This is a genomic window from Hansschlegelia sp. KR7-227, assembly GCF_049446035.1.
Classification (GTDB): Bacteria; Pseudomonadota; Alphaproteobacteria; order Rhizobiales; family Methylopilaceae; genus Methylopila.
Genome location: NZ_JBMSEA010000001.1, coordinates 2469805 through 2691221, shown reverse-complemented (window position 1 = coordinate 2691221; position 221417 = coordinate 2469805). Strand labels below are relative to the sequence as shown.

Annotated in this window: 212 protein-coding genes, 5 tRNA genes and 5 pseudogenes (2 of these 222 only partly in view); 133 read left to right on the top strand and 89 right to left on the bottom strand. The window is 67.9% G+C overall.

Annotated features, from left to right (window positions below; all coding sequences use genetic code 11):
* Positions 1-744, bottom strand: partial view of a TIGR04282 family arsenosugar biosynthesis glycosyltransferase gene (locus ACO2RJ_RS12700; protein WP_423268371.1) — the 5' portion only. Its footprint begins 27 nt before the window's first position; only the first 744 of its 771 coding nucleotides appear in the window; the start codon lies at positions 742-744; its stop codon lies beyond the left edge, outside the window.
* 229 nt (positions 745-973) lie between these two features.
* On the opposite strand from ACO2RJ_RS12700, the gene ACO2RJ_RS12695 reads away from it, so the two are divergent.
* Entirely contained in the window at positions 974-1804 is an 831-nt protein-coding gene (locus ACO2RJ_RS12695) for a helix-turn-helix domain-containing protein (RefSeq protein WP_423268370.1), read from the top strand.
* 5 nt (positions 1805-1809) lie between these two features.
* Here the strand turns inward: ACO2RJ_RS12695 and ACO2RJ_RS12690 are convergent, their stop codons facing one another.
* Positions 1810-2589 (bottom strand): molybdopterin-dependent oxidoreductase, encoded by a 780-nt coding sequence (locus tag ACO2RJ_RS12690; protein WP_423268369.1) that lies wholly within the window; start codon positions 2587-2589, stop codon positions 1810-1812.
* Positions 2586-3164 carry a cytochrome b/b6 domain-containing protein gene (locus tag ACO2RJ_RS12685; RefSeq protein WP_423268368.1) on the bottom strand — a complete coding sequence of 193 codons (579 nt, stop codon included), beginning with the start codon at positions 3162-3164 and terminating at the stop codon, positions 2586-2588. Before ACO2RJ_RS12685 ends, ACO2RJ_RS12690 begins: the two co-directional genes overlap by 4 nt.
* Positions 3165-3485: 321 nt before the next feature.
* Here ACO2RJ_RS12685 and ACO2RJ_RS12680 point away from each other — a divergent pair, with 321 nt between their 5' ends.
* Genes ACO2RJ_RS12680 through ACO2RJ_RS12670 form a run of 3 tightly spaced genes read left to right on the top strand, consistent with a single transcriptional unit; the run spans position 3486 to position 6567 of the window.
* Positions 3486-3851, top strand: coding sequence for a hypothetical protein (locus ACO2RJ_RS12680; RefSeq protein ID WP_423268367.1), 366 nt, complete (start codon positions 3486-3488; stop codon positions 3849-3851).
* A gap of 46 nt (positions 3852-3897) precedes the next feature.
* Positions 3898-5895: a hypothetical protein gene (locus tag ACO2RJ_RS12675; protein ID WP_423268366.1), complete on the top strand. Its 1998-nt coding sequence runs from the start codon at positions 3898-3900 to the stop codon at positions 5893-5895.
* Positions 5896-5928: 33 nt separating this feature from the next.
* Entirely contained in the window at positions 5929-6567 is a 639-nt protein-coding gene (locus ACO2RJ_RS12670; RefSeq protein WP_423268365.1) for an NrsF family protein, read from the top strand.
* A 15-nt stretch (positions 6568-6582) separates the two neighbouring features.
* Here the strand turns inward: ACO2RJ_RS12670 and ACO2RJ_RS12665 are convergent, their stop codons facing one another.
* Entirely contained in the window at positions 6583-7368 is a 786-nt protein-coding gene (locus tag ACO2RJ_RS12665; protein WP_423268364.1) for a DUF1353 domain-containing protein, read from the bottom strand.
* Positions 7369-7529: 161 nt separating this feature from the next.
* Here ACO2RJ_RS12665 and ACO2RJ_RS12660 point away from each other — a divergent pair, with 161 nt between their 5' ends.
* A complete protein-coding gene (locus ACO2RJ_RS12660; protein ID WP_423268363.1) occupies positions 7530-8270 on the top strand; it encodes a hypothetical protein in 741 nt (246 codons plus the stop codon).
* A gap of 272 nt (positions 8271-8542) precedes the next feature.
* Here the strand turns inward: ACO2RJ_RS12660 and ACO2RJ_RS12655 are convergent.
* Positions 8543-8632: transfer RNA gene (locus ACO2RJ_RS12655), tRNA-Ser, on the bottom strand.
* A 261-nt stretch (positions 8633-8893) separates the two neighbouring features.
* Here ACO2RJ_RS12655 and ACO2RJ_RS12650 point away from each other — a divergent pair.
* Entirely contained in the window at positions 8894-9208 is a 315-nt protein-coding gene (locus tag ACO2RJ_RS12650) for a hypothetical protein (protein WP_423268362.1), read from the top strand.
* A 135-nt stretch (positions 9209-9343) separates the two neighbouring features.
* Positions 9344-9994 (top strand): TIGR00645 family protein, encoded by a 651-nt coding sequence (locus ACO2RJ_RS12645; protein WP_423268361.1) that lies wholly within the window; start codon positions 9344-9346, stop codon positions 9992-9994.
* A 110-nt stretch (positions 9995-10104) separates the two neighbouring features.
* Here the strand turns inward: ACO2RJ_RS12645 and hemA are convergent, their stop codons facing one another.
* On the bottom strand, positions 10105-11334 hold the full coding sequence (gene hemA / locus ACO2RJ_RS12640) for a 5-aminolevulinate synthase (protein WP_423268360.1): 1230 nt from the start codon (positions 11332-11334) through the stop codon (positions 10105-10107).
* A gap of 186 nt (positions 11335-11520) precedes the next feature.
* Here hemA and dapB point away from each other — a divergent pair, with 186 nt between their 5' ends.
* From dapB to ACO2RJ_RS12625, 3 genes are all read left to right on the top strand, one after another.
* Entirely contained in the window at positions 11521-12321 is an 801-nt protein-coding gene (gene dapB / locus ACO2RJ_RS12635; protein ID WP_423268359.1) for a 4-hydroxy-tetrahydrodipicolinate reductase, read from the top strand.
* Between the two features lie 105 nt (positions 12322-12426).
* Positions 12427-13068, top strand: a complete 642-nt coding sequence (locus ACO2RJ_RS12630) for a 2,3-bisphosphoglycerate-dependent phosphoglycerate mutase (RefSeq protein WP_423268358.1) — start codon at positions 12427-12429, stop codon at positions 13066-13068.
* A gap of 215 nt (positions 13069-13283) precedes the next feature.
* A complete protein-coding gene (locus ACO2RJ_RS12625) occupies positions 13284-14342 on the top strand; it encodes a TraB/GumN family protein (protein WP_423268357.1) in 1059 nt (352 codons plus the stop codon).
* A 10-nt stretch (positions 14343-14352) separates the two neighbouring features.
* On the opposite strand, the gene ACO2RJ_RS12620 is transcribed toward ACO2RJ_RS12625, so the two are convergent.
* Positions 14353-15597, bottom strand: coding sequence for a penicillin-binding protein activator (locus tag ACO2RJ_RS12620; protein ID WP_423268356.1), 1245 nt, complete (start codon positions 15595-15597; stop codon positions 14353-14355).
* A 144-nt stretch (positions 15598-15741) separates the two neighbouring features.
* Here ACO2RJ_RS12620 and rsmI point away from each other — a divergent pair, with 144 nt between their 5' ends.
* The 5 genes from rsmI to ACO2RJ_RS12595 all read left to right on the top strand — a co-directional run bounded on the left by rsmI (position 15742) and on the right by ACO2RJ_RS12595 (position 20586).
* On the top strand, positions 15742-16704 hold the full coding sequence (rsmI, locus tag ACO2RJ_RS12615) for a 16S rRNA (cytidine(1402)-2'-O)-methyltransferase (RefSeq protein ID WP_423268355.1): 963 nt from the start codon (positions 15742-15744) through the stop codon (positions 16702-16704).
* 5 nt (positions 16705-16709) lie between these two features.
* Positions 16710-17075 (top strand): YraN family protein, encoded by a 366-nt coding sequence (locus tag ACO2RJ_RS12610; protein WP_423268354.1) that lies wholly within the window; start codon positions 16710-16712, stop codon positions 17073-17075.
* A gap of 22 nt (positions 17076-17097) precedes the next feature.
* Positions 17098-18054, top strand: coding sequence for a glutathione synthase (gene gshB / locus ACO2RJ_RS12605; protein WP_423268353.1), 957 nt, complete (start codon positions 17098-17100; stop codon positions 18052-18054).
* Positions 18051-18971 carry a penicillin-insensitive murein endopeptidase gene (gene mepA, locus ACO2RJ_RS12600; protein WP_423268352.1) on the top strand — a complete coding sequence of 307 codons (921 nt, stop codon included), beginning with the start codon at positions 18051-18053 and terminating at the stop codon, positions 18969-18971. The genes gshB and mepA overlap by 4 nt, the downstream gene beginning before the upstream one ends.
* Positions 18972-19050: 79 nt before the next feature.
* Positions 19051-20586 (top strand): YifB family Mg chelatase-like AAA ATPase, encoded by a 1536-nt coding sequence (locus ACO2RJ_RS12595; RefSeq protein ID WP_423268351.1) that lies wholly within the window; start codon positions 19051-19053, stop codon positions 20584-20586.
* Positions 20587-20925: 339 nt separating this feature from the next.
* On the opposite strand, the gene ACO2RJ_RS12590 is transcribed toward ACO2RJ_RS12595, so the two are convergent.
* The 3 genes from ACO2RJ_RS12590 to ACO2RJ_RS12580 form a co-directional block, all read right to left on the bottom strand.
* Positions 20926-22527 (bottom strand): alpha-amylase family glycosyl hydrolase, encoded by a 1602-nt coding sequence (locus tag ACO2RJ_RS12590; RefSeq protein ID WP_423268350.1) that lies wholly within the window; start codon positions 22525-22527, stop codon positions 20926-20928.
* Positions 22528-22532: 5 nt separating this feature from the next.
* Positions 22533-24200, bottom strand: coding sequence for an alpha-amylase family protein (locus tag ACO2RJ_RS12585; protein ID WP_423268349.1), 1668 nt, complete (start codon positions 24198-24200; stop codon positions 22533-22535).
* 86 nt (positions 24201-24286) lie between these two features.
* A complete protein-coding gene (locus ACO2RJ_RS12580; protein ID WP_423268348.1) occupies positions 24287-25498 on the bottom strand; it encodes an alpha/beta hydrolase family esterase in 1212 nt (403 codons plus the stop codon).
* Between the two features lie 217 nt (positions 25499-25715).
* On the opposite strand from ACO2RJ_RS12580, the gene ACO2RJ_RS12575 reads away from it, so the two are divergent.
* Entirely contained in the window at positions 25716-25976 is a 261-nt protein-coding gene (locus tag ACO2RJ_RS12575; RefSeq protein ID WP_423268347.1) for a DUF3297 family protein, read from the top strand.
* Between the two features lie 23 nt (positions 25977-25999).
* Here the strand turns inward: ACO2RJ_RS12575 and greA are convergent, their stop codons facing one another.
* The gene (gene greA, locus ACO2RJ_RS12570; RefSeq protein WP_423268346.1) at positions 26000-26479 is read right to left on the bottom strand and encodes a transcription elongation factor GreA; all 480 of its coding nucleotides are present in this window, start codon (positions 26477-26479) and stop codon (positions 26000-26002) included.
* Between the two features lie 166 nt (positions 26480-26645).
* Here greA and ACO2RJ_RS12565 point away from each other — a divergent pair, with 166 nt between their 5' ends.
* The 11 genes from ACO2RJ_RS12565 (at position 26646) to ACO2RJ_RS12515 (ending at position 42717) form a co-directional block, all read left to right on the top strand.
* Positions 26646-28421 (top strand): ATP-binding protein, encoded by a 1776-nt coding sequence (locus ACO2RJ_RS12565; protein ID WP_423268345.1) that lies wholly within the window; start codon positions 26646-26648, stop codon positions 28419-28421.
* Between the two features lie 167 nt (positions 28422-28588).
* The gene (locus ACO2RJ_RS12560; protein WP_423268344.1) at positions 28589-29638 is read left to right on the top strand and encodes a GNAT family N-acetyltransferase; all 1050 of its coding nucleotides are present in this window, start codon (positions 28589-28591) and stop codon (positions 29636-29638) included.
* Positions 29639-29818: 180 nt separating this feature from the next.
* Complete coding sequence (locus tag ACO2RJ_RS12555; RefSeq protein WP_423268343.1) at positions 29819-30406, top strand: ANTAR domain-containing response regulator; 588 nt, start codon at positions 29819-29821, stop codon at positions 30404-30406.
* Entirely contained in the window at positions 30403-31503 is a 1101-nt protein-coding gene (locus tag ACO2RJ_RS12550; RefSeq protein ID WP_423268342.1) for a CmpA/NrtA family ABC transporter substrate-binding protein, read from the top strand. Before ACO2RJ_RS12555 ends, ACO2RJ_RS12550 begins: the two co-directional genes overlap by 4 nt.
* Before the next feature lie 376 nt (positions 31504-31879).
* Positions 31880-33190, top strand: a complete 1311-nt coding sequence (locus ACO2RJ_RS12545) for a CmpA/NrtA family ABC transporter substrate-binding protein (RefSeq protein WP_423268341.1) — start codon at positions 31880-31882, stop codon at positions 33188-33190.
* 71 nt (positions 33191-33261) lie between these two features.
* Positions 33262-34167: a nitrate ABC transporter permease gene (ntrB, locus tag ACO2RJ_RS12540; RefSeq protein ID WP_423268340.1), complete on the top strand. Its 906-nt coding sequence runs from the start codon at positions 33262-33264 to the stop codon at positions 34165-34167.
* An 11-nt stretch (positions 34168-34178) separates the two neighbouring features.
* Positions 34179-34976 (top strand): ABC transporter ATP-binding protein, encoded by a 798-nt coding sequence (locus tag ACO2RJ_RS12535; protein ID WP_423268339.1) that lies wholly within the window; start codon positions 34179-34181, stop codon positions 34974-34976.
* Positions 34977-34992: 16 nt separating this feature from the next.
* Positions 34993-36207 (top strand): NAD(P)/FAD-dependent oxidoreductase, encoded by a 1215-nt coding sequence (locus ACO2RJ_RS12530; protein WP_423268338.1) that lies wholly within the window; start codon positions 34993-34995, stop codon positions 36205-36207.
* Between the two features lie 10 nt (positions 36208-36217).
* Positions 36218-38032, top strand: coding sequence for a NirA family protein (locus ACO2RJ_RS12525; protein WP_423268337.1), 1815 nt, complete (start codon positions 36218-36220; stop codon positions 38030-38032).
* 172 nt (positions 38033-38204) lie between these two features.
* Positions 38205-39848 (top strand): sulfite reductase subunit alpha, encoded by a 1644-nt coding sequence (locus ACO2RJ_RS12520; protein WP_423268336.1) that lies wholly within the window; start codon positions 38205-38207, stop codon positions 39846-39848.
* Positions 39849-40020: 172 nt separating this feature from the next.
* Positions 40021-42717 (top strand): molybdopterin-dependent oxidoreductase, encoded by a 2697-nt coding sequence (locus ACO2RJ_RS12515; protein ID WP_423268335.1) that lies wholly within the window; start codon positions 40021-40023, stop codon positions 42715-42717.
* 28 nt (positions 42718-42745) lie between these two features.
* Here ACO2RJ_RS12515 and ACO2RJ_RS12510 read toward each other — a convergent pair whose 3' ends face one another.
* From ACO2RJ_RS12510 to ACO2RJ_RS12490, 5 genes are all read right to left on the bottom strand, one after another.
* Positions 42746-43798, bottom strand: coding sequence for a sensor histidine kinase (locus ACO2RJ_RS12510; protein ID WP_423268334.1), 1053 nt, complete (start codon positions 43796-43798; stop codon positions 42746-42748).
* Positions 43795-44226 (bottom strand): response regulator, encoded by a 432-nt coding sequence (locus ACO2RJ_RS12505; RefSeq protein WP_423268333.1) that lies wholly within the window; start codon positions 44224-44226, stop codon positions 43795-43797. The genes ACO2RJ_RS12510 and ACO2RJ_RS12505 overlap by 4 nt, the downstream gene beginning before the upstream one ends.
* On the bottom strand, positions 44223-45830 hold the full coding sequence (locus ACO2RJ_RS12500; protein ID WP_423268332.1) for a sensor histidine kinase: 1608 nt from the start codon (positions 45828-45830) through the stop codon (positions 44223-44225). The genes ACO2RJ_RS12505 and ACO2RJ_RS12500 overlap by 4 nt, the downstream gene beginning before the upstream one ends.
* A gap of 127 nt (positions 45831-45957) precedes the next feature.
* The gene (locus ACO2RJ_RS12495) at positions 45958-46707 is read right to left on the bottom strand and encodes a transglycosylase SLT domain-containing protein (RefSeq protein WP_423268331.1); all 750 of its coding nucleotides are present in this window, start codon (positions 46705-46707) and stop codon (positions 45958-45960) included.
* A gap of 84 nt (positions 46708-46791) precedes the next feature.
* A complete protein-coding gene (locus tag ACO2RJ_RS12490) occupies positions 46792-48012 on the bottom strand; it encodes a calcium-binding protein (protein ID WP_423268330.1) in 1221 nt (406 codons plus the stop codon).
* 206 nt (positions 48013-48218) lie between these two features.
* Here ACO2RJ_RS12490 and ACO2RJ_RS12485 point away from each other — a divergent pair, with 206 nt between their 5' ends.
* Entirely contained in the window at positions 48219-49499 is a 1281-nt protein-coding gene (locus tag ACO2RJ_RS12485) for a glycosyltransferase family 39 protein (protein ID WP_423268329.1), read from the top strand.
* A 31-nt stretch (positions 49500-49530) separates the two neighbouring features.
* Here the strand turns inward: ACO2RJ_RS12485 and ACO2RJ_RS12480 are convergent, their stop codons facing one another.
* Together ACO2RJ_RS12480 and ACO2RJ_RS12475 are read right to left on the bottom strand one after the other, a co-directional pair.
* Positions 49531-49980: a GtrA family protein gene (locus ACO2RJ_RS12480; RefSeq protein WP_423268328.1), complete on the bottom strand. Its 450-nt coding sequence runs from the start codon at positions 49978-49980 to the stop codon at positions 49531-49533.
* 7 nt (positions 49981-49987) lie between these two features.
* Positions 49988-51481 carry a UbiA family prenyltransferase gene (locus tag ACO2RJ_RS12475; protein WP_423268327.1) on the bottom strand — a complete coding sequence of 498 codons (1494 nt, stop codon included), beginning with the start codon at positions 51479-51481 and terminating at the stop codon, positions 49988-49990.
* 236 nt (positions 51482-51717) lie between these two features.
* Here ACO2RJ_RS12475 and mprF point away from each other — a divergent pair, with 236 nt between their 5' ends.
* The 4 genes from mprF (at position 51718) to ACO2RJ_RS12455 (ending at position 58291) form a co-directional block, all read left to right on the top strand.
* Positions 51718-54417, top strand: coding sequence for a bifunctional lysylphosphatidylglycerol flippase/synthetase MprF (gene mprF / locus ACO2RJ_RS12470; RefSeq protein ID WP_423268326.1), 2700 nt, complete (start codon positions 51718-51720; stop codon positions 54415-54417).
* The gene (locus ACO2RJ_RS12465; RefSeq protein ID WP_423268325.1) at positions 54414-55802 is read left to right on the top strand and encodes an AcvB/VirJ family lysyl-phosphatidylglycerol hydrolase; all 1389 of its coding nucleotides are present in this window, start codon (positions 54414-54416) and stop codon (positions 55800-55802) included. The genes mprF and ACO2RJ_RS12465 overlap by 4 nt, the downstream gene beginning before the upstream one ends.
* A 160-nt stretch (positions 55803-55962) precedes the next feature.
* Complete coding sequence (locus ACO2RJ_RS12460; protein ID WP_423268324.1) at positions 55963-57048, top strand: alpha/beta hydrolase; 1086 nt, start codon at positions 55963-55965, stop codon at positions 57046-57048.
* Between the two features lie 13 nt (positions 57049-57061).
* A complete protein-coding gene (locus tag ACO2RJ_RS12455) occupies positions 57062-58291 on the top strand; it encodes an FAD-dependent oxidoreductase (protein WP_423268323.1) in 1230 nt (409 codons plus the stop codon).
* Positions 58292-58294: 3 nt separating this feature from the next.
* Here the strand turns inward: ACO2RJ_RS12455 and ACO2RJ_RS12450 are convergent, their stop codons facing one another.
* Complete coding sequence (locus ACO2RJ_RS12450; RefSeq protein WP_423268322.1) at positions 58295-58573, bottom strand: BolA family protein; 279 nt, start codon at positions 58571-58573, stop codon at positions 58295-58297.
* A 125-nt stretch (positions 58574-58698) separates the two neighbouring features.
* Here ACO2RJ_RS12450 and ACO2RJ_RS12445 point away from each other — a divergent pair, with 125 nt between their 5' ends.
* The 4 genes from ACO2RJ_RS12445 (at position 58699) to ACO2RJ_RS12430 (ending at position 63290) form a co-directional block, all read left to right on the top strand.
* On the top strand, positions 58699-59358 hold the full coding sequence (locus ACO2RJ_RS12445; protein ID WP_423268321.1) for a J domain-containing protein: 660 nt from the start codon (positions 58699-58701) through the stop codon (positions 59356-59358).
* 74 nt (positions 59359-59432) lie between these two features.
* Positions 59433-60431: a cobaltochelatase subunit CobS gene (cobS, locus tag ACO2RJ_RS12440; RefSeq protein WP_423268320.1), complete on the top strand. Its 999-nt coding sequence runs from the start codon at positions 59433-59435 to the stop codon at positions 60429-60431.
* A gap of 10 nt (positions 60432-60441) precedes the next feature.
* On the top strand, positions 60442-62325 hold the full coding sequence (gene cobT, locus ACO2RJ_RS12435) for a cobaltochelatase subunit CobT (RefSeq protein ID WP_423268319.1): 1884 nt from the start codon (positions 60442-60444) through the stop codon (positions 62323-62325).
* Positions 62322-63290 carry an esterase-like activity of phytase family protein gene (locus ACO2RJ_RS12430; RefSeq protein WP_423268318.1) on the top strand — a complete coding sequence of 323 codons (969 nt, stop codon included), beginning with the start codon at positions 62322-62324 and terminating at the stop codon, positions 63288-63290. Before cobT ends, ACO2RJ_RS12430 begins: the two co-directional genes overlap by 4 nt.
* A gap of 13 nt (positions 63291-63303) precedes the next feature.
* Here ACO2RJ_RS12430 and ACO2RJ_RS12425 read toward each other — a convergent pair whose 3' ends face one another.
* The 4 genes from ACO2RJ_RS12425 to ACO2RJ_RS12410 form a co-directional block, all read right to left on the bottom strand.
* Positions 63304-63843 carry a DUF3617 domain-containing protein gene (locus ACO2RJ_RS12425; protein ID WP_423268317.1) on the bottom strand — a complete coding sequence of 180 codons (540 nt, stop codon included), beginning with the start codon at positions 63841-63843 and terminating at the stop codon, positions 63304-63306.
* 77 nt (positions 63844-63920) lie between these two features.
* Positions 63921-64781 carry an SDR family oxidoreductase gene (locus ACO2RJ_RS12420; RefSeq protein ID WP_423268316.1) on the bottom strand — a complete coding sequence of 287 codons (861 nt, stop codon included), beginning with the start codon at positions 64779-64781 and terminating at the stop codon, positions 63921-63923.
* Positions 64778-65908, bottom strand: a complete 1131-nt coding sequence (gene queG / locus ACO2RJ_RS12415) for a tRNA epoxyqueuosine(34) reductase QueG (protein WP_423268315.1) — start codon at positions 65906-65908, stop codon at positions 64778-64780. The genes ACO2RJ_RS12420 and queG overlap by 4 nt, the downstream gene beginning before the upstream one ends.
* Positions 65909-65963: 55 nt before the next feature.
* A complete protein-coding gene (locus ACO2RJ_RS12410; protein WP_423268314.1) occupies positions 65964-66656 on the bottom strand; it encodes a glutathione S-transferase family protein in 693 nt (230 codons plus the stop codon).
* 156 nt (positions 66657-66812) lie between these two features.
* Between ACO2RJ_RS12410 and ACO2RJ_RS12405 the strand changes: the two genes are divergently transcribed.
* The 6 genes from ACO2RJ_RS12405 to ACO2RJ_RS12380 all read left to right on the top strand — a co-directional run bounded on the left by ACO2RJ_RS12405 (position 66813) and on the right by ACO2RJ_RS12380 (position 72185).
* Entirely contained in the window at positions 66813-67685 is an 873-nt protein-coding gene (locus tag ACO2RJ_RS12405) for an undecaprenyl-diphosphate phosphatase (protein WP_423268313.1), read from the top strand.
* A 58-nt stretch (positions 67686-67743) separates the two neighbouring features.
* Positions 67744-68829 (top strand): ABC transporter ATP-binding protein, encoded by a 1086-nt coding sequence (locus ACO2RJ_RS12400; RefSeq protein WP_423268312.1) that lies wholly within the window; start codon positions 67744-67746, stop codon positions 68827-68829.
* A 133-nt stretch (positions 68830-68962) separates the two neighbouring features.
* Positions 68963-70030, top strand: coding sequence for a hypothetical protein (locus ACO2RJ_RS12395; protein ID WP_423268311.1), 1068 nt, complete (start codon positions 68963-68965; stop codon positions 70028-70030).
* A gap of 167 nt (positions 70031-70197) precedes the next feature.
* Positions 70198-71259, top strand: a complete 1062-nt coding sequence (locus tag ACO2RJ_RS12390) for a hypothetical protein (protein ID WP_423268310.1) — start codon at positions 70198-70200, stop codon at positions 71257-71259.
* A 196-nt stretch (positions 71260-71455) separates the two neighbouring features.
* The gene (locus tag ACO2RJ_RS12385) at positions 71456-71911 is read left to right on the top strand and encodes an Hsp20 family protein (RefSeq protein WP_423268309.1); all 456 of its coding nucleotides are present in this window, start codon (positions 71456-71458) and stop codon (positions 71909-71911) included.
* 4 nt (positions 71912-71915) lie between these two features.
* Positions 71916-72185, top strand: coding sequence for a DUF1150 family protein (locus ACO2RJ_RS12380; protein ID WP_423268308.1), 270 nt, complete (start codon positions 71916-71918; stop codon positions 72183-72185).
* Positions 72186-72251: 66 nt separating this feature from the next.
* Here the strand turns inward: ACO2RJ_RS12380 and ptsN are convergent, their stop codons facing one another.
* The 7 genes from ptsN to ACO2RJ_RS12345 all read right to left on the bottom strand — a co-directional run bounded on the left by ptsN (position 72252) and on the right by ACO2RJ_RS12345 (position 77721).
* A complete protein-coding gene (ptsN, locus tag ACO2RJ_RS12375) occupies positions 72252-72716 on the bottom strand; it encodes a PTS IIA-like nitrogen regulatory protein PtsN (RefSeq protein ID WP_423268307.1) in 465 nt (154 codons plus the stop codon).
* A gap of 85 nt (positions 72717-72801) precedes the next feature.
* Positions 72802-73380 (bottom strand): ribosome hibernation-promoting factor, HPF/YfiA family, encoded by a 579-nt coding sequence (gene hpf, locus ACO2RJ_RS12370; protein ID WP_423268306.1) that lies wholly within the window; start codon positions 73378-73380, stop codon positions 72802-72804.
* A 160-nt stretch (positions 73381-73540) separates the two neighbouring features.
* A complete protein-coding gene (gene rpoN, locus ACO2RJ_RS12365) occupies positions 73541-75070 on the bottom strand; it encodes an RNA polymerase factor sigma-54 (protein WP_423268305.1) in 1530 nt (509 codons plus the stop codon).
* 154 nt (positions 75071-75224) lie between these two features.
* A complete protein-coding gene (gene lptB, locus ACO2RJ_RS12360; protein WP_423268304.1) occupies positions 75225-76070 on the bottom strand; it encodes an LPS export ABC transporter ATP-binding protein in 846 nt (281 codons plus the stop codon).
* A gap of 37 nt (positions 76071-76107) precedes the next feature.
* On the bottom strand, positions 76108-76719 hold the full coding sequence (locus ACO2RJ_RS12355) for an LptA/OstA family protein (RefSeq protein WP_423268303.1): 612 nt from the start codon (positions 76717-76719) through the stop codon (positions 76108-76110).
* A gap of 192 nt (positions 76720-76911) precedes the next feature.
* Entirely contained in the window at positions 76912-77526 is a 615-nt protein-coding gene (locus tag ACO2RJ_RS12350) for a ribonuclease D (RefSeq protein WP_423268302.1), read from the bottom strand.
* Positions 77527-77636: 110 nt separating this feature from the next.
* A tRNA-Leu gene (locus ACO2RJ_RS12345) sits at positions 77637-77721 on the bottom strand.
* A 151-nt stretch (positions 77722-77872) separates the two neighbouring features.
* Between ACO2RJ_RS12345 and ACO2RJ_RS12340 the strand changes: the two genes are divergently transcribed.
* Positions 77873-78868, top strand: a complete 996-nt coding sequence (locus ACO2RJ_RS12340; protein WP_423268301.1) for a complex I NDUFA9 subunit family protein — start codon at positions 77873-77875, stop codon at positions 78866-78868.
* A 122-nt stretch (positions 78869-78990) separates the two neighbouring features.
* Here ACO2RJ_RS12340 and ACO2RJ_RS12335 read toward each other — a convergent pair.
* Positions 78991-79064: transfer RNA gene (locus ACO2RJ_RS12335), tRNA-Gly, on the bottom strand.
* Between the two features lie 92 nt (positions 79065-79156).
* On the opposite strand from ACO2RJ_RS12335, the gene ACO2RJ_RS12330 reads away from it, so the two are divergent.
* Positions 79157-79453, top strand: a complete 297-nt coding sequence (locus tag ACO2RJ_RS12330) for a hypothetical protein (protein ID WP_423268300.1) — start codon at positions 79157-79159, stop codon at positions 79451-79453.
* 13 nt (positions 79454-79466) lie between these two features.
* Positions 79467-80063, top strand: a complete 597-nt coding sequence (locus ACO2RJ_RS12325; RefSeq protein ID WP_423268299.1) for an SCO family protein — start codon at positions 79467-79469, stop codon at positions 80061-80063.
* Here ACO2RJ_RS12325 and ACO2RJ_RS12320 read toward each other — a convergent pair.
* Positions 80054-80731, bottom strand: coding sequence for a glycosyltransferase family 2 protein (locus ACO2RJ_RS12320; protein ID WP_423268298.1), 678 nt, complete (start codon positions 80729-80731; stop codon positions 80054-80056). The genes ACO2RJ_RS12325 and ACO2RJ_RS12320 overlap by 10 nt on opposite strands.
* A 45-nt stretch (positions 80732-80776) precedes the next feature.
* Here ACO2RJ_RS12320 and ACO2RJ_RS12315 point away from each other — a divergent pair, with 45 nt between their 5' ends.
* Together ACO2RJ_RS12315 and ACO2RJ_RS12310 are read left to right on the top strand one after the other, a co-directional pair.
* Complete coding sequence (locus ACO2RJ_RS12315; RefSeq protein ID WP_423268297.1) at positions 80777-81412, top strand: hypothetical protein; 636 nt, start codon at positions 80777-80779, stop codon at positions 81410-81412.
* A gap of 39 nt (positions 81413-81451) precedes the next feature.
* Positions 81452-81525, top strand: a tRNA-Gly gene (locus ACO2RJ_RS12310).
* An 80-nt stretch (positions 81526-81605) separates the two neighbouring features.
* Here ACO2RJ_RS12310 and ACO2RJ_RS12305 read toward each other — a convergent pair.
* Positions 81606-81860 (bottom strand): helix-turn-helix domain-containing protein, encoded by a 255-nt coding sequence (locus ACO2RJ_RS12305; protein ID WP_423268296.1) that lies wholly within the window; start codon positions 81858-81860, stop codon positions 81606-81608.
* Between the two features lie 98 nt (positions 81861-81958).
* Here ACO2RJ_RS12305 and ACO2RJ_RS12300 point away from each other — a divergent pair, with 98 nt between their 5' ends.
* The gene (locus ACO2RJ_RS12300) at positions 81959-82978 is read left to right on the top strand and encodes an IS1595 family transposase (RefSeq protein WP_423268295.1); all 1020 of its coding nucleotides are present in this window, start codon (positions 81959-81961) and stop codon (positions 82976-82978) included.
* Here ACO2RJ_RS12300 and ACO2RJ_RS12295 read toward each other — a convergent pair.
* The 4 genes from ACO2RJ_RS12295 to ACO2RJ_RS12280 form a co-directional block, all read right to left on the bottom strand.
* Positions 82975-83247: a hypothetical protein gene (locus ACO2RJ_RS12295; RefSeq protein ID WP_423268294.1), complete on the bottom strand. Its 273-nt coding sequence runs from the start codon at positions 83245-83247 to the stop codon at positions 82975-82977. The two genes, ACO2RJ_RS12300 and ACO2RJ_RS12295, sit on opposite strands and share 4 nt — an antisense overlap.
* A 100-nt stretch (positions 83248-83347) precedes the next feature.
* The gene (locus ACO2RJ_RS12290; protein ID WP_423268293.1) at positions 83348-83677 is read right to left on the bottom strand and encodes a PIN domain-containing protein; all 330 of its coding nucleotides are present in this window, start codon (positions 83675-83677) and stop codon (positions 83348-83350) included.
* 27 nt (positions 83678-83704) lie between these two features.
* Positions 83705-84157 (bottom strand): hypothetical protein, encoded by a 453-nt coding sequence (locus ACO2RJ_RS12285; RefSeq protein WP_423268292.1) that lies wholly within the window; start codon positions 84155-84157, stop codon positions 83705-83707.
* Positions 84093-85544 (bottom strand): glycosyltransferase, encoded by a 1452-nt coding sequence (locus ACO2RJ_RS12280; protein WP_423268291.1) that lies wholly within the window; start codon positions 85542-85544, stop codon positions 84093-84095. Before ACO2RJ_RS12280 ends, ACO2RJ_RS12285 begins: the two co-directional genes overlap by 65 nt.
* 105 nt (positions 85545-85649) lie before the next feature.
* Here ACO2RJ_RS12280 and ACO2RJ_RS12275 point away from each other — a divergent pair, with 105 nt between their 5' ends.
* The 4 genes from ACO2RJ_RS12275 (at position 85650) to ACO2RJ_RS12260 (ending at position 89952) form a co-directional block, all read left to right on the top strand.
* The gene (locus ACO2RJ_RS12275) at positions 85650-86534 is read left to right on the top strand and encodes a transporter substrate-binding domain-containing protein (RefSeq protein WP_423268290.1); all 885 of its coding nucleotides are present in this window, start codon (positions 85650-85652) and stop codon (positions 86532-86534) included.
* Between the two features lie 68 nt (positions 86535-86602).
* The gene (locus ACO2RJ_RS12270) at positions 86603-88267 is read left to right on the top strand and encodes a lysine--tRNA ligase (protein WP_423268289.1); all 1665 of its coding nucleotides are present in this window, start codon (positions 86603-86605) and stop codon (positions 88265-88267) included.
* 16 nt (positions 88268-88283) lie between these two features.
* Positions 88284-88598 carry a DUF6460 domain-containing protein gene (locus tag ACO2RJ_RS12265; RefSeq protein WP_423268288.1) on the top strand — a complete coding sequence of 105 codons (315 nt, stop codon included), beginning with the start codon at positions 88284-88286 and terminating at the stop codon, positions 88596-88598.
* A 7-nt stretch (positions 88599-88605) separates the two neighbouring features.
* On the top strand, positions 88606-89952 hold the full coding sequence (locus tag ACO2RJ_RS12260) for an MATE family efflux transporter (RefSeq protein ID WP_423268287.1): 1347 nt from the start codon (positions 88606-88608) through the stop codon (positions 89950-89952).
* Here ACO2RJ_RS12260 and ACO2RJ_RS12255 read toward each other — a convergent pair.
* Together ACO2RJ_RS12255 and ACO2RJ_RS12250 are read right to left on the bottom strand one after the other, a co-directional pair.
* Positions 89949-91037 carry a quinone-dependent dihydroorotate dehydrogenase gene (locus tag ACO2RJ_RS12255; protein WP_423268286.1) on the bottom strand — a complete coding sequence of 363 codons (1089 nt, stop codon included), beginning with the start codon at positions 91035-91037 and terminating at the stop codon, positions 89949-89951. The genes ACO2RJ_RS12260 and ACO2RJ_RS12255 overlap by 4 nt on opposite strands.
* Positions 91034-91390 (bottom strand): DUF952 domain-containing protein, encoded by a 357-nt coding sequence (locus tag ACO2RJ_RS12250; protein ID WP_423268285.1) that lies wholly within the window; start codon positions 91388-91390, stop codon positions 91034-91036. The genes ACO2RJ_RS12255 and ACO2RJ_RS12250 overlap by 4 nt, the downstream gene beginning before the upstream one ends.
* Before the next feature lie 214 nt (positions 91391-91604).
* Between ACO2RJ_RS12250 and ACO2RJ_RS12245 the strand changes: the two genes are divergently transcribed.
* A complete protein-coding gene (locus ACO2RJ_RS12245) occupies positions 91605-92240 on the top strand; it encodes a S24 family peptidase (RefSeq protein WP_423268284.1) in 636 nt (211 codons plus the stop codon).
* A gap of 6 nt (positions 92241-92246) precedes the next feature.
* Here the strand turns inward: ACO2RJ_RS12245 and ACO2RJ_RS12240 are convergent, their stop codons facing one another.
* Positions 92247-93002 carry an NTP transferase domain-containing protein gene (locus ACO2RJ_RS12240; protein WP_423268283.1) on the bottom strand — a complete coding sequence of 252 codons (756 nt, stop codon included), beginning with the start codon at positions 93000-93002 and terminating at the stop codon, positions 92247-92249.
* Between the two features lie 228 nt (positions 93003-93230).
* Between ACO2RJ_RS12240 and ACO2RJ_RS12235 the strand changes: the two genes are divergently transcribed.
* Complete coding sequence (locus tag ACO2RJ_RS12235; RefSeq protein ID WP_423268282.1) at positions 93231-94457, top strand: hypothetical protein; 1227 nt, start codon at positions 93231-93233, stop codon at positions 94455-94457.
* 39 nt (positions 94458-94496) lie between these two features.
* Here ACO2RJ_RS12235 and ACO2RJ_RS12230 read toward each other — a convergent pair whose 3' ends face one another.
* The 3 genes from ACO2RJ_RS12230 to ACO2RJ_RS12220 all read right to left on the bottom strand — a co-directional run bounded on the left by ACO2RJ_RS12230 (position 94497) and on the right by ACO2RJ_RS12220 (position 97212).
* The gene (locus ACO2RJ_RS12230) at positions 94497-95216 is read right to left on the bottom strand and encodes a ribonuclease activity regulator RraA (RefSeq protein WP_423268281.1); all 720 of its coding nucleotides are present in this window, start codon (positions 95214-95216) and stop codon (positions 94497-94499) included.
* Positions 95217-95623: 407 nt separating this feature from the next.
* Complete coding sequence (locus tag ACO2RJ_RS12225; RefSeq protein ID WP_423268280.1) at positions 95624-96865, bottom strand: trypsin-like peptidase domain-containing protein; 1242 nt, start codon at positions 96863-96865, stop codon at positions 95624-95626.
* A 212-nt stretch (positions 96866-97077) separates the two neighbouring features.
* Complete coding sequence (locus ACO2RJ_RS12220) at positions 97078-97212, bottom strand: hypothetical protein (RefSeq protein ID WP_423268279.1); 135 nt, start codon at positions 97210-97212, stop codon at positions 97078-97080.
* A gap of 258 nt (positions 97213-97470) precedes the next feature.
* Between ACO2RJ_RS12220 and ACO2RJ_RS12215 the strand changes: the two genes are divergently transcribed.
* Entirely contained in the window at positions 97471-98118 is a 648-nt protein-coding gene (locus ACO2RJ_RS12215; RefSeq protein WP_423268278.1) for a BON domain-containing protein, read from the top strand.
* 64 nt (positions 98119-98182) lie between these two features.
* On the opposite strand, the gene ACO2RJ_RS12210 is transcribed toward ACO2RJ_RS12215, so the two are convergent.
* Entirely contained in the window at positions 98183-98650 is a 468-nt protein-coding gene (locus ACO2RJ_RS12210; RefSeq protein ID WP_423268277.1) for an NUDIX domain-containing protein, read from the bottom strand.
* Between the two features lie 304 nt (positions 98651-98954).
* Between ACO2RJ_RS12210 and ACO2RJ_RS12205 the strand changes: the two genes are divergently transcribed.
* Both ACO2RJ_RS12205 and ACO2RJ_RS12200 read left to right on the top strand, forming a co-directional pair.
* A complete protein-coding gene (locus ACO2RJ_RS12205; RefSeq protein WP_423268276.1) occupies positions 98955-100424 on the top strand; it encodes a phospholipase D-like domain-containing protein in 1470 nt (489 codons plus the stop codon).
* Positions 100425-100438: 14 nt separating this feature from the next.
* Positions 100439-101173, top strand: coding sequence for an endonuclease/exonuclease/phosphatase family protein (locus tag ACO2RJ_RS12200; protein ID WP_423268275.1), 735 nt, complete (start codon positions 100439-100441; stop codon positions 101171-101173).
* A gap of 63 nt (positions 101174-101236) precedes the next feature.
* Here ACO2RJ_RS12200 and mgtA read toward each other — a convergent pair whose 3' ends face one another.
* Positions 101237-103912 carry a magnesium-translocating P-type ATPase gene (gene mgtA / locus ACO2RJ_RS12195; RefSeq protein WP_423268274.1) on the bottom strand — a complete coding sequence of 892 codons (2676 nt, stop codon included), beginning with the start codon at positions 103910-103912 and terminating at the stop codon, positions 101237-101239.
* 157 nt (positions 103913-104069) lie between these two features.
* On the opposite strand from mgtA, the gene ACO2RJ_RS12190 reads away from it, so the two are divergent.
* The 10 genes from ACO2RJ_RS12190 (at position 104070) to ACO2RJ_RS12145 (ending at position 112662) form a co-directional block, all read left to right on the top strand.
* Entirely contained in the window at positions 104070-104531 is a 462-nt protein-coding gene (locus ACO2RJ_RS12190) for a host attachment protein (protein WP_423268273.1), read from the top strand.
* A gap of 305 nt (positions 104532-104836) precedes the next feature.
* Positions 104837-105316, top strand: coding sequence for a DUF305 domain-containing protein (locus ACO2RJ_RS12185; RefSeq protein WP_423268272.1), 480 nt, complete (start codon positions 104837-104839; stop codon positions 105314-105316).
* Positions 105313-106770: a YncE family protein gene (locus tag ACO2RJ_RS12180; protein ID WP_423268271.1), complete on the top strand. Its 1458-nt coding sequence runs from the start codon at positions 105313-105315 to the stop codon at positions 106768-106770. The genes ACO2RJ_RS12185 and ACO2RJ_RS12180 overlap by 4 nt, the downstream gene beginning before the upstream one ends.
* Positions 106767-107327, top strand: coding sequence for a sigma-70 family RNA polymerase sigma factor (locus tag ACO2RJ_RS12175; RefSeq protein WP_423268270.1), 561 nt, complete (start codon positions 106767-106769; stop codon positions 107325-107327). Before ACO2RJ_RS12180 ends, ACO2RJ_RS12175 begins: the two co-directional genes overlap by 4 nt.
* Positions 107324-108103, top strand: a complete 780-nt coding sequence (locus tag ACO2RJ_RS12170) for an anti-sigma factor family protein (protein ID WP_423268269.1) — start codon at positions 107324-107326, stop codon at positions 108101-108103. The genes ACO2RJ_RS12175 and ACO2RJ_RS12170 overlap by 4 nt, the downstream gene beginning before the upstream one ends.
* 98 nt (positions 108104-108201) lie before the next feature.
* Positions 108202-108489, top strand: coding sequence for a hypothetical protein (locus tag ACO2RJ_RS12165; RefSeq protein ID WP_423268268.1), 288 nt, complete (start codon positions 108202-108204; stop codon positions 108487-108489).
* A 269-nt stretch (positions 108490-108758) separates the two neighbouring features.
* Positions 108759-109133, top strand: a complete 375-nt coding sequence (locus tag ACO2RJ_RS12160; RefSeq protein ID WP_423268267.1) for a hypothetical protein — start codon at positions 108759-108761, stop codon at positions 109131-109133.
* A gap of 107 nt (positions 109134-109240) precedes the next feature.
* Entirely contained in the window at positions 109241-111808 is a 2568-nt protein-coding gene (locus ACO2RJ_RS12155; RefSeq protein ID WP_423268266.1) for a cation-translocating P-type ATPase, read from the top strand.
* Between the two features lie 74 nt (positions 111809-111882).
* The gene (locus ACO2RJ_RS12150; RefSeq protein WP_423268265.1) at positions 111883-112188 is read left to right on the top strand and encodes a hypothetical protein; all 306 of its coding nucleotides are present in this window, start codon (positions 111883-111885) and stop codon (positions 112186-112188) included.
* Between the two features lie 24 nt (positions 112189-112212).
* Positions 112213-112662, top strand: coding sequence for a hypothetical protein (locus ACO2RJ_RS12145; protein WP_423268264.1), 450 nt, complete (start codon positions 112213-112215; stop codon positions 112660-112662).
* Between the two features lie 45 nt (positions 112663-112707).
* Here ACO2RJ_RS12145 and ACO2RJ_RS12140 read toward each other — a convergent pair whose 3' ends face one another.
* Positions 112708-113031: a DUF1476 domain-containing protein gene (locus ACO2RJ_RS12140; protein ID WP_423268263.1), complete on the bottom strand. Its 324-nt coding sequence runs from the start codon at positions 113029-113031 to the stop codon at positions 112708-112710.
* 146 nt (positions 113032-113177) lie between these two features.
* On the opposite strand from ACO2RJ_RS12140, the gene ACO2RJ_RS12135 reads away from it, so the two are divergent.
* From ACO2RJ_RS12135 to ACO2RJ_RS12120, 4 genes are all read left to right on the top strand, one after another.
* Complete coding sequence (locus tag ACO2RJ_RS12135) at positions 113178-114161, top strand: zinc-dependent alcohol dehydrogenase family protein (protein ID WP_423268262.1); 984 nt, start codon at positions 113178-113180, stop codon at positions 114159-114161.
* A gap of 76 nt (positions 114162-114237) precedes the next feature.
* Positions 114238-115080, top strand: a complete 843-nt coding sequence (locus tag ACO2RJ_RS12130) for a universal stress protein (RefSeq protein ID WP_423268261.1) — start codon at positions 114238-114240, stop codon at positions 115078-115080.
* A 73-nt stretch (positions 115081-115153) separates the two neighbouring features.
* On the top strand, positions 115154-115489 hold the full coding sequence (locus ACO2RJ_RS12125) for a c-type cytochrome (protein WP_423268260.1): 336 nt from the start codon (positions 115154-115156) through the stop codon (positions 115487-115489).
* Between the two features lie 99 nt (positions 115490-115588).
* Positions 115589-116419, top strand: a complete 831-nt coding sequence (locus ACO2RJ_RS12120) for a universal stress protein (protein ID WP_423268259.1) — start codon at positions 115589-115591, stop codon at positions 116417-116419.
* A 52-nt stretch (positions 116420-116471) separates the two neighbouring features.
* On the opposite strand, the gene ACO2RJ_RS12115 is transcribed toward ACO2RJ_RS12120, so the two are convergent.
* The 4 genes from ACO2RJ_RS12115 to ACO2RJ_RS12100 all read right to left on the bottom strand — a co-directional run bounded on the left by ACO2RJ_RS12115 (position 116472) and on the right by ACO2RJ_RS12100 (position 120564).
* On the bottom strand, positions 116472-116678 hold the full coding sequence (locus ACO2RJ_RS12115) for a hypothetical protein (protein ID WP_423268258.1): 207 nt from the start codon (positions 116676-116678) through the stop codon (positions 116472-116474).
* 103 nt (positions 116679-116781) lie between these two features.
* On the bottom strand, positions 116782-118188 hold the full coding sequence (locus tag ACO2RJ_RS12110) for a bifunctional enoyl-CoA hydratase/phosphate acetyltransferase (protein WP_423268257.1): 1407 nt from the start codon (positions 118186-118188) through the stop codon (positions 116782-116784).
* Between the two features lie 7 nt (positions 118189-118195).
* A complete protein-coding gene (locus ACO2RJ_RS12105; protein ID WP_423268256.1) occupies positions 118196-119983 on the bottom strand; it encodes a PHA/PHB synthase family protein in 1788 nt (595 codons plus the stop codon).
* Complete coding sequence (locus ACO2RJ_RS12100) at positions 119980-120564, bottom strand: TetR family transcriptional regulator (protein ID WP_423268255.1); 585 nt, start codon at positions 120562-120564, stop codon at positions 119980-119982. Before ACO2RJ_RS12100 ends, ACO2RJ_RS12105 begins: the two co-directional genes overlap by 4 nt.
* Positions 120565-120898: 334 nt before the next feature.
* Here ACO2RJ_RS12100 and ACO2RJ_RS12095 point away from each other — a divergent pair, with 334 nt between their 5' ends.
* The 4 genes from ACO2RJ_RS12095 to ACO2RJ_RS12080 all read left to right on the top strand — a co-directional run bounded on the left by ACO2RJ_RS12095 (position 120899) and on the right by ACO2RJ_RS12080 (position 127612).
* Positions 120899-121966 carry an HlyD family secretion protein gene (locus ACO2RJ_RS12095; protein ID WP_423268254.1) on the top strand — a complete coding sequence of 356 codons (1068 nt, stop codon included), beginning with the start codon at positions 120899-120901 and terminating at the stop codon, positions 121964-121966.
* Positions 121963-124707, top strand: a complete 2745-nt coding sequence (gene rbbA / locus ACO2RJ_RS12090) for a ribosome-associated ATPase/putative transporter RbbA (RefSeq protein ID WP_423268253.1) — start codon at positions 121963-121965, stop codon at positions 124705-124707. Before ACO2RJ_RS12095 ends, rbbA begins: the two co-directional genes overlap by 4 nt.
* Before the next feature lie 3 nt (positions 124708-124710).
* Positions 124711-125823 carry an ABC transporter permease gene (locus tag ACO2RJ_RS12085; protein WP_423268252.1) on the top strand — a complete coding sequence of 371 codons (1113 nt, stop codon included), beginning with the start codon at positions 124711-124713 and terminating at the stop codon, positions 125821-125823.
* A 208-nt stretch (positions 125824-126031) separates the two neighbouring features.
* On the top strand, positions 126032-127612 hold the full coding sequence (locus ACO2RJ_RS12080) for an AAA family ATPase (RefSeq protein WP_423268251.1): 1581 nt from the start codon (positions 126032-126034) through the stop codon (positions 127610-127612).
* A gap of 142 nt (positions 127613-127754) precedes the next feature.
* On the opposite strand, the gene ACO2RJ_RS12075 is transcribed toward ACO2RJ_RS12080, so the two are convergent.
* The 3 genes from ACO2RJ_RS12075 to ACO2RJ_RS12065 all read right to left on the bottom strand — a co-directional run bounded on the left by ACO2RJ_RS12075 (position 127755) and on the right by ACO2RJ_RS12065 (position 132001).
* Positions 127755-127934, bottom strand: coding sequence for a hypothetical protein (locus ACO2RJ_RS12075; protein WP_423268250.1), 180 nt, complete (start codon positions 127932-127934; stop codon positions 127755-127757).
* 90 nt (positions 127935-128024) lie between these two features.
* On the bottom strand, positions 128025-128609 hold the full coding sequence (locus ACO2RJ_RS12070) for a TetR/AcrR family transcriptional regulator (protein WP_423268249.1): 585 nt from the start codon (positions 128607-128609) through the stop codon (positions 128025-128027).
* Positions 128606-132001, bottom strand: a complete 3396-nt coding sequence (locus ACO2RJ_RS12065; protein ID WP_423268248.1) for an acyl-[ACP]--phospholipid O-acyltransferase — start codon at positions 131999-132001, stop codon at positions 128606-128608. The genes ACO2RJ_RS12070 and ACO2RJ_RS12065 overlap by 4 nt, the downstream gene beginning before the upstream one ends.
* 267 nt (positions 132002-132268) lie before the next feature.
* Here ACO2RJ_RS12065 and ACO2RJ_RS12060 point away from each other — a divergent pair, with 267 nt between their 5' ends.
* Positions 132269-132880 carry a sulfite oxidase-like oxidoreductase gene (locus ACO2RJ_RS12060; RefSeq protein WP_423268247.1) on the top strand — a complete coding sequence of 204 codons (612 nt, stop codon included), beginning with the start codon at positions 132269-132271 and terminating at the stop codon, positions 132878-132880.
* The gene (locus ACO2RJ_RS12055) at positions 132877-133614 is read left to right on the top strand and encodes a ferredoxin reductase (protein WP_423268246.1); all 738 of its coding nucleotides are present in this window, start codon (positions 132877-132879) and stop codon (positions 133612-133614) included. The genes ACO2RJ_RS12060 and ACO2RJ_RS12055 overlap by 4 nt, the downstream gene beginning before the upstream one ends.
* A gap of 6 nt (positions 133615-133620) precedes the next feature.
* Here the strand turns inward: ACO2RJ_RS12055 and ACO2RJ_RS12050 are convergent, their stop codons facing one another.
* Positions 133621-134052: a DUF3617 domain-containing protein gene (locus tag ACO2RJ_RS12050; RefSeq protein ID WP_423268245.1), complete on the bottom strand. Its 432-nt coding sequence runs from the start codon at positions 134050-134052 to the stop codon at positions 133621-133623.
* Positions 134053-134237: 185 nt separating this feature from the next.
* Here ACO2RJ_RS12050 and ada point away from each other — a divergent pair, with 185 nt between their 5' ends.
* Positions 134238-135350, top strand: a complete 1113-nt coding sequence (gene ada, locus ACO2RJ_RS12045; protein ID WP_423268244.1) for a bifunctional DNA-binding transcriptional regulator/O6-methylguanine-DNA methyltransferase Ada — start codon at positions 134238-134240, stop codon at positions 135348-135350.
* Here the strand turns inward: ada and ACO2RJ_RS12040 are convergent.
* The gene (locus ACO2RJ_RS12040) at positions 135316-135519 is read right to left on the bottom strand and encodes a hypothetical protein (RefSeq protein ID WP_423268243.1); all 204 of its coding nucleotides are present in this window, start codon (positions 135517-135519) and stop codon (positions 135316-135318) included. The two genes, ada and ACO2RJ_RS12040, sit on opposite strands and share 35 nt — an antisense overlap.
* A 117-nt stretch (positions 135520-135636) precedes the next feature.
* Here ACO2RJ_RS12040 and ACO2RJ_RS12035 point away from each other — a divergent pair, with 117 nt between their 5' ends.
* Complete coding sequence (locus ACO2RJ_RS12035; RefSeq protein ID WP_423268242.1) at positions 135637-136473, top strand: tetratricopeptide repeat protein; 837 nt, start codon at positions 135637-135639, stop codon at positions 136471-136473.
* A gap of 143 nt (positions 136474-136616) precedes the next feature.
* Here the strand turns inward: ACO2RJ_RS12035 and ACO2RJ_RS12030 are convergent, their stop codons facing one another.
* Together ACO2RJ_RS12030 and ACO2RJ_RS12025 are read right to left on the bottom strand one after the other, a co-directional pair.
* Positions 136617-137378: an ABC transporter permease gene (locus ACO2RJ_RS12030; RefSeq protein ID WP_423268241.1), complete on the bottom strand. Its 762-nt coding sequence runs from the start codon at positions 137376-137378 to the stop codon at positions 136617-136619.
* Positions 137375-138304, bottom strand: a complete 930-nt coding sequence (locus ACO2RJ_RS12025) for an ABC transporter ATP-binding protein (protein WP_423268240.1) — start codon at positions 138302-138304, stop codon at positions 137375-137377. Before ACO2RJ_RS12025 ends, ACO2RJ_RS12030 begins: the two co-directional genes overlap by 4 nt.
* A 253-nt stretch (positions 138305-138557) precedes the next feature.
* Between ACO2RJ_RS12025 and ACO2RJ_RS12020 the strand changes: the two genes are divergently transcribed.
* The 11 genes from ACO2RJ_RS12020 (at position 138558) to ACO2RJ_RS11970 (ending at position 147923) form a co-directional block, all read left to right on the top strand.
* Complete coding sequence (locus ACO2RJ_RS12020; RefSeq protein ID WP_423268239.1) at positions 138558-139280, top strand: GntR family transcriptional regulator; 723 nt, start codon at positions 138558-138560, stop codon at positions 139278-139280.
* Positions 139281-139550: 270 nt separating this feature from the next.
* Positions 139551-140336 (top strand): ABC transporter ATP-binding protein, encoded by a 786-nt coding sequence (locus tag ACO2RJ_RS12015; RefSeq protein ID WP_423268238.1) that lies wholly within the window; start codon positions 139551-139553, stop codon positions 140334-140336.
* The gene (locus ACO2RJ_RS12010) at positions 140329-141228 is read left to right on the top strand and encodes an ABC transporter permease (protein ID WP_423268237.1); all 900 of its coding nucleotides are present in this window, start codon (positions 140329-140331) and stop codon (positions 141226-141228) included. Before ACO2RJ_RS12015 ends, ACO2RJ_RS12010 begins: the two co-directional genes overlap by 8 nt.
* Before the next feature lie 163 nt (positions 141229-141391).
* Positions 141392-142399, top strand: coding sequence for an ABC transporter substrate-binding protein (locus ACO2RJ_RS12005; protein WP_423268236.1), 1008 nt, complete (start codon positions 141392-141394; stop codon positions 142397-142399).
* Entirely contained in the window at positions 142380-143120 is a 741-nt protein-coding gene (locus ACO2RJ_RS12000; protein WP_423268235.1) for a succinate dehydrogenase/fumarate reductase iron-sulfur subunit, read from the top strand. The genes ACO2RJ_RS12005 and ACO2RJ_RS12000 overlap by 20 nt, the downstream gene beginning before the upstream one ends.
* The gene (locus tag ACO2RJ_RS11995; protein WP_423268234.1) at positions 143117-143446 is read left to right on the top strand and encodes a succinate dehydrogenase; all 330 of its coding nucleotides are present in this window, start codon (positions 143117-143119) and stop codon (positions 143444-143446) included. The genes ACO2RJ_RS12000 and ACO2RJ_RS11995 overlap by 4 nt, the downstream gene beginning before the upstream one ends.
* Entirely contained in the window at positions 143443-143802 is a 360-nt protein-coding gene (gene sdhC / locus ACO2RJ_RS11990; RefSeq protein WP_423268233.1) for a succinate dehydrogenase, cytochrome b556 subunit, read from the top strand. The genes ACO2RJ_RS11995 and sdhC overlap by 4 nt, the downstream gene beginning before the upstream one ends.
* Complete coding sequence (locus tag ACO2RJ_RS11985; RefSeq protein ID WP_423268232.1) at positions 143799-144539, top strand: sulfite exporter TauE/SafE family protein; 741 nt, start codon at positions 143799-143801, stop codon at positions 144537-144539. The genes sdhC and ACO2RJ_RS11985 overlap by 4 nt, the downstream gene beginning before the upstream one ends.
* A gap of 10 nt (positions 144540-144549) precedes the next feature.
* Positions 144550-145422: a fumarate hydratase gene (locus ACO2RJ_RS11980; RefSeq protein WP_423268231.1), complete on the top strand. Its 873-nt coding sequence runs from the start codon at positions 144550-144552 to the stop codon at positions 145420-145422.
* A 162-nt stretch (positions 145423-145584) separates the two neighbouring features.
* The gene (locus tag ACO2RJ_RS11975) at positions 145585-146196 is read left to right on the top strand and encodes a fumarate hydratase C-terminal domain-containing protein (RefSeq protein ID WP_423268230.1); all 612 of its coding nucleotides are present in this window, start codon (positions 145585-145587) and stop codon (positions 146194-146196) included.
* Positions 146193-147923: an L-aspartate oxidase gene (locus tag ACO2RJ_RS11970; protein ID WP_423268229.1), complete on the top strand. Its 1731-nt coding sequence runs from the start codon at positions 146193-146195 to the stop codon at positions 147921-147923. Before ACO2RJ_RS11975 ends, ACO2RJ_RS11970 begins: the two co-directional genes overlap by 4 nt.
* 63 nt (positions 147924-147986) lie before the next feature.
* Here the strand turns inward: ACO2RJ_RS11970 and ACO2RJ_RS11965 are convergent, their stop codons facing one another.
* Positions 147987-148970 carry a tripartite tricarboxylate transporter substrate-binding protein gene (locus tag ACO2RJ_RS11965; protein WP_423268228.1) on the bottom strand — a complete coding sequence of 328 codons (984 nt, stop codon included), beginning with the start codon at positions 148968-148970 and terminating at the stop codon, positions 147987-147989.
* A gap of 300 nt (positions 148971-149270) precedes the next feature.
* Here ACO2RJ_RS11965 and ACO2RJ_RS11960 point away from each other — a divergent pair, with 300 nt between their 5' ends.
* The 5 genes from ACO2RJ_RS11960 (at position 149271) to ACO2RJ_RS11940 (ending at position 154282) form a co-directional block, all read left to right on the top strand.
* Positions 149271-149582, top strand: a complete 312-nt coding sequence (locus ACO2RJ_RS11960) for a UxaA family hydrolase (RefSeq protein WP_423268227.1) — start codon at positions 149271-149273, stop codon at positions 149580-149582.
* A gap of 12 nt (positions 149583-149594) precedes the next feature.
* Positions 149595-150863, top strand: a complete 1269-nt coding sequence (locus ACO2RJ_RS11955; RefSeq protein WP_423268226.1) for a UxaA family hydrolase — start codon at positions 149595-149597, stop codon at positions 150861-150863.
* A gap of 205 nt (positions 150864-151068) precedes the next feature.
* Positions 151069-152001: an NAD(P)-dependent oxidoreductase gene (locus tag ACO2RJ_RS11950; RefSeq protein ID WP_423268225.1), complete on the top strand. Its 933-nt coding sequence runs from the start codon at positions 151069-151071 to the stop codon at positions 151999-152001.
* Between the two features lie 5 nt (positions 152002-152006).
* Positions 152007-152996 (top strand): Ldh family oxidoreductase, encoded by a 990-nt coding sequence (locus ACO2RJ_RS11945; protein ID WP_423268224.1) that lies wholly within the window; start codon positions 152007-152009, stop codon positions 152994-152996.
* A gap of 98 nt (positions 152997-153094) precedes the next feature.
* Complete coding sequence (locus tag ACO2RJ_RS11940) at positions 153095-154282, top strand: 2OG-Fe(II) oxygenase family protein (protein WP_423268223.1); 1188 nt, start codon at positions 153095-153097, stop codon at positions 154280-154282.
* Between the two features lie 54 nt (positions 154283-154336).
* Here the strand turns inward: ACO2RJ_RS11940 and rnhA are convergent, their stop codons facing one another.
* Entirely contained in the window at positions 154337-154822 is a 486-nt protein-coding gene (rnhA, locus tag ACO2RJ_RS11935; protein WP_423268222.1) for a ribonuclease HI, read from the bottom strand.
* Entirely contained in the window at positions 154819-155787 is a 969-nt protein-coding gene (thrB, locus tag ACO2RJ_RS11930; RefSeq protein ID WP_423268221.1) for a homoserine kinase, read from the bottom strand. The genes rnhA and thrB overlap by 4 nt, the downstream gene beginning before the upstream one ends.
* A gap of 181 nt (positions 155788-155968) precedes the next feature.
* Here thrB and ACO2RJ_RS11925 point away from each other — a divergent pair, with 181 nt between their 5' ends.
* Positions 155969-156193, top strand: coding sequence for an antitoxin MazE family protein (locus ACO2RJ_RS11925; RefSeq protein WP_423268220.1), 225 nt, complete (start codon positions 155969-155971; stop codon positions 156191-156193).
* Positions 156190-156513, top strand: coding sequence for a type II toxin-antitoxin system PemK/MazF family toxin (locus ACO2RJ_RS11920; RefSeq protein ID WP_423268219.1), 324 nt, complete (start codon positions 156190-156192; stop codon positions 156511-156513). The genes ACO2RJ_RS11925 and ACO2RJ_RS11920 overlap by 4 nt, the downstream gene beginning before the upstream one ends.
* A gap of 41 nt (positions 156514-156554) precedes the next feature.
* On the opposite strand, the gene ispH is transcribed toward ACO2RJ_RS11920, so the two are convergent.
* Positions 156555-157526, bottom strand: coding sequence for a 4-hydroxy-3-methylbut-2-enyl diphosphate reductase (gene ispH / locus ACO2RJ_RS11915; protein WP_423268218.1), 972 nt, complete (start codon positions 157524-157526; stop codon positions 156555-156557).
* A 166-nt stretch (positions 157527-157692) separates the two neighbouring features.
* On the opposite strand from ispH, the gene ACO2RJ_RS11910 reads away from it, so the two are divergent.
* Complete coding sequence (locus ACO2RJ_RS11910; protein ID WP_423268217.1) at positions 157693-158343, top strand: hypothetical protein; 651 nt, start codon at positions 157693-157695, stop codon at positions 158341-158343.
* Positions 158344-158352: 9 nt separating this feature from the next.
* Here the strand turns inward: ACO2RJ_RS11910 and ACO2RJ_RS11905 are convergent, their stop codons facing one another.
* Complete coding sequence (locus ACO2RJ_RS11905) at positions 158353-159657, bottom strand: MFS transporter (RefSeq protein ID WP_423268216.1); 1305 nt, start codon at positions 159655-159657, stop codon at positions 158353-158355.
* Between the two features lie 353 nt (positions 159658-160010).
* Here ACO2RJ_RS11905 and ACO2RJ_RS11900 point away from each other — a divergent pair.
* Positions 160011-160087, top strand: a tRNA-Met gene (locus ACO2RJ_RS11900).
* On the opposite strand, the gene ACO2RJ_RS11895 is transcribed toward ACO2RJ_RS11900, so the two are convergent.
* Positions 160044-161639, bottom strand: a complete 1596-nt coding sequence (locus tag ACO2RJ_RS11895) for a recombinase family protein (RefSeq protein ID WP_423268970.1) — start codon at positions 161637-161639, stop codon at positions 160044-160046. The genes ACO2RJ_RS11900 and ACO2RJ_RS11895 overlap by 44 nt on opposite strands.
* Positions 161640-161851: 212 nt before the next feature.
* Here ACO2RJ_RS11895 and ACO2RJ_RS11890 point away from each other — a divergent pair, with 212 nt between their 5' ends.
* Both ACO2RJ_RS11890 and ACO2RJ_RS11885 read left to right on the top strand, forming a co-directional pair.
* On the top strand, positions 161852-162085 hold the full coding sequence (locus tag ACO2RJ_RS11890) for a hypothetical protein (RefSeq protein WP_423268215.1): 234 nt from the start codon (positions 161852-161854) through the stop codon (positions 162083-162085).
* Positions 162086-162222: 137 nt separating this feature from the next.
* Positions 162223-162804: a hypothetical protein gene (locus ACO2RJ_RS11885; protein ID WP_423268214.1), complete on the top strand. Its 582-nt coding sequence runs from the start codon at positions 162223-162225 to the stop codon at positions 162802-162804.
* 603 nt (positions 162805-163407) lie between these two features.
* On the opposite strand, the gene ACO2RJ_RS11880 is transcribed toward ACO2RJ_RS11885, so the two are convergent.
* Positions 163408-164934, bottom strand: a complete 1527-nt coding sequence (locus tag ACO2RJ_RS11880) for an AAA family ATPase (protein ID WP_423268213.1) — start codon at positions 164932-164934, stop codon at positions 163408-163410.
* A gap of 189 nt (positions 164935-165123) precedes the next feature.
* Between ACO2RJ_RS11880 and ACO2RJ_RS11875 the strand changes: the two genes are divergently transcribed.
* From ACO2RJ_RS11875 to ACO2RJ_RS11865, 3 genes are all read left to right on the top strand, one after another.
* The gene (locus ACO2RJ_RS11875) at positions 165124-166116 is read left to right on the top strand and encodes an IS1 family transposase (protein WP_423268969.1); all 993 of its coding nucleotides are present in this window, start codon (positions 165124-165126) and stop codon (positions 166114-166116) included.
* Between the two features lie 611 nt (positions 166117-166727).
* Positions 166728-166886: a hypothetical protein gene (locus ACO2RJ_RS11870; protein WP_423268212.1), complete on the top strand. Its 159-nt coding sequence runs from the start codon at positions 166728-166730 to the stop codon at positions 166884-166886.
* Between the two features lie 547 nt (positions 166887-167433).
* A complete protein-coding gene (locus ACO2RJ_RS11865; RefSeq protein ID WP_423268211.1) occupies positions 167434-167757 on the top strand; it encodes a DMT family transporter in 324 nt (107 codons plus the stop codon).
* Between the two features lie 177 nt (positions 167758-167934).
* On the opposite strand, the gene ACO2RJ_RS11860 is transcribed toward ACO2RJ_RS11865, so the two are convergent.
* From ACO2RJ_RS11860 to ACO2RJ_RS11850, 3 genes are read right to left on the bottom strand one after another with little or no spacing between them, the layout of a single operon-like run.
* Positions 167935-168375 (bottom strand): carboxymuconolactone decarboxylase family protein, encoded by a 441-nt coding sequence (locus tag ACO2RJ_RS11860; protein ID WP_423268210.1) that lies wholly within the window; start codon positions 168373-168375, stop codon positions 167935-167937.
* Between the two features lie 11 nt (positions 168376-168386).
* A complete protein-coding gene (locus tag ACO2RJ_RS11855; RefSeq protein ID WP_423268209.1) occupies positions 168387-168818 on the bottom strand; it encodes a cupin domain-containing protein in 432 nt (143 codons plus the stop codon).
* 14 nt (positions 168819-168832) lie between these two features.
* The gene (locus ACO2RJ_RS11850) at positions 168833-169984 is read right to left on the bottom strand and encodes an alpha/beta hydrolase family protein (RefSeq protein ID WP_423268208.1); all 1152 of its coding nucleotides are present in this window, start codon (positions 169982-169984) and stop codon (positions 168833-168835) included.
* 247 nt (positions 169985-170231) lie between these two features.
* Here ACO2RJ_RS11850 and ACO2RJ_RS11845 point away from each other — a divergent pair, with 247 nt between their 5' ends.
* From ACO2RJ_RS11845 to ACO2RJ_RS11805, 9 genes are all read left to right on the top strand, one after another.
* Positions 170232-170705, top strand: coding sequence for a GNAT family N-acetyltransferase (locus ACO2RJ_RS11845; protein ID WP_423268207.1), 474 nt, complete (start codon positions 170232-170234; stop codon positions 170703-170705).
* Positions 170702-171319, top strand: coding sequence for an FMN-dependent NADH-azoreductase (locus ACO2RJ_RS11840; protein ID WP_423268206.1), 618 nt, complete (start codon positions 170702-170704; stop codon positions 171317-171319). The genes ACO2RJ_RS11845 and ACO2RJ_RS11840 overlap by 4 nt, the downstream gene beginning before the upstream one ends.
* Positions 171320-171413: 94 nt before the next feature.
* Positions 171414-172721, top strand: a complete 1308-nt coding sequence (locus ACO2RJ_RS11835) for an FAD-dependent oxidoreductase (RefSeq protein WP_423268205.1) — start codon at positions 171414-171416, stop codon at positions 172719-172721.
* Positions 172722-172989: 268 nt separating this feature from the next.
* A complete protein-coding gene (locus ACO2RJ_RS11830; RefSeq protein ID WP_423268204.1) occupies positions 172990-173730 on the top strand; it encodes an NAD-dependent epimerase/dehydratase family protein in 741 nt (246 codons plus the stop codon).
* A 3-nt stretch (positions 173731-173733) separates the two neighbouring features.
* Positions 173734-175152, top strand: coding sequence for a PLP-dependent aminotransferase family protein (locus ACO2RJ_RS11825; protein ID WP_423268203.1), 1419 nt, complete (start codon positions 173734-173736; stop codon positions 175150-175152).
* A 188-nt stretch (positions 175153-175340) separates the two neighbouring features.
* Positions 175341-175784, top strand: a complete 444-nt coding sequence (locus ACO2RJ_RS11820) for an MEKHLA domain-containing protein (protein WP_423268202.1) — start codon at positions 175341-175343, stop codon at positions 175782-175784.
* Between the two features lie 289 nt (positions 175785-176073).
* Entirely contained in the window at positions 176074-177000 is a 927-nt protein-coding gene (locus ACO2RJ_RS11815; RefSeq protein WP_423268201.1) for an NAD(P)-dependent oxidoreductase, read from the top strand.
* Between the two features lie 465 nt (positions 177001-177465).
* Positions 177466-178590 carry an efflux RND transporter periplasmic adaptor subunit gene (locus ACO2RJ_RS11810; protein WP_423268200.1) on the top strand — a complete coding sequence of 375 codons (1125 nt, stop codon included), beginning with the start codon at positions 177466-177468 and terminating at the stop codon, positions 178588-178590.
* The gene (locus ACO2RJ_RS11805) at positions 178587-181814 is read left to right on the top strand and encodes an efflux RND transporter permease subunit (protein WP_423268199.1); all 3228 of its coding nucleotides are present in this window, start codon (positions 178587-178589) and stop codon (positions 181812-181814) included. The genes ACO2RJ_RS11810 and ACO2RJ_RS11805 overlap by 4 nt, the downstream gene beginning before the upstream one ends.
* 185 nt (positions 181815-181999) lie before the next feature.
* On the opposite strand, the gene ACO2RJ_RS11800 is transcribed toward ACO2RJ_RS11805, so the two are convergent.
* The gene (locus ACO2RJ_RS11800; RefSeq protein WP_423268198.1) at positions 182000-182626 is read right to left on the bottom strand and encodes a site-specific integrase; all 627 of its coding nucleotides are present in this window, start codon (positions 182624-182626) and stop codon (positions 182000-182002) included.
* Positions 182627-182839: 213 nt separating this feature from the next.
* Between ACO2RJ_RS11800 and ACO2RJ_RS11795 the strand changes: the two genes are divergently transcribed.
* Together ACO2RJ_RS11795 and ACO2RJ_RS11790 are read left to right on the top strand one after the other, a co-directional pair.
* Complete coding sequence (locus ACO2RJ_RS11795) at positions 182840-183598, top strand: SDR family oxidoreductase (RefSeq protein WP_423268197.1); 759 nt, start codon at positions 182840-182842, stop codon at positions 183596-183598.
* Positions 183599-183612: 14 nt separating this feature from the next.
* The gene (locus tag ACO2RJ_RS11790; RefSeq protein WP_423268196.1) at positions 183613-184053 is read left to right on the top strand and encodes a hypothetical protein; all 441 of its coding nucleotides are present in this window, start codon (positions 183613-183615) and stop codon (positions 184051-184053) included.
* A gap of 7 nt (positions 184054-184060) precedes the next feature.
* Here ACO2RJ_RS11790 and ACO2RJ_RS11785 read toward each other — a convergent pair whose 3' ends face one another.
* Positions 184061-184963: a sigma-70 family RNA polymerase sigma factor gene (locus ACO2RJ_RS11785; RefSeq protein ID WP_423268195.1), complete on the bottom strand. Its 903-nt coding sequence runs from the start codon at positions 184961-184963 to the stop codon at positions 184061-184063.
* Positions 184950-185345 (bottom strand): hypothetical protein, encoded by a 396-nt coding sequence (locus ACO2RJ_RS11780; RefSeq protein WP_423268194.1) that lies wholly within the window; start codon positions 185343-185345, stop codon positions 184950-184952. The genes ACO2RJ_RS11785 and ACO2RJ_RS11780 overlap by 14 nt, the downstream gene beginning before the upstream one ends.
* 340 nt (positions 185346-185685) lie before the next feature.
* Here ACO2RJ_RS11780 and ACO2RJ_RS11775 point away from each other — a divergent pair, with 340 nt between their 5' ends.
* Positions 185686-186603 (top strand): MBL fold metallo-hydrolase, encoded by a 918-nt coding sequence (locus ACO2RJ_RS11775; RefSeq protein WP_423268193.1) that lies wholly within the window; start codon positions 185686-185688, stop codon positions 186601-186603.
* A gap of 252 nt (positions 186604-186855) precedes the next feature.
* Here the strand turns inward: ACO2RJ_RS11775 and ACO2RJ_RS11770 are convergent, their stop codons facing one another.
* Positions 186856-187104 carry a hypothetical protein gene (locus ACO2RJ_RS11770; RefSeq protein ID WP_423268192.1) on the bottom strand — a complete coding sequence of 83 codons (249 nt, stop codon included), beginning with the start codon at positions 187102-187104 and terminating at the stop codon, positions 186856-186858.
* Between the two features lie 326 nt (positions 187105-187430).
* Between ACO2RJ_RS11770 and ACO2RJ_RS11765 the strand changes: the two genes are divergently transcribed.
* Positions 187431-188684 carry an MFS transporter gene (locus ACO2RJ_RS11765; protein WP_423268191.1) on the top strand — a complete coding sequence of 418 codons (1254 nt, stop codon included), beginning with the start codon at positions 187431-187433 and terminating at the stop codon, positions 188682-188684.
* A gap of 9 nt (positions 188685-188693) precedes the next feature.
* On the opposite strand, the gene ACO2RJ_RS11760 is transcribed toward ACO2RJ_RS11765, so the two are convergent.
* The 8 genes from ACO2RJ_RS11760 to ACO2RJ_RS11725 all read right to left on the bottom strand — a co-directional run bounded on the left by ACO2RJ_RS11760 (position 188694) and on the right by ACO2RJ_RS11725 (position 195726).
* Positions 188694-189779 (bottom strand): mandelate racemase/muconate lactonizing enzyme family protein, encoded by a 1086-nt coding sequence (locus ACO2RJ_RS11760; protein ID WP_423268190.1) that lies wholly within the window; start codon positions 189777-189779, stop codon positions 188694-188696.
* Positions 189772-191295, bottom strand: a complete 1524-nt coding sequence (locus ACO2RJ_RS11755) for a tripartite tricarboxylate transporter permease (protein WP_423268189.1) — start codon at positions 191293-191295, stop codon at positions 189772-189774. Before ACO2RJ_RS11755 ends, ACO2RJ_RS11760 begins: the two co-directional genes overlap by 8 nt.
* A 2-nt stretch (positions 191296-191297) precedes the next feature.
* The gene (locus ACO2RJ_RS11750) at positions 191298-191861 is read right to left on the bottom strand and encodes a tripartite tricarboxylate transporter TctB family protein (RefSeq protein ID WP_423268188.1); all 564 of its coding nucleotides are present in this window, start codon (positions 191859-191861) and stop codon (positions 191298-191300) included.
* A 39-nt stretch (positions 191862-191900) separates the two neighbouring features.
* Positions 191901-192839: a tripartite tricarboxylate transporter substrate binding protein gene (locus ACO2RJ_RS11745; protein ID WP_423268187.1), complete on the bottom strand. Its 939-nt coding sequence runs from the start codon at positions 192837-192839 to the stop codon at positions 191901-191903.
* Positions 192840-192923: 84 nt separating this feature from the next.
* Positions 192924-193253 carry a Rieske (2Fe-2S) protein gene (locus ACO2RJ_RS11740; protein WP_423268186.1) on the bottom strand — a complete coding sequence of 110 codons (330 nt, stop codon included), beginning with the start codon at positions 193251-193253 and terminating at the stop codon, positions 192924-192926.
* Entirely contained in the window at positions 193237-194280 is a 1044-nt protein-coding gene (locus tag ACO2RJ_RS11735; protein ID WP_423268185.1) for a 2Fe-2S iron-sulfur cluster-binding protein, read from the bottom strand. The genes ACO2RJ_RS11740 and ACO2RJ_RS11735 overlap by 17 nt, the downstream gene beginning before the upstream one ends.
* Positions 194277-194642, bottom strand: a complete 366-nt coding sequence (locus tag ACO2RJ_RS11730) for a Rieske (2Fe-2S) protein (protein ID WP_423268184.1) — start codon at positions 194640-194642, stop codon at positions 194277-194279. The genes ACO2RJ_RS11735 and ACO2RJ_RS11730 overlap by 4 nt, the downstream gene beginning before the upstream one ends.
* 4 nt (positions 194643-194646) lie before the next feature.
* Positions 194647-195726: an amidohydrolase family protein gene (locus ACO2RJ_RS11725; RefSeq protein WP_423268183.1), complete on the bottom strand. Its 1080-nt coding sequence runs from the start codon at positions 195724-195726 to the stop codon at positions 194647-194649.
* Positions 195727-195935: 209 nt separating this feature from the next.
* On the opposite strand from ACO2RJ_RS11725, the gene ACO2RJ_RS11720 reads away from it, so the two are divergent.
* On the top strand, positions 195936-196745 hold the full coding sequence (locus tag ACO2RJ_RS11720; protein ID WP_423268182.1) for an IclR family transcriptional regulator: 810 nt from the start codon (positions 195936-195938) through the stop codon (positions 196743-196745).
* A gap of 231 nt (positions 196746-196976) precedes the next feature.
* Here the strand turns inward: ACO2RJ_RS11720 and ACO2RJ_RS11715 are convergent, their stop codons facing one another.
* On the bottom strand, positions 196977-197102 hold the full coding sequence (locus ACO2RJ_RS11715) for a hypothetical protein (protein WP_423268181.1): 126 nt from the start codon (positions 197100-197102) through the stop codon (positions 196977-196979).
* A 94-nt stretch (positions 197103-197196) separates the two neighbouring features.
* On the opposite strand from ACO2RJ_RS11715, the pseudogene ACO2RJ_RS11710 reads away from it, so the two are divergent.
* Positions 197197-197465: pseudogene (locus tag ACO2RJ_RS11710) on the top strand (molybdopterin dinucleotide binding domain-containing protein); the annotation flags it as partial.
* A 112-nt stretch (positions 197466-197577) separates the two neighbouring features.
* Positions 197578-197857 (top strand): annotated as a pseudogene (locus ACO2RJ_RS11705) (formate dehydrogenase subunit delta).
* Between the two features lie 27 nt (positions 197858-197884).
* Here the strand turns inward: ACO2RJ_RS11705 and ACO2RJ_RS11700 are convergent.
* Positions 197885-198360: pseudogene (locus tag ACO2RJ_RS11700) on the bottom strand (SAM-dependent methyltransferase).
* Between the two features lie 141 nt (positions 198361-198501).
* Here ACO2RJ_RS11700 and ACO2RJ_RS11695 point away from each other — a divergent pair.
* Complete coding sequence (locus ACO2RJ_RS11695; protein ID WP_423268180.1) at positions 198502-201213, top strand: SIR2 family protein; 2712 nt, start codon at positions 198502-198504, stop codon at positions 201211-201213.
* Here ACO2RJ_RS11695 and ACO2RJ_RS11690 read toward each other — a convergent pair.
* Positions 201176-201841 carry a hypothetical protein gene (locus tag ACO2RJ_RS11690; protein WP_423268179.1) on the bottom strand — a complete coding sequence of 222 codons (666 nt, stop codon included), beginning with the start codon at positions 201839-201841 and terminating at the stop codon, positions 201176-201178. The genes ACO2RJ_RS11695 and ACO2RJ_RS11690 overlap by 38 nt on opposite strands.
* Between ACO2RJ_RS11690 and ACO2RJ_RS11685 the strand changes: the two genes are divergently transcribed.
* Positions 201833-202681, top strand: a complete 849-nt coding sequence (locus ACO2RJ_RS11685) for a hypothetical protein (RefSeq protein ID WP_423268178.1) — start codon at positions 201833-201835, stop codon at positions 202679-202681. The genes ACO2RJ_RS11690 and ACO2RJ_RS11685 overlap by 9 nt on opposite strands.
* Positions 202682-202888: 207 nt before the next feature.
* Here ACO2RJ_RS11685 and ACO2RJ_RS11680 read toward each other — a convergent pair whose 3' ends face one another.
* From ACO2RJ_RS11680 to ACO2RJ_RS11665, 4 genes are all read right to left on the bottom strand, one after another.
* Complete coding sequence (locus ACO2RJ_RS11680; protein ID WP_423268177.1) at positions 202889-203797, bottom strand: LysR substrate-binding domain-containing protein; 909 nt, start codon at positions 203795-203797, stop codon at positions 202889-202891.
* 75 nt (positions 203798-203872) lie between these two features.
* The gene (locus tag ACO2RJ_RS11675) at positions 203873-204787 is read right to left on the bottom strand and encodes a bifunctional 5,10-methylenetetrahydrofolate dehydrogenase/5,10-methenyltetrahydrofolate cyclohydrolase (RefSeq protein WP_423268968.1); all 915 of its coding nucleotides are present in this window, start codon (positions 204785-204787) and stop codon (positions 203873-203875) included.
* 7 nt (positions 204788-204794) lie between these two features.
* Positions 204795-205643: a formyltetrahydrofolate deformylase gene (purU, locus tag ACO2RJ_RS11670; protein WP_423268967.1), complete on the bottom strand. Its 849-nt coding sequence runs from the start codon at positions 205641-205643 to the stop codon at positions 204795-204797.
* A 210-nt stretch (positions 205644-205853) separates the two neighbouring features.
* Positions 205854-206813, bottom strand: coding sequence for a LysR family transcriptional regulator (locus ACO2RJ_RS11665; protein WP_423268176.1), 960 nt, complete (start codon positions 206811-206813; stop codon positions 205854-205856).
* Between the two features lie 210 nt (positions 206814-207023).
* Here ACO2RJ_RS11665 and ACO2RJ_RS11660 point away from each other — a divergent pair, with 210 nt between their 5' ends.
* The 5 genes from ACO2RJ_RS11660 (at position 207024) to ACO2RJ_RS11640 (ending at position 212248) form a co-directional block, all read left to right on the top strand.
* Entirely contained in the window at positions 207024-207917 is an 894-nt protein-coding gene (locus ACO2RJ_RS11660) for a 3-methyl-2-oxobutanoate hydroxymethyltransferase (RefSeq protein ID WP_423268175.1), read from the top strand.
* Between the two features lie 47 nt (positions 207918-207964).
* Positions 207965-209143, top strand: coding sequence for an ABC transporter substrate-binding protein (locus tag ACO2RJ_RS11655; RefSeq protein WP_423268966.1), 1179 nt, complete (start codon positions 207965-207967; stop codon positions 209141-209143).
* An 80-nt stretch (positions 209144-209223) separates the two neighbouring features.
* Positions 209224-210156 carry an ABC transporter permease subunit gene (locus ACO2RJ_RS11650; protein WP_423268174.1) on the top strand — a complete coding sequence of 311 codons (933 nt, stop codon included), beginning with the start codon at positions 209224-209226 and terminating at the stop codon, positions 210154-210156.
* Positions 210153-210971 carry an ABC transporter permease gene (locus ACO2RJ_RS11645; RefSeq protein WP_423268173.1) on the top strand — a complete coding sequence of 273 codons (819 nt, stop codon included), beginning with the start codon at positions 210153-210155 and terminating at the stop codon, positions 210969-210971. The genes ACO2RJ_RS11650 and ACO2RJ_RS11645 overlap by 4 nt, the downstream gene beginning before the upstream one ends.
* Positions 210956-212248, top strand: a complete 1293-nt coding sequence (locus tag ACO2RJ_RS11640) for an ATP-binding cassette domain-containing protein (RefSeq protein ID WP_423268172.1) — start codon at positions 210956-210958, stop codon at positions 212246-212248. The genes ACO2RJ_RS11645 and ACO2RJ_RS11640 overlap by 16 nt, the downstream gene beginning before the upstream one ends.
* Positions 212249-212277: 29 nt before the next feature.
* On the opposite strand, the gene ACO2RJ_RS11635 is transcribed toward ACO2RJ_RS11640, so the two are convergent.
* Complete coding sequence (locus ACO2RJ_RS11635; protein ID WP_423269001.1) at positions 212278-212445, bottom strand: hypothetical protein; 168 nt, start codon at positions 212443-212445, stop codon at positions 212278-212280.
* Here ACO2RJ_RS11635 and ACO2RJ_RS11630 point away from each other — a divergent pair.
* From ACO2RJ_RS11630 to ACO2RJ_RS11605, 6 genes and pseudogenes are all read left to right on the top strand, one after another.
* Complete coding sequence (locus tag ACO2RJ_RS11630; protein ID WP_423268965.1) at positions 212365-213102, top strand: ABC transporter ATP-binding protein; 738 nt, start codon at positions 212365-212367, stop codon at positions 213100-213102. The two genes, ACO2RJ_RS11635 and ACO2RJ_RS11630, sit on opposite strands and share 81 nt — an antisense overlap.
* A 2-nt stretch (positions 213103-213104) precedes the next feature.
* Positions 213105-214730, top strand: coding sequence for a methylenetetrahydrofolate reductase C-terminal domain-containing protein (locus ACO2RJ_RS11625; protein ID WP_423268171.1), 1626 nt, complete (start codon positions 213105-213107; stop codon positions 214728-214730).
* Positions 214731-214848: 118 nt separating this feature from the next.
* Positions 214849-216675, top strand: a complete 1827-nt coding sequence (locus ACO2RJ_RS11620) for a SulP family inorganic anion transporter (protein ID WP_423268170.1) — start codon at positions 214849-214851, stop codon at positions 216673-216675.
* A gap of 79 nt (positions 216676-216754) precedes the next feature.
* Positions 216755-218098, top strand: coding sequence for a bifunctional folylpolyglutamate synthase/dihydrofolate synthase (locus tag ACO2RJ_RS11615; protein ID WP_423268169.1), 1344 nt, complete (start codon positions 216755-216757; stop codon positions 218096-218098).
* A 6-nt stretch (positions 218099-218104) separates the two neighbouring features.
* Positions 218105-218218: pseudogene (locus ACO2RJ_RS11610) on the top strand (carboxymuconolactone decarboxylase family protein); the annotation flags it as partial.
* Positions 218219-218232: 14 nt separating this feature from the next.
* Positions 218233-218493: pseudogene (locus ACO2RJ_RS11605) on the top strand (integrase core domain-containing protein); the annotation flags it as partial.
* Positions 218494-218826: 333 nt separating this feature from the next.
* Here ACO2RJ_RS11605 and ACO2RJ_RS11600 read toward each other — a convergent pair.
* Positions 218827-220014 (bottom strand): AAA family ATPase, encoded by a 1188-nt coding sequence (locus tag ACO2RJ_RS11600; RefSeq protein ID WP_423268168.1) that lies wholly within the window; start codon positions 220012-220014, stop codon positions 218827-218829.
* A 982-nt stretch (positions 220015-220996) separates the two neighbouring features.
* On the bottom strand, positions 220997-221417 hold the 3' portion of the coding sequence (locus tag ACO2RJ_RS11595) for an Lrp/AsnC family transcriptional regulator (protein WP_423268167.1). The gene runs 56 nt beyond the window's last position; the window shows 421 of its 477 coding nt (coding positions 57-477); its start codon lies off the right edge, out of view; the stop codon is at positions 220997-220999.

Genomic DNA, 221417 nt, shown 5'->3' with positions numbered 1-221417 from the left:
GCCATCAGGCGTCGCGAGCAGGGTCGTGAGCGCCGCCGCGGTCGCGGGAGCGGGCGAGGGCGGATGCAGGTTCGAGAACGGCCGGTCGTAGAGGCACTCGCCCGTAACGGCGCGGAGGGAGGCCACGTCGTCGACATCGTACCAATCGGGCAGCGTCACGAGCTCGAGCCCGATCTCGGCGGCGCGCTGGCGCGTCTCATCCGCGACCGCGTCCGTGCTCCAGGCGATGTCCTCGAACATCCGGCGGCGCGGCGTCTTCAGAGCGAGCAGGTAGTAGCCGCCGTCGGTCGAGGGCCCCAGCACCGCGCGATCGCCCGGCGCCTCGAGCGCCTCGTACATTTCTATCAGCAGTGCGGACGGCAGAGTGGGACTGTCGGAGTTCAACACGCAGGCGCTCGCGTGCCCGAGCTCGAACATCGTTTCGGTCGCGGCCCAGAGGCAGTCCCCGAAATTCGGCCGCCAGATCTCCATCAGCCCGATATCGGCGGGAAGCTCCCGCTCGAAGAACGCCTTGGAGCCCGGGGGACCGAACGCCATGTAGGTCGCAACAGAACGATCGGCGCCGGACCGCGCCACATTGGCCGCGACGTCCTTCAGGAAGGCGGTATTGAACGCCGCCGCCTCTTCGAATGTCAGCGGTGGACAGAGCCTCGTCTTGGTGAGGCCGGGGTTCGACGCCTTCGCCATCACCGCAACAGCGTGGACCGCGGGTTCGGCCCGCCACGCCGCCTGTCGTGCAATCAAGCGCGCCCCCTCGGCTGCGATGATGTCCGGATCGCGATCGTGACCTGAGCTGAGCGCATGGCGCCGTCTCCTCTTTGCGCGTCGAGTAGGAGTACGAAGCGGCGGCCGATCCCGTTACGGCGGCGTCTCGATTTCTGCCCGGCGTAACGGAACGCATGTCCGGCCCGTAGACGCTGAGGATCCGCAACGCTGCCGCCCGGCTGCGGCGCGACCTCAGGAGCGCGAGCCGATGACGGGTTTCGACCACCTTCTTGTCGCGTTGAACGTGTCGGCTGGACCGTTCTCGGTCCTTGCCTTTTCGGCCGGGCTGTCGACGTCCCTCGACGCGGAGAGCGAACCGTTCGCGCTTTACGTGCTGTCCGGCTCGGGACGTCTCTCGGCCCCTGGCCAGGCCGCGCTCGCGCTCGATCAGGATGCGTTCGTGCTTGCTCCGGGAGGTCTTCGCTGCAGGCTCGACCCGAGCCCGGGCTTCAAGGTCGCCTATGGCAGCGTGGCGGGGTCGTTCGGCGGGGCCGCCGGCCCGTTCGACGGCCTGCGCGGCCCGATGGCCACCTCGTTCGCGGGGCGACCGATGCGGGAGGCCTTCCTGGCGTTGATGAGCGAACTTGCTTCGCCGGGCTTCGGCTCCCGCGCGCTCGCCAATTGCATCGTCAAGCAGGCGCTGGTGACGCTGATGCGCGACGCCTTCACGTCCGGAGGGCAAGCCGCGCTGCCGTGGATCGCCGCGCTCCGGGACGACCGGCTCGGCCGCGCTGTCGCTGCGATGATCGAGCGTCCGTCGGATCCCTTGACGCTCGACGTTCTGGCGCGGATCGCCGGCATGAGCCGCTCGACCTTCTCCGAGCGGTTCAGCGCCGCGCTCGGCCGTCCGCCGATCGACTTCCTGCGGGAGATACGATTGGACCGCGCGGCCCGCATGCTGGCCAGCACCGACCTGCCGGTGAAGCGGATCGCGAACGCGGTGGGCTACGAGAGCCGCAGCTATTTCTCCCGCGCGTTCCGGAGCCGGTTCGACATCGATCCGTCGGACTACAGGGCGAGCCGCGCGGGCTGCTGCTGACCGCCTCAGATCCCGCTGAACCAATTGAAGCCTTTGTCCTCCCAGTAACCGCCGCGATACTCGTTGGTTACCTCGATCGAGGTGATCCACTTGGGGTTCTTGAACCCAAGCTTTGTGGCGGTCCGCAGCCGGAGAGGGTAGCCGAATGGGTCGGGCACGATCTCTCGGGCGTATTTCGTCGCGAGCAGCGTCTGGGGGTGGAGCGCCGTCGGCATGTCGATCGAGCCCCAGTAGCCGTCGGCGCAAAGGAACGCGACGTATTTGGCCGTAACGTCGGCCTCGACCTTCTCGAGGAACACCCGCAACGGCACGCCAGACCACTGGCCGATGTAATCCCAGCCCTCGACGCAGATGTGCCGGATGATCACCTCCTCCTCCGGCATGGCATAGATGTCCTCTAGGGTCAGGCTCCGCCGGTCCTTGATCAGCCCGGCGAGTTCCAGCCGCCAACGCGCGCCGTCGACGGGCTTGATGTCTTCGGGGCCATAGAAGGCGTTGAAGCGCGGAGGCTTGACGACCTCGGCGACCGAATAGGTCGGGGCCAGCCGGTTCTGGTCGAACAGGAAGGCCTGCACGCGGTCGTTCCACCCCGAGACCGCCTGAAGCGCGCTCTGGACGGAGGAGTTGTCCGACACCGTGCAGCCGGTCAGCATCGAGAGCGCGCCCAAGCTCAACGAGCCGCGCAGCATCATGCGTCGGTTGACGTTCTCGACGAGAGCTCGGTTTTCGAGGAGCGGCGTCTGGTCGACCCCGCCTGTGGGGCGGAAGGCGGAGGGCGTTTTCATGGCTTGCTTTCCGGCGTGCGAGGGCCGCCCGTCACCATCGCGACCAGCGTCTTCGGCACAAGCAAGGCGAGTGAGACGTGGACGAGCACGAAGCCGCAGATCAGCGCCATGCCGATGAAATGGACGAGGCGGGCGCTCTGGAAATCGATGAAGAGTTTGTAGAGCGTCGGGAATTGGATCGGCTTCCAGATCGCCAGCCCCGACAGAACTTGCACGATCACGATGGCGATCACGCCGACATAAAGCACCTTCTGGACCGCGTTGTAGACGGTGATGTCGTCATGGGCGAGCTGGAAGCTCAACGCGCCCTTCACGTCGGCTATGAACTCGCGCGGGCTGATAGGCAGGAGCTTGCGGCGGAGCCGGCCGGTGGCGATCCCGTAGGCGAGATAGGCGAGCCCGTTCAGACCCAGCACCCACATGCCGAAGAAGTGCCACTGCAGCGCGGGCGCGGCCCAGGGGCCGATGACGGCCCATTTGGGAAACGTCAGCCAGCCGAAGATGATCTCGTCATTGTAGATCTCCCATCCGCTGCCGATCATGATCACCATCGCGATCGCGTTGATCCAATGCATGATCCGGATCGGCAGCGGATGTAGGGGCCGGGCGTTTCCGGCCGGTTCCGCGGGCCCCCGCATGGGGGTGTGCTCTGCGACGCTTGTCATATTCGGAACTATGCATTTCCTCGGGTGCCCTTGGGTCCGGCTTTGGCGCCTGATCGCCGCCTTCGAGGTCGCCTGCCTTGAACGGGCCCGACCGCTCGGCTCATGGTTCGCCGGTGAACGCTGTGGGAAAGGACCGCTAAGGCGATGCCGCGATTTGCGCCGACATTTGTGACTAGACTTGCGCCCGCGCTCCTGCTCGTCCTCGCCGCAGGGTCGTCTTGGGCGGCAGAGTTGGCGCCCCCGGTCGATTTCGCGCGGCTCGAGGCGAACGCCGCGCGCCGCTTTCCCCAGCCCGTGCTGATCTCCGACCTTGTCGGCATTCCGGTCCTGGACGGTCGCCTCGGCCGCCTCGGCGTGACGGAACAGGTGGTGCGATCAGGCGGCGCCCCGACGATCGTGATCCGCTACGGCGGATGGTTCGGGTTCGGCGGCCGGCCGATCGCCCTTCCGCTTGCGGGCGTCGCGATGCTCGGCCGGCAGGTCGTGGTGATGGACATCTCACCCGAGCAGCTCGAAGCCTGGCCGACCTTCGAGGACGGGGACGCCGCGCCGTTGGCGGGCGGCGACGTCGTCAAGGTCGGGCTGACCAAGAACTGAGCCTCACCGGCGGGGCGACCACCATTTCGATTTCAGACGGACGCTCATGATGGCCTCTCCGCTCGCCGCGGCCGGGGCCGCAGTCGTGGCGCTCGTCTTCTATCTGGTGGCGGGCCTGCCGATCGCGCTGCGGCTGTTTCCGAACCGCGGTCTCGCCATCGGTTTCGCGCCGACCATCGGCTGGGCGGCGTTCAGCGCCCTCGCGCTTCCGATCCTATGCGTCGTCGGGTTCGGCCCGGTTCAGGCCGCAGCCCTCGCCGGCGCGACGCTCGCCACGAGCGCCTTCAGTCTGTCGCGTGTATCCTTGCGGCCAAAATCGGCCGAAGACGCCGGAATCCCAAGGCTCGCGCTATTCGTCGCGGCGCTGCTGGCCATCGTGCCGGCTTCGGCCCTGCTGCCGAAGGAGACCGCTGACGGCGTCATGCTGGCGGCTCCGATCTTTGATCACTCCAAGGTTGCGATGATCGACGAGATCGTCCGCTCCGGCGTGCCTGCCCAGAACCCGTTCTATGGCGGCGCTGGCGGGTCCGCCCTCGCCTACTACTACCTCTGGCACTTCTCCGCCGCGATGCTGACGCTCGTTCCCGGCGTCTCTGGCTGGGAGGCCGATGTCGGACTCACCGCCTTCACAGCGTTCGCGACGATTTCGCTCGCGATAGCGCTCGCCGTCGCGGTCGCTGGCCGATCGGCGGCGGCCTACTGGGCTCTCGCGCTCACCGCGACCGCGTCCGCGAGGCCGCTCTTCACGGCGCTGTTCGGGCAGGACGTCTTCGGGACCTGGCTCTCCGACTATCCGGATCTCGGCGGGCTTCTCGTCCAGGCGACATGGGCGCCTCAGCACGTCGCGGCGGCGGGCTGCGTCGTGGTTGCGCTCTTGCTGCTGCGGGACCTGCAAGGCGCAGACGGCTGGCTCGCTCCCGTCATCCTCGGTCTTTTGGCGGCCGCCGGCTTCGGCGCCTCGATCTGGGTCGGGGGCGTGACGTTCGTGCTCGCGGCCGCCGCGGTCGGCGCCGTCGCCTTGACCAAAGCGGAACTCCGCGGACGTCTTGTCGTTCGGGTGCTGCTGGCCGCCGCCGTGGCGCTTGCGGCATCGTCGCCGATCCTGATCGAGCTCGCCCGAACCACGGCCCTGCGCGCGGAGGGAGCGCCGGTCGCGGTCCACCCATACGAGGTGTTCGGGCCGGCGATTTGGGACGCGGCCCGGCGGCCGCTCGACCTGATCGGGTTCTGGCTGGTGCAGCTCCCGCTCGACATTCCCGCGATTTATCCGGCGGGCCTGCTGGCGCTCATCGGGGCGCTGCGAGTTCGGAGCGTCTCGCATGACGCCAGGCGGCTCGCCGTGGCCTGCGCGCTCGTAGCCACTGTCTCGTTCGGCGTCTCGTGGCTTCTCGTCAGCACGATCCTCAACAACGACCTCGGCTGGCGCGCGATCCTGCCGGGCGTCATCGTGCTGACGGCGTTCGCGGCGGCCGGTCTCTCGCGCTGGACAGCGCGGCCATTTAACGTGATCGCGACGCTCGCCGCCGTCGCATGTCTTCTTACAGGCGCGCATGGCGCGGCGAACGTTCTCAGCCAGAATGCCGCCGGGCGGCCATCGGCGTCGGTCGCCGCATTCGGACGGTCCCCGGATCTCTGGCGCGCGGTTCGCCGCCAAGCGGGGCCGACCGAGCGGATCGCCAATAGTCCGGATCTGTTCGCCGACGTCACCCCCTGGCCCGTCAACATCTCATGGGCGCTGCTTTCCGACCGGCGGTCCTGCTACGCTGGATGGGAGCTCGCGCGACCGTTCGCGCCCGCACCGCGCGCGGTGGTCGAGCGCGACGACAAGGCGTTCCGCGCGGCGTTCGACGGAACGGCGCCGGCGGAGACGGTGCGGCGGCTGTTCGCAAGCCACGAGTGCCGGCTCGTCGTCGTGACAGCGACCGACGGCGCCTGGAGCAGCGGCGCATTTGCGCAAGACGCCGGCTTCGAGCTTCTGGACGAGAGCCCCGGCGCATGGCGGATTTATCGCTTCAGTGCACGGCCGAACGAAAGCGAACCGTAACGGACCCACCTGCGCCTGCGTAATAAAGAGCGGATGGAAACGAAACAGCTCATAGCCGCGATCAGCGCGGACGCGGGTTCTCGGCCCAAGCGGGTCGGAAGGGCCTTCGCCCTCGCGCTTCTGGCGGGGGCGGCCGGCGGCTGCGCGATGTTCGCGCTGCGGCTCGATGTTCGGGCGGACGTCTCGGACGCGCTCGCGACGCTTCGCTTCCCCTTCAAGTTCATCGTGACGACTTTGCTCGCATGGACCGCGGCGATGCTTGCGCTGCAGCTTGCTAAGCCTGGCCTGGCCACGCGCGCGAGGGGGCTTGCGATGGCGGCGGCGCCGGCGCTGATGCTGGCGGCGGTCGGGGCGGAGCTCGTCGCCGTGCCCGCGAATTTATGGACGACCCGCGCGGTGGGCAGCATGGCGATGGTCTGCCTCGTCAATATCCCGCTGCTCGCCGCGGCGCCGCTTGTCGGGCTGTTGCTTGCGCTCAGGCGCGGCGCGCCTTCTTCGCCCGCGCTCAGCGGCGCGCTTGCGGGTCTGCTGGCGGGCGCGATCGCGGCGACGTTCTACGCCGCGAGCTGCCCCGACGACTCGCCGCTGTTCGTGGCCCTCTGGTACACGCTCGCGATCGGAGCCGTCGCGGCCACGGGCGCTGTGGCCGGCGCCCGGCTGCTGAGATGGTGACGCACCAGCTGTTCGTCACTTCATCGAGCGCATGAAGCGATCGGCCGGCTCGCCGGCCTGGATCGCGCCTTCCTGCTTCAGGAAGGGATCGTCCGGATGTTTCTTGTCAGCCATCGCGCGCAACTGCCCAAGCGAAGCGCCGGGATTGGCGTCCATAAAAGCCGAGGCGTCGGCCATCTCTTTGTGCATGTCCATCCGGTCGTAGCGAGCTTCGCGGGCGATCTCGCCGACTTTCGCCATCGCGGGCGGCTTTGCGTCGCCACAGGGCGTCTTGGTCCCCTCGCCGCAGGTCGGCCCGACCACGTCGAGCCATCGCGGGCCGCCGAGATAGACCGAATAGTACATCAGCTTGGCTTTGTACTCGTTGACGCCCAGATTGATCAGCGCCTCGTAAAACATGAGGTGCGTCTCCCGCCATGAGAACTCTTTTTTTGTGCAGTAGTGATCGTGAAGCACCGCGGCTTTGAGGTAAGATAAATCCCAAGGCCCGCCGATGATCCTCTGCGCCCACTCTGGAATGCTCGCGCCGTCCGTAACGTCGCCGGCGTTGGCCTGCCAGATCCGCTTCGCGGCGTCGATAAACCGGAGCGGATGCCTGAGAATGCATTCGCGCTTGGTCATGCAGCCATCTGGATCAAACGCTAGGTCGCCGACGAATTGAGCCGCGGCCGGCCGGGGCGTAGCGACCGCCGACAGGGCCACGACAAGCCCCAGAACAGAGGCCTTTGCGTGAGCCTGCCAGCCACGGCGCCTCTCCGGCGGCCGCGCTTCGCAGACGGTTTCGTTGACGGCCCACGACATCGCAACCTCTTACGCGACTGCGCTCTCCTGCGGGTACGAAAGCCGAGACAGCGTCGTTACGCCGCCGAACCGAGCCTGCTCGCCGGCATTGTCTACGACGCGACAGGCCAACGGTTGACGCCGAGCCATGCGGTCAAAAAAGCGTTCGGTACCGATATTACGTGTCCCATCATCTGGTGAGCGGGGCGAAGGCCGACACGCCAGGCCTGCGCCTCCCCGCGCCGGCGCTGGAGCAATTGGCGCGGGACCGCGCCGGGCGGATGCTCGCTGATCCCACGACGACAGTGAACGCAGGCTCATCAACGAGCCGCGACGCGGGAGATCAGCGTCGGCTGGTCCAACTTGGCCAGGAGGTCGCGGCACGGTGGCCGGCGCTGGCCACTTCGGACGTCCGCAACGCGCTGCTCGCGTTCGTCCCGCGCATCGATGTGCATCCGCACCGCGTCGAGCTGACGGTCCATCGATGGGGGTTGCAGGGCCGGCTGATCGACCCGGAAGGCTCGTCCGCTCCTCACCCGCCCCCGGATCGCCTGGATGAAGATTTGACGATCATCTCCGTCCCGGTGCGGTTAAAGCAGCGCGGGAACGAGCTCCGCTTCGTGCTGGAAGGCGGGGCTGACGAGGCGCCCGCCGACGCCAGCTTGATCCGTCTCTTAACGCGCGCCCACATCGTCAGAAACCGTCTGATCGACGACCGGGCGAGCATCGACGACGTCGCGCGGGAGGAGAACCTCACCGCTTCCTACGTAACCCGCCTGGTCCGCATCAGCTTCCTCGCTCCGGACATCGTCGCAGGAGTGCTCGCCGGGCGATATCCCGATCTGACCGCCAGCAAGCTGATGGCAGACACGCGCTTTCCGCTCGACTGGCAGGGGCAGCGTCAGAGGCTACGCGCAGTCTGATCAGACCATGAGTTTTTCGACCGAAGCCGCCCGCGGGCGGTTTCTCTCGTTCCGCCTCCCAATTCGGTGACTGTTCGCCCAAGCAAGATATCCCAGGAGACTGCCGTACCACTAAAAGGCCGGTGCGAGACTTCGGTGGAGGAGCTCGCCGAAGTCTTCGTGAAATGGTCTCTGACGAGCGTGCCTTAGTGAGCGCGCCCGTAACGTCCGGATGGACGGCGGAATTTGCGCCAATCCGGAAGAAATCGTAGTCGTCACAATAACTTGGGTCGTGGCGGAGGGAGCGGGATTCGAACCCGCGATACGGTTTCCCGTATACACACTTTCCAGGCGTGCGCCTTCAACCACTCGGCCACCCCTCCGTGGTCGCGGAGTTAGCAAGCGGCGGCCGGCAACACAAGACGCGGCCGGGGCGCGGGGCGCCGAACGGCGGCGTGGGAGGCGCATTTCTGCGGCGAGCGGCGCGAAGGTCGGGCGCGGAGGCGCTGCGGGTCGGCCCTGACGTTTCAGGGGCCTTCTTGTTCCGGCCGCCGGATTGCCCTCGAATGGCGCAGGGGCCATGCTTTGTGAAAGCGCCGGCTTGGCTTGGCCCGCGCGAGAGACGGTGAGGACTCGCACAGCCCATGATCCGCTTCCTGCTTCGCCTTCTCGGCTTCCTTATTCTCGCCGGGGGATTCGTGGCCCTCGTGATCGACGGCACGCGCTCCATCGCGGCGGGCGCGGTCGCCTTCACCCCGGCGGCGACGACCTGGGCGGCGGCCTCCGCCGACTCCCTGGAGCGCGCGCGCGCCTTTGTAGCCGGGCTTGGGACGGCCATCGCGTCGGACGCCTTCTCCGGCCTTCTCTCGCTGCCGACTTTCGCGGTGCTCGGCGGGATCGGCGTGCTGCTGATGCTGGCGGGCCGGCGCCCCCGCCGGACGGTCGGCGTCGTGCCCTGACGCTTACCGCGCGCGTTCCGCAGCCGACCGCCGCGTCCTGCTCTTGCCCGCCGCCTCTCTTGCCCGCCGCCTCTCTTGCCCGCCGCCCTTGGGCGTGGCAATCGGCCTGAGAAGAACAGGCGAGGAGAGATCGACGTGACGAGGATCGGACAGGCGCTCGAGCGTGGCCTCTTCGCGAGCCGCTGGCTGATGGCGCCGTTCTATATCGGCCTCATCATCGGGCTCGTGGTTCTGCTGGTGAAGTTCGCGCTCGAACTGCTGCATTTCGCCGAAGGCGTCTTCAGCTGGACCGAGAGCGAGGTCATTCTCGGCATCCTGTCGCTCATCGACCTGTCGCTGACGGCGAACCTCGTGCTCCTGGTCGTGTTCTCAGGCTACGAGAACTTCGTGTCGCGCATGGACCTCGTCGACCAGGACGAGAGGCCGGAATGGATGGGGAAGATCGACTTCTCCGGCCTCAAGATGAAGCTGATCGCCTCGATCGTGGCGATCTCGGCGATTCAACTGCTCAAGGTGTTCATGAACCTGAAGGACACGTCCGATCGCGAGATCATGTGGATGACGATCGTCCACGTCGTCTTCGTGATGTCGGGCGTGTTCCTCGCGCTGTCCGACTGGCTGACCGACAAGTCGCATGGCGCCGACCACTCGGACAGCCACGCGCCGAACCCTGAAGGCGAGTCCGAGGACGAGCACTCCGCCAAAGAGGCCGCACGGAAGAGCGTGAGCGCGGAAAAAGCCAGCGAGCGTGCGGCGGCCAAGGCGGCCGAAGCCGGACGCGCCTGAAGCCGACCGCTTCTGCAAGCGCCAGGCGTCTCGGCGCGAGGCGAACCGCAAAGTGATTCGGGCAGGCCGCTCGGCCGTCGGGGAAGCCGAGCGCTGCGCCCCGGCTTACGTTATTCCGCCGCCTGAACCTCAACGCGCCGAGGCAGGTCGAGCTTCGCCCACACCGCGTCGAGCGCCTGGGCGAGCTCTCGGATCAGCGCGTCGTCGTGGAAGGGCGAGGGGGAGATCCTGAGGCGCTCGGTGCCGCGCGGCACGGTCGGATAGTTGATCGGCTGGATATAAACGCCATGCTCGGCGAGCAGCAGGTCGGTCGCCGCCTTGGCCTTCTCGGGGCAGCCGACCAGCACGGGCACGATGTGCGTCTCGGACGGCATCACCGGCAGGCCGCGGGCGGCGAGCGCGAGCTTGGTCTGCATCGTCTGGCGCTGATGGCGCTCACGCTCGGACTGCGACGCCTTGAGATGGGCGACCGAAGCGCGGGCGGCGGCCGCGATCGCGGGCGGCATCGCGGTCGTGAAGATGAAGCCGGGGGCGTAGGAGCGAATCGCGTCGATGATCGGCCTCGACGCCGCGACGTAGCCGCCGATCACGCCGAACGCCTTGGCGAGCGTGCCCTCGATCACGTCGAGCCGGTGCATCACGCCGTCGCGCTCGGCGATGCCCGCTCCCCGCGGGCCGTACATGCCGACGGCATGGACCTCGTCGAGATAGGTCATGGCGCCGTATTCCTCGGCGAGGTCGCAGATCGCGCCGATCGGCGCCACGTCGCCGTCCATCGAATACACGCTTTCGAAGGCGACCAGCTTGGCCCGCTCGCGGCCGGCCTCCTTCAGCAGCCTCTCGAGGTCGGAAAGATCGTTGTGGCGGAACACTTTCCGGGCGCAACCCGCGCCCCGCATGCCGGCGATCATGGAGGCGTGGTTCAGCGCGTCCGACAGGATCAGGCAGTCTGGCAGCAGCCGGGCGATGGTCGAGATCGACGCCTCGTTCGAGACATAGCCAGAGGAGAAGACGAGTCCCGCCTCCTTGCCGTGAAGGTCGGCGAGCTCGTTCTCAAGCAGGACCAGCGGATGGTTGGTGCCGGCGATGTTGCGGGTGCCGCCGGCCCCCGCGCCGACGCGGTTGGCGGTCTCGGTCAGGGCGGCGAGCACGTCCGGGTGCTGGCCCATCCCGAGATAGTCGTTGGAGCACCATACGACGACCTCGCGCGGCCCTTCGGGGGCGTGCCAGGTCGCGCGCGGAAAATCGCCCGCGCGGCGCTCGAGATCGGCGAACACGCGGTAGCGCTTCTCAGCATGAAGCTGTTCGACCGCGCGGCGGAAAACGTCATCATACATCATCAGGCGTCTCATCCCGCCCATTTCATAATCATTCTAGCCCGGATTGTCGCGGCCGGAAGGAACAAAGGCGACAGAACGCCGCGTGTGGGCTCCCGAGGGCGGATGGCGGACGTCGTCCTGGACGGGCGGCTTTGTGACGAACGACGCCGCTGCTATACGGGCCGCCCCGCAACCGGAGCGCCCGCCATGCGCCTGATCGTCGCCGGAGCCTCGGGCCGCATGGGCCGGGCGCTGACCCGAGCCGTGGTCGAGACCGAGGGGCTGGAGCTCTGCGGCGCGCTGGAGCGGGCCGGCTCGGAGGCGATCGGCATGGACGCCGGCGAGCTGGCGGGCGTCGGCCCGCTCGGGGTGAGGGTCTCCGAGGACGCTCTGCCCCTGGTCGCGGCCGCCGACGGCGTGCTGGACTTCACGACGCCCGCGGCGACCGTCGCGCTTTCGGAGCTGACGGCTCAGGCGCGCATCGTCCATGTCATCGGGACGACAGGGCTCGACGACGCCGATCTCGCGCGGATCGAAGCCGCCGCGCGGCACGGGGTGATGATTCGCTCCGGCAATATGAGCCTCGGCGTCAATCTGCTCGCCGCGCTGGTCCGGCAGGCGGCGGCCGCCCTCGGATCCGATTGGGACGTCGAAATCGTCGAAATGCACCACCGGGCCAAGGTGGACGCGCCTTCGGGCACCGCGCTGCTGCTGGGCGAGGCGGCGGCGGAAGGGCGCAAGATCTCTCTCGCCGAGAACGCCGTGCGCTCGCGCGACGGCCATGTCGGCCCGCGGCCGGAAGGCGCGATCGGCTTCGCGACGCTGCGCGGCGGCACGGTGGTCGGCGACCACATGGTGATCCTCGCCGGGGCCGGTGAAAGGGTCGAGCTCAGCCACAAGGCCGAGGATCGCATGATCTTCGCACGGGGCGCGGCGAAGGCCGCGCTGTGGGGGTTCCGGCGCAAGCCCGGCCTCTACGGCATGGCCGACGTGCTCGGGATCGCGTGACGGTGAGCGAAAGCTCCAGTGCAATGCGACGAGCGCTGAGGTAAGGAACCGGCGCCCGGCGCCGCACGCCGGCGCGCCTGTCCCGTCTGGCCGGAGTTCACACGCATGGAACGTCGCCTCGTCCTCGTCCGTCACGGCCAGAGCGAGTGGAACCTCAAGAACCTGTTCACCGGGTGGAAGGATCCTGACCTGACGGAGAAGGGGGTCGAGGAGGCCAAGCAGGCCGGACGGCTGCTGAAGGCGGATGGTCTGACCTTCGACGTCGCCTTCACCTCGAAGCTGACGCGCGCGAAGCGCACCAACCAGCTCATTCTCAGTGAACTCGGTCAGCGCACGCTTCCGGTCGTCGAGGATGAGGCGCTGAACGAGCGGGACTATGGCGAACTCACGGGCTTGAACAAGGACGACGCGCGCAAGACGTGGGGCGAACAGAAGGTGCTGATGTGGCGCCGCTCCTACGACGTGCCCCCGCCGGGGGGCGAAAGCCTCAAGGACACGGTCGCGCGGTCGCTGCCCTATTTCGTCCGCGAGATCCTGCCCGAGGTGCTGCGGGGCAAGACGGTGCTCGTGACCGCCCACGGCAATTCGTTGCGGGCCCTCATCATGACGCTCGAGCGCCTGACGCCCGACGCCCTGCTGCAGCGGGAGCTCTTCACCGGCGCGCCGATCATCTACGATCTCAACGCCGACTCCACGGTCGAGCGCATCAAGGACCTCGCCGCGGCGGCGGTCAAAGCGGCCTCCTGACGGAGCGTCTTCGCGCGCTTACAGGAACGCGGCCGCTCGAAGGCGATCCGTCGGCGCAAAGAAATCGACGCCCCCGCTCAGGCGGCGCCTCGCCGTGCGCAAGTGGAGCGCCATCTGTCCGTCACATAAAGTGATTGGCGGACGGGCCGTCACAGCGCATCATTAGACCAATGGCGAAGGCGGCGCTTGCGAGCTGTCGGTTTGGAAGGCGCGCCTTGCAGCGCAGCGCAGGCGCGTGTCTGCTTGTCCTCTTCGGTTTTCTGACGGTCGGCGCCGCCTCGGCGCAGGACGCCGCGCCGGCGAATCGCGGCGACGGCTCCTCACCCGACCCGGAAGCCGTGAAGCCCGTGCAGTGCGGCGGCACGGACCTCGTGCAAGCCCTGCGGCAGAGCGATCCGGCGAGCTTCGACAAATTCGAAAGCGACGCGCGCTCCGTCGCGAACGGGCAGGGGCTGCTCTGGCGGATCGAGCACCAGGGCAAGGTGTCCTACCTGTTCGGCACGATGCATTCGAGCGAGGCGTCCGCGAAGAGTTTCGACGCTCTCGTCATCAGGGCTCTGAAGCGCGCAAAGCTGGTCGCGACCGAGCTTCCCGGAGCCAGCAGCCGCAGGGTCGCCGGGGAGCTCAGACGGCTCGTGGCGAGCCGATCTTTCCGGCCGGGCGGCCATTCCCTCAGCCTGCTCCCCGACGACATCCGGCCCGAGGTCCAGCGGCGGCTCGCCGTATCCGGCATTCCGAGCAACGTGGCCGACCAACTCGAGCCCTGGTATCTCGCCATCGTGCTGTCGCGCTCGAACTGCGTGTCGACGCCAGGGCCCGGCGTCGACACGGAGACCGCCGACGGCCGGATCGAGCGTCTCGCCCTTGAACAGGGCTCCGTGCTGATGGCCCTGGAGACGCCGGTCGAGCAGGTCGAGGCGTTGTCGTCGATCCCGGACCACGTCGCGCTGCGGATGATCAAGGACGCCGCGGTCAAGGGCCTCAAGCCGGAGGACGTCGAGAGCACGATCACGGGTCTCTATTCGACCCGTCGGATCGGCTACCTCCTCGCCATGCGCGGCCCGATCTGGGCCGGCCTGTTCGACGTCGACGGCTACGCCGAGTTCATCTCGGCCTTCATCACCCGACGGAACGCCGCCATGCTTCGGCGGGCCCTGCCGATTCTCTCGGCGGGCGACGGCTTTCTCGCCGTCGGCGCTCTTCATTTGCCCGGCGAGCAGGGTCTGGTCGAGCTGATCCGCCGCACGGGTTTCTCCGTGACCCGGATCTGGTGAGAGGGCCTGCCTACTGCGCCTGCGCGGTCTGTCCGCCGAAGCTCTTCGGCGCGGGGCTCACGACGCGCGCGCCCCCGGCCTGCACCTGGTAGACGGCGAGCCCGCGCTGGTTCGGCCCGTCGCTTTCGAACCGGAACGCGCCGTCGACGCCCGAAAAGCCCGACGGATTGGCGAAGGTCTCCGAGTTGAGCGACTGAGGGCCCTGAGATTTGACGAGCGCCGCGACGAGGGACGTCGCGTCATAGGCGAGCGAGGCGGTCCGCACCGGATCCGAACCGTATTTTGCGCGGTAGCGCTGAGCGAAGGAGCGGAAGCCGGAATCGTCCGGCGCGGCGTACCATGCTCCGGATAGGCTGGCGTCGCGGGCCAGCGCCGGGTCGTCCCACAGGCCCGTGCCCAGAAGCTGCAATCGTTTCAGGTTGACGCCGTTGGCTGCGAGCAGCCCGACCACGGTCTGGACGCCCTCGGCGGTGTCCGGGATGAACAGCGTGTCGGCTTGGGAAAGCGCGCTCGACAGCCGCGCGACCGCCTGGGCCATCTTCGCCTTGTCGGCTGGATAGCGCTCGAGCCCGACCACGCGACCCCCAGCCTTCGCCACGGCCTGCTGGAACGCGCCCTCCGCCACCGAGCCGTAGCCGGTTTCGGGCAGCAGCGCCGCGAAGGAGCGCTTGCCTTGGGAGGCGGCGTAGGAGACCACACGCTGAACGTCGGATTCCGGCATGAAGCTCAAGAGGAACACGCCGTTCGCAGCGACCGACGAATCGGTCGAGAAGGCGACGATCGGCACGCCTTTGGGCTTCGCGACCTGAGCCGCGCTCGCGACCGAATGCGCGAAGAGCGGCCCGATCACCAGCCTGGCGCCGTCGTCCGTCGCCTCCCGCACGGCGGTCTGCGCGCCCTGCGCGGTGCCGTGGTCGTCCTTGACCATGAGCTGGACGTCGGGGGCGTCGAATTCCGAAAGGGCGAGTTCGGCGGCGTTGCGCATGGATTGCGCGGTCGCGCCCGCATTGCCCGCGGCGGAGGTCGGCAGCACCAGCGCAACCTTCACGGCGCCCTGTCCGATCACCGCGCTCTGCCCGCCTCCGATCGCGTCGAGCGGTCGGGCCTCCACCTTCGGGACCGGGTTGCCCTGCATGGGATTGAGCGTCTCGGACGCGTCGTCGTCCATCCCGCCGGAGCCGCAGGAGGCGAGCGCGAACGCCGCCGCCGCGACGAGCAGGCTTCGCCACACCGCAGATCCCGACTGGAACGTCATAGCCGCCACCGCTGTTCGGCCGGACGTCACAAGTCCCCGCGCCCGACGCGCCGATCATCCCCGATGGTCTCATGAGGTCGTCGCGCTTTCCGCCGGCGCGCCGCCTCGATAGACTGCCCGCTTCAGTATCCGACGAGCGCACCCATGCCAAGACCCGCGCCGCGGAGTCATTCACCCGATACCGCTCAGGCTCCCGACGCCTCCCAGGACGGCCGGCCCGATTCTGCGCGGACGTACGTCGTGGCGGGCTGCAAGCTGAGCGCTGCGTCGCTTCAACCCGGACTTCACATCGTCGCGACGCCGATCGGGACCCTCGCCGACGTGACGCTCCGGGCGCTCGCCACGCTCGCGGCCGCCGACGTCATCCTGTGCGAGGATACCCGCGTCACCCGAAAGCTCGTCTCCCACTACGGGATCGCGACGCCGCTCAGCGCCTATCACGAGCACAACGCCGCGGAGATGCGGCCGCGCGTCCTTGCGCGACTTGCCGCCGGGGGGCGCGTGGCGCTGGTCAGCGACGCCGGAACGCCGCTGATCTCCGACCCCGGATTCAAGCTGGTGCGCGACGCGATCGGCGCGGACGCTTTCGTGACGGCCGCGCCCGGCGCGTCCGCCGTGCTCAACGCGCTCGTCCTCGCCGGACTGCCGACCGATCGCTTCTTCTTTGAGGGCTTTCTGCCCGCCAAGGCTCAGGCGCGCCGGAACCGCATCTCCGAACTCGCCACGCTGCCGGCGACCCTCGTGCTTTACGAGACCGGTCCCCGCGTCGCGGCCGCGCTCGCCGATCTGGCCGACGGGCTCGGCGACCGGCCGGCGGCTCTCGCGCGGGAGATGACCAAGCGCTTCGAGCAGGTCCGGAGGGGCGGGCTCGCCGCGCTCGCGGCGGCCCTTGGCGGGGAGCCCGCGCCGAAGGGCGAGATCGCGCTCGTCATAGGGCCGCCGCCCGACGAGGCGCCCGCCACCGTCGAGGACATCGACGCCCTGCTCGCCCGCGCGCTGGCCCGGGCCTCGGTCAAGGACGCCGCCGGCGAGGTCGCAGCCGTGACCGGCCGTCCGCGCCGCGAGGTCTATGCTCGCGCCCTCGAACTCGCCAAGCCGGCGCGCTGACCGTCATGGCGCCCGCCGAGCGGCGCCTGCGCGCCTTCCGACTCGGGTTGAGCGCCGAGACCGCCGCCGCCTGGCTGCTGCGACTCACAGGATGGCGGATCGTGGCTCGACGGGTTTCGGAAGGCGTCGGCGAGGTCGACATCGTCGCGACCCGCGGTCGCACCCTCGCCTTCGTCGAGGTCAAGGCCCGCGCCGATTTCGCGGCCGCGGCGGAAGCCGTGTCGCCCCGCCAGCAAGCCCGCATCCGGCGCGCCGCGGAAGCGTTTCTTGCGCGACGCCCGGCTTATGCAGGATATGTCGTGACCTTCGACGTCGTGCTCGTCGCCAAGGGAAGGCTGCCGCGACGGCTGCCGAACGCCTTCGGATTCTGAGCTTCTGGCTGGAAAGACCGTCATGCCGCTTCGTGTCGCCGTGCAGATGGACCCGATCGAGCGCATCAACATCGCGGGCGATTCGACCTTCGCCCTGATGCTCGAGGCGCAGGCGCGCGGCCATGAGCTCGCCGTCTACACGCCCGATCGTCTCTCGCAGATCGGTCGCGACGTGTTCGCCGCGGTGCGCCCCGCGACCGTGCGGGACGTCGTCGGCGACCACGTCTCGCTCGGCGAGGAGACCCGCGTCGCGCTGGGGGAGGAGGCCGACGTCATCCTGCTCCGGCAGGACCCCCCCTTCGACATGGCCTATGTCACCACCACCTACATGCTGGAGCGCATCCGCGACCGGAGCCTGGTGGTCAACGATCCGACGAGCGTGCGCGACGCGCCTGAAAAGGTGCTGGTGCTGGACTTCCCCCACCTGATGCCGCCGACCGTCATCACCCGCGACGTCGCGGAGATCGCGGCCTTTCGCGCCGAGCACGGCGACATCGTGGTCAAGCCGCTTTACGGCAATGGCGGGGCGGCGGTGTTTCGACTGACCTCAGACGACCTCAATTACGGGTCGCTGATCGACTTTTTCTCCACGACCTTCCGGGAGCCGTGGGTCGTTCAGAAGTTCCTGCCGGCGGTCTCCAGGGGAGACAAGCGCATCCTGCTGGTCGACGGCGTCTTCGCCGGCGCGGTCAACCGCGTTCCGGCGCCCGGCGACCTGCGCTCCAACATGGTGCGCGGCGGCGCAGCCCAGACCACGGAGCTGACGCCGCGCGAGCGGGAGATCTGCGAGACGCTCGGGCCCGAACTCAAGGCCCGTGGCCTGATCTTCGTCGGCATCGACGTGATCGACGGCAATCTCACCGAGATCAACGTGACGTCGCCGACCGGCATCCGGGCCATCAAGCGCCTGGGAGGACCCGACGTCGCGGTCGCGACCTGGGACGCAATCGAGGCGCGCGTCGCGCAGAGGCGAACATGACGCGACGAGGGATGGCGATCGGCCTCGCCTGGGCGACCATCGCATGGGTCGCGCCTGCGGTGGCGCAGGACGTGACTCCGCCCGGCTACAGCGTGCCGCCGCTTCCGAGCGTCACGACCGCCACGCCGGCGAAGGAGCTTTTCGGTCGCGCGAAAAGACCGAGCGCGGGGCCGGAGGCCTCGATCGGCTTCTACTCCAAAGGCTGTCTCGCCGGCGCCTCGGCGCTGCCCTTGTCGGGGCCGACCTGGCAGGTCATGCGGCCCTCGCGCAACCGCTATTACGGCCGCAGCGCGCTGATCGCGTTCGTTAAGCGCTTCTCCAGCCGAGTCGCGACCAACACCGCGTGGCCCGGGGTGCTGATCGGCGACATGTCGCAGCCGCGGGGCGGTCCGATGCTTAAGGGCCACGCCTCCCATCAGATCGGGCTCGACGTCGACGTCTGGTTGCGGCCGATGCCCAAGGTCGACATGACCCTGATCCAGCGCGAGACCATCATGTCGACCAACGTGGTCGCCGAGACCCGGAGCGACATGAACGCCTACTGGAGTTCGGACACGCTCCAGGTCATCAAGACGGCCGCGAGCGACCCCGCCGTGGAGCGGGTGCTGGTCAATCCCGCCATCAAGAAGCAGGTCTGCATGCAGGCCAAGGGCGACCGCTCCTGGCTGCGCAAGGTGCGGCCCGTGTGGGGGCACGACTACCATTTTCACGTGCGGCTCGGCTGCCAGGCCGGCGACGCGCTGTGCAAGTCGCAGAACGAGCCGGGCGCGGCGGAAGGCTGCGGCAAGGACCTCGACTGGTGGTTCACGCCCGGCCGCCTGTTCCCCCGGCCGCCCAAGGTCCCGCCGAAGCCCGCTCCGCCGTTGACGCTGGCCGGATTGCCGCCGGCCTGCACGGCGGTGCTCAACGGCAGATGAGTCGGATGTTCGCACAATGTTCTTGACGAGGTCGCCCGCGTCGCTACCATGACGGGCAGCGATTTTCGGGGGCGGCGTCATGGTCGTGTGGGTGTCGACGGTCGCGTTCGAAGGCATCGAGGCCAGGGCCGTCGACGTGCAGGTACAGGTCGCGCCGGGGCTGCCGGCCTTCAACGTGGTTGGGCTGCCGGACAAGGCCGTCACCGAGGCGCGCGAACGGGTGCGCTCTGCGCTGATCGCCTCCGGTCTGGCGCTGCCGCCGCGCCGCATCACCGTCAATCTCGCGCCGGCCGACCTGCCCAAGGAGGGCAGCCATTTCGATCTGCCGATCGCGCTCGGCCTGATGGCGGCGATCGGCGCAATCCCGGCGGACGCGCTCTCGGGCGTCACGGTGCTCGGCGAGCTTGCGCTCGACGGCACGATCGCCTCGGTCGCCGGCGCGCTGCCGGCCGCGGTCGCGGCGCACGCGCGCGGCCACGGGCTGATCTGCCCGGAGGCCTGCGGGGCCGAAGCGGCCTGGGCGAGCTCGGACCTCGACATCGTCGCGCCACGCTCGCTCATCCAGATCGTCAACCATCTGAAGGGCGTGCAGGTGCTGGCCCGGCCCCGGCCCGGCCTGCCCGACGCCGCGGCCCCGGCGGCGGATCTGAAGGACGTCCGCGGCCAGGAGACCGCGAAGCGCGCGCTCGAGATCGCCGCCGCAGGCGGGCACAATCTGCTGTTCTCGGGTCCGCCGGGGGCCGGCAAGTCGATGCTGGCGAGCCGGCTGCCGTCGCTGCTGCCGCCGCTCGGGCCGAAGGAACTGCTCGAGGTCGCAATGATCCGCTCGGTCGCGGGCGATCTCGCGGGCGGGCGTCTCACCAACCGCCGGCCGTTCCGCAGCCCCCACCATTCCGCCTCCATGGCGGCGCTCGTCGGCGGGGGCGCGCGCCCAAGGCCCGGCGAGATCGCGCTCGCCCACAACGGCGTGCTGTTCCTCGACGAATTGCCGGAGTTCTCCGCCCAGGCGCTCGACGCGCTGCGTCAGCCGCTGGAAAGCGGGGAGGCGGTGATCGCGCGCGCCAACCACCGCGTCGCCTATCCCGCCCGTTTCCAGCTGGTCGCAGCCATGAACCCCTGCCGGTGCGGGGGCGGAGAGGGCGGTCACGCCTGCCGGCGCGGGCCACGCTGCGCCGCGGAGTATCAGGCGCGCATCTCCGGTCCGCTGCTCGACCGCATCGATCTGCGCCTCGACGTGCCGTCGGTCACCGCCGCCGACCTGATGGCGCCGTCCGCCGCCGAGGACAGCGCGACGGTCGCGGCCCGCGTCCTCGCCGCCCGCAGTCTGCAGGCGCGCCGGAGCGTCGGTCTCGGCCTCTCCGACGCGCTTCTCAACGCGCATCTGCCGGTCTCGTCGGTGGAGGAGGTCGCCCGGCCCGACGCCGCCGGCCGCAAGCTGCTGGTCGACGCCGCCGACGCGCTGAAGCTGTCGGCGCGGGGCTATCACCGCGTGCTCAAGGTCGCCCGCACCATCGCCGACCTCGACGGCGCCGAAAGCGTCGGTCGTCTGCATCTTGCGGAGGCGCTGGCTTATCGCGCGTCTCCGCCGCCGCAGGCGCAGGCGCAGGCGGCGTGAATGATAGAGCTTTACGGAAGCAAAATAGCGATGGCTGAAGGGGTCGTCGCTGTATCGTTCACTCAACGAGAGCGACAAAATCGTGGGGACATGCTGGTGGAACGCGAGCCGGTCCGCCGGGCGCTACGGCCATGCCGGTATGCTGACTTTTGAGAGCCCTGACGGAAGTGAGCGCGTTGTGGTCCGCCAGCGGACCGATGGCGCATGGACCTACCGCCGGCAATTGCGGAGCGACGACGAGTGGGGGCCGCAGGGACCGGATTGCGGCATCTACGACAGCGCAGAAACGGCTGAAAATGAGGCCCGAAGTCGGGCGCCTTGGCTCATTCCGCGGTTCCACTAACCGACTTGCGATGGGCCCAAGTGGGTTAGGATCCGACCCTCGTCCGGCCGCAACCGGAGCGGACCTTCCGGCTCCGTGCCCGAGTGGTCGAGATGGGTCGACAGCACGGTGGTCAGCCTCCCGTCGACGGCGTCGAACATCGCCTCATCCGGTCCCAGGTTCAGCACGATCAAAAACGTCTCGCCGGTCGTCGGGTCGCGCCGTCGATAGGCGAGCAGGTCACCTTCGGCCGGCACGCTCTCATAGGCGCCGACGCTGAGGGCGGGATGGGCTCTCCGCAGCGCGAGCAGGGCGCGGTGGAGCGCGAGCGTCGAGCGCGGGTCGGCGGCCTGGTCCGCGACGTTGAGCGCGGCCGGGTCGCCCATCGGCAGCCAGGGCGCGCCTTCGGTGAAGCCGCCCTTGGGACTCCTGTTCCATGGCATCGGGGTGCGGGCAGGATCGCGGCCGTGGCCGGGCTCGTTCTTCTCCCATGGATCCTGCGCGAGTTCGTGCGGAACGGGCACGTCGCTCATGCCGATTTCGTCGCCGTAATAAAGGGTTGGCGTGCCGCGGAGGGTGAGCAGCAGCATGGCGGCGACGCGCGCCTGGGCGGCGCCGATCCGGCTTGCGACGCGCGACTGGTCGTGGTTGCCGAGCACCCAGTTCGGCCAGCCGCCGGGGGGCAGGGCGGCTTCGTAGGTCTCGATCAGCCGGGCGATCGCGCGGGCGTTCCAGGGCGCGAGAATCAGGTGGAAATTGAACGGCAAATGCACGCCGCCGAGCTCCGCCCCGTAATAGGCGACGAGCCGCTCCACCGGCAGGTAGATCTCGCCGATCAGCACCCGATCGTCATAGGCGTCGACCGCCGCGCGCAGCTCCGCGATCGCGTCGAACACCTCCGGTTGATCGGCGGAATGAAGCTGCAACAGCCGCGCAATATCGGGCGATTCCGCGCAATAATGCGGGTTGACCGGGTTATCGCGGAAGCCCGCGTCCTTGATCAGGTGCCAGATCACGTCGACGCGGAATCCGTCGACGCCGCGGTCGAGCCAGAAGCGCAGCACGTCGGCCATCGCCGCCCGCACCTCGGGGTTTCGCCAATTGAGGTCCGGCTGCTCGGTCAGGAAGGCGTGGTGGTAATATTGTCCGGTCACCGGATCGTAGGTCCAGGCCGGTCCTCCGAAATTGCTGATCCAGTTGTTCGGCGGCCCGCCGTCCGGCGCCGGGTCCCGCCAGATGTACCAATCGCGCTTAGAGGCCGTCCGGCTCGACCGGCTCTCGACGAACCAGGGGTGCTGGTCCGACGAATGGTTCGGCACGAAATCGAGGATCAGCTTCAGCCCGCGCCCATGGACGTCGGCGACGAGCCGGTCGAGGTCGTCGAGCGAGCCGAAGATCGGGTCCACGCCGCAATAGTCGGCGACGTCGTAGCCGAAATCCGCCATCGGGGAGGGGAAGATCGGCGACAGCCAGACCGCGTCGACGCCGAGATCGACAAGGTGGTCGAGCCGTCGGCGCACGCCTTCGAGATCGCCGATCCCGTCGCCGTCGGAATCCTGGAAGGACCGCGGATAGACCTGATAGACGACGCCGCGCTGCCACCACAGATGGTCCGTCATAGGCCTCAGATGTCGCTGCGCTTGAGGATGTAGTCGAGCCCGCCCAGGCGATACCACCGGTAGCCGTAGCCCTCGAGCACGACGCGGTGACGACCGTCCGCCTCGGGCTGGCTGTGCTCGTCGGAGAGCAGATTGGTCAGTTCGTCCGGCTCTTCGTCCTCGCCGCCGGGCCTGAAGACGACCTCCCGCGGCGCGGCGTCGAAATTGTGCAGGACGACGACGGCGTTGTTCCGCCAGTCGTAGCGCAGCGCGAGCGCCGCCTTGTCGCGGGTGGGCAGCACGCTGCATGCGCCCCAGCCGATCTCGGGCACCTCCTGGCGCATGCGAATGATGCGCTCGATCCAGTTGAGGAAGGAGTTCGGGTCGCGACGCTGGGCGGCCACGTTCACCGTCTCATAGCCGAAGCCGCCCCCGGAGATCGCCGGCAGGAAGGTCTTCTCCGCCGTCGAGAAGCCGCCATTGGGCTCCCGGGACCATTGCATGGGCGTGCGCGCGCAGTAGCGCTCGGCAAGCTTGAGATCGTCGCCCATGGCGATCTCGTCGCCATAGCGCATCACCGGGGTGCCCGGCAAAGTGAACATCAGGCTGTAGGCGAGCTCGAGCCGCCTGCGGTCGCCGGACAGCATCGGCGCGAGCCGGCGCCGGATGCCGCGATCGTAGAGCTGCATGGATTTGTCCGGGCCGAAGGCCTCGAACACCGCCTGGCGTTGCTCCGGCTCCAGCCGGCCGAGGTCGAGCTCGTCGTGGTTGCGCAGGAACACCCCCCACTGGGCGGTGCCATAAGCCGGCTTCGTCTCCTTGATCGCCTTGGCGAGCGGCTCGGCGTCGGCCGAAGCGAGCGCATAGAACAGCCGCTGGTTGACGTGGAAGTTGAACATCATCTGGAGGCGATCGCCGTCGTCGCCGAAATACTTCATCGACTCCTTCGGCAGCACGTTCGCCTCGCCCAGGATGACGCTGTCGCCCTTGCGCCACTGCAGAAACTCGCGGAACGAGCGCAGCATGCCGAAATCCGTCTTCGGCTCCTGCCCGGCCTGCGGCCCCTTCTCCGCGATCACGAACGGCACGGCGTCCATCCGGAAGCCCGACACGCCGAGCTGGATCCAGAACCCCATGATCTTCAGCAGTTCGGCCTGCACATGCGGGTTCGCCGTGTTCAGGTCAGGCTGAAACTCGTAGAAGCGGTGGAAGTAATAGGCCTTCGCCGCTTCGTCATAGGTCCATGTCGTCTTCTGGACCCCGGGAAAGACCATGCCCTGGTCTGCGTCTTTCGGCTTGGTCTTCGACCAGACGTACCAGTCCCGGTAGGGCGAATCCGGCGACGAGCGGGCGGATTTGAACCAGGGGTGCTGGTCCGAGGTGTGATTGACGACGAGGTCGATCAGCACCCGCATGCCGCGCTGCTTGCAGCCATGCGTGAACTCGACGAAGTCGCCGAGCGTGCCGTAGCGCGGATCGACGTCGTAATAGCTGGAGACGTCGTAGCCGTCGTCGCGGCCCGGCGAGGCCTGGAACGGCATCAGCCAGACGGCGGTGACGCCGAGCCCGTGGAGGTAGTCGAGCCGCCGCGTCAGGCCGCGGAAGTCGCCGACCCCGTCTCCGTCGGAGTCCATGAAGCTTTCGACGGAGAGACAATAGACGATGGCGTTCTTGTACCAGAGATCGGTGATCAAGCGGCGTTCTCCCCCGCGCGAGCGCCCCTCGCATGAGGGCGCAACGCAGGGGCGGCGAACGCGTTCCGCCCCGGTCTATCGGCGCGTCATCTCATCAGGCCGGCCGCCCGCAGCGCCTTTGCGATCACGGAGCCGATGTCCCCTCCGTCGCGCTGGGACGACGAGGGAGCCTCCATCCGCCCGGCGAAACCCGTGGCGCCGCTCGGGCGCTTGGTCTGCGCGCCGGGACGCGCCCGATCCGGCGACATCTCCTTCGGACGCGCCGGCCGCGCATCCGGGGAGCGGGTCGCCTTCGCCGGCTTCGCCTCGACGGGTTGCTTGGAAATGCCCCAGAAGGCCGAAATGGCCCCGGTCGACGACAGGCCGACATTGAGCATGTAGGGACCGGGCGCCTCGCCGCGCCCGGCGTCGACAGGCGTTCCATGGCCCATCCCCGAGACCAGGACGCATTCCACGACGTCGCGCTCGCCGGCTCGCCAGACCCGCTTGCGGTGAGCGCCGATCGTCTCCTCCCGGAAACCGTCGGGATGAACGCCGTGCACGTCGAGCCATTGCTTGACGAGTTCGTCGGCGTTCTTCGGGGCGACGGTGGAATCGGCCGTGCCGTGCCAGATCGAAACGACCGGCCAGGGTCCGTCGTGCCGGGAGCCGGAACGCACGCGGTCTCCGAGCTCGGCGCCCGATCGCGCCGTCGGCCGCCCCATCGCCTGGAAGGCTTCCGTGACGTTGCCGGCCGCGCCGCAGGGTAGACCGGCGACGATCGCGCCGCCGGCGAAGACCTCGGGATAGTGGCCGAGCAGGGAGGCCGCCATCGCGCCGCCAGCGGACAGGCCGGTCACGAAGATCCGACTGCGATCGAGCTCATGGCGGAGCGCCATCGCCTCGATCATCTCGCGGATCGACAACGCCTCGCCGAGGCCGCGCGAGGCGTCCGCCAGCTGAAACCAGTTGAAGCAGCCATGAGCGTTGTTGCCTGCGCGCTGCTCGGGATAAAGCACCGCGAAGCCTTCGGCCTCCGCAAGGCGGGACCATCCGGAGGAGGCGTCGTAGTCGATGGCGTTCTGGGTGCACCCGTGTAACACCACAACGAGCGGCGCGCCCGGCTTCAAGCCCGGGGGCGCGTAAGACAGCATCCTGAGGGCGCCAGGATTGGCGCCGAAGGACAGGGTTTCCTCGAGCCGAGGCTTGGCGCGCTTCGGCGCGCCTCCTGAGGGCTTGCGGCCGCCGAGGCGATCAAACGCGTCCCATCTGCGGCGAAGGCGGGAGGAGTCCGCCGTGTAGTTACCCGGATTGGCCATGTCAGCTTCCTGCTCGTCGAGCGCGCCGTCGCCGCGGTCGCGTCGCCATGAAGTGTATATTGCGCCGCACAGTTCAATATTGCATTGCAGCAACAGTTTGTCCGAGCGGCGCCCTTGGCCGGGGAGGCGAGACGGCGGTCTAGGCCTGTGGCCTTCGGCGGCCGCCCGCTTTATGGTCCGCCGCTTCCCTCGCCACTGTTCTTCAAGGCCGCCTGCGATGTCCGACGCCCCGCCCGACCGCCTGTCCTCCGATCCGTCGAGCCCGCATTACGACGAGGCCGTCCTGGCGCGCGGCGTCGGCATCCGCTTCAAGGGCGTCGAGAAGACGAACGTGGAGGAATACTCGGTGACCGAAGGCTGGATCCGCGTCGCCGCGGGCGCCGCCAAGGACCGGTTCGGCAATCCGATGACGCTGAAGCTCAAGGGCCCGGTCGAGCCCTATTTCCGCGATCTCGATTCGGGCGAAGCCCAGGGCTGACGGCGGACCTTGCCAGGCCGGCGTCACGCGATCTCCACGATCTCGACCTCGCCCGCCGGAGTGGCGGCGACGTCGCCGACCGCCTTGCCGAACAGCGCCCGCGCGAGCGGAGACATGTAGGACACCGAACCCTTGGTCGGATCGGCCTCATCCTCGCCCACGATGCGGTAGCTCTGACGCCGCCCGTCCTCGCGCTCGAACGTGACGCGCGTCCCGAAGGCGACGATGTCCTGGGTTTTCGGGGCCGCGATCAGCTCGGCGCTCGCCCGGCGGGCCGCGTAGTAGCGCAGGTCGCGCGCGGCGCGCGCCATGGCGGACCGGTCTTCGGCGACGCCGCCTGCGGCCTGGGCCGCCGCATAGGCGGCGCGCGCGTCCTGCAAGGCCGCGTCCAGAGCGGCGAGGCCTTCCGGCGTGACCAGATTGGGGTGAGCGGAAATCGGGCGGTCCGGCAGATCGGCCGCCGTCGCCTCGTAGTCCTGCTCCTTGGTGAACGCTACGGACATCGTGGCCCGCCTTTGTCCTTGAATCGTGGTCGGCCACCCTACAGCGTTCCGGCGCGGACGGCGAAGCTTTCGACGGCGCTCTGACGTCAAGCCTTCCTCAACCAACTCGGCTTACGGTTCCTTAAGCGATGTGCGTCCCGCACGGCGCCGGGACACGGAGCGAGGCGTGGCGTTCGAAGCGGCGGCGGCCTTCCTGGGCGGACTTGGCGTCGGCGTCGTCGCGCTCGGCCTGTTCTGGCGCCTGCGCTCCTCCCAGAAGGCGGCGCTGTTCGAGAGCGAGCTTGAAGCGCTTCGCGACGCGCTGTGGGAAGCGCAGGAGGCTGCCGAGCGGGCGCGCGCGGACGGCGCGAGCGCCCTCGCCGAAGCCGAAGCCCGGGCCGAGGCCGGGGCGCGCGTCAAGGCGAAGTTCCTGGCGACGGTCACGCATGAGATGCGGACGCCGCTGTCCGGCGTGATCGGGACCGCCGACCTTCTGCTCGACACGCAACTGGCCGCGGAACAGCGCACCTATGCGCGGGCGGTGAGGGAATCGGCCCACGCCATGCTGTCGCTGGTCGACGAGATTCTGGACATGTCCCGGATCGAGGCCCACCGCGTCACGCTGCAGGACGCGCCCTTCGCGGTCGCCGAGCTCGTCGAGAGCATCGCCGAGCTGCTTGCGCCGCGGGCGCAGGAGAAGGGGCTCGACCTCGCCGTCGGCTTCGGCCCGGACGCCCCGGCGGTCATCGTCGGCGACGGCGCCCGGGTGCGGCAGATCCTGCTGAACCTCGCGGGCAACGCGATCAAGTTCACCGCGCGAGGGGGCGTGGGACTGCGGGTCGACGTGGCGGGCGACTCGGTCCGCTTCTCGGTGCTCGACACCGGTCCGGGCTTCGACCCCGCCGACGCCGAGCGCCTTTTCGGCGAGTTCGAGCAGAGCGACGCGACCCCGACGGCGCGCGGCGTCGGGCTCGGCCTCGCCATCAGCCGGCGTCTCGCGGCCGCCATGGACGGCGCGCTTTCCGCGCACGGCGCGCCGGGCGCCGGGGCGACCTTCGTGTTCACTCTGCCGAGGCGGGTCGCCTCGGGCAGGATCTCCGACGAGGACGAGGAGCAGGCGCGCGCGAAGCTCGCCGGCCGCCGGGTCCTGGTCGCTTCGGACACGCCCTATGGCGGCCCTTGGCTGGTCGAGCAGCTCGGGGCGTGGGGAGCCGAGGCCCGCCTCGTCGCGCCGCGCGACGCGGCGGCGCTTTCGGCCGCCGTCGCGGTCGACGGGGCCCACACCGTGCTGATCGACCGGTCGCTTTCGACGCCCCCGGCGGAGCTCGCGGCCGCGGCGCGCCGCGCCGGCGCCGCGCGGGTGCTGCTGATGCTGTCGCCGGCGGAGCGGCGCGAGCTTTCGGCGCAGTCGCCCGACGGCTTCGACGGCTACCTCGTCAAGCCGATCCGAGCGGCCTCCGTCGTCAGCCGGCTCGACGACCCGCGGCCGCATATGGAGGTCGCGGCGGCGGCCGCCGAGCCGCTGACGATCGCGGCGGTCCCGTCCCGTCCGGCCCCCGGCGTCGAAGGCGGACCGCTCAAGGTGCTGATCGCCGAGGACGATCCGGTGAGCGCCCTGATCGCGCTCGCCCAGGTCGCGCGCCTCGGCCACCTGACCCAGCACGTCGCCGACGGACTCGCCGCCTGCGAAGCCTTCGAAGCCGAGCCTTACGACGCCGTCCTGCTCGATCTGCGCATGCCGGCGCTCGACGGTCTCGCCACGGCGCGGAGGCTGCGGGCGTTCGAGGCGCAGACCGGCCGCCGGCCGGCGCTGATCCTCGCTTTGACCGCGAACGTCTCGGACGACGACCGCGCGGCCGCGCGAGAGGCCGGGATGGACGACCTGCTGCCAAAGCCGCTCGACCGCCGGACGCTCGAAGCGCTGCTCGCGCCGCTCAGGACCGCCGCGTCGCGCGTCGCCTGACGGCGCGCCCGCGCCTCGCGCAAAGCCGTGAACGCCAACGGTTCGCGTTGTCACATACGCGTCGGCTATCTATGATCCTCTGACGGCGGGACGCGCTTCGCGGGGTCTCGGCGGGATCGTCCGCCGACCGCTCGGGCCGCGCTCCTCCCGCCGCGCAGAGGCGCCTCATGACGATCTCCCGCCCGAACCCGCAGGCTGCTCCCACCGGTTGGGCGGCGCGCTTCCGCATGCCCGCGGCCAACGCTCCGGCGGGCGGCGTCCGCTGGTTCCCCGGCTTTCCGACCAAGCCCAGCCGCAAGCGCCTCGCCGCCGCTGCCGCGGCGCTGCCGCAGCCGCTCGGGCGCATCGGCAATCTCGAGCTGACGCTCGCCGAACGGCCCAAGGACGTGAAGCGCGCCCAGAAGCTGCGCTACCGCGTGTTCTTTCAGGAAATGTCGGCGGCGCCGGACGCGATGACCCGGCTCGCCCGTCGCGACAAGGATCCGTACGACGCCGTCTGCGACCACCTCCTCGTGGTCGACCATGGCGCGGCGGCCCCCGGCGCCACGCCGGTCGCGGGAATCCGCGGCTTCGAGATCAAGGGTCTCGATTTCCGGGCGCTCGACTTCCAGAGCCCGCCGTTCCGGCCGAAGAAGCCGCCTGTGGTCGGCACCTACCGCCTTCTGCGCCAGGAGGTGGCCGAGCAGGCCTTCGGCTTCTACACCGCCGGCGAGTTCGAGATCGACGGGCTGCTCCGCAGGCATTCCGGCCTGCGGTTCCTGGAGCTCGGCCGCTCTTGCGTCCTCAAGCCCTACCGGGACAAGCGCACGGTCGAGCTGCTCTGGCACGGCATATGGGCCTATGTGCTGGCGCACCGAGTCGACGTGATGATCGGCTGCGCGAGCCTCGAAGGCGTTGATCCCGAGCGGCTAGCTCTGCCGCTGTCCTATCTCCACCATTTCCACGCCGCGCCGCCGGAGTGGCGCGCCTCGGCGGTGTCGGGCCGCCGCGTGGCGATGGACATCCTGCCGCGCGAGGCGATCGACCCGCGCGCGGCGCTGCGCGCGCTGCCGCCGCTGATCAAGGGCTATCTCAGGCTCGGCGCCTATATCGGAGACGGCGCGGTGGTCGACCGCCAGTTCGGCACGACCGACGTGCTGATCGTGCTGCCGCGCGCGGCGATCAGCCCGAAATATGTCGACTACTACGGCGCCGGCGCCGGCCGTCACGCCGCCTGAGCCGACGGACCGCGCGACCCTGGCGTCCTGCCGGCGAGATCCGCCGGCGCTCCCCTCGGCCGGCCCCGCCGGCGCGCTGCGACGCCGCGACGCGTGACGTAGGCTACGCCGTGCGGCACGGTGGATCCGCCACGCGCGGGATCGGCCGGCGCGCATGATCCGCGAGCCCCAGCGCCGACCTTGCCCGAGCGTCCCATCAAGATCGTCGTGATCGACGCCAGCCCGGTGCGATCGGCCATTCTCGAGGACGGCCTGCGCGAAGCGGGCTACGCGACGGTGGTGCGGATCGGCGATCACGCCAACCTTCTCGAGCGGATCTACGCCATCGATCCCGACGTCATCCTGATCGGGCTCGAAAATCCGAGCCGCGACGTGCTGGAGCAGATGTTTCAGGTCAGTCGCGCCGTGCGGCGGCCGGTCGGAATGTTCGTCGACCAGACCGACGCCGCCTCGATCGAGGCCGCGATCGACGCCGGCGTGTCGGCCTATGTCGTCGACGGCCTGCGAAAGGAGCGGGTGCGCCCGATTCTCGAGACGACGATCAGCCGCTTCAACGCCTTCGCCCGGCTGCGCTCCGAACTCGAGCAGGCGCGCTCCCAGCTCGAGGAGCGCAAGATCGTCGATCGCGCCAAGGGCGTGCTGATGCGCTCCAAGAACATCGGCGAGGAGCAGGCCTACGCGTTGCTCCGCACCGTCGCGATGAACGAGAAGAAGAAAATCTCCGAGATCGCCCAGGCGGTCGTCACCGCCGCGGAGCTGCTGAAATGAGTCTGGACCGCGTCACGATCGGCTTCATTCCCCTGGTCGACGCGGCGATCCCGATCATCGCGGCCGAGATCGGCTTCGCGGCCGCCGAGGGCCTCGCGATCGACCTCCGGCGCGAGATCTCCTGGTCGAACATCCGCGACCGTCTCACGCTCGGCCATTTCGACGCCGCCCATCTGCTCGCGCCGGTCGCGATCTCGACCACGCTCGGCCTCAACACGATCAAGGCGCCGCTGATCGCGCCGATCACGCTGGGGCTCAACGGCAACGCGGTCACGATCGCTCCCCGGCTGCACGACGAGATTGTCGGGCGGCTCGCTCCGGGGGCGTCGCTCTCCGATCCCATGGCCACCGCGGCGGCCTTCGCGCAGGTGGTGCGCGGCCGGGCGATATGCGGCGACGAGCCGCCCACCCTCGGCATGACCTTTCCGTTCTCGACCCACAATTATCAGCTGAGGCTCTGGCTCGAGGCCGGGGGCCTCGTCCCCGACGTCGACGTGCGGCTCGCGGTGGTGCCGCCGCCCTTCATGGTCGACGCGCTGCAGAACGGCCATGTCGAGGGGTTCTGCGTCGGCGCGCCCTGGAACTCGGTGGCGGTCGATCTCGGCCTCGGCCGCATCCTGCATCTCGGGGTCGAACTGGTCCGGCGCTGCCCCGAAAAGGTGCTCGCGATGCGCGCGGGCTGGGCGGCGGAGCGACCCGAGACGGTGGCGCGCCTGATCCGGGCCTGCGCGCAGGCGGCGGCCTGGCTCGACGAGCCGGCGAACCGGCCCGAGGCCGCCCGGCGCCTGGCCGCCTCGGAGCGGCTCGACGTGCCCGCAGCCCTCATCCAGCGCACGCTCGACGGCCGGCTGCCGACCGGCGCCGGCGACGTCCGGGTCTCAGACCACTACATCCTGTTCGGGCAGGAGAACGCCTTGCGGCCCGATCCGCGGCACGCAACGTGGCTCTACGGCGAGATGAGCCGGTGGGGGCAGGCGCCCGCCGGTCTCGACGAGGCCGCCGCCGCCGTCTACCGGCCCGACCTCGCGGACGCCGCGCTCGGCGGCGCCGCGTCCGGGGCGAGCGAGGTCGACGCCCTCGGCCTGTTCAACGCCTGAGTCAGGGTCGGTCGCGCGCGTTTCGGCGCCTTTTTTGAGTGCACTGCACAAGAGTCGTGCTCGACCTGGTTGCGTCGCATCAGGGAACCGCCGTGGGACACGTGCGACCCCGCACGGCCGGGATCGTTCATTCTCTTAGGTTTCGATGATTTCTTCCCGCCGTTCCAAATCTTGGCACGGCGCTTGAAAGGGAAGGGCGTGGTTCACCGTCGGCGCTGACGTCGGACCTCACGCCCAATGAGGGGCAGCCAGCGACGCCGCTGAACGAACACGCCGTGGAGGCGTGTCGGTCAGCGGCTTTTTTGTTTCAGCCGTCCCGCGAGACGGGACGGCCCCCATCCCAGCGCCCGAGGGCGCCCATGGAGCCGATGTCTCGATGAGCAACGACGCCAGATTTCCTTTCTCTCGGGGCCTCGACCGCCGCGGCGTGCTGCGCGCCGGCGCAGCCACGGCGGCGACGCTGCTCGCGGCCCGGACGCTGTCGCCCTCCGGCGTGTTCGCGCAGGGCGCTGGACCTGAGACGACCAAGGCGAAGCTCGGTTTCATCGCGCTGACCGACGCCGGTCCGCTGTTCGTCGCCAAGGAGAAAGGCCTTTTCGACAAATACGGCATGACCGACGTCGAGATCGCCAAGCAGTCGTCCTGGGGCACGACGCGCGACAACATCGTTCTCGGCTCCGGGGCGGGCGGCATCGACGGGGCCCACATCCTCACCCCTATGCCGTATCTGATCACCACAGGCGCGATGACGCAGAACAACCGGCCGACGGAGATGTTCATCCTCGGCCGCCTGAACGTCGCCGGCCAGTGCATCTCGGTCGGCCAGGAGTACGCCGACCTCAAACTCGGGACCGACGCCAAGCCGTTCAAGGCGGCGCTGGAGAAGAAGAAGGCGTCGGGCAAGGAGGTGAAGGCCGCTATGACCTTCCCCGGCGGCACCCACGATCTGTGGATCCGCTACTGGCTCGCCGCGGGCGGCATTGATCCGAACAAGGACATCCAGACCATCGTCGTTCCGCCGGCCCAGATGGTCGCGAACATGAAGGTCGGCACGATGGACTGCTTCTGCGTCTGCGAGCCCTGGAACGAGCAGCTCAAGAACCAGAAGATCGGCTACACCGCGCTCACCACCGGCGAGCTCTGGGACAAGCACCCGGAGAAGGCGTTCGGCATGCGCGCCGATTACGTCGAGAAGAACCCGAAAGCCGCGAAAGCCCTGCTGATGGCCGTGATGGAGGCCCAACAGTGGTGCGAGAAGATGGAGAACAAGGAGGAGCTCGCCGCCATCTGCGCCAAGCGCAACTGGATCGGCGCGCCGGTCTCCGACACCGTCCAGCGCATGAAGGGCGTGTTCGACTACGGCGCCGGCAAGCCGGTCGTCGAGAACAGCCCATACATCATGCATTACTGGGATCATCAGGCGGCCTATCCGTTCAAGAGCCATGACGCGTGGTTCGTTACGGAAGACATCCGCTGGGGCTACCTGCCCGAGAACACCGACATCAAGGCGCTGGTCGACAAGGTCAACCGCGAGGACCTGTGGCGCGAGGCCGCCAAGGAGCTCGGCGTGACCGACATCCCGACATCGACCTCGCGCGGCGTCGAGAAATTCTTCGACGGCAAGGTGTTCGACCCCGACAAGCCCAGCGATTACCTCGCGAGCCTCGACATCAAGAAGACGGCCTGACCAGGCGCGGACGGGCGGCCGACGACGGTCGCCCGCCCTCCGACGCCGCGCGTCCTCCTCGGAGACACTCGATGACCCAGACCGCAGCCGCGACGTCGAACGTGACGCCGCTCAAGCCGACGGCGCAGACGACCGCCACGGTCGTCGCGCTGCCGACGCCGAAGAAGCCCCTGTTCGGACCCCGCGTGAAGACGCGCGCGATGGAGGCGGCGGCGACGTTCATCCCGCCGCTTCTCACCATCGCGGCGCTGCTGCTGCTGTGGGAGATGCTGTGCTCCTCCCCGACGGCGTCGCTTCCCTCGCCGTCCCGGGTGGTCGCCGACACCTGGGAGCTGATCCTCAACCCGTTCTACGACAATGGCGGCAACGACAAGGGGCTGGGCTGGCAGCTCTACGCCAGCCTGAAGCGCGTCGCGCTCGGCTACGCGCTCGCCGCCATCGTCGGCATCGCGCTCGGCGCGCTGGTCGGCGGCTCGACCTGGGCGATGCGCGGGCTCGATCCCGTGTTCCAGGTGCTGCGCACGATCCCGCCGCTCGCCTGGCTGCCGCTCTCGCTCGCGGCGTTCCGCGACGGCGAGCCCTCGGCGATCTTCGTGATCTTCATCACCGCGATCTGGCCGGTGATCATCAACACCGCCGTCGGCATCCGCAACATTCCGCAAGATTACAAGAACGTCGCGCAGGTGCTGCGGCTCAATCCGATCGAGTATTTCCACAAGATCATGCTGCCGGCGGCCGCCCCTTACATCTTCACCGGGCTTCGGATCGGGATCGGCCTGAGCTGGCTCGCGATCGTCGCAGCCGAAATGCTGATCGGCGGCGTCGGAATCGGCTTCTTCATCTGGGACGCGTGGAACTCGTCGCGCATCAGCGACATCATCCTCGCGCTCATCTACGTCGGCGCAGTCGGCTTCGTGCTCGACCGCATCGTCGCCCTCGTCGCCGGCGCGGTCACCCGCGGCACGGCCGCTTCGTGAGGATGAGCCGCATGTCAAAACCGTTCCTGACCATCGAACACATCGACAAGACGTTCACCCGCGGCGCCATGACCAACGAGGTGCTGAAAGACATCTCGCTGGAGGTCAACGAGGGCGAGTACATCTCGATCATCGGCCACTCCGGCTGCGGGAAGTCGACGCTGCTCAACATCGTCGCCGGCCTCACCAAGGCCACGACGGGCGTCGTGTTCCTCGAAGGCAAGGTCGTGGACGAGCCGGGCCCGGACCGGGCGGTGGTGTTTCAGAACCACTCCCTGCTGCCGTGGCTGACCTGCTACGAGAACGTCGCGCTCGCCGTCGACAAGGTCTTCGGCCGATCGAAGTCGAAGGCCGAGCGGCACGACTGGGTGATGCACAAGCTCAAGCTCGTGCATATGGAGCACGCCAAGGACCGGCGCCCGTCCGAGATCTCGGGCGGCATGAAGCAGCGCATCGGCATCGCCCGCGCGCTCGCCATGCAGCCGAAGGTGCTGCTGCTCGACGAGCCGTTCGGCGCGCTCGACGCGCTGACGCGCACCCATCTGCAGGACCAGGTCATGCAGATCCAGACCGAGCTCAAGAACACGGTGCTGATGATCACCCACGACGTCGACGAGGCGGTGCTGCTGTCCGACCGCATCGTGATGATGACCAACGGCCCGTCCGCGCGGATCGGCGAGATCCTCGACGTTCCGCTGCCCCGGCCGCGCAAGCGGCTCGAGCTCGTCTCCGACCGGACCTACATCGCGGCGCGCGCGTCGGTGCTCAAATTCCTCTACGAGCGCCACCGCTTCGTCGAGGCGGCCTGAGGGCGGAGGTCGCACGATGGAGCGCGAACGCCTCGTCCTCGTCGGCGCCGGAATGGCCGGCCTGAAGCTCCTGGAAGAGCTGAAGGCCGCCTGTCCGGGGCGCTACAACGTCACCGTCGTCGGCGCCGAGCCGGAGCCGGCCTACAACCGCGTGCTGCTCTCGTCGCTGCTCGCGGGAGAGGCCGGCGACGAGGACCTCGCGCTGAAGGACCGCGCCTGGTACGGCGCGAACGGCTACCGCCTGTTCACCGGCGCCGAGGCGCGTTCGATCGACCGGGCGGCGAAGCGCGTCATGCTGCGCGACGGTCGGGTGATCGGCTATGACCGGCTTGTGCTCGCGACCGGTTCGGAGGCGATCCGCCTGCCGCTGCCGGGCGCGCATCTCGCGCAGGTGCTCACCTTCCGCGACCGCTGCGACGCCATGCGGCTGTCGGCGCTCGCCCGCCCCGACGCGCGGGCGATCGTCGTCGGCGGCGGCCTGCTCGGGCTCGAGGCCGCCTACGGGCTGGCGAAGCTCGGCTGCGCGGTCACCGTCGTCCACCTCGCCGACCGGCTGATGGAGCGCCAGCTCGACGCCCGCGGCGCCGCGACGCTGAGGCGCGCGATGGAGGCGAAAGGCGTCAGCTTCGTGCTGGGCGCGCAAAGCCAGGCGATCCTCGGCGAGACCCACGTCACCGGTCTCGAGCTCGCCTCGGGCGAGGTGCTGCCGGCCGACATGGTCGTGATGGCCTGCGGCGTCCGCCCCAACGCGGCGCTCGGCCGCGACGCGGGGCTCGAGGTCAGGCGCGGGATCGTGGTCGACGACGCGCTGCGGACCTCCGATCCGGCCGTCCACGCCATCGGCGAGTGCGCCGAGCATCGCGGCGTGGTCTACGGCCTCGTCGCGCCGGCCTACGAGCACGCCCGGACGCTCGCCGCCCATCTCGCCGCGGCGCCCTCCGCCTCTTATGCCGGCAGCGTGCTGTCGACCAATCTCAAGGTGTCGGGCGTCGACGTGTTCTCCGCCGGCGCGATCGAGGCCGAGGACGGCGAGGAGACGATCACGCTCGCCGATCCAGGCCACGGCCATTACCGCAAGCTGATCGTGCGCGACGACCGGCTCGTCGGCGCGATCCTCGTCGGCGAGGCGTCGGACGCGCTCTGGTACCTCGACCTGATCGCGAAGGGCGCGCCGCTCGGACCGTTGCGCGACGACCTCGCCTTCGGCCGCGGTTTCGCGGCGGCGGCGTAAGGGGGCGGCGATGACCGGCGATTTCTCTCCTGACCAGAAGCGTTATCTCGAAGGCTTCGTCTCGGGCGTCCAAGCGGTCCGCGGCGCGCGCGGCGCGCCCGGCTTCGGCGGCGCCGCTCCGTTCGGGGGCGCGGCGAAGGCCGTCGCGTCGCCCGCTCCCGCGCAGCCGACGCCCAGCGGACCGGACGCCATCCATCTCGCGGCCATGGCGCGCCAGGAGGCGGCCGGCAAGAAGCTCAGCCCCCAGGAGAAGGCGAAGCGCGACGAGCACCCGTTCGACGCCTATGCGCGCCTCAAGGGGCTCGCGGCCGAGAACAAATTCGCCAAGGCGACCGACGACTTCCGCATCCGCTTCCACGGGCTGTTCTATGTCGGGCCGACGCAGGATTCGTATATGTGCCGGCTCAGGATCCACAACGGGATCCTGAAGGCCTGGCAGTTCCGCGGCGTCGCCGACCTCGCCGAGCAATACGGCGGCGGCTACTGCCACGTCACGACGCGCGCCAACCTGCAGGCGCGCGAGATCGGCGCGGCGGACGGCATCGCCTTCATCGAGGGCCTCGTCGACCTCGGGCTGACCTCGAAGGGCTCCGGCGCCGACAACATCCGCAACGTCACGGGCACGCCGACCGCGGGAATCGACCCGCAGGAGCTGGTCGACACGCGGCCTTACGCCCGCGAGTGGCACCACCACATTCTCAACGACCGCTCGCTCTACGGCCTGCCGCGCAAGTTCAACGTCGCCTTCGACGGCGCGGGCCGGATCGCAGCTCTCGAGGAGACCAACGACATCGGCTTCCAGGCGGTCGACGTTCTCGACGGCCATGGCCTCAAGCCCGGAATCTGGTGGCGGCTCGCGCTCGGCGGCATCACCGGCCACCGCGACTTCGCCCGCGACACCGGCGTCGTCGTGCCGCTCCCGGACGCGATCAAGGTCGCGGACGCGATCGTGCGCGTGTTCATCGCGAGCGGCGACCGCACCGACCGCAACAAGGCGCGCCTCAAATACGTGCTCGACGCGTGGGGCTTCGACACATTTCTCGAGGAGGTCGAAAAGCTGCTCGGCGCCAAGCTCGTCCGCGCGCCGGCCGAAGCGGTCGCGCCGCGGCCGGAAAGCGACCGGCTCGCCCATATCGGCGCCCATCCGCAGAAGCAGCCCGGCCTCAACTGGATCGGCGTCTCCCTCAATCTCGGCCGGATGGACTGCGAGCAGATGCGGGCGCTGGCCGCCCTCTCCGAGCGGCTCGGCGACGGCGATATCCGCCTCACCGTCTGGCAGAACCTGCTGATCTCGGGCGTCCGCGACGAGGACGTCGCCGAGGCGGAGGGGAAGATCGCCGAGATCGGGCTCGCGACGTCCGCCTCGAACGTGCGCGCCGGCCTGGTCGCCTGCACCGGCAACCGCGGCTGCAAGTTCTCGGCGGCCGACACCAAGGGCTTCGCGGACATGATCGCGACCCATATCGACGGGATCGGCCTCACGGTCGACACGCCGATCAACATCCACGCCACCGGCTGCCACAACTCCTGCGCCCAGCATTACATCGGTGACATCGGCCTGATCGGCGCGCGGGTGCCCGTCGGCGAGGAGGACACCGTCGACGGGTTCAACGTGCTGGTCGGCGGGGGCTTCGGGACGGACGCCACGATCGGCCGGGAGCTCGTGACCGAGGTGAAGGGCGAGGACTGTCCGGCCGTCGTCGAGAAGATGCTCCGCGGCTACCTCGCGCGCCGCGCCTCCCCCGAGGAGAGCTTCGCCGCATTCACGCGGCGGCACGAGATCGACGCGCTGAAGTCGATCTTCGAGCTGGAGGAGACAGCGTGAGCAAGATCGTCTCTCAGGCCGACTGCGTGCTTCGAGACGCCTTGGCTCGCGCCAAGGCTCCTCAGCATGAGGATGGTCTCGTCTTCCTCCACGCTCCTCATGCTGAGGAGCCCGCGTCAGCGGGCGTCTCGAAGCACGCACAGCCCTTCCTCCGTTCCGCTGGAGGCGTCATATGACCGCGCAGTCCCAGATTCTTCCCCCCCTGGTGCCCGAGAACGCGCCCTTCAGCCAGGAGCAGCGCTCCTGGCTCAACGGGTTCTTCGCGGGGCTGCTGTCGATGGACGGGGGCATGCAGGCGCTGTCGCGCGACGCCGCCACGGCGCTGCTCGGCGATCCCCTGCCGGGCGAGAGCCCGTCGGCGCCCGTCGAAGAGGAGGATGACGGCGCCCCCTGGCACGACGCGTCGATGCCGATCGACGAGCGCATGCAGCTCGCCGAGGGCAAGCCGCTGAAGCGCCGCATGATGGCGGCGATGGCGCAACAGGATTGCGGCCAGTGCGGCTATCTCTGCGACAGCTACGCCGAGGCGATCGCGACACGCGAAGAGACCAAGCTCAATCTCTGCGTTCCCGGCGGCAAGGAAACGCAGCGCATGCTGAAGAAGCTCGCCGTCGAGCTCGACGGCGGCGCGGCGCCTGCGGCCGCGGAAAAGCCCGTCGAGGCCGCTCCCGCCGCGCCGCCCGCGATCGAGCCAGGCCGTTCGCGCGAGACGCCGGTCGAGGCCACGTTCCTGTCGAAGGCGAAACTGACCGGGGAGGGCTCAGACAAGGAGACCCACCATGTCGAGATCGACCTGTCGGGCTGCGGGCTGACCTATGAGCCGGGCGACAGCTTCGGCCTGTTCGCGGCCAACTGCCCGGATCTGGCCGCAGCCGTCGCCGCCCGCCTCGGCGCGCCGCTCGATCAGGTCGTCGCTCATGACGGCCACGCCTATCCGCTGGCGACATGGCTCTCCGAGAAGGTCGCGCTCGGGGCTGCGCCCGACGCGCTGTTCGAGCTGCTTGCGGCCTATGTCGAGGATCCCAGCGACAAGGCGAAGCTCGCGAAGCTCGCCGAGGGCGACGACCCGGACGGCGATCTCGCGAGTCTCGACGTGCTCGCCGCGCTCGAGAAGTTCCCGGCCGCGAACCCGCCCGTCGCCGAACTGCTCGGCGCGCTGGAGCCGCTGCAGCCGCGGCTCTATTCGATCTCCTCCGCGCTCTCGGCCGATCCCGGCAGGGTCAGCCTGACCGTCGACGCCGTGCGCTACCGGGTCGGCGAGCGCACGCGCCTCGGCCTCGCCTCGACCTATCTCTCCGACCGCGTCGAGCCCGGTTCGAAGCTCAAGGTCTACGTCCAGAAGGCGCACGGCTTCGGCCTGCCGAAGAGCGGCGACACGCCGATCATCATGGTGGGGCCGGGCACCGGCGTCGCGCCCTTCCGCTCCTTCCTGCGCGACCGGCGGGCGACCGGCGCGACCGGCGGAGCCTGGCTGTTCTTCGGCCACCAGCGCGAAGCGACGGACTACTTCTACAGGGACGAACTTGCGGAGCTCGCCGCCGCCGGCGCGTTGACGAAGCTGTCGCTCGCCTGGTCGCGCGACGGCGCCGCCAAGGTCTACGTCCAGGACCGTATGCGCGAGGCCGGCGCCGAGCTGTGGGCGTGGCTTGAGAAGGGCGCGCATTTCTACGTCTGCGGCGACGCCAAGCGCATGGCCGCCGACGTCGAGAAGGCGCTTGTCGACATCGTCGCCCAACATGGCGGCAAGGGAGAGGGGGCGAAGGCCTTCGTCGCCGACCTCAAGAAAGCCGGCCGCTACCAGGCGGACGTGTATTGATGGTCACGCCGGGGGCGCCGTCCTGCGTGCTTCGAGACGCCTCGGCCGACGCCGAGGCTCCTCAGCATGAGGATCGTTGGAGCCCTGGAATCCTCCTCCTCGCTCCTCATGCCGAGGAGCGCCGCAGGCGCGTCTCGAAGCACGCAGGGTCCGGCGCGTCGGGCGCCCGGCCATGAACATCCACGCGCGCGAGCCGCAGGCGGGGCCGACGCGGACGACCTGCCCCTATTGCGGGGTCGGCTGCGGGGTGCTGGCGCAGCCCGACCACCAGGGCGGCGCGACCATCGCCGGCGACCCGGAGCACCCGGCGAATTTCGGCCGGCTGTGCTCCAAAGGTTCGGCGCTCGGGGAGACGCTGTCGCTCGACGGGCGGCTGCTGCACCCGGAGATCGACGGCCGCCGGGTCACTTGGGACGCGGCCCTCGACGCCGTCGCCGACGGGTTCCGCCGCACGCTCGAGGCGCACGGACCCGAGGCGATCGCGATCTATCTCTCGGGCCAGCTGCTGACCGAGGACTATTACGCCGCGAACAAGCTGTTCAAAGGCTTCCTCGGCTCGGCCAATGTCGACACCAATTCGCGTCTGTGCATGTCCTCCTCGGTGGCGGGCCACAAGCGCGCCTTCGGCGCCGACACCGTGCCGGGGACCTATCGCGACCTCGAAACCGCCGATCTGCTGGTGCTGGTCGGCTCGAACGCCGCCTGGTGCCATCCCGTGCTCTATCAGCGGATGCTGGCGGCGCGGGCGGCGCGGGGGACGAAGATCGTCGTCGTCGATCCCCGCCGCACGGCGACCGCTCAGGAGGCGGACCTTCATCTGCCGATCGTCTCGGGCGGCGACGCGGCGCTGTTTTCGGGACTGCTCGTCGCGCTCAGCCAGCGGGCCAAGCTCGACTCCGCCTTCGTGGCCCAGCACACCGAAGGCTTCGGCGGCGCGCTCGCCCGCGCCCGCGAGATCGCGCCGGACGCCGCCGCGACCGCCGCCGCCTGCGGCGCTCCGCTCGCCGACGTCGAGGCGTTCTTCGCGCTCTATGCGGGGACGGAGCGCGTCGTCACGCTCTACAGCCAGGGCGTCAACCAGTCGGCGCAGGGGACCGACAAGGTCAACGCCATCCTCAACGTCCATCTCGCGACCGGCCGCATCGGGCGCGAGGGCATGGGGCCGTTCTCGCTCACCGGCCAGCCCAACGCGATGGGCGGACGCGAGGTCGGCGGGCTCGCGAACCAGCTCGCCGCCCATATGGGGTTCGACGCGGAGTCGATCGATCGCGTCGGCCGCTTCTGGGGCGCGCCGCGCATTGCGGAAGGCGAGGGGCTGAAGGCGGTCGACATGTTCGACGCCGTCGCGCGCGGCGAGATCAAGGCGCTGTGGGTCATGGGCACCAACCCGGCGGCCTCGCTGCCGCGGGCGGACGCGGTCGGCGACGCGCTCGCCCGGCTCGACTGCTTCGTGGTGTCGGAGAACGTCGCCTCGAACGACACGCTGTCCGCCGGCGCGCACATCCGGCTGCCGGCGGCCGCCTGGGGCGAGAAGGACGGCACGGTCACCAATTCGGAACGCCGGATCTCGCGCCAGCGGCCGTTCCTCGCGCTGCCGGGGCTCGCGAGGCCGGACTGGTGGGCGGTGGCGCAGGTCGCGGGTCGCCTCGGCTTCGGCGACGCCTTCGACTGGCGGACGCCCGGCGAGGTGTTCCGCGAGCACGCCGCGCTCTCCGCCTTCGAGAACGCGGGGACGCGCGACTTCGACATCGGCGCGCTGAGCGGGCTCGACACCCGCGACTACGACCGGCTGGAGCCGATCCAGTGGCCGGCGCCGTCCGGATCGGCGCGCAAGGAGACGCGCTTCTTCGCCAAGGGCGGCTTCTTCACGCCGGATCGCCGCGCCCGCTTCGTCGCCGTCGCGACGCCGGCGCAGCCGGCCTCGACCGACGACGTCTATCCCTACCGGCTGAACACCGGCCGCATCCGCGACCAGTGGCACACCATGACGCGGACCGGCAAAAGCCCGCGCCTCGCGAGCCATCTGCCGGAGCCGTTCCTGGAGATCGCGCCGAGCGACGCGGAGCGCGAGGGGCTCGTCGAGGGCGGCTTCGCGCGCGTGACCACCGCGCATGGCGACGCCATCCTCAGGGTCCGGGCGGAGCCCGGCGCGCAGGAGGGCGCGCTGTTCGCGCCCATCCACTGGACGGGCGAGACCTCGTCGAACGGGCGGATCGGCGCGCTGGTGCACGCCGTGGTCGATCCGTTCTCCGGCCAGCCCGACGCGAAGGCGACGCCTGCCGCCGTGGCGCCGGTCGCCTTCGCCCGGCAGGGCTTCGCGCTGACGCGCGGACGGCTCGGCGCCCCAGGCGCCGCGACCTGGTGGGCGAAGGCCGCGGCGCCGGACGGCGCCGGCCTGCTGTTCGCGCTGGACGGCGAGGTTTGGCTGGAGACCCTGTTTCCCGACCTCGCGCCGGAGGACGAGATCGTCGAGTTCACCGACGCCGGAGCCGGCGTCTACCGCGCCGCCGCCTTCCGCGACGGCGTGCTGGAGGCCTGTCTGTTCGTCGGACGGGCCCGCCAGGAGAGCGCCTGGACCTTCCTGCGCGGCAAGCTGGGGCAGCCTTTGTCGGGCGGCCAGATCCGCGGCCTGCTGCTGGCCGGCCGCGCGACCGACGGCCTGAGCTCCGGGCCGCTGGTCTGCGCCTGCCACGGGGTGCCGCAGAGCGCGATATCCGCCGCGATCGCCGCCGGCGCCTGCGATGCGGCCGCGGTCGGGGCGGCGACCAAAGCCGGCACCAATTGCGGCTCGTGCCTGCCGGAGATCCGCAGGATGCTCGCCGCCGAACGCGCCAAGGCGCCCGCCGCGGACGTCGCCGCCAGCGCCTGATCTTCAGGGCGGATTTTGCTGTCCTGAGCTACGCCGGGAAGGCGAAGACGATGCGCGTGCCGCGATGGCTGGCGTCGCGTTCGATGCGCGACTGGATCGTCGCGGCCATCGTTCGCACGATCTTCTGCCCGAGCCCCGTGCCCTGCGGCGTCTCGGATTCGCTCATGCCGACGCCGTCGTCCTCGACGCTGAGCGCGCAACTGCCGTTGAGGCAGGCGAGCTCCACGCGCACCTCGCCTTCGACGCCTCGGGGATAGGCGTATTTGAAGGCGTTGGTGACGAGTTCGGTCACGATCACGCCGAGCGAGACCGCCTTGTCCGTCGCCATCCGCATCGGCTCCACCGCGAGCGCGATGCGGTGCGGGCGATCGCTGGTCTTGAGCGAGCTCTCGAGCTCCTCCGCAAGCCCCGCGAGATAGTCCGCCATGTCGACCATGCGGACGTCGTCGGAGGTGTAGAGCCGGCGGTGAATCTGGGCGATGGCGAGGATGCGCGCCTCCGTCTCGCGCATCATGTCGCGCGCGGGGCCGTCCGGGATCGACGTCGACTGGAGATGCACGAAGGCCGAGACGAGCTGCAGGCTGTTGCCGACGCGATGGTTGACCTCGCGGAGCAGCGTCTCGGCGCGCTCCTTGGCCTCCAGCACCGCGCGCTCGGCGGCCTCCTTCATGCGGCGCAGCTCGATCTGCTCGATCGCCTGGCTGATCGCTGCGCGCAGCAAAGCGAGGAACTCGCCGGCGACGTCCTTGATCACGTAGTCCGTCGCGCCCGCCTTGAGCGCGGCGATCGCGACCCTGCCGTCATCTGTGCCGGTCACGTAGATCACCGGCGGCGCCTCCGGCAGGGCCTTGATCGCCGGCAGAATGTCCAGCCCGGTCTCGCCGGCGAGGAAATGGTCGAGGGCGACGACGTCGAAAGGCCGCTCCGACAGCAAAGCGAGCCCCTCGCCGCAGCTCGCCACGGCGGTCACCGCATAGCCCGCCCGCGTCAGGTCGCGCCCGACGAGGCGGCGCAGCCCCTCGTCGTCCTCGATGTAGAGGACCGTGCGCTGAGCCTCGCCCTGGACGGGCTTCGGGGTCATGCCTCGGGCACCTGCATGACGGACAGGAAGAGGCCGAGCTGGCGGATCGCGGTCGCGAAGGTGTCGTAGTCGACCGGCTTGGTGATGTAGACGTTGCAGCCGAGATCGTAGCAGCGCTGGATCTCGACCTTGTCGTCCGTCGTCGTCAGCACGACGACGGGCGCGCGCCTCAGCCTCTCATGGCCCTTCAGGATGCCGAGGATGTCGATGCCGGTCATGTCCGGCAGATTGAGGTCGAGCAGGATCAGCAGCGGCCCATGCGCCCCGTCATGCTCGGAGGTGAGGAACGCCAGCGCCGAGGTGCCGTCGGCGAAGTGCCGGATCTCGTTGTTCACGCCCGCGCGCCGCACGTTCTTCTCGATCAGGCGCGCATGGCCTTCGTCGTCTTCGATCATCACGATCAGGACAGGGCTCTGTTTCACGGTCATGCGGCGCGGCTCTCGGCTTGCGGCTGAAGGACGGGCGGAAAGGTCATGATGAAGGTCGAGCCCACGCCAGCCTCCGAGGTCAAGCGAATCTTGCCGCCGAGCCGGCGCACGGTCGCGCGCACGAAGGCGAGGCCGAGGCCCTCGCCGGGCTGGTCCTGGGCGCCGGCGCGGCGGAACAGCTCGAAAACCCGTTCATGGTCCTTGGCGTCGATGCCGCGGCCATTGTCCTCGATGGCGTATTCGACATAGGCGCCGATCCGGCGGCCGCGGACGACGATCCGCCCCGGCCGCGAGCGGTCGAGATACTTCACCGCGTTCTCGACCAGGTTCTGGAAGACCTGCTCGATCGCCATGCGGTCCGTGACGAGGGTCGGCAGGTTGGGATCGATGACGATCTCGGCGTCGGCGGCCTGCAGCTGCTGGCGCAGCGTGGCGGCGATCGCGTCGATCATCTCGGCCGGCGACACCATTTCCGGCGTGACAACGCGGCGGCCTTCGCGCGACAGGCTGAGGATCGCGTTGATCAGCCGGTCCATCTTGGACGTCGAGGCGCGGATGAAGCCGATCGCCTCGGGCAGATCCTCCTCGACGGCGAGGCGGGCGTCCTCGCTGATCCGCTCGGGCGCGACCTCCGTCAGGACGTCGAACTGCTCCTTCAGCGTCCGACGCGTCGCGTCGAGTTCGCTCGTGAAGCCCATGACGTTGACCAGCGGCGCGCGCAGATCGTGGCTGACGATGTAGGCGAAGCGCTGGATCTCCTGATTGGCGCTGACGAGATCGGCCATGCGCTCGGCGACCGTCGCTTCGAGGTCCCGGTTGAGAGCCGCCAGCTGACCGTTGGTCTGTTCGAGCAGCGCGTGGGACTCCTCAAGGCGCCGTTGCGCGACGATCAGCGTCCGGGCCTGACGGCGCAGCAGCGCCTGCGCGGCGAAGGCGAGTAGGGCCGCGACGCCAAGGCCGAACACCATGACGCCGAGCAGCCAGTTCGACGTGCGCGCCAGCGAGGCCGACTGCTCCGCGAACAGGAGGTCCTCGCGCGAGGTCATCTCCGCGACGCGCTGGCGGATCTCCCGCATCGCGCCGCGGCCACGATCGGTCTCCACCAACGCAAGGGCCTCGGCGGACTTGCCCGCCATCTGGAGCTCGACCGTTTCCGAGAGCTCCGCCAGCTTCGCTTTCAGAACGGCGACGAGGCCGTCGAGGTCGCCGCGACGGGGGTCGTCCGGGCCGATCAGCTCATCGAGGCGCGCCAGCCGGCCCTCGAGCTGCGACGTGGCCGCCCTGTAGGGCGCCAAATAGCGGTCGTTCTTGGTCAGGAGATAGCCGCGCTGCCCGGTCTCGGCGTCTTGCGCGAGGCTCAGCAGCCGGACGATCTCACCCTTGGTCTCGAGCGTGCGGGACACCGCGGCGCCGAATTGGGCGTTGCGGCCGACCAGCCAGAACAACGTCGCGCCTACCGCGACGAGCAGAACAAGGCCCGCCAGCATCAGCAGGATGTCGCGCCGTCCAGCCTGGCCGGTCGAGAACGGCGCGGCGTCCGGCGCGGCCGGCTCCGCCTCGGGGGGGATCGCCCCTGTGGTCGGCCTTACGTCCGCAGACGTCAATGTGTTCTCCGCGACCCAGGGAAGCTCCGCCGCGCGGACGCTCGATTGCGGGTAATCAATTGCCGCCTTCCGCGATCCGCGTCCAGCGGGAATTCACGTACGCGGCGGCGGAAATAAGTTCGCCGCCTCATTGCATGAGGTTCAGGCTGGCGGCGGCGGCCCGGTCGAGGCTGCGACGCCTGAGATCGACCTGCCGCCAGTTGAACCGCATGCGGATTCGGCCGTTGGCGAGGCGCCGGGCGCCGCGGCCGCCCGACCCGGCGGTCGCCGGCGCCCCGAAGGTCGCGACCGGAACCGCGCCCGTGACCTTGAAGCCCCGATCCGCCAGCAGCTTGCGCACCCGCAGGCAATAGGCGACCGAGCGATGCGAATAGCGCGTCTCGCCATGGCCGGCGCGGTATTTCATGACCGTCGCGCAGATGTCCTCGCCGGTCATGCGCCAGGCGTCGGAGAGGTAGCGCACCCCGTAGCGCGCGTTGGTCTCCGGTTCGAACAGCTCCTTCAGCGGCGCCCGGAAGCCCAACATGCGGGCGGTCGACGGCAGCACCTGCATCAGGCCGATTTCGCCGACGCCGCCGACGGATTTCGGGTTGAAGCCGCTCTCGACCTCGGCGACCGCCTCAGCGACCTCGGGCGGAAGGCCGGCGCCGAGCGCCTCCTTGCGCACGATCGCCCGGAGGCCGGTCTCGTCGAGATCGGCCGCCGGCGCCGCCTCTGCGGCGTCGGTCCCGGGGAGATCGGGGGAGGGGGCTTCAGGCCCAGGCGCGGGGACGGCGGGAGCCGTCGCGGCCGGCGCGGCCTCGGGCGCCGTTTCGGCGGAGAGCGGGCCGTTCGTCGCGAGGAGCGCGACCAGGGCGGCGAAGACAGTGGGTCGCATCGGTCTCCGCGCTTCCGTGGTCGCCGGACGCGAAGCGGGGCGCCGAGAGCGCCCCGCCAGGCCGTCCGCGACGTTAGACCGTCGTCACGTGATGAGGAAGTCGTCGCGGGTCAGGGTGGCGACGTCGTCGAGGCGCGTGATGAACCTCTCGGCGCCGGCGCCGCTGCCGTCGGCGTCGTAGAACAGCTGCTCCGTGCCGGTGTCGAACAGGAAGGTCCCGACGCCTTTGGTCGCCGTCGGGTCGTCCCCGACGACGAGGCCAAAATTGGCGGTCAGCCCCGCGAAGCCAGAGGCCCGGAAGCCCAGATGGTCTTCGCCGCGGTCGAAATCGAGGATGCGGTCGCCGCTTTCGCCGATCGCGTTGAACTGGAACAGGTCCTCGCCGCCGTCGCCGCGCACGAGATCGCGTCCCGCGCCGCCGATGATCGTGTCGTCGCCCGAGCCGCCCTGGATCGAGTCGTTTCCGCCCTGTCCGGCGAGCTTGTCGTCGCCCGCGTCGCCATAGACCCGGTCGTCGCCTGCGCCGCCGAACACCTGGTCGGCGTCGTCGCCGCCGCCGACCTTGTCGCTTCCGTCGCCGCCATTGACGGTGTCGCGGCCGGCCGCGCCCTCGACCGTGTCATTGTCCGCGCCGCCGTCGAGCTTGTCGTTGTCGGCTCCGCCATAGACCTCGTCGCGGCCGTTTCCGCCGTTGAGCGTGTCGCGTCCGGCCTCGCCGTAGAGCTCGTCCGCGCCGTCGTCGCCGGAGAGGCTGTCCGCGCCGTCGAAGCCGAACAGCGTGTCCTCGCCCGAGCCGCCGAGCGCGCGATCGTTGCCGACGCCGCCGTCGAGCTCGTCGTCGCCCGAGCCGCCGGCCAGCGTGTCGTTCCCGGACCCGCCGATCAGCAGGTCGTCGCCGGCGCCCCCGACGATCGAGTCGTTCCCGCCATAGCCCTCGAGATAGTCGTCGGCCGAGCCGCCGAGGATGTCGTCGCCGCCCGACAGCAGGTCGGCCGTGAAGGTCATCGCGCGGCCGTCGACCGCGACGAGGTCGTAATAATCCTCGAGCGAGTAGTCGACATCGTTGATCTGCCCGACGAGATCTCCCGAGGGATCGTAGAGGAAGATGTCGGTGATCACGCCGTCGGTCGGCTCGTCGTAGCGGTCCAGCCGGAAATCAGACCCGCGCAGCACGAGGTCGTAGCCGTCGTCGCTCTCCAGCGTCAGCCGGGTCGAGCTCGCGGAATCGAGCACGGCGTCGGGATCGAAGAACTTGAAGATGCGAAGATCGTCGACGGCGTCGCTGGTGACGGTGATGTCTGCCATGTGCGGTTCCTGGTGGGTTCTGATTGCGCCTGCGCCGAATCCGACGCGCCCCTCATGCCGCAGCCTGCTACCGCTTCCGGACCGAACCATGGCGAAAACGCGGCTCTCTCCGCCTCAGGGGTTACCCGGCGCCCCTGTTAGCCATTCGCCAAGCCTTTCATGAGACGCTGCTCGGCGTGTCGCGCAAGCCCCCGGAGCAGAAGCCGATGACCGTCACGGACGCCGCCGCCGGCCGCGCGCCGCGTTTCGCGCTCGACCGCTGGAGCGCGGTCGCGCTCGCCGCCTTCGGCCTCGCCGCGGCGCTGGTGCTCGCGCTGGTCTACCGCGCGCTGTCGGAACATGGCGGCGCGAACAGCTACGCGCTGCTCGCCGACGCCTTCCTGCACGGCCGCTTCGACAGCCCGACCTGCTTCGACAGCGACTGCGCGCGGCTCGGCGCCAAGGTCTACGTCATCTTCCCGCCGGTCCCGGCGCTGGTCGCGGCGCCGCTGATCGCGCTGTTCGGGGCGGACGCGACCGGTTTCGTGGTGATCACCGGCCTCGCCGGCGCGGTCACCGCCTGGTGCTGGTGGTCGATCGCCGGCCGCCTCGGCCTCGGGCGCGAGGCGCAGACCTGGACCATGCTCGCCTTCGTGTTCGGCACGCCTGCGGCCTATGTCGCGTTGCGCGGCGACGGCGTGTGGTTCTTCGCGCAGGCGATCGCGCTCGCGCTGGTCAGCCTCGCGATGCTCGCCGCCCTCGACCGCAGGCTTCTGCTCGCCGGCGCCCTGATCGGGCTCGCCTTCCTGTCGCGGCAGATGGCCCTCTTCCTCGCGCCGTTCCTGTTCGTGCTGTCGCGGCCGAAGGGCGCGAAGCTGATCGCCTTCGACCGCGCCACCATCCTCGACGCGCTCAAGCTCGGCGCGCCGATCCTGGCCGCGATCGCGGCCTACTGTCTCTACAACTGGCTGCGCTTCGGCGCGCCGTTCGAGACCGGCTACGCCTACATCGCTGACTATCCCGACGTCGGCGAGCGCAACTTCATCACCAACCGCATCCTCGATATCGGGCTGTTCTCGAAGGATTATTTCGTCTTCAACGTCGCGCACATGTTCCTGCAGGGCTTCCACATGGAGTTCGGCGGAAAATACATGACCGAGCTGGTGCGCATGGACCCGATGGGCACGTCCATCCTCGCGGCGAGCCCGTTCATCCTCTATGCCTTCTACGCGAGGGCGGACGCGCGGCTGCTGGTCGGGCTGCTGGTGATGGGCGTGGTCTGCGGGATCACGCTGTTCTACCACTCGAACGGCTTCTCCCAGCACAACGTCCAGCGCTACGCGCTCGACTGGCTGCCGGTGCTCTACGTCCTGATGCTGCCGGCCTTCACCGGCGAGCCGGAGAAGGTCGCCGAGCGCCTCAAGGCCTTCAAGCTGCTGACGACCTATGCGATCGGGCTGAACGTCGCCGCCTTCGCGATCGTGGCGGTGACGAAGGGGGCGATCTGAGGGCGCTCCCTTGTCGCGCCGATAAAGACGTTCAATGCCCCCGGAACGTCAGCAGTCTGTGGCCGACATAGCTCGTCACGGCGCCGATCCCGATCGCGACGCCGTGCGCGATCGGCTCGACCCAGGTCGTCCAGCCGATCGCAGGCGCCAGCCAGTGGACGGCGAGCATGGCGAGCGCCCAGACCTCGGCCGCGCCGACCAGGTTGACGAGGATGAACTTCCAGAGCTGGTCGCGGGCGCGGCCTGAGCGGGCGTCGAACACGAAGGCGCGGTAGGCGCCGAAGCCGACGGCCATGCCGATCGCGTAGGCCACGATCACGGCGGGGCCGAACGGCATCACCTCGTTCAGCGGAAAGCGCGCCGCCCAGTTGACGAAGGCCGCGAAGCCGCCGGCGAGCAGGAAGCGGCCGATGCGCCGCATCTCGGCCGGGGTCATGCGGTCGCGCAGGGCGGCGGGCAGCGCGTCGGCGAGCGGGGGCATTCGGGGATCACCACGTCGGGAGCGGGGACGGCCACACCGCGGCGACGAAGGCGAGCGCCATGACCGCGCCGAGCAGCAGGCTCGCTCTGTCCCTGACCGCGAAGGCCACGGGGTCGTCGTGGAGCTCGTCGCGGCCCGACAGCACCCACACCCGGCCGAGCCACAGGAACAGCACGCAGGGGAATGTCCAGAGCGCGGCGGGCGTCGTGTAGAAGCCGGCGCGGAACGCCTCGTCGATGAGGTAGAGCACCATGACGAGCACGGCCGACATGCCGGCCGCGACTCCGATCGCGATCAGGAAGGGCCGGTCGTCGGCGACGTAGCCGCGCCCGCCGGCCTTGACGGCGCCGGACGCCGCCACCCGCACCACTTCGGTGTGGCGCTTGGCGAAGCTGAGCGACGAGAACAGGAACATCGAGAAGACGAGCAGCCAGGGCGACACGGGGACGCCTGCGAGCGCGATGCCGATGACGAGCCTCAGCGTGAACAGGCCGGCGAGCGTGAAGACGTCGAGCACCGCGACCTTCTTCAGCCGGAAGGAATAGGCCAGCGTGACCGCGAGATAGGTCGCGAAGGCCGCGAAGGCCGCGGAGCTGATCATCGCGGCGCCGGCGAGCGCGACCACGATCCCGATCGGCGCGGCGACGAGGCCGGCCGCGATCGGAAGCCGCCCGCTCGCGAAGGCGCGGGTCTTCTTCGACCAGTGCCGACGGTCGTCGTCGATGTCCCAGAGGTCGTTCAGAAGATAGGTCGACGAGGCCAGGATCCCGAGCAGGACCAGCCCGATCAGCACCGTGGTCCAGGCGCCCGCATCGAACGCCTTGCCGCCGAGCACAAGCGGGACCGCGACCAGCGCGTTCTTCGCCCATTGATGCACGCGCGCCGCCCTCGCGATCGTCTTCAGCCCGGCGCGGCGCCGCGGGATGACGTGCGACGGCGGCCGGATCGCCTGCGCCGCGCGCAGGACGGCGGGGCTGGCGCCGACGATGACGCTTTCCTCGGCCGCGCGCCAGACGGCGAGGTCGGCGGCGTGATCGCCGGCATAGGCGAAGCCCTGCGGGAAGCGCTCGGCGAGCACGCGCGCCTTGGTCTCGCCCTTGAGGTTCCGGGTCCCGTCGCTCGCGATGACGCCGTCGACGAAGCCGAAGCGCTGGGCGAGCTTGGCGGCCACCAGCGCGTCGGAGGCGGTGGCGAGGTGGATCTCGCGGCCCCGCGCCCGCTCGGCCTCGACGAAGGCGACCAGCTCCTCATTGACCGGCAGCATCGAGACATCGATGTCGACGCGCTCGGCGAGCCGGCGCTTCAGCGCCGCCTTGCCCTGCAGCAGCCAGCCCAGCACGGCGAAGATGCGCAGCGGATTGCCGCGCAGATAGGCGAGCACGGTCTCGGCGAGCAGGTCGGCGCGGAGCAGGGTGCCGTCGACGTCGACCGCGAGCGGCCTCAGCGAGGCGTCGCGCCCGCCGCGCGGGCCGGGTCGGGACGGCAGGGATGCAAGCGACATCACGCGAACTCCGATCGTCCCCGCCGCTCTCGGCGGCGCGGAGAGGCGTCGTTTCGCCGCTGCCTCCGCGCGGCTTTGACGGGCAGCTTAGCCGCGCGAAGTTAAGAACCGCCCTATGTCCGCCGCGATCGGCGCGTTGTCTCTGCGCCTTCCGTGATCCGGGTTGCTTCCGAGCGCGCCGGATGACATCTCCTCACCCCTGATATGTCATCATCGACCAGACGGCCACCGCACTCGTGACCTCTCGGCCTGGATCCGACGCGCCGGACGACGCGACGACTGAAGGCGCCGAGCCGCCGGAGGACGTCTCGCCTTTGCATTTTCCGCGCCTGAGGGCGTGGGCCGCGACCGTTCCCTGGCGAACGGTCGGGGCCGTCTGCTCGCTGCTCCTGTTCGCGATCGTCCTCTACGTGCTGCACCGTCTCGTCGACGAGGTGAAGCTCGACGACGTCAAGACCGCGATCGCGGCGACCCCGTGGAGCACGCTCGGCGTCGCGCTCGCCGCGAGCGCCGCGAGCTATGTCGCGCTCACCGGCTATGACTGGTTCGGCATCGTCCACATCAAGCGCCGGGAGGTCGGCTACCCCGTCGCGGCGCTGGCCTCCTTCACCGGCTACGCGCTGAGCTACACGATCGGCTTCCAGCTCGTCGTGGCCGGCGCGGTGCGCTACCGGATCTACGCCGGCGCCGGCCTCGGCGCGGCGGAGGTCGCCGCCATCACGGCGATTTCGGCCCTCACTCTGTGGCTCGGCATCTTCTTCACCCTCGCGCTCGGCCTGATCAGCGAGGCGCCGGACGTCTCGCGCATCGACGGTCTGCCGGCCTCCGTGAACATGGCGATCGGGATCGCGATCCTCGTCGCGCTGCTCGCTTATCTCGTGTGGATCTCGCGGCGCGAGCGCGCGGTGACGGTCGAGGGCTACCGGCTGGCGCTGCCGGGCGTAAAATCGACCGGCGCGCAGATCGTGATCGGTCTGGTCGACCTGATGGGCGCCTCCTTCGCGCTCTGGGTGCTGCTGCCGCAGGACGCCGTGATCGCCTTCCCGACCTTCGCGGCGCTGTTCGTCGTCGCGATGACGCTCGGCATGCTGAGCCACGCGCCGGGCGGGGCGGGGGTGATCGAGGCGACCGTCCTGATCGCGCTGCCCAACCTGCCCGCCGACAGCCTGCTGGCGAGCCTGCTGCTCTGGCGCGTCGTCTACTACCTCATTCCGTTCACGATCGCGCTCGGGCTGCTCGGCGGCTCGGAACTCGCCCGCCGCAAGGGCCATCTCCACCGCCTGGGCGCGCTGCTCGCCGCCGTGATGCGGCCGGTCGCGCCCATCGTGCTCGCCGCCGCCGTGTTCCTCGGCGGCATCGTGCTGCTCGTCTCGGGCGCGCTGCCGGCCGAGACCGACCGGCTCTATTATCTCCGGCGCGCGGTGCCGCTGCCCTTCGTCGAGGCCTCGCATCTGCTGGCGAGCGTCGTCGGGGTCGTGCTGCTGGTCGTGGCGCGCGGGCTGATCCGCCGCCTCGACGGCGCCTATCGCGTCGCGCAGATCCTGCTGATCGCCGGCCTCGTGTTCTCGCTCGTCAAAGGCTTCGACGTCGAGGAGGCGAGCGTGCTCGCCGTGGTGCTGGCCCTGCTCACCGTCAACAAGCGCGCCTTCTACCGCCGGGCCTCGCTGTGGGACCAGGATCTCGCGCCGGCCTGGCTCGCGGCGGTCGCGATCGTGCTCGGCGGCTCGGTCTGGCTCGGCTTCTTCGCCTATCGCAACATCGGCTACACCAACGATCTCTGGTGGGACTTCGCCTATCGCGGCGACGCGCCGCGCTTCCTGAGGGCGAGCCTCGCCGCCGGCGTGGCCGCGCTCGCGATCGGGCTGCACGCGCTGCTCCACCGCAACGCGGCCCCGCGCCGCGGGCCGGCCGAGCCGAACCAGCGTCTCGCCGCCATCGTCGCGGCCTCGCCGCGCGCGGACGCCAACCTCGCCTTCCTCGGCGACAAGCGCTTCCTGTTCTCGGACGCGGGCGACGCCTTCATCATGTACCAGGTGCAGGGACGGAGCTGGGTCGCGATGGGCGATCCGGTCGGGCCCGAGGAACGCGTCTCCGAGCTGCTCTGGGCGTTCCGCGAACTCGCCGACCAGCACGGCGGCTGGCCGGTGTTCTACCAGGCCTCGGTCAAGCGCATGCCGACCTATCTCGACCTCGGCCTGTCGCTGATGAAGCTCGGCGAGGAGGCGAGCGTCGACCTCTCGAAGTTCACGCTCGAGGGCAAGGCCGGCTACGAATGGCGCTACGTCGACCGCAAGGCGACCAAGGAGGGCATCGACGTCGAAATCGTGCCGGCTGCCGAGGCGGTCCCGCTCTATCCCCAGCTCAAGGCGGTGTCGGACGCCTGGAAAGCCTCGAAGAAGGGCGGCGAGAAGGGGTTTTCGCTCGGCTTCTGGTCCGAGGACTATCTCCGCCATTTCGACATGGCGGTGGTCCGCCATAACGGCCGCATCGTGGGCTTCGCCAACATGTGGTACGGCGCGAACCGCGAAGAGGCGACGATCGATCTGATGCGCTACGCCCCGGACGCGCCGCGCGGCGTGATGGACGCGCTGTTCGTCCGCCTGATGCTGCGGGCCAAGGCGGACGGCTACCGCTGGTTCAATCTCGGCATGGCGCCGCTCTCGGGCCTCGCGAACCACCCGCTCGGCCCGACCTGGAACAGGGTCGGCGCCTTCCTGTTCCGCCACGGCGACAACTTCTACAATTTCGAGGGTCTCAGGGCCTACAAGGAGAAGTTCGATCCGAAATGGGAGCCGCGCTATCTCGCCTGTCCCGGCGGCTGGGTGCTGCCGCAGATCCTGATCGACATCACCGCGCTGATCGGCGGGGCCCCGAAGCGCGCCGCCGCGGCGGCGCAGCCGAAGCCGCTGCCGGCGCCCGAGGAGAGCCTGGCGTGATCCGCGGCGTCGTCGTGGCGATCGCGGCCGCGACGCTCGGTCTTGCGCTGGCCGGCGCCGCGCGCGCCGACGACCTTCGCCGCATCTCCGTCGGCAACGAGACGCTGAAGGACCTGCCCGTTGTCGCGCCGGCGGCGGAGCCGAGCGCGATCGTCGCCCTGATTTCGGGGCTCGACGGCTGGACGCCCGCCCGGGCCTCCGAAGCGGAAGCGCTCGCCAAGGAGGGCGCCGCGGTGATCGGGATCGACCTGCCGCGCTATCTCGCAGGCGTCGCGAAGGGCACGGACCACTGCATCTTCATGTCCGGCGACGTCGAGGAATACGCCCGGCTGGCCGGCAAGACGCTCGGCATGAAGACCTATCGGCTGCCGACGCTGCTCGGCGTCGGCAAGGGCGCCGACATCGCCTACGCCATGCTGGCGCAGGCGCCCGCCAACATGTTCTCCGGCGCGGTGTCGGTCGGCTTCACCGACCGCGCGCCGCTCGCGAAGCCGCTCTGCGACGGGCCGAAGTCGAGCCGCGTGGACGGCGCGGACATCGTCATCGGCGCCGACCCCGTCGAAGGGCTGCAGGGCGAGTGGCGCCTGCTGCTTCCCGCGCCGGCGCCGGACTTCGCCAGGGCCTTCGTCAAGGACCTCGAGAACGCCGACGTGGTGGAGCTGCCCGCCGACGCGGACGTCGCCGCGGCCGCGCGGGACGCAGCTCTCGACGTCGGCGGCGGCGATCCGGACGCGGTCAACGCGCTGCCGCTCGTGCTCTACCCGCCCAAGACGCAGACGCCGAAGGGCCTCGCCGTGGTCTATGCCGGCGACGGCGGCTGGCGCGACCTCGACAAGTCGGTCGCCGAGTATTTCAACCAGGAGGGCTACGGCGTCGTCGGCGTGGACACGCTGCGCTACTTCTGGAACGAGAAGAGCCCGCGCGAGCTTGGCGACGATCTCGAGGCGATCGTCGGGCGCTACTCCGCGGAGTGGAAGGCGAAGCGCGTGCTGCTCGCGGGCTACTCCTTCGGGGCCGACGTCATTCCCTTCGCCTGGGGCCGCATCTCCAAGGCGGTGCGCGACCAGGTGCGGCTGATCGCGCTGCTCGGCCTGTCCAAGACGGCCGACTTCCAGGTCAGCGTCTCCGGCTGGCTCGGCGTCGGCTCCGGCGAGCACGACGTGCTCAAGCCCGCAGCTGGCCTGCCGATGGACCGCGTGATGTGCGTCTATGGCAAGGACGAACTCGAGGGCGCCGACAACGACGTCGCCTGCGCCACCGACGTCTTTCCGCCATCCGCGCGGCTCGAGCTCCCCGGCGGCCATCACTTCGACGAGGACTATGCGGCGCTCGCCAAGCGCATCGACGGCGAATTCGTCAGGCGGGGCGCGGCCGAAGGACGCTGACCGCGGGCGCGCCGGAGCGGCCCGAGGGGCGGCCGGCGGCGTCACCGCGGCTTCGGGGCTTTCCTCCGCCGGAACGAGGGTTCACTCTGCACGTTGCGCGAATGCAGGCCGAAAGACGCGGCTGAACGGCGTCCGGCCGCCGTCACCGAGGAGACGCCCGATGTCGCAGACCGACCGTCCCGATCCGCATGCGCCGCCGACGTTCGGCGAACGCGTCACCCGCATCATCGGCGCGGTGGCGGGCGATCCGATCGCCCGCGCCGAGCTCGACATGGCCCGCGTGCTGGACGAGCTCAAGGCGCTGGGCGCGGAGCCCATCGAGGACCTGACGCCCGAGGAGGCGCGTCGTCAGCCGACGCCGGCCGACGCGGTCTCCTCGCTGATGGCGAAATTCGGCATTCCGCCCGCTGACGCCGACGTGACCTCCCATGACGTCGTCTATCCGGGCGCCGGCGGCGATCTCCCGGCGCGCGTCTACCACCCGCCCGGCGCGGCGGGGCCGCGCCCTCTGATCCTCTATTTCCGCGGCGGCGGATGGGTGTTCGCGGATCTCGACGACTACGATTCCAGCCCCCGCGCGATCGCGGCGCGCACCGACGCGGTGGTCGTGTCGGCCGATTTCCGGCGGGCCCCCGAGCACAAGTTCCCGGCCGCCCACGAGGACGCCGTCGCGGCCTATCGCTGGGTGGTCGAGCGCGCCACCGAGCTCGGCGGCGACGGCGAGCGCTTCGCGATCGTCGGCGAAAGCGCCGGCGGCAACCTCGCGATCAACGTGGCGATCGCGGCGCGCGACCAGGGCCTCACGGCGCCCAAGCATCTCGCGCTGATCTATCCGCTCGCGGGGGTCGACATGTCGACGCCGTCGTTCCGGATCAATGAGCACGCCCGTCCGCTGAACAAGGCGATCGTGGGCTGGCTTCTGGGCCATGCGCTGCTCGGGGTCGACCAGAAGGAGGATCCGCGGCTCGACCTCGTCAACCGGGCCGACCTTCACGGGCTCCCGCCGACGACGCTGCTCACCGCGGAGATCGACCCGCTGCGCTCCGAAGGACACATGCTCGCCGACAAGCTCCGCGGGGCCGGCGTCGCCGTGAACGCGGTCGATTTCGAGGGCGTCGCGCACGGCTTCTTCGGGATGGGCGACCTCGTGCGGCACGCCCGCTCCGCGCAGGAGCTGATCGGGCGCGACCTCGGCCAGTCGCTGGCGCCGCTGGAGCGGGGCGCGCGGGTCGGCCGGGCCCTGTAGCGACACCCCGTCGATGTCGGCGGCCTCCACGCAGTGCTGCGTCGTCGGCGGCGGCCCGGCGGGGATGGTGCTCGGCCTGATTCTCGCGCGGGCCGGCGTCGACGTCGTGGTGCTGGAGAAGCACGCCGATTTTCTCCGCGACTTCCGCGGCGACACCATCCATCCGTCGACCCTCGACGTCATGGCCGATCTCGGCCTGCTCGAGCGCTGTCTCGCTCTGCCCCATCAGAAGGTCGAGACGCTCACGGCCTTCATCGAGGACGAGCCGTTCCTGGCCGCGGATCTGCGCCACACGCCGACGACCTGCCGCTTCATCGCGCTGATGCCGCAATGGGACTTTCTCGACTTCCTCGCCGAGGAGGCGGAGCGCTACGTCAATTTCCGGCTGATCCGCCGGGCCGAGGCGACCGCGCTGATCCAGCGCGGCGGGCGCGTCATCGGCGTCCATGCCGAAACGTCGACCGGTCCGATCGAGGTGGCCGCCGACCTCGTGGTCGGAGCGGACGGACGGCGCTCGACCGTGCGAGCGGAGGCGGGCCTGCCGGCGGAGACGCTCGGCGCGCCGATGGACGTGATGTGGTTTCGCCTGTCACGCCAGGATTCGGACGGCGACGCGACCGGCGGGCGCTTCAGCGCCGGCGGCCTGTTCGTCACGATCAATCGCGGCGACTACTGGCAATGCGCCCTGGTGATCCCGAAGGGCGGCGCCGACGCCGTCCGCGCCGAGGGGCTTGAGGCGTTTCGAGCGCGCGTCGGGCGGCTCGCGCCGGCCCTCGCCGACCGGGCCGCCGAGATCGGCGCCTGGGATCACGTCAGCCTGCTCACCGTCGCCGTCGACCGGCTCACGCGCTGGCATGCGCCGGGCCTTCTCTGCATCGGCGACGCCGCGCACGCCATGTCTCCGATCGGCGGCGTCGGGATCAATCTCGCGATCCAGGACGCGGTCGCCGCCGCGAACCTTCTCGCCGGACCGCTGCGGGACAGCCGGCTGACCGAGAACGATCTCGCCGCGGTCCAGGCGCGCCGGGCCTTTCCCACCAGGGCGACGCAGTTCCTGCAGGTGCAGGTCCAGAACCGGGTGGTCTCGCCGGTGCTCGCGAGCACGCGCCGCCTGCAAACGCCGCTCGCGATCCGCCTGATGAGGCGGTTTCCTGTGCTTGCGCGCATTCCCGCCCGCATCGTCGGCGTCGGGTTCCGGCCGGAGCGGGTCACGGCGCCCGCCGTCGCGGCGCGGCGCGACTGACGGTCAGGGCCGGCCGGGCTCCTCCGGCGCGCGCGCGTCGATCGCGAGCGCATGGACCGGCCCCGCGAGCTCGTCCGCGAGCAGCGCGTTGACGCGGCGGTGGCGGTCGAGCCGCTTCATCCCGGAAAAAGCGGCGGAGGTCACCCGGACGCGGAAATGCGTCTCCCCTTCCGGCCGGGCGCCGGCGTGGCCGGCGTGGAGATGGCTCTCGTCGACGACCTCGAGCCGGTCCGGCTGAAGCGCGTCGGTCAAAAGGCGTTCAATGCGCGCGCGCACCGTCATGGCGAAGCCTCCTGGTGAATCGGTCCCCGCGAGAAGCCTCCCGCCGCGCGGCCTCGTCAACCCCGACGAGGGAAGGCCGCCCTTGCGCCGTGGCGTTCTTGTTCGTCCGGGCGGCGGCGCCCATAATGGCGTGGATGAAACTCGACAGCCCATGGTTCGACCGGATTAGGGTCTCCCGCGCCCCGCGCGGCGCGGAAGCGCGCCCGGAGCCCAAGACCGATCGCTGCGAACACCCCGGATGCGCGGCGCCGGGCGAGCACCGCGCGCCGAAGGGTCGTGGACGCGAGAACGAATATTGGCGGTTCTGTCTCGAGCACGTGCGCGCCTACAACCAGTCCTACAACTTCTTCTCCGGCATGTCGGACGAGGATCTTCGGGCCTATGAGCGCGACGCGCATGTCGGCCATCGGCCGACCTGGACGATGGGCCGCAACGGGTCCGCGACGCCGGAGGCGCGCGCCAAGACCGACCGCCGCCGCAAGGCGCGCGGCGGCTGGGCGAGCGGTTTCGAGTTCGACGACCAGTTCCACTTCTTCGACGCCGAAGGCGGCGGACCCCGACGTTCGGACGCCGGCCCGAAGCGGGAGCTCAAGAACGTCGAGCGCCGTTCGCTCGAGGCGCTCAACCTCGGCGCGAGCGCCGCCCCCGACGAAATCAAGGCGCGCTACAAGGAACTGGTGAAGCGGCTGCACCCGGACGCCAATGGCGGGGACCGCGGCACCGAGGACAAATTGCGCGAGATCATCCAAGCCTATAACTATCTCCGATCCGCCGGCTTCTGCTGAATCCGACCATCTGCGCGCGATCAAGCGCGCCCGGGCCTGCCGCGCGGTTTTTCCCGGCCCGGCCAGGAGGCCTCATGACCGCCCTTCTCGACGCCCCGGCCGCCGACAGCCTGCTGCCCGACATGAAGGTGTCGGCGCGCCAGACCTTCGGCATCGACTGCGACCTCGAAGTCCCCGCCTTCGGCGAACCGCACGGGGCGGTTCCGGACCTCGATCCCGACTACATCTTCGACCACGACACCACGCTCGCGATCCTCGCCGGCTTCGCCAAGAACCGCCGCGTGATGGTCACCGGCTATCACGGCACGGGCAAGTCGACGCATATCGAGCAGGTCGCCGCCCGGCTCAACTGGCCCTGCGTGCGCGTCAACCTCGACAGCCACGTCAGCCGGATCGACCTGATCGGCAAGGACGCGATCGTGCTGAAGGAGGGCCAGCAGGTCACCGAGTTCCGCGACGGCATCCTGCCCTGGGCGTTGCAGAACAACGTCGCGCTGGTGTTCGACGAGTACGACGCCGGCCGGCCGGACGTGATGTTCGTGATCCAGCGCGTGCTGGAGCAGTCCGGCAAGCTGACCCTGCTCGACCAGCGCAAGGTGATCCGCGCGCATCCCGCGTTCCGACTGTTCGCGACGGCGAACACGGTCGGCCTCGGCGACACGTCGGGCCTCTATCACGGCACTCAGCAGATCAATCAGGGCCAGATGGACCGCTGGTCGATCGTCACCACGCTGAACTATCTCGCGCACGACAAGGAAGTCGACATCGTCCTCGCCAAGGCCCCGCACTACCGGAACCAGCCGGGCGGACGCGACATCGTGTCGAAAATGGTGCGGCTCGCCGACCTGACGCGCCAGGCCTTCATCAATGGCGACCTGTCGACGGTGATGAGCCCGCGCACGGTGATCACCTGGGCCGAAAACGCCGACATCTTCGGCGATCTCGGCTTCGCGTTCCGGCTCACCTTCCTCAACAAATGCGACGAGCTCGAGCGTTCGCTGGTGGCGGAGTTCTATCAGCGCTGCTTCGGCAAGGAATTGCCGGAAAGCGCGGTCAACGTGGCCATGAGCTGACGCAAGCGACGTGATCTCGAACCGCAAACCCGGCGAGAAGCCCGGACCGCCTTCGGAGCCGCTGAAGCGGGCCGTGGCCGGATGCCTGCGCGCGATCGCGGGCGATCCGGAGGTCGAGGTCGCCTTCGCGCCGGAGCGGCCGCTGCTGACGGGGCATAAGGCCCGCCTTCCCGAGCCGCCGCGCAAGCTGTCGGCGGAGGACGTCGCCGTGCTCCGCGGCTATTCCGATTCGATGGCGCTGCGGCTCGCCTGCCACGACGCCTCCCTGCATTCGAAGCTCGCGCCGCAGGGCGCGGAGGCGCGCGCGGTGTTCGACGCCGTCGAGCAGGCGCGCGTCGAGGCGATCGGATCGCGCCGCATGGAAGGGGCGGGACAGAACCTCGCCGCCATGCTGGAGGACCGCTATCACCGCGGTCCCTACGCCGAGATCACCGACCGCGCCGACGCGCCGCTGCAGGACGCCGTCGCGCTGCTGGTCCGTGAGAAGCTGACCGGCCGCAAACCGCCGGACGCCGCGAAGAAGCTGGTCGATCTCTGGCGGCCCTGGATCGAGGATAAGGCCGGAGCGGACCTGTCCCGGCTCGACCGCGTGGTCGAGGACCAGAACGCCTACGCCCGCACGATCCGCGACCTGCTGACCTCGCTCGACATGGGCGAGGAGCTCTCCTCCGACGTCCAAAACGACCAGGAGGAGGAAGGCGAGGGCGAGGGCGAGCAGTCGCCGCAGGAGGGCGAGGCCGCCGACCAGCCGGAGGATTCAAGCGACGGCTCCGACCAGGCCGAGACGGACTCCTCGGCCGACGCCGACGAGGACGCCGAGCAGATCGAGGCCGCCGACGCGCCGCCGACCGACGCGCCCGACGACGATCTCGGCGACGCCGAGGAGGCGACCGAGCCGTGGCGGCCACGCGACGACGCGCGCCAGGACCGGGACAAGCCGGACTACGTCGCCTTCACCACCAAGTTCGACGAGGAGGCGCTCGCCGAGGAGCTGTGCGACCCGGAGGAGCTCTCCCGGCTGCGCAGCTATCTCGACAAGCAGCTCGCCTCGCTTCAGGGGGTGGTCGGGCGGCTCGCCAACCGCCTGCAGCGCCGCCTGCTCGCCCAGCAGAGCCGCGCCTGGGACTTCGACCTCGAAGAGGGCATGCTGGACCCCGCGCGCCTGTCGCGGATCATCGTCGACCCGATGAGCGCGCTCACCTTCATGCAGGAGCGCGACACCGACTTCCGCGACACCGTGGTGTCGCTGCTGATCGACAATTCGGGCTCGATGCGCGGCCGGCCGATCACGGTCGCCGCGACCTGCGCCGACATCCTCGCCCGCACGCTGGAGCGCTGCGGGGTCAAGGTCGAAATCCTCGGCTTCACGACCCGCGCCTGGAAGGGCGGCCAGTCCCGCGAGCAGTGGCTCGCGGCCGGCAAGCCGATGGGGCCGGGGCGGCTGAACGACCTGCGTCACATCGTCTACAAGGCGGCCGACGCGCCGTGGCGGCGCACCCGCAAGAATCTCGGGCTGATGATGCGCGAGGGGCTGCTCAAGGAGAACATCGACGGCGAGGCGCTCGCCTGGGCGCATGAGCGCCTGCTGCGCCGGCCGGAGCAGCGGCGGATCCTCATGGTCATCTCCGACGGCGCGCCGGTCGACGATTCGACCCTGTCGGTCAACGCCGGCAACTATCTCGAACGCCATTTGCGGCGCGTGATCGCCGAGATCGAGACGCGCTCGCCGGTGGAGCTGATCGCGATCGGCATCGGCCACGACGTCACGCGCTATTACCGGCGCGCGGTCACCATCGTCGACGCCGAGGAGCTCGGCGGCGTCATGACCGAGAAGCTCGCCGAGCTGTTCGAAGAGGCCCCGGCGCGGGCGCCGCGATCCCGCCGTCGCGCGTGAGGCTCGCAGCCGCCATCCTCGCCGCGGCCCTCGCCGTCGCCGGTCCCGCCCGCGCGCAGGAGGCCGTGGAGGTCGCGGCGACGCCGATCGAACGCTTCGACGCCGGCACGCCGGTCGGGGCGCGCTACGGCGAACTGGTCTTTCTCGGCGGTCTCAAGCTGAGTTCGCGCGATCCCGATTTCGGGGGATTGTCGGGCCTGCGCCTGTCCGCCGACGGCCGAAGCTTCACCGCGATCAGCGACCGGGGAAACTGGTTCCGCGGCGAGCTCGGCTATGACGGATCGCGTCCGACCGGCCTGACGAACGTCACCCGTTCGCCGACGCCCGGCCGGGACGGACGGCCGCTTCAGGGTCGGCGCGGCTTCGATACCGAGGGGCTCGAGATCGACGGCCGGACGGCCTACGTCTCCTCCGAGCGCGCGCAATGGCTGACGCGCTACGCGCTCGACGCCGACGGCCGCCCGGACGGCCGGGGCCGGGCGGTCGCGCTGCCGAAGGACGCGGCCTCCGCGCCGCACAACGCCGGCTTCGAGGCGATCGCGGTCGCGCCGGACGGCGGAATCCTGATGATCGCAGAGAAGCACCTCGACGCCGACGGCGACAACCGGGCCTTCGTCGTCGGCGCCAAGGCGCCGTTCTCCTTCGCGGTGCGCCGGACCGGCGATTTCTCGCCGACCGATCTCGTGCGCCTGCCGGGCGGCGGCTACGCACTCCTGGAGCGGCGCTTCCGCCCGCCGTTCTCGCTCCACGTCCGCATCCGGAAGCTCGAGGAGCGCGACCTGCGGCCGGGCGCGATCGTCGACGGCCGCGTGCTGATGGAGGCCTCGCTCGGCCAGACCATCGACAATTTCGAGGCGATCGCCGCCCACCGCGAGGGCGGCTCGACGGTGCTGACGGTTCTGTCCGACGACAATTTCTCGGCGCTTCAGCGCACCTTGCTGATGCAGTTCCGCCTCGCCGACTGATCGGCCTTCGGCGTCACTGGATCTTCGGGTCCGGCATGTCGCGCACATTCATCGTGCGGCCGTCGCCGAGGTCGATGTCGCCCGGCTTGAACGCCGCGTCGCACGCGCCGGTGCGCTTGGCGACGATCGTGGTCTCCTGGGTCATCGGGCCGCCCGGCATGACCTTGTTCAGGCTGTTCGTCATGTTGCTGCCGGACATGTCGATCTTGGTCTTCATCGTGTAGGCGCTGTCGAAGTCGCCGGTGACCACGGTGTGCGACACCGATTTCATGTCGCCGACCTTGCACTCACTGTCGAGGACGATGCTGTCGCCGTCCTTCGTCTGGTCCTGGCGCGAGCACATCGACGAGGCCATGCCGCCGAACTTGGCGTTCAGCAGCTTGTCGGTCTCGGCGTCGAGGCACATGCGAATGATCTGCGGGGGCATCGCCGCCGTGTCGACCTGGATGTTCATCTCCCACTGACCCGGCTTGCGGGGCGGCAGGTCGAAGCCCGCGGCGGCGGCGGGAGCGGCGAAGGCCGCCAGCGGCAGGAGAAAGGCGTATCGGCGCATTAAGGGCGTCCTTGGGCTGTCCTTATGATTGGCCTCTCACAACCACGTGCGGCCGCGGGCGGCAAGCCCTGCCTAGGTCATCGGCTGAGCGCCGCGATCCCCTCCCGATAGGTCGGAAAGGCCAGCGTGACGCCGAGCTCATCGCGCAGCACGCGGTTCCGCACGCGCTTGTTGGAGGCGTAGAAGCTGCGCGCCATAGGCGAAAGCTCGGCGGTCTCGAAGGCGATCTCCGGAGGCGGCTCGACGCCGAGCCGGGCGGCGGCGAAGGCGATCACGTCCTGCGGGGGCGCAGGCTCGTCGTCGGTGACGTTGATGATCGGGCCGACTTGCGGACGCACGATCCCGGCCGCGATCGCGGCGGCGATGTCGTCGACATGGATGCGGTTGAACACCTGGCCCGGCTTGACCAGACGGCGCGCGGAGCCCGCCTTCAGATTGTCGACCGCGCTTCGCCCGGGACCGTAGATGCCGGCGAGACGGAAGATCTGGATCGCGGCGCCCTTCCCGGCGGCGAAGGCGAGCCAGTCGCGTTCGGCCTCGATGCGCCGGCGCCCGCGCGCGCTGTCGGACTCCGGCGGCGTGGACTCGTCGACCCAGCCGCCGCCGGCGTCGGCATAGACCCCGATGGTCGAGAGATAGCCGATCCAGGACAGCGCGCGGGCCGCGCGGAGCGCCTCGCCGGCGCCGCGCAGAGCGGGGTCGCCGTCCTCGTCGGGACCAGCCGAGACGAGGAGATGCGTGGCCGCGGCGACGGCGTCCTGGAGCGCCGGACCTGCGGCGAGCCCGTCGAACACATGGGCCGTGAGGCCGTCGGCGCTGAGGCGGGCGGCGCTTTCGGCGCTCCGCGTCGTGACGTCGATCGCCTCGAAGCCGCCCCCGTGCAGATCGACGAACCGCCGCGCCGAATATCCGCAGCCCACGACGACCAGCCGCTTCACGCCGTCTCTCTTTCCAGCGCCGCCTCCCATTCGTCGACCACCGACGCGTCGGTTTCGACCGTCAGCCGCGATCGGGCAAGGGGCGCGAGGGTCGCAGGCGCCAGGCGCGACAGCGCCCAGACCGCCGCGCCGCGCACCTCCGGGGACGGATCGTCGAGCAGCGCGCGGGCAGGGCCGACGAGGGCGGGATCGCCGGAGTTGCCGATGGCGACCGCGACGTTGCGGACGAAGCGGTCGCGGCCGATGCGCTTCACCGGCGATTTCGCGAACAGCGTCCGGAAGGCGGCGTCGTCCAGCGTCGCGAGGTCGGCGAGGCGGGGTCCGCGCAGTTCGTCGCGCGCCGCGAGCCGCATCTCGCGGCCGGCCTGCGCGAACTTGTTCCAGGGGCAGGCGGCCAGGCAGTCGTCGCAGCCATAGATCCGGTTGCCCATCGCGGCCCGGAGCTCGCGCGGGATCGGGCCGGCATGCTCGATGGTGAGGTAGGAGACGCAGCGCCGCGCGTCGAGCCGGTAGGGGGCAGGGAAGGCGTCGGTCGGACAGGCGTCGAGGCACGCCCGGCAGGAGCCGCAGCGGTCGGCCTCCGGCGCGTCGACCGGCAGTTCGGCGGTGGTGAAGATCGCGCCCAGAAACAGCCACGAGCCGAAGTCGCGCGACACGAGGTTGGTGTGCTTGCCCTGCCAGCCGAGACCCGCGGCTTCCGCCAGCGGCTTCTCCATCACGGGGGCGGTGTCCACGAACACCTTGATCTGCGCGCCCGCCGCGGCGAGCGCGCCTGCGACCTGCTTCAGCCGCCCCTTGATCACATCGTGATAATCGTCGCCCTGCGCATAGACCGAGATCGCCGCGCGGTCGGGGCGGGCGAGCGCCGCGCGCGGATCGGAATCCGGCCCGTAGTTCATCGCGAGCATGACGACGGAGCGGGCCTCCGGCCACAGGGTCTCCGGGCTGCCGCGCCAGTCCGCGCGGTCGGCGAGCCAGCCCATTGTGGCGTGGTGGCCGTCGGCGAGCGCGCGGGCGAGACGCGGCGCGGCCTCGGGGATGGCGTCCGGCGTCGTGACCGCGAGCGCGTCGAAGCCGAGCGCCTTCGCGCGGGCCGCCAGGGCGGCCTTCAGGGCTGCGGGCGTCATGCGCGCCCCGGCGGGCGCGGTTCGGCCGATGCGGCGAAAGCGCGCGTGAAAAGGATCAGAAATCCAGATCGGCGTAATGCGGCGCGGGCGCGGCCCCGCGCACCGTCTCCGCCAGCAGCGGACGGAAGGAGGGGCGCGATTTCACGCGCGCATACCAGCCCTTCGCGCTCTCGTCCTCGTCCCACGGCACGTCGCCCAAATAGTCCACGACCGACAGATGGGCCGCGGCTGCGAGATCGGCGTAGGTCAGCCGGTCGCCCGCGAGCCAGTTCCGCTGCCGGATCAGATAGCCCAGATATTTCAGATGATAGCGGATGTTCGCGCGGCTCGCGCGGATCGCCGCCATTTCCGGCGCGCCGCCGCCCAGATTGGTCGGCATGAAGCGCTTGTAGATCTTCTCGGTGACGAGATGGCTCGACACCTCCTCGAAGAACTTGCGGTTGAACCAGTCGGTGAGCCGCCGGGTCTCCACCCGTTCGCGCGGGTTCTCCGGCAACAGTCTCCGGTCGCCGAGCGCAAGCCCGCGGGTCTCGTCGAGATATTCCGCGATGATGTCGGCGCCGGGCACCGACGGCATGCTCTTTTCGACCAGCACCGGCGTCGTGCCGGCGGGGTTGAGCGACAGGAACGGCTCGCGCCGCTCCCACACGCGCTCTTCGACGAGATCGGCGGCAAGCCCGTACTCGCTCATGACGAGCCGCACGAAGCGGGAATGTGGGCAAAGCGGATGGTGATAGAGGATCGCCATGTACCGTCGTATCGCGCGGGCCGGGAGGTGTGGCCGGCGCGCAGCGGGGCGCGCCGGAACGCCGGACGTTCGATGGCGCGGCGCAGGGCCTCCGTATAGAACCGCCGTCGTCGCGCGACAACAGCGAATCGGCCTCAGTTCTCGGGGGAGACCGGCATGGACCTCGTCAGCCTTTTGGAAGCGGCGCTGCTGGGCGTCGTCGAGGGCCTCACCGAGTTTCTGCCGGTGTCCTCGACCGGCCACCTGCTGCTGCTCGGCCATTTCCTCGGCTTCGAGTCGACGGGCAAGACCTTCGAGGTTCTGATCCAGCTCGGCGCGATCATCGCCATCCTCGCGGTCTACGCGGCGCGGCTGACGCATGTCGCGGTCCGGCTGCCGAGCGATCCGACGGCGCGGCGCTTTGTCCTCGGCGTGCTGATCGCCTTTCTGCCCGCCGCGATCGTGGGCGCCACGCTGCACGGCTTCATCAAGTCCGTGCTGTTCGAATCGCCCGCCACGGTGTGCGTCGCGCTGATCCTCGGCGGGCTCGTGCTGCTGTGGGTCGACCTCCGGCATCAGCCGCAAACCGTCACCGTGCGCGCCGACGACGGATCGCCGCGGGGCTGGACGAGCGAGACCACGCCGGACGTCGCCTATGACGACGCGATGCGCTTCCCCCTCGGCATGTGCCTGGTGATCGGGCTCTTCCAGTGCTTCGCGCTGGTGCCGGGCGTGTCGCGCTCGGGCTCGACGATCGTCGGCGCGCTCCTCCTCGGCGCGAGCAAGCGGGCCGCGGCGGAGTTCTCCTTCTTCCTCGCGATGCCGACCATGGCCGGCGCCTTCGCCTACGACCTCTACAAGAACCGCGACCTCCTCAGCATGGACGACATGGCGCTGGTGGCGGTCGGCTTCGTCTGCGCCTTCCTCACCGCGCTGCTCGTCGTGCGGTTCGTGCTCGACTTCATCTCGCGGCACGGCTTCGCGCCCTTCGCCTGGTGGCGGATGATCGTCGGCGCCGCGGGCCTTGCGGGCTTGCTCGTCTACGGGTGAGGATGGCCGGAAGCGGCCCGGTCGCGGCCGCCAAGAGCAACGACCTCGGACGGAACCGATGGCCGCGATCACCCTGACCGACGTGACGAAATACTATCGCGACGTCGCCGCGGTGAACGGCGCGACGCTTTCCGTCCCGGACGGCGCGTTCTGCGTGCTCACCGGGCCGACCGGCTGCGGGAAGTCCACCCTGCTGCGGCTGATCGCGGCCCGCGAGCGGGTGACGAGCGGCGTGATCGAGATCGGCCAGTCCGTGCACCAGTCGTATCGCGACGGCCGGCCGGAGCTCGCCGAACTGGCGGATCCGCGATCGTTTGAGGGACGCCGCCGCACGCTGTTCGACCTGATGCGCGAAGGACTGACCTCGCATGGGCTCGCCCGGCGGGACGCGCAGGAGCGCGTCTTGCGCGCCGCCGACGCGCTCGATCTCGGCGCCTTGCTCGGCCGCACGCCGGCCCAGGTTTCGACGGGCGAGCGCGCCCGGGCCGCGAGCGGCCGCGCCTTCGCTCATCAGCCGCCCGTGCTGCTGTTCGACGAGCCGCTCGACGGGCTCGACCCGGCCCGGCGGCTCGCGCTGCGGCGCGCGATCAAACGCCTTCAGCGCGAGACGAAGGCGACCGTCGTCTACGCCACCCACGACCAGACCGACGCGCTCGCGCTCGCCGATCTGCTCGCCGTCATGGCGGACGGGCGCGTCGTCGCCGTCGGCGCTCCGCGCGAGCTCTACGATCGGCCGCCGAGCGTCGAGGCGGCCCGGCTTCTCGGCGCGCCGCCGATGAACCTGCTGCCGGCGCGCGCCAACCAGACGGGCCTGTCGCTCGAGGACGGCACGCATCTTGGGGCGGCGAGCCTGATGACGGGGGCGACGTTTCTTTGGCTCGGCGTGCGGCCGGAACATCTGTTCGTGGTGGGAGGCGACGGACCGCCGACGGCGGCGACGTTCCCGCTCGACGTGGAGCAGGTCGAGCCGACCGCGGAGGGCGTGCTGGCGCACGGCTTGATCGGCCAGCACCGCGTCGCCGCCCGTCTGACCGGGACGACCTCAATTCCGGCTGGCGCCCGGCTGAAGCTGGGCGCGGATCGGGCGCATCTTCATGTCTTCAGCGCGGAAACCGGCGCGCGACTGGACCAGGCCGCCGGCTAAGCGTCTTGCGACTTACGTAGTCCTACGTATTGGTCCCCTTATAATCCAGGTGGTAATTACTTGACGTTCCACAGATCTGCGCGCGCAGCGCGGATGGTGGGCGGTCGACAGGCTGCGCATATCGGGACGCCCCATGGCAAACTTCAGCACGTTTCATTCCTTCAGCCCGCTGACCCTCAGCTTCAAGTCGCTGTTGCGGGGCTTCATCTACGACGAGACTTCCACGGCGTTTCACGTTGCAGGGCCGAGGGGCGATGACGGCGTTCAGCAGACGCTGCACACATACGGATCGAACTTCACCTACACGCCGCTGAACAACCAGGGCACGGTGGAGCCCAAGAGCGGCACGCTCAACGGCTTTTCAGTGCTCGACTACGACACGATCGCAGGGAAATACTCTGACAATCTGTACGTGGCGAACATATCGGTGAAAATCGAAAAGATCGTCAGCGTAGCGAGCACCAAGGATCCGTTCGACGACTACGCTCTCGTCAAGACGATCTTCGGCAAGAACGATGTTTTCAACGGCAGCGACGTCGTTCGCGACGAGAACCGCAAGATCATCAACACCGGCGACGACTTCCTGCAGTCCTTCAACGGCAACGACACGCTGTACGGCAATGGCGGCGCCGACACGCTGGACGGCGGCAGCGGCCGGGACACCTCGTCCTACGAATTCGCCGGCGGGCGCGTGCACGCGGACCTGCGCGGCGAGCTCGCGGGCGTCGGCGAGGCCAAGGGCGACGTCTTCGTCTCGATCGAGAACGTCATCGGCAGCCGATACGCCGACGCCATCCACGGCGACGACGCCTCGAACTATCTGAACGGCATGCTCGGCAAGGACACGCTGTACGGCCATGGCGGCGCCGACAAGTTTGACTTCACCACCGCGATCAAGACCACGAGCGCCGACGTCATCGGCGACTTCGAGCACGGCGTCGACGACATCCGGCTCGAGGGCGACATCTTCAAGGACATCGGCTTCGGCAGGGGCGGGGCGATGCAGGCGAAGCATTTCTACACCGGGACCGCAGCCCACGACGCCAATGACCGCATCATCTACGACCGCGCCTCGGGCAAGCTGTTTTACGACGCCGACGGCGACACGGCGGGAGGCGTGAAGGCGGTGCAGTTCGCGACCCTGCTCAAGGTCGACGGCGTCGCCCCCGAACTGTCGCAGACCGATTTCCTGATCATCTGACGCGGGATCCGGCGTTTCGCGCCGCAAGCGGACCAACGTCCGGGCCGCGAAAGCAGTCCGGGCGTTCGTCCTACGTAGTGCTACTGATCCCCGTGCTTTCGGCGCGCTGATATCAACAGACGACCAGCGTCGTGCCCGCGCGACACTATCGCCACCGAGGAAACGCCATGACGAAGCTGACCGCAAACGTCGCCATCAATATGAAGGCGCTCCAGGACGAGAACGCTCTGACCGTTAATTTCGAGCAGTTCAGCGACGGTTTCTTCTCCAACGTCGACGCCACCCAGGACAAGCTCTTCACGATCACGGGCGAGACCGCGGCCGGCGGCACCGCCTATGTCGACGTCTCCGGTCAGGAGTTTGAATATCTGCCGTTCCCGACGACGCGCGGCGAGATCCCGACCGACGGCGTGATCACCGGCCTCGAGGGCGGCCTCATGATCGGCGACGCCAAGCAGGTGCTGCTGACGATCGACGATTTTCGGCTCAGCGTCGACAGGGTCGGCGAGGTCGCTCTGTCGGACTCGACCAAGGACGACGCCGCGCTGGTGCGCCAGCTGTTCCAGAGGGCCGACTCCCTCGTCGGCAGCAGCCAGACCGACTACCTCATCGGTTATGACGGCAACGACACGCTCGACGGCGGCGCCGGCGGCGCCGACACGCTGGCCGGCGGAAACGGCCTCGACACGGCCTCCTGGGCGAAATCCGGCCGTCTCGTTCAGGTCTTTCTCGACGGCTCGAAGGCCCACGGCAGCGGCGCCACCGGCGACGTGCTGCTGAACATCGAGAATCTCGAAGGCAGCCGCTTCGGCGACGGGCTGCATGGCGACGCCAAGGCCAACGTCATCAGCGGCAAGGCCGGCAACGACCTGCTGTGGGGCCAGGGCGGCAAGGACACCTTCGTGTTCGACACCGCGCTTAACGGGAAGACCAATGTCGACTCGTTGCGCGACTTCGAGCACCTCGTCGACCGCATCGCGCTCGACAGGGACCTCTTCGAGGGCATCGTCTTCGGCAAGACCGGGCTGATGGCCTCAAAGCACTTCTATGAAGGCTCGGCCGCGCACGATCTCAACGACCGCATCATCTACAACTCCGAGACCGGCCGGCTGTTCTACGACGCGGACGGCAACAAGGCCGGCGGCGAGAAGGCCGTCGCGTTCGCGATCATCGCGAAGCAGGACGGCGACTTCCCGACGCTGTCGAATCTCGACTTCTTCTCGGCCTGACGCCACCGCGCCTCCGCCGCTCCGTGACGAGCCGCCGGCCCCGAGCCGGCGGCTTTCGCGTTTTCAGGGGTCTCCGTTCGCGCCGCTTGAACGCCGACGGCCGCGGGGCCATCTAAGCCTTGCGCCGGTTCCCGGCGTTCGGAGCGCTTTGTTTACGAGGCTCCGTCAAAGTCGCTTCTGGCGAGGACTTTGAACGATGTCGCGTTTGACGAGTCTGCAGAGCCCCTTCCTGCTCGGCTTCGATGGCCTGGAGCGGGCTCTCGACCGTGTGGCGAAGAGCGGCGACGGCTACCCGCCCTACAACATCGAGCGGTTGCCGCCGCTCGAGGGCGAGCCGGAGCGGCTCAGGATCACCCTGGCCGTCGCGGGCTTCTCTCCCGACCAGATCGAGGTCACGCTCGAAAAGAACGAGCTCGTCATCCGTGGGCGTCCGCCGGCGGAACGCGAGGATCGCGTCTATCTTCACCGCGGCATCGCGGCGCGCCAGTTCACGCGCGCCTTTGTGCTGGCGGAAGGCATGGAGGTTCTCGGCGCGGATCTTGCGACGGGCTTATTGGTCGTCGATCTCGTTCGCCCGGAACTTAAGCGATCCGTCCAGCGTATCGCCATCAGGGCCCGGGACGAGAGCCGCCGCATCGCGGAGAAGGAGTAAGGTCATGGTGCGCGAAAATGCAGTTTCGGCCCGGCGCGGCCCGTTGAGCTCCGCCGAATTCGCCGCGATCGGCGACGGCCATATCGCTTACGTCAAGCCCATCCTGTCCGACGAACTCAACGCCCTGTTCCCGCAGGCGCCGGAGCTCGAGCCCGGACTGGAGCTGTTCGCGCTGCTCAGCGCCGACGGCTCGCCGATCGTGGTGGCGGACACCCGCGAGGCGCTGATCGAGAGCGCGCGCGAGCACGAGCTCGTCACGGTCAGCCTGCACTGAACGAGGGAGGTTCAGGCGCCCAACGCTTGGGCGCCTGACGCTCCGCGTCTCCCAAATCCCGCGGCGTCAGGCTGCGTTGGACGCCACGACCTGCGTCAGGATCGCGTGCAGAGCGCTGGCGTCCCGCGAGGCCCGCAGCTTCTGCGCCGTCATGGGATCGCGCAGCACGCGGGCGATGCGCGCCAGCGCCTTGAGGTGGTCGGCGCCGGCCGACTCCGGAGCGAGCAGCAGGAACACGAGGTCGACGGGATCTCCGTCCAGCGCGTCGAAGTCGATCGGACGGTCAAGCCGGGCGAACAGCCCGAACAGCCGGTCGAACTTCGGGAGCTTGCCGTGCGGAATGGCGATCCCTGCGCCGACGCCGGTCGAACCGAGCCGTTCGCGCTGGAGCAGGGTGTCGAACACCTCGCGCTCGGAAAGCCCAGTCAGTTCCGCGACGCGGGCCGACAGCTCCTGAAGCGCCTGCTTCTTGGAGTTGACCTTCAGCGCCGGCAGGATCGCGTTAGGCTGGACCAGATCGGAAAGGGGCATCAGCTGCTCTTGCTCCAGATGCTCCGAAGGCCGTCGTAGAAGGCGGATGCGCGCTCGCGTCCCGCCGTCCTGAGGACGTCGCCTGTCAGTGGCCGTCGGCGCCGTTGCCGGAGGCCGGGTCGATCCAGCCGACATTGCCGTCCGAACGCCGATACACGATGTTGACGCGGCCGTGGCTCGCATGGCGGAACACGACGACCGGCGCGCCGGTCAGGTCGAGCTCCATCACCGCGAAGCCGACGGTCATCCGTCGCAGGGGCTTGGTCGATTCCGCCACGATCACCGGGCTCCAGCCTTCGGGCTCCTCGACGTCCGCCTCGGGGCTCTCGAACACCACATAAGACAGCGGATCCCCGGCGTCTCCATCCGGATGATGGTCGCGCAGCCGCGTCTTGTAGCGCTTCAGGCGGGTCTCGATCCGCGCCGCCGCCTGGTCGAAGCTGGCGTAGGCGTCGCCCGCGGACCCGGCGGACTGAAGCAGGATGCCGCTGTCGAGATGGATCGCGCATTCCGTGCGAAAGCCCGCGCCGTCCTTGGCGACGGTGACGTGCCCCGAGAAGCCTCCGCCGAAATATTTGGCCATCGCGTCCGAGATCCGATCCTGGACTTGCCCGCGAAGCGCCTCGCCGATGTCGAGGTTCTTCCCAGAAACGCGCAAGGCCATGAAGTCCGCTCCACAATCGTCTCGCCAAGCGGCCTGATCGGAAGGGACCGCCGCAGCTTCGCCAAAGCAGTACGAGCGGCGGATGGGGAAGTCAACGTGCCTCCCATCACAGCCGATCAAAGCACGTAAGTATATGACTTATAAGGATTAATGTGAGTCATCAGCCTGCGCGCGCGGCGCCCTGCTTTTCGCGGCGACGTTGCACCGAGGAGGGGATGCGCAGGCTCTCGCGGTATTTGGCGACCGTCCGACGTGCGATCTCGACGCCGCCGTCGTGCAGTCGCTTCACGATCGTGTCGTCCGACAGCACGTCGTCGGGACTCTCGGAATCGATCATCGCCCGGATGCGGTGGCGCACCGCCTCGGCCGAATGGGCGTCTCCGCCGTCGGCGCTCGCGATGGCGGCGGTGAAAAAGTACTTCAGCTCGAAAACCCCGCGCGGCGTCGCGAGATATTTGTTCGCCGTGACCCGCGACACGGTCGACTCGTGCATGCCGATCGCGTCGGCGATCGTGCGCAGGTTCAGCGGCTTCAGATGGGCGACGCCGTGGGTGAGGAAGCCGTCCTGCTGCCGCACGATCTCGGTCGACACCTTCAGAATGGTGCGGGCGCGCTGCTCGAGGCTGCGGGTCAGCCAGTTGGCGGTCTGCAGGCACTCGGTGAGAAAGGTCTTCTCGGTCTCGTTCTTGGCGGTCTTCACCACCTTGGCGTAGTAGGTCTGGTTGACCAGCACGCGGGGCAGGGCGTCCGCCACCAGTTCGATGATCCACGAGCCGTCGGGCGCCGCGCGCACCGTCACGTCAGGCGTGACCGGCTGCACGATCTCCGACCCGAAGGCGTGTCCGGGCTTGGGATCGAGGCTGCGGAGCTCGGCAAACATGTCGAGGAGATCCTCGTCGTCCACCCCGCACAGCCGCCTCAGAGCGGCCATGTCGCGGCGGGCGACGAGTTCGAGATTGGCGATCAGGGCCTGCATAGCCGGATCGAACCGATCCCGCTCCCGCAGCTGGATGGCGAGGCATTCCTGCAGCGAGCGAGCGCCGATGCCGGTCGGCTCGAAGGTCTGGATCACGCCGAGCACCCGCTCGACCTCCTCGGGAGCGGCGCCGAGCCGCTCCGCGACCGTTTCGATCGGCTCGCGCAGATAGCCGGCGGCGTCGATCAGATCGATGAGGTGGAGGCCGATCAGCCGCCCCGCTGGATCGACGCCCGCAAGCGCGAGCTGGCGCCCGAGATGGTCGCTCAGCGTCGCGCGCTCGGCGACATAGGCCTCGATGTCCGCGCCCTCGCCCGACATGGCGCCGCCCGGCCCATGCCCGGACCAATCGCCGGGCTCGGACGCCGGAGCGGTCGCGGGCAGTTCGGCGGCCTGGGGCGGGTCGTCGGGGAAGACGTTGCCGAAGTCGGTGTCGAGCGGCGTTTCGATATCGGACCGCGCGCCGGCCTGCTCGCCCCAGTCCTCCGCGTCGGCGGGAAGAGCCTCGTCGGACCGCTCCTGCGGTTCGGGAGCCTCCGCCGGGCCGTCCGGGCCGTCGAGGCGCTCCAGCAGGGGGTTCTGCTCCAGCTCGTTCTCGACGTAAGCGGTCAGGTCGAGATTGGACAGCTGAAGCAGCTTGATGGCCTGCATCAGCTGCGGCGTCATCACCAGCGACTGCGACTGGCGGAGCACCAGTTTGGGAGTGAGGGCCATCACATCAGCGCCATCAGGCGGCGGCTCCTACGCGGAACGTCACGAGCGCCGCGCGGTCGCGCGCGGGCCCAGACCGCGCGCCATTTTCGGGATCGGCCCCTTCGCGAACGCGCGTCTGGGCCGATTCTTGCATGACGTCCGGCTTAGTCTCCTTTTAAAGCCGAAATTCCTCTCCGAGGTAAAGCCGTCGAACGTCGGGATGGACGACGACGTCGTCCGGTCGCCCTTCCATCAGCACCCCGCCGGCGTGGATGATGTAGGCCCGATCGATCAGGCCCAGCGTCTCGCGGACGTTGTGATCGGTGATCAGCACGCCGATGCCGCGATCCGTGAGATGACGCACCAGCGCCTGGATGTCGCCGACGGCGATCGGATCGATGCCGGCGAACGGTTCGTCGAGCAGCATGAAGCTCGGACGTCCGGCGAGCGCCCGCGCGATCTCGACGCGCCGCCGCTCGCCGCCGGAGAGCGCGATCGCGGGCGCCTTGCGCAAGCCCTGGATGTTGAACTCGTCGAGCAGCGCGTCGAGATCGTGGTTGCGGCGCTTGCGGTCGGGCTCGACCACTTCGAGCACCGCGCCGATGTTGTCCTCGACGCTGAGGCCGCGAAAGATCGAGGCCTCCTGGGGCAGGTAGCCCACGCCGAGCCGCGCGCGCTTGTGCATCGGCAGGCGCGTGATGTCGACGCCGTCGAGCTCGATGCGGCCCTGGTCGGCCGGGACGAGGCCCGTGATCATGTAGAAGACGGTCGTCTTGCCGGCGCCGTTCGGCCCGAGCAGGCCGACGGCCTCGCCGCGCCTGACGGAAAGGCTGACGTCCTTCACGACGGCGCGCGCGCCGTAGCTCTTCGCGAGGCCGCGCGCGACCAGCGCGCCTTCGCCGTCCGAGGCCGCGAAGGCGAAGTCGTGGGCATGGCGCGGCTGCGCCCCGTTGGCGCCGGAGCGGCCGGCCGGCTGGCCCGCCGGGGGAGGGCCGCCGCGAACGTCTCGCGTGTTCAGCATCACGGCCAAAGCTCCGTTGGCGAAAGCGGCGACGGGCTCAGCGCTTCTGGGCGCCGGCCGCGTCGTCGCGCTGGCGCGGCTTGAAGACGCCCTGGACACGGCCGCCGCCGCCCTCGACGCGGGAGGTCTTGGTGGCGAGGTTCACGAACAGGCGCGAGCCGCGCACGACGCTGTCGCCCTGGGTGACGACGACCCCGCCCGTCAGTTCGGCGGTGTTGGCCTGCGAGTCGAACACGCCGCGCTGACCCGTCGCGTGCTGGTTGCGGGCGGTGACGTCCACGTCGCCCTCGGCCTCCATGCGGCGGATGTCGCGGCCGGCCTGCGGCGAGGCGGCGCCTTCCGCCCCCTTGGTTTCGCCCTGCGCCGGACGGGCCTCGCCCGGGGCCTTCTTCGGCTTGTCGTTGTCGCCGTAGTAAAACACTGTGAGCTTGCGGGCCTTCAGCACGGAATCGCCCTGCTTCATCACGACGCTGCCCGAGAACACCGCGGCGTTCTCCTGCTCGCGGACCTCGAGATTGTCGGCTTCGACGTTCACCGGCTCGTCGGAGCGCACCGAGAAGCCCGTGAAGGCGCTCGACACCGATTGCTGCGCCGAGGCTGCGCCTGCGGTCATCGTGAGGGCAGCGAAGGCCGCAAGAAACAGTCTCATCGGGCGCCTCCTCAGGCGGCTCTTGGGGTGCGTCAGGCTGGAGTTGCGTCAGGCAGGTCGTCCAGGCGCGCCGTCGTTTCCCGGCGCCCCGCGCTTTGAGTGGCGCGCCCGAAGGCCAGCGTCAATCGCCGCCGCGAGCCCGCACTGACTTATGTCCGGCCGCCCGGTCCGCCAAGACCGGTCTGCGGCCGCTCATTTGTGGGCGAAGATGTCGGAGTCCGCCCAGCCCGCGAGATCGAGCGCCGAGCGTACCGGCACGAAGGCGAAGCAGGCGTCCGCGAACGCCGACCGGCCCTCGCGGACGAGCAGCACGTCAAGTTTCGCCTTCAGCGCGTGCAGATACAACACATCGCTTGCGGCGTAGTTAAGCTGGGCCTCGGTCAGGTCGTCCGCGCCCCAGTCCGACGATTGCTGCTGCTTGGACACATCGACCTTCAGCATCTCGTGAATGAGATCCTTCAGTCCATGCCGATCGGTGTAGGTGCGCACCAGCTTGGAGGCGATCTTGGTGCAGTAGACCGGCTCGGTCATAACGCCGAAGGTCTTGTAGAGCACCGCGACGTCGAAGCGCGCGAAGTGGAAGAGTTTCAGGACCGACCGGTCGCGCAGCACGCGCTCGAGGTTCGGCGCGCGAGTCTGGCCCGGGGCGATCTGGATCACGTCGGCGTCGCCGTCGCCGGTCGACATCTGCACGACGCACAGCCGGTCGCGGTTGGGATTGAGGCCGAGCGTCTCGGTGTCGATCGCGACGGACGTCCCCGGCGCGTAGTCGTCCGGGAGGTCGCCGCGATGGAGCCGGATCGTCATAGGGATGAAACCGTGGGGTAAGCGGGCGGATCGTCAAAGGCCGCGCCGGCGCCGGCGCTGAGCCGGAAAGATCGACGGCGCGGCAGGTCCGCCGCGCCGTCGTTCGAAAATGGTGCCCAGGAGAGGACTCGAACCTCCACGGTGTTACCCACACGGACCTGAACCGTGCGCGTCTACCAGTTCCGCCACCTGGGCCTGCCGGGGGTCATATTGGTGCGAAGCCGACGCGTCAATGGGCGTCGGGCGGCCAGGCGCCGCCTTCGCCGGGCCGCGTCGTCGCTTTACGGGGTCCGCCTTCTACCTTACGTCTCGGCTGCATCGGCAGGATGCGAGGAGAACTTGGGACATGGCGGTCGCCGAAGGGTCACGTCCGGTCGAGAACAAGCTCGTCACGGTCTTCGGGGGATCCGGCTTCATCGGCCGGCACGTCGTGCGCGCCCTCGCCCGCGACGGCTGGCGGATACGCGTCGCCGTGCGGCGCCCGGATCTCGCGGGCCATCTGCAGCCGCTGGGCGGCGTCGGCCAGATCGTCGCGGTGCAGGCCAATCTGCGGTTTCCCGAATCGGTGCGCCAGGCGGCGCGCGGCTCGGACGCGGTGGTCAATCTCGTCGGCATTCTCGCCGAGAGCGGCAAGCAGCGGTTCCAGGCCTTGCAGGCCGAAGGCCCGCGCCTGATCGCCGAGGCGGCGCGCGAGGCCGGCGCCCGCCGCTTCGTGCAGATGTCCGCGATCGGGGCCGACCGCGCCAGCGCCGCGCTCTACGGCCAGACCAAGGCCGCCGGCGAGCAGGCCGCGCTCGAGGCGTTCCCGGAGACGGTGATCCTCAGGCCCTCGATCGTGTTCGGTCCGGAGGATTCGTTCTTCAACAAATTTGCGGCGATGGCGCAGATCTCGCCGGTCCTGCCGCTGATCGGCGGCGGCAAGACGCGGTTCCAGCCGGTGTTCGTGGGCGACGTGGCTCACGTCGTGGCGCTCGCGCTGCGCGGCGGCATGGCGGGCGGGGCCGGGGCCTATGAGCTCGGCGGCCCGGCGGTCATGACGTTCGAGGAGATCCTGCGCTTCGTGCTGCGCCAGACCGGCCGCGAGCGCCTGTTGCTCCCTCTCCCGTTCCCGCTCGCCAAGGCGCAGGCGCGCCTCCTGCAGCTCCTGCCGAAGCCCCTGCTCACCGTCGATCAGGTCGCGATGCTCGAAGTCGACAACGTGGTGTCGGACGAGGCCATCGCCGCCGGCCGCACGCTGGAGGGGCTGGGCGTCTCGCCGGCCTCCGTCGAGGCGGTCGTTCCGACCTATCTCTGGCGCTTCCGCAAAGCCGGCCAGTTCGAAAAGCTCGCCGGCGAGAGCTGACGCCGCCGCAGAGCCCGGCGCGGCCGCTTCGAGCCTGCCGATCCGCGCGGTCGATTTCCGGTTCCCGCCTGCGGGCGCCGGCAGATGGGCGGCGCCCCGAAGCGCTTAGGTCCAGGAAGGGCTGGAGCGGGCGAAGGGAATCGAACCCTCGTATGCAGCTTGGGAAGCTGCCGTTCTACCATTGAACTACGCCCGCGACGGACCGCACATTAGAGGCGGGCGCGACCGCGGACAAGCGGCGAGGCGCATCCTTCGAGCGCCGCGTGCCGCGCTCCGCGCGCTGTCGTGATGACGCCGGGAGAGGTCGCCGTCGACGCGCGGCCGCGGGAGGTCTACGTAACGGCGATCAAGCCCCGCCCTCGGCGCGGCGAGGAGATCGAGGCGGCGTCCATGAGCGGACCGATCGAACAGGTCCAGAGCGCGTCGCGGGACGCCAGCGGGCGCCGGTCGGGCGCCGCTTTGGGTCTCGCCGCGCTCGGCGTCGGCCTTAGCCTGCTCGTCGCCGCGGCGCTCGTTCTCTGGGCTGGCGCAGGCGGGGAAGTGTTCCTCACCCAGGCGTTCGCGGCGCTTGTGGCCTGTTTCTGACGGAGTATCGGTCATGTCTCCCCGCACCGCCTTCATCGCCGGCGCGCTGGCCTTCGCGGTCGGCGCGGCCGGCCTCGCCGGCGCGCTCATCCATCTCGGCGGCCGCGGCGGCGGGCAGACCGCAGCTCAGGCGTCGGCCGTCGGCGGCCCGTTCGAGATGGTCGACCAGACCGGGGCGACGGTCACCGACGCCGACGTCAAGGGCAAGCCGTTCCTGGTGTTCTTCGGGTTCACCCATTGTCCGGACGTCTGCCCGACCGCGCTCTACGAGATCACCCAGGCGTTCGAGGCGCTGGGGCCGGACGCGGAGAAGACCCAGGCGCTGTTCGTGACCGTCGACCCCGAACGCGACACGCCGGAGGCGATGAAGGCCTATCTCTCGAGCTTCTCGCCGCGGATTCGCGGGCTGACGGGCAGTCGGCCGCAGGTCGACGCCATGGTGAAGGCCTACCGGGCCTACGCGAAGAAGCAGCCGCTGAAAGACGGCGACTACACGATGGACCACACCGCGATCGTCTATCTCATGGACAGGAACGGCGCCTTCGTCGCGCCGCTCAACCTGAAGCGGACTCCGCAGGAGATCGCGGCGGAGATCCGGCCTTACGTCTGACGCGGCGTGGCGCGCCGGCGCGATACGCCGTGCTCGGTCTTCTCCCAGCGGCTTTCGCGCGCCAGCATGATCTGCGCGAGCGCGCGCCAGGACGCGACGCCCACGAGCAGCCAGTAGATCGGCAGCGACCAGAGGTCGACCGCGAGAAGCGCGGGTCCGCGCCGGTCGATCCCGACCCAGGCGAAGGCGAGGCCGGCGGCGTAGCCCACGATGAACACGACGACGTGGATTCCGGCGAAGGTCGCGAGCGCGAGGTCGCCCTCAGGACCCAGGATCGATCCCGTCAGGCCGTGCCAGAGCAGGAGCGCGAGGCAGACGGGGTAGGCGAGCCCCGTCAGCGCGACGCCGCCGATCAGGATCTGCGCGGCGACGAAGCTCGACGGGTCGACGCGCCGCGCGAGGTCGCCCATGCTTCGGCCATGCACCAGGGCGGTGACCATGAAGCCCTTCATCCACCGTGTGCGCTGCCTGATCCAGGGGACGATCCTCGCCGGCGCCTCCTCATAGGTGGTGGAATCGATCGACCCGGTTCGCCAGCCGAGGCGCGCGAGCCTCAGGCCGAGATCCGCATCCTCCGTGACGTTGGCCGCGTCCCACCCGCCGACCGACCTCAGCACGGCGGTGCGGAAATGCGGTCTTATGCAGCAGAAGCATGTGACCTCCGGCATGCCGCAGACGACGACCCAGGGCCATGAACGCGTAAAACCGGAAGGATGGTCCTGGATTCTGACGCGAACCGGAATTCCTCAAATCCGGTTTTGATCGATCGTTTACATCGCGTCCGATTTCCCTATCCTCGGTTCCAGCGAATCAGGAGGTCGTTCATGACCGACTTGGCCAGCCAGATCGAGGACGTCCGGTCCGAAATGGGACGGACGACGTCTCAAATCCTCAGCGTCATCGAAAAGGCGACGCGAGAGGTTCAGCGGGTGTCCGACCGCTCGCTCGCCATCGTCAGGGAAGCCGTTATCGCGGGAGCGATCCGGGAGGAGAAGCTTCACAAGAAGCTCGCCAAGCTCGAAGTGATGGCGAAGCTGCAGCCTGATGACGAGGAAGCTCCTCGGTCGGCGAAGGCGGATCCCGAGAAGCCCCCACTCGACCAGCCGAACCAGCCCAAGCGCTCGGCTTCTGAGATCATCCTTTTCAAGCTCGCATCCAGTCGGCAGCCAGTGCCGACGGGAGACCTCGACGAAATCGTTATTGAGGAGGGCCTGACGAAATCCGCGGCCGAGAAGGCGAAGTACCATCTCAAGAAGGATGGCCTCGCTACGGCCTCGAAGCGCCGGTGGTCGATTACGGATGCCGGTCGCAAGAAGCTTAACGGGCATCACCCGCCAGGAGGCCCGTAAACGAAAACGGCGCCGGTTGCCCCCGGCGCCGTTTCAGATGCGGACGTAGTTCAACAGGCAGAACCTGTCGGCCACCCACCGGCAAGATGCGGGTCCGAGTCCCGTCGTCCGCTCACGACTCAGCCCTTAGCGTGGAGCGTCGCGCTGTCGACGCCCCGCGTCAAGGGCTTGTGGCACGCTCCCCGCAGGGGTTTCAGATCCTCAGCCGCTCGTAGTGGAACTCGACGCCGAGCGGGATCTCCTCCTCGTGGTAGGTGAAGACGAGACCTTCATCCTCGAAAACTTGCTTTAGCATCAGCATGTTATTCGGGATCGGCGTCCGCCGACCCTTCTCGAAGTCACGCACGGTTGACAGCGAAAGGTTGGCCGCGTTCGCCAGCTCTTCCTGGGTCCAATCGAGCAGGGCTCGCGCGGCGCGGCACTGTTCCATGGAGATGATATCGGGCATGTCAGGCAACTTTAATAGCGAACGTCAACGATTATCGTTGACGTTCGGCGAGTCAGTGCTCAAGTGTAACGCCAACGATAATCGTTGGCAAAGCAGGTATGGGTCGAACGGCGGGCGATACACGGAAGGGGCAGCACTTCCTGCTGTCAGCCGCGGCCCGTCGACTTTCGCTTAGCCAGATCGCCCGTCTCACCGACGACCAGGCCCTCAAGCTCTTCGAGGGCATCCGCTGGTGTGAGACGCAGGGCGACCCTGTCTGCCCGAAATGCAACTGCCTGGCCGTCTATCGACACAAGGGCAAGCGCCGGATCTTCTCGTGCAAGGGCTGCACAGCGCAGTTCAGCGCGACCAGCGGCACGATCTTTCACTCCCGCAAGCTGCACGTCCGGGACATCCTGCTGGCGATCGCGATTTTCACGAACGGCGTGAAGGGCTATTCCGCGCTCCAGCTCTCCCGCGACCTGAATTGCCAATACCGGACCGCCTTCGTCCTCGCTCACAAGCTTCGGGAAGCGCTCGGCAAGGGCATGGACGAGATCGAGGCCTCAGGGACCATCGAGGTCGACGGCGCCTATTTCGGCGGCCACGTGAAGCCCGCGAACTACTGGGAGAACCGGCGCGACCGCCGGCTGGCGAAGAACCAGAATGGCAAGCGGCGCGTGGTCGTCATCATGCGAGAGCGTGGCGGCCGCACCCTGCCGTTCGTGGTCAAGCACGAGGCGCAGTCCGTCACGACGCTCGAGCGGCGCATCCGGCCTGGCAGCACTGTCCACGCCGACGAGGCCCGCTCCTGGGACCCGCTGCACTACGCCGGCCTCAATATGAAGCGGATCAACCACCAGCGGGCCTACAGCGACGAGGAGGCCTGCACGAACCACGCGGAAAGCTTCTTCTCACGGATCAGGCGCGCCGAGATCGGCATGCACCACCACATCGCTGGCCCGTACCTGGACGCCTACGCCAAGGAGATGGCCTGGCGGGAGGACGCCAGGCGGATCGACAACGGCACGCAGTTCCTGCTGATCGCGTTGGCAGCCGCCGGGCATGAGCCGTCAGCGATCTGGAAGGGCTACTGGCAGAGGGCTAAGTCGAAAGCCCCGACTGCTTCTGCAAACTAGCGCATCCCGGGGCCGGTCGACGTCTCATTGTCCGGGAGTTCGTCTCCGGGCTCAGCGGGGACATCAGGGACCTTCTCCAGAATAGCCATTACGGCGCCCATGTCGGCGCGCTCCGCCCGCTCGCGCATCATCTTGAGGCCGCGGCGATGTCCAAGTCCTTCCGAAATGAACGATACCATCAACTGATTGATGGATACTTTGTCTTCCGTGGCGGCGTCTCTTGCCTGATCCATGATGTGATCAGGAACGCGAAGTGGATATGCTGTCATCCAAGCCTCCTTGCGTAGTCGTTTGCAACGAATTCACCTGCTTTGCTGGCCGTAATTCCAAAAGCTGGAACTGCGGGATGTCTAAAATGCCTGTCGTCTGTCACAATGGTTCGTGATCCAGCTGCAAGAGCGCACTCGATATAGAGATAGTCTTTTGGATCATTAAAAATGGCCTGAATCGAAACCACGGCAAAGACGGCACGGCCCTTTCGCAGATCATGTCCAAAATGGGGTCGACATCCTGAGGTGCAATCGCAGGATTAGCTCCAAGAAGTCCTGGCCGCTTTAGAACATCTTCATATTCCAGCACCACCGCTGGAGACGCTGTGAAGCGCAACTCACCGGTTAGCATTCCCCTCAAGATCACAAACGATGCGCCGTTCCTTGAGCGGAATCCTCGAAGAAGCACATTGGCATCGACCACAATCATTGAACATATATGATATCACCTGCGATATCAGTCAACCCTACGCGACCATAGCAGGTTACCGTTCTCATCCGGCGCCGATCGGACACGCCCCTCGTCCCTCTGCTTTCGCAGAGCCTTTGAAGCTCGTCGCGTCACTTCCGATAGCAGCTTGCGATCGCGCGCATCGTCGCCACGCAGTGAGATGACGCTCTGCGCCAGCTCCCGGGACGTCATTGGGCGGTCAGCGTCCGCGATCTCGCGCATCAGAGCCCGCGTCAGCTCGCCGGTCCCGAACATGACCTGGCGCCTCTGGCGCGGCATGGCGGCGTCCAGGTCGCCCTTGTAGCCGAACGAGCCCAACGTCCGGTCCAGGGCGTCGATGTCGTTCCGGATCTCAGCCACCCGGTCCCGGATGCGCTCAGCCTCGTTGAAGAGCTCAGCGCGCTTCCTCAGCAGTCCGGAAATGGTGTGGTCGTAGCCGTGAGGCGCAGTGGTTTCCATGCCCGCAGAATGCCCCAGCGGAGGCCGTCAGAGAACGGATCACGAAATGCGTCTGCTGCATAAGACCGCGGAAATGGTTCGAGGTGCCGCCGAGCGGGATCGGCAGCCCGAGGCTCGCCAGCGCGGGGATCGCGACGTCGAACAGCGCGGCGTATTCGATCGCGAAGTGCCGCACGAGCCAGCCGTCGGCCAGGTTGTCGATCGCGAGCTTGGCCTGCACGCAGGCGAGCTTTCCCGGGCCGGCGCGAAACGCCGCCACCGCGAGCCGGAGCTGGTCGGGGTCGGGGCGGTCCTCGGCGTCATAGATGGTGAGATAGGCGCCGCGGGCGGCGAGCAGGCCGGCGTTGAGCGCCCTCGGCTTGGTCTGCGGGCCGCCCGGCGGCAGCACCAGCACCTCGACCCCGGCGCGCGGCGGCCGGCGCGCAAGCGCCGCGAGCGTCTCCGCGTCGTTGCGTTCGACGAGCAGCTTGATGTCGAGCTTCGCCGGCGGATAGTCGAAGCGTTCGAGCGCCGCAAGAAGGTCGGGGACGACGGCCGCTTCCCGGCAAAGCGGCACGAGCACGGTGTAGATCGGCAGGGCGCGATCGTCGAGGCGCGCGCCCGTGGGCGCAGGCGGCGCCGACGTGCAGGCGAGCCGCAGACGGAACGCGTTGAGGGCGGCGAACAGCAGCCCGGTGACGGCGGCGAGCGCGATTCCGGCCGCCGGGGCGAGAAAGGCGGCCGCCACCATGGCGATCAGGCCGGCGGCCAGCGCGGCGCGCATGGCCGCGCCCGGCCGCGGCATGCCGCGCTCGACGGTCAGTTCGGGCGAAAGCGCGGCCGGCCCCTCGCTGGCGCGCTCCGCGAGCGCGGATCCGGTGCGCGCGATCACCCAGTCGGCGAACGCCCTCGGGGTCGCGAGCGCGATCTTGGCGTCGCGCGGCTGGCCCCGCCGCGCCCGCGCGAGCGCAGCGACCGAGGCGCCGCGCGCCGCGATCACCAGCCGGAGCCGGCCGTCGGCGCCCTGCGTCTGGACGCGTCCCGTCCGGAGGGCGAAGCCGCACCGGTCGGCGTCGAAGGTCGATCCCGCGCCGTCGTCGACTGAGAGCGCGTCGACGCCGAGCGCATCCGCGAGTTTGAGAACAAGCTCCTCCTCCGGGATCGCGGCCGCGGTCGCGAGCGCGTCGTAAGGCGCGACCCCGGACGCTTCCGCGACCCGCAGGGCGTCGAGCAGCGTCGGCAGGGGGACGCCGGCGCGTTCGAGGGCCGCAAGCTCGGGAGGCAGAGCGTGGCGCGAGTGAAACGGCGCCGCAACGCCGTGCGCTCGGCTGGCGCGGCCATCGGCCGGCCACGGCGCGGAGTTCTCATGCCGCCGCCGCGCACGGGAGAGAGGCAGGCCAGCGCTCACCTTCGATCCGCCCCCGCAGGGCCGCGCGGCCATTTATCGCCCGCGCCCGTCGCCCGACCCCGCGCCGAAAAGTGTAGAATTGCGTCGGGCGAGGAGTCGAGTCGAATGCAACCTGTAGGGGTTTCTACGGAGATCCGCGGCGCGTTTTGCCGGGCGCTTCTGGCGCTCGCCATGCTGCTGTGCGGAGCCGTCGCGGGAGAGGCGGCCCAGCCCCTCGGCGACCAGGGCGTCGCGATCCCGCGTTACTCCGATCCCAAGGCGCGCATCGAAAAGCCCGATCTTCCGCCCAACCGGATCATCAAATGGGCGACGGGCGACGATTATCCCCCGTTCCACTACCTCGACTCCGAAGGCCAGCCCACAGGCTTCGCCGTTGACCTCGCGCGGGCGATCTGCGCCGAGCTCAAGATCGCCTGCACGCTGCAGGCCTGGCGCTGGGACGCGCTGATGGACACGCTCGACCAGCGTCAGGCCGACGTGATCCTCGCCATGGCGCGGCCGACGCCGGAGCTCCGCCTGCGCTACGCGATGACCGAGAGGGTCCACCAGAACGCGGCGCGCTTCGTCGCGCGCAAGGACAAGGCGGTCCCGGACGCCACGCCGGAAGCGCTGGCGGGCCGAACGGTCGCGGTCGTCGCCGGCTCCGCGCACGAGGCCTTCCTGAAGGCGTATTTCGGCAAGGCGGCGCTGAAAGCCTTTCCGAAGGCCGACGAGGCGCGGGCTGCGGTCAAGGACGGTGACGCCGAGGTCGTCTTCGGCGACGCGGTGTCGCTCGCCTTCTGGTTGAACGGCACCGCCTCCGACGGCTGCTGTCGCTTCGTGGGCGGCCCTTACGTCGACAGCCGCTATTTCGGCGAGGGCGTCGGCGCCCTCCTGCGGCCGGAGGACGAAAAGCTGCGGCAGGCGATCGACTACGCGCTGCAGCGGCTGGACGAATCCGGGACCTACGCCGAGATCTATCTCAAGCACTTTCCCGTCGGCATCTGGTGACGGCCCGTCATTGACGCGCTGCGGCGCGGGTCCGTAACGTGCGCGCCCTTCCAACGGACCTGCATCTGATGACCTCGCCTTCTCCCGTCGCGTCCGCGGACGCCCTCGCAGCACTCGCCCGCACGTCGAACGCCTGGCCGTTCGAGGAGGCCAGGAAGCTCGTCGAGCGGCTGAAGCGTCGCCCCAAGGCGGAGCCGGTGCTGTTCGAAACCGGCTACGGACCCTCGGGCCTGCCGCATATCGGCACCTTCGGCGAGGTCGCGCGCACGACGATGGTGCGGCACGCCTTCCGCGTCCTCACAGAGGACCGGGTGCCGACGCGTCTCGTCTGCTTCTCCGACGACATGGACGGCCTCAGGAAGGTCCCCGACAACGTGCCGAACCGCGAGATGATGGAAAGCCATCTCGGCAAGCCGCTGACCCAGGTGCCCGACCCGTTCGGCAGCGAGCACGGCTCGTTCGGCCGGGCCAACAACGCGCGGCTGCGCGCCTTCCTCGACCGCTTCGGCTTCGACTACGAGTTCCTGTCGGCGACCGATTGCTACGCGTCCGGCCGGTTCGACGCGACGCTGACGCTGATGCTGGAGCGCTTCGACGAGGTGATGGCGGTGATGCTGCCGTCGCTGCGCGAGGAGCGCTCCGCGACCTATTCGCCGTTCCTGCCGATCCACCCCAAGACCGGCGTCGTCATGCAGGTCCCGATCGACGAGCGCGACGTGTCCAAGGGCACGATCGTGTGGCGCGACCCCGAGACCGGCGAGCGCTTCGAGACGAAGGTCACGGGAGGCCACGCCAAGCTGCAGTGGAAGCCGGACTGGGCGATGCGCTGGACCGCGCTCCAGGTCGACTACGAGATGGCCGGCAAGGACCTCATCGATTCGGTCAAGCTCGCGGGCGAGATCTGCCGGGCTCTCGGGGGAACGCCGCCCGAAGGCTTCAACTACGAACTCTTCCTGGACGAGAAGGGCCAGAAGATCTCGAAGTCGAAGGGCAACGGCCTGACGATCGACGAGTGGCTGGCCTATGCCAGCCCGGAGAGCCTGTCGCTGTTCATGTATTCCAAGCCGCGCGAGGCGAAGCGGCTGCATTTCGACGTCATTCCGCGCGCGGTCGACGAGTACTTCCAGTTCCTCGCAGGCTACGCCCGCCAGGACGAGAAGCAGCGGCTGGCGAACCCGGTGTGGCACATCCACGCCGGCCGGCCGCCGTCGGAGACGCTGCCGGTCACCTTCGCGCTGCTGCTCAACCTCGTCTCGGCCTCGAACGCCGAGAACCGGGCGGTGCTCTGGGGCTTCATCGGCCGCTACGCGCCGGGCGTGACCCCTGAGACCCATCCGAAGCTCGACGAACTCGTCGGCTACGCGCTGCGCTATTACGAGGATCAGGTGAAGCCGACCAAGCGCTTCGCGGCGCCGGATGAGGTGGAGCGCGACGCGCTCGCCCGCCTCGACGCGGCGCTCGGAGACCTTGGCCCGGACGCGAGCCCCGAAGACGTGCAGACCGCGCTCTACGACGTCGCCCGGGCGATCCCGCGCTATCAGGACTTTTCCGCCAAAGGCGCGACGCCGGAGCGGCCGGGCGTCAGCCAGGAGTGGTTCTCCGCGCTCTACCGGACGTTGATCGGCCAGGAGAAGGGGCCGCGCTTCGGCTCCTTCGTCGCGCTTTACGGCGTCGAGGAGACCCGCGCGTTGATCGCCCGCGCGCTCGCGGGCGAACTGGCGAAGGCGGCATGAGAGAGGGACTGAGGATATGATCTTCCGTCGCGAAGGCGAAGCCGGCCCCTCCCGCTACGGCGCGGGCGTGAGCCGCGTCATCGGCGGCTCGCCGATCGGCGTGATCGTGCGGCTCGCCCTGCTCTGCGTGCTCGTCGGCCTCGTGCTGGATCAACTCGATCTCGACGCCTTCGAGCTGTTCCGCTGGGCCGCCCGCGTGATCGAGGACGCGATCGCGAACAGCGCGGACCTGCTGCGCCAGATCGGCCGCTACTTCCTGGTCGGCGCCATGGTGGTGATCCCGATCTGGATCGTGCTGCGACTTCTCAGGGTCGGCGCCGGCCGGCGCTGAGCCTGACGTGATCGCCGTCGAGCCGGGCGCGGAGCTTCGGCCCGCGCCCGCGGTCAGCCACGCCCGCGTGCTCGCCATCGCCCTGCCGATGACGATCGCGAGCGTCTCGACGCCGCTGCTCGGCTTCGTCCACGCCGCCGTCATCGGTCAGCTCGGCGACGTCGCGCTGCTCGGCGCGATCGCGCTCGCCGCTGTTCTGTTCGACGTCGTGTTCTGGCCCTTCGCCTTTCTCCGGATGGGAACGACCGGCCTCACGGCGCAGGCGGTCGGCGCTCAGGATGGCGCCGAGGAGGTGGCCGCGCTGATGCGCGCGCTGCTGCTCGCGGCGCTCTCCGGCGCCGTCGTCGTGGTCGCCCGGGAGCCGCTGGCGGATCTGATGCTCGGCTTGTTCGGACCGAGCCCCGAAGTCGAGGCGGCGACGCGGCGCTATTACGACATTCGCGTCTGGTCGGCGCCTGCGGCCTTCGCGAACTACGCGGTGCTCGGATGGCTGCTGGGCAAGGGGCGAGCCGCGCTCGGCCTGCTGCTCCAGCTCTTCCTCAACGGCTTCAACGCCGTGCTGACGGTCATCCTGGTGATGGTCCTCCATCTGTCGATCGACGGGGCCGCGATCGGCGCGGTCGCGGGCGAGGTCGCGACGCTTGCTCTCGGCCTTGCGCTCGTCGGGCGCCTGTCGCGCGGCAAGCCGGCGCCGGACCGCCGCCGCGTGCTCGACCGGCGGCGCGTCGTCGCGACCGTCGCCGTCAACCGCGACGTCTTCATCCGGACGCTCGCTCTGCTCGCGGCCTATCTGTTCTTCGCCGCGCAAGGCGCGCGCGCGGGCGACGCGACGCTCGCCGCGAACGCCGTGCTGATGAACCTCTTCCTCATCGGCGGCTATTTCCTCGACGGCTTCGCGACCGCGGCGGAGGCGCTCTGCGGGGCCGCCGTCGGCGCGCGCGACCGCTCGGCCTTCGACCGCGCGGCCGCCCTCGCCACCGTGTGGGCGGTTGCGGTCGGCGGAGCGATCTCGGCGCTCGCGCTCGCCGGCGGCCCGTCCTTCGTCGCCTTCGTGGCGACGAGCGCAGAGGTGCGCGCGGCCGCAGCCCCCTTCCTGCCTTACGCCGCCGCGGCCCCGCTCGCGGCCTCGCTCGCCTTCGCGATGGACGGGGTCTACATCGGCGCGACCTGGGGCGGCGCGATGCGCAACCTCATGCTGGTCGCGATCGCGATCTATTTCGCCGTGTTCGGTCTGGCCTCGCCGGCGCTGGGCAATCACGGCCTCTGGCTCGCTCTGCTGAGCTTCCTGCTGGCGCGCGGACTGGGACAGGCGGCGCTCTATCCCACGCTGCGGCGGCGCACCTTCGGCGCCTAGGAACCCGGTCCGGCGGCCGCCACCGCCGCGGCGTCCTGGCCGACGAGGGCGGCGAGCGCGCCCTCTTGCGCCGCGGCCTCCGACAGCGCGGCGGAGATGCGCCCGATCAGCGCCGGGCCTTCGAAGACCAGCGCGCTGTAGAGTTCGATCAGCGTCGCGCCGGCGCGGATCTTGGCGATGGCGTCCGCGCCCGAGGCGATCCCGCCGACGCCGACGAGCGGCATCGCCCCGTCGAGCCTGAGGAAGGCCTCCGCCAGCATCCAGGTCGCGCGGCGGAACAGCGGCGCGCCGGACAGGCCGCCGGCCTGTTCGGCGTTGCGTTCGGCGAGGCTCGCGGGACGCGCGAGCGTCGTGTTCGAAATCACGAGCCCGTCGAGGCCGCGGCTCCGCGCCACGGCGACCACGTCGTCGAGGCCCAGAAGGTCGAGGTCCGGCGCGATCTTGAGCAGAACCGGCCGCCTGGGCGACCCCTTCACGGTCGCCGCGTCGCGCGCGGCGACGACGCGGGCGACGAGGTCGTCGAGCGCCGCCTTCGCCTGCAGGTCGCGCAGGCCCGGCGTGTTCGGGGAGGAGACGTTGACGGTGAAGAAGGCGGCGTGAGGGGCGAAGGCCTCGATCCCCGCCACATAGTCGGCCGCACGGTCCGCGCTGTCCTTGTTCGCGCCGACATTGACGCCGACGAGCCCCGGCCGCCCGCGCCTGCGCTCCAGCCGGGCGCGCGCGGCCGCGGCGCCGGCGTTGTTGAAGCCCATGCGGTTGACCACGCCACGGTCCGCCGGCAGGCGGAACAGGCGCGGCTTCGGGTTTCCCGCCTGCGGGCGCGGCGTGACGGACCCGATCTCGACGAAGCCGAAGCCGAGCGCCAGCATGGCGTCCGGCGCGCGGGCGTCCTTGTCGAAGCCTGCGGCGAGGCCGATTGGGTTCGGAAAACTCAGCCCGAAGGCCTCGGTCCGCAATCGCGGGTCGGACGGCTTCGGCGCCCGGAACGGCAGCCGCTCCAGCCCGGCCAGCGTCGCCTCATGGGCGGTTTCGGCGTCGAGCCTCTGGAGCGCCGCCCGCATCAGCGGCCACAGCGCGCCGATCATGCGAGGTCCGGCGGGAAGTCATGCGCGCCGTCGTCCCCGAGCGGCAGCGGGATCTCCCAGCGCACGGCGCTCATCGGCAGATCGGCGTAGAGATGCGGGAACAGCGCGCCGCCGCGAGAGATCTCCCATTTGAGCGCGTCGCCGAGCGCGCCGACATCGACGGCGACGAGGACAAGGTCCGCCTGGTCCGCGAAGTGTCTGGCGGCGGTCTCCCGCGCCTGCTCGGCCGTCGACAGATGGATGAAGCCGTCGGCGAGATCGACAGGCGCGCCGACGAAGCGGCCGTGCCTCTCGGCGGCGCGCCACAGCGCGTTCGGCGCGATCTTGTACACGGTGGCGGGGATGGCGCTCACGGCGGTCCTGGGGGCGGTCTGTTCCGGCGCCGTCGGCCGCGGAACGCAGTCCGCTGCGGCGCGTTGCTGTCCTGCGGCAAGGAAGCTTTAGGACCTGAGCGCGCGGCGGACAAGACGCCCGCGCAGATCCGAGTGGACAGCGCCGCGAAAAGGGACTAATTCCTATACATAGCTCCACTGTCCTTCGGAGGCGGGGCGAGGAGACGGCGGAGACATGCTCGACCACGGCCAGATCTGGGCGGCGATCGACGCGCTTGCGGCCAAGAACGGCCTGTCCGCATCCGGGCTGGCGCGCAAGTCGGGGCTCGATCCCACGACCTTCAACCGATCCAAGCGCATCGCGGCCGACGGCCGGCCGCGCTGGCCGTCCACGGAATCCATCGCCAAGGCGCTCGACGCCACGACCACCAGCCTCGACGGCTTCATGAGCCTGCTCACCGGGGAGACGCCGGCCGAGCGGCGCAACAACAACGTGCCGCTGATCGGCCTCGCGCAGGCCGGCGACGGCGGCTATTTCGACGATGGCGGCTTCCCGACCGGTCAGGGATGGGACGAAATCCCTTTCCCCGACGTCGACCGCGCTCATGTCTACGCGCTCGAGATCGCCGGCGACTCCATGGCGCCGGTGTTCCGCGACGGCGACGTCGTGCTGGTCGCGCCGGGCGCGCCGGTGAGGCGCGGCGACCGGGTGGTGGTGAAGACCGCCGACGGCGAGGTCCTCGCGAAGGAGCTCGCGCGCAAGACGGCGAAGCAGGTCGAGCTGCGCTCGCTCAACCCCCAGCACCCGGATCGCTCGTTTCTGGCCTCCGAGATCGCCTGGATCGCCCGCATCGTCTGGGCGAGCCAGTAGGACGGCTCAGAGACCGCGCGCGGTCCATCCATCGGTCATCGCCACGCCGCGGTCGAGGTCGGCGGGGAAATCGAGCTCGCTCCATTCGAGCCCCTCGATCGAGCGCACGCCGACGATGTTCTGGTAGCGCGCGATGCCGTCGATCGCCGACAGGTACCAGCGCTTCAGGCCTTCTTCTGAGCGCATCAGGCGCTCGAGCTCAGCGACGAAGGCCGCGCCGCCCTCCTCGGTGAAGCGCAGGCAGCCAATCGACTCGCCGGTGACGAGATCGAGCGGCAGCGTCTTGCCGATCGCGAGCAGCCGGTCGCCCTGGGTCCGCACCTTCATGTCGTCGCTGTCGTAGTCGCCCTTTCGGTCGATCGTCACCGTGATCGGCGCGACCGCAGGCTCCTCCAGCACGCGCCGGGCAATCTCCGGCTCGATCAGCGTGTCGCCGTTCAGGATCAGGAAGGGCTGGCTCATCTCGTGGCGGGCGATCCAGCAGCTCGCCAGATTGTCGGCGAGCTCGAAGAACGGGTTGTGCGTCGCCCTGAGCGCGAGGCCGGGCAGGTCGATCGCCGCCAGCGCCGCCTCGACCTTCGCGGCCTCGAAGCCGGTCACCACCACGATCTCCTTCACGCCGGCGGCGGCGAGCGCGCGCACCTGCCACTCGACGAGCGGCCGTCCGGAGAAGGGGATCAGGCATTTCGGAGTTTCGGCGGTCAGCGGCAGAAGCCTGCGGCCCTGTCCCGCGCTCAGAATGATGGCTTTCACGTCGAACATCCGTCAGGCGCCGGGCGGGCCGAGGACCGCCCGTAATGCGCGAAGCGGCCGGGATAGCGTCATCGGGCGGGCGAGGCAAACCAGCGCCGGCGCAGGCCTGCGCCGACTTTCCGGAGGCTCGTTCATCATTCCCCAACCGTGACGAGCGGTCGGGCCGCCGCGCGCAACCTTCCGTCAGCGTTTTCGGACGCAGGCTGCGGCCTACGAGCTCCTGCAGGTTGGTCGATCATGTCCGAACGTCCCGAACTCGCCGACGTCGCGCAGCGGCGCGGCCGGATCAGCGCCGCCTTCGCCTTCCGCCCCGACGGGTTCGGCTACCGCTACGACCGCCGCGACGAGGAGAGCTTCGGCGGCGACGTCCGCTTCTCGGATCTCGCGGCGCCTTCGGCTTATGTCGAGGTGACCGAGGGCGACCGCGCGCTGCGCTGGACGCTGATCGTGATCTCCGGTCTGGCGCTGGCCGCGACGTTCCGCGGCGGCCCGCAGCCTCTGATCACGGCGCTCTACGCGGCCGTGGCCTTCGCGCTCGTCGCGGTCCTGTTCGCGACGCGCAAGCGTCGCCGCGTGAGCTACGTCATCGTGCCCTCGGCGGAGATGAACCTGATCGTGCTGGCGGACGACCAGCGCGACGCGATCCTCGCCCGACTGGAGGACGGGCGCCGCCAGGCCCTGTCCGTGGAGATCGCGGGCCGGGAGCCGGCGATCGCCCGCGACCGCCTCCGGCAGCTTCGGCGGGCGGAGCGGCTGGAGCTGGTCCCTCGCGCCGATGTCGAGCGCGAGCGCAGCGCGCTGGCGGCCGCGCGCTTCCAGCAGAACGGCCCGAGCGAGACCATCCAGTTCGAGTTCCTGCCCGATCGCCTCGTCTATTCCCGCGGCGGTTGGATCGACGGCCGACGGACGGCGACGTTCCGCTACGTCGATCTTCCAGCGCCCGTCGTCGCCTCCGAGACGCGCTATGCGGTCCTGCCCGGCGCCGTGCTCATCGCCTGGCTCGCAGTCTTTGCGCTCGCCGCGATGGCGAGCCTCGAACAGCTCCGTGGCCCCGGCTATTACGTCGGGGGAGAAGGGCTGAAGCATGCGCTGGTCGATTTCGGCCCGGGCTTCGTCGCCATGGCGGCGGCGCTCTGGTTCATCGAGCGCTGGATGAAGCTGAGCTACGCCAAGCCCTATCCCGGCGTCCATGTGCTGAAGGACAAGAAAGAGGACGCGATCCTCGCCGAACTCGAGCGCCGTCGTGACTCGGCCCTCCGCGCGCTCGCCGAGCCCGATCCCGCGCTGACGTTCGGCGAGCAGGCGGATCGGCTCGACCGTCTTCTGGCCGACGGGGCGCTTTCCAAGGACGAGCACGCGGCCGCCCTGCGCCGGGCGGAGGACGCGTCCGACGACCACGAGCTCGACGCGCTGTTCGCAGCCGAAAAGACCGAGCCGCCCGTCAAACGCCGCCTCCTCCACTAAGGCCCCGCGATCGTCGCGCGCCGCGGGCGGCCGCGGCGGCTATTCTCCCGCCGTCGTGCGGCCGGCGCGCCAGGTCTCATAGCGGGCTTTGTTCTCCGCGTTCGGGGGATAAAGGCCGGGCAGCGAGGCTCCGTTTTCGACCTCTCCCATGATCCACGCCTCGAGCCGCTCCTGCTCCTGCGCGACGGCCACAACCTCCTCGACGAGCTTCTGGGGAACCACCACCGCGCCGTCGTCGTCCACGACGACGAGATCGTCCGGAAAGACGGCGACGCCGCCGCACCCGATCGGCTCCTGCCAGTTCACGAAGGTTAGTCCGGCGACGGACGGCGGCGCCGCTCCGCCCTGACACCAGATGGGCAGGCCGGTCCCGAGCACGCCGGCGACGTCGCGCATCACGCCGTCGGTCACGAGGCCTGCGACCCCGCGCTTCCTCATGCGGGCGGCGAGGATGTCGCCGAAGATGCCGGCGTCGGTGACCCCCATAGCGTCCGCGACCGCGATGCAGCCGGCGGGCATGTCCTCGATCGCCGCGCGCGTCGAGCGCGGCGAGGACCAGGATTCCGGGGTCGCGAGATCTTCGCGCGCGGGGACGAAACGCAAAGTGAAGGCGCGGCCGACGAGGCGCGGCTGGCCGGGCCTCAAGGGCCTCGTGCCGCGCATCCAGACGTTTCGAAGCCCCTTCTTGAGCAGCACGGTCGTCAGCGTCGCCGTCGAGACGGCCGACAGGATGTCGATGACGGAACGGTCAAGGGTCATGGCGGTCCTTTGGACTTGTCTGCTCGCGATCGGGGTCGCCGTCGCTCCGAAGGCCGGTGATGTCCGAGGCCGGCGGCCCGCGCAACGCGACTTCGCCGGCATACGTCTTCCGAGGGCCGGCGGCGGGCCGGCGGGGTCGGCCCGCGTCAGCCGCGCGCAAAAGGCCCCACGATCCGTTTCCGAGCGGCGGAGCGTCTTAGACAGGGCGGACGTCGAGCGCGCCGGGCGTCTCGCGCGGGGCGACCGCTGGGACGATCATACCCTCGGAAGCGAGCTCCGTCATGCCGCGGGGGCTTGGTCGAGCATCTGCCGGCCGCCGCGAAGGGCGCGGCCGCCCGCCGCGCCGATTCCGCTCGTCCCGGACCCCCGGGCGGCGGTTCGGCGCCGGGCCTCGAGATCGCGGGCCGTCATTCGACGGCGACGAGGCGCGTTCTGCCCGCGCGACAGACGCCGAGCACGAACGCCCGGGCGGATCCCGTGCGGTCCACCGTCTCCTGCGGCGATCGGACCGGCGAGAGATCGACGCTCACGATGACGTCGTCCGGTCCGAGCCCGGACATCGCGGCTCTGCTGGTCTCCCCGACCGACACGACCACGGCCCCATGCGGCTCGGCGTTCGGGCATGAGGTCATATCCGCCGGCCGCAGGATGACGGTGGCGAGCAGACCGGTTCCCTCGATGCGGTTCGACTGCGGCGGCGGAGCCGGCAGGAGATCCGTCTCGACGCTGAGCAGCGCGTCCTTTCGAGCGATCGTCAGGCGGGCGACCGCCTGCGGCTTTCGAAGACCGATCGCGTTGCGAAGATCGGCGGCGCGCTGCACGGGCGCGCCGTCGAGCGCGAGCACGACGTCGCCGGGCCGCAACGCCGCGCGCTCCGCGGCGCCGCTCGGCTCGAGCTCGGAAATCACCGCCCCGCTCCGGGATCGGACGTTCAAGACGCGCGCGAGAGCGGGAGTCAGATCCTGGAGCTCCGCTCCGAGCTCGCCACGCGAGATCGATCCGTTCGCGATCAGCTCCTCCATCACGGGCCTGATCATCGCGACGGGGATCGCGAAGCCGATCCCGACATTGGCGGCGGACGGGCTGAGAATGCCGTTGTTCACGCCGACCAGCTCGCCCGCCAGATTGACCAGCGGCCCTCCGGAGTTTCCCGGATTGATGGAGGCGTCCGTCTGGATGAAATCCTCGAACTCTTCGATGCCGAGCCCCGATCGTCCGAGCGCGCTTACGATGCCCATCGTGACGGTGCCGCCAAGGCCGAAGGGGTTGCCGACGGCGACCACGTAGTCGCCGACCTTCAAGCCGCCCGGAGCGGCGAAGGACATGGCTCGGAGCCCCGGCGCGTCGACCTTGACGACGGCGAGATCGGTCCGTGGATCGGCGCCGATGACCTTCGCCGCGAGGCTGCGTCCGTCCGTCAGCGCGACGCGCACCGCGCCCCCGGTGGAGACGACGTGGCTGTTCGTGAGGATGAAGCCCTGTCGCGCGTCGACGATCACGCCGGATCCGACCAGGCGGTAACTGGAGGACTGAGCGCCGGCCGGACCGGCGGCGCGCCAGGAGGTCGGCTCCCCCTCCGCCGAGCCGGGATCAAGCGCTGATCCGACCACCGCGATGCTGACCACGCTCGGCAGGACGGGCTCGAGCATGGACGCGAGGGATGGATACGGCGTGGCGCGCTCCGCCCGTCCCGCCGCGGGAAGGGACGCCGCCAGAGCGAGCGCGAGGAGCGCCCGAAGCCGTCGCGACGACCCATGGCGCGACGTCGCCGTCATAGGCCGAGCGACCGCAAAGGCCATGCGCCAGCCGGGCCGTCCCATCCGGAATCCGACCCGCGTTTCCCGTCCGGCGCCGCCTTCGGTCATGGCGTGATCGCGACCTTCAGGACGCCGTCGCGCTGGTGGGAGAACAGATCGTGCGGGCCGACGTCGGGGACCGGCTTGTCGAGGACGATGCGGCCGGCCTGGACGAAGACGGCGGCTTTCATTCTGGGCATGCGACGGCTCCGCCTGCGCGCGATCGGGCGCTTTCCAAGCGACAGTTTCGCAAATCGGCGGACCCGCCCTTTGATCCAACTCAACCCTGGGAGAAGCGCGATCGCCCCCTCGACCGCCGGCGCTGACCCAGATCAAAGCCGAGCCGGGCAAGCCGTCTCATTGATGCTGCAAGGACGGTGATCGCCGTCCTTGCGCAACGTCCGTCGCGCGGGCCGTGCAGTCGACGCGCCCGCCGGGTCCGACAGGAGAGACGGAACATGTCCGACGCAGGATTGAAGTCGCTCGTCGAGGAAGAGCTGGAGTTCGAGCCCAGGGTGAACGCGGCTCACATCGGGGTCGCGGCCCGTGACGGCGTGGTGACGCTGACCGGGCGCGTCGCCAGTTATGTGGAGAAGGTCGCCGCCGAGAAAGCCGCGCAGCGGGTGCGCGGCGTGAAGGCGATCGCCGAAGAGATCGAGGTCCGCTACCCCTATGACGGCGCGCGCAGCGACGAGGAGATCGCGATGCGCGCCGCGAACGTCCCTGAATGGAACATGTCGGTCCCGGACGCCGTCAAGGTGAAGCTCGAGCGCGGCTGGGTCACCCTGTCCGGCGCGGTCGACTGGCAGTACCAGCGCGAGGCCGCGGAGTCCGCGATCCGCCAGCTCGACGGCGTGATCGGCGTCACGAACGCGATCGCGCTGAAGGACAGGCCGAAGGCCGCCGACGTCAAGAAGACGATCGAGGACGCGCTCAAGCGCAACGCCGCCCTCGACGCGGCGGCGATCGACGTCATGGTCACGAACGATCAGGTCAGACTGTCGGGCAAAGTGCACAGCTGGCACGAGCGGCGCATCGCCGAGCAGGCCGCCTGGTCGGCCCCCGGCGTGAAGGCCGTCGACGCCAAGATCAGCATCGCGGCCTGATCCCAGGACGATCCGGACCACGTGGCGCCGCGTGGTTCGGGCCTTTCCGTCGAGGCAAGGCGGCTCAGCCCGCCGCCAGCAGTCTTTCCAGACGATCCACAAAGGGGGCCTGGGCGGGGATCAGTTTCCGCCGTGCGTCGGCGGGCGCGAACCACGCCGCGCGATCGACCTCCGGAAAGGCCTGGAGCCGTCCGGAGCGGGGCGGCCACTCCATCTCGAACGGCTCGCTCTTGAGGGAGGCTGCGTCGAAGTCGCTCCGCCCGGCGAAACCTCGGACGATCTTGCCCGCGCGCTGCCGCACCTCGCCGAGGTCGGAGAGCGGACCGTCGAACGCCAGCCCCAGCTCCTCGCGAAGCTCGCGGCGCGCGGTCGCCTCCGTCGCTTCTCCCGGCGCCGTCTCGCCTTTCGGGATCGACCAGGCGCCGAGATCCCTGTTCCGCCAGAACGGGCCGCCGGGATGGACCAGCAAGAGCTCAAGCCCCTCGGCGCCTTCCCGATAGAGCAGGATTCCCGCGCTCGTGACCGACGTCATGACCGAAGCTCCGAGGGGCGCCGGCGGGCGTTGCGACAGATCAAGCCGAGCCTGCTGTCCGCGCCGGGATCGACCGGCGATACGCTCGCTCTTGAAGCGGGGATTGAACCCTATGTCCCGAAAGCTCGTCGAGACCCGACCTTCGGAGACCGCGCCCGACCGCCGCTCGTTCTCCGGCTATGCGGCGGTCGGCGAAGGCGCTTTGATGTCTTGATCGCCTGTTTCGCGGGCGCCGGCTTGCGCCGCGGCCCTCCGTGGTCGATGTCTGACGGAACGGCTTCAGCGGATCGTGGACCGATCTTTCGTGGGCGCTGCGCTCCGAAGGACGCTGGTCCCCGGGCCGCTGGCGCGCGCCCCATCGGCGAAGAAGAGCGTGACGTTCGGCGAATTCGCACAAGAAAGCCTCTGGCTCACCGCGCTGCATCTTGTCCTCGCGTCGGCGACGTCGGTCCACGTGCTGCTGCGAAAGCGCGACGTGCGGGCCGCCATCGGCTGGATAGGCCTCGCCTGGCTGTCGCCGATCTTCGGGGCCGCGCTTTATTTCGCCTTCGGCGTCAATCGCGTGCATCGGAAGGCGCGGCGCCTGCGTGGCCTCAGCCCCTCGCGGACGCCGTCCCCGCCGGATGCGCGCGAGCTTTCCGTGCAAGACCGTCTCGCCGCGGCGGTCGGGTCCGTCACCGGGCTCGAGCGGGTCGACGGGACCGTCGAAGCGGTCCTGCAGTCGGGAGACGAGGCCTATCCCGACATGCTGCGCGCGATCCGTGAGGCCCGGGTCAGCATCGAGCTGTCGACCTTCATCTTCCGAACCGACGAGGCCGGCCTGCCCTTCGTGGAGGCGCTCGCCGCAGCGCACGGCCGCGGCGTCGCGGTCCGGGTCCTGATCGACGGGATGGGCGGCGGCTACTTTCGCTCGGCCGCCTATCGGGCGCTGACGCGCCGCGGCGTCCCGGCCGCACGCTTCCTCCACACGGCCTGGCCGTGGCGGATGCCGCTGCTCGACCTCCGGCTCCACAAGAAGGCGCTGATCGTCGACCGGCGCGTCGCCTTCGTCGGCGGGCTGAACATCGCGTCGGAAAACGTTCTGGCGCGGCCGACGCGCCTGCCCGTCCGCGACACCCATTTCCGCGTGAGCGGTTCGGTGGTCGACCAGATCGCGGACAGCTTCGACGAAGACTGGGCCTTCACGACCGGCGACGAGATCAAGGACGCGCCGTCATCGCCGCCGTCGGCGGGGCCGCCCGCGCGGGCCATCGTGTCCGGGCCCGACCAGGCCGTCGACCGGCTGGTGCTCGTGCTGCTGTCGGCGATCTCGTCGGCCCGGAAGACCATCCGCGTCGCGACGCCCTATTTCCTTCCTGACGAGCGCGTTCTCACCGCCCTGCAGGTCGCGGCCCTGCGCGGCGTCGAGGTCCGTCTCGTCACCCCCGCGGCCAACAATCATCGGCTGGTCGCGTGGGCGTCGGACGCTCATGTCAGACCGCTGCTGGAGGCGGGGTGCAGGCTTTACCGATCCGCGCCGCCCTTCGATCATTCCAAGCTCATGAGCGTCGACGATTCCTGGTGCCTGATCGGCAGCGCGAACTGGGACACGCGAAGCCTGCGTCTCAACTTCGAACTTACGGTGGAGCTCTATGACGTCGGTCTCGCGACGCGGCTCTCCGCCCTGATCGATTCGAAATGCGCCCTGACGGTGAGCCTCGAGGAACTCGACGGCAAGCCCCTGCCGCTCAAGCTCCGGGACGCGACCGCCAGGTTGCTGTCGCCCTATCTCTGACGCTGGAACCGCCTTTGAAGGTCGCGACCTACAACATCCACAAGTGCCGGGGCACCGACGGCCGCTCGCGGCCCGACCGGATCATCAGCGTGCTGCGCGAGATCGGCGCCGAAGTGGTGGCGCTCCAGGAGGTCGACCGGCGGTTCGGTTCGCGGATCGGACTGCTGGACCTCGAAGCCCTGCGGGAGGAGACCGGGCTTCGCCTCCTCGCCCAGTCCGACGCTCCCGACGGGCATGGTTGGCACGGCAACGCGCTGCTCGTCGCCCGCGAGCCCCGCTCGTACCGGCGGATCCGCATCCGGCTGCCGGGCGTCGAGCCGCGCGGCGCGATCATCGCGGATCTCGACTTCGGAGAAGGCCCCTTCCGCATCATCGCGGCGCATTTCGGGCTGCTGCGCCGGTCGCGGCTCAGCCAGGCCGGCGCGCTGGTGACGGCGTTCGGCTGGCTGCCCCCGATGCCCACCGTGCTGCTGGGCGATCTCAACGAATGGCGCATCAGCCGGCGCTCGTCGCTCAACGTGTTCGAACCGCTGTTCGGCGAGGCGCATCCGCTGCCGAGCTTCCCGTCCCGTCGTCCGATCTTTCCGCTCGACCGCATTCTCGGATGGCCCCGCGGGCTGGTCCACGGGCTTGCGGTCCACGACACGCCGCTTGCGCGCAAGGCCTCCGACCATCTTCCCCTGACCGCCGAGGCCGACGTCGACGGCCATGGCCTCGCTTTGCGCCAGGCGGATCTCCCCCGGGGGTGAGTCCTGCGCCGCCGGGTCCCGGGGCAAGAGCGGAACGCGCCGACGCCGTCGACGAGCGGCCCTCTAGCGACGACGACGCGGCGCGCGCGCCCGGCGAGCGCCGCGTGCCCCCAGGAGCCTCTGGCCCAGCCTCTGTTTCACGAGCTCGGCCGCGATCAGATAGCCGGAGCTGACCGCAAGCATCGTCGCGAGGACCGCGGCTGGCGGCGCGGCGAAGCCGAAGACGGCGCCCGCAGGCGTCAGCGCGAGGACGCAGGCCGTCGCGAGCGCGCCGAGCGAGGAGGCGACCAGGAGCCTGTGCGGGCGGCTGGCCCAGACCGGCCGGGCGCTCCGGATGACGAACACCACCAGGATCTGCGTGACCATCGATTCGAGGAACCACGCCGTCTGGAAGGTCTGGACGCCCGCGTCGAACGCCAGGCGCAGAATGACGAAGGCGGCGATGTCGAAGGCCGAAGACAGCGGCCCCATGACGAGCGTGAACAGATAGATCTGCCGGATGTCCCAGCCGTGCGGCTCGCGCGTCTCGCTGTCGTCCACCCTGTCGAAGGGAATGCCGGCTTCGCTGACGTCGTAAAGCAGATTGTTCAGCAGCACCTGGACCGGCGCCAGCGGCAGGAAGGGCAGGGCGACCGAGGCGATCGCCATCGAGACCATGTTTCCGAAATTCGACGACGTCGCCATCCGGACATATTTGAGGATGTTCGCATGCGTCCGACGGCCCTCGGCGACGCCGTCAGAGAGCACGCCGAGATCGGGGCGCAGCAGGATGAGATCGGCGGCCGCGCGCGCGACGTCGGTCGCGCCCTCGACCGAGACGCCTGCGTCGGCGGCCTTGATCGCCGGGGCGTCGTTGATCCCGTCGCCGACGAATCCGACCGTCGATCCGCCGGCGCTCAGGGCGCGGATCACCCGGACCTTCTGGTGGGGCGCGAGCCTTGCGAACAGATCGACGTCACGGGCTTGGACGGCGAGCGCCGCGTCCGTCATCGCCGCGAGGTCCTGCCCCGTCAGCACCGCCGTCGTCTCGACGCCCACGCCGCGCGCCACATGCGCCACCACCGCGGCCGCGTCGCCGGAGAGGATCTTGACGCGCACGCCCTGCGCCGCCAGCCGGGCGACGGCGTGGGGCGCCGACGCCTTGATGGGATCGGCGAAGAAGCAGAATCCGACGAGCGCGAGATCATGCTCGTCGTCCGCCGAGAGCGCGTTCACGCCCGCCGCGGCTCGCTTCGCGACCGCGAGGCACCTGAGTCCCTCCGCCGCCTTCGCGTCCACGAGGGCCAGGATCCGTCGCCGCTCCACGTCGTCGAGCGGCGAGACCGTCTCGCCTCTGACGACGTCTCCGCAGACCGCGAGCACCGCCTCGGGCGCCCCCTTCGTGACGATCGTGCGCTCGCCCCGTCGATCGACCAGCACCGAGGAGCGGCGCCGCTCGAAATCGAAGGGCGCCTCGGCGATCAGGGTCGCGTCCGGGGCTCCGGGAGCCGCCGACGCGATCGCCTCGTCGAGCGTGGACCGCGTCCCGGCGGTGAGCCGCGCGTTCAGGGCGGCGAGGTCGAGGACGTGGGAGCTGGTCGCGCCGTCGATGTCGACGCATGAGGCGAGCGCGATGCGCGCTTCCGTCAACGTTCCGGTCTTGTCGGTGCAGAGCACGTCCATCGCGCCGAGGTCGTGGATCGCGGACAGCTTCTTCGCGACCACCCCGCGTTTCGCCATGCGCACCGCGCCGCGCGCCAGGGTGACCGTCGTCACCATCGGCAGGAGCTCCGGCGTCATTCCGACGGCGAGCGCGAGCGCGAACAGAAACGCGTCCAGCGCCGGCCGATGCGACGCGATCTGGGCGAGGACCACGAACAGCGCGAGGAACAAAGTGAGCTTGATGATGAGCCGCCCGAGATCGTCGAGCCCGCGCTCGAAGGCGGTCGGCGGCTCGTCGGCCGAGAGCGCCACAGCCAGCCCGCCGAAGAGCGTCGAGGCGCCGGTCCTGGCGACGAGCATCCGGCCGCATCCGCCGACGACGATCGAGCCCGCGAAAAGCGCGTCGAAGGCGTCCGAAGGCGAGACGGCGGCGCTGGGACCCGGACGCTTGTCGACGGGGTAGGGCTCGCCGGTCAGCGCCGCCTCGTCGGCGCGCAGCGCGCGCGCTTCGATGACGAGGCCGTCGGCCGGCGTCAGATCGCCGGTCCGCAACTCGACGACGTCGCCCGGAACCAGCCGATCGACCGGGACCTGGACGAGAGCTCCGTCCCGCAGCGCCGTGGCGGTGAGCGCGACCGAACGCTGCAGGGCGTCCGACGCCGCCTGGGCCTTGTGCTCCTGCCAGATCTCGAGCGCGATCGACAGCGCCACCACCGCGGCGATGATCGCGCTGCTCGCGAGATCCCCGACGCTTCCCGAAACGACGCCGGCGATCAGCAGGAGCGCGACGAGCGGCTGCGACAGGCGCTTCAGGACTTTGGCGACGAGGCCCTTGCGCGCTTTGGCGTGCGCTTCGTTCGCGCCGAAGACGCCGATGCGCCGGGCCGCCTCCGCCGCGGTGAGGCCCGAAGCCGTGGCGCCGAGCCGCTCATAGGCGGCGTCGAGGGAGCCGCTCCAGAAGGCCCCCGTGGTGAAGCCGCCGCCGCCGATCCGTCGCTCGACGGCGCCGAACAGGTTGCGGCCGCCAACTCGCAGAGGGCGATCGAGCCGCCAGACGCGGTCGACGTTGACGCTTCCCAACACAAGAATCTTCGACATTGCGCTCTCGCGATCATGCGGCGGTCACAGGCGCTGCCCGGCGGGCAGGTTCCGCGGATCCGCGCCTCTCCGCTTTGACGTCGATCAAGGATGCGCGAGCCGCGCCGTCGTGGAATGCGCCGAGGACTTCGGACGCCCTTGGCGCAGGAGAGAGACTATGACGCGTATCATGATCCCCTGGCGGAGCTGGGTGCTGGTGGCGGACGGCGCCAAGGCGATTGTCTTCCGCAATCTGGGCGACGCCGACTTGATCAACCTTGACGTGGTCGAGGCCATCGCCGAGCCGCACGCGACCACCCGGAACCTCGGGGCCGACAGGCCTGGTCGCGTCCATGCGAGCTGCGGCGAAGCGCGAAGCGCGGTCGACGACCTCGATCTTCATCGCGCGGCGGAGGCTGGATTTCTCGGGAGGGTCGCAAAGCGGCTCGACGACCTGCTCCGGGAGCATTCCCATCCGGATCTCGTGATCGTCGCTCCCCCGCGGGAGCTCGGCGTCCTCAGGAGCCATCTGACGCCCGATGCGCGCAAATGCGTCACCGCGGAGATCGCGAAGGACTTCGTCCATATGACGACGGCGGAGATCGAACGGCGCTTGGTCTCCTCTCCGGCGACGGTGTGACCAGCGCGTCGAGCGCTTCGCCGTTCGACGACGCGCGCCGATGAAGAGCTTCGGCGAACTCGGCCGCCCTGCACATTCGTCCGGGGCGCCTCCGCGCCTGCGCCGTCCTGCGACGCTCTGTCAGGCCGTCTAGATCCGAAACAAAAATTCGGCCGAAGCGGAATAGCCGGCCGAGCGCCGGCGTCTCCCTCCCGTGACCCTGTCGTCCGGGAGGACCTGATGCCCAGACCTTCGCATCTGCGCGCCGCCGCGCTCGCCGCCCAAGCGGGCGTCGCCTATGGCCCGGCCCTCGGCGGCGCGCGGCCATGAAGCTCGTCGGCCCGGCGCTGCTCATGGCGGCCGCGATCGGCGGCGCGTGCGTCGGACCCGCCCTCGCGCAGGAGGCGGACTGCCCGGGCTGCGACGGGCGCTCGATCGCGCGACCGGCCGACGAGGCGCCGTTCCTGGCGGAGAACGCCGCCGCCATGGACAGGATGATGGCCGACATGGCCGTCAAGCCGACCGGCGACGTCGATCGCGACTTCGTGGCGATGATGTCGCCTCACCATCAGGGCGCGATCGACATGGCGGTCGCCTATCTCCGCCATGGCCGGAACCCGCGCCTCACGCGTCTCGCGCAGGAGATCGTCGTCACGCAGCAGCAGGAGATCGCGGCCATGAGGCTTGCGATCGGGGAGCCGCCTGGCGCGTCCCAGGCGGCTCCGACCGCCCCCGCGGCCGGAACCGCCCAACCCGCGCCCCATCACCATCACGACATGTCCTCCGCGAGAGAACCCCAGCCATGACACGCAGCCTGATCGTCCTCGGCCTTCTTGCGGGCTCCGCGCTCTCCGGCCTGTCGCCCGCGTCGGCCGGGCAGGCGCCGAGCGCGGCGTCCGCGCCGGACGTCGCGGTCTCCAGCCGCGACCGCGTCTACGCGGCCGAGCAGTTCTCCAACACGGTCTCGGTGACGGATCCGTCGTCGAACAGGCTGCTCGGCGTCATCCGGCTCGGCGATCCGCAGCCCGGCAATTTCAGCCCGCTCTACAAAGGACAGGTTCTCGTCCACGGCATGGGTTTTTCGCCCGACCGGAAGACGCTCGCCGTCGTGTCGATCGGATCGAACTCGGTGACGTTCATCGACACCGCGACCAACGCGGTGCGCCGCACCACCTATGTCGGCCGTTCGCCGCACGAGGCCTTCTTCACGCCGGACGGCAAGGAGGTCTGGGTGACGGTGCGCGGCGAGGACTACGTTTCCGTGCTGGACGGCTCGACCTTTGAGGAGAAGACCCGGATCAAGGTCGCGGCCGGCCCCGGCATGACGATCTTCTCGCCGGACGGCGCCTATGGCTATGTCTGCTCGTCTTTCAACCCGGAGACCGCCGTCGTCTCGGTGGCCGACCACACGATCGTCGGCCGCATGAAGCAGGACTCGCCGTTCTGCCCGAACATCGCGGCGACTCCCGACGGGGCCCAGGTCTGGCTCACGCTGAAGGACGTCGGCCGGACGATGGCCTTCAACGCCCGTCCGCCTTTCAACATGCTGAAGACGATCGACACCGGGCCGATCACCAACCACGTGAACTTCGCCGCGACCGAGAAGGGGACCTTCGCCTATGTGACGGTCGGCGGCCTCAATCTGGTGAAAGTCTTCCGCACGGACGACTTCAGCCAGGTCGCGGCCATTCCGGTCGGCGCGCTGCCGCACGGGCTGTGGCCCTCGGGCGACGGGTCGCGGATCTATGTCGGGCTCGAAAACGGCGACGCGCTCGCCGCGATCGACACGGCGTCGAACGCGGTCGTCGCCACCGTGCCGATCGGCCAGGCGCCGCAGGCGCTCGCCTATGTGCCGAACGCCGTGCCCGAGGGAGACGGCCTGCAGAATCTTCAGCCGCTCGCGGCGGCCGGCGACGTGTTCCATCTGAGGCTCGGGCCGACGGCGGGGCGCGCCGGGCCGAAGACGTCGGCGCCGACCACCGTGTCGCTGTTCGACCAGGGCCTCACCCAGGTCCTCCAGGGCGCGGTGACGGGGCTCGAGCCGAAGAAGCGCTATGTGCTCGCGCTCGCCGAGCGGCGGGATGGCGGCGGCGACCGCCAGCCGCTCGCGGCCTTCATGACGAACCCGGCCGGCTCGGCGATCGTGAATGCGGTCGGGCCGATCCGGCAGATCGTCGGCGACGGAGGGCCGGATCGCCGACGCTATCTCGTGATCGCCTCCGACGACCGCGGACCGGCGATCCAGTCCCAGATCGAGTGATCGAGACGCGTCCGGAGGACGGAGCCGCTGACGCCATGCAGGACATGATCGTTCTCGTCGAACCGCTGATCCCGGCTCTGCGCCGCTACGCCCGCTCGCTGCTGCGCGAGCCGGCCGCGGCCGACGATCTCGTGCAGGATTGCCTCGAGCGGGCGATCACCCGGTGGGGCCAGAGGCGCTCCGACGGAGACGTCCGCTCGTGGCTGTTCGCCATCATCCACAATCTCGCGATCAACCGCCTGCGGCAGTCGGCCCGCCGCGGCGCGCATGTCGCGATCGAGGACGCCGGCGAGGCGGCCGTCGCCCATGCGCCGACCCAGGAGGACGGCGTCCGCCACCGCGACGTCGTCCGGGCGCTCGAGGGACTGTCCGAGGACCAGCGCGCCGTCGTCCTGCTCGTCTCCGTCGAGGGGCTGAGCTATGCCGAGACCGCAAAAGCGCTCGACGTCCCGATCGGCACGGTCATGTCGAGGCTCTCCCGCGGTCGCGAGCGACTGCAGCGGATCCTGGAGTCCGGCGCCGCCGTGACGTCCCCCCATCTTCGGAGAGTGAAATGAGCCCGGTCCGTCCGATCGCGGAGGACGATCTCCACGCCTATGTCGACGGCGCCCTGGACGGCGTCCGCAGGGCTGAGGTCGAGGCCTATCTGGCGGACAATGCGGATGTGGCGGCGCGCGTGCGCGGCTTCGCCGAGCAGCGCGCGATGCTGAAGCGGGCGCTCGATCCGATCGCGCAGGAGCCGGTCCCGCCGGAGCTCAGCATCGCCCGCATGATCGACGCGCGCCGCCGGCCGTCGTCCTTCGCCTCCTGGCGATCGATGGCGGCTGGCGTCGCGCTGCTGGCGGTCGGCGTCGGAAGCGGCTGGTACGGCCGCGACGCGCTCGAAGGCCCGCCCACCGGGGTCGCCGCCTTGGCGCAGGAGGCCTCCGCCAGCTTCGCGACCTTCGCCTCCGATCATGGCCGTCCGGTCGAAATCCGGGCCGAGGACAGCGCCGCGCTGATCCGGTGGGTCTCGAACCGTCTGAAGCGGCCGGTCGCGGCCCCGGACCTCGCCGCCTCCGGCTACCGCTTCATGGGAGGGCGCGTCGTGCCCACGCCGCACGGTCCGGCGGGCATGTTCATGTATGACGACGACCGCGGCTCGCGGATCGTCATGCTGACGCGGCCGATGGCGACGAAGGCGGACAGCCCGCTCGCGCGGCAGGCGACCGGCGACGTGTCGAGCTACGCCTGGGCGACGGGCGGCATGGGCTACAGCCTCGTCGGCGACGTGGCGCCCGAAGTCTTGGACCCGATCGCGAAAGCGCTCAGCGCCCAGCCGACCCAGAGCTGATCGCGGACGATTTTCAGTTTTTTCGGATGATCCGCGGAATAGATCGAAGTCCTGATTGTCTTACCAGTACGATCAATTCAGATCGATGGAGAAAGACGATGAAGACCTCGATCATTCGTGCAGCTCTCGCCGCCGCCCTGCTTTCCGTCCCCGCCGCCGCGTTCGCAAACACTGCGCCTTACTCTGACCATATGGGCGGGTCGGCGGAGCTCGCCTACGCTCACGGCGCCGCCGCCGCGTCGGACAAGGCGGGCTACGGCTCCGATCGTCGGGTCCGCCAGACGGAGCCCCGGCGTTCCGAGGACGGCGCGCTGCGCGGCCGCGGCTCGTTCATGACGCGGAGCGACGGCGGCAGCCGCTGGGACGCGAACGACAACCAGGGCTGAACCCGCAGGGCCGTCAGCGCGTCGGGCGGAAGCGTGTCCTTCCGCCCGGCCCCGCGACCGCGCGGCGGCCCGGGGCCCCCGCCGCCGGATCGAGCGAGAACCGGGGCGGCGCGGGCCGCCGCTGGCCGATCTGCGCCGTAGACTGGCCACGGACCCAAGCTGTATGTCGGGGCGGGCGCCCTTCCGCCGCTTTGCCGGGGGCGCTCCGCCCGGCGCGCGAGCCGACAGCCGCCGCCGTTCGCGGCTTTTCCGACCGGGGACGAACTCTGATGAAAAGGTCGTCGGCGCGCGCTTCCCCGATGGACGTGGCCAAGATCGCGCCCAGCCCGCGCGCCACGACGCGTCGCCGGCGCGGCGGCTCCGCAGCAGTCCGCGGCCTGGCGTTCGCCCTGATCGTCGTTCTTGGTCCGCATGTCGGGCCGGCTTCGGCCATGGAGCGGCCGGGGGACTGGTCGAGCGCCGAGCCGCGGAGCGAGGCGGCCCGCGCGGCGGAGATCGAGCGGGAGTGCCGGCGATCCTGCGGCGCCCTGTTGAGGCCGCAATGCGATCCCCAGACGATGAATCGCGGCGAGACCGCTCTGACCTGCGCCAGCCGGGTCGCGCCGCTCTTCGAGGACTGCATGAACCGGTGCCGCGGCCGCTAGCCCGCCCCGTCCGTTCCGGCAGGCGCACGACCCTGTCCGTCTGATCAGGATCAAAGGCTGCGGACGCAGGCCGGTTCATGGTGGCGCGCGATCAACAGGCGCTGACCATGCTTTTGACATCCCCGTCCGCCGATCCCCCCGCACCGGCCGCGTCCGCCCGAACGCGCCCTCTGCCGGGGCTCTCGACCGCGCAGGCGGATCGCATTCGTCGCGAGCTGGGCTCGAACGACGAGCCGCGCGGAACGCGATCCGCCGCGAAGATCGTGATCGGCGTCCTGCGCGAGCCGATGTTCATGCTGCTGGCAGCCGCGGCGGCGCTTTACCTCGCCGTGGGCGATCTGGCTCAGGGCGCCGTCATGGTGCTCGCCGCCGCGCTGTCGATCGGTCTGGTGGTCGCGCAGGAGATCCGGTCCGAGCGGGCGCTCGAGAGCCTGCGGACGCTGGCCGAGCCGATGGCGCGGGCCCTGCGCGACGGGGTCGTGACGCGCATCCCGGCGCGCGAGCTCGTTCCCGGAGACGCGATCGTCGTCGTCGAAGGCGATCGGGCGCCCGCGGACGCCGTCCTGATCGAGGGCGGTCCGCTGCGCGCCGACGAATCGGCCCTGACGGGCGAGTCCGCTCCGGTCACGAAGGTCGCCGACGCAAGCGCCTCGGCGGAGCCCGGCCCGCTTGCAGAGCCCGGCGGCGAGGTTTCGTCCGTCCTTTTCGCCGGATCGATGATCGTCGGCGGCCATGGCGTCGCCGAGGTCGGGGCGACCGGCGCTCGCACGCAGCTCGGCCGCATCGGCGCCTCGCTCGCCTCGATCGAACGGACGTTGTCGCCGCTGCAGGCTCAGACCCGGCGTCTGGTGACGAGGCTCGGCGTCGTGGCGGTCGCGTTCTGCGTCGTGGTCGCCGTGAGCTACGGACTGGTCCGCGGCGAGTGGTTCGACGGAGCGCTCGCGGCGTTGACGCTCTCGATCGCGCTTGTGCCGGAGGAGTTTCCGATGGTGCTCGCGATCTTTCTCGCCGTCGGGGCGTGGCGGCTGTCGCGGCTGAACGTGCTGCCCCGCAGATCGGCCGCGGTCGAGGCGCTCGGCTCGACCTCCGTCCTCTGCGTCGACAAGACCGGCACGCTCACCCTGAACCGGATGCGGATCGCGGAGATCTGGCCGCCGCATCTGCCGGTTCCGGTCCCCGTGGAAGCGGCGGCGCGCGACAGCGTCGACCCGGCGCTGTCGATTGCCGCGCTCGCCTGCCTGTCGCCCGCGATCGATCCGATGGATCGCGCGGTTCTCGAGATCGCCCGAACGCCGCACGGCCTCAGCCTGACCAAGACCTATCCGTTGCGCGCCGACCGCCTGGCCTTCGCGCAGGCCTGGACGGACGCCGAGGGCGGCTTGCTGGTCGCCGCCAAGGGCGCTCCGGAGACCATCGCCGCGCTCTGCAGCCTCCCGCCGGAGCGGCGGATCGCGGCCAATCGCGTGGCGGCGCTGATGGCGAAGCGTGGGCTGAGGGTCCTCGGCGTCGCTGAGGCGCGGAGCGGCCGCGGGGTCGCCGCGCCTGACGACCTCGACGGGCTGGACTTCACGTTCGTGGGCCTGCTCGGCTTCGACGATCCGGTGCGGCCCGAGGCGCCCGCCGCGGTCGCGCTCTGCCAGGACGCCGGCATCCGCGTCGTGATGATGACGGGCGACTCCGCCGCGACCGCGGAAGCGATCGCGCGCCAGGTCGGTATTCCCGTCGGGCCCGGGGTCATGACCGGGGCGGAGCTTGCGGCGATACCCGCGGGCGAACTCGCCGCCCGGACCGTCGCGACCTCCGTCTATGCGCGTTTGACCCCCGACCAGAAGCTCTCGCTGGTCGCGTCCCTGAAGGCGCAGGGCGAAATCGTCGCCATGACCGGGGACGGCGTCAACGACGCGCCCGCGCTGCGCGCCGCCCACATCGGGGTGGCGATGGGGCAGCGGGGCACCGACGTGGCGCGCGAGGCCGCGGATATCGTCCTGCTGGACGACAGCTTCGCCTCGATCGTCGGCGGGGTCCGGCTCGGCCGGCGCATCGCCGACAATCTGAGGCGCGCGATGATCTATGTGACGGCGATCCACGTGCCCGTCGCCGGCCTGTCCCTGCTGCCGCTGCTGTTCGGCCTGCCGCTGGCGTTCTTCCCGATGCACGTGGTCCTGATGGAGCTCATCGTCGACCCGGTGTGCTCGGTCGCCTTCGAGGCCGAGCCGGAGCGCCGCGATTCGATGCGGCGACCGCCGCGATCCCCGACGCGGTCGCTGTTCGGCCGCCGCGAGATCCTCGCGGGCCTCCTCGAGGGCGCGCTGGTGCTGGCCGTCACGCTCGCAGGCTTCGTCGCGGCGCTGCGGCTCGGCCTCCACGAGGACCAGGCGCGCGGCCTGCTGCTCTCGATGCTGATTACGGCGAACCTCGCTTTGGCCTATGGCGGGATCGCCCGATTCGGCGAGCCCGTGTTCCAGCGGCAGAGGCTGCCCTTCTTCCTCGTGGTCGCGGCCACGGCGCTTTTCATGGCGTGCGCGCTCTACGTCCCGCAGGTCAGCGCCATGCTCCGGGTGGCCGCGCCGCCCGCGCTCGTCGAGTTGTCCGGGCTGCTCGCCGCGCTCCTTCCCGGCCTGGCGTCGGCCCTGGCGCGGGGCTTCGCTGCGCGAGGCCGTCCGGCGGAGCGCTGATCTCGGGTTGATCCATCTCAACGCCGCCCTCGCCATTCACGGCCATCATACCGCTCTCAAAGGGAGGCCCCGACATGGTGATGCCCGCATTCGACCTCGAAGACTGGGAGCGCCAGCGCTCAGCCTTCCAAGACGCCGGCGCGATGGCGGTCACGATGAACGGCTTCCTGGTCGCCTTGCCTTGGGGTCTGTTTCACGACGCGGCCGCGTGGGCTCTGCGCGAGGCCATGACCCTCAACGCCTTGGCGCTCGAGATCACGACCGCGCAGGCGCGGTTCGCGGCGCGGTCGTTCGGAAATTTCGAACGCGAGCAGGACGCCGTGCTGCGCGACGCGACCGACTGTCTCGCGCCCTTCGAGAACATCCCCGTCACAGCCTGATCCCGCCCGCGTCGGAGCGCCGCCATGACCGCATCGAGCCCCATCCGCGTCTCGCCCGAGGAAACCCCGTCCAAGCTCCAGCGGGTGCTGCTTCTGGCGGCGCGCTCTCCTGAGTTCCCGTTCGGCAGCCCGCAGCGCGGCTATGATTTCATCGCGCCGCTGGACGGCGACGGGCGGTTCAATCTGCCGCTCTGGCGGGTCGAGCGCACGCATTGCCGGGTGGTGCGGTTCTCGCCGGGGGAGACGCCGCGCATGGGCCTGCTCAAACACCGCGCCGGCGGCGCCGACGGCGCAAGCTGGTGTTTCGACTTCGATCCGGATCGGTCCGACGACGATGAGGTCGGTTACCGGCTCGACACCCATCGGTTGACGCCCGGCGAATATGTGACGCTCCGTGACGGCGCCGGTTCGCGGAGTTTCCAGGTCGCCCGCGTGTTCGACTTCGATCCGAACGGGGACAGCCTGAGCAATTAGAGTCTCCGACGCCGGCGGGCCAGCCGCCGGCGTCGGAGACGTCCCTCAGCGCGGATCGGCGCTCGGCGGCTCGGCGGCCGCGATCAGTTCGTTCCATTTCGTGCGGATGTCCTGCTCGGTGAGCGGCGCGCCGGCGGCCTCGAAATCCTGCTGAAGCTTGACGATCACGTCCTGGTCGCCGGGTTCCTTGAAATCCGCCGTGAGGACGTCGCCCGCATACAGCCTGGCCTCTTCGCCGGACTTGCCGAGGCGCTCCGCCGCCCACAGGGCGATCAGACGGTTGCGCTTCGCTCTCGCGCGAAACGCCGCGTCTTCAGCCTGAACGAATCTCGCTTCCTCCGCCCGCTCACGATTCTCGAACGTCGTCATTCTCGCTCTCCTGCTGCGCTCGCATGCCGCCAGCATTGTCATTTCGGCTTTGCGGCGCCTTGACGTCAATCAAGCCTTCTCGACATGGCCTCGGACCCGATCGAGGGTGCGGCCACGACGGACGGCGCTCAATCGGAGATGAGTCGATGAAAGCGATGGTCCTTCGGGCCCCTGGCGGCCGGCTGGAGCTTGAACGGCGCGCCGTCCCTGTCGCGGGAGCCGGGGAGGTCGTTGTGCGCGTCGAGGCCTGCGGCGTCTGCCGGACGGATCTTCACGTCGTCGACGGAGACCTGCCTGATCTGAAGCGGCCGATCGTGCCCGGGCACGAGGTCGTCGGCGTCGTGGAGACGGTCGGCGACGGGGTCGACACGTTGCGCGCCGGCCAGCGCGTGGGTCTGCCCTGGCTGGGCGGGACCTGCGGCCACTGCCCCTATTGCGCGGCCGGGCGTGAAAATCTCTGCGACGCGCCTGAGTTCCTCGGCTACACGCGCGACGGCGGCTACGCCACCCACGTGCTGGCCCGCGCGGAGTTCGCGTTCCCGCTCACGGGCTTCGACGACCCGGTGGCGACCGCGCCGCTGCTGTGCGCGGGGCTGATCGGATGGCGATCGCTGAAGATGGCGGGCGAGGGCTCGGCGATCGGCCTCTACGGATTCGGCGCGGCGGCGCACATCATCGCGCAGGTCTGTCGCTGGCAGGGCCGCAGCGTCCACGCCTTCACGCGCGGCGACGATCTCGAGGCTCAAGAGCTCGCGCGCTCGCTCGGGGCGAGCTGGACCGGATCGTCCGAGGCGAGGCCTCCGGTCGAGCTCGACGCCGCCATCATCTTCGCGCCGGTTGGAGCGCTGGTGCCTCTGGCGCTCCGCGCGGTGCGGAAAGGCGGCCGCGTGGTCTGCGCGGGCATCCACATGAGCGACGTCCCCGCCTTTCCATACCGTCTGCTCTGGGAGGAACGCTCGATCCTTTCGGTGGCCAACCTGACGCGACGGGACGCGATCGAGTTTCTCGAGATCGCTCCAAGGGCCGGGGTGAAGACCCATACGACGGCCTATCCGCTCGAGCGCGCCAACGAGGCTCTCGACGATTTGCGTGACGGCCGCGTCCATGGCGCCGCGGTTCTGGTTCCCTGACGCTGGGGGATTGATTACGGTCAATGCGGCGGCGTCGCTAAAGAACGAGACTTCCTGCAATGAGATGGAGGGACCGATGCCGCAATTGCTGAACGTCAAGAACGTGCTGGTCGTCTTTCACGAGGAAGGGGAGGGGTCGCGGTCCTCGGCGCTCGCATACGGACTGTCGCTCGCGCAGGCCGCGGAGGCCCATGTGACGGTGCAGGCGGGATCGGTGCGGCTCGATCTCCCGAGCGGGCGCGGCTCCGCGCTGGTGGCGGGGCTGGTCGCGAGCGAAAACCGACGCCTGCGCGAACTGACCGCCCACATCGCCGAGCAGTCGCGCGCCGATTCCGCGATGGCGGGCGTGATCTGCGACACGGACGCGACCCAGCTGAGCTACGCGGAGCTCAAGGACCGCGCCATCGCGCATGCCCGAGTCAACGACGTCGCGGTGCTCGACGCCGATCCGAGCGTGCTGACGGTCGACGGCGGCCTGTTGCGGGCGGTGCTGTTTGAGGGCGGTCGTTCGACGATCCTCGTTCCGAAAGGCCACGACGCCTTCCAGGCCAGGCGGATTCTCATCGCCTGGGACGGCAGCGCCCCGGCGTCGCGGGCGGTGGCGTCGGCCCTGCCGTTCCTGCGCGCGGCGTCGGAGGTCGAGATCGTCTCCTATGTCGGCGAGAAGGATCTGTCTCACAGCGCGGCCGGAGCCGATCTCGCGGTCTCGCTGGTCCGCCATGGCGTCAACGTCACGGCGAAAGACCTGCCGGCGGGCGGCGACGTGGCCTCGCGGCTGTGCGAGCAGTCGTCCCTGTATCGCGCCGACATGATCGTCATGGGCGCCTTCGTGCACTCGCCGCTCCGCGAGTGGCTGTTGGGCGGCGTCACGCAGGCCGTCCTCAAGGCCTGCCCGGCGCCCGTGCTGATGGCGCGCTGAGGTGGCGGATCAGGGTGATATGCGGCGGGCCGAACAGCCCGTCGCCTCGCGCGGGCCGAAGCGGATGGATGTCATGAAGCGCGTGATCTTCCTGATCGGGGCTGCGGCGATCGTCACCGCCTGGAGCGCCGTCGTCACCTCCGCGCTCGCTCTGGAGCCGAGGGAGCAGCGGGGGCTCGTCTTCGCCCGCGCCAATTGCGCGATGTGCCACGCCATCGGCGCAAGCGGCGCGAGCCCTTTGCCCATGGCTCCGCCGTTTCGGCGCCTGCACGAGAGATACCCGGTCGATTCGCTCGGGGAGGCGCTGGCCGAGGGGATCGTGACCGGTCACCCGTCGATGCCTCAGTTTCAGCTCGACCGGGCGCAGATCGGCGATCTGCTCGCCTATCTCCACACGCTTGAACGCTGATCCCGGCGCATTCAGGTTTGGTCCCTGACGGCAAGCCCCGGTCGCCAACGCCCGGGGACGAGCCAATTCCCACCATCGGAATGAACGAGGAGCACGACGATGACTCATGGCGACGGCTTCGCGACGGTGATGGCGCATTTCGATCTGGGCCCATGGGCGGAAGCCCGAGGACGCCTGGCCTTGGCGATCGCCGAGCAGAACGGAGCGCATTTCATCGGGGTCGCGGCCGAGCAGATCCTGATGCCGATCTACAGCGACGGCCTTCCCAACCTCTCGGAAGAGGTGGCGGACGAGGAGCGCAAGCGCGCGAGCGACGACGTCGCCGCCGCCAGGAGGACGTTCGAGTCGGTGGTGGGCGACAGGAACGACGTCGAATGGCGTTGCGGTCTGGCTCAGCCCGACGAGTTCGTGATCCGGCAGGCGCGAGCCGCCGACCTCCTGGTTCTCGGGCGGGTCGCGACCTATGACGACGTCGATCCCAACCTCGGCGTGCGGCCGGGGCTGGTGGCGATGGAATGCGGCCGTCCGGTGCTCATCGTGCCGCCCGAGAAGGACTATCTCCACGGCCACAAGGTGGTCGTGGCGTGGAAGGACTCGCGGGAGGCGCGACGCGCCGTGCGCGACGCGCTGCCGTTGCTGAAGAGAGCGAACGAGGTGCTCGTCATGACGACGACCCAGTCGCTGCGCGACGAGAGCGTCGACGACGTCTGCGCCTGGCTGACCCGCCATCAGGTGCGGTGCCGGCCGTCGATCCAATCCGGCGAGACGGGCACGGTCGCCGACCAGATCCTCGATCTCGCAGGCGACGTCGGCGCCGATCTGATCGTCTCCGGAGCCTACGGCCACAGCCGCATGCGCGAATGGTTCTTCGGCGGCGCGACGCGCGACCTGCTGGAGTCGAGCCGCGCCTGCCTGTTCATGTCGCACTGAGCGCGGGGGGGCCGCCCCGCGCCAGTTCGGCCGCCTGGATGACGGAAGAACGTCAGGGCCTTCGAAAGAAGGCCTGATAGGCCGTTCGCCCGGCTTCACGGATCATCGGCCAGAACGCGACGAGGCCGACGCCCAACGCCAACAGGAATATGGCGACGAAGACGTTCACCACGCCGAAATTCACGGCGTCTCTGGCGACGAAAAGCGCCGTGACCCAGCTGGCGAGGGCCAGCGACAGTCTTACGAACCAACCGAGCATCGACGGCTCTCCCAGGTGACGGGGCGTCGAGCGGCCCCCATGCCCCGCCGATCGCCCCCGTCGGGCGATCCCTTGACGCCCCTCGGCGATGAATGGCGGCCGTTCATCGCGGCATCGCCCCCGCCAGATCCCGACGGGCCGCGACCAGCTTCGCCAGCGCCGAGGACGCCACTCGCGTGCGCAGAGAGTCCGACCGGCTGGTCAGGACGATCGGAACCCGCGCTCCGAGCACCAGCCCGGCGGCGTCCGCCCCGGCGAAGTAGATCAACTGCTTCGCCAGCATGTTGCCGGCTTCGAGGTCCGGCACCAGCAATATGTCGGCCTGTCCGGCGACGGGCGAGACGATGCCCTTGGTCCGGGCGGCGTCGAGGCTGATCGCGTTGTCGAAGGCGAGCGGGCCGTCGACCTGCGCGCCGGTGATCTGGCCGCGGGCGGCCATCACGGTCAACGCCGCGGCGTCGAGCGTCGACGGCATGCTCGCGCTGACGGTCTCGACCGCCGCCAGCACGGCGACCTTCGGCGTGTCGACCCCAAGAAGCCGCATCATGTCCACGGCGTTCTGACAGATGTCGCGCTTGTGCTCGAGCGTCGGCCGGATGTTGATGGCGGCGTCGGTGACGACGAGCGGCTTGGCGTAGGCCGGCACGTCCAGCGCGTAGACGTGGCTGATCCTGCGCGCGGTGCGCAGCCCGGAGCCGGCGACGACCACGGCGCCGAGCAGCTCGTCGGTGTGCAGGCTGCCTTTCATCAGCGCCGAAACCGCGCCGGAGACCGCGAGCTCGACCGCGCGCGCCGCCGCGGCGTGGCTGTGTTCGACCGATTGGATCTCGATCCCCTCGAGCGAGGCGCCCGCCGCTTCGGCCGCAGCCCGAATCTTTCTCTCAGGACCGATCAGCACCGGCTCGAACAGGTTCTCGTCGCGGATCTCGATGGCGGCGATGACGGCCTCAGGCGAGCAGGGATGCACGATCGCGGCCCGGATCCGCGGAAGGCCGCGGGCTTCCGCGACGAAGCGCTCGTAGCGGTCGTGCCTGCGAAGCTTGACCTCGGGCAGCTTCGTCCGCGCCCACTCGATCGTGTGTTCCGGCGCGATGACGGTCGCGCTGCCCGTGAGCACCTCCTCGCCCTTCTGGTTGGTCGCCGTGGTGTCCAGCACGACGATCCGCTTGTCCGGACGCTTCTCGCGCACCGTCGCCGTGACCGTGATGGTGTCGCCCGGCGCGACGGGGCGACGGAAACGGATGTCCTGACCGAGATAGATCGTGCCCGGTCCCGGCAGCTTCGTGCCGAGCACGGCGGACACGAGAGCTGCGGTCCACATGCCGTGGGCCACGATGTGGCCGAACAGGTCGGTCGCCGCGAAGGCGGCGTCGAGATGGGCGGGATTCTCGTCGCCGGACACGGCGGCGAACAGCTCGATGTCGTCGCGTCCGACGAGGCGCACGAGCGACGCCGTCTCTCCGATCGCGAGCTCCCCGAAGGTCCTGTTCTTCAACAACGCTTCGCTCATCGTGGCTTCACCGGTCCCGCACATAGGAGCCGGGCGCATCCTCGAGGGGCGCGTATCCCTTCGCGGGCGCGCCTATCGTCGGCGGCGCCGCGCGTTCCGGAGTCGAGTGGCGTTCGAGCCAGCCGAACCACTCGCTCCACCAGGATCCGTCCTTCAGGGTCGCCGCCGCGACCCATTCGTCCGGTCCGAGGCATGGATCGGCGGCGCGCTTGAGCGCGACCCGAAACCGGCGGCCGGCATGGCCGGGTTCGCTCACGATGCCGGCGTTATGGCCGCCGCTGGTGAGCACGAAAGTGACGTCGGAATCGCTGAGGTAGTGGATCTTGTAGACCGACCGCCAGGGCGCGACGTGATCCCGCTCCGTGCCCACCGTGAAGAGCGGCGCGCGGATGTTCTGCAGGGCGGCCGGCCGCCCGTCGACCATGAACCGCCCGGCCGCGAGTTCATTGTCGAGATAGAGCCGGCGCAGATACTCGGCGTGCATGCGGTAGGGCATGCGCGTCGAATCCGCGTTCCACGCCATCAGGTCGATCATGGGCGTGCGCTCGCCCATCAGATAGTCGTGCACGAGCCGCGACCACACGAGGTCGTTCGAGCGCAGCAGCTGGAAGGCGCCCGCCATCTGGTCGGCCGAGAGATAGCCGCGGTTCCACATCATGCTCTCGATGAAGCGGAGCTGGCTGTGGTCGATGAACAGCGCGAGTTCGCCCGGCTCCGTGAAGTCGGTCTGCGCGGCGAGCAGCGTGACCGAGGCCAGACGGGCGTCGCCCGCCCGCGCCATGGCGGCGGCGGCGATCGACAGCAGCGTGCCGCCGAGGCAGTAGCCCGCCGCGTGAATCTTCGCGCCGGGAACGATCGCGCCGATGGCCTCGAGCGCAGCCATGACGCCGTGTCGACGATAATCGTCGAGCGTCAGATCGCGGTCTTTCTCGGTGGGGTTCCGCCATGAAATGCAGAAGACGGTGCGGCCGTCCGCGACAAGATTGCGGATCAGCGAGTTTCCGGGAGAGAGATCGAGAATGTAATACTTCATGATCCAGGCGGGCACGACCAGCACCGGCTCGGCCGCGACCGCTTCGGTCTGCGGGGCGTACTGGATCAGCTCGATCAGCTCGTTGCGGTAGACCACCCGCCCGGGGGTGACGGCGACGTTTCGTCCGACCTCGAAGTTCTCGGCCCCGACGGGCGGCTGCTTGGTCGCAAGCCGGCTCACGTCCTCGACCCAGTTCCGGACCCCCTGGGCGAAATTCATCCCGCCTGTCTCGAGCGCTTTCGCCGCGACCTCCGGGTTGGTGAAGGGCGCGTTGGACGGCGAGAAGACGTCGAGCGCCTGCCGGGCGGCGAAGGCGACGACCTCTTCATGGTGCGGCGCGACGCCGGGGACCTCGCGCGTCACATTGTGCCACCATTGCTGGTTGAGCAGAAACGCCTGTGCGAGCAGGTCGTAGGGCGGCCGGCGCCAGCCCTCCGCGTCGAAGCGATGATCGCCCGGAAGCGGCTCGATGCAGGGCGGAGCGTTGTCGCCCATGGAGGCGGCGAAGGCGTGGAGCCAGAACCGCGCCGCCTTGCGGGCCGCCTTGTCGACCAGTTCCGCCTGCTTGCCCGGCGCGCCGGCGAGATGAACCGACCAGTCGAACAGAGCGAGCGCGCAGGCCGCCGGGGAGACCCCGCCCGTCATGCGCGCGGCGAGCGCCTGCGTCATGCGATCGATCGCGGCGAAAGCCTCGCCGCCGAGCGGCCCGTCTCCGGGCTCGCTTTGCACCTTGGACCAGGGGAAGCCCTTGGACGCGTTCATGCCGCGCAGCCTTTCGAATTCGGGACCGGCGCGGGCGCCGGACGCATGATGTGCCGGAGAAGGTCTTCGACCGCCGCTTCGAGCTGCCCTCCGGGACCCTCCTGAAGCGCCTCGAACTCCAGAACGTCCCGGAACAGCCTGATGCCCGCGACCGCCGCCACGAGCAGGACGGCCCGCAACTCGCTGCGGTTGCTCATCCGGTCGGCCAGAGGCGCCACGAGGTCCGCCGCGATCATCTCCTTCAGGACGACGCGCGCGGCGGCGCTGGAGAGCGAGCGAAGGCCGATATCGGAAAACCTGGCCTCCGCGGACGGCGCCGGCGCGGTGGAGAAGACGTCGCGGGCAAAAGCCTTCGCGATGTCGCCCTCGTCCGTCTCGAAAACCCGGCCGGGCCGCATGGAGACGTTCAGCGCGCGGGCGAAAAGCTTCTCCTTCGAGCCGTAGCAGCGGTGGACATAGGCGACGTCGACCTGCGCCCTCGCGGCGATGTCCCGCAGGCTCGTCTCGTCGAACGACGACCGCGAGAACAGGCTGATCGCAGCCGCAAGGACGCGCTCCCGCGCCGGCGAGTGCTCTGTCATGGTGAGCGCTGTTCTGTTCAATGTCCGACTTCGTCACAGCCGTTCGATGCGGGGAGTTTATCCTACGCAGCCAGTCAACTGGTGTTGACATGGATCAATTCGTCGCCCCGTCGGATCTGACAGTCTCAGCTTAATGATGGAGCGACAATCTCGTTTGGATGGCCGCAAAGATGTCGATTTTCAAGGATTCACTCAGATGCGGGGTCAGGCGCGTTCAGGCGCTTGGACCGACGATCGACGTCGCAGGCGGCGCGGAGACGACGTCGGGAAAAAATCCCAGTCTCGTCGCTGAACGCAACGGCGGCGTGCGCGCGGACGGGGCGCGGGGCGAGGCATGAGCCCCATCGCCAAGTCGCTCGCCGTCGCGGCGCTGCTCGCCGCCGCCGCCGGGGGCTATTTCGCCTGGACGAAGCTCGCCGACACGGGCGACGCGGACGGCGTCGCCCACGGCAACGGACGCATCGAGGCGGTCGAGATCGACGTCGCCGCCAAGACGGCCGGCCGCATCCGCGACATCCTCGTGGACGAGGGGGATTTCGTGACCTCGGGACAGCCGCTCGCGCGCATGGACACGCAGCAGCTCGCGGCGCAGCGGCGCCAGGCCGAGGCGCAGCTCAAGCGCGCCACGATCGGGATCTCCACGGCGCAGAGCCTCGTGACCCAGCGGAAGGCGGAAAGAACCGCGGCCGAGGCCGTCGTCGCGCAGCGCGAGGCGGAGCTCGACGCCGCGACGCGCAAGCTCGCGCGGTCCGAGCAGCTCGCGAAGACCAATGACGTGTCCCTTCAGGTGCTCGACAACGACCGCGCGACGGAGCGCGGCGCGACGGCTGCGGTCGGCGCCGCGAAGGCCCAACAGGCGGCCTCCGACGCCGCCATCGGGGCGGCCGAAGCGCAGGTGGTGGACGCCGCCGCGGCCGTGGACGCGGCGCAGGCCGCGATCGAAAGCATCGACGCCGATCTCGTCGACAGCACGCTCGTCTCGCCGCGCGACGGACGGGTGCAATACCGCGTGGCGCAGCCGGGCGAGGTTCTGGCGGCCGGGGGGCGGGTGCTGAACCTCGTCGACCTCGGCGACGTCTACATGACCTTCTTCCTGCCGACCGCCCAGGCCGGCCGGGTGGCGCTCGGGGCCGAGGTGCGGCTCGTGCTCGACGCGGCCCCCCAGTACCTCATTCCTGCGCGCGTCACCTATGTGGCGGACGTCGCCCAGTTCACGCCGAAGACCGTCGAGACGCAGGAAGAGCGTCAGAAGCTCATGTTCCGGGTCAAGGCGAAGATCCCGACCGAGCTCCTCAAGAAGCACATCACCCAGGTCAAGACCGGACTGCCGGGCGTCGCCTATGTGAAGCTCGCGAGCGACGCCGCATGGCCCCAATCCCTGAAGGGCGTCGTGCCGGAATGACCGCGCAGACGCCGGTCGTCCGTCTCCGGGACGTCACGCTGTCCTATGGCGCGACTCGCGCGCTCGACGCGGTCTCGCTCGATCTTCCGACGGGCGTCATGGTCGGGCTGATCGGCCCCGACGGCGTGGGCAAGTCGAGCCTTTTGTCCCTGATCGCCGGAGCCCGGGCCGTCCAGCGCGGCGTCGTGGAGGCGCTCGGCGGAGACATGTCCGACGCGGGCCATCGGCGGCGGACATGTCCGCGCATCGCCTACATGCCGCAGGGACTGGGCAAGAACCTCTACCCCACGCTCTCGGTCTTCGAGAACGTCGATTTCTTCGGCCGTCTGTTCGGCCACGACCGCCGGGAGCGGGAGTTCCGCATCGCCCGCCTGCTGTCCCGCACGGGACTCGAAGGCTTCGCGGATCGGCCCGCCGCCAAGCTGTCGGGCGGCATGAAGCAGAAGCTCGGACTGTGCTGCGCGCTGATCCACGATCCGGACCTGCTCATCCTCGACGAACCCACGACGGGCGTCGATCCGCTGTCACGCCGGCAGTTCTGGGAGCTCATCGACGACATAAGCCGCGACCGCCCGGGCATGAGCGTCGTCGTGGCGACGGCCTATATGGAGGAGGCCGAGCGGTTCGATTTCCTCGTCGCGATGGATGACGGGCGCATCCTCGCCACCGGCTCGCCGGCCGAGGTGAGGGCGCGCGCCTCGGCTCCGACCCTGGACGCGGCCTTCATCGCGCTCCTGCCGGAAGAAAAGCGCGGCGGGCACGAAGAGGTGGTCATTCCGCCGCGCGCAGGCGGCGAACAGGAGATCGCCATCGCCGCCGAAGGCCTCACCATGCGCTTCGGCGACTTCACGGCGGTGGACCGGGTCAGTTTCCGCATCCCTCGCGGCGAGATCTTCGGCTTTCTCGGCTCCAACGGCTGCGGCAAGTCCACCACCATGAAAATGCTGACCGGCCTCCTGCCCGCGAGCGAGGGCGTGGCCCAGCTGTTCGGCCGGGAGGTCGATCCGCGGGACATGAACGTGCGGCGCCGCGTCGGCTATATGAGCCAGGCCTTTTCGCTCTACGGCGAGCTGACGGTCCGGCAGAACCTCGACCTTCACGCGCGGCTGTTCCGCCTCGACCCCGGCGCCATTCCGAACCGGATCGCGGAGATGGCGCGGCGCTTCCATCTCGATGGCGTCCTGGAGTCGTTGCCCGAGGCTCTGCCGCTCGGCGTAAGGCAGCGCCTGTCGCTCGCGGTCGCCATGATCCACGCGCCCGAGATCCTCATTCTGGACGAGCCCACCTCGGGCGTGGATCCGATCGCCCGCGACGACTTCTGGAGAATCCTCGCCGATCTGTCGCGCAAGGACGGCGTCACGATCTTCGTGTCGACGCATTTCATGAACGAGGCGGAGCTCTGCGACCGCATCTCGCTGATGCACGCCGGCAAGGTGCTCGTGACCGCCTCGCCCGCCGAGATCGTGCGCAGCCGCGACGCGGCCTCGCTGGAGGACGCGTTCATCGCCTATCTCGAGGAGGCGATCGGCACCGGCCGGGAGACGCAGGCCGGCGCGTCCGCCCCGGTCGCGGCCAGGGAGCGTGAAGGCGAACGGCCAACCCCCGCTCGTGGGTTTTTCAGCCTTCGGCGCATGCTGGCGTACAGCCAGCGCGAAGCGCTCGAGCTGCGGCGCGATCCGATCCGGGCCGCGCTCGCCACACTTGGCAGCCTGCTGCTGATGTTCGTCATCGGCTACGGCATCAATATGGACGTCGAAAACCTCTCCTTCGCCGTGCTCGACCGCGACGACACGACGGTCAGCCGCGACTACGCGCAGCAGATTTCAGGGTCGCGCTACTTCATCGAGCAGGAGCCCTTGCGCGATTACGCCGATCTCGACCGGCGGATGCGCGACGGCGCGCTCAGTTTCGCGCTCGAGATTCCGCCGAACTTCGCCCGGGACATCGCGCGTGGACGGAACGTGCAGCTCGGCGCCTGGATCGACGGGGCGATGCCGGCGCGCGCCGAGACCGTGCGCGGCTATGTCGAGGGGATGCATGCGAGCTGGCTCGCCGAGAAGGCGCGCCAGCTGTACGGGTCCTCGGCCGCCGCGAGCGCCTATCAGCTTGCGGTCCGGTACCGCTACAATCCGGACGTCCGCTCCATCATCGCCATGGTTCCGGCGGTGATCCCGCTGCTGTTGCTCATGATTCCGGCCATGCTGAGCGCTCTCAGCGTGGTGCGCGAAAAGGAGCTGGGCTCGATCATCAATTTCTACGTGACGCCGGTGACGGGATTGGAGTTCCTGCTCGGCAAGCAGCTGCCCTATGTGGCGCTCGCCATGCTGAATTTCGGTCTTCTGAGCGTCTTCGCCATCTTCGGCTTCGGCGTGCCGTTCACCGGCAGCTTCGTCGCGTTCACGGCGGCCGCGCTGCTCTACGTGACCTTCGCGACGGGCTTCGGGCTCCTGATTTCCAGCTTCATGAGCAGCCAGATCGCGGCCATCTTCGGCACCGCCCTGCTGACGCTCATCCCCGCGACGCAGTATTCGGGGATGACCGATCCCGTCTCGTCGCTGCAGGGCTTCGGCGCGTTCATCGGGCAGATCTACCCGACGGCCTACTTCATGACGATCTCGCGCGGCGCCTTCTCGAAGGCGCTCGGCTTCGAGGACCTGTGGTCGGCGTTCCTGCCGATCGCGATCGCTATCCCGGTCATGCTCGGCTCCGCGGCGGCCTTGCTGCGCAAGCAGGCGACCTGACCGATGCGCCTCGCCAACATCCTGCAGCTGGGAGGCAAGGAACTGCGCGGCCTCCGGCGCGACCCGATGCTTCTGCTGCTCGTCGTCTACGCGTTCACGCTCTCGGTGTATTCCGGGTCCCGCGCGATCCCGGAGACGCTGAACAAAGCGGCGATCGCGATCGTCGACGAGGACCAGTCGCCGATCTCCGCGCGCATCGTGGCGGCGTTCTATCCGCCCTACTTCACGCCGCCGAAACTCATCACCCAGCCGGAGATGGACCGCCGGATGGACGCCGGGCTCGACACTTTCGCGCTCGACATCCCGCCCAACTTCCAGCGCGACCTGCTCGCCGGGCGCTCGCCGACCGTTCAGCTGAACATCGACGCCACCCGCATGTCGCAGGCCTTCACCGGCGGCGGCTACGTCCAGTCGATCGTCTCCGGCGAGGTGACGGCCTTCCTGGAACGCAACCGCATGGTCGCGAGCCTGCCGGTGGATCTCGCTCTGCGGGCGCGCTTCAACCCGCAGCTCGACAAGAGCTGGTTCGGGTCCATCCACAACGTCATCTCGTCGATCACCATGCTGTCGATCGTGCTCACCGGAGCGGCCCTGATCCGCGAGCGCGAGCACGGCACGATCGAGCATCTGCTCGTGATGCCGGTGACCGCGGTCGAGATCATGCTCAGCAAGATCTGGTCGATGGGGCTCGTGGTCCTGCTCGCCTCGACCGTCTCGATCGTCTTCGTGATCCAGTGGCTTCTCGCGGTGCCGATCGAGGGATCGATCGCGCTCTTCCTGGCGGCCACGGCGCTGCATCTGTTCGCGACCACCTGCATGGGCGTGTTCCTCGCGACCGTCGCCGGCACGATGCCGCAGTTCGGCATGCTGCTGATGCTCGTCCTGCTCCCGCTGCAGGTGCTGTCCGGCGGCGTCACGCCGCGCGAGAGCATGCCCGAAATCGTCCAGACGCTGATGCTGGCCGCGCCCAACACGCACTTCGTGATCATGGCGCAGGCGATCCTGTTCCGCGGCGCCGGCTTCGAGGTGGTGTGGCCGCAGTTTGCGGCGTTGCTCGCGATCGGATCCGTGCTGTTCGCGCTGGCGCTGCGGCGCTTTCGCGCCTTCATGAGGTGAGACGTCGTTTCTGCGGCTCTCGCGCCGGCGCCGGACGGCGCTGCCGACGGCCCGCGTCGGGGCCGCCTCGGCCGGACCTTCGCCGCGCCGCGCCTCGGCGCTGGTCCCGACGTCCGTCCGTCAGCCATGGCGCGTGACTGAAATCAAGGCGGACGCCTGCGCCGCGCGCGAGGATGCGTCGAAGCGCGCAACAGGAGGAGGCGGAGCCGTGTCAGGCGTGGATCAGCACGAGACGATCGCTTTCCTCAACTCCGACGCGGCTTTCCCCGGCGCGGCGCAGGCGGAGCTCATCGAGACTCATATCTCCCTCGTCTTCTTGTCCGGTCCGCGCGCGATCAAGCTCAAGCGCGCGGTGCGGCTCGACTATGTCGACTTCTCGACGCCGGAACGTCGGCTCGCCGCCTGCGAGCGCGAGCTCGCGCTGAACCGGCGCACCGCGCCGGCGCTCTATCGGGCGGTCCATCGGATAACCCGGCGTGCCGATGGCGGCTTGACGCTCAATGGCGACGGGCCGCTCGTCGACGCCGTCGTCGAGATGGTCCGGTTCGACCAGGACGGCCTGCTCGAGCGGCTCGCCCTCAGGAACGAGCTGACCAAGCCGATGCTGACCCGGCTGGCGAACCGGATCGCCGCCTTCCACGCGAGCGCCGAGATCGATCCGTCTCCCCAGGGCGCGCTTCGCATGGCCACCGTGCTGGAGGGCAACGAGCGCGCCTTCGCCGCCACGGCCGTGTTTCCTCCCGAGGCTGCGGCGAGACTAGCCGGAGCCTTCCGGGCGCGGTTGGAGGCGCTCTCGCCCCTGCTCGACCTCCGCGCCCGCGCCGGCAAGGTGCGTCGCTGCCACGGCGATCTCCATTTGCGCAACATCTGCCTCGTCGACGGAGAGCCCACGCTTTTCGACTGCCTCGAATTCGACGAGACGCTGGCGACCACGGACGTCCTCTACGACGTGGCCTTCCTGCTCATGGATCTGTGGCGTCGCGGCCGTCGCGCCGAAGCCAATCTGGTCTTCAACCGCTATCTCGACGCGTCCGACGAGGAGGATGGCCTCCCGCTTGTGGCGTTCCTGATGGCGGTCCGGGCGGCCGTGCGGGCGCATGTCGCGGCGGCCCAGGGCGTCGGCGGCGGCGACGCCGCGCCGGCCAGTCTGCAGGAGGCGCATGCCTATTTCGGTCTCGCGCAGGCGCTCCTGGAGCCGGTCCCCGCCCGGCTTGTGGCCGTCGGCGGATTGTCCGGCTCGGGAAAGTCCACGGTCGCGGCGGCGCTCGCGCCCGACCTCGGACCGGCGCCGGGCGCCCGCATCCTGGCGACCGACCGGATCCGCAAACAGCTGTTCGGCGTGTCAGCCGAGACCCGGCTGCCGCAGGCCGCCTATCGCCCCGACGTTTCGCGACGGGTCTACGCCCAGCTTGGCTTGCGGGCTGAGCGCATTCTGCGGCTCGGTCACGCCGTGGTCGCCGACGCCGTCTTCGACCGGCCGGACGAACGTTCGCGCATTGCGGACGCGGCGGCTGGAGCCGGGACGGCGTTCACCGGCGTCTGGCTCGACGCCGATCCCGACCTGCTCATGGGCCGCGTGCGCGCGCGAACCGGCGACGTCTCCGACGCCACGGCCGATGTGGTCGCGCAGCAGCTCACCCGCTCGATTGGAACGATCACATGGACGCGCGCGCGCGCCGCCGCCGGCGCCGACGCCGTCTGCTCCCGCGTGCTTTCGGCGATCGAAGCGGGCGCGCCGGCAGGGGCCGCCCGCCCGGAACCCGACGGGTCGCAGGACCGCGACGCGTAGCCAGGACGACTGCGAGCGGGCTGGAGGGCGGCGTGCGTCCTGTTCGCCGATTGAGTCGACGTTCGAGAAGCCGAAGCGGGAAGGCGAGTGGGTCAGGTTCGCACGACGAGGACGTCGCCGGCCGGCGTGCCGACGGTGCGCGCTACTCCGCGGCGTCCTTGCGCAGCGAGGCGATCTCCACCGGCTCTCCGTCATGGATGACGGTGATGTCGGACGAGCCCGTCGCCACGAGTTCGCTGGTCAGGCGAAGAACGTCCTCCGCGGTCGGAAGACTCACGACGATCTCGGGGAGGGTCGGCGTCCAGCGGACAACGAACGTCATCTGAGGGGCCTTTGCTGCATGACCGCAATTGAACGCCGCGATGCAGCAATTCGCAAGCCAAATGTTCAGCCGTCCTCTGCGCCGTAAACCCTACGTCGCGGCGCCCACCGCGCGAAGGACCGCCGCGGCGATGCGCTCGCGATGGGCCGAGGGCGGTGTCGCGAGCCGGCCGTAGATCCGGAAGATCGCCGGCTGCAGGACGAGCCCGAGCGCGAGGGCCGTGACCAGCGCCACGTCGTCATGGGGGATCTCGCCCGCCGTCATCGCGTCCTGAAACACCCGACCGAGCGCCTCCACGGGGTTGTCGGGCGAGGCGGCCTCGAGCGCCCGCAGATGCTCGTGCTGCGAGATCAGCACATAGGCGAAGCCGTCGGGGTCGTCGTCGAAGTTGCGCGCGAAGAAGTCGACGAGGGCTTCGACCCGAGCCGGGAAGCCGCTCTCGCGCGCCCGGACGGCCTCGACGCCGCGAGCGAGCGCGCCGTAGCGCGATCGAAACAGCGCGCGGGCGAGCTCCTCCTTCGAGGCGAAGTGGCGGTAGAGCGCGCCTTCGGTCACGCCGACCTCGAGCGCGATGTCGCGCACCGAGGTCCCGTCGACTCCCTTCGCCGCGAACAGCTTCAGCGCAGCCGCCTCGATCCTCCCGCGCGTCGCGTTCGGAGCGCGGACGGCCGTCATTCCGCGGCCTCCTTGGTCTTCTCCTCGGCGGCGAGCGTCTTGATCGTCACGTAATCGGTCTTGCCCGAGCCCAGCAGCGGGATCCTGTCCACGATCCGGACGTCGGCCGGCACGGCGAGGTCCGGAAGCCCGGCCTCGCGAAACGCGATCTGCAGGGCGCCTCGATCGATCGAGCGGTCGGTCGTCACCAGCACGATGCGTTCGCCCTTGCGCGGATCGGGCGCGGTGGTCGCCGCGTGGCCGCCGCCCGGCCAGCGCTTCTGCACCGTGGTCTCGACCGACCCGAGCGAGACCATTTCGCCGGCGATCTTTGCGAAGCGCTTGGCGCGGCCGCGGATCGTGACGAAGCCGTCCTCGTCGATCGTCACGATGTCGCCGGTGTCGTGCCAGCCGTCGGTTGGCGGCTGTAGAACGCCAGGGGCGTCGGCCTTGAGATAGCCGGCCATGACGTTCGGCCCGCGGATCGCGAGCCGGCCGGCGTCCTCGATCCCCTCCACCGGCTCCAGCCGATGCTCCATGCCCGGCAGCAGGCGGCCGACGGCGCCGTTGCGGTTGAAGATCGGCGTGTTGACCGCGACGACCGGCCCGGCCTCCGTGATGCCGTAGCCCTCAAGGATGCGCAGCCCGAACTTCTCTGACCAGAGCTTTCGGGTCTCGACCTTCACCGCCTCGGCGCCGGCCACCACGAGCCGCAGCGAACGGAAGTCGTAAGGATGGGCGGTGCGGCCGTAGCCGGCGAGGAAGGTGTCCGTGCCGAACAGCACGGTCGCGTTCGTCCCGTAAACCATCTCCGGCACGATCCGGTAGTGCAGCGGGGAGGGGTAGAGATAGGTCTTCACCGACGAAACCAGCGGCAGCAGCAGGCCGCCGGTCAGCCCGAAGGCGTGGAACACCGGCAGCACGTTGAAGACGACGTCCGCCGGGCCGAAATCGATGCGGGCGGCGACCTGCGCGACGTTCGCGAGCAGATTGCGGTGGGTCAGGACGACGCCCTTGGGGGCGCCTTCCGAGCCGGAGGTGAACAGGATCGCCGCCGGCGCGCCGCCGTCGCCTTCCGCCGCCCGGCCGCTGACGAGAAGTCCGCGCAGCCGGTCGGCGAGGCCGATCGTCTCCCGGACGTCCTCGAGATAGACGAGGTCGACGGCGTCTCCGAGCGCCGCCTCTTCTTTCTGGAGCCGCCCCTTCTCGATGAAGGCGCGGGAGGTCAGCACGGTTTTCACCTCCGCCGCCTTGCAGGCGGAGACGAGGTTCGCGGGGCCCGCGGTGTAGTTCAGCATCGCCGGCACGCGGCCCGAACGGTGCAGCGCGAGAATGGCGAGCGCGACGCCCGCCGCGTTCGGCAGGAACACGCCGACGTTTTCGCCGGGCGCGGTGAAGGCGTCGATCTTGCCGCCGAGCGCAGCGGCGCCCGCGAGCAGCCTGCGATAGCTCAGCTTCGTGCCGAGCGCGTCCTCCACGGCGGCCTCGTTGAAGCCGTCGGCCCGGGCCGCGGCGACGACGGCTGCGTGCGCCGTGCGGTCGATATCGGTTGTCGTGAAGATCATCCGCGACATGACGTCGGTCAGCGCCTGCCCGGCCGCGCGCCGACGCTTGCGGCCGACGAGGGTCTTGTCGACGTTCAGCGGCTCGGGCGGCAGGATCGTCACCGTGACCCGGGGGAACAGCCGCTTCCGAATCTGCTTGGTCGTGAGATAGGAGAACAGCGAGCGGTCGAGGCCCTCGATGCGGACGGGAATGACGACCGCGTCGGCCTTGTCGGCGATGAGGCCCGCGCCGTCATAGACCTTCATCAGCGAGCCGGTGACGGTGATCCGTCCCTCGGGGAAGATCACCAGCCGGTTGTTCTCCTTCACGAGGTTGATCAGCGCCCGGGTCGCGAGCGGCTTGGCCGGGTCCATCGGGAACGCGCGCACGAGCTTGGTGAAGGGCTTCACCCACCAGCGTTCGGCGATCTGGCTGTTGACCGCGAAGACGGGATCGTCCGCCAGCAGCGACATGATCAGCGGCGCGTCCATCAGGCTGGTGTGGTTGACCGCGATCACCGCCTTCTTCGGCGCGTCGATCAGGTTGTTCATGCCGCGCACCTCGACGCGGTAGACCTGCGACAGCAGCAGGTGCACGGCGTCGCGCAGCATCGAGCCCGGGAGCACCCTGCCGATGAAGGGCGCGCCGATCAGGCAGAGCGCCCCGACGAGGCCGATCAGGACCTGCGTCGACAGGCCGGCCGCCTGGAGCGCGATGAGGACGACGGAGCCGCCGACCATGAAGGCGGCGTTGAGCACGTTGTTCGCCGCGACCACGCGGGCGCGGCGATCCTCGCCCGCCTCCGACTGCAGAAACGCGAAGATCGGCACGACGAACAGGCCGCCCGCCGCCGCGATGCCGATCAAGTCGATCAGGATACGGATGTCGTGGGCTGAGCGGATGAATTCGCGCCAGCCGACCGCCGGCCCCGCGGGCGCCATGCCCCATGTCGCGACGGCGAGGTCGATCGCGAAAAGGCCGGTCAGCACGCCGCCGATCGGGCAGAGCACGAGCAGGATGCGCCGCTCCGACAGCCTGGCCGCGACGAGCGAGCCGAGCGCGATGCCGATGGTGAAAGCTGCGAGGAACAGCGTGACGAGGCTTTCCGACCCGCCGAGCGTCTGCTTGGCGAGCGGGAGCAGCAGCGACAGGATGATCGCGCCGACCATCCAGAAGCCCGAGATCGCGATGGCCGCGATCCAGAGCCGCGGATTCTCCCGGAGCTCGCCGAGCAGGCGGAAGGCGCTCTTCGCGATGTTGTCGTCGATGACGAGGTCGGGCGCGCTCTGGCCGGTCGGCGGGATCAGCGTCGCGCAGAACCAGGCGAGCACGGACACGCCGATCGTGACGCCGGCGATCGCCCAGGGGCTCGCTTCCGCCACCATGATTCCGCCGCCGACCGTGCCGGCGAGGATCGCCAGAAAGGTCGCGGTCTCGACCAGCGCGTTGCCGGAGACCAGCTCCTCGCGGGCGAGGTGGTCCGGCAGGATCCCGTACTTCACCGGACCGAACAGGGAGGAAAGCACGCCGGTCAGGAACAGCGCTATGAACAGCAGCGTCACGGAGCCGGTCACGAAGCCGACGGCGGCGATCGCCGCGACGCCGATCTCTCCAAGCTTGAGACGCCGCGCGACGACCGCTTTGTCGTAGCGGTCGGCGATCTGGCCGCCGAGGGCGGAGAACAGGAAGAACGGCAGGATGAAGATCGCCGTCGCAAGCGTGACCAGCTTGGCGCCGGCGCCGCCGCCGATCTGGAAGATCAGCAGGATCGCGAGCGCGTTCTTGAGAAAATTATCGTTGAAGGCCGCGAACAGCTGGCAGCCGAACAACGGCGCGAACCGACGCGTGCGAAGCAGCGAGAGCAGCATGACGGGCTCCGATGAGCGGCCGAAGCGGCGCTGGGATGCGTGAGTGAATGTTTACTCACAGATCGACAGATCCGCAAGGCGGGGTCGGCCGCCGCTCAACTGAATTTGGGTGGCGCGTCTCAGGAGCGGTCGACAGGCGGGCCCCAACCCATGTGCCCCGCCCGCCGCCTCGGAGCGCGGATCGTCCGTCCATTCCTCTTCGTCCATTCCCCTTGGCGGCAGGGCGGGAACCCGCTTAACTCGCGCCGACGCAACAGGATCAGGTCGATGGTCACCCGCGGTTTCGAAGGTCGGCGACCGACGCCGGACATGGCGCTACGGACGCCGCCTGGACAGGCGCTCACCACGGATTTCCCGGTTCTGTCGGCTGGGCCGACGCCCACTGTCCGGCTCGAGGACTGGTCGTTCGTGGTGAAGATCGGCCCGCGGCCGGCGGCCACATGGAGCTGGCGGGAGTTCCAGGCGCTGCCGCACAGCACGTTCACGCGTGACATCCATTGCGTCACCACCTGGTCGAAGCTCGACACCGAATGGGAGGGCGTCCTGATCGACGACATCCTGGCGGCGGCAGGCCTTGAGGCGCCGCCCACGCCCTTCGTGCTGGCGCACGGCTTCGACGGCTACTCCACCAACGTGCCGGCCGCCGATCTCGTCTCCGGCAGGGCGATGGTGGCGACGAAATACGCCGGCGCGCCGCTGACGCCCGACCATGGCGGCCCGGCGCGGCTGCTGGTGCCGCACCTGTATTTCTGGAAATCCGCGAAATGGGTCAGCGGACTGCAGTTCACGGAGACGGACACCGCAGGGTTCTGGGAGCTTCGCGGCTACCACATGTATGGCGACCCCTGGCGCGAGCAGCGCTATCACGACGATCCGTGAGCGCGACCCCAAGCGTCTGGGGCGCCGCCACGATCGCTGAGATCGTGCCCCGCACCGCGCGCGTGACGAGCTTCATCCTCGCGCCCGAGACGCCCTTCGCGTTCCGCGCCGGCCAGCATGTCGACGTGAGGCTCACGGCGCCGGACGGCTACCAGGCGCGCCGCAGCTACTCGATCGCCTCCGCGCCGGAGGCCCCCGATACGATCGAACTCGCGATCGAAAGGCTCGAGAACGGCGAGGTCTCGCAATTCTTTCACGAGGTCGCGGCGATCGGCGACGCGATCGAGCTGCGCGGACCGATCGGCGGCCATTTCGTCTGGAGCGTCGACGACGGCGGGCCCCTGCTGCTGATCGGAGCGGGCTCAGGCGCAGCTCCGCTGATGGCGATGATCCGGCACAGGACGGCGCGCGGATCGCTTGAGCCGACGCTGCTCATTCTGGCGTCCCGGACGTGGGACGACGCGCTGTTCCGCGACGAGCTGATCGCGCTCCACGACCGGCGGGACGGCTTCGATCTCGTGCTCGCCACGTCCCGCGACCGCCCGAGGCGGCCCGGCGACCATGGACGCCGCATCGACGCCGCCATGGCGGCGGAAGCGCTCGGCCGCCTGCCGCGTCCGCCGGCGCATGTCTTCGTCTGCGGATCGAACGCCTTCGTCGAGACGGCGACGGACGCGCTTCTCGCGGACGGCGTCGCCGCCTCGATCATCCGCACCGAGCGCTACGGCGGCTAACCCCGGTCAGCGCGGCGCGGGAGCGCAGTCGCCCACGCGCCGGCCGCGCTGGACTTCGGTCATCGTCATGTTCTTGCCGCCCATCGTCATGGCGATGCTGCCCTGGAACCGGTCTCCGGCAAGCTCATAGAGCGCGTAGGCCTTGCCGGAATTGACGCCGCCGCAGACGATCTCGAACAGGATCGCGTCGCCGTCCCGGCGCAGGTTCTTCGCAGGGCAACGCGCCAGCGGATTGTTGTCGCTGAGCACGGGGAACGCCGCGGCCTTCCCGGCGGCGATTTCGCCGACGCAGATCACGGCCGTCTTGGCGCCACGGCTTTCGATGTGAGGCAGGTCGAGCCGAATGGCGACCTCGTAGGAGCCGCCGCGCAACTCCGTCTCCGCGCCGGCCGGAAGCGCCGAAAGGGCCAGGAGGGCGGCGGTCAGCAGGATGCGCATGCTTGATCCCTCAGGCCCCGGAGCCGCATCGTGCCGCAGCGCGACACGGCCGACGCTCCGGTCCTTGCGATCGAAGCCGGGGAAGCGTCAGGGTTTCGGACATTGAGAGCAAGCGGCGGAGCGCGCCGTCACCCGCGGCCCGGTCAGATGGAGGGCGCTTGAGAGACCCAATCCAGGAGACCAGGATGAACGCCATGTTTCCGCCCCCCGACGTCCACGCGCCGCCCATCGAAGACGACCCGCGCTGGCGCGCCTTCGTCGAGCGGGACCCGGCCGCAGACGGCGCCTTCGTCGTCTTGGTGAGGACGACGCGGATCTATTGCCGCCCGACATGCCCGGCGCGCCGCCCGAAGCCCGAGAACGTGGCCTTCATGGCCACGGCCGCCGAGGCGGAGGCGGCGGGCTTCCGGCCCTGCAAGCGCTGCCGTCCCGAGGCCGCCGGCCTCCAGCAGCGGCGCGCGGCGCTCGTCGCCGACGCCTGTCGCCGGATCGAGGCGGCGGAAGAGCCTCCCAGCCTCGACGCATTGGCCGCGGGAGCCGGCCTCAGCCCCTTCCACTTTCATCGTGTGTTCAAAGCAATGACCGGCGTGACCCCCAAAGCCTATGCCGCGGAGCATCGCTCGGGCCGCGTTCGTTTGGCTCTGGCGCGCCCGGGCTCGAGCGTGACCGAGGCGCTCTACGACGCCGGGTTCAACTCGAACGGCCGCTTCTACGAATCCTCGACTCGGGTGCTGGGCATGACGCCGACGCAGTATCGCGCCGGAGGCGCTGACGCCGCCATCCGCTTCGCGGTCGGTCAATGCTCGCTCGGCGCGATCCTGGTCGCGGCGAGCGCGCGTGGCGTCTGCGCGATCTTCATCGACGACGATCCCGACTTGCTCGTCCGGAGCCTGCAGGACCGCTTCCCCAAAGCGGAGCTGATCGGAGGCGACGCCGGCTTCGAAACGCTGGTCGCGCAGGTCGTCGGCTTCGTCGAGGAGCCAGCCCGCGGGCTCGACCTGCCGCTCGACGTGCGCGGCACCGCGTTCCAGCAGCGGGTCTGGAAGGCGTTGCAGGAGATTCCCCTGGGTGAGACCGCAAGCTACGCCGAGATCGCCCGCCGCATCGGCGACCCTCAGGCGACGCGCGCGGTGGCCGGTGCCTGCGCGTCGAACGCCATCGCGGTCGCGATCCCCTGCCACCGCGTGGTGCGCTCGGACGGCTCGCTCTCGGGTTACCGCTGGGGCGTCGAGCGGAAGCGGGCTCTTCTGGCGCGCGAGAGCGTCATTCGCTCCGGCGACGCGACCTCAGCGGATTGAAATGCATGAGCGCCAACATGAGCATGGTGTAGATCGAAAGCGCCGCCCCATAGAAAAACCCGGGATGGACGCTGGGGGTGGTGCGCGCCATGAAGAACGCCGTGACGCCGCAAAACGCCATCAGCACGAGCGCTGCGATCAGGCCGAGGATGTTCTTGACGATCCACATGGGCGGAAAGAATAGCAGCGAAGATCGGCGGGCGGCGAATCCCGTTTGCGCGGGGCCGGGGCATTTGCGACAAGCGGGCGGTCGGCCGCCCCGGCTGGTCGCGGAGGCGGGAGACTCGTGACGCGCATTGCGATCCTGGCGGCGGCGATTCTGGCGGCGCTCGCGTTCGGCGACCTTCGCGAGCGGACGGGTCGCGCCCTGCACGCGGCCGGAGCCGATCGAGCCGCGGCGCTCGTGCTCGGGGGCGCGGTCTGGGACGGCGCCGCGCTCTACGCGGGAGGGCGCTACGCCGAGGCGGCGGACGCCTTCCGGCAGGCGAACTTCCCCGGCCAGCTCTACGACGTAGGTCTCGCGCTCGCCCGCGACGGCCGGCTCGCGGAGGCGGTGAAGGCGTTCGACTCGGCGCTGGAGCGCGATCCCAACGACGAGGACGCGCGGTACAATCTCGCCTTGATCGAGTCGATGCTGGCCAAACGGCGCGCCGAGGGGCGCGACGCCAACAACCCCGCGAACGCCAGCGCCAGCCAGAACAAGCGCGGCGGCGAGGCCCCGAGCGACGCCGAGAACGAGGTCAATTCGACCGGCGAGGGCGCCGCCGGCGACCGCGACAGCGGCCGCGAGGCGACGTCCGCCGGGCCCAGCAAAGTCTTTCGCTCGGGACGCGCCGAACAGTCGGATCGGCCGCAGGAGACCAAGAAGGCGACTGGATCGATCGGCTCGTCGCAGAGCGGGGCCGGGCGCACCGGCGACGCCCAGATGAACGTCGCCCGGCCGCCGGAGCAGCTCGCCCACCGGCTCGATCCGATGATGGTGAAGACCGTCGCCGCCTCCCGCCGCTGGCTCGAGACGCTGCCGGACGATCCGGGAGTCTATGTCCGCCGCCGGCTCGCCCACGAACGGGCGGGTCGGGCCGAGCGGGGGATGGCGGCGCCGAGCAACATGGACCCGTGGTGACGGGCTAAGGCCGCGGCAGTCCTGCCGACGACCCCGCCGGATCTGCGGTCACGCTACGAGATGGTGGGCATGACCGTCGTCGGTCATCACCATCTGGATCGTCTGGACCGGGGACAGGTCCTTCCAGATCGCGTCCCGCCGCGTCACGCCTTCAGGCGATAGCCCGTCTTGAAGATCCAGCGCACGCCCGCAAGACACAGGGCGAGGAACACCATGGTCATCGCTAGGCTGACGCCGACGCCGACGTCGGATTTGCCGAAGAAGCTCCAGCGGAAGCCCGAGACCAGATACACTACAGGGTTGAACAGCGACACCCCCCGCCAGAACGGCGGCAGCATGTCGATCGAGTAGAACGCGCCGCCAAGGAAGGTGAGCGGCGTCACGATCAGCAGCGGCACCAGCTGCAGCTTCTCGAACCCGTCGGCCCAAATGCCGATGATGAAGCCGAACAGGCTGAACGTGACGGCGGTAAGGATCAGGAATGCGATCATCCAGAAGGGGTGGCGGATCTCGACATGGACGAACAGGGCGGCCGTCGCGAGCATGATCAGGCCGATGATGATCGACTTCGACGCCGCCGCGCCGACATAGGCGATGACGATCTCGATAAAGGACACCGGCGCCGAGAGCAGCTCGTAGATCGTGCCGGCGAAGCGCGGGAAGTAGATCCCGAAGGAGGCGTTGGCGATCGACTGCGTCAGCAGCGTCAACATGATCAGGCCGGGCACGATGTAGGCGCCGTAGGCGACCCCGTCGATCTCCTGGATGCGCGAGCCGATCGCAGCTCCGAACACCACGAAATAGAGCGAGGTCGAGATCACGGGCGACACGACGCTCTGCAGCACGGTGCGCCAGGCGCGCGCCATCTCGAACAGGTAGATCGCCTGGATCGCGCGCAGATTCATCGCCGTTCCCTCACCAGGTCGACGAAGATGTCCTCAAGCGAACTCTGCCGGGTCTGCAGATCCTTGAACCGGATGCCGGCCGCGCCGAGGTCGGTCAGAAGGCGGGTGATGCCGGTGCGCTCCCCTTGCGTGTCGTAGGTGTAGGTGAGGGCCCCGCCGTCCTCGGCGAGCTCGAGCCTGTGGTCGGCGGCGAGCCCGGCCGGCATGGCGGTCAGCGGATCCTGGAGATAGATCGTGAGCTGCTTGCGGCCGAGCTTCGACATCAGCGCAGCTTTGTCCTCGACCAGGATGATCTCGCCCTTCGAGATGACGCCGATGCGATCGGCCATCTCCTCCGCCTCCTCGATGTAATGGGTCGTGAGGATGATGGTGACGCCCGTCTCGCGCAGTCCCCGCACAAGCTCCCACATGTCCCGCCGAAGCTCGACGTCGACGCCCGCCGTCGGCTCGTCGAGGAACAGCACGCGCGGCTCGTGAGCGAGCGCCTTGGCGATCAGCACGCGCCGCTTCATGCCGCCGGACAGCGTCAGGATGCGGGCGTCCTTCTTGTCCCAGAGCGACAGGTCCTTCAGCACCTTCTCGACGAAGGCCGGGTCCTTCGGCTTGCCGAACAGGCCGCGAGAGAAGTTGACGGTCGCCCAGACGCTCTCGAAGGAATCGGTCGTCAGTTCCTGCGGCACCAGGCCGATCAGCGACCGGGCGGCGCGAAAGTCGGTCTGAATGTCGTGCCCGTCGACCGTCACCTCGCCGGTCGACGGCGTGACGATCCCGCAGACGATCGAGATCAGCGTCGTCTTGCCCGCGCCGTTCGGGCCGAGCAGCGCGAAAATCTCGCCCTTGTCGATTTCGAGGTCGACCGACTTCAACGCCTGGAAACCGGACGCGTAGGTTTTCGACAAGCCTGATATGGAAAGGATCGGGGGCATGGAACGCGGACATAGAGACCCGGACGGCGTCCGTCCATGGCGCCGACCGCGGACGGCGCATTGCAGCGGCGCATGACGCAGCGATCCGCCTGCGCGACAGTCTGACGCCTGATATAAGATAGAGGACTGGACGGCCGCCGCCGTCGGGCGTCTGCTGGTGGGGCCTGCGCCGGCTGGCGCGGAGCGCGATTCGAAGGGCATGCCGCCAATGGGGCCAGAGGATACGAACAGCGACCGCGAGCCTATCGCGCCAGTGGGGGACGAAGAGGCGCTCGGCTTCCGTCCGCTGTACCGGCAGGTGCGCGACAAGCTGATCCGCCGTCTGGTCGACGGCGTCTGGGCGCCCGGCGAGCCGTTGCCGAGCGAGATTCAGCTCGCCGCCGAGCTTCGCGTCAGCCAGGGCACCGTGCGCAAGGCCCTCGACGCCATGGCCGCCGACAATCTCGTGGTGCGGCGGCAGGGACGCGGCACCTTCGTCGCCCGCCACGACGAAGAACGCGTCATGTTCCAGTTTTTCAAGCTGGTCGGCGACGACGGCGACCGCTCCTTTCCGCAGAGCGCCGTGCTCTCGCTCGCGCAGGGCAAGGCGAACGCCGCCGAGCGCGAGGCGCTCAAGCTCCCGAAGGACGCGCGGGTGACGCGCATCCGGCGGCTCCGCTCGATGGCGGGCCGGCCGACCATCGTGGAGGACGTCGCGCTTCCGGACGCTTTGTTTCCAGGCCTCGCTGGAATGGAGATCCCGAACAATCTCTATGGCCTTTACGCCGTCCATTTCGGCGTCGCGGTGGCGAGCACGCGCGAGCGGCTGAAGGCGGTCGCGCTCACCGCCGAGGACGCCGACGCGCTCGGAGCGAAGGCCGGAGCGCCCGCGCTGCGGATCGACCGTCTCGCGCTCTCCCTGGAACGCCAGCCGGTCGAGTGGCGGCTCAGCGTCTGCCTGACCGACAAGGTCCACTATCTGTCGGAGCTGCGCTGAACGGGCCCGCTGGAGCCGGTCCGCCGCCGCTCGTCGTCCCATCTTCGCGGCGGTAGTCTTATAAAAGATATGAGACTGCTTTACATCGGCTCCAGCCTCGCTTAGCGTCCCGGCAAGGCGCTCAAAAGACGCTGCAGGACGTCGTCGGAGACGATGCGGAGAGGCCAAGGGCGCGGCGTGCGCCCTGGCCTTTCCGATGTTCGGTCCGGGGGCGGCGACAGGCTGAACGCGACGAAGAACGCGGCGGCCGCTTCGTCCAAGGGAGGACGCATGGACCCGGCATCGCCTTTGCTGCAGGTCGACGGCGTAACGCTGCGCTATAAGACCCCGCACCATCTCATCACCGCGACCTATCGCGTCGACTTCGACGTCCATCAGGGCGACCGCTTCATCCTGCTCGGTCCGTCGGGCTGCGGGAAGTCGACGCTGCTGAAAGCGGTCGGCGGCTACATGGCGCCGACCGAGGGCGAGATCCGGCTGAAGGGCGCGCGGGTCGCGAAGCCCGGACCCGACCGGATGATGGTGTTCCAGGAGTTCGACCAGCTTCTGCCCTGGAAGACCGTGCGCGAGAACGTCGCCTTCGCGCTCACCGCCTCGGGGCGCCTCGCCGGCCGGGCGGCCGACGAGAAGGCGATGCACTACATCGAGAAGGTCAATCTCGCAGGTTTCGCGAACAGCTTCCCGCACATGCTGTCCGGCGGCATGAAGCAGCGCGTCGCGATCGCGCGCGGCATGGCGATGGAGCCCGACATCCTGCTGATGGACGAGCCCTTCGCGGCGCTCGACGCGCTGACGCGCCGCAAGATGCAGGACGAACTGCTTCAGCTCTGGGACGAGACGCGTTTCACCGTGCTGTTCGTGACGCATTCAATCCCCGAGGCGATCAAGATCGGCAACCGCATCCTCCTGTTGTCGCCGCATCCCGGCCGCGTCCGCGCCGAACTCGACGGCACGACGGACCCGCAGGCGGTCCCCGCGCTCGAACGGCGGATCCACGACATGCTGTTCGCCGAGGAGATCACCGAAGGCGCGGAGCGGGAGCTCGCCCATGCGTGACGCCTCAGCGCCTACGCCCACGCCGCTCCGCCTGGCGCCCCATCGCCCGGAGATCGTCCGAGACACGGAGCAGGCGGGCGACATCGCCGTCATCGAGAAGCCGCTGTCGACGCTGGAGCTGATCTACAATCAAGGCTTCGTCCGCAAGGGGCTGATCCTGGTTGCGCTCGCGGTCATCTGGGAGATCTACGGGCGCTATCTCGACAACGATCTTCTGTTTCCGACCTTCAGCGCCACCGTCACCGCCTTCGTGAACGCCGTCGCGGACGGCACGCTGCCGGCGCGCGCCTGGTCGTCGCTCAAGGTTCTGCTGATGGGCTACGCGGCGGGCGTTCTGCTCGCGACGTTGCTGACCGCGCTCGCCATCGCGTCGCGCATCGGCTCGGACTTCCTTGAGACCATGACGTCGATGTTCAACCCGCTGCCGGCGATCGCGCTCCTGCCGCTGGCGCTGATCTGGTTCGGGCTCGGCAACGGCAGTCTGGTCTTCGTGCTGGTCCATTCCGTGACATGGGCGATCGCGTTGAACACGCATTCCGGCTTCCTGTCCGTCAGCCGGACGCTGAAGATGGTCGGCCGGAACTATGGGCTGACCGGCGCGAGCTACATCACCAAGATCCTGATTCCGGCCGCCTTCCCGTCGATCCTGACCGGCCTCAAGATCGGCTGGGCCTTCGCCTGGCGCACCTTGATCGCGGCCGAACTCGTCTTCGGCGTCAGTTCGGGCTCGGGCGGCCTCGGCTGGTTCATCTTCGAAAACAAGAACATGCTCGACATCCCGAACGTCTTTGCGGGACTGCTGGCCGTCATCCTGATCGGGCTCGTCGTCGAAAACCTGATCTTCCAGACGATCGAGGCGCGCACCATCCACCGCTGGGGGATGCAGACGTGACGAGCGCGTGCCGGCGCAAGGCCGGAAGAGCTGAGTCACATATCATATATATGACCTAAGACGGTTGATCGGAGGGCCGCGCCACGGTAGCCTTCGATCGAGGCGCGGAACGACAAAGCGCCCGTGAAAAAAGACGCCGCAAAGACGGCGAGGGAGGTTTCGCATGGGGTTCGCGATCACGCGCGTTCTCGCGCTCGCCGCGGCTTTGGCCGCAGGCTTCGCCGGGTCGGCCTCGGCCGAAGTGTCGACCGTCCGGCTCGCCAAGCAGTTCGGCATCTCTTACCTGCCGCTGACGGTGATGCAGGAGGAGAAGCTCTTCGAGAAGCAGGCCAAAGCCGCGGGCCTTGACCTCACGACGGAGTGGCTCCGCTTCACCGGCGGATCCGGCATGAACGAGGCGCTGCTGTCGGGCAATCTCGACTTCGCCGCGGGCGGCGTCGGCCCGGCGCTGACGATCTGGGGCAAGACCCAGAAGAACCTCAAGGTGAAGGGCGTCGCCGCGCTGAACGCGATGCCGCTCTACCTCGTCACCACCAACCCCGACGTCAAGACGATCAAGGACTTCACCGAGAAGGACAAGATCGCCCTGCCGACGGTGAAGACGTCGATCCAGGCGGTGACGCTGCAGATGGCGGCGGAGAAGGCGTTCGGCGAGGGCCAGCAGGGCAAGCTCGACAGCCTGACCGTCTCGATGGGGCACCCGGACGCTCTGACCGCGATGCTCGGCGGCGGGTCGGAGATCACGGCGCATTTCGGCTCGTCGCCCTTCCAGGAGATCGAGCTGAAGAACCCGAAGGCTCACAAGGTCCTCGACAGCTACGATGTCCTCGGCGGGCCGCACACCTTCAACATCGTCTGGGCCTCGTCGAAGTTCGCCGACGCCAACCCGATGGTGATGAAGGCCTTCGTGGCCGCGCTCAACGAGAGCATGGAGCGGATCAAATCCGACCCTGAAGGCGTCGCGGCGCTCTGGCTCAAGGCCGAGAACGTGAAGATGTCGCAGGAGGACGCGGTCGCGATCATCAAGTCCCCTGAGAACGAGTGGACCACCACGCCCAAGAAGATGCTGTCCTATCTGAACTATATGAACCGCGCAGGCCTGGTCGCGGCCAAGACGGAAGACTGGCGCGACCTGTTCTTCCCCGAGATCCATGACGCATCAGGAAGCTGAGGCCGCAGGCGGCGGCGAACTCGCGGTCCGCGTCTGGCGCGGCGCCGAGCGCGGGTTCGAGTCGTTCCGGGTCGCCCGCCGGGAGAGCCAGACCGTGCTCGACGTGGTGACGGAGATCCAGCGCGAGCAGGACCCGTCGCTCGCCTACCGCTTCGCCTGCCGCGTCGGCATGTGCGGCTCCTGCGCGATGACCGTCAACGGGCGTCCGCGCTGGACCTGCCGCACCCGCGTCGCCAAGGTCGCCGAGGACGGCGCCCTGACGCTCGAGCCGCTGAAGAACCTGCCGGTGGTCAAGGATCTCGCCGTCGACATGGCGGTGTTCTTCGAGAAGTGGCGGGACGCGAAAGGGTTCTTCGAGCCTGGCGAGCGACCGGCGGACGACTTCGCGAAGGTGGAGCCCGCGAGCCCGGAGCGGCAGGCGGCCGACGCCGGCGTGGAGTGCATCAACTGCGGCGCCTGCTACTCCGCCTGCGACGTCGTCTCCTGGAATCCGGACTATCTCGGGCCCGCCGCGCTCAACCGCGCCTGGACGCTCGTCAACGACGTGCGCGACGAGGGGCAGGACGCGCGGCTCGCCGCCGTCTCCGGCGACGCCGGCTGCCACTCCTGCCACAGCCACATGAGCTGCACCGAGTTCTGCCCGAAGGATCTCAGCCCGACTTACGCGATCGCCGGGCTGAAGCGGGCGACCGCGAAGCGTCTGTGGAGGCGGCGCGCATGAGCCCGGCGCTCTACCTCGCGCAACGCATGACGGCGCTCGTTCTGGCCGTCGCCGTCGCCGTCCATCTCGGCACCATCGTCTACGCCGTGCGCAGCGGCCTCACCGCCGGCGACATCCTCGGCCGAACCTCGGGCAATGGCTGGACGCTCGCCTTCTACTCGCTGTTCGCGCTCGCAGCCGCCGTCCACGCACCGATCGGGCTGCGCAGCGTGCTGCGGGAATGGACGGCGTGGCGCGGCCGGTCGCTCGACGCGGCGATGTTCGCCTTCGCCGCCGTCATCGCGGCGCTTGGCCTGCGGGCCGCCTTTGCGGTCTACGCGGCATGAGCGCGGTCGCGGACGCCTTCCGCGGCTCGCGCCGCAAGCCTGGCTTCGTCGCGGCGCTGCTGCACCGCTTGTCGGGCGTAGCCCTCGCCCTGTTCCTTCCGCTGCATTTTCTGGCGCTCGGGACGGCGCTCGGCGGCGCTGATCGGTTGGAGAGCTTCCTCGCGCTCACCCACAATCCGCTGGTCCGGTTCGCGGAGTGGGGGCTCGTCACGGCGCTCGCCCTGCACATGGCGCTCGGTCTGCGCTTGCTCGCGATCGAGTTGCTCGGGACCCGCGAACGAACCTCTCTCGTGGTCGCCGTCTGCGCCGCCGCGGCGCTCGCCGTCGGCCTCCTCTTTCTGCTGAACGCGGCATGACCGCCGCGTTCGGCGTGCCGCTCTCCACCATCGCCGTCCTGTGGGCCGGGGCCTTCGTCGGCGCGATCGCGGCCGGCGGGGCGGGCTTCGCCTTCGCGCTCGCGGCGGCCGCGATCTGGCTGCATGCGCTGGAGCCGCTGCAGGTCACGACGCTGATCGTCGCCTGCGGCAGCCTGCTGCATGTCACGCTGGTCTGGCCGATCCGGCGGTCAATCGAGCGCGAGCGGCTCACGCCCTTCCTGATCGGCGCGGCGCTGGGAATACCGGTCGGCGTCGCCTTCGTCTCGCAGGTGGATCCGCACCCGATCAAGCTCGCGATCGGCGCGGGACTCTGCCTCTACGGCGCCTACACGCTGCTCGCGCCCCGTCTGCCGCGGATCGAGGGCGGGGGCCGGCCCGCGGACGCGGCGGTCGGGTTCCTCGGCGGCGTGCTCGGCGGCGCGGCCGGACTGTCCGGCGTGCTGCCCACGATCTGGACGCAGCTGCGCGGCTGGCCGAAGGCGGTCGCGCGCGGCGTCTACCAGCCCTTCATCCTGTTCGCGCATCTGCTGACGCTCAGCCTGCTTGGCGTCGCCGCCATCAGCGGCGACGGGCTCAAGCTGTTCCTGCTGGCGCTGCCGCCGCTCGCGCTCGGCGCATGGCTCGGCTTCGCCCTCTATGGCAAGCTCGATGAAGCCCGTTTCAAGCAGTTTCTCGCCCTGATGCTGATCGCATCCGGGGCCGCGCTGTTGTTTTAAGGAGGACGTCATGCGTCTGGACATGCATGAAGTCGAACGGCTCTGCGCCGATCTCTACATTCGCGCGCTGAAGATTCTGCCGCCGGACATCAAGGCCGGCTTCAAGGAGCTCGTCGGCGCGGAGACCGGCGAGACCGCGAAGACCGTGCTCGGCACGATGGTCGAGAACGTCGCGGTCGCGGAGCGAACCAACAACATCCTGTGCCAGGACACGGGCATCCCGATCTACAACGTTACGATCGGCCGGCATGTCGAGTTCGACGGCGCGGAGCTCAAGGCCGCGATCCGCCGTGGCTGCGAGCGCTCCACCAAGGAGAACTCGCTGCGCTCCTCCGTCGTGCATCCGATCACGCGGCACAACGACCAGACCTCCTGCGGCGTGCGCGTGCCGATCATCCATGTCGACTTCGACGAGCGCGAGGAGACGGTCGCGATCGAGATGATCCCGAAAGGCTCGGGATCGGAGAACGGCTCGTTCCTCCAGATGCTGCTGCCATCGCAGGGCATCAACGCCGCCAAGCGCTTCGTGATCGACCGGGTGATCGAGCTCGGCGGCCGGGTGTGCCCGCCGACCATTGTCGGCGTCGGGCTCGGCGGCACCTCGGATCTCTGCATGCACCTCGCCAAGATCGCCGCGACGCGGCCGCTGAAGACGGTCTGCTCCGACCCGGAAGGCGCGAAGATCGAGGCGGAGATGTCGCGCGCGGTGAACGAGCTCGGCGTCGGGCCGCAAGGGTTGGGCGGCCGGTCGACCAGCTTCGCCGTCCATGTCGAGATCGCGGCGACGCACATCACGCAGAATCCCGTCGCGGTGAACATCCAGTGCCACTCCGCGCGGCGCGCCATGGCGACGATCACGCCGGGCGGCATCGCGTTCAGCTGAGGAGGGTGACCTGTCCGTGCGTGCTTCGAGACGGCGCTGCGCGCCTCCTCAGCATGAGGAGGCAGGCGCGTTCCGGAACTCTCATCCTGCTCATGCTGAGGAGCCGGCCGTGAGGCCGGCGTCTCGAAGCGCGCGGCACGTGTCTCCAAGGCGGAGCCTTTCATGACCCACCACGTCCTCGACATGCCGGTCGACGAGGCGGCCGTCCGCGCGCTGAAGGTCGGCGACACCGTCACGCTGCGGAGGACGCTGTTCGGCATCCGCGACGCGACGCTGATCCACATGTTCGACCGTGACCGGAAGACCCGCTTCGACCTCAAGGGCCACGCCGTCATCCACACGGCGCCGAACGTCCACCGCGTCGAGCGATCCGATGACGCCCCGGTCGGCTACACGCCGTTCTGCATCGGCACCACCACCTCGCAGCGGATGGAGCGCTTCACGCGGCCTCTGATGGAGCGCGAGGGCGTGCGGCTCATCATCGGCAAGGGCGGCATGGGGCCGGAGACGTCGGCCGCGTTCCGTGATCTCGGCGGCGCCTATCTCGCGATCGTCGGCGGGGCCGCGGCCCTGGAGACGACCTGGATCGAGCAGATCGAGGACGTCGACATGGACGACCTTCACCCCGAAAGCCTCTGGAAGTTCAAGATCCGCGACTTCGGCCCGCTGCTGGTCGGCATGGATTCGCATGGCGGCTCGCACTACGCGAACGTGCGCGAGGACGTCGCGTCGCGTCGCGACGCAGTGCTCGCAAGCCTCGGGGCCAGCGAATGACGCCGCGCCCGAGCGTCTTCGACACCGACATCCTGATCCTCGGCTCCGGCGGCGCCGGGCTGTTCGCGGCGCTGCACGCCAAGAAGACGGCGCCCGAGCTCGACGTCACCGTCGCGGTCAAGGGACTGCTCGGCAAATGCGGCTGCACCCGCATGGTGCAGGGCGGCTACAACGTCGCGCTGGCGCCCGGCGACTCGGTCGAGCGCCATTTCATGGACACGATCGAAGGCGGCAAGTGGTTGAACGACCAGGACCTCGCCTGGACACTGGTCACGGAGGCTCAAGTTCGCATCCGAGAGCTTGAGACCGAGCTCGGCTGCTTCTTCGACCGCAACCCCGACGGCTCGGTCCACCAGAAGGCCTTCGCCGGCCAGACCTTCGACCGCACGGTGCACAAGGGCGACCTCACCGGCATCGAGATCATCAACCGGCTGATGGAGCAGGTCTGGCGGCGCGACGTGAATCGGCTCGAGGACCATCGCGCGCTTGAGCTGATCCCGGCCGCGGACGGCTCGGGGCTGTCGGGCGTGCTGATGCTCGACATGCGGACCGGCGCGCCGCTGCTCGTCCGCGCCAAGGCCACGCTGCTCGCGACCGGCGGCGGGCCGACGATGTACAAGTTCCACACCCCTTCTGGCGACAAGACCTGCGACGGTCTCGCGATGGCGCTGCGCGCCGGCCTGCCGCTGCGCGACATGGAGATGGTGCAGTTCCATCCGACCGGCCTGCTTGCCGGACCCGGCACGCGGATGACGGGCACCGTGCTAGAGGAGGGGCTGCGCGGCGCGGGCGGCTGGCTCACCGACCGCACGGGCGAGCGCTTCATGCACCTCTACGACCCGCGCAACGAGCGGGCGACGCGCGACATCGTGAGCCGCTCCATCATGCGGCGCATCCGCGACGGCTTCGGCGCCGGCAATGGCGGCGTCTACATCGAGATGGCGCATCTCGGGCCGGAGACGGTGCGCAAGAGCTTCAAGGGCATGGTCGAGCGCTGCGCGGATTGCGGCTTCGACCTCGCCTCCGGCCGCGTCGAGGTGATCCCGACCGCGCATTACATGATGGGCGGCGTCGCTTTCCGCGGCGACTGCTCGACGGAGCTGCCGCGGCTCTACGCGGCGGGCGAGGACACCGGCGGCGTCCACGGCGCGAACCGGCTCGGCGGCAACGGCGTCGCGAACTCCACCGTCTTCGGCGGCGTCGCCGGCAAGGCGATGGCCCGGGCCGTGCGGCTGGAGGGAAGCCTCGCTGATCCCGACCTCGCCGCGATCGAGCGCGGGCTGGCGCGGGCCTACGGACCGCTGGGCAAACCGTCCAAGGACCTGGGCGCGATCCGGGAGGCGCTCTACGACGCGATGTGGACGGATGTCGGCATCCTGCGCGACGCCGAGGGGCTGGCTCGCGGCGCCGCGACGCTTGCAGGCCTCGCCGAGGCCGTCGAGCGTTCGGGCGCGCCGGACGGCGATCGCCGCTACGACCTCACCTGGATGGACCGGCTGAATCTCGAGAATCTGGTCGTTGCGAGCCGGGTGATCTGCGCCGCGGCGCAGGCGCGCGAAGACAGTCGCGGCGCTCATTTCCGCGAGGATTTTCCGGAGACGTCGGACCTCGCGGCCTCGCGTTACACCGTCGTGCGCCAGAGCGGCGAGGCGATCGGCGTGACGACCGAGCCGGTCGCCTTCACCCGAGTGCACCCGGGCCAGTCGCTGCTCGTCGACGCGGCCTGACGCTCGGTTCCGGATTTCGGGGCCGACGCGCCGGGTTCGCGCCCGGCGCGTCGGCCCTCGATCTCACTTCGGCGCTTTGTCGCCGGATTCGGCGAACACCTTCTTCCAGGTCTCGAGCTCCTTCTCGAAGCGCGCCTTGTGCGCCTCGGGGGTCCGCTCCTGCTCCGGAAACACGGTGGTGCCGACATCGGCGAAGCGGCTGACGATCTTGGGATCCTTCAGCGCGACCTCCAGAGCCTCGGACAGCTTGCCGAGAACCTCCTTCGGCGTGCCCTTCGGCGCGTAAAGCCCGTGCCAGACCACGAACTCGAAGCCCTTGAGGCCCGCCTCGTCGAGCGTCGGCAGATCCTTCAGCGCCGGCAGCCGCTCCTTGGAGGAGACCGCGAAACCCTTGATCTTGTTCGCGAGCACCGGGGGAACGGCGTTGGTCGACTGATCGCACATCATGTCGATCTGGCCGGCGATGAGGTCGGTCATGGCCGGCCCGGTCCCGCGATAGGGAACCTGCGTGAAGTTCGCGCCGGTCGCGCGCTGCAGCAGGCTGGCGCAGAGATGGGCGTTGGAGCCGACGCCGGCGTTGCCGACCGTCGTGTTGGCCCCGTCAGCCTTGATCTTCGCGATCAGAGCCTGGGCGTCCTTCGCCTCGTAGCCCGGCTTGGTGGCGAGAACCATCGGGCCGGTGTTGATCAGGCCGAGCGGCTCGAACGCGGTCGCCGTGTCGTAATTGAGCTTGTCGTAGAGCGAGGCGCTCGCCGGCAAAGCGATGTGGTGGATGAGCAGCGTGTAGCCGTCCGGGTCCGACCGGGCGACCCGCGACGCGCCGAGCGTGCCGCCGGCGCCGGTGACGTTCTCGATCACGACCTGCTGGCCGAGCGTCTTCGACAACGACTCGCCGACGAGGCGCGCGATCAGGTCGCTGGGGCCGCCGGCCGAATAGGGCACGATCAGCGTGATCACCCGGTCGGGATAGCTCTGCGCGAGCGACGGGGCGGCGCTGAGGGCGAGGCCGACGGCCGCAGCCGCAAGCGTTTTCCAGATGGACGTCATAAAGCCTCCGCTTGGGATCGTTTCCTGTCGCGTCCGATGGATCTTACGCCCATGTGACGCCTGCACGTCGGCCCGGTGGGGCCCTACGCGATCTCCGTCCGCCGGCCGGTCCAGCCGACGGATCCGAGTAGACAGATATCATATCTCTTATATAAGACCAGCCCTATGCGCGGGCTGAAAGCCGATCGTCGGACGCGCCCGTCTGGCGGCCATTGACCCGGCCCCTGTCTTATGTCTTATACAAGAGATGCGCGACGGGCCGATGAGCTTGCGCGCCCGATTTGGGAGGATCGCCTAGGGATGAGCAGCAAGATGAACGGCGACGGCCGCAACCCGCACGTTCTCGCCCACAGCCCGAAGGACAACGTCGCGGTCGCCGTGATCGAGGGGCTGAAGGCGAACACCGACGCCTTCGGCGTGGTCACGGAGAACGACACCACCTTCGACGTCTACGTGAAGAACGACATCCCGATCGGCCACAAGGTCGCGCTCGTCGACCTCAAGGCCGGCGACACCGCGATCAAATACGGCCAGGACGTCGGCAAGATCGTCGCGGACGTCGCCAAGGGCGAACATGTGCATACGCACAACATGAAGACGAAGCGCTGGTGAGGGAGAGAAAACATGGCTGACGTCCTGCCCCAGGGTCAGAGCCCGTTTGTCGGCGGCGCTCCCGACCAGTACTTCACCCCGCAGCTCGCCTCGAAGCGCGCCTCGGAGGACTATGCGAACGCCACCTTCATGGGCTGGCGCCGCGAGAACGGCCGCGTCGGCGTGCGCAACCACGTCGTGCTGCTGCCGCTCGACGATCTGTCCAACGCCGCCTGCGAGGCGGTCGCGAACAACATCAAGGGCACGATGGCCCTGCCGCACGCCTATGGACGGCTGCAGTTCGGCGAGGATCTCGCGATCCATTTCCGCACGCTGATCGGCATCGGCTCGAATCCGAACGTCGCCGCGGTGATCGTGATCGGCATCGAGGAGCAGTGGACCAACCGCGTCGTCGAAGGCATCGCCAAGACCGGCAAGCCGGTCGTCGGCTTCGGCATCGAGCAGCATGGCGACATCGCGACGATCGCTCGCGCCAGCTACGAGGCCAAGAAGTTCGTGCAGTGGGCGACCGAGCTGCCGCGCGAGGAATGCAAGCTCACCGAGCTCTGGATCTCCACCAAATGCGGGGAGTCCGACACCACGACCGGCTTGTCCTCCTGCCCCACCGTCGGCAACCTCTACGACAAGCTGATCCCGCACGGTATCTATGGCGTCTTCGGCGAAACCTCCGAGATCACCGGCGCCGAGCATCTCTGCAAGGCGCGCGCGGCGAGCCCCGAGATCGCCGAGAAGTGGTTCAAGATGTGGAAGTCCTATCAGGACGACGTCATCGAGGCCCACAAGACCGACGACCTCTCCGACAGCCAGCCGACCAAGGGCAACATCGAGGGCGGCCTGACCACCATCGAGGAGAAGGCGCTCGGCAACCTCGAGAAGATCGGCCACGACTGCCGCTACATCGACGCGCTGGAGCCGGCTGAAGCGCCGGCGAAGGGACCGGGCCTCTATTACATGGACACCTCTTCGGCCGCGGCCGAATGCGTGACCCTGATGGCGGCGGCCGGCTACGTCGTCCACACCTTCCCGACGGGACAGGGCAACGTCATCGGAAACCCGATCGTGCCGGTCATCAAGATCTCGGGAAACCCGCGCACGCTGCGGACGATGGGCGAGCATGTCGACGTCGACGTCACCGGCGTGCTCCGCCGCGAGATGACCATCCCGGAAGCTGGCGACGCCCTGATCGACATGGTCGTGCGCACCGCCAACGGCCGGCTTACGGCCGCGGAGGCCCTCGGCCACCGCGAGTTCTCGATGACCAAACTGTACCGCAGCGCCTGAACCGGGCCGCCCCTCCTCGCGCCTCGGCGCGGGGAGGGGGCGCTCGGCACGCGGCGAAGGACAAAGGCGAGCCCAACCCGGACCGCCTCTTGGACCGGTTGACCCAGCCAGGTCCTCTTCCCCGTCCGGGAAGGGAGCGCCACGCCGCCTCTCCGCCGCACAAGCGGCGGCCCTTCCCTTTGACATCGCCAACCGGTGAAGCCTCATGGCCCGCATCGTCATTTCCGAATTCATGGACGAGGCGGCGATCCGCGACGGGCTCGCCGGCCACGACGTGCTCTACGACCCAAACCTTGTGGACGATCCGGGCCGGCTCGCAGCCGAGTGCGCGACGGCCGACGCGCTCATCGTTCGCAACCGCACGCAGGTGCGCGGGGATCTGCTGGCGGCGGCGGCGAAGCTCGCCTGCGTCGGGCGGCTCGGCGTCGGCCTCGACAACATCGACGTCGAGGCCTGCAAGGCGCGCCGGATCGCCGTGTTCCCGGCGACCGGCGCGAACGACGTCTCGGTCGCCGAATACGTCATCGGAACGGCGATGCTCCTGCTGCGCGGCGCCTATGGGTCGACCGAGGCCATGGCGGCCGGGTCCTGGCCGCGCAACGCGCTTTCGAACGGACGCGAAATTTCGGGCAAGCGGCTCGGTCTCGTCGGCTTCGGCTCGATCGCGCGGGAGACCGCAAAGCGCGCCGCAGCGCTCGGCATGGAGGTCGCGGCGCACGATCCCTTCGTCGCCGCCGACGATCCGTCCTGGAGCGGGGTGGAGCGGAGCGAGATCCACGATCTGCTCGCCGTCTCGGACGTGGTTTCGCTGCACGTTCCGCTCACCGCGGGCACCCGAGGCCTGATCGGCGCCGACGCGCTGGGGCGGATGAAGCCGGACGCGATCCTGATCAACGCCGCCCGCGGCGGCGTGGTCGACGAGGCGGCCGTCGCCGCCGCGCTGAAGGCGGGAAAGCTCGGCGGCGCCGCGCTCGACGTGTTCGACGCCGAGCCGCTGAAAGGCGCCGCGGCCGAGGTCTTCGCCGGCTGCCCGAACCTCATCCTCACGCCGCATGTCGCCGGCGTCACCGCCGAATCCAACGTCCGCGTGTCCGGCGTCACCGCGCGCGCGGTCGCGAACCATCTGAAGGGTCGCTGAGCCTTATGCCGAAGCTCTCTCTCGACGAGGCGCGCGATCTCGTCGCCGGCGCCCTGGTCCGCAACGGGGCCAGCGCCGCCAACGCCGCAAGCGTCGCTCGGGCTTTGGTGGGAGCCGAGGCGGACGGGCTGAAGGGGCACGGCCTGTCGCGCGTGCCGACCTATTGCGGACAGCTGCGCGCCAAGAAGGTCGTCGGCGACGCCGCTCCGTCGGTCGAGCGCCCGCGGCCGGGCGCGCTGCTGATCGACGCCGCCCATGGCTTCGCCTATCCCGCGCTGGACGCCGCCGTCACGGCGCTGCCGGCCGTCGCCCGGGAGGTCGGGATCGCCGCGGCCTCGATCCGGCGCTCCCACCATTGCGGCGCGGCGGGCCAGCCCGTCGAGGCGCTGGCCGAGGCCGGGCTGGTCGCGCTGCTGTTCGCCAACACCCCGGCGGCCATGGCGCCCTGGGGCGGCTCGACGCCGGTGTTCGGCACCGATCCGATCGCCTTCGCCTGTCCGCTGCCTGGCAAGCCGCCGATCGTGGTGGACCTGTCTTTGTCGAAGGTCGCGCGCGGCAACATTCTGGCCGCCAAGCAGCGCGGCGAGACCATTCCGGACGGCTGGGCGTTCGACGCCGAAGGCCGCCCCACGACCGATCCCGCGGCGGCGCTGAAGGGCACGATGGCGCCGATGGGGGACGCCAAGGGCGTCGCTCTCGCGCTCATGGTGGAGCTGCTCGCGGCGGGACTGACCGGATCGCGCTACGCGTCCGAGGCGTCGTCCTTTCTCGACGACGAGGGCGGCCCTCCGGGCGTCGGCCAGCTCATCATCGCGCTCGATCCGGCGGCCTTCTCGGCGAACGGTCCGGAGCGCTTCGCGGCGCTCGCGGAAGCGATCGAGGCGCAGGACGGGGCGCGTCTGCCGGGCGCGCGCCGCGTGGCGGTCCGTAGGGCGGCGGCGCAGAACGGCCTCGACGTGACCGACGCCACGCTGCGCCAGATCGCCGAAGCCTGAGGCCAAGCCGGGCGAATCCGTAAGCACAACCACGGACTTTTCCCTCGGCGCGAAGCGGGGCATGCTGCAACGGTCCAACCGTGGCCCCCGGTGATGCGATGTCCGAGCCTCGACCCTACGTGCATCTCGCCCGTGGCGATCCCGCTCCCTGGTTCATCCAGAGGGCGACGGGCAATCCGCGCTACGCCTTCGACACCGCCGCCGGCCGCTACATCGTGCTGTGCTTCTATGTGTCGTCGTCCGAGCCGGCCTCGCGCGCCACGCTCGAGGCGGCTTGCGAAGGCCCGGCCCGGCGGCTGTTCGACGACGAGCGCGTCTGCTTCTTCGGCGTGAGCCTCGACCCGCGGGACGAAGCGGAGGGCCGCGTGAAGGCGATGATGCCGGGTGTCCGCCATTTCTTCGACCATGACGGATCGGTCGGCCGGCTCTACGGATCGATCCCGCGCGACGCCACGACCGACGAGGGGCCGCTGGAGGCGCGGCGTTTCTGGCTGATCCTCGACCCCACCCTTCGAGTGCTCGCGAACATTCCCTTCGCGGCGGACGGCTCCGACCGGCGGCGCGTGTTCGACCTGCTCGCCGGCCTGCCCGACCCGCGCCGCTTCTGGGGCATGGAGCTTCAGGCGCCGATCCTGTTCCTGCCGAACGTCTTCGAGCCGGAGCTCTGCCGGCGCCTGGTCGACGCCTATGAGGCCGACGGCGGCAAGGAATCCGGGTTCATGCGCCAGATCGACGGCAAGACCGTCGCGGTGCACGACCACAGCCACAAGCGGCGCCGGGATTTCGAGATCAACGACGACGAGCTCAAGCGCCAGCTCCAGAGTCGCATCCACCGCCGGGTCGCGCCGGAGATCATGAAGGCGCACCAGTTCAAGGTGACGCGGATGGAGCGCTACATCGTCGGCTGCTACACCGCCGAGGACGGCGGCCATTTCCGGGCGCATCGCGACAACACGACCTCCGGCACGGCCCATCGGCGCTTCGCGGTGTCGATCAACCTGAACTCGGAGTTCGAGGGCGGCGAGGTGAGCTTTCCGGAGTTCGGCCCGCGCAGCTTCAAGCCGCCGGCAGGCGGGGCGGTCGTGTTCTCCTGCTCCTTCCTGCACGCGGTCTCGAAGGTGACGTCGGGCCGGCGCTACGCTTTCCTGCCGTTTCTCTACGACGAGGCGGCCGCCCGCATCCGCGAGCAGAACGCGGCGACGCTCGCCGAAGGCAGCGGCTACAAGGCGAACCCGACGCCGGCGCCGGCGTCCGCCCCGGCCCCGGCCGGGGCTCCGGCCGAATAGGATTCACCGCCGCTCGGGCGGTCGCGTAGCCGGGGGAGGGCGTCCGGCGGGCGGCTACTTTCCGGCCGCGGCCTTCACGGCCATGCGCGCCAATTCGTCCGCCCGCTCGTTCTCGGGGTGCCCGGCGTGGCCCTTGACCCAGCGCCATTCGACGCGGTGGCGCTTGACGGCGGCGTCAAGGCGCTCCCACAGGTCCTGGTTCTTGACCTGCTTCTTATCGGCGGTCTTCCAACCGTTGCGCTTCCAGCCGGCGAGCCACTTCATCACGCCGTCGCGCAGGTACTGGCTGTCGGTGTGGACCACGACAACGCAAGGGCGCTTCAGCGTCTCGAGCGCGGAGATCGCGGCCATCAGCTCCATGCGGTTGTTGGTGGTGGGCGCCTCGCTGCCCGACAGCTCCTTCTCGACCGCGCCGAAGCGCAGGATGGCGCCCCAGCCGCCGGGGCCGGGATTTCCTGAACAGGCGCCGTCGGTGAAGATCTCGACCGCGTCAGGGGTCGTCGGCGCGCCCTCGGGAGCCGTGAGGGGGACGTCGCTCACGTCGGCCACCCGAAGGCGGAGGCGTCGGCCGCGCGCTGATGGAAGCGCAGGCGGCGGAGATATTCGAGCGGATCGAGCTTCTTGACGAGCGCGCCGGGCGGCGTGTCGAGCCAGTCGACCAGCCGCGTCAGCAGGAAGCGGATCGCCGCGCCGCGCGCGAGCGTCGGCAGCGCCGCGATCTCGGCCGGGCTGAGCGGGCGCTCGGCGTCGTAGGAGGTCAGCAGCGCGCGCCCCTTCGTGACGTTGAACGCTCCGTCCGGTTCGAAGCACCAGGCGTTCAGGCAGATCGCGACGTCATAGGTGAAGGCGTCGTCGCAGGCGAAGTAGAAGTCGATCAGCCCCGACAGCCGGCCGCCGAGAAAGAACACGTTGTTCGGAAACAGGTCGGCGTGGATCACGCCCTGCGGCAGGTCGAGCGTCGCGAAGGCCGCCTCGAGATGGTCGAGCTCGGCGGCGATCTCGGCGTCAAGGTCCGCCCCGAGGGCGGCGCTGCGGCCACGCGCGCTCTCCGCCAGCGGCCGCCAGCCCGCCACCCCGAGCGCGTTCGGCCGGCGCAGCGCGAAACCCTTGCCCGCCTCGTGCAGCCGCGCCAGCGCGGCGCCGAGCTCCCCGCAATGCTCCGGCGTCGGACGACGCACCGACACGCCGTCGAGGAAGGTGACGAGCGCCGCGGGCCGGCCGCAGAGCTCTCCGAGCGTCCGGCCGCCGCGATCCGGCACCGGCTGCGGGCAGGTCAGCCCCCTCGATGAGAGATGCTCGAGCAGCCCGAGGAAGAACGGCAGGTCGTCGCGCTTCACCCGCTTCTCGTAGAGGGTGAGGATGAAGCGCGCTTTGGTGGTCGCGAGCAGGTAGTTGGAGTTCTCGACGCCTTCCGCGATGCCCTTGAACGAGACGACCTCGCCGATGTCGTAGCCGCCCACGAAGGCCGCGAGCTCGTCGTCGTTGACTTCGGTGTAGACGGCCATTCGGGAAGAGATCCAGCGGACGGTGTGAGGCTGCGGCCGTCCTAAGCGGCGGCGGCGGCCGGCGCAATGGGGCGAAGGCGCCGCGACGGATGACGTCTCCGTCCACAGGCGCGCCCGAGCGCGACTTGACTCCGTCATGGCGACCGTTACATGTAACGGTGTCGAGCGAAGGCGGGAGATCATGGCGACGTCGGTTGGAGGCAGGGTGCGGAAGCGTCGCGAGGCCTTGAAGGCCGCTGGTTTGCGCCCCGTCCAGATCTGGGTGCCGGACGTGCGAAGGCCGGGCTTCGCCGACGAGTGTCGCCGTCAGTCTCTGACCGTCGCGGCCGCCGACGCGTCCGATCGGGACCTGACGGATTTCCTGGACGCCGCGCTTCGCGATCTTGACGACGCCGCCGCGACATGAGGCGGGGCGATCTCGTGACGGTCGCGATGTCGGGCGATTTTGGAAAGCCGCGCCCGGCCGTCGTGATCCAGTCCGACCAGTTCGACGCGACGGCGACGGTCACGCTGCTGCTGCTGTCGAGCTCGCTGGTCGACGCGCCGTTGATCCGGCTGACGGTCCAGCCCAGCCCCGAGAACGGCCTCCTGAAGCCGTCACAGATCATGGTGGACAAGGCGATGTCGGTGAGGCGGGACAAGATCGGCGAACCGTTCGGAAGGCTCGACGGCGCGGCCATGGTCGCCGTCAATCGCTCGCTCGCCGTTTTCTTGGGCATCGCCTGACCGGCCGACATCTGACGTCCGGTTGCCGGACGCGCCGTCCGTCACGCCGCCGGCGGTCGCAGCTCCCGGGGCAGGGGGAAGAACACGCTCTCATCGGCCGTCGACACCATCTCGACCGTGACGGCGTAGCGCGCGGAGAAGGCGTCGACGATCTCCTCGACCAGCACTTCCGGCGCCGAGGCGCCGGCGGTCACGCCGAGCGTGGACAGTCCGGTGAACTCCGACCAGTCGATGTCGGTCGCGCGCGCGACCAGCCGCGAGACGGGGCAGCCCGCCCGCTCCGCGACCTCGCGTAGCCGCTGCGAGTTCGACGAGTTCTCCGCCCCCACCACGATCAGCGCGTCGCACTCGGGCGCGACCCGCTTGACCGCCTCCTGCCGGTTGGTGGTGGCGTAGCAGATGTCCTCCTTGTGCGGCCCGTAGACGGCCGGGAAGCGCCGCCGAATGGCGGCCACCACGCCAGCCGTGTCGTCGACCGACAGCGTGGTCTGCGTGACGTAAGCGAGGTCGCGGTCCGGGGGCAGGCTGAGGCGCGCAACGTCGGCCTCCGTCTCGATCAGCGTCACTGCGCCGTCCGGAAGCTGTCCCATGGTGCCGACCACCTCCGGGTGGCCGGCGTGCCCGATCAGCAGCACCAGCCGACCGCGCTTGTGATGGATTTCGGCCTCGCGGTGCACCTTGGTGACCAGCGGGCAGGTGGCGTCGATCGCGAGCAGGTTGCGCGCGCGCGCCGCTTCCGGCACCGATTTCGGCACGCCATGGGCGGAGAACACCACCGGGGCGTCGCCGTCCGGCGCCTCGTCGAGCTCCTCGATGAACACTGCGCCCTTGGCGCGCAGCGCGTCCACGACGAAGCGGTTGTGCACGATCTCGTGGCGGACATAGACCGGCGGCCCGAAGCGCTTCAGCGCCGCCTCCACGATGTCGATCGCCCGCACCACGCCGGCGCAGAAGCCGCGCGGCGCGCAGAGCAGGATCTTCAGGGGGGGCTTGATCGTCGGCGTTTCGGTCATGTCGGCGTCACACGGGCGGGCCATTGCGAAGGCCCCTTGGGCGCGCCCGCAGATGGGACGGGGAGGAAAGGGGTGTCAAGCCGCCGCCGCCTTTCCAAGCCGAGGAGCGGCTTGCTATAACGACGCCGCCGCGGTCAGGCCGCGGCCGGTATCGGGGATCATGCGTATGCGTCGGGTTCTGACCGCTTTCACCGCCCTGCGACGCGGCCTTGGCGTGGCCGCCGCGGCAGGCGCGCTCGCCGCCTGCAGCACGGTCGGCGGAGACCAGGGGGGCGCCCAGGCGCCGGCGCAGCAGGACAGCCTCGCCACCAAGCTTTTGATGGGCAACGCCAACCCGCCGCCTGCGGCGCCGCCCGTCGACCTTGCGATCAAGCGCGAATGTCCGCCCGTCGACATCCTCGACGGCACCGCGTCCTATCCCGTTTATGACAGCGCGGGCTCGACCGACCCGTTTTCGCTGCGCTACCAGGCGACCATCGCGCAGACCGCGCGCGAGTGCTCCAATCTCGGCGTCGAGGCCGGCATCCGGGTCGGGGTCGTCGGCCGCGTCGTGATCGGGCCGAAGGGCGCGCCCGGAATCTTCCGCCTGCCGCTTCGCGTGGCCGTGCTCGACGAGCGCGACCAGCCGCAATATTCGCAGAACTTTACGGTCGAGGCGACGGTGCCGGCAGGGCAGGGCCAGGCGCGCTTCACCCAGATCATCGACAACATCGTCGTGCCGATTCCGGAGAACCGGTTCCGCGGCTGGCGCATCGTGGTCGGCTACGACCCGAAGGGCGCCGCGCCCGACGCGCGCGCCGCGCGCAAGCGCGGGTGACGGTCGGGCTCAGCCCCGCGGCAGGCGCGCGACCAGCAGCAGCGACAGCGCCGTGAGCGCGCCCATCGCCGAGAGATACCAGCCGACCGCGGCCAGGCCGTGGGCGTGGGCGAGATAGGTCGCGACGTAGGGCGCAGGCGACGCGCCGAGAATGCCGGCGAGGTTGAAGGTCATCGACGCGCCGGTGTAGCGCACCTCCGCCGGAAACAGCTCCGCCAGCGCCGCCCCGAGCGGCCCGTAGGTCAGGCCCATGAGGCCGAGGCCGAGCCCCAGGAACAGGGTGACCGAGGCGAGGTCGCCGCCCACCAACAACGGTTCGAACAGGAAGCCGAACGCGACCACGCCCAGCGCGGCCAAGATCAGCGTCCGTTCGCGGCCGAACCGGTCGGCGGCGATCGCCGACAGCGGAATGGCGAGGCCGAGGAACACGACGCCGACCATCTGTGCCGGCAGGAAGGCGCTGCGGGCGTAGCCGAGGGCGCTCGTGCCCCAGCTCAGCGCGAACACCGTCATGAGGTAGAAGATGGTGAAGGTCGCCATCGCGCCGAGCGTGCCGAGGGCGAGCGCGCCGGCGTGCGACATGATCACCGACGCGATCGGGACCCGCACCCGCTCATGCTTCTCCAGCACGGCGCGGAAGGCCGGCGTCTCGGTGATCGTCAGGCGGACGTAGAGCCCGACCGCGACCAGCGCCGCGCTCGCGACGAAGGGGATGCGCCAGCCCCAGGCGAAGAACTGCTCGTCGGACAGGGCGTAGGTCAGGATGAGAAAGCTCGCCGTCGAGCACAGGAAGCCGATCGGCGCGCCGAGCTGCGGGAACATGCCGTACCAGGCGCGCTTGCCGGGAGGCGCGTTCTCGGTCGCGAGCAGCACCGCGCCGCCCCATTCGCCCCCGAGCCCGATTCCCTGGCCGAGACGGAACAGGCAGAGCAGGGCGGGCGCGACGACGCCGACCGACGCGTAGCTCGGCAGCAGGCCGATCGCGACCGTCGACAGGCCCATCGTCATCAGCGCCGCGACCAGCGTCGCCTTGCGGCCGACGCGATCGCCGAAATGGCCGAACAGGGCGGCGCCCACCGGCCGGGCGAAGAATGCGATCGCGAAGGTGGCGAGCGACTGCAGCGAGGCCGTGCTGGGGTCGGCTCCGGGGAAGAACAGCGTCGGGAACACCAGCACCGCGGCGGTGGCGTAGATGTAGAAATCGTAGAACTCGATCGTCGTGCCGATGAGGCTCGCGAACAGAATGCGGCCGGGCGACGCGGCGGGCGGCTCGCTTATGGCGGAGGCGGAGGCGGCGAGATCAGGCGACGACACGATCGATGATTTCCGAGGGGGGCCGGCTGCGGCGATTAGCCGATAAGCCGGCGCCGGCGCAACCGGCGCCGCGGGCGGCCGCCGCCGAGGTCGAAGCCCGATGTTCGCGGCGGGCTGGGGCGACGCCTAGGCGCAAGGCCTTGAGGATCGTCGTCGTTCCGCGCCGCCACGCCGCCGCCCGTCCGGCCCCGCTCCCGCCCCGGCCCACGGAGCCCGACGCGCCGGCCGGCGCTGGCCAGCTCTCCCCAATCTCGCCGAAGGGCGCCGCAGGCGGCTCGCCGCGCTTGACTTGCCGAACCCCGCTTTCTTATATCCGCGCGCGCCGCGCCGCCTCCGACATCGGCCGCGCCCGGGGCGGAGTAGCTCAGCTGGTTAGAGCAGCGGAATCATAATCCGCGTGTCGGGGGTTCGAGTCCCTCCTCCGCTACCACCTCATTAGCCGAACTGTCCGCTCCTAACAGGCCCGACAGTTTTCCTTGAATTTCCACGGTGTATTCCTCTCTTGCCTGCCTCGGCTGGACAATGACGCCCGCCACTAGACGGTGGAACGGACCGGTGAGCGAGGCGTCGGCAACGGGGTTGTGGATGAGCGTTCTGGAGAGCTGGTCTAAGTCTTCTAGACACCGGGCCGCGGCGACGGGTATAAAGTTGACTAGCGACTCCGGCTGGTCCGCGGCGATGATTTCAGCCGCAAACCGATCCCTTTCGGCGTGCAGCGGCGCGAGCCGCGCGGCCCCGTCAGCCTTCTCGAGTGTGCCGTCCACCAGCAAGTCGCCGATCCGCCGGATCTTCGTCATCACCTCCGCGAGAGAGCGCTCCGTTGTGGCTCTTCCTCGCCTGGCCTCGGCCTCGCGATCACGCCGTTCCGAGCAGTACGTGGCGACGTATTCGTTTATGAGGTCCGGGTCCGAGAGGTGGATACGCACCGCGTCGACGACCATCCGCTCGATGCGCTCGACGTAATACCGGCTGGAGTTTGCGCAGCTACGGGACTCGCGATACGTGCTACAGGCGATCCGAGGGCCGCTCTTGTCGTGACCGACTAACCCCATGCCTCCGCCGCAGCAGCCGCACTTCAGTCGGCCTGAAAGCACGCGTCGCGCCTTGGCCTGGCGACGCCCGGCCTCTCCGCTGGTCGCCTCCTTGCGGCGCTGTACGGCCTCGAAAAGTTCCTGGTCGACAATCCGAAGATGCTCGGCGTCAGCCCGATGGTATTGCGCTGCGTCGTTCGTGCGGGACACGCGCCGGCCAGTTGCGGGGTCCTTCACCATGCGAACGCGGTTCCAGACCAATTGACCAGCATAGACCGGGTTGCGGAGGATGCCGTGACCGCGCGTCCTGCTGCCGTTGATCGTGGAGGCGTTCCATGACTTGCCGCGGGGCGGAGGCACGCCTTCCTTGTTAAGAGCGGCCGCAATTGTTCTGGGCGATACGCCGCCAGCGTACGTCTCGAATATCCGTTGAACGACGGCAGCCTGCTCGAGGACAATCTCAAGCTCGCCCGGCCGACCCGCCATGGGAAGGTAGCCGTAGGCCCGGCCGCCCGCGTGGCGACCGCTTTTGATCACCCCCGTCATGCCACGCCGGACTTTCCGGGCTCCCTCTTCGCGCTGGTACTGGCCGATCATGCCGTGCAGACCGACCTGGAGCGTGTCGAGTTGGCCCCCGTTCACGCAGTCAATCGAGATTCCCTGAAACTCGAGCTGTCGATGTATCGTCGGCAGGTCCGCCATCGAACGCGAGATGCGGTCGGCAGCTTCCGACACGAGGACGTCGATGCCGCCACGCGCGGCGAGCTCCATGAGGTTCGCCAGCCCCGGCCGGCCGAACACGGATGCCCCGGATTGAGCACGATCGTGGAACGTCGCCACGACCGTGTGGCCCTGCTTTCGCGCGTACGCCCGGCATAGGTCGAGCTGGTCTTCGACGGACCGGTCGTTCTGGAGATCCGTGGAGAACCGGGCGTAGATTGCCGCGCGCATCAGGATCTCATCCGATCGTTGTCGTTCGCTGGGGTCGGCATCGCATCAAACTTGGCCCTCCTAACGGCCAAGGCTCGCATCAGCTCCCTCAAGGCCCGCTGGGTTTCCGAGCCCGGGTATATCGCTGGCGCGATCGGCTCCCATCCGCTTGGGGTCGGGGAGATTTTAATAGCGGTCATTGGACGCATCGCACGTCTCCGATTGCGGCGCTCATGCGTCGCCGGTTCGAGTTGGATTCCGTCATCGCTTTTCGTCGCCGCGAGCTTCAGCTTCGCCGTGTGGATGAATCCTCCCATTTCGGGCATCGCGACTTTGATCGCATGTTAAAGGCCAATCAGGTTCTCGGTTCGGCCGGCGTGATCCATCATGAATGCGGGTGCGAGCAGCTGTTCTTCCGCCTTTCTCAACCACTGGCCGCCTTCCGCGAGGTGCCAGGCGGTAGCTGACGAGAGGATCTGGATGCTGTGCTGAGGGTCACGATGGCTGCTCCTATGCCGATCGGTATTTCATATAATGCGCAATATCCAAATTAAGCAAGCGGTTAAATGTGTCGGGCGCAAAATAAACATGATATGAGGCTCGCATGGGCAATCTGAGCGAGAGCGCTTTCGTGGCTACTCCTAAGCAGCTTGTCGCGGCGGTGTCAGAGCAGACAGGCGTCGCTGGAGGGACCGTAATCCTCCATGACCGGAATCTGATGAACGCTGGCCTCCGGAGCGCCGGTCAACGTGGACGAGGCAAATCTGTCGTCACTTTCGAGGACGCAGCCAACCTCCTCATAGCGGTTGCCGGTAGTCGAACTGTGAAAGACAGCGCGGCTGTGGTCAGGGACTTCTCAGGGTTGCTGGCGGATGCGCCTCTGATTTCCGGAGACGGTGGGGAGGGTACGAGAGGAACATCGTTCGGCGATGCGCTGGCAGCGCTCTTAGAGGCGCTTCCGGCCAATCGCCAAGCTTACGACAACCCTGAGAATAGCTACGTCGAAGTCCGCCTATACGGGCCGAGGCCTTCTGCGGCGATTGAATGGAAGTATCGTGATCGGATCATAAAGGTTGAATATCGCAGCCGCAGTGAGGGGGCCGCTCACCCATTTAACGACCTGGAGTTTATCTCAAAGTTTACTCAAGTCACTATCGGGCACGTCGGTGAGCTTGTATCCTCGTGAACATCACTGCCGGCGTTGAGTTGATTGCCGAGAACGCTGATGGCACCGCTGTCGGCTCGGACGCCGTCTCGTACGGCCGAGCCGGCGCTATTGGCCCAAGCTGAACGTTCGCTGTCCACCAAGAGCTGTGGACTGTAGTGGGTCAGTTTGAAATCGAGCCGGATTGACGGGCGTGGAAGCCGGCCGCGGGCATGCCATATTGAGGGAATGGAAAACGATATCTGCGAAATGAGGGTTCGTGAGGGTGATTGGTCGATTATCCATGTCGATCAAGCCCTAGGTTTGAACCCCGACTATCTGAAGCGCTGCCCCGAGTGTCATGGACAGGTCCATGCGCACAAGGAGGGTACCACCGGTCAGCGAGCCCACTTTGAGCACGCCCAAGCTCATGACGGTTGCTCGCTCAAGCCGCGCACATTTTCGGGCCACAAGTCCAGACACCCGCACGCGATATCATGACCACCAAGACCCCCAAGCGCCCACGCGACGCCAACCAGCTCGCGAAGGCGATCGTCGATATTGCGACCGGCGACGCCGAGGATGTGCGGCCGTCATCGTCTGATCGAGGTCGCGCAGGAGGTCTGAAGGGCGGCGTTGCGCGATCTAACGCCCTCGATCCGCAAACGCGTCGATCGATCGCTCAAATAGCGGCAGCCGCACGGTGGGCGAAGAAACCGTAGTAGGCTGCGCCAAAAGAAGGTCTGCGATTGTCTGCACTATAGGCTTTGCTACTTCGCTATTTAAGACGCCGGACGCCCATTCGGCGCACATAGCCTGCCATAGCGTCTCTCCAGGTAGAGTAAGTCGGCTAGCTGCGTCATTTACCCAGTCGTGATGGTTGCTAAGGGCCATAGATCTAATACAGGCATCTGCAACTTCAGCATAAGCCCTACCAATTCTTTGGCTTAGCTTGCCCCATGCAAATCTTTGTAGATCTCCAAAAACAACAGGCTCTGGCGCGTCTCCACCCGGCAACAGAGAACAGCCGGGCGCCTCGCTTTGATCACCGTCGAGAAATACGTGAGACGGTCGGGGGAACCGACCCTGGGATACCATAATTCCTAAAGTTCGCCCCACGCTCGCCATGCCAAAAGGCACCATTGAGCATCTTTCAATAAGGCCTCTGGAATGAGCAACGACGATCTCCCGCAACATTGTTTGAGATCGCTGGTCCTCAACGTAAATCTCACATTCCGGGTGGGGGTACTCATCCATTCTCGTCATAGCAAACTCTGGACTTACGCCCGTCATTATATGGCGGCCAGATTGACCCTGCATAAGATATACGCGCGCTTCCATCGGCAATTCAGCGAGTATGTATGGTGAATGTGTAGTCACCAAAATCTGCATGTCCCTTTCGCGGCACAGTTCCGCTAAATCCCGTATCAATCGCCTCTGGGCGCGCGGATGAAGTGATGTTTCGATTTCGTCTATTAGCAGCAAACTGTTTTTATCCGGATCGACCTTCAGCAGATCGGCAATTGTCATCTGCCCAGCGCCAGAGTGGTAGCCAGAATAAGTTTGGTCTCCATCGGTGAACACAGGGACAAAACGCTTTTCGTCTGCGTCGGTAAGCACCATACGAGTGCCGCTAAAAGTTCGGCCCATAATCTGGCTCATTCGAGCCAACCTTGCATTATCGAACGACGAAGTCTCAGTTTCACAAGTCGCATCTTTAGCAAGCTTAGAATAACCTGTCCTTGCGACAATGGGCTGAATTCGTCTCAGATCAATATAGTCTACTTTGCGCTTTGGGCGCTCTGGGTTGCCGCGCCAACGCTCTCCAGGTTTCCTGATCGTGCTTGTTTTAGAAGCATCTCCTTCACGGATAGCAAATCCGATTTCACCGTTTTTGACATCTTCCCAAATTGTCTTTGGCAAGAAATCAGAAGCAAACCAACCTTTTTCTGCATCATCCATTGGCTGGTAAATTGATGCTGCGCACTGGAGAATAGTGCTTTTGCCCGATCCGTTTTCACCAACGATGGCGACGATTGGGAAATTAAAAGGGATGCGCTGACCAGCCCATCCGCGAATGCCGTTGATCTCGATCCAGTCGAGCTTCTTTGGCCATCCGGTGTTCTGCTGCCACCTAGCCTGGAGGCGTCGCATCTCTCGGCTGTTGCTCAACTCGGTTCTCCGGTGTCGTGCGCTCCGGCTAAAGCCGGCACTGGGTCGCCATCGTAACCGTGAGATTGCGCTTATTTCTGAACTATGTCCAATTTAATGACCACATACCCCGGCAGCGACCCCCGTGTCACTGCCGCGAAATGGCCGTTATGCTTGACGAATGGGCTGGTCGCGTTCGATATCAGCGGTATGAACAAACTCTCTTCCGCTGATCGCGCGCGCATCCTCCACCTTCTTTGCGAAGGCACGTCCATCCGCGCAATCACGCGGCTGACGGGCGCCAGCAAGAACACCGTCGCCAAGCTGCTGGTTGATGCCGGTAAGGCGTGTGCCGCCTACCATGACGAGCACGTTCGCGGGCTGACCTCGAAGCGCATCCAGGTCGACGAGATTTGGTCGTTCATCTACGCCAAGCAGAAGAACGTCGCCGCCGCTACGGCCGCCCCTGAGGCCGCTGGTGACGTATGGACGTGGACCGCGATCGACGCCGATACGAAGCTGATAGCGTCCTACCTCGTGGGTGGCCGCGACAGCGAATACGCCATGTGGTTCATGGACGATCTGGCGTTGCGTCTCGCTAACCGCGTGCAGCTCACTTCAGATGGCCACAAGGCTTATCTTGACGCGGTCGAGGGCGCGTTCGGCGCTGTCGTCGACTATGCCATGCTGTTGAAGCTCTACGGCACGGCTCCTGAGGCCGCCAAGGGCCGCTACAGCCCAGCGGATTGCATCGGTACCCGCAAGATCCGGATCGAAGGAAGCCCCGACAAGGCACACGTCAGCACGTCCTACGCCGAGCGCGCCAACCTCACGATGCGCATGCATATGCGACGCTTCACGCGCCTCACGAACGCCTTCTCCAAGAAGGTTGAGAATTACGCTTACGCGGTTGCGCTTCACATAATGTATTACAACTTCGTCCGCATCCATCGGTCGCTTAAGGTGACACCCGCGATGGCGGCGAGCGTGTCGGATCGGCTTTGGGAGATCGGCGACATTGTGAAGCTGGTCGGGCGGCGGATGCTCAGCCGAAGAGGCGTGGGCCGTACAAGAAGCGGGAGCAATTACCGTGAAGGTGCCAGCCCATACCAAACCAGACGAGAGATGGGTGTGAGATTATGGCTGACTACGCGGCCCCAGAGCTACTGGCCGGTAATCTCATCACTGCGGACAATCTCGTGAAGGCGCGAGAAATTATTCAGCAAGAGGCTCACCTGCTTCTCATCTCGAACGTGTACCCGGCCGGCGATCTAAATTCAAACTGACCCACTACCCTGTGGACGCGACGCTGGCTTCATGCGGAGACCCCCAACTTTTGAATTGAGATTTTGCGCGCATTAGACCCACCCCGGTCCCAGTGCTGAGGTGGGCGACTTTCGAGCCACCCTTGGGGGTGTCACCGGCCCCGCCTCCAAACAGTTGCTGCTTGACCGCGCACACACGAGCCACTCGGCCGTGGGACCCTCTTTTCGGTGGTGAGCCTTTCAGGCTCAACCTGAAGGTCACGGTTCAAATCCTGTCACCATAACAAAAATAAGTCCGTTGGATCAGGCTCTTAGGCGAAGTCCAGCGGACTTTTTGCTGTTTTACAATCCATTCCGCACCAGGCGGAAAATTACCTCGCATTATCGAACAGGTCGCTGCGTTCCGGCGTCGTTCCCATCCGTTCACGGTGTTCCGTGGCCCATGAAAGGCACATGCCGGGGCCGGTTTTGTCTGCCCGTTTGCCGCCTCGCATGGCACAATGCGCCTCTCTCCTGACGACCCATCCCCCCGGCCCTGGAAGGAAGCTCATGACGCCGAAGGAATATCGCGAGGCTAAGGCCGAATTCGGCCTGTCGCTCGCAGGGGCCAGCAAGTTCTTCCAAACCGACGAGCGCACCACGCCCGATGGGCGGCCGACGACAGCGGCAAGGTGGTCCCGCGTGCCGTCGCCATCACGCTCCGCCTGATACTTCGATACGGACTGAAGCCTGAGGACGCGCTCGCCCTCCTGATGGAATGAAGCCGAGCCAAGGTAAGGTCCCGCTCTTGTTGCCTCGTGCCCGTCCGAGGCAGCGACGCCAAACCCCGACGGCGGCAGCGCCTAATCGCCCGGGCCTCCTGCCGGATTGCCCATATGTGGTTTGGCTTCAACAGAGCTTTAGGACCGATCAGACGACCAGAATTCCAAGGCTTTCGCGGTGAGCGGAACAAGTCGGGCTGGCGCATGGCCACCTCCCTGAGGCAGCCCCTCCAGCCCAATCTACGCCTCGTTCTTCCGCGACGCGCCAGAAGCAGGCATTGCTGCCACTTCATCAAACGGACGTCCAAGCGTCATTTAAAACAGGCCGAGCTTCTTAGACGCCTGCGCCGAGCCGCGTCGGCTGCTCACGAATTAGACATAGGCGATTGAAAATTAGGCATAAGGCCACAGGTGTTTTGGCGTGAGGCCACGCCCTCTGCCCAGTTGGGGAATACATGTCCGGGACGGCCCGGCGACCATTGGAGTATGTGGTCTTGGCTTGGCTGTATCTCTTGACCGCTGGCGTTCTCGAAGTCGTGTGGGCCTACGCCCTGAAGCAGTCGGATGGCTTCACAAAGTTTGGGCCGTCCGTCGTAACGCTGACGACCGCAATCGCGAGCTTCGTTCTCCTGTCTCTGGCCATGAAGTCCCTGCCGCTCGGCACCGCTTATGTGATCTGGACGGGGATTGGGGCGGTGGGCGCATTCGTAATCGGAGTGATCGTCCTCGGCGAGCACATGAGCGCCGTTCGCGTGGCAGCGGCTGTTCTGATCGTTTGCGGCCTAGTGATGATGAAGCTCTCGACTTCAGACGCTTAAGGTCGCCCCCCTAGGCACGCCGCGGGGGGCAAAAACGTTCATTCGGTGAGCAGGATGTGATGGATCTGAAGCCTCTTGAGCGTGAGCCCTATCCATAATCCCGCTGTCTAGGGTCCGCTCCCCCTAGCGCGTACAATTGAGGCCTGCGGAGATGATCTCGCGGGCCGCCTGTTGGACTTATTGAGGCGAGCGCCTGAAGCCGATCGCGATGCGGTTGAAGGCGTTCATCAAGCCGATCGCGATCGTCAGGTCCACCACCTCCTTCTCGTCGAACACGGCTGACACTGCTTTGAAGTCCTCGTCAGGGATCGCCGTCTCCGCGACTCGGGTGACGGTCTCAGCCCAGCGCAGGGCGGCACGCTCGCGATCCTCAAAGACACGACCGGCTTCGCGCCAGACCTGAACCAACGTCAGCTTCCTAGGCGTGACGCCATTGCTGATCAGGGCGCGGGTGTGGAGATCGAGACAGTAGGCGCAACCATTGATCTGCGAGATCCGCAGGAACACGAGTTCGACGAGCACGTCGCCGAGATCGCACTGCCTGATGTACGCATAGACGCCGCCAAGAGCCTTGTACCCGTCTGGCGCGACCTTCCTGTAGTCGATGCGAGCGCTCACGACTTGCGTCCTCACTTGTCAGGAATGGTGAGCTTCGTCTCGCCTGTGTCGACGACGAAAACGGCGAGCAGCTTGGCGGGTTTGGTCGCGCTGGCGTTTCGGCCAGCGAGATGATGGGCGCCGGGCGCTTCGAAGAAGCTCTCGCCAGCGCGGTAGAAGCGCGCTGGCTCGCCCGCGATCTGGCTGAGGATGATTCCGGAAACGACGTATCCGTAGATGAAGGCAGACTTGGCATGACGGTGCGCGAGGGAAGCGCCGCTCGGCGGGTAAACCACCTCGACTGCGACGAGCGACTTTCCCGGAACGTTCGGTATCGCTTGCGAGAAGTTTGGGATGACGGTCTCTCGCGTCGAGGCGTGATTGACCTCGGGGTCCTTCGCGAGCGCGACATTTGCCGACATCACGATCACGAAGAACGAGATCAGAAGCTGATTGATCTTCATGTCGCTTGTCGCCCTTACTTGTTTTTGTGGCTGTCGAGCCACGCGATAACGTCCGTCGCGGCGCCGCCGTCCTTGCCCTCGGCGAGCACCGAATAGTGATCCTTGCCCGGATAGACTCGGAACTCTGCGGATGTTCCGGCGGCTTGCGCGTTACGGACAGCCTGCCTAGTCACTGCGATCTTGATTGAAGGATCGTGGTCTCCCTGCAGCAGTAGCATCGGTCCAGGGGTGCGCCCACGCGGCACACTCTGGGCGTCCAGTAGCGGCTGCAGCTTCAGCGCCGCCTCCGGCGTCTGGGGCGTGAACTCGAAGTCGTTGAGCCTGTCGCCGAGGTTTGCGGAGAAGTCCTCCCAGATCCTCAGGGTGCACTCGTTCGCGGTTTCCGGGAGCATCCTCAGCGCTTCGGCACCGAGATAGTCCTGGTAGCGCATGCTGGGATTCACGGTCTTCAGGCCCTGGAGGGCCAGCAGGTAGAAGCCCCGGTCCACTGGACCGGGCGATCCATAGCTGTAGGCCGCGCCGACATTCGTCACCGGGGCCAGACCGACAGTGCCGCGGAAATCGAGACTTTTGCCCCAGGTTTCGGCCATCTCGCCCGCGGCGATGGCTGCCTGCCCGCCTTGCGAATGCCCGACGGCAAACCAAGACCTCGACAGCGTCGCATCGTCATGGATCGCCGCGCGCACCGCGTCGATCATCCCGCGCGCTTCGCTGTCAGCGATGATGTAGGGGTGCTCTCCCGGGACACCGAGGCCCTCATAGTCGGTAGCCACCACCGCGTACCCGCCCTTGAGCAACGCGGCGACGAAGCCGGCGTAGCCGTACAGGTCGATCTTTCCGGAGCGGTTCGGCAGCGACGACGGCGCGCACTTGTCGTTCACCCCGGATGAACCGTGTCCCCAAGCGACGACTGGCCAGCCGCTGCTTGGCGGCGTGCCCTTCGGGGTAAGCACGACGCCGGAAACAAGAATGGAATGGCCGTTCAGCGCCTGGGAGCGATACGTCATCACGTCGGCGCGGTTGGCTACGGATGACAACGTCAGATCAAGGTCGGCGATCGGCGTTGCCGAAACAAGTTCGCCGACGTCGTTGACATTGACAGGCCCAGCCATCGTAGGCGCTGCAAAAGCAACAAACGCAAGGCCAATGAATAGCGAATGTTTCATCTTTGAGATGTCTCCTTTCCCGAAAGGTGAACTGGGCGCCCCCTGATCCGATAGAACCAAAATTGGACCGTTACGCTGGACCATCGGCGGCCATCGCTTTGAAGGCGCGAAATCAATCACGGCAGGAGGACTGACCTCGTCGCGCCCCCATTCCGGTTTGGCCCATCCGAGGTGAGCGTTCCTGGTTCTGCATCAACCAGGGCGCAGTCGTTACCTTTTCACGGACTACAAACACCGTGAGGAGCCAATGGCAGAGCAATCCGACGCAGTCACCTTGTCGAACGGGATCGTACTCCGCCCCGTGCACGGCCCGGACAAGCTGGCAGCCTGCTTTCCTGTGATTTCCCTGCTGCGACCGCGTCTCAAGAACGTGCAGGAGTGGATCGACCGGGCGTCCGAGATGGCGACAGAGGGCTATCGAGTCCTCGCGGCGTGGCAGGGCGACCGGGTCGTCGCGCTCGCTGGATACAGGGTCACCGAGAACCTGATCCACGACCGCTTTCTCTATGTCGACGACCTCGTGACCGCCGAGGACGCCAGGGGGAAAGGCCTCGGCGCGGCGCTGCTAAAGGAGCTCTCTACGATCGGCGTCGACGAGTATTGCGGGCGCCTCGTGCTCGATACCGCCGCGACCAACGAGAACGCGCGCCGCTTCTACAAGCGCGAGGGCCTGAATGATGCCGTCATAGGCTTCGTGAAGCAGCTGGAGCGTGCGGCGTGAACATTCTTCATATCGACTGCAGCCCGCGTCCGGACTCCCACAGCCGCCAACTGTCAGCGGCGATCGTTCAGAGATTGCTCTCGCTTCTGCCCGACGCCGAGATCAGCCGACGGGACCTGGGCTTTGATCCGCTTCCGCATCACGGTTCCGACTACGCAGCAGCGCTGTCGTCGGCGGCGGCGATGAGCACGGCTTCCCCCACGGCGATCGAGCTGTCTGAAACGGTGATCCGTGAGGTCGAGGCAGCAAACGCGATCGTTATCGGCACGCCGATGAACAACTTCACTGTTCCGTCCGTCTTGAAGGCGTGGATCGATGAGCTGCTTCGAGTCGGTCGTACGATCCTGCCGACGCCGGATGGGAAAGTGGGCATGCTGAGCGACCGCCCGGTCTTCATCGGCGTCGCCTCGGGAGGCGTTTTCGCCGGCGAGCGAGCCAACCAGCCGGATTTCCTCACGCCTTATCTCTCGGCCGCGCTCGGCTGCATCGGGCTGAAGACCCTGCAGTTCCTGCCTGTTCAGGCCACTGCCTTTCTCGATCCAAAGTCTATCGAGGCGGCGCGGCAGGCGACGCTGGCCGATCTCGACCATAGCGCGGTCGACCTGCTGCGCTGACCACCGAAGAGCCGCCCTTGCGCTCCGGACAACCAAAGGTCCCAGCGGGGTGCGGGGTCTGACGCCGCTCGCCATTGGCTGAAGAGCCGCAGCGGTGGCGAAACCATTTCCTGAAAACAAGCACGGGACAGCAGAAATGTCGGAGCGACGTGTTGATATCGTCGGCGGCGGGCTCGCTGGCTTGCTGGCGGCAATCGAGCTGTCGACGCACGGCGTTCAGGCCACCGTTCTTGAAGCGGCGAGTGAGTTCGGCGGCCGGGCCCGTACACGTGACGTCAAGGGCTTCCTCTTCAATCGCGGGCCGCACGCGCTTTATCGCGAAGGCGCGCTAAGGCGGCAGCTCGACAGGTTCGACATTCCGTATACTGGCGGACCCGCGCTCTCTGGCACGAGGCAAGCGATCAGCGGCGGCCGACTTCATCATCTTCCGAGCACACCGGGTTCTATCGTCAAGACGTCGCTTTTCGGCTTCACAGACAAGATTTCCTACGCGCGCATTTTCAAGAAGGTCATGGGCGGAGCGACCGGCGCAGGGTCTTTTGCTCAGTGGCTCGGCGAACAGCGCATTTCGCCAGCCGTTCGCACCGCTGTCGAAGCGATGGGCCGGCTCTCGAGCTACGCCAACGGATCGGCCGACGTGTCGGCCAAAGCGCTCCTCGACCAGATCCGCCTAACAACCGGCGGCACGATCTATGTCGACGGCGGATGGGCTAATCTGGTGGATGGCTTGAGCAAGACTGCGCGCCATCGTGTGGCCGAGCTAAACGACAGAGCTCCGGTCGCCAGGGTGAGCTGTGTCGCGGGACGGCCTGAAATCGTTATGGGCGATGGGGCGGTCAGAACCCCTGATGCCGTTATCATGGCGGTTGGACCGCAGGAGGCGGCGGAGCTCGCGCCGGATGTCCCTTCGCTGCTGAGCGAAGCGCGCGAAGTGCACGCCGTTCGCGCCAATACTCTCGATCTCGGATTGCGACGCCTGCCGCCGAACGCGCGCGACTTCGCCTTGGGCATCGATGCTCCCTTCTACCTTTCTGTACATTCGGGATCAGCCAATCTGACGCCGGCGGGCGGCGCGTTGGTCCACGTCGTCAAATATCTGCCTATCGGCGAGCCGCCGGCGAAGTACCTCGTTGAAGAACTCGAAGGGGTGGCCGACCTGGTGATGCCGGGCTGGCGCGAGGAAGAAGTTACGCGCCAGACGCTTCGCGGCATGGTGGTGTCCCATGGCCTGCCCCGGTGGGACCGCCCCCGCGCCAGCGTCGAGATTATCGACGCTCCGGGACTGTTTCTCGCCGGCGATTGGGTCGGCGACGTGGGCATGGTCGGAGACGCAGCGGCCGCAAGCGCCATCCAGGCTGCGCAATGCGCCCGTTACTGGGTGTCCCTCCCGAAAGCGCTATGAGCACCCGGCAGCGCCATCTGCCCAACCGTGTCGATCCACCCAGCCCGTAGACCACGATTGCGAGCTGACCGGGGCCGAGGCATTGGGCCACCCGATGGCGCGCGACGCCGCGGACCGCTGGATCAACCAAGTACGTCATGTGGTTCTTGGTACAGTCACAATGGATGAACTCGAACCTCATCCGGCCGGCCCCCGCTGCCTAGTCTTTCAATGCGGCTGATCAGGCGCCAAACCGGGTTCGGCACGCCGCGACTCAGCGGAGTGAAAGATGACGACGAAATTATTCCTGGCCGGTGCGACTGGGGTAGTCGGCCGTTCTCTAATCCCGTTTCTCCTCGAGGCGGGCCACAAGGTGACCGGCACGACCCGCACCGCCAATGGCAAGGCCAAATTGGAGGCCGTGGGCGTAACGGTGACCGTGGTCGATGTCTTTGACGCCCGCGCTCTCGAAGCGGCGGTTGAACTCGCCTCGCCGGACGTCCTCATTCACCAGCTTACGGATCTGTCGGGCGGTCTCGATCCTCATTCTCCCAATGAGGGCCTGAAACGAAATGCTCGCCTCCGTCGCGAGGGAACGGCGAACCTTGTTCGGGCCGCCACGCGGTCAGGCGTCAAGCGGGTCATCGCCCAAAGCATCGGATGGGCTTACGCCTCCCGAAGCGGGCCATATGTCGAAACCGACCCGCTCGATATCGCGGCGACGGGCGCGCGCGCCATTTCAGTCCTCGACGGCGTGATCCCGCTGGAGAGTGCGGTTCTCGATCAAAATGCGTTCGAGGGTCTCATCCTTCGCTACGGCCAGCTGTACGGTCCAGGCACCTGGTCGGATGAACCGAGCGGCGCCTCGCCGGTCCATGTTGAGGCCGCGGCCTACGCCGCATTCCTCGCCGTGGATCACGGCCGACCGGGCGTCTACAACATCGCCGAGCCCGGTGGGGCGCTGGCGGTCGACAAGGCGTGGAACGAGCTCGGCTGGCGGCCCGGAGTTCGCGTTCCCGAGCGGGCATAAGGCATGACGGCAGCATCGCCTTGGAAGACGAAGGACCTGACGCTTGACCGCGTCGGTTCCACTACGCTGGTCGACCAGATCGCGAGCCACATCGAAGGTGCGATCTCGGAAGGCGCCCTTCCTCCGGGCGCTCGGCTACCCTCTTGGAGAGACCTCGCCGGCCAGCTCGGCGTCGCCCGGGGCACCATACGAGCCACCTATGAGAAACTTATGGATCGAGGCCTCCTGGTCACGGCAGGCTCGGCGGGCACCCGCGTCGCGGGCAGTCTGCCACCCACAGTGGCGCCCGATCCAAGGGATCCAGAAGCGCTTTTGCCGCAGGATTTCCACTACCGCGCAACACACGCTCTGGTCTTTCAGATGGGTGTCCCTGCGCACGACGCATTTCCTGCGACGCTTTGGGCGCGTCTCCATCGCCAGGCGGTTCAGGCTACGTCCCTTCGCACCGGCTATGGAGATCCGCGTGGCCTCCACGAGCTGCGATCCGCGATCGCCTCGCACGTCGCTGTCGCCAGGGGCATTGAATGCTCGCCGGAGCAGGTCATCGTCACCGCCGGTTTTCGCGGGGGGCTAGGCATCGCGTTGCGCGCCATCGGCGCCGCGGGAAAGCAAGCGTGGGTCGAGGATCCCGGTTATCCAGTCGCGCGCTTCGCTCTCGAAATATCTGGGGTGCATGCGGTCGCCGTGCCTGTCGACAAGGACGGCATCGTCGTCGAACGCGGCTGCGAGCTGGCTCCGGCGGCAGCCCTGGCGGTCGTCACTCCGGGACAGCAGGCGCCTAGCGGCGTCGCCCTCGGCGAACACCGACGAGCGGAGCTCATTCGCTGGGCGAATTCTTGCGGAGCATGGATCATCGAGGATGATTACCTCGCCGAACTTCATCTCGGCGGTCGGTCGCCGAACGCGTTGGCCGCGGGGCCTGGTTCGGAACGCGTGATCCACGTCGGCACGTTCAGCAAGACGATCGCGCCGATGGTCGGGATCGGCTTCGTCATCGCGCCGTTGCCTCTCGCTCGCCGATTGATCGATGTAGCCACTTGGCTTAGCGCCCCGCCGAACGTCGCCTCGCAGCTCGCGCTCGCAAGCTTTCTTCGGGATGGCCACTACCTGCGCCATCTGAGACGCATGCGGCTGCTCTACGGCGAACGGCGGCGCTTGCTTGTAGAAACGTTAAGGAGGCTTGGCGTCGATAAGGCCGTGCCGGCCGGCCTTTCGGTCCTCCTGCCTCTCCCTGCCGGTTTCGACGACCAGCGCCTCGCGCTCGAAGCGCGCGCCGTCAATCTCGGGCCCGCTCCGCTGTCACCGTGGTTCGCGGCGGCGACGCGGTCGGGCGCGGGCTTGCTTCTGGCGGTTGCGAACGTGCTCGAACGCAGCATCGATCATGACTGCCAGCGCTTGCTCACGATGATCGAGGCGTCTTGAGCCTCCTCACCGCCGCCGTGCAGCAGACATTTCGTGTAGGGCAATAAGCGTTTCGATCCGCCGCATCAGACTCGCAGCCCGCTCGGATGGTGCTGTCCGCCGCCGTCAACGCGATCAGGCGAGACGCCGCTTCATAGCTACGACCGGGCACCACCGCCGGTCGGCCGAGGCATCGATGGAGATCACAAATGGCTAGCCTCGCCTACAACGCCGACTTCTATAGAACCCTGTCAGAGAGCTTTCGACGGTTGGTCGGCCGTCCGATCTCGCATGACCAGCGCGATGCGCGCTGGCTCTATGATGACGCGCCTTTCGCCGTTCTGGCGCATCACGGAGATGATCCGCAGTTCATCTATGCAAACCGTTCAGCTCAGCGTTGCTTCGAGTACGGCTGGGACGAAATCGTAGGCATGCGGTCCAGTCTGTCCGCGGAAGTCTCCGAAAGATCTAAGCGCGCGGCCCTCCTTGCCGCTGTCGCCCGGGACGGCTACGCCGCCGACTATGAGGGCATCAGGGTTTCGAAGTCCGGCCGCCGATTCTGGATTGAGGGCGGAATAATCTGGAACTTGGTCGAAGCTGATGGCATCCGAGCCGGCCAAGCGGCGCTTTTCACCTCGTGGCGCGACGCCTGACCTGCGCCTGGCCGCTAAAAGCCCCCATGCCCGACCGGGCGTGAGCTCGGCGATGTTGGCGCCTGGGATTCGGTTTGCGCACTGCGATCGCGTGGTCCATCGAGAAAGCCCGTTCTTGGTTCTGTGACCCGATCGCCGACAGCTTCATCCTCGACTTTCGAGTTCACTTGCTCATCGGTTGAGGACTCTGCGGGACGTTTGCGTCCCCCCGCGTCCGCAGATCCTCTAGACGGCGGCCGCCCTGCCTTCCCCGCCTAGGCGGCCGCCGTTATATTCTCTGGACTAGAAAATGACAGCCGCGATCGAAAGCTCCGCCCTGCCATTGGTGGCAGTGGCGCAACCCGAGTTGACGCCGGTCCTGGAGCCCCTGCGCGATCACTTCCGGCTGGTGGAACTGGATGCGCTGTCGCAGGACGAGCGGCGCTTGGCGCGGGCGATCGTCGTGGTGGGCGACCAGGAGTTCGGGCAAAGTCAGGCCAAAGCCTTCCCTAACCTACAGTTCGTCGCGTGTTTCACAGTAGGCTGCGAAGGGATCGACGTCGACTGGTTGACCGCCCAAGGCATCGCCTTCCGGAGCGATCCCGGTTCCAACGCCGAAGACGTTGCAGACCTAGTGATCGCTGCGGTCCTGATGTTCCATCGACGCATTCTCGAAGGCGATACCATCACCCGCCAGGGCCGATGGCGACCGGACCGCAAGCTCGTGTCACGCAGCGCCAGCGAACTGAAAATCGGCATCGTCGGTCTTGGCCGCATCGGAACGGCGGTTGCTCGGCGCGCAGAGATGATGCGCATGGCCGTCTCATGGTGGGGGCCTCGCTCCAAGCCAAAGGCGGAATGGCCCCGCGCCGGCAAACTGCTCGCGCTCGCCACCCAAAGTGATGCGCTGATTGTGGCCGCCCCATCTCCCGCGCCGGGAGCGCCGCCTCTGATCAATCAGGAAGTTCTCGAGGCCATCGGATCACGCGGAATGGTGGTCAACGTCGGCCGGGGGGCGCTCGTGGATGAAGACGCCGCGCGAGAATGCCTGAAGAGCGGGAAACTCGGCTTCGGCTATTTCGATGTCTTCGCCGAAGAACCCACCCCGCCAAGTTCCTGGGCTGACGTTCCGAACACCTTGTTGACCCCTCACATCGCTGGGGTGACCACCGCCTCTCTGAGAAAGATGAGAACGTGCTTATGCCACGACCTTGAGGCTTTCTTCAGCGCGAATTAGACGCCGGACTTCTATGCGTCCGTGCCGACTATGGCAGTAATTGATCCTTCGGGACGGTTCGGCATGTGAGCTCCGGGGTAGGTGCTGTTCTCCCGCGCCAATGCGTTCAGGGCGCCTCACAATTTGAGACGGATATTCCGTCTCGTCCCGCGCGCGACGATAACCAGCGTGCCGTCCGGCCGCTAACTTCGGCATGTCGTAGACGACCCAATCGGCGTACCCGACGGCCGAGATCGCCTTTGGTCCATTCGGAACCTCCGGTTTGGGTTCTGGCGCGGCCTTCCAGAAAGCAGAACAACGAAGCCTAGGCGTCGATCGCTTGATCGACCGCTCCGCCGCGGTCGCACCGTGGCGCTTCATCGCTGATTGGTTGGACGCGTGATCTTCGCGTTTTCGTCGCGACTGCTGATCCATCGAAGACCGCTTGAGGATCCCAAGATGCCCCCTTTGGAATGCACGCGAGCGATGGCTCTGCTCCTCCTGTTGGCGCTGACCGGCTGCCAGGACGATAGCGCGCAATCGTCCAAAGAACCCGCCGCGGTCGCGGTTGAGGTAACCCCGGTCCTCTTCGAACCTCTTTCGCAGTGGGACGAATTCAATGGCCGCATCGAGGCCGTGGACGCTGTGTCCATCCGGCCTCGCGTGACCGGCTACGTCGAACGCGTTTCATTCAAGGAGGGCGACGAAGTCGCCAAAGGTGATCCGCTCTTCGTGATCGATCAACGTCCCTACCGGGCGGCTCTCGAGAGCGCGGAGGCAAGGCTCGATCGGGCGTGTGCTGCGGTGACGCTAGCAAACTCGCGGAATCAGCGGGCCCAAACGCTTGTGAAGAGCAACACCGTTTCGGTCGAAACGGCGGACACAAGAGAGGCGGAGCGCCTGCAAAGCGTCGCCGATGTCCGCGAGGCCGAGGCGGCTGTTGTCACGGCCAAGCTAAATCTCGAATTCACGGAGGTCAGAGCGCCTGTAAGCGGGAGAGCCGGACGCGCTCTTCTGTCCGTTGGCAACCTGGCGAGGGCCGACCAGTCGGAGCTGACGTCCGTTGTGTCTCAAGACCCGGTCTACGTTTACTTCAATCCCGACGAGCATTCGTTCCTGCGCTACCAAAGGCAGCTTGGCGCCGCACTCCGCGACCGAGCGAGCGCCATGGTGGGCGTCGGGCTCATCGATGAAACCGGATATCCGCGCACCGGCGCGCTCGACTATTTAAACAATGCGTTCGACTCGTCGACCGGCACGGTCAGGGTGCGGGCGATCCTTCCTAACAAGGATCGCGTGCTGACGCCTGGCTTGTTCGCAAGGGTCAGGATGTCGAACGGCGCCCAGACGCCGACGATGCTGATCGACGAGCGATCCGTCCTCACCGATCAGGATCGCAAGTACGTCTACGTGCTCGATCAGGGGAACAAGGCAATCAGGAAGGACATCGTCGTCGGTCGCAGGATCGACGGCGTGCAGGTAGTGACGTCCGGACTGGCGCGGGGCGACAAGGTCGTCCGTGGAGGCCTCTCCCGGATCTTCTACTCCGGCGTCGCTGTGTCGCCGACCGAAGCGTCGCTCGGCTCGGCCAGCAAGGGGGCGGGCTCGTGAAGATCTCCAGTTTTTTCATCGACCGGCCGATCTTTGCGATCGTTTTGTCGATCCTGGTTCTCATGGCCGGTGCGCTTGCCGCACCTTTTCTGCCTGTCGGCGAATATCCTGAGGTCGTTCCCCCAAGCGTAGTGGTCAGGGCGACCTATCCCGGCGCGAACCCGAAAGAAATTGCAGAGTCGGTCGCGACGCCCTTGGAGGAGGCGATCAACGGAGTTGAGGGCATCATGTACATGCGCTCGGTGTCGGGTTCCGACGGCAGTCTGCAGGTCATCGTCACCTTCACCGCGGACGTCGATCCCGACACCGCGGCGGTGCGCGTGCAGAACAGGGTGAGTCAGGCGCTCTCCCGCTTGCCCGACCAAGTCCGGCAGTTCGGCGTGACGACCCAGAAGCAATCGCCGACGCCGCTGATGTATGTGAGCCTCTTCTCGCCGGACAACCGCTACGACTCACTTTACCTGCGCAATTATCTGCTCCTGAACATCAAAGATGAGCTCTCTCGACTGCGCGGCATCGGCGACGTCGGCCTGTACGGCGCGGGCGACTACGCCATGCGGATCTGGCTTGACCCGAATAAGCTCGCCGCGCGCGGGCTGACCGCCGGCGACGTAGTCGCCGCGGTCAGGGATCAGAATGTACAGGTCTCGGCAGGGCAGCTTGGCGCTGAACCCTCGCCGACCTCGACCAACTTCCTGATTTCCATCAACGTCCGCGGACGCCTCGAAGGCGAGGGCGAATACGCTGCGATAGTCCTGAAGACGGGACCTGACGGAGAGCTGGTGCGCCTGTCCGATGTCGCCCGAGTGGAGCTCGGCGCCGGCGACTACACGATGCGCGTGTTCCAGAACGAGCAGAACGGAACGACCGTCGGCATCTTCCTGTCTCCTGGAGCCAACGCGCTCGGGGTCGCTGCTGCGGTCTATGGAAAACTCGACGAGCTCTCCAAGTCGTTCCCGCCGGGGATCACGTATCGTGCGGTGTGGGATCCAACGGTCTTTGTGCGCGAATCGATTTCCGCCGTCCAACACACTTTGATCGAGGCGGTCATCCTCGTCGTAATCGTGGTGATCTTGTTTCTTCAGACGTGGCGAGCGTCGATCATTCCACTGATCGCGGTGCCGGTCTCGATCGTGGGAACCTTCGCATTTCTCTATCTGCTCGGGTACTCGATCAACACTTTGACACTGTTCGGCCTTGTGCTTGCGATCGGCATCGTCGTCGACGACGCGATCGTCGTGGTGGAGAACGTCGAGCGCTACATAGAGCAAGGCCTGACGCCCAAGGCGGCCGCCCACAAGGCGATGCACGAGGTTTCGGGGCCGATCATCGCGATCGCCATGGTTTTGTGCGCCGTCTTCGTTCCCATGACGTTCCTGTCCGGCGTAACCGGCCAGTTCTACAAGCAGTTCGCCGTGACAATCGCGATCTCGACCGTGATCTCTGCGGTCAACTCGCTCACGCTTTCTCCCGCGCTCGCGGCGAAGCTGCTCAAAGGCCATCACGCGCCGAAAGATTGGCTGGGGCGCACCATCGAAGGCGCCTTCGGTTGGCTGTTCCGTCCGTTCAACAGGTTCTTTGATGGAGCCTCGAACCTCTACCAGTCCGGAATAGGCAAGTCCTTCCGCGGGCTGGGGCGCGGCGCGGCCTTCGCCGTCTATGTCGGCGTCTTGGGTGGAGCCGGAGCGCTCTTCCAGGCCGTCCCTGGCGGGTTCATTCCCACGCAGGACAAGCTCTACCTGTTTTCCGGCGCAAAGCTTCCCGAAGGAGCGTCGCTCGCGCGAACAGAGGCGGTGACCCGGCGGATGGGAGATATCGCAAGGTCGGTCGAAGGAGTGGACTTCGTTCCCGCATACGCAGGGTTGAATGCCCTGCAATCCGTGAACACACCTAACACTACGACCTCGTACATCATCCTCAAGCCGTTCGGCGAACGCCGGCGGAGCGCGCAAGAGATCGCTGCGGAGCTCTCGGCCAAGTTCGCTCAGATCAAGGATGGGTATGCGTACGCCCTGCTGCCGCCGCCTATTCAGGGGCTCGGCAACGGCTCGGGATATTCTCTCTACATCAAGGACAGGGCGAACCTCGGTTACGGGGCGCTGCAGAAGGCCGTCAACGCGTTCCAGGCCGAGATCGCGAAGACTCCGGGCATGGGTTATCCGGTTAGCTCATTTCAGGCCAACATTCCGCAGCTCGAAGTGAAGATCGACCGAGAAAAAACGAAGGCGCAGGGCGTCGCGTTGTCTGACCTGTTCGAAGCACTCCAAGTCTACCTCGGTTCAGTTTATATCAACGACTTTAATCTGTTTGGACGCGTCTATCGAGTGATGGCCCAGAGCGAGGCCGATTTCCGGCAGAGAGCGGAGGATGTCGGAAAACTTCAAACCCGGAACGCGACAGGCGAGATGGTGCCGATCGCATCCTTCGTGACGATCAAGCAGAGCTACGGCCCGGATCCGGTCGTTCGGTACAACGGGTTCCCTGCCGCGGATGTCATCGGCGACGCTGATCCGAAAGTCTTCTCATCCTCCCAGGTGCTCAAGAAGCTCGGGGAGATTGCTGCGAAGACCCTCCCGCGCGGCATGGAGCTCGAATGGACGGACTTGAGCTACCAGCAGGCCACGCAGGGCAACGCCGCGATCATCGTGTTCCCGCTCGCCGTGGTGCTGGTCTTCCTCGTGCTGGCCTCGCTCTATGAAAGCTGGTCCTTGCCGTTAGCCGTGATCTTGATCGTGCCGACTTGCATCTTTGCGGCCTTGCTAGGCGTCTGGTCGACAGGCGGGGACAACAACATCTTCGTCCAGGTCGGCCTGGTCGTTCTGATGGGGCTCGCCTGCAAGAACGCCATCCTGATCGTCGAGTTCGCGCGTGAACTCGAGATGGACGGACGAACGCCGATTACTGCCGCTCTCGAGGCCTGCCGACTTAGGTTGCGGCCGATCGTGATGACCTCAGTGGCGTTCATCGCGGGGGCTGTGCCGCTTCTTGTCGGAGAAGGCGCTGGCAGCGAAGTCCGATTTGCGACCGGCGTCGCCGTGTTCGCCGGTATGTTGGGCGTCACCCTGTTCGGGCTGTTTCTGACGCCGACTTTCTACGTCGTTCTCCGGAGCGCTTCGGCGAAAGCCGGCCTGCCTTCGTCAGCCGAAATCGGGAAGTTTGGCCAGGACCGCCACAGAGCGGGCTCGCTGGGGGCATCTCCGACGGCAGAGCACCAGAGGATCTGATTTTGCCAGGACGCCGCTAAGCGGACCTCAACAACGTCCGCTATGGGTCAGCGGCAGCTCGCGCCGCCGCTGACATGAACGCTCTTCGCCGCGTCGTAGCGTCTGGAAGTTGACCTTGGCTGCGCTGGCGATTGTCGCCGGCGTAGTCTCTGTCACCAGCGGCGTTGTCGAGCCGTCGCCAAGCTTCAAAGCTCGAGCTGCTCGGACAGCGCGAGAGCGTCGTCTACCTCGACGCCAAGGTAGCGAACCGTGCTCTCAAGCTTCCCGTGACCCAGGAGCAACTGGCACGCTCTTAGGTTCCCGGTCTTCTTGTAGATCAGCGACACCTTTGTGCGCCGCAGGCTGTGCGTGCCGTAAGCAGACGGCTCGAGGTCGATCATCCGGACCCATTTGTCGACCAGCCGAGCATATTGGCGCGTGCCTATGTGCTGGCCCGGAGCGCTTCGGCTCGGGAAGAGCCAGTCGTCCGGACGCCCACCTCTCACGCGAAGCCATGCCGCGAGCGCGTCTCTCGCAGGCTCGGTGATTTCGAACGGGACAGGTCGGCCGGTCTTCTGCTGAATGACCGTGGACCTGACGCGGACCGATCCGCCCATGGCGACGTCGCTGATCCGGAGCTTGACCAAGTCGCACCCGCGCAGCTTCGCGTCGAGGGCGCAGTTGAACATCGCAAGGTCGCGGACTTGAACGTTCGTCTTCAACTGCTGGCGGATCGCCCAGATGTGCTTCGGCTTCAACGGCGCTTTCGGGCCGATGAGCCGACCAGCGTTCCATGGCTTCTGAGGTAAGCGGAACAAGTCGGGCTGGCGCATAGCCTCCTCCTAGAGGCTGCCCCTCAAAGGCAATCCTACACCCGGAACCGTTCGGGGAGCGCCAGTTGCAGACATGGGCTGATCTGCGGCTCCGGTTCAAGCCGTCCTGCTGGCTGAACCGCAACATTCGCCGCCGCCCATGTCACATCGCCTATGAGCTCGCTCGTCATGTCGTCGGAAGCCCTGGTGGGCGCGAGACAGATGGAGCGTGACATGAAGATCGTCGTCATCGGCGGGACCGGCCTGATCGGATCCCAGGTCGCCGCCAAACTGAAGGTCGCGGGACATGAGGTCGTCGCCGCCTCACCGAATACGGGCGTCAACGCGGTGACGGGCGAAGGGCTCGCCGTGGCGCTGAAGGGCGCGAGCGTCGTGGTCGACGTCGCTAACTCCCCGTCCTTTGCAGACGACGCCGTGCTCGACTTCTTTGTCCGCGCGGGCCGCAACCTCGCAGCAGCCGAGAAGGGCGCGGGCGTATCGCACCACGTCGCCCTGTCGGTGGTCGGGACCGAGCGCCTGCTCGACAGCGGTTACTTCCGGGCGAAGCTCGCGCAGGAAGAGTCGATCGCCTCGTCCGGCATCCCCTGGACGCTGGTGCGCGCGACCCAGTTCTTCGAGTTCGCGGGCGCGATCGCCGGGGCCGCGACCATCGACGGCGTGACGCGCGCGACCTCGCGCGCGATCCAGCCGGTCGCTTCGGCGGACGTCGCGGCGCTCGTGGCGGAGGCCGCGCTGGCGGCGCCGCTGAACGGAATGGTCGAGATCGCGGGGCCGGAGAAGATGCCGGTCGCCGAGCTCGTGAGGCGCTACTTCGAGTCCATCGGCGAGCCGAAGGACGTGCTGGCCGATGACGCGGCCGGGTATTTCGGCACGATCATCGACGACCGTTCGCTGACGCCCGACGCGGGGGCGCGCATTTCAGAGAAGCGGTTCGGCGACTGGCTCGCCGCCCAGCCCAAGCGCGCGGTCTGAGGGAGCCGGCGCCGATGGACGCGGCCTACATCTCGGCGCTCGCAGCTCTTGCAGGCTCGGCCATCGGCGCGCTTGCGTCCTTCGCCACCACATGGCTGACCCAGCACGCCCAGGAGCGCGCCACCTTGCTGGTGCAGGACCGTGCGCGCCGGGAAGCGCTCTACGGCGAGTTCATCCGGGAGGCGTCGACGCTGTTCGGCGACGCCTTCCGGCACGAACTCGACGATCCGGCCAAGCTTGTGAACCTCTACGCCATCGTCAACAAGATCCGCCTGTTCGGCGAACCCGAGACGCTCGCGGAGGCCGAGCGCGTCATGAGGCGCATCGGCGAGACCTACTTCTCGCCGAACAAGGACCTTTCGGCCTTCGCAGACATCCGACACGCGGGCGATCTCGACCCGCTCTGCGAGTTTTCGAACGCATGCCGCGCGGAACTCGCGATCGCGCGGCGGTGACAAATTCCTAGTGGGTCGTCGGCGAGGTTGCGGCGCCGCCGCCAAAGCGCTCCACCAGACGCTCAAGCTTGTCCGGGTTGCGCGTGAAGTAGATCCCGACGATCAACCCGTTCTCAATCTCGAGCGCGACAGTCTGGAACGCGTCGCCCGGCTCGAGGCTGAAATACCCCGGCAGGCCATCGATCCAGAGGTCCTGCAGCTTGCGCGCCTGCTGGATCCACGACTTGCGCGCTACGCCCTCGAACATGCGCGACACGCGCTCGATGCCGACAATGGGACGTGGGAAGGCGTGCGCCTTGCCGCCCCCATCGGAGTGCACGACGACCGAGTCCGCCAGCATCGCCCGAAGCGCCGCGACGTCGCCGGACGTGGACGCCTCGAAGAACGCCTTCGCGATTCTCGTGCCTTCCTCCCGATCGAGAGGGAAGCGCGGCTTGGCCGCCTGCACATGCTTCCTGGCGCGCGAGGCAAGCTGTCGGACGGCCGAGGCCTCGCGGTCGAGCGTTGCGGCGATCTCGTCAAGCGGCACGCCGAACACGTCGTGGAGAATGAACGCCGCCCGCTCGAGCGGCGACAGCCGCTCGAGCGCCAGCATCAGGGTCAGCGTGATGTCGTCGCCGAGGTCGTCCTCGGGCGTCGTGGCGAGCGGTTCCGGCAGCCAGGTTCCGAAATAGGTCTCGCGCTGGACGCGGGCGGACTTCATGACGTCGAGGCACAGCCGTGTGACGGTCCGCGAGAGGAACGCCCCAGGCGAGGCCACCTCCGAATGGTCGACCTGCCGCCAGCGGATCCAGGCGTCCTGCACCACGTCCTCCGCCTCGCCGAGCGAACCGAGCATCCGGTACGCCAGGCGGACGAGGCGCGGCCGCTCCGCCTCAAAAGCGCCTGTCGGCTCGTCAGCGGTCAGCATGGCGCGCCGACCAGACCGTGAGCGCGACGGCGAGGAGCGCAGGCGTCGTCACCGCCGGAAAGTCCCTCGCCAGCGCGTCGGGCCCGCATATCCCAACAGCGACTTCCCAGAAGTGGAACAGCGCGTGGCCCGACAGCCAGACCGCGCCGGCGCCCCATAGCAATGTGCGGACCTCGCACCGCGCCGCGCCCAGAGCGAAGGCGGAACCGAGAAAGACAAAGATTAGCCCGATGTCGCGAAGGAAGTGCTGGTTGAACGGGCCCGTCGTGGTGACGCCCGGTATCGCGAAGTACCACGCCTGCGGATCCGCGAGCATGTACAGGCCATTTGCCGCGAGGCCGGCGCCGAACACGAGAGCGAACGTCAAAATCGCCTTGGTCATGAAGATGTCCCCAAACGGATTGTTCGGGGCTGTGACGAGCGGGCGTCGCCGCATGTGACATCGGGCGGGAGAAATATGCTCGAACGCCCTTTCGCGGCGAAAGGCGGGCACGACCGAGACCTTCAAGACACCTCCCCCGGACAATGGCGACGGCGCGCCGAGGCGATTTACCTCCAGCATGTCACATCCCCGCCGGGCCGCTCGTCTTCCTTTCGCGACGTCCGAACTCCGGCGTCGAGCACCGGAAGCGAAATCCGCGGCGGCCGCGCTGAAGAACGCTCAGCCGTAAGTCGCCGCTTTCGCTTCCGCCATGACGATCAAATCTCGGAAGGAAGCAGAAATGGATATCGGATCTCCTGTCCGGGCTCCTCTTGCGAAGCCCAATGAACTGGTGCCGTCACGCTACGCCGTGCGCGTCGGCGAGATCGAGGTGCTGGTGATCAGCGACGGGGTGTTGCCGCTCCCCACCGCAATGCTGGGGCACAACGCCGTCCCGGCCGACCGGACCGCTTGGCTCGACGAGATGTTCCTGCCACGGGAGGCGTTCGACTGGTCGCTCAACGTGGTCGTGGTTCATAGCGGCGACCAGGCGATCCTCATCGACGCGGGTCTCGGCTTCGACCCGGACCTCAACCTGCCACGCGCCGGGCAACTGATCATGCGACTGGAGGCCGCCGGCATCGATCTGGCGTCCGTGACCGACGTGGTGCTGACCCACATGCACATGGATCACGTCGGCGGTCTTCTCGTCGACGGGGTGAAGGAAGCGCTGCGTCCGGACCTGCGGATCCACGTCGCGGCCGCCGAGGTCGCGTTCTGGGAAGCGCCGGACTTTTCCCTCACCTCCATGCCGCAAGGGTTCCCGGACGCGCTGAGGTCCGCCGCGAAGCGGTTCGCGACCGCATACCGTAACCAGCTGCGGACGTTCGAGGACGAGCATGAGGTGGCGCCCGGAGTTGTGGTCCAGCGCACCGGCGGCCACACCCCCGGACACAGCATCGTTCGCGTCGCCTCCGGCGGCGACCGGCTGACATTCGCCGGCGACGCCGTGTTCACGGTCGGGTTCGATCATCCCGATTGGCACAACGGCTTCGAGCACGACCCGGAGGAGGCCGCTCGCGTCAGAGTCAGGCTTCTGCGAGAGCTTGCAGCGACCGGCGAACTGCTGGTCGCGACCCACCTCCCGTTTCCGTCGGTCGGACGGGTCGCGGTCGAGGGCGAAACGTTCCGCTGGGTGCCGGCGTACTGGGACTTCTGATCTCAAGGCGGGGTGAGGCATCGGATCTGGGACGCGCCCCACCTTGTGCGTGTGCGCCCCAAGTCCTCAGGCGTGTCCGCCGTTCCGCGCCAGGAGCGGAAATTGGCTTCGCGCCAGAAAGCGGACCTTCGGCCAACCGTCTGGGCCAGCGCTGACCAGCGCTCTGGCGCGGCGGCTGGATTTACTCACGACGGCGATGGTGGTGCGGAATCGGGACGATGTCGGCACCGCTCTCCCCGCCCATTGATCCCCCTACCAAGGTGATCCCGCGAGCATTCCGCCAACCTCGAGGCTCGCCTCGGTCGGCCTCAGCGACCCAACGCGCCACCAGGACCCCGGGCCTGCCGGCCGCTCCAACCTCAGGCGCATCTGGCCGAAAGTCACCTCGACCGTCGCGCCTTCATCCGGCCAGTCGCCGCTGAACAGCTGGACATAGACATCATAGGCCGGCGCGACCCCCAGCCAGATCTCACTGTCTCCGTCGCGGGCGGCGTCTAACAATCGCCGCTCCAGGTCAGGTACTGGCGCGCCCGGTCGTCGTCGGAAGCGCCATACCCGACGCGGGTGCGCGGCCAGTGGGCATCGCGCGCGGCAACGTGGAGGTCCAGAACCCCGCCAGTCTCCCAGTTCATCGCGGCGCGTGAACCTGAGGTGCGGCGCTTAGCAGTCCAGCAGCGCAGGCGAGTTCTGCAGCGCCATGATCTTGTAGCGACCACGTCGCGGGCGCCGGCCCCCTTGGGGACTCTCGCCGCACTTGCCGATCAAGACGGAGGCCTATACGCAATAACGGAATACTACGTTTCGTTTTTGATGAGCGGGCGGGCGTCATGGGTCATCCAACCAGGCCAGTCTCCGAGCGGCCTGACGCCGAAAGCGCGCGCTCCGATCTGCTCGCGCCAGCCGTCATCATCATGACGGTGAGCCAGGCCGTAGTGGTCGTCGCTTCCCTGGCAGCCCCCGTGCTCGCCAAGACAGCGTCGGAGCGCTACGGCGTAGAAGGCGCGCTGATCGGCGGATACACGGCGCTGATCTTCGCCGCCGCCATCCCGGCCGCATTGATCTGCCCGGCCTTCGTCGGCCGCTGGGGGCCCACCCGCTGTGCCCAGGCGTCCCTCCTACTCGCCGCCCTCGGGCTTCTGTTCGCCTGCATTCCCTCGATCTACGCGCTCGCGCCCTCGGCGCTCGCCATCGGCTTTGCGTATGGTCCGGCGAACCCCGCGAGTTCGGCCCTGCTGCGCCGTGTGACGCCGCCCCGCCTGCGGTCGAAGGTGTTTTCCCTGAAGCAGGTCAGCGTGCCGCTCGGCGGGTTCGCGGTGGGGCTCGCCTCCCCCTGGCTGCTGCATCGCGTCGGATGGTCGGGCGCGCTCGCCGTGCTGGCGGGTCTGGCCGTCATGACGGCGATCGCGATCCAGCCATGGCGGCGATCGCTCGACGCCGCGCGGAGCGACGTCCCCGAACGCGGCTTCCTGGCAGGATTGTACGCCCCCCTGCGGCTGATCTTTGGTCGCGCCGACCTGGCCCGCCTTGCGCTGACATCCTGCGGCTTCGCCGCGATGCAGTTCACCTTCGGCGCGGTCTGCGTTGTGATGCTCGTTGACCGTGGCGGCTTCAGCCTGGCGGGCGCCGGCGCCGTGCTGTCGACCGCAATGGCGTTCAGCATCGTGCTTCGGATCGCGTCTGGCTTCGCTGCCGACAGCATCGGCGGGCGCGCGACGCTGGCGATCTTCGGGGTCGTGATGGCGCTTGGGGCCTGGTGCTTCGCCGCGATGGAGCCGAGCTGGCCGGGCCCGCTTTCGGCGCTCGCGGCGGTCGTCCTCGGAACCGCCTGCTTCAGCTGGAACGGCGTCTATCTCGCCGAGGTCGCGTCCGTCACCGACGCCGCGACAGTCGCCGACGCCACCGCCGGCTGCATGACGATGACGTTCCTGGGAGGGCTTGCGGGGCCGGCGTTCTTCTCCGCCGTCGCGCTCGCGTCCGGCGGAGCCGGCAAGGCCTTCAGCTGCTTCGCCGTCATCGTGCTCGTGGCGTCCGCGAGCCTCGTCTGGGCCGGCCGCCGGCCCAGACAGGCGCCGGCGGAATGAACGCGCCGCTCAGGCGAACGCTGGCTCCGTGACGGAGTGCTCGGCGATGGCGTCCATGTCCAGCTCCGGCCAGTAGTTCGCCGGGATCACGACGGCGCCGCGCTCCATCCGCAGCGGATTGCGGGTGACCGGCCGCATCGGCTTCAGGAAACCGTTCATCTCGCCCGCCGTGTCGATGCGGGAATGCGCCACGCAGGCCTCCATCCAGCATCCGATGTCGGTCGCGACCCCGTTGCCGAGCACCGGTTCGAGGTCAAGCTCGCGCGTCCGGGTGATGCCGGCGAGCAGGGCGTCCAGGCTGCCGAACTTCATCAATTTGAGCTTGACGAACTGCGCGACGCCCAGCGTGGCGGTGCGCTCTACGTCGCTCAGGTCATAGATCTGCTCGTCGAGCATCAGCGGCAGGTGTGAAGGCTTCGCGGCGTCCGCGACCGCGCAGGCGGCCGGCCAGTCATCCTTCGAGCAGGCCTGCTCGAAGAAGGCGAGGTCACGCGGATCGACCCGGGCCGCAAAGGCCCGTCCGGCGTCGACGTCGTAGCCCTGGTTGGCGTCCACCGTGAGGCGCGCGCGGCCGGCGGCCAGCCGCTGGATCAGGGCCACGCGGGCGAGATCGGGCTCGAGGTCGAAGCCGACCTTGATCTTGAAGGTCCGATATCCCGCCGCGAGGCTCGCCTCGATCTCGCGTTCGAGCGTCGGCTCATCCTCGCCGTGGAGGATCTTGAGCAAGGGCACGCGGCGCTCGACGTCGGAGCGCAGCACGGGATGTGCCAGCGCCATTTCGGCGGCCGAACGGAAGGCGGTGACGGTGAAGGGCGCCTCGGCGAGGCTCGCCTTCGTCCGTCGCCACAGCTCGTCGACGGTGCGGCCTTCGAGATCCTCGGCGATCGCGCCGGCGAGCCGCCACGCGCCCTCGATCGTCTCCTCGGTGTAGCCGGTCAGCACCGTCGCGTCGCCGACCCCGAGCGCGCCGTCGATCCTGAGCGTCACCAGGATGGTGCAGAAGGCGTCGACCGGCCCGAAGGCGAGCTTGTAGGGCTCGCGCAGCGGCAGCCGCAGCAGGTGGAGGCGCAGGTCTTCGATGCGGGCGTCACGCATGGGTCACGACTTTCGGGGCGTTCGCCGCGCGGCGGCGCGTGAGCCAGCCGGACAGCAGGGGCAGAAGGACGGCGAGCAGCGTCAGCCCGATGATGGAGCCGCTGATCGGCCGGCTGAAGAAGGTGGTCCAGTCCCCGCCAGAGGAGATCATCGCGGTCATGAAGTTGGATTCCGCGATCGGCCCAAGGATGACGCCCAGCACCAGCGGCGCGATCGGGAACTTGTACTTCTCCATGAAGAACCCAAGGACGCCGAACGCGACGATCACCCAGAGGTCCGCGACGTTGTTGCGGGCCGCGAACGCGCCGAGGAAACAGAACATCACCACGAAGGCGCTGACGACGGCTTCGGGGAAGTCGAGCACCTTCACGAGGCCCCGCGCGGCGACGTAACCGATCACGCACATCCCGATCACGGCGGCGAAGACTGATGCGAAGATGGTGTAGATCAGCGGGCCGGAGTTGAAGAACACGTTCGGCCCCGGCTGTACGCCGTGCAGCAGGAACGCGCCCATGATGATCGCGGTCGCGCCGCTGCCGGGAATCCCCATGGTGAGCAGCGGCACCATGGCGCCGCCGACCGACGCGGTGGCGGCGGTCTGGGGCGCGACGATGCCCTCCGGGATGCCGGTGCCGAGCAGGGCGCGTCGCTTGCCGAACTGCGACTCCATCCCGTAGCTCAGGAACGACGCGATCGTGGCGCCGGCGCCGGGCACAAGACCGGTCACGAAGCCGAGGACCGACGACCGGGCGAACACGCCTTTCATCGCGACGATCTCCTTCAGCGTCGGGATCTCGGTGCTGGCGCGGCCCGAGGTGTCGATCTTGACCGCCGTGGCGCCCTGGTGGATGCGCGTGAGGATCTCGGCAAGGCCATAAACGCCCACCATGACCGCGAGATATTCGATCCCGTCGGAGAAAATCGGCACGCCGAAGGTAAAGCGGTCGACGCCGTAGGTCGTGTCGAGGCCGACCACTGCAAGAAACAGTCCGATCGTCAACGAGACCAGCGACGCCGGCAGCGAGCCCGCGCCGAGGCAGATCACGCTAGCGAGTCCGAACAGGATGATTGCGAAATACTCGTGCGAGGACAGCATCAGCGCGACGTTTGCGATCGGATGGGCGATCAGCACCATCGCAAGCGCCGCGACGAGGCCGCCGCCGAGAGCCGAAACCAGCGTCCAGCCGAGCGCGAGGGACGGCTGGCCCTTCCGGGCCATCGTGTGCCCGTCCCAGAGCAGCGGCACGTCGAGCGGCTCCCCCGGGATCTTGAAAAGGATCGAGGTGAACGCCCCGCCATAAGTGCCCGCGACGTACATGGCGGTGAGCAGGATCACGGCTGGCAGGATGCCCAGCCCGTAGGTGAACGGCAGCGCCAGCACCACGCCCATCACGAGCGTCAGGCCGGGCAGGACGCCGGCGAGCAGCCCCATGACGAGGCCGAGGAAAAGCACCCCGAGATGGATCGGGGTGAAGAGGGCGAGGACGCCCTCGCCGATCAGAGCGAACGTGTCCATGCTCAGCGCACTCCGAACAGCGACATCGCCACGTGCGTCAGATCGGCGAACGGGCCGACGCCCAGTGGGAGCGACAAATAGACGACACGCTGGAAGAGGAAGAACAGGATGGCGGCGCCCACGACGGCGATGACCGCCGCCGTCCCGGGTTTGCGGTAGCCGCCGATCCACATCTGCGCGAACAGCGTGACCGCGGTGAGGGCTAGGAAACCGGTCCACTCGATCACGAGCGGGAAGACGAGCAGGAGCCCGACAGCGGCAAGCAGGCGCGCCGTGCTCGGACGCGCCGTCTCGCCGGCCTCAACCTCCGCGCCGTCCGGCGCGGAGGTGAGCTGGTCGCGCAGCGAGCCGTCGCCCGGAGCGCCGAGCAGGGCCTGCAACGCGCCGAGCGCCGCGGCCCCAAGCATCACCAAGAGGATCATCTTGGGCCACAGATCGGGACCAGCCCGATCGCCGCTCATCGACAGGTCGAGATCCTGCGTGAGCGTCCAGAGCCAGACCGCCGCCGCGAAGGCGGCGAGGTACGGGGCTGCGGCGCGCAGTCTCCAGAGCGAAAGAGAAGACATCGATGACCTCGCTGGGACGTTCGGGTGACTTGGACGCCGTCAGAGGACGGCGCGCAGCCTTGCGAGATCGGTCTCCATGAAGGCCATAGCGTCCGCCGGAGCGCGGTAGCTGTCCGGGGCCGCCCAGAGCTCCTTGAGGTAGGCCGCGTATTCCGGCGAGGCGCAGGCGTCCTTCACCCGCTCGGTCAGCACCTTGACGATCTCCGGATCGGTGCCGCCCTTGACGACGACCCCGCGGTACTGGTCGAGCACGAAGTCGACGCCGACCGCCTTGCTGACCGGCACGCTCGGGAAGTTCGGGTCGGTCTCGACGGCGAGGATCAGGGCCGTCTTGATCTGGCCGCCGTCGATGAAGCTGCGGACGTCGCCCGTCTGTTCGAACAGCACGTCGACATGGCCGCCGAGCAGCGCGGAATAGCGTTCGCCGGGCTTCTGGAACGGCACAGCATTGAAGCGGTTGCCGCGGCGCTTGAAGAAGTTGACGGCGGCCTCCTCGGGGGTGCCGAGACCAGAGACGGCGACCTTCAGGTCACGCTTGCGGGATTCCGCGTCGATATCGTCCCAGCTCTTCAGCGGTCCGTCGGCGCGCAGGAACAGCGCCGAATGCTGCTGCGTCAGCAGAGCGATCGGCGAGAGGTCGCCGAGCGACCATTTCGGCTTGGTCATCGCGAGCAGACCGACCGTGTCGGCGGCGAGCAGGCAGAGCGTGTAGCCGTCCGCGGGCGCGGTCAGCATCTTGTTCAGGCCGCTCGACCCGGTGCCGCCGGGCAGGTTCACGATCGGGATCGAGACGCCGAGCCGCGGCTCGAGGATCGCGGCCAGCTTTCGGGCCGTCTGGTCCGAGCCGCCGCCGGCGCCCCAGGGCACCACGAACTCGACCGGCCGGGTCGGATAGCTCTTCTGCGCGAAGGCAGGGCACGCGGAAGCGGCGGCCAGCGCCACGCCCCCCATTGTGAAGGCCCGTCGATTCACCAGCATCGTTTCCTCCTTGATCGGGCCGCGGTCTCGTTATCGAGACTCGTTTGACACCCGCCTTCTCCCCAGATCCGCCGACGGCGGCTGTTAGTCGTCCATGCGCACCAGAATCTGCCCATCGACCTCCCGGATCTCGAACACCCGCAGAGGCAGCTCCGCCAGTCCGACCGGCGACCCGTCGTTCAGGTCCCACTGCCAGAAATGCAGCGGGCATGTCAGCAGCCGGCCCTGGACGATCCCGTCGCACAGGGGACTGTCCTGATGCGGGCAGTCGGCCGCGCAGGCGAATACGCGTCCCTCGGCGCCGACGAGCAGCACCAATTCGCCGTTCTCGAGCTCCACCTCCCGGCGATCGCCGTCGGCGATGTCGGCGCGCGCGCCGGCGGCCTGCCAGGGGGCGTCAACCGAAGCGGTCAAAACGAATCTCCGTCGGAAGCGCCTTCTGGCCCATGACGAGGCCGCGCGTGGTCGCGTCGACCATCGGCGGCGGTCCGGCGACGAAATAGATCGGCGCCCGCTCCGCCGCCGCGCCCGCTCGCGCGAGAGCGACGTCGTGGACCAGGCCGGCGGCGAATTCCAGGTGCGGGTAGCGGACGCGCAGCGCGTCATCCGCGGCCTCATCCGAGAAGGCGACGTGGACGGTCAGCCCGCCGCGGCTCGCGGCCGCCGCCTCGTCGAGTTCGTCCAGCAGATAGGAAGCGGCGGGCGAGCGCAGCCCGAAAACAAGCTCGCTCGGGTGCCGATCGTAGTGGCCGCAGCGGCCGGCCTGATCGAGGATGCTGAGCATGCCGGCGATGCCGGAGCCGCCGGCGACCGCCACGAACGGTCTCTCCTCCTCAGGCCGGAACACCGAGCGGCCGAGCGGCCCGAACAGCTCCACCTGGCGCGGCGCGAAGGTCGGCCCGAACAGCTCGGAGGAAAATCCGCCGCCCGGAAAATTGCGGATGAGGAACGTCAGCCGCCGCTCGTCCGGCTGATGGCGCGTCATCGAATAGGCGCGCGCACCGGGCACTCCGGGAATCTCGAGCAGCGCGAACTGTCCTGCGCGGTAGCGGACCGGGCGGTCGATCTCGACCTCGAACCGAGCGACGTCGGCGGTGAGCAGCGCGACGCGCCGCAGTTCGCCGGCGAGCTTGGCGGGCAGCGTTTCCGGCGGCGTTCCGAACCGGTCGCGGAACCGGAGTTCGACCGGAGACGCGCACGTCGTCTGGCAGGTCAGCACTTCGCCAGCCCGTCGCAGCGTCCTGCGGGCGGGAGCCTCGGGCCACAAGTCCTCGATCTCGCCGGACGCGCAGCTTGCCTTGCAGGTTCCGCAGGTGCCGGAGGCGCACTCGAACGGCAGCGCGACGCCGGCCCTCAGGCCCGCATGCAGGATGCGCTCGCCGGGATCGACGAAGAACGACGCTTGAGCGCCCGTCAGGTCGGTCGCGACGACGAGGCTCATGTCGACGCCACGACGTCGTCGCCCTCGATGGCCGCCTCGTAGAAACGCAGCCGCAGCGGGCCGGCCTGGGATTCCGGCGCGAGCGGGAGCCCGGTCCTGAGATCCCACTCGAAGCCGTGCCACGGGCAGCGCACCACCTCGCCGGGCCGTTCGATGGCGATCACATTGGGCTCGTCGGAGGTCGCGACGCCGGCGACGCAGCCGGCCGACAGGTTCGCGCCCTGATGCGGGCATCGCCCGGCGAAGACCCGCAGCGTTCCGCAGGGAAGCCGGGACGCCACCACTTCGGTGCGGCCGATCTTGCCGGCCACCAGATGTCCGCCCTCAAGATCGGCAGCCTTGCACACGACGTGCTTCGACATCGTCCTACTCCGCCGCGTCGCGGCTGACGACGCGCCGCTGCCCGGGAGCGCTCAGCCCATAGAAGTCGGCGGCGTTCTTCCAGAGGATCTTCTCGCGAAGATCGGCCGGCAGCGCGCGCGGGATCGCCATGTGGGGATCGTCGAAGTCGAAATGCGGGTAGTCGGTCGAGAACACCAGGATTTCGTCCGAACCCATCAGGTCGACGAGCTTCACCCACTGGTCGACGGTGATGTCCTCGGTCGGCTGGGTGGAGAGCCGCAGCCGCTCGCGGATGTGCTGGCTTGGCAGCTTCTTGATCCACGGCGCCTCGACGCGCCCCTGCCGGTACTCACGGTCCAGCCGCCACATGATGTGCGGCAGCCAGCTGAAGCCGCCCTCGAGGATCATGAACTTGAGGCGTGGATAGGCGTCGAACAGGCCGTTGACGACGAGGCTGATCACCTGCGGCATCAGCGAGATCGGGATCAGGGTGTGGCGCTCCATGTAATGGAGGCCCATGCCGTAGGGGCCTTGCGCCTGCGTGGTGTGATGGAACGCGACCATCAGGTCGTTGCGGTTCGCGGCCTCGAAGATCGGACGGTAGGTCGGGTCGCCATAGGCGATGTCGTCGACCACCGGAAGCATCACCTGCCGGACCTGCGGATGCGCGGCCATCCGGTCGATCTCAAGGGCCGCCGCGTTCGGATCGCGGGCGAATATCTGCACCGAGCCGATGAAGCGCTCGTCCTTCGACAGCCAATGTTCGGCGACGTAGTCGTTGTAGGCGGAGGCGAGCGCGTTCCCGAACCCGTACTGCATCTTGAGCATGGTCGGGTAGAAGTAACCCGTCAGCACCGCGTAGCTCAGATCGTAGGCGTCGAGGATCTGGTCGCGCATCTGGCCGTAGTCGGAGGCCGACGCCGAACCGTCCTTGCTGCGGACGTCGGCGCGGTTGCCGTTGCCGGGCGACGTGTAGGCGAAGGGCTGGCTGAATCCCCGCCAGGCGCCGCTGGCGATCATTCCGCGATAAGGCTCTGGGAGATACGGCACGAGATCCTTGATGGTCGCGAAACTCTCATGGACGTCGGTGTCGATGATCTTCATGCCCGCAGTCTCCCTTTCCGCCCGACGGCCTTCGCGTCCGGCACGGCCATCCTTGCTTGCCGGAATGAGTATCATAAAAATTGGAATGATACATATCAAAAAACGAAATGTGATGACAGCGTCGTCAAGGCTTGGCTCGCCATCGCGGCTGGCGGCGGATAGGTTGCGCTCGCGGAGGAGCGCATCCGCGCAAGCCATCCGAGCCGACGATGACGCCACCGCCTTCAGTGAAAGCCCTTGATCTGGACCTCGAGGACGCCCAGGACGGGCGCAACAGCGCAATCCAGAAAGCCGTCGCCATCATGGAGCGGCTGGTCTCGTCGGATCAGCCTCCGACGCTTGCCGAGCTCGCCGCGTCCCTCGGCATGCCGAAGCCCTCGGTGCACAGGCTCCTGACGCAGCTCGAGGACGTCGCCTTCGTGGCGCGCGATCTCGACGGCCGGTGCTACCGGCCGGGGCCGCGCTGGAAGCGCCTCGCCTCCGAGACCCTGGTCGCTGTCGGTCGCCAGCCGGCCATCCGCGAGATCATGAGCGAACTCGTCGGACGCGTGACCGAGTCCTGCAATCTCGCGATGCTTCAGGACGGCGAGATCGTCTACGTCGAACGCGTCGAATGCGAGTGGCCGCTGCGCGTCCAGCTTCAGGCGGGGTCACGCGTTCCCATTCACTGCACCTCGTCGGGCAAGCTTCTCGTCGCCTGGATGGACCCGGCGCGACGGGAGCGTTTCGTGCGGTCGCTGCAGCTCAAGCGGCATACGCCGAACACGATCGTCGACGCCGACCAACTGCTCGAGGAATGCGCCCGCATCCGGCAGGATGGCGTCTCACTCAACCGCGAGGAGCACCATCTCGGCCTGATTGGCGTCGCCGTCCCGGTGCTGCGTGGCGACGGGGGAGCGGCGGCGGCGCTTGCGATCCACGCGCCTGTGTTCCGGATGTCGATCGAGACCGCGCGCGGCATGGTTCCGTATCTGACGGACGCCGCCCGCAAGATCGCCGAGGAGGCCGCTCTGGTCTAACGGCGTCTCGCCGGGGCCCCGGCAGACGGTCACGCGCCGGTTGGCGGCCGGTACCCTGCGGTCCGCGCCGCCTGCGCCGCGATGTCCGCGACCAGCGCGTCGAGCGCGTCTTCGGGCAACGTCACAATGCTGGCGAGGCAATAGGTCTCCCAGCCGATCGGCAGGAACGCTAGGCCGAACCGTTCCGCCGCGCTGCGCGCCGCCAGACCCGCGTCGGTGACGAAAAGCTCCTCAAGCGGGGTCGCGCCCGGAGACGAGCTGAACCGGATGGGCCAGATCGAGGATGGAGCGCAGCACGACGGTCTTCTTGCCGGTGAACTCATAGATCAGGCCGGAGCCCGCAAGCATCGCGCGCAACGCCCCCTCGGGATCGTGCGCGCCGAAGACAGGGCGGCTTCGCGCCGTGAGGCGAGCGCCGCCCGGCTTAACGACCTGGACGCCGGTCGCGGCGGTGACCCTGCACAGCCGCGCGGGCGAGACGTCGCTGCGCGTCCTGATCACGGACCGGGTCGCGCCGGGCGTCGTCTACACGACGTTCCACCACCCGAACACGCAGGCGAACGTCATCACGACGGACTTCTTGGACTGGGCCACCAACTGCCCGAGTACAAGGTGACGGCCGTCCAGGTCGCGCCCTCCAATGGGCCGAGCGCCTGGCAGGAGGAGTACGAGGAGCACTCGAGGCTGAGCCGCCGGATCACCGCCGAGGCGGCCGAGTAGCCCGGCTCGAGGCGCCGGCGTCGTTGACCAAAAAGAGGATCGATTCATGAGCCTGCAGCCCGGGGCGCACGGCGTGGCCGACGCCGGAGAGCACGCTCACAAGTCGACGCTGATGCGGCTCGTCTACATGGCGAACCAGATCGGCTCGTTCTTCCGGTCGCAGCCGCCCCGGGAAGGCGGTCCCGGGCATCGTCGACCACATCCAGCATTTCTGGGGCCCGCGGATGCGCTCCGAGATCTTCGCCCATGTCGGCAGGGGCGGCGACGGGCTGCAGCCCCCGGTGCTCGAGGCGCTGACGATCCTGAAGAAGGCGGCCGAGGGGAAGATCGCCACCAAGGGCGAGGCCAAGAAGGTCGTTACGCCCGTGCCGCGCACCGGGTCGTCGGCTTAGGGCGGATAGACGCCGGAGGGTCGGCGTTCAGACGCCGCCGTCCGCAAGACCGCTCTTCGGCGGCGCCAGCGGCGTGAAGGCGCAGCGGTCCGGCTTGAGGTTGATCAGCGGCGTACCGTTCAGGCAGTCGAGGCCACGCGCCAGTACGGTCGCACCCTCGATCGCGACGAAGCGCACGAGCGAGATCCCGATCGGGTTCGGCCGGACGGGCGAGCGCAGCGAGAAGGTCCCGCGCGTCGCGCCGTCATTGGCCGGGCTTTGCCGCACCAGGTCGCGACGCGCCTGATTAAGCTAGTAAAGCACTCCAGCCGCTCGTAGAGCTCGACGCCCGCGAGCGCCGCCACCCACGGCTCGAAGATCTCTATGCGGCAGATCGGGCCGTCCTGCCGGCCTTGGCGGGGACAGTCGAGCCGGGACGTCCAGGGCGTGCGGATGCGGCCGATGAAGACGATCCCCGCATCGCTGGCGGGTGGAGGCTCGACCGCCACCTCTCCGGGCCGGATGTCGTCGCGGTGACCGCCTCGTCCTCGGTCATGACGTAGCGGGCCCGGTGCTCGGCGACCGCACTTTGCGCCCTGTTTAAAATGCAGCTCCGCGCTACGTGCTGAGACCTTCCTGATGAGGCGCTTTCCAGCAGATTTGCTTTGGCAGCGGATCGAACCTCGCCAGGGCGAGTGGCCGGCCGAGTTGGTACCATCCACGGGGCCATCCGCTCCGCGGCTATGATCCCCGCGGCGGACCCTTGTGGACACCGCCCAAATCGTACTTGTTATGTTCGCATAATCAATTATCGTCGGCGAATGGCCCAGTCGGACAGCGTGGCTCTGCTCTGTTCCCTCCTGCAACCGAGCAATGACGCGCGGCCGACATTGCTGCTCGGCGCCGGCGCATCGTTCTCGTCTGGCGTTCCTTTGGCGGCCGAGAGCGTCAAGCGACTGGCCAAGACCGCCTATGCCGATCGCGTGCTGGGCGGAAAGACGCTTCCCGAACAGATCAAGGTCTCGGAATGGCTGACCTGGCTTCAGGAGCAGCCCTGGTTCATGCGTGGCGACGATCGGCTGGCGGAGAATTTTCCGCTCGTCGTCGAGCACCTTCTCAGACCGGCCGCCTATCGCAGACGCGTCCTGCTCGAACTTGTCTCGCCTAGCCAGAAAATTGGGGATGGGTATCGCGCGCTGGCCGAGATGACGCTGCGCGGCCTAACTGGAATTGTCCTGACGACCAATTTCGATATCTGCCTGCCGAAGGCGCTCAACGACAAGAAGCCTCACATCAAGCACGTCGCCGAAGTCAACCGCGCGCCGAACGACTTGGCCGAATTCTCGCTCTACGCCCGGGCGCTGATCGTTTGGCTGCACGGCAAAGCCGAGCAATACTCCGATCGGAATCTCGTAAGCGAGACCCAGACGCTCGATCCAAAGCTGGTCCAGACCCTCGTGCCGTTGCTGGATTCGACGCCGCTGATCGTCGCCGGCTACCGCGGAGCCGAACCGTCGATCATGACCTCGCTGCTGGGCCCCAGCGCAGACATCGCGTTCAGGCACGGCGTCTACTGGAGCCTTCGAAAGGGAGAGACGCCCCACGCCAATGTCGAGGCGCTCAGAACGCGGCTGGGACCGAATTTCCAGTACCTGGAGATCGATAGCTTCGACGCGCTGTTCAGCGAACTCAACCGGGAACTGGCCGGCGTGCAACGGTTTGCGCCCGCCGACGTGGCGGCGCCAAAACAGTTCGACGATCAGATCGTCGCTGGCGCGACCTGGGCCGACGTCGACGCGGACCTCGCGCTGAAAACCTTGCGGGTCTACTGCGGCACGCTCGGACGTGGCGTCATCGACGCCAAGGACTTGAAGCCACTGATGCGCGAGCTCGGCCTGCTGGCGACCGACGGAGCCTCCGAGCGACCGAGCGTCGGATGCATCCTGCTGTTCGGCCGCGACACCGGACGGTTTTTCCCGCACGCGGTGATCTCGGCGACGATCGATGGAAAGAAGCGTCGAGTGTTTGGCGGAAACCTCGTCAGTCAGCACGCATCAGTGCTCGAGTGGTTCGAGCAGGAAAAGGTCAACCCCAGCCTCAAGGTCAAGGGTCGCCGGCGCCACCAGCAGCGCAACGCCTTTCCCGAACGCGCGCTGGTCGAGCTTCTCGTCAACATGATCGTCCACCGGGACTACGAGATCGAGAAAATCTCGACGATCGACGCGACGCCGTCCGACGCCGTGCGCTTCGCCAATCCAGGCGCGGCGCTGCCAGACGCCACCAGACGGCTCGCGCTGGACCAGGACGGCGCGTTCGAACCCGTCGCCCAGTTCAGCGATCTCCGCAATCGATCGCTGTGCGACATCTTTTTCGGAATGAACGCGATGGAGCGCGCCGGCACGGGGCTGACCGACGCGGTCGAACTGGCGGTCGAACAAGGCGGCAGCGCCGCTTTCGCCTATCCTCCGGGACAGGACAGTTTCGTCGCTAGGCTCTTCCAACCAGGATCGTCCGCCGGATCGGCGACGGTCGCACGCGACACCCGGCCAGTCGGCTCATATGTCATCAACCTGCTGCCATTCGCATCGACGCCGCGAAGCCTCACTCATGTTTTGCTGACCGTCCAAAACTGGAGCCAGTTCGCGCTGGCGGTCGATCTCGACAACGTCGGAACCTTCGTGTTCGAAGCGCGATCGGGAGACCTCTGGACCTTCGCCTCGACAGAGGAGGCCGACCAGATGTTCGGGCGCGTGGCGGCCGCGCCGGCTCGCGCCATTGCGCTCGCCGACGTCGAAGCCGATCGCGTGCTTCAGTCGAAATTCTCTTGGCTTATACGCCGCCATTTCGAGCGCTACCTCCAGGTCTTCGAGGGCAAAGGGCTCGTTATCGAAAAAGACAAGAGAGGCCGCCCGGCGCGACGCGCCTATTTCACCGCGCTCCGAGGCGACAACCGAACTCTCATCTACGACACGCCCAACAGGCGCAACGTGCGCCGGGACGTCGTCAAGCGTCGCGGCGACGGACAGGCCACGCATTTTGAATGCGAAGGGTTCGGCTATGAGGTGGTCCGGCAGGCGAATGTCTGGGGCGTGCGGATCAAGCCATTCTATATGTTCGCCAAACGCGACGGCGCCTCTCCGCTGCCAGGCTATCTCAGAACCCGAAAATCCGTCCGGCGGATCAAGTTCGACCGTAACGCTAATGTCGAAAGCGATCTGACTTTCTGGGCGCGGTTTCTCTCCGACGGTCGCGAAACGATCAACATCGGCCAGACGCATGTGGACGACCTTCTGCTGGAAGGCGGCTTCGTGACCGAGGACGTGCAGGAAGAAGGGCTTCTCAATGGGTTTGCCGCTCAAGATAAGCGTTCTGCCTGAGCCGGAGCTGGAATTTGCAAACGCCAGGCGCGACATCGATCCCCGCCGCGGATTGAGCGCTCACGGACCCGTAGACAATCGCGGGCTGCGCGCGATCCGGCTTGGTCTGGTCGGCCTGCCCGACGACGTCGAGGCCGCTCGCGCGTGGCTGACGCGACTGCAGAAGTTCACGCCAGCACGCGAAGGCAATTCCAATCGCTTCCGCGACTGGCCAGGCGCCTTCAAGGCGCTCAATTGCGATTTCTCCATTCCCGACCAGTTCGTCCGCCTGATCGAACCCGAAAACTATTCGCTGCTTTTGAAAGCCGTGCTGGCCGGCCGGGGCTTCGACGAACTCGTCGAGCTGTTCGACGGCCGGATTAGCAGCCTCTATGGCGACGACGGACCTGATTGCGTCGTGGTCTGCATCAAGCCGGAGCTCGGAGATCTGCGTGTCGCCAATCCAAGCCTGACGACGGAAGAACGCCGCGCGCTCGAGGTGCTTCGCGCCGAAGAGGAAAGCGACCAGCTCGCGCTTTTCCAGCCATCGCCGGAGGAGCTGAAGGCGGCCGAGGCGCTCTACACGATGGCCGACGACCTGCTGTTTCGCACCTTCTATCGAGCGGTCAAAGCGCGGGCCATGACGCATGACGACGCCGTGCCGATCCAGATCTTGCGTCGCGATACGATCGACAGGCCAGACGACAAGGGCCAAAGCCACGCGACCCGACTCTGGAACCTCGCCTCGTCGCTTTACTACAAATCGCGCGGCATCCCGTGGCGGCCCACGGATCTGCCGAAGAATGTCTGTTTCGTCGGCGTCTCGTTCCACCATATGAAGAAGCGCAGCGGCCATCTCGTCTATGCCAGCGTCGCGCAGTCATACTCAACCGATGTGGAGCCGTTCGCGCTGAAGGGCGCAAACGTCGATCGCGACCAGAGGCGGGATCGCCAGCCCTATCTCGACAAGGCGCAGGCCCATGGACTGCTTGAGGACGTGCTGAGGCAGTATCACGACCGCGCGGGCGTGATGCCCGACCGGGTCGTGATCCACAAAACGACCGAATATCAGCCGGAGGAGCTGGAGGGTTTCCGCAAAGCCGCCAGCGACGTTGTTCCAGCGATCGATTTCGTCTGGATGCGGTCGACCGCGTTCCGAATGGTGCGCAAAGGCGCCGAAGAGCCATGGCGCGGAACGCTCTGCCGGCTGCAAGAACAATCCTATCTCTTCACCGGCGGCTTCGTTCCGTGGTGGAACGAGTATCCGGGAATGCATATCCCGGCACCCATGGAGATCGGCGGAGCTGACGTGACCGACATCGTCGAGCGCTCAAAGGAGATCTTGACGCTCACGAAAATGAACTGGAATTCGAGTGACGGCATAGCTCGCTATCCGGTCACGATCCTGTTCGCCAAGCGCGTCGGGGAGTTGATGAGCGAATTCTCTGAGAACTTCGTTCCAAAGCCGTCATTTCGGTTCTACGTCTGAGATGGTTGCTCACCGACCTCGGCTTAGTCATCAGGAATGTGAGCGCGATTAGCGGGCGCGCTTGATGTCCGTTCAGGGTCAACAGCGGCCGGCCAAGACCAACCGAGTTTCGGCGCATATTATCGGCTGTAGACCTGACCGCAGGCTATCTCGATGCCGTCAAAACGTTTAAATCCCAAATCTACGCAGATATTAGCCGAGAATACCTTAAATAATAAGATTTTCCGCCACCCCGATTGCAGCGTCTTGCTTGACGATAGAAGTCAATGCAGAGACTAGAGGTGCGAGGTTGTTAATGTTAAGCCAGATCATCGCGAGGTCATGAATTGGTTGTTCAGACTCAAGCTGGACGATCTTTCCGATAGATCTGAGACTAATGTCCTGAAGGCAGGTTAGTGGAAGAACGGTTGCGGCGTCTCCAATCGCAACGCTCATGAGAATTTCCGGCAGCGTTTCGGATTGAAGCACGGGTTCCGGATTGGCACCTGCCGCCTGAAAACAGGCGTCGATGGCGCGGCGCTCGTATGTCTGTCGCGAAAGAAGCGACAGCGGTAGCTCGGCGATCTCGGCCCAACTCGCACACTTACGGTGCGCCAGGTCAAAGCCGTCCGGAATAAGGGCCGCCATTCGTTGGCGGCTCAACACGTGGTGACCGAAGCGGCTGTTCTCCTCGTCGAGGAAGGTAATCGCCGCGTCCAGCTGGAAGTCCTGCAGTTCGGAGGGGAGGCGCTCGTGACGCACGTATATGACGTCGAACTGCACCGTGGGGTGCAGGTCCCGGAAGGTCTTCGCGATCCTCGCGACGGTCGCCGCGGCGCTTGGAGAGGCGCCCAGGCGAAGCCGGCCTGACAGGCCGCTGCGCATCGTTGCCATTTCGTCCAACATCGCCCGCTTGTCCGCGAGGATGCGGCGGCACCATTCAACAAGCCTCTCACCTTCTGGCGTGAACCCGTCGAACCGCTGATGACGCCGAACGATTGGCGTGCCGAGTTCCGCCTCCAGCGTCTTCAGCGCGCTGGACAGGCCGGGTTGCGTGACGCCGCAAAGCGCCGCGGCCCGGCCGAAATGCCGTTCCTGTGCAAGTGCGACCACATACTCCATGTGGCGGAGCAGCATTCGGTGTTTCCTCCGCCGCGTTCAGCCGCGGCTTGTTGTCAGCAGTCTTGAGCCGGCGCGTCGGCGACAATCGTTCTAAACGAAGACGGTTTCGCCCTTCGCGCCGTGGGCGGCGTCCAAGCCGCTGAGCGATACAAGGCCCTTCGCGCAGGCTACCGTGTTCGACATCAAGGCGGCGACCGTCATCGGGCCCACGCCTCCGGGCACAGGTGTGATCGCTCCCGCGACGCGTAAGGCCGCGCCGAACTCCACGTCGCCGACGATCCTGCCCGCGTCGCCCGACGCCATCCTGTTGATGCCAACGTCGATGACGGTGGCGCCAGGCTTGATCCAGTCGCCCTTGATCAAATGCGGCCGCCCGACCGCCACCACCAAGATGTCGGCTTCGCGGCAGTATCCCGGGACGTCGCGCGATTCCTTGTGGGTCACGGTGACGGAGCAGTTCTCGTTGAGAAAGACCTGCGCCGCCGGCCTGCCGACGATCCGGGAGTGTCCGACCACCACGACGTCGAGACCCGTGAGGTCGGCTCGAACGGACTTGACCAGTCGCAGGCACCCCAGCGGGGTGCAGGGCACAATCGTTGGTTTGCCGACCGCGAGCGAGCCGGCGTTGGTCGGATGGAAGCCGTCGACGTCCTTCTCTCGAAGGATACGGTTCAGGACGCTGTCGGCAGAAATGTGAGGCGGCAGCGGCAACTGAACGAGGATGCCGTGAATGGCCGGATCCTCGTTCAAGGCGTCGATGAGCTCCAGCAGCTCGCCCTGTGACGCTGACGCCGGCAGAAGGTGCTTCACGGACCGGATCCCGACCGCGGTCGCGAGTTGGGTTTTGCTCCGGACATAGATCTCGCTTGCCGGATCGTCGCCGACGAAGACGACTGCCAGGCACGGCACCACACCGGCGTCGCGCCTCAATTCGCCGACACCGAGCCTGACCTCCGCCAACAGCTTGTCCGCCTCGACGCGACCGTCAATGATCTGGGCTGTCATGGCGGCGTCAGTCCGGAAACACAACGGTCCGGGGACCATTGATCATGACGCGGTCGTCGATGTGGTAGCGGACCGCCCTGGCGAGCACACGACGCTCGATGTCGCGTCCCTTGCGCACCAGGGCGTCAGGCGTGTCGCCGTGGGAAACCCGCTCGACGTCCTGCTCGATGATCGGGCCCTCGTCGAGCTCGCCGGTGACGTAGTGAGCGGTCGCGCCGATCAGTTTCACGCCACGGGCATGCGCCTGGTGGTAGGGCCGAGCGCCCTTGAAGCCAGGCAGGAACGAATGGTGGATGTTGATGCACCGACCGGCCAGGCGTTCGGTCGCCTCATCGGAAAGCACCTGCATGTAGCGAGCGAGAACGACGAGATCGGCTTCGGTCTCATCGATGACGTCGAACAGCCGTTTCTCCTGCTCCTTCTTCGTGTCCTTCGTGATTGGAAAATAGTGAAACGGCGCGCCGTCGAAATCGAGCCGGGCGTAGGTCTCGCGAGGATAGTTCGCGACCACGCCGGCGATCTGCATGTTCATCTCGCCGACATATTGGCGATAGAGCAGATCGGCGAGACAGTGATCGAAGCGGGACACGAGGACGAGAACGCGCTGAGGCCGCTTGTCCAAGCGCAGCGAACGCGTCATCTGGAAGTGCTTTTCCGCGGCGCCGAGCCGGGTCTCGAGATGGCTTCGGGAGCCGGAGCCGTCGAAGGCGACGCGCATGAAGAACTGACCGGTCTCATGATCGTCGTACTGCGCCGCCTCCCGAATGTTGAAGCCCGCTTCGAACAGCAGGTTGCTGACGGTCGCGACGATGCCGCGCCTGTTGGGGCAGGCAAGCTTCAAGATGTTCGGCACCATCTCTCCATAGCTCGTGGTGGAGCTGCCGATTTGAACGATCTCTCCGACCTTGACGTCTTGGTCGGAGGTGGTGATCGCCGGGCCGTGCTGAAGTTCGGTGAGCATATCAGTCCCCAAGTGACTTTCGGTACCGGTAGCCTAGGCTTCTATTGATCTTGCGAGGAACCCGTCTGGCGCGCATCGGGGTAGTCCGCAGCCGCATGGCCCTGCTCATACCGCTGGTTCCTGAGGCGCCCGGAAGTCCTCCTTCGCCTCCGACATGAGAAAGCGCGTCGCGGCCTCGATCCGGCGCGACCGTCGGACCTCCTCGGGGTAGACCAGGAAGGCTTCGACGACCGGCTTGCGGATGTCCTGAAGGACTTCGACAAGGTCGAGGAGATCCTCCTGCAGATAGGCCGGCAGCAGCCCGAGCCCTAACCCGCCCTTCACCGCTCTGAGGATCGCGTACACGCTGCTCGCCCGCAGCACCGCAGGCCTCGGCTGGTCGGCCGGCATGCCGACTTTCACCAGCCAATCCAGATCGTGGACATGGGCCGGCAGATAGTCCCCGTAGGAGATCAGGTCGTGCCCATCGAGATCGGCGATCGTCTCAGGGACGCCTTTCTCGGCGAGATATTGACGCGACGCGTAAACCCGAAACGGCAGGGTCATGAGGTGTCGTTGGATGAGATTCGGCTGCGTTTGATTGAAGAAACGGATCGCGATGTCGGCTTGGCGGGTCGACAGGTCGAGTTCGATATTGTCCGACAGCAACAGCGTCAGGCTGATATCCGGGTAGTCTCGGCGAAACTTCGTCATTTTCGACGTCAGCCAGGACGACCCGAAAACGACGGCCGTCGCGATCCGGAGGGGGCCGGATGCGGCCCCGCGGAAATCGTCGATGCGCGCGAGCCCCATCGCGAGACGCTCGAACATCGAAGTGACGGCGGCGTGGAAAATCTCGCCTGCCTCGGTGAGCGCCAGACCATGCGCTCCGCGATGAAACAGCGGAATCTTGAGCGAGGCCTCAAGGCCGGCGATCTGCCGACTGACCGCTGATTGGCTCAGGCCCAGAAGCGCGCCAGCCCGAGTGAAGCTGCCCGCGTCGACGGCGATCCGAAACACGCGCAGACGGTTCCAGTCGAACTCGCCCAAGTCGTCGGGAAACGTGCGTCTGGCGGAGCAGTCCATTTCGGCCCTCCCTCAATCCCCAAAAGCGTTCTAAGAGCAATTCAAAACTGATAACTGAGATTTATGGGCTGATTAACATAAGTAATAACTCTGTATTAATACATCTTCACTTGCCGTACTGAGTTTCATGAGCCTAATGTCGGCCCAGCACCAGAATTGTCAAGCATGTATATCATAATGTTGGTGCTAATTGACATAGGGAGTTCTAAGGTGGAGCCTGCAAAGCGTAAGAAAGTTACGATCAAATCGGTCTATGACAAGAAGAAGGCCGGTCAAAAAATCACATCGATTGGCGTGTATGACGCGCCTATGGCCGCCATCGCCGATCGCGTCGGTTTCGATTTCCTTGTCGTCGGCAACGCCGGGCCGATGGCGCTGCTGGGCCATCCCGATCCGACGACAGTGAAATTCGAAGAGCAGCTCGCGCTGACCCGCGCTGTCAGCCGCGTGACCAAGTTCGGCTTCGTCGTCGGCCACATGCCGTACATGAGCTATCACGCGTCGAAAGAGCAGGCGATCGTCAGCGCGACCAGACTGGTCGCGGAGGGCGGCGCGGACTGCGTAAAATGCGAGGGGAACCGCTACACGGCCGAATACATCGCCGAGATCGTTCGAGCGGGCATCCCGGTCATGGGCCACATCGGAATGCAGGCCTCGCGTCGCACCGAGCAGAGCGGCTTCGGCGTCAAGGGCCGAATGGCCGACGACGCGATGAAGATCATAGACGACGCCCGCGCCTTCATCGAAGCCGGCGTTTTCGCCTTCATCGTCGAGCAGGTGCCGACCGACGTCGCCGCTTACCTCGCGGAGACCTTCGCGGCGCCCATGATCACGCTCGGCGGCGGCACGAAGAACGACGGCGTCTACCACATCAGCGGTGATCTGGTCGGCTACAGCGCATTCCCAATTCCGAAGAACCGCGGCGCATTTGCCGACGTTCGCCCGATCATCGAAACCGCGCTCACGGAATACCGCGACGCGGTCGTGGCGAGCGCGTACCCGCTCGAGGAAAACACCTTCCGAATGACGCCTGAAGAGCGAGAGAAATTTCTCAAGCAGGCCGGCACCAGCAATGGAGGTTTCGCCCACGAAGCAGCCGAATAGGAATCCAAAGAACGAAATAAAACAAAATAAAGGGGAAGCGCTTGGTGATGAAGCTCAACAGTAGACTGTGGGCAGCGACCCTCGTGGGGGCGCTTTTGGGCGCCGGCCCGGTCGCGGCCACCGAATACAATACGTCTTCGTATGACGCAGTCGCCCAACAGGCGAAGCGTGCATCCGGCGAGCCGGTCTCCATCAGCACGAACCTGTTCGTCGGCTGGACCGGCGCGTGGGACACCATTCTGATGAAACAGCTCAACCTCTGGCAGAAGTGGCTGCCGGAAGGGAGCAAAGTGGAGTGGAAGCGTAACCTGCAAGGCCCGCCGGTCATCACTGACCTGCTCGCCAACAAGCAGCAGATCGGCTACCTCGGCGACAACCCCGCTGTGCTCTCGACCACGAAGTCTGCGATTGCGCCGGTCTATATGGTCGGCATGAATGCGGTTTCGCCGAGCCGCATGTGCGGTTTGCTACTGGTGCGTAAAGGCGCGCCTCAGTTCGCCACGACCGAAGAAGCCGTGAAATGGCTCGATGGCAAGACAGTCGGCGTCCCTAAAGGCAGCTGCGCTGACCGGCTCGCCCAGAGTGTGACGAAGAAGGCAGGCATTAAGCCTGTCTGGCAGCAGATGCAGGCCGAGGTGATCGTCACCAGTCTGCAGGCCGGCCGCATCGACGCAGCGGCCGTCTACGAGCCGCATGCGACCAAGGCTGTTTTCGATGGCTACGCCGACTTTGCAGCGTCTTCGGCGGACCTTGGCGAGAGCGACGCCAACGCCATCCTGATGCGCGGCGACTTCATCGACAAGCATCGGGATGTCGCGGTCGCCTGGCTCAAGGCGAACATTGAGGCGCTGTACTATCTCCGCGACAAGCCGAAGGAGGCGATCGAGGTCCTCAAGAAGGAACTGCCGGACTACACGCGTGAAGAGCTGTGGCACTCGATCTACGGCAACCCGCCGGAGAGGGTGAAGCCGGACCCGGTCGCGTTCAAGGCGATGATGACCATCACGTCTGAAGAACGGGGCTTGGTCGGCCGCATCTATGAGTTTCTGAAGGGCCTCAAAGTCGTCCAGGCGCCGACGCTTCCTGACAGCGCCATCAGGACCGACCTCATCGAACAGGCGTTCAAGGAGCTCAACCTCGATCCGACAAAGGGGCTGTTTGAACTCACCGCGAAAGAAGCGGAAGACTGTCCCTACAAGGGCGACCAACTCGTGTCGGGCGGCTGACTGGCAGCGCCGACGATCGGCCTGGGCGCCAAAGGTCTTGGCGTCCGGGCCATCCCGCCAGAACACGAGAGAGACATGTCATGGCAACAACTCAGTTCGCGGTAGGCCGAACGCAGAACACGACGGCCGCGCCGAGCTTGGACGATTATGACGCGCGTCTGAGGCGGTCGCCCGACTGGCCGATCGCCCGTGGCGCCCCGATGCTTCGGTTGCGTCGTGCGCTGCTTAGCAAGCCCGTCCGCAGGACCGCCTTAGGGTTCGCGGTCTTCTTCGCCCTTTGGTATCTCGCGACCGCCGTCTTCCAGCTCCCGCGGTTCAATTTCATCCCGAACCCGCTGTACCTGTTCGAACAGTGGACCAGCCGCGAGCCGCAATACGGCATCTCGCTCTTCACGCCGGACTATTACGAGCACATCGCGATAAGCGTATTGCGGGTGTACGTCGCTTTTTTCCTCTCGATCGCGCTCGGCGCGCCGATCGGCATCTTGATCGGGTGGAGCAAGCTCGGCCACAACTTGTTGTTTCCTCTTGTCGAGCTGCTGCGTCCGATCCCCCCGCTGGCGTGGGTTCCTATCGCGGTCCTGATATTCGCAGGCACCGAGTCGCCGGTCATTTTCGTGACGATGCTCGCGAGCTTCTTCGCGACCGTCCTCAACACATATCTGGGCGTGCGTTCGATCGACGAGAACTACTTTCGCGCGGCGAGCTGCCTGGGCTATTCGAAGCGCGCGGTGCTCTTCCGGGTCGTCGTGCCTGGCGCGCTGCCGTTTATCTTCACCGGCATGCAGATCGCAATGGGCGTCGCCTGGTTCTCGCTGGTCGGCGGGGAACTGATCGCCGGCCGCGCCGGCCTCGGCTACATGATTTTCGACGGCTACACTCAGGTGGCCATTCCCAACATCTTCATCGGCATGATCACGCTCGGCGTACTCGGTTGGCTGTCCAGCGCAATGATCAGGGCCGTCGGACAGTTTCTGATGCGCTGGCAGCAGAAATCGAGAGGTGAGGCATGAGCGCCCAAGTCGAATCCGCCGCGATCGCCACCGCCCCGCAAGCCGTCAAGTCCAAGGCCAGGCGCATGTCCCTCAACTCGACGATCCTCCAGCAGGCCACCGGCATTCTGCTGTTCTTCGCTATCTGGCAGCTGGTGCGGACGCTTGGATACCTCGCTCTGCTTCCCAGTCCGGCGGAGGTCGCTGCCGCGATCCCATCGTTCATCCAGCAGGAAGGCTATTGGATGAGCTGGGTTAGCAGCGCGCGACGCGTTTTCCTCGGCTTCGGGATCGCCGCGGCGCTCGCTGTGCCCCTCGGGATCTGGATCGGCACGTCGGTCAGAGCCCGTCAGTCCGTGTTCCCGATCCTCGAGATCGTTCGGCCGATCCCTCCGGTCGCCTGGCTGCCGCTGGCGATCCTGTTCTGGCCCTCGTCTGAAATGACGATGGTCTACCTGACCTTCATCGGCGCCTTCTTCCCGATCTTCATCAACGTCCTCGCGGGCATCGACAACGTCGATATCCGCTACATCCAGGCGGCTCGGTCGCTCGGCGCTGGGCGCGCCGCCATGTTCTGGAAAATCCTCGTGCCGGCGACGCTGCCGTCGCTGTTCACAGGCCTGACGATCGCTATCGCGATCACGTGGGAAGTCGTTATCGCCGCTGAGATGGCGTCCGGTAGCGACGGCCTCGGCTATCTGACCTGGAACTCGTACATGAGCCAATCGATGGTCGGCATCATCATCGGGATGATTAGCATCGGCATCGCGGGGCTGCTGTCTAGCGTGGCCATGAGCTTGATCGGGCGCACCGCGGCGCCGTGGACCCGGCGTTGAGACGGAGCGCACCAATGACCACCCGAGAGAACAGACTTAGCGTGCTTCGGCTCAACTCGTTCATGAGCCAGGCCCCTCGACCAATGCTCGACGAGATCTCGTTTTACGCTCGCGAGGAAACATTCGCCCCCCATGACTTCATTTTCGCCAAGGGCGATCAGGCGGCGGACTTCTACATCCTCATGGACGGCCGGGTCGGACACCCGGAAGTCCGCCTCAACGACCACAACCTGTCCATCACTCAGGAGACCGCGACGCCGGGTCAACTGTTTGGCTACGCCGCGGCCGTCCAGGGCGCGGCCCGTGTAATCTCGGCGCGCTGCGAGACCGAAACGAAGGTCCTCGCGATCGATGGCCGTCGCTTCCAGGAAACCTGCCAGCGAAACGGCCCGCAGGGAGAGGCTCTGGTCCGGGAGCTTGCGAGGATTTATGCGAGCTACGAATTCAAGACCACCGGCCAGTCGGGGTGGATCTCAATCCGCAACGCCTCGAAGGTCTATTCGCCGGGGCCGAACTCCGTCGTCGCCCTGGACAACTGCTCGATCGAGATCCGGCCTGGCGAGTTCTGCGCCATCGTCGGTCCGTCCGGCTGCGGAAAGTCGACGCTGCTCAACGCGATCGCCGGCTTCGACGAACTCTCCGACGGCGTCGTCTATCTCGACGGCGAATGGATCAACCGACCGGGTTCGGCCCCCAAGCCCGGACCAGACCGCATCGTGGTGTTTCAGAACGGCGCATTGTTCCCCTGGGCCACGATTCGGGAGAACCTGATCAGGGGCCCCTTGCTGCGCGGCGTGGAGAACGAGGCGAGCGTCACGAAGCGCGCCGAAACTCTTCTCGCCCGCGTCGGTCTGTCGGACGTGATGGACCTTTATCCCGGGATGATCTCTTCGGGAATGTGCCGACGTGTAGAAATCATCCGCGCGATCCTCAACAATCCCAGGGTTATTCTGCTGGATGAGCCGTTTCGCGGCCTCGACGCTCTCTCTAAGGCCGTTACGCAAAACGCTCTTCTCGAGCTCTACGACATGTCGAAGAAGACCGTACTCTTCATTACCCACGATCTTGAGGAGGCGATCTATCTGGCGGACCGTGTTCTAGTTATGTCCTCTAGGCCCGGCCGGATTAAGCAGACCATCTTCGTCGACCTACCGCGCCCGCGCGACATCAAGATGCTCGGAACTCCGGAGTTTCTGCGCCGGAAAGAGGAAGCGATCGAGGCCGTGCACGAGGAGGCTGTCAAAGCTTTCACGGCCGGCGAACGTGAATTCGCGTGAGGGAGGCGACTGTGGGTAGAAACGGAACGTCATTCAGCGCCGAACTCGAAGGCGTTGGGAAGGTCTATTCCCGCGCCGGCGAGGCCGAGGTGGTTCTTCGCAATTGCTCCTTCGCGCTGGAGCCGAACAAGCTGACTGTCCTGATTGGGCCGTCCGGTGCGGGAAAAAGCACCATCGTCAAGCTGCTCGCGGGGCATGAAAGGCCAAGCGTTGGCTCGGTGAAGGTCAACGGATCCGAGGTTCGCGGACCTGGTCCAGATCGCATGCTCGTGTTCCAGGAGACGGCGCTCTTTCCCTGGATGTCTCTCACCGAGAATGTCGCGTTTGGGCCCCTCCAGGCCGGACGGGCGGCGAGCAAGGCGCGGAGCGAAGCGAATGCGCTGCTGAAGAAAGTCGGGCTGAGCGGCTTCGAGGCTCGATATCCGAACCAGCTCTCGGGGGGGATGCAGAGGCGCGCCGAGGTCGCGCGCGCTTTGATCAACAGGCCTGATCTCCTACTGCTGGACGAACCTTTCCGCGGCCTCGATCACATGTCCCGCGGCCTGATGCAGGAATACTTCGGGCAGTTGTTCGAGGAGCATCGGACGACGACGCTGTTCGTCACGTCGGAAGTCGACGAGGCGATCTTCCTCGCGGACCAGATCATCGTGCTGAGCTACAAGCCGACTTGCGTGAAGGAGATCATCGACGTGCCGATCGCGCGACCGCGCGACATGCACCTCTTTACCTCTGCGCAATATGGCGAGCTGAAGGAGCGCGTGCTCGACCTGCTCTACGAAGAGGCCGTCAAGGGCTTTGCGGCCGGAGCGATCGAGGCCAAGGACATGGAGCGCGCTGGCGCGGTCGGGGTCTAGTCATGGACGATGCGGTCATCACGGCGCCGGCAGGTTCTTCAACGCCACGGACTGGGGTGGAAGGTCCCTCAAACGCGTTGCGAAGCGCTCTCAGGGACCGTCGGTTCTTCTGGTCGCTCGAGTACATACCCTCGAGTCAAAAGGTGCTGAGGGACGACTTCAGCAAGCTCGAGGAACTGGCCTCCGCCGTTAGCCTCATGCCGACGTTAACGGGGTTCTCGGTCACTGACCGGGTGATTTCCGATCACGATCCGGACCCGCTTGCCGCCGCGAGCCATCTGATGGCCAAGACCGGCAAGCAGCCGCTCGTCCATTTCTCTGGCAAGGGGCGGGAGACGCATCATCTCGAGGACACCCTGCGCCGGATGCAGGACAACGGCCTCGAGAACATCCTCATGCTGACGGGCGACCGATTGCACGAGGAGCCTGTCGGCTCGCGTCCGCGATATCTCGAGTCAGTTCCCGGCATCGCGATGGCGAAGGCGTTCAATCCGAACATCTTCGTCGCCGGGGCGCTCAATCCTTTCAAGTATCGCGAAGAAGACGGGATGGCACAGTACCTGAAGCTGGGCAAAAAGATAAATGCGGGATGCGATCTCATCATAACCCAGGTGGGGTACGACATCGTCAAGCATGAAGAGGCAATGTACTGGATCGATGGTCGGAGGTACAACACGCCGATCGTCGCCAACCTGATGCCAATGACAGCTGCTAGAGCGCGTTACATCCGCGCCAATCAGCTCGCAGGCGTCACCGTCACGGACTCGTTCCTGGCTCTGCTTGAAGCGGACGAAGCTCTGACGTCCGATCGCGGCGTCGCCCGGGCGATGAGGCGGCTCGCGCTCCAGATCCTCGGCGTTCGCTATCTCGGCTACGCGGGCGTGCAACTCACGGGGATCCACTCGCTCGCGAAGGTCAAGGAGCTCCAGGGCATCGTCCGCGAATGCTCGGAGATATGTCCGGATCGGATCACATGGCGGCGCGCCTGGGAGGAGGCCTGCACGCTTCCGAGCAGTGACCGAGCGTCTCTGGCTCCACGGGATGCTCCTTGGTACCTGCTCAAGGGTACGACGCAGTTCGCGTCGGGGAAGGCGCGCGCGAAGTATCACGCGATGAAGTTCGTCCATGACTGGGCGTTCGAGCGCGGGCCGCTGTCGCGACTGTTTGGGACCGCCGTCCGCGCCATCGGCCGGCGGACGGCGGCGGGCAAACTTACCGAGCGCGTGGAGCGCGCTATCAAGAACCCGATCTTCGGCTGCGAAACCTGCGGTATGTGCCGGCTCGCGGCGACCCAGTACGTCTGTCCAGAAACCTGCCCCAAGGGGCTGGCGAACGGTCCGTGTGGAGGCACTGCGAAGAACCTCTGCGAATTCCGCGATCGCGAATGCATTCACAGCGCGAAGTATCGGATCGCAAAATCGGCGGGGCGCCTCGATGAGCTCGAACGCCTGATCATACCGGCCGTGCCGGCCGAGCTCCGACACACTTCTTCCTGGCCGCCACATTTCAGAGGCCAGGGGCCGGCCATCAAGGTCGCGCAAGACGGCAGACTGTTTCCGCTCAACGTTCGGAGCGCCGTCGATGACGGAGCTCAATCGACTGTTTCAAACCCGGCGCTTACGTCGTAGCGCCACAACGCGTCTGATCGAAAATGCGCGGCATTGACATGCTTTGCGCCGCTCCATGCTCTGGGGCGGCATCGGGTCCTTGCGCCCTGCCGGGTCGCCAAATGCGACGGCGGCCGGGATGACCCTGACCTCAGGATGGTGGCGTCGAGTAACGCTGCGTACGATGCAGGCTGATCTGGTGGCCGGCCTGCTGGGCGCGTTGCTCGTGCTGCCGCAGGGCATCGCATTCGCGACACTTGCGGGCCTGCCGCCCCAGTATGGGCTCTACAGCGCGATCGTGCCGACGGTCGTCGCTGCCATCTTCGGATCGAGCTCTCACGTCGTGTCCGGTCCGACCAACGCGAACTCCCTCGCGCTGTTCGCCGCCATCAGTCCGATTGCCGTCGCCGGCAGCCCGGACTACATCGCGCTCGCCCTTGCGGTGACGATTATGGTCGGGGTGATCCAGTTCGCCGTCGGCGCGCTTAAGCTCGGAAGCCTGACCGACTTCCTCTCTCCCGCCGTCCTGCTTGGATTCACAAGTGGAGCCGCGGCGCTGATCGCCTGCTATGCGCTGCCCGACATGCTTGGACTGCCGTCAGCCAGCGGACATGGACCGGCGGCGGCGCTTGTCAGCGCGTTCGAGAACTGGCGCTCGATCAACTGGGCGGCGTTGGGCGTGGGCGTTGCGACCCTTGTCGTCGCAGTCGGCCTGCGCGCGATCTCCCGGAAAATCCCCTTCATGTTGATCGGATTGATCGTCGGTTGGGCGTTGTCGGAAGCAATCAACCTACGCCTCGGCTCAGAGGCGGTCACTGTGATCGGCGCGATACCGACGGCGATCCCATCCTTCGCCATTCCCGAGCCTCCGCTTCAGGATTTGGCTCGCCTCGCAGCCGCCGCCGCCGCCCTCGCCATCATCGCTCTTGGTCAGTCTGTCTCGATCGCCAAGGCGGTCGCGGCGAGGTCGGGAGAGCGCATCGACGTCAATCGCGAGTTCGTGGGACAGGGCTTGTCGAATGTGTTCGGCGGCCTTTCTTCTTCCTATCTGTCCTGTGGTTCGCTCAATCGTTCCCTCCCCAACTTCGAGGCAGGCGCTCGGACGCCTGTCGCTGCGATCTTCGCGGCGGCGGCGCTGATGGGTCTCGTCGCAGTCGCCGCGCCCCTCTTGCGGCAGCTTCCGACGGCCGCCATCGCCGGACTGTTGATTTACACGGCGTGGAGCCTCCTCGACTTTTCTCGCTTTATCGAGCTCGCCCGGCTCAACCGGATCGAGTTCGCGATCGCCGCGACCACGTTCTGCGCTATGGTGTGTCTGCCGTTTCATGTCGCCATCATGCTCGGCGCGGGCATGTCGCTGGCGGCCTATCTGAAGCGAACGTCGCGGCCGCACTTCAAGATCTTGGCACCGGATCCATCCGACCCCTCACGGCGCTTCACGCCGCTCGATGAGTTCGAGCAGCCGCCCGCCGAATGCCCGCAGCTCAAGCTGCTGAGGATCGAGGGGGCCACCTACTACGGCGCCACGCAATTCGTCGGCGACAGGCTTCACGCGCTCAGGCTCCAGGCGCCCGGCCAGAAACACCTTCTGGTGATGGCGAGGAGCATGAACTTCATCGATCTCGCAGGCGCGGACCTGTGGAAGATGGAAGGCGTCCGACGGCGCGCGGAGAACGGAGATCTCTACTTTCATCGGCCCAGAGCGGCTGTGATCGAGCTTTGGGGCCGAACCGGCTTCCTGAAGTGGCTCGGCACCGACCGGATCTTCGGCTCGAAGGCCCAAGCTATCTCGGCCATCTACCCGCGTCTCGATCCGAAGATCTGTGAAACCTGCACGGTTCGCGCATTCCTGGAATGCGGCGCGAACGGTTCGCCCGGCGACCGAGAACCGCGCCTCGCGCCGAGGCTGGCAATCCTGGAGGCGCCGGCGGGAAGTCGGCAGGAGGCTCATGCCCATGAGCGCTAGAAGTCAGTTCAACCAGCCGAGCGGGGGCGCCGGGCATGCCCGACGCAACGCTGGAGCAAGCGTCACAGACCCTGCGCTTATGGCCGATTTGCTCTGCGCGCCGTCGCATCTGCGCAGCGACGCGTTCTTGGCGCGTTTCCTTCAGATGCACCCCAAGGAGATCGAGCTCTCGCTTGGGCGAATGCAGCGTCTGCTCGCCGATCTCGGACATCCCGAACGGCGTCTTCCCGCGACCGTGCAGGTGGCCGGCACCAATGGGAAAGGCTCGACGACGGCCTTTCTGAAATCGATGCTCGAAGCCCGCGGTTTGGCGGTGCACGTCTACACGTCGCCGCATCTCCTGCGTTTTCACGAGCGCATCAGGCTCGGCCGGCGGGGGGGCGGCGTGCTCGTCAGCGAGACCCAGCTTGCGGAGAGCTTCGCAGAGGTCGAACGTGTCAATGCGGGTCGGCCCATAACCTTCTTCGAGATCACGACGGCCGCGGCCTTCCTCCTCTTCTCGAGACACCCCGCTGACGTCTTTCTGCTCGAAGTGGGATTGGGCGGTCGATGCGACGCGACGAACGTCGTTCCGTCAGCCGCCGCCAGCGTCATCACGTCCGTCGGCCTGGATCACCGCGAGTTTCTTGGCGACGACGTCGGCTCGATCGCGCTAGAGAAGGCAGGGATCCTCAAATCTGCGACGCCGGCCTTCATCGCCCGCCAGCAGCCGGAGGCGCTCGCTGCGATCGAACAGGCGTCCGAATTGGTCGGCGCCAGGCTTCGCATAGCGGGTCGTGACTGGCTCGCGCATGAGGCGCACGGCGCGTTAATCTACGAGGACGAGAGGCAGCGGCTTTCCTTGCCGCTCCCCAGCTTGATCGGCTCCCATCAGATCGAAAACGCGGGCTGCGCGATAGCCGTCGCAAGGGCGTGTGAGGAGTGGGCGATCGAAGTTCGCCACATCGAAGCCGGTCTGTCGTGCGCCAAATGGCCGGCGCGAATGCAGTCGCTCCAAAATGGTCGCCTTGCCGGTCTCGCGCCGATGGACTCCGAGATTTGGTTGGACGGCGGACATAATCCGGACGGCGGCCGGGCGATCGCGCTTACCCTCGAGCAACTCCAGCGAGGCTCTCCGCGTCCGCTCATGCTGATCGCAGGCATGATGCGGACAAAGGATTCAGACGGCTTCTTCGAAGCCTTTACGCGCCATGCGCCGAGCGTATTCGCGGTTCCCATCGCCGCGGTCGCAAGTCGGCGCCCGCTCGACATCGTACTGTCCGCCCGTCGGGCCGGTTGCGCCGCCGAAGCAGTGGATTCGATCCCGGAAGCGTTGCGGATCATCGCCAGGCGTTTTCCAAGCGATCCGCCTAGAATTCTGATCACTGGATCGCTTCATCTCGCCGGCGAAGCGCTGGCGCTGGACGGCGTTTGCGTTACGTAAAATGCGCCGTCCCGGTCCGAGGCGACCGAGGGCTACGCGCTCGGCGAGGTCTGGGCCCGGCCCGGCCTCGACGTCCGGACGAGGCAGATCGCGACCGTGGCGGTGTTCGCAGCGCTGGGAAATCCCGCGTACATAATCGCGCGGAGTTCGCCTCGAACGCGATCTTGAGCTGGGCGGACGAGACCGGCGTCGGCTGGCATTACATCGCGCCAGGCAAGCCGCAGCAGAACAGCTTTATCGAGAGCTTCAACGGCCGGCTGCGGGATGAACTGTGAACGAGACGCTGTTCCGGTCACTGCCGCACGCCCGGGCCAGGCTCGCAGCTTGGTGCCGCGACTACAACGAAGGAGCGACCACACTCGAAGTTCGGCTGGATGACGGCTGGGGACCACGCCCGCGTCCTCATCGAAACCGCCGGCCGAACCGCTGCGCAACCCGACCGCTCCGGCTTCGGCCTCTTGCACCCGCCATCGACGATGGCTCAGATAACGACAGGACTCTCGCTTTCGCTGGATGAAAACGGGGGTCACGTCAGAACTTCCGACGCATTGACTTTCGCCATGGCCGCAGCTCTCAGCCCATTTGTTCTTCTCCTCCAACGTATCTCAGCAGCGTAACGCATAACAGTAAACACCCCCTTTAAAGGGGGGGTGTTACATGTTACGCCGTTACACGCTGCGCCGTAACACCACACAAAAATGTTACGTTACGTCATCGATGTTTCGCTGTTACCGAGGGGCTGTTACGCTCCAGCGGCCATCCCCGGAAGTGACGATAAGTGCTTCGGCGACTAGCGTCTCTCGACCACGGCGGAAGCGCATTTTCTTCGCTGCAGCCGTGTCGGTTGAGGCGTTGTCCACGTCGTAGCGGGCGCGCCACGTCGCCTCTGTGACGGACACACCGTCGGCATCTGCGATGGCCGCCTCTAGAGCGGACAAGACGCCTTGTTGTGCCACCGTGAGAGCGCGCGGCTTGGCCTGCTCGATCTCGGTCGGCTCGTTCAATAGGCCTGCAAGGTTGCCCTCGGCTGGAACGACAACGGGCGCGCACGGAACACGGCCGTCTTTGAGAGCGGGGAGATCCACGTTCTTCAGCGTGAAGGCGAACCGCGACTTGTCCGGGCCATCGCTGTTCTTGAGGACAGTAGCGAAGTGGCCGCCCGCCTTTCGCTTGACGTTTATGCTCAGGTCGATGGCCCCGTTGAGCGACCCGTGGCCGCGCATACGAGCATCATCGGCCAGGGGCGTGTGATGAACGAGCAGTACGTGCGCGCCGATGTGCTTCCGAATGCGGTCAACGGAATGCAACATCATCGAAAGGGCGGCTTCGTCGCTATCGCTGCCGCCGGCCAGTCCTCTCGCCAAGGTGTCGATAACGACGAGGTTCACTGGCGGCGCATAATCGCCAATCCGCATCCGCTCCGCCGCTGACCATGCGCTGGCGGCGATATGATCGCCAGCCGAAGGCTCGCGTAAGTCTATTGGAGCGCCGCATACGGCGACCGGAAGCTCGAAGTCGACGGCGTGTTCGTGCACGAACGCGCAGATGCGGCGTTCGACCTGGGCGGTCCGCTCTAGCGCGAGATAAAGCACGCCAATCGGCGCCGGACCGTCGGCATAGAGCAAATCACCCGTGGGCCGGCCGAACCACGGCATCGCGCTGGCCGCGCGGCAGCACAGGTCCGTCACGAAATTCGACTTTCCGGCCTCTGGCGCACCAAAAACTACCGACACCTCGTCGAGCGCGAAGAGGCCGTCGACTATGAACTCGCGCGCCGGTCGCGCAGCGAAGTCGCTGGGGGTCGAAAAGCTGAGTGCCCGGCCCGAGAAGGGGTCTGGAGACCAGAGATCATACGCTTTCATCGTGATAATCCCGAGCGACGATTTGAGATAGTCGCGCTTGTGGCATCCATGCAAAAACGTCCTTGTTGTGCTGATGGTTCAAGCCCCTTTCTTCCGAGGAGAGAGGCAGGGCTTTTTGATGCAGCGTTTTAGATGAATGCCGCGATAGCCGCGGCACCTTCCAGAAGGTTGCAAGTTCGGGCGATGCGGTCATGCGGCGAGGAGCTTCGCGAGCGCACGAACCGTACTTTCGCGCCATGTGCCGAGACTGACGATTTCAATGGGTTGCGTTCGGCTAGAGTGGCCGAAACGGTCCTCCGCTACCAACGATTTCAAGCACTTAACTCTACCTCTTCCGTGTCAAAGCCTCTGTGAGGCGGATTTGGGGCGGCTTTTCGATTTGCCCCGGTGTGCGAGCGGCAATTCCTCATCGGCGCCTACAGCCAATCCCTCATCCGTGGGGATGACGCCAGCGCGTCCGATGTAACCGGCCGGGACGGGCGGCGAGCCGGCAATCCCTGATCGCCACCCGCAGCCATCGATGGATCGTAGCTCGCTTTCAGTGCAGGCCATCGATGTGGCCGAACGCAGCGCCGAGTCGGTAGAACCGGTTGGGCGTGCGCGCCCAGCCCGCCTCCGGCGCAATCCGCCGCACCAGACGGGTGCGCACGAAATGACCGTCTGGGACGACATTGAGGCAGGCAGGCTCGCACGCGTCCTTGAGGACTGGATGCCCGCTCAGTCACCCTTGAGCCTCTACTGCCCCAGCCGCCGTAACCCGACAGCAGCCTTCAAGGCGTCCATCGACTTTGCGCGACAACGCGCTGACGCCAGCGCCGGCCCCACGGGATCTGGATGCTGAAAGGCGCCAATAGCGGTCGCGGCCGTTGCGGCGCAAGCCGGACGTTCGATCGTAGAACCTAAACCGGTGTTTGGCAGCCGAGCACAGTCGCGTCCTTAGGCGGATTTTGCAGATGACGCCGTCGCAAGGCCCGGCGAACGAAGCCATAACATAGTAGTGCGTCATCGCAGCGGCTCTTGCCAAGCTGTCATCTCATCAGAATGTCAGCCGGACGTTCTCTTTGACCTCTCTCATAACAAAAAAGGTCCGGGTGTTCTGGACGCCTGGGAGCGCGATGAGGGTCTGACTCTGCAGCTTGTTGAAATCGGCGATGTCGCGTGCGCGGATCTTCAGGAAGTAATCGAACTCGCCCGCCACCAGGATGCAGTCAATGATCTCCTTCACCTTCAGCACCGCTTCCTCGAAGTTGTTGCGGCTGTCGGGCGAGGAACGGTCGAGCACGACGCCGATCATAACGAGCGCCCCCAGACCGACCGAAGTGGGGGCTACCTCCGCCCGAACCCCAGTGATGTGACCCTTCTCGAACAACCGCTGCGTTCGCCGGTGGCAGGTGGCTGCGCTGACGCCCACGCGCGTCGCGAGGTCGGCGTTCGTCAGCCGTCCATCCGCATGAAGC

Coding starts and splice junctions, on each gene's coding strand:
- queG (WP_423268315.1), bottom strand. CDS start 65,908: ATGACGCCCGCAGCCCTGAAGGCCGCCCTGGCGGCCCGCGCGAAGGCG.
- ACO2RJ_RS12670 (WP_423268365.1), top strand. CDS start 5,929: ATGGAAACGAAACAGCTCATAGCCGCGATCAGCGCGGACGCGGGTTCT.
- ACO2RJ_RS12145 (WP_423268264.1), top strand. CDS start 112,213: ATGACCGCATCGAGCCCCATCCGCGTCTCGCCCGAGGAAACCCCGTCC.
- ACO2RJ_RS12100 (WP_423268255.1), bottom strand. CDS start 120,564: ATGACAGAGCACTCGCCGGCGCGGGAGCGCGTCCTTGCGGCTGCGATC.
- ACO2RJ_RS12160 (WP_423268267.1), top strand. CDS start 108,759: ATGAAAAGGTCGTCGGCGCGCGCTTCCCCGATGGACGTGGCCAAGATC.
- ACO2RJ_RS12595 (WP_423268351.1), top strand. CDS start 19,051: ATGGTCGTGTGGGTGTCGACGGTCGCGTTCGAAGGCATCGAGGCCAGG.
- ACO2RJ_RS11665 (WP_423268176.1), bottom strand. CDS start 206,813: ATGGACTGCTCCGCCAGACGCACGTTTCCCGACGACTTGGGCGAGTTC.
- ptsN (WP_423268307.1), bottom strand. CDS start 72,716: ATGCCCCTTTCCGATCTGGTCCAGCCTAACGCGATCCTGCCGGCGCTG.
- ACO2RJ_RS11635 (WP_423269001.1), bottom strand. CDS start 212,445: ATGCCCCGCGAGCAGCTTGACGATGGTGCTTTTTCCCGCACCGGACGG.
- ACO2RJ_RS12210 (WP_423268277.1), bottom strand. CDS start 98,650: ATGACGTCGGTCACGAGCGCGGGAATCCTGCTCTATCGGGAAGGCGCC.
- ACO2RJ_RS12405 (WP_423268313.1), top strand. CDS start 66,813: ATGGACCTCGTCAGCCTTTTGGAAGCGGCGCTGCTGGGCGTCGTCGAG.
- ACO2RJ_RS12235 (WP_423268282.1), top strand. CDS start 93,231: ATGTCCGAACGTCCCGAACTCGCCGACGTCGCGCAGCGGCGCGGCCGG.
- ACO2RJ_RS12525 (WP_423268337.1), top strand. CDS start 36,218: ATGACCGGCGATTTCTCTCCTGACCAGAAGCGTTATCTCGAAGGCTTC.
- ACO2RJ_RS12560 (WP_423268344.1), top strand. CDS start 28,589: ATGACGATCTCCCGCCCGAACCCGCAGGCTGCTCCCACCGGTTGGGCG.
- rpoN (WP_423268305.1), bottom strand. CDS start 75,070: ATGGCCCTCACTCCCAAACTGGTGCTCCGCCAGTCGCAGTCGCTGGTG.
- ACO2RJ_RS11750 (WP_423268188.1), bottom strand. CDS start 191,861: ATGTCTTCTCTTTCGCTCTGGAGACTGCGCGCCGCAGCCCCGTACCTC.
- ACO2RJ_RS11950 (WP_423268225.1), top strand. CDS start 151,069: ATGGCCCGCATCGTCATTTCCGAATTCATGGACGAGGCGGCGATCCGC.
- ACO2RJ_RS12490 (WP_423268330.1), bottom strand. CDS start 48,012: ATGGCAGACATCACCGTCACCAGCGACGCCGTCGACGATCTTCGCATC.
- ACO2RJ_RS12545 (WP_423268341.1), top strand. CDS start 31,880: ATGAGCAACGACGCCAGATTTCCTTTCTCTCGGGGCCTCGACCGCCGC.
- hpf (WP_423268306.1), bottom strand. CDS start 73,380: ATGGCCTTGCGCGTTTCTGGGAAGAACCTCGACATCGGCGAGGCGCTT.
- ACO2RJ_RS12300 (WP_423268295.1), top strand. CDS start 81,959: ATGGGTCGAACGGCGGGCGATACACGGAAGGGGCAGCACTTCCTGCTG.
- ACO2RJ_RS11870 (WP_423268212.1), top strand. CDS start 166,728: ATGACGCCGAAGGAATATCGCGAGGCTAAGGCCGAATTCGGCCTGTCG.
- ACO2RJ_RS12240 (WP_423268283.1), bottom strand. CDS start 93,002: ATGTTCGACGTGAAAGCCATCATTCTGAGCGCGGGACAGGGCCGCAGG.
- ACO2RJ_RS11645 (WP_423268173.1), top strand. CDS start 210,153: ATGAGCGCCCAAGTCGAATCCGCCGCGATCGCCACCGCCCCGCAAGCC.
- dapB (WP_423268359.1), top strand. CDS start 11,521: ATGCGCCTGATCGTCGCCGGAGCCTCGGGCCGCATGGGCCGGGCGCTG.
- ACO2RJ_RS12005 (WP_423268236.1), top strand. CDS start 141,392: ATGGGGTTCGCGATCACGCGCGTTCTCGCGCTCGCCGCGGCTTTGGCC.
- ACO2RJ_RS12455 (WP_423268323.1), top strand. CDS start 57,062: ATGTCGGCGGCCTCCACGCAGTGCTGCGTCGTCGGCGGCGGCCCGGCG.
- ACO2RJ_RS12025 (WP_423268240.1), bottom strand. CDS start 138,304: ATGCCCCCGATCCTTTCCATATCAGGCTTGTCGAAAACCTACGCGTCC.
- ACO2RJ_RS12285 (WP_423268292.1), bottom strand. CDS start 84,157: ATGGAAACCACTGCGCCTCACGGCTACGACCACACCATTTCCGGACTG.
- ACO2RJ_RS12385 (WP_423268309.1), top strand. CDS start 71,456: ATGTCGCGTTTGACGAGTCTGCAGAGCCCCTTCCTGCTCGGCTTCGAT.
- ACO2RJ_RS11965 (WP_423268228.1), bottom strand. CDS start 148,970: ATGACGTCCATCTGGAAAACGCTTGCGGCTGCGGCCGTCGGCCTCGCC.
- ACO2RJ_RS12650 (WP_423268362.1), top strand. CDS start 8,894: ATGATCCGCTTCCTGCTTCGCCTTCTCGGCTTCCTTATTCTCGCCGGG.
- ACO2RJ_RS12065 (WP_423268248.1), bottom strand. CDS start 132,001: ATGCTGCTCTCGCTGCTTCGCACGCGTCGGTTCGCGCCGTTGTTCGGC.
- ACO2RJ_RS12030 (WP_423268241.1), bottom strand. CDS start 137,378: ATGAATCTGCGCGCGATCCAGGCGATCTACCTGTTCGAGATGGCGCGC.
- ACO2RJ_RS12390 (WP_423268310.1), top strand. CDS start 70,198: ATGACGAAGCTGACCGCAAACGTCGCCATCAATATGAAGGCGCTCCAG.
- ACO2RJ_RS12630 (WP_423268358.1), top strand. CDS start 12,427: ATGGAACGTCGCCTCGTCCTCGTCCGTCACGGCCAGAGCGAGTGGAAC.
- ACO2RJ_RS11795 (WP_423268197.1), top strand. CDS start 182,840: ATGAAGATCGTCGTCATCGGCGGGACCGGCCTGATCGGATCCCAGGTC.
- ACO2RJ_RS12325 (WP_423268299.1), top strand. CDS start 79,467: ATGTCTCCCCGCACCGCCTTCATCGCCGGCGCGCTGGCCTTCGCGGTC.
- ACO2RJ_RS12410 (WP_423268314.1), bottom strand. CDS start 66,656: ATGGCGATCCTCTATCACCATCCGCTTTGCCCACATTCCCGCTTCGTG.
- ACO2RJ_RS11925 (WP_423268220.1), top strand. CDS start 155,969: ATGGCGACGTCGGTTGGAGGCAGGGTGCGGAAGCGTCGCGAGGCCTTG.
- ACO2RJ_RS11720 (WP_423268182.1), top strand. CDS start 195,936: ATGACGCCACCGCCTTCAGTGAAAGCCCTTGATCTGGACCTCGAGGAC.
- sdhC (WP_423268233.1), top strand. CDS start 143,443: ATGAGCGCGGTCGCGGACGCCTTCCGCGGCTCGCGCCGCAAGCCTGGC.
- ACO2RJ_RS12180 (WP_423268271.1), top strand. CDS start 105,313: ATGACACGCAGCCTGATCGTCCTCGGCCTTCTTGCGGGCTCCGCGCTC.
- ACO2RJ_RS12330 (WP_423268300.1), top strand. CDS start 79,157: ATGACGCCGGGAGAGGTCGCCGTCGACGCGCGGCCGCGGGAGGTCTAC.
- ACO2RJ_RS11790 (WP_423268196.1), top strand. CDS start 183,613: ATGGACGCGGCCTACATCTCGGCGCTCGCAGCTCTTGCAGGCTCGGCC.
- ACO2RJ_RS12495 (WP_423268331.1), bottom strand. CDS start 46,707: ATGCGACCCACTGTCTTCGCCGCCCTGGTCGCGCTCCTCGCGACGAAC.
- ACO2RJ_RS12230 (WP_423268281.1), bottom strand. CDS start 95,216: ATGACCCTTGACCGTTCCGTCATCGACATCCTGTCGGCCGTCTCGACG.
- ACO2RJ_RS12150 (WP_423268265.1), top strand. CDS start 111,883: ATGGTGATGCCCGCATTCGACCTCGAAGACTGGGAGCGCCAGCGCTCA.
- ACO2RJ_RS12400 (WP_423268312.1), top strand. CDS start 67,744: ATGGCCGCGATCACCCTGACCGACGTGACGAAATACTATCGCGACGTC.
- ACO2RJ_RS12690 (WP_423268369.1), bottom strand. CDS start 2,589: ATGAAAACGCCCTCCGCCTTCCGCCCCACAGGCGGGGTCGACCAGACG.
- ada (WP_423268244.1), top strand. CDS start 134,238: ATGAACGCCATGTTTCCGCCCCCCGACGTCCACGCGCCGCCCATCGAA.
- mepA (WP_423268352.1), top strand. CDS start 18,051: ATGACGCGACGAGGGATGGCGATCGGCCTCGCCTGGGCGACCATCGCA.
- ACO2RJ_RS12480 (WP_423268328.1), bottom strand. CDS start 49,980: ATGCCCCCGCTCGCCGACGCGCTGCCCGCCGCCCTGCGCGACCGCATG.
- ACO2RJ_RS11970 (WP_423268229.1), top strand. CDS start 146,193: ATGACGCCGCGCCCGAGCGTCTTCGACACCGACATCCTGATCCTCGGC.
- ACO2RJ_RS12050 (WP_423268245.1), bottom strand. CDS start 134,052: ATGCGCATCCTGCTGACCGCCGCCCTCCTGGCCCTTTCGGCGCTTCCG.
- ACO2RJ_RS12340 (WP_423268301.1), top strand. CDS start 77,873: ATGGCGGTCGCCGAAGGGTCACGTCCGGTCGAGAACAAGCTCGTCACG.
- ACO2RJ_RS12685 (WP_423268368.1), bottom strand. CDS start 3,164: ATGCATTGGATCAACGCGATCGCGATGGTGATCATGATCGGCAGCGGA.
- ACO2RJ_RS11625 (WP_423268171.1), top strand. CDS start 213,105: ATGGACGATGCGGTCATCACGGCGCCGGCAGGTTCTTCAACGCCACGG.
- ACO2RJ_RS12475 (WP_423268327.1), bottom strand. CDS start 51,481: ATGTCGCTTGCATCCCTGCCGTCCCGACCCGGCCCGCGCGGCGGGCGC.
- rbbA (WP_423268253.1), top strand. CDS start 121,963: ATGACCGCGCAGACGCCGGTCGTCCGTCTCCGGGACGTCACGCTGTCC.
- ACO2RJ_RS12125 (WP_423268260.1), top strand. CDS start 115,154: ATGAAGCGCGTGATCTTCCTGATCGGGGCTGCGGCGATCGTCACCGCC.
- ACO2RJ_RS12485 (WP_423268329.1), top strand. CDS start 48,219: ATGACCGTCACGGACGCCGCCGCCGGCCGCGCGCCGCGTTTCGCGCTC.
- ACO2RJ_RS11830 (WP_423268204.1), top strand. CDS start 172,990: ATGACGACGAAATTATTCCTGGCCGGTGCGACTGGGGTAGTCGGCCGT.
- ACO2RJ_RS11895 (WP_423268970.1), bottom strand. CDS start 161,639: ATGCGCGCGGCAATCTACGCCCGGTTCTCCACGGATCTCCAGAACGAC.
- ACO2RJ_RS12060 (WP_423268247.1), top strand. CDS start 132,269: ATGGTCACCCGCGGTTTCGAAGGTCGGCGACCGACGCCGGACATGGCG.
- ACO2RJ_RS12580 (WP_423268348.1), bottom strand. CDS start 25,498: ATGGCCAATCCGGGTAACTACACGGCGGACTCCTCCCGCCTTCGCCGC.
- ACO2RJ_RS11980 (WP_423268231.1), top strand. CDS start 144,550: ATGCGTCTGGACATGCATGAAGTCGAACGGCTCTGCGCCGATCTCTAC.
- ACO2RJ_RS11680 (WP_423268177.1), bottom strand. CDS start 203,797: ATGCTGCTCCGCCACATGGAGTATGTGGTCGCACTTGCACAGGAACGG.
- ACO2RJ_RS12225 (WP_423268280.1), bottom strand. CDS start 96,865: ATGCTCGAGCCCGTCCTGCCGAGCGTGGTCAGCATCGCGGTGGTCGGA.
- ACO2RJ_RS12185 (WP_423268272.1), top strand. CDS start 104,837: ATGAAGCTCGTCGGCCCGGCGCTGCTCATGGCGGCCGCGATCGGCGGC.
- ACO2RJ_RS11875 (WP_423268969.1), top strand. CDS start 165,124: ATGAACAAACTCTCTTCCGCTGATCGCGCGCGCATCCTCCACCTTCTT.
- ACO2RJ_RS11775 (WP_423268193.1), top strand. CDS start 185,686: ATGGATATCGGATCTCCTGTCCGGGCTCCTCTTGCGAAGCCCAATGAA.
- ACO2RJ_RS12295 (WP_423268294.1), bottom strand. CDS start 83,247: ATGACAGCATATCCACTTCGCGTTCCTGATCACATCATGGATCAGGCA.
- gshB (WP_423268353.1), top strand. CDS start 17,098: ATGCCGCTTCGTGTCGCCGTGCAGATGGACCCGATCGAGCGCATCAAC.
- ACO2RJ_RS11815 (WP_423268201.1), top strand. CDS start 176,074: ATGACAGCCGCGATCGAAAGCTCCGCCCTGCCATTGGTGGCAGTGGCG.
- ACO2RJ_RS11735 (WP_423268185.1), bottom strand. CDS start 194,280: ATGAGCCTCGTCGTCGCGACCGACCTGACGGGCGCTCAAGCGTCGTTC.
- ACO2RJ_RS11955 (WP_423268226.1), top strand. CDS start 149,595: ATGGCTGACGTCCTGCCCCAGGGTCAGAGCCCGTTTGTCGGCGGCGCT.
- ACO2RJ_RS12305 (WP_423268296.1), bottom strand. CDS start 81,860: ATGCCCGATATCATCTCCATGGAACAGTGCCGCGCCGCGCGAGCCCTG.
- ACO2RJ_RS12105 (WP_423268256.1), bottom strand. CDS start 119,983: ATGAACGCGTCCAAGGGCTTCCCCTGGTCCAAGGTGCAAAGCGAGCCC.
- ACO2RJ_RS12170 (WP_423268269.1), top strand. CDS start 107,324: ATGAGCCCGGTCCGTCCGATCGCGGAGGACGATCTCCACGCCTATGTC.
- ACO2RJ_RS12140 (WP_423268263.1), bottom strand. CDS start 113,031: ATGACGACGTTCGAGAATCGTGAGCGGGCGGAGGAAGCGAGATTCGTT.
- lptB (WP_423268304.1), bottom strand. CDS start 76,070: ATGCTGAACACGCGAGACGTTCGCGGCGGCCCTCCCCCGGCGGGCCAG.
- ntrB (WP_423268340.1), top strand. CDS start 33,262: ATGACCCAGACCGCAGCCGCGACGTCGAACGTGACGCCGCTCAAGCCG.
- ACO2RJ_RS12255 (WP_423268286.1), bottom strand. CDS start 91,037: ATGATCGGCGCGCTGTGGCCGCTGATGCGGGCGGCGCTCCAGAGGCTC.
- ACO2RJ_RS11725 (WP_423268183.1), bottom strand. CDS start 195,726: ATGAAGATCATCGACACCGACGTCCATGAGAGTTTCGCGACCATCAAG.
- ACO2RJ_RS11855 (WP_423268209.1), bottom strand. CDS start 168,818: ATGAAGATCAATCAGCTTCTGATCTCGTTCTTCGTGATCGTGATGTCG.
- ACO2RJ_RS12550 (WP_423268342.1), top strand. CDS start 30,403: ATGAGTCTGGACCGCGTCACGATCGGCTTCATTCCCCTGGTCGACGCG.
- ACO2RJ_RS11945 (WP_423268224.1), top strand. CDS start 152,007: ATGCCGAAGCTCTCTCTCGACGAGGCGCGCGATCTCGTCGCCGGCGCC.
- ACO2RJ_RS12380 (WP_423268308.1), top strand. CDS start 71,916: ATGGTGCGCGAAAATGCAGTTTCGGCCCGGCGCGGCCCGTTGAGCTCC.
- ACO2RJ_RS12095 (WP_423268254.1), top strand. CDS start 120,899: ATGAGCCCCATCGCCAAGTCGCTCGCCGTCGCGGCGCTGCTCGCCGCC.
- ACO2RJ_RS12530 (WP_423268338.1), top strand. CDS start 34,993: ATGGAGCGCGAACGCCTCGTCCTCGTCGGCGCCGGAATGGCCGGCCTG.
- ACO2RJ_RS11910 (WP_423268217.1), top strand. CDS start 157,693: ATGCGTCGGGTTCTGACCGCTTTCACCGCCCTGCGACGCGGCCTTGGC.
- ACO2RJ_RS11820 (WP_423268202.1), top strand. CDS start 175,341: ATGGCTAGCCTCGCCTACAACGCCGACTTCTATAGAACCCTGTCAGAG.
- hemA (WP_423268360.1), bottom strand. CDS start 11,334: ATGATGTATGATGACGTTTTCCGCCGCGCGGTCGAACAGCTTCATGCT.
- ACO2RJ_RS12320 (WP_423268298.1), bottom strand. CDS start 80,731: ATGCCGGAGGTCACATGCTTCTGCTGCATAAGACCGCATTTCCGCACC.
- ACO2RJ_RS11940 (WP_423268223.1), top strand. CDS start 153,095: ATGTCCGAGCCTCGACCCTACGTGCATCTCGCCCGTGGCGATCCCGCT.
- ACO2RJ_RS12220 (WP_423268279.1), bottom strand. CDS start 97,212: ATGCCCAGAATGAAAGCCGCCGTCTTCGTCCAGGCCGGCCGCATCGTC.
- ACO2RJ_RS11620 (WP_423268170.1), top strand. CDS start 214,849: ATGACCCTGACCTCAGGATGGTGGCGTCGAGTAACGCTGCGTACGATG.
- ACO2RJ_RS12395 (WP_423268311.1), top strand. CDS start 68,963: ATGGCAAACTTCAGCACGTTTCATTCCTTCAGCCCGCTGACCCTCAGC.
- ACO2RJ_RS12355 (WP_423268303.1), bottom strand. CDS start 76,719: ATGAGACTGTTTCTTGCGGCCTTCGCTGCCCTCACGATGACCGCAGGC.
- ACO2RJ_RS11985 (WP_423268232.1), top strand. CDS start 143,799: ATGACCGCCGCGTTCGGCGTGCCGCTCTCCACCATCGCCGTCCTGTGG.
- ACO2RJ_RS11890 (WP_423268215.1), top strand. CDS start 161,852: ATGCGTCGCCGGTTCGAGTTGGATTCCGTCATCGCTTTTCGTCGCCGC.
- ACO2RJ_RS11810 (WP_423268200.1), top strand. CDS start 177,466: ATGGCTCTGCTCCTCCTGTTGGCGCTGACCGGCTGCCAGGACGATAGC.
- cobS (WP_423268320.1), top strand. CDS start 59,433: ATGACCGCCCTTCTCGACGCCCCGGCCGCCGACAGCCTGCTGCCCGAC.
- purU (WP_423268967.1), bottom strand. CDS start 205,643: ATGGTGCCGAACATCTTGAAGCTTGCCTGCCCCAACAGGCGCGGCATC.
- ACO2RJ_RS11960 (WP_423268227.1), top strand. CDS start 149,271: ATGAGCAGCAAGATGAACGGCGACGGCCGCAACCCGCACGTTCTCGCC.
- ACO2RJ_RS12350 (WP_423268302.1), bottom strand. CDS start 77,526: ATGACGATCCGGCTCCATCGCGGCGACCTCCCGGACGACTACGCGCCG.
- ACO2RJ_RS11995 (WP_423268234.1), top strand. CDS start 143,117: ATGAGCCCGGCGCTCTACCTCGCGCAACGCATGACGGCGCTCGTTCTG.
- ACO2RJ_RS12460 (WP_423268324.1), top strand. CDS start 55,963: ATGTCGCAGACCGACCGTCCCGATCCGCATGCGCCGCCGACGTTCGGC.
- ACO2RJ_RS12215 (WP_423268278.1), top strand. CDS start 97,471: ATGTCCGACGCAGGATTGAAGTCGCTCGTCGAGGAAGAGCTGGAGTTC.
- ACO2RJ_RS12510 (WP_423268334.1), bottom strand. CDS start 43,798: ATGACCCCGAAGCCCGTCCAGGGCGAGGCTCAGCGCACGGTCCTCTAC.
- ACO2RJ_RS12265 (WP_423268288.1), top strand. CDS start 88,284: ATGATCTTCCGTCGCGAAGGCGAAGCCGGCCCCTCCCGCTACGGCGCG.
- ACO2RJ_RS12115 (WP_423268258.1), bottom strand. CDS start 116,678: ATGCTCGGTTGGTTCGTAAGACTGTCGCTGGCCCTCGCCAGCTGGGTC.
- ACO2RJ_RS11745 (WP_423268187.1), bottom strand. CDS start 192,839: ATGCTGGTGAATCGACGGGCCTTCACAATGGGGGGCGTGGCGCTGGCC.
- ACO2RJ_RS12110 (WP_423268257.1), bottom strand. CDS start 118,188: ATGAGCGAAGCGTTGTTGAAGAACAGGACCTTCGGGGAGCTCGCGATC.
- ACO2RJ_RS12245 (WP_423268284.1), top strand. CDS start 91,605: ATGCTCGACCACGGCCAGATCTGGGCGGCGATCGACGCGCTTGCGGCC.
- ACO2RJ_RS12075 (WP_423268250.1), bottom strand. CDS start 127,934: ATGACGTTCGTTGTCCGCTGGACGCCGACCCTCCCCGAGATCGTCGTG.
- ACO2RJ_RS11800 (WP_423268198.1), bottom strand. CDS start 182,626: ATGCGCCAGCCCGACTTGTTCCGCTTACCTCAGAAGCCATGGAACGCT.
- ACO2RJ_RS11650 (WP_423268174.1), top strand. CDS start 209,224: ATGGCAACAACTCAGTTCGCGGTAGGCCGAACGCAGAACACGACGGCC.
- ACO2RJ_RS12000 (WP_423268235.1), top strand. CDS start 142,380: ATGACGCATCAGGAAGCTGAGGCCGCAGGCGGCGGCGAACTCGCGGTC.
- ACO2RJ_RS12135 (WP_423268262.1), top strand. CDS start 113,178: ATGAAAGCGATGGTCCTTCGGGCCCCTGGCGGCCGGCTGGAGCTTGAA.
- ACO2RJ_RS12085 (WP_423268252.1), top strand. CDS start 124,711: ATGCGCCTCGCCAACATCCTGCAGCTGGGAGGCAAGGAACTGCGCGGC.
- ACO2RJ_RS11780 (WP_423268194.1), bottom strand. CDS start 185,345: ATGACCAAGGCGATTTTGACGTTCGCTCTCGTGTTCGGCGCCGGCCTC.
- ACO2RJ_RS11920 (WP_423268219.1), top strand. CDS start 156,190: ATGAGGCGGGGCGATCTCGTGACGGTCGCGATGTCGGGCGATTTTGGA.
- ACO2RJ_RS12620 (WP_423268356.1), bottom strand. CDS start 15,597: ATGACGTTCCAGTCGGGATCTGCGGTGTGGCGAAGCCTGCTCGTCGCG.
- thrB (WP_423268221.1), bottom strand. CDS start 155,787: ATGGCCGTCTACACCGAAGTCAACGACGACGAGCTCGCGGCCTTCGTG.
- ACO2RJ_RS12505 (WP_423268333.1), bottom strand. CDS start 44,226: ATGACCGTGAAACAGAGCCCTGTCCTGATCGTGATGATCGAAGACGAC.
- ACO2RJ_RS11690 (WP_423268179.1), bottom strand. CDS start 201,841: ATGCGTCATGGCCCGCGCTTTGACCGCTCGATAGAAGGTGCGAAACAG.
- ACO2RJ_RS11730 (WP_423268184.1), bottom strand. CDS start 194,642: ATGTCGAAGCACGTCGTGTGCAAGGCTGCCGATCTTGAGGGCGGACAT.
- ACO2RJ_RS12015 (WP_423268238.1), top strand. CDS start 139,551: ATGGACCCGGCATCGCCTTTGCTGCAGGTCGACGGCGTAACGCTGCGC.
- ACO2RJ_RS11885 (WP_423268214.1), top strand. CDS start 162,223: ATGGGCAATCTGAGCGAGAGCGCTTTCGTGGCTACTCCTAAGCAGCTT.
- ACO2RJ_RS12610 (WP_423268354.1), top strand. CDS start 16,710: ATGGCGCCCGCCGAGCGGCGCCTGCGCGCCTTCCGACTCGGGTTGAGC.
- ACO2RJ_RS12695 (WP_423268370.1), top strand. CDS start 974: ATGACGGGTTTCGACCACCTTCTTGTCGCGTTGAACGTGTCGGCTGGA.
- ACO2RJ_RS11975 (WP_423268230.1), top strand. CDS start 145,585: ATGACCCACCACGTCCTCGACATGCCGGTCGACGAGGCGGCCGTCCGC.
- ACO2RJ_RS12425 (WP_423268317.1), bottom strand. CDS start 63,843: ATGCGCCGATACGCCTTTCTCCTGCCGCTGGCGGCCTTCGCCGCTCCC.
- ACO2RJ_RS12445 (WP_423268321.1), top strand. CDS start 58,699: ATGGCGTGGATGAAACTCGACAGCCCATGGTTCGACCGGATTAGGGTC.
- greA (WP_423268346.1), bottom strand. CDS start 26,479: ATGTCCGTAGCGTTCACCAAGGAGCAGGACTACGAGGCGACGGCGGCC.
- ACO2RJ_RS12675 (WP_423268366.1), top strand. CDS start 3,898: ATGATGGCCTCTCCGCTCGCCGCGGCCGGGGCCGCAGTCGTGGCGCTC.
- ACO2RJ_RS12520 (WP_423268336.1), top strand. CDS start 38,205: ATGACCGCGCAGTCCCAGATTCTTCCCCCCCTGGTGCCCGAGAACGCG.
- ACO2RJ_RS12040 (WP_423268243.1), bottom strand. CDS start 135,519: ATGTGGATCGTCAAGAACATCCTCGGCCTGATCGCAGCGCTCGTGCTG.
- mgtA (WP_423268274.1), bottom strand. CDS start 103,912: ATGTCGAAGATTCTTGTGTTGGGAAGCGTCAACGTCGACCGCGTCTGG.
- ACO2RJ_RS11615 (WP_423268169.1), top strand. CDS start 216,755: ATGGCCGATTTGCTCTGCGCGCCGTCGCATCTGCGCAGCGACGCGTTC.
- ACO2RJ_RS12665 (WP_423268364.1), bottom strand. CDS start 7,368: ATGTCGTGGGCCGTCAACGAAACCGTCTGCGAAGCGCGGCCGCCGGAG.
- ACO2RJ_RS11765 (WP_423268191.1), top strand. CDS start 187,431: ATGGGTCATCCAACCAGGCCAGTCTCCGAGCGGCCTGACGCCGAAAGC.
- ACO2RJ_RS12070 (WP_423268249.1), bottom strand. CDS start 128,609: ATGACGGCCGTCCGCGCTCCGAACGCGACGCGCGGGAGGATCGAGGCG.
- ACO2RJ_RS12575 (WP_423268347.1), top strand. CDS start 25,716: ATGTCCGACGCCCCGCCCGACCGCCTGTCCTCCGATCCGTCGAGCCCG.
- ACO2RJ_RS11760 (WP_423268190.1), bottom strand. CDS start 189,779: ATGCGTGACGCCCGCATCGAAGACCTGCGCCTCCACCTGCTGCGGCTG.
- ACO2RJ_RS12155 (WP_423268266.1), top strand. CDS start 109,241: ATGCTTTTGACATCCCCGTCCGCCGATCCCCCCGCACCGGCCGCGTCC.
- ACO2RJ_RS12590 (WP_423268350.1), bottom strand. CDS start 22,527: ATGACGGACCATCTGTGGTGGCAGCGCGGCGTCGTCTATCAGGTCTAT.
- ACO2RJ_RS12290 (WP_423268293.1), bottom strand. CDS start 83,677: ATGATTGTGGTCGATGCCAATGTGCTTCTTCGAGGATTCCGCTCAAGG.
- rsmI (WP_423268355.1), top strand. CDS start 15,742: ATGCCAAGACCCGCGCCGCGGAGTCATTCACCCGATACCGCTCAGGCT.
- ACO2RJ_RS12190 (WP_423268273.1), top strand. CDS start 104,070: ATGACGCGTATCATGATCCCCTGGCGGAGCTGGGTGCTGGTGGCGGAC.
- ACO2RJ_RS11825 (WP_423268203.1), top strand. CDS start 173,734: ATGACGGCAGCATCGCCTTGGAAGACGAAGGACCTGACGCTTGACCGC.
- ACO2RJ_RS12515 (WP_423268335.1), top strand. CDS start 40,021: ATGAACATCCACGCGCGCGAGCCGCAGGCGGGGCCGACGCGGACGACC.
- ACO2RJ_RS12450 (WP_423268322.1), bottom strand. CDS start 58,573: ATGACGGTGCGCGCGCGCATTGAACGCCTTTTGACCGACGCGCTTCAG.
- ACO2RJ_RS12120 (WP_423268259.1), top strand. CDS start 115,589: ATGACTCATGGCGACGGCTTCGCGACGGTGATGGCGCATTTCGATCTG.
- ACO2RJ_RS12010 (WP_423268237.1), top strand. CDS start 140,329: ATGCGTGACGCCTCAGCGCCTACGCCCACGCCGCTCCGCCTGGCGCCC.
- ACO2RJ_RS12270 (WP_423268289.1), top strand. CDS start 86,603: ATGACCTCGCCTTCTCCCGTCGCGTCCGCGGACGCCCTCGCAGCACTC.
- ACO2RJ_RS11655 (WP_423268966.1), top strand. CDS start 207,965: ATGAAGCTCAACAGTAGACTGTGGGCAGCGACCCTCGTGGGGGCGCTT.
- ACO2RJ_RS11850 (WP_423268208.1), bottom strand. CDS start 169,984: ATGAAACATTCGCTATTCATTGGCCTTGCGTTTGTTGCTTTTGCAGCG.
- ACO2RJ_RS12315 (WP_423268297.1), top strand. CDS start 80,777: ATGGTCCTGGATTCTGACGCGAACCGGAATTCCTCAAATCCGGTTTTG.
- ACO2RJ_RS12130 (WP_423268261.1), top strand. CDS start 114,238: ATGCCGCAATTGCTGAACGTCAAGAACGTGCTGGTCGTCTTTCACGAG.
- ACO2RJ_RS12535 (WP_423268339.1), top strand. CDS start 34,179: ATGTCAAAACCGTTCCTGACCATCGAACACATCGACAAGACGTTCACC.
- ACO2RJ_RS11685 (WP_423268178.1), top strand. CDS start 201,833: ATGACGCATGACGACGCCGTGCCGATCCAGATCTTGCGTCGCGATACG.
- ACO2RJ_RS11845 (WP_423268207.1), top strand. CDS start 170,232: ATGGCAGAGCAATCCGACGCAGTCACCTTGTCGAACGGGATCGTACTC.
- ACO2RJ_RS11785 (WP_423268195.1), bottom strand. CDS start 184,963: ATGCTGACCGCTGACGAGCCGACAGGCGCTTTTGAGGCGGAGCGGCCG.
- ACO2RJ_RS12275 (WP_423268290.1), top strand. CDS start 85,650: ATGCAACCTGTAGGGGTTTCTACGGAGATCCGCGGCGCGTTTTGCCGG.
- ACO2RJ_RS11755 (WP_423268189.1), bottom strand. CDS start 191,295: ATGGACACGTTCGCTCTGATCGGCGAGGGCGTCCTCGCCCTCTTCACC.
- ACO2RJ_RS12165 (WP_423268268.1), top strand. CDS start 108,202: ATGAAGACCTCGATCATTCGTGCAGCTCTCGCCGCCGCCCTGCTTTCC.
- ispH (WP_423268218.1), bottom strand. CDS start 157,526: ATGACCGAAACGCCGACGATCAAGCCCCCCCTGAAGATCCTGCTCTGC.
- ACO2RJ_RS11675 (WP_423268968.1), bottom strand. CDS start 204,787: ATGACAGCCCAGATCATTGACGGTCGCGTCGAGGCGGACAAGCTGTTG.